The sequence below is a fragment of the Paenibacillus sp. CAA11 genome, assembly GCF_003060825.1.
Lineage (GTDB): Bacteria > Bacillota > Bacilli > Paenibacillales > Paenibacillaceae > Fontibacillus.
In genome coordinates, this window is record NZ_CP028922.1 from 1,195,322 (window position 1) to 1,426,007 (window position 230,686).

234 protein-coding genes, 6 tRNA genes, 2 pseudogenes and 2 riboswitches (2 of these 244 cut by a window edge) are annotated in these 230,686 nt (G+C 48.4%); of the genes and pseudogenes, 154 read left to right on the forward strand and 88 right to left on the reverse strand.

Going from position 1 to position 230,686, the window contains the following annotated elements:
* Positions 1-294, forward strand: partial view of a Gfo/Idh/MocA family protein gene (locus DCC85_RS05455; RefSeq protein ID WP_108467744.1) — the 3' end only. It extends 696 nt beyond the left edge of the window; 294 of the gene's 990 nt are visible here — the last part of the coding sequence; its start codon lies beyond the left edge, outside the window; its stop codon occupies positions 292-294.
* Positions 295-428: 134 nt separating this feature from the next.
* Here the strand turns inward: DCC85_RS05455 and DCC85_RS05460 are convergent, their stop codons facing one another.
* Positions 429-2,186 (reverse strand): SulP family inorganic anion transporter, encoded by a 1,758-nt coding sequence (locus DCC85_RS05460; protein ID WP_108464661.1) that lies wholly within the window; start codon positions 2,184-2,186, stop codon positions 429-431.
* 48 nt (positions 2,187-2,234) lie between these two features.
* Positions 2,235-2,561 carry an ArsR/SmtB family transcription factor gene (locus DCC85_RS05465; protein ID WP_108464662.1) on the reverse strand — a complete coding sequence of 109 codons (327 nt, stop codon included), beginning with the start codon at positions 2,559-2,561 and terminating at the stop codon, positions 2,235-2,237.
* Between the two features lie 213 nt (positions 2,562-2,774).
* On the opposite strand from DCC85_RS05465, the gene DCC85_RS05470 reads away from it, so the two are divergent.
* From DCC85_RS05470 to DCC85_RS05480, 3 genes are all read left to right on the forward strand, one after another.
* Positions 2,775-4,055 carry a helix-turn-helix domain-containing protein gene (locus tag DCC85_RS05470; protein WP_108464663.1) on the forward strand — a complete coding sequence of 427 codons (1,281 nt, stop codon included), beginning with the start codon at positions 2,775-2,777 and terminating at the stop codon, positions 4,053-4,055.
* 233 nt (positions 4,056-4,288) lie between these two features.
* Positions 4,289-4,705, forward strand: a complete 417-nt coding sequence (locus DCC85_RS05475; RefSeq protein ID WP_108464664.1) for a hypothetical protein — start codon at positions 4,289-4,291, stop codon at positions 4,703-4,705.
* A 31-nt stretch (positions 4,706-4,736) separates the two neighbouring features.
* Entirely contained in the window at positions 4,737-5,534 is a 798-nt protein-coding gene (locus tag DCC85_RS05480) for a hypothetical protein (protein WP_108464665.1), read from the forward strand.
* Between the two features lie 66 nt (positions 5,535-5,600).
* Here DCC85_RS05480 and fabV read toward each other — a convergent pair whose 3' ends face one another.
* Positions 5,601-6,791, reverse strand: a complete 1,191-nt coding sequence (gene fabV / locus DCC85_RS05485) for an enoyl-ACP reductase FabV (protein WP_108464666.1) — start codon at positions 6,789-6,791, stop codon at positions 5,601-5,603.
* A gap of 288 nt (positions 6,792-7,079) precedes the next feature.
* Between fabV and DCC85_RS05490 the strand changes: the two genes are divergently transcribed.
* Together DCC85_RS05490 and DCC85_RS05495 are read left to right on the forward strand one after the other, a co-directional pair.
* Positions 7,080-7,661, forward strand: coding sequence for an RNA polymerase sigma factor (locus DCC85_RS05490; protein WP_108464667.1), 582 nt, complete (start codon positions 7,080-7,082; stop codon positions 7,659-7,661).
* Complete coding sequence (locus tag DCC85_RS05495) at positions 7,636-8,748, forward strand: DUF4179 domain-containing protein (RefSeq protein ID WP_108464668.1); 1,113 nt, start codon at positions 7,636-7,638, stop codon at positions 8,746-8,748. The genes DCC85_RS05490 and DCC85_RS05495 overlap by 26 nt, the downstream gene beginning before the upstream one ends.
* Before the next feature lie 100 nt (positions 8,749-8,848).
* On the opposite strand, the gene DCC85_RS05500 is transcribed toward DCC85_RS05495, so the two are convergent.
* The gene (locus DCC85_RS05500) at positions 8,849-10,753 is read right to left on the reverse strand and encodes a serine hydrolase domain-containing protein (protein WP_159081795.1); all 1,905 of its coding nucleotides are present in this window, start codon (positions 10,751-10,753) and stop codon (positions 8,849-8,851) included.
* Between the two features lie 176 nt (positions 10,754-10,929).
* Between DCC85_RS05500 and DCC85_RS05505 the strand changes: the two genes are divergently transcribed.
* The 4 genes from DCC85_RS05505 to DCC85_RS05520 all read left to right on the forward strand — a co-directional run bounded on the left by DCC85_RS05505 (position 10,930) and on the right by DCC85_RS05520 (position 14,731).
* Positions 10,930-11,655: a response regulator transcription factor gene (locus DCC85_RS05505; protein ID WP_108464670.1), complete on the forward strand. Its 726-nt coding sequence runs from the start codon at positions 10,930-10,932 to the stop codon at positions 11,653-11,655.
* On the forward strand, positions 11,652-12,722 hold the full coding sequence (locus DCC85_RS05510; RefSeq protein WP_108464671.1) for a HAMP domain-containing sensor histidine kinase: 1,071 nt from the start codon (positions 11,652-11,654) through the stop codon (positions 12,720-12,722). Before DCC85_RS05505 ends, DCC85_RS05510 begins: the two co-directional genes overlap by 4 nt.
* 49 nt (positions 12,723-12,771) lie before the next feature.
* The gene (locus DCC85_RS05515) at positions 12,772-13,536 is read left to right on the forward strand and encodes an exodeoxyribonuclease III (RefSeq protein ID WP_108464672.1); all 765 of its coding nucleotides are present in this window, start codon (positions 12,772-12,774) and stop codon (positions 13,534-13,536) included.
* A 76-nt stretch (positions 13,537-13,612) separates the two neighbouring features.
* Positions 13,613-14,731, forward strand: a complete 1,119-nt coding sequence (locus DCC85_RS05520; RefSeq protein WP_108464673.1) for a glycerol dehydrogenase — start codon at positions 13,613-13,615, stop codon at positions 14,729-14,731.
* Positions 14,732-14,848: 117 nt separating this feature from the next.
* Here the strand turns inward: DCC85_RS05520 and DCC85_RS05525 are convergent, their stop codons facing one another.
* A complete protein-coding gene (locus DCC85_RS05525) occupies positions 14,849-15,979 on the reverse strand; it encodes a VanZ family protein (protein WP_108464674.1) in 1,131 nt (376 codons plus the stop codon).
* Positions 15,980-16,208: 229 nt separating this feature from the next.
* Between DCC85_RS05525 and DCC85_RS05530 the strand changes: the two genes are divergently transcribed.
* The 5 genes from DCC85_RS05530 to DCC85_RS05550 all read left to right on the forward strand — a co-directional run bounded on the left by DCC85_RS05530 (position 16,209) and on the right by DCC85_RS05550 (position 20,687).
* Positions 16,209-17,567 (forward strand): amino acid permease, encoded by a 1,359-nt coding sequence (locus DCC85_RS05530; protein ID WP_108464675.1) that lies wholly within the window; start codon positions 16,209-16,211, stop codon positions 17,565-17,567.
* 233 nt (positions 17,568-17,800) lie between these two features.
* On the forward strand, positions 17,801-18,214 hold the full coding sequence (locus DCC85_RS05535; RefSeq protein WP_234414355.1) for a MarR family winged helix-turn-helix transcriptional regulator: 414 nt from the start codon (positions 17,801-17,803) through the stop codon (positions 18,212-18,214).
* Between the two features lie 26 nt (positions 18,215-18,240).
* Complete coding sequence (locus DCC85_RS05540; RefSeq protein WP_108464677.1) at positions 18,241-18,870, forward strand: nitroreductase family protein; 630 nt, start codon at positions 18,241-18,243, stop codon at positions 18,868-18,870.
* A 30-nt stretch (positions 18,871-18,900) separates the two neighbouring features.
* Positions 18,901-19,197, forward strand: a complete 297-nt coding sequence (locus tag DCC85_RS05545; protein ID WP_108464678.1) for a putative quinol monooxygenase — start codon at positions 18,901-18,903, stop codon at positions 19,195-19,197.
* Positions 19,198-19,388: 191 nt separating this feature from the next.
* Complete coding sequence (locus DCC85_RS05550) at positions 19,389-20,687, forward strand: MFS transporter (RefSeq protein ID WP_108464679.1); 1,299 nt, start codon at positions 19,389-19,391, stop codon at positions 20,685-20,687.
* A gap of 176 nt (positions 20,688-20,863) precedes the next feature.
* Here DCC85_RS05550 and DCC85_RS05555 read toward each other — a convergent pair whose 3' ends face one another.
* Positions 20,864-21,925: a suppressor of fused domain protein gene (locus DCC85_RS05555; RefSeq protein WP_108464680.1), complete on the reverse strand. Its 1,062-nt coding sequence runs from the start codon at positions 21,923-21,925 to the stop codon at positions 20,864-20,866.
* Between the two features lie 306 nt (positions 21,926-22,231).
* On the opposite strand from DCC85_RS05555, the gene DCC85_RS05560 reads away from it, so the two are divergent.
* The 9 genes from DCC85_RS05560 to DCC85_RS05595 all read left to right on the forward strand — a co-directional run bounded on the left by DCC85_RS05560 (position 22,232) and on the right by DCC85_RS05595 (position 30,188).
* A complete protein-coding gene (locus DCC85_RS05560) occupies positions 22,232-23,191 on the forward strand; it encodes an AAA family ATPase (protein WP_108464681.1) in 960 nt (319 codons plus the stop codon).
* Positions 23,192-23,204: 13 nt separating this feature from the next.
* Positions 23,205-23,840, forward strand: a complete 636-nt coding sequence (locus tag DCC85_RS05565) for an RNA ligase family protein (RefSeq protein WP_108464682.1) — start codon at positions 23,205-23,207, stop codon at positions 23,838-23,840.
* Positions 23,841-24,437: 597 nt separating this feature from the next.
* Positions 24,438-26,303, forward strand: coding sequence for an ABC transporter ATP-binding protein (locus DCC85_RS05570; protein ID WP_108464683.1), 1,866 nt, complete (start codon positions 24,438-24,440; stop codon positions 26,301-26,303).
* Entirely contained in the window at positions 26,233-26,910 is a 678-nt protein-coding gene (locus DCC85_RS05575) for a response regulator transcription factor (protein ID WP_108464684.1), read from the forward strand. The genes DCC85_RS05570 and DCC85_RS05575 overlap by 71 nt, the downstream gene beginning before the upstream one ends.
* The gene (locus DCC85_RS05580; protein WP_108464685.1) at positions 26,907-27,950 is read left to right on the forward strand and encodes a sensor histidine kinase; all 1,044 of its coding nucleotides are present in this window, start codon (positions 26,907-26,909) and stop codon (positions 27,948-27,950) included. Before DCC85_RS05575 ends, DCC85_RS05580 begins: the two co-directional genes overlap by 4 nt.
* A gap of 39 nt (positions 27,951-27,989) precedes the next feature.
* Entirely contained in the window at positions 27,990-28,268 is a 279-nt protein-coding gene (locus DCC85_RS05585; RefSeq protein ID WP_108464686.1) for a hypothetical protein, read from the forward strand.
* A gap of 168 nt (positions 28,269-28,436) precedes the next feature.
* The gene (locus DCC85_RS05590; protein ID WP_159081796.1) at positions 28,437-29,252 is read left to right on the forward strand and encodes a hypothetical protein; all 816 of its coding nucleotides are present in this window, start codon (positions 28,437-28,439) and stop codon (positions 29,250-29,252) included.
* Between the two features lie 133 nt (positions 29,253-29,385).
* The gene (locus DCC85_RS22895; protein ID WP_159081797.1) at positions 29,386-29,529 is read left to right on the forward strand and encodes a hypothetical protein; all 144 of its coding nucleotides are present in this window, start codon (positions 29,386-29,388) and stop codon (positions 29,527-29,529) included.
* A gap of 23 nt (positions 29,530-29,552) precedes the next feature.
* Entirely contained in the window at positions 29,553-30,188 is a 636-nt protein-coding gene (locus DCC85_RS05595; protein WP_442789522.1) for a restriction endonuclease, read from the forward strand.
* Positions 30,189-30,222: 34 nt separating this feature from the next.
* Here DCC85_RS05595 and DCC85_RS05600 read toward each other — a convergent pair whose 3' ends face one another.
* A complete protein-coding gene (locus DCC85_RS05600) occupies positions 30,223-30,600 on the reverse strand; it encodes a PilZ domain-containing protein (protein WP_108464688.1) in 378 nt (125 codons plus the stop codon).
* A gap of 210 nt (positions 30,601-30,810) precedes the next feature.
* On the opposite strand from DCC85_RS05600, the gene DCC85_RS05605 reads away from it, so the two are divergent.
* On the forward strand, positions 30,811-31,389 hold the full coding sequence (locus DCC85_RS05605; protein ID WP_108464689.1) for a GNAT family N-acetyltransferase: 579 nt from the start codon (positions 30,811-30,813) through the stop codon (positions 31,387-31,389).
* Positions 31,390-31,457: 68 nt separating this feature from the next.
* Here DCC85_RS05605 and DCC85_RS05610 read toward each other — a convergent pair whose 3' ends face one another.
* The gene (locus DCC85_RS05610) at positions 31,458-32,207 is read right to left on the reverse strand and encodes an MORN repeat-containing protein (protein WP_108464690.1); all 750 of its coding nucleotides are present in this window, start codon (positions 32,205-32,207) and stop codon (positions 31,458-31,460) included.
* A gap of 357 nt (positions 32,208-32,564) precedes the next feature.
* Here DCC85_RS05610 and DCC85_RS05615 point away from each other — a divergent pair, with 357 nt between their 5' ends.
* The 8 genes from DCC85_RS05615 to DCC85_RS05650 all read left to right on the forward strand — a co-directional run bounded on the left by DCC85_RS05615 (position 32,565) and on the right by DCC85_RS05650 (position 40,663).
* On the forward strand, positions 32,565-33,980 hold the full coding sequence (locus DCC85_RS05615) for a glycoside hydrolase family 1 protein (RefSeq protein WP_108464691.1): 1,416 nt from the start codon (positions 32,565-32,567) through the stop codon (positions 33,978-33,980).
* A 273-nt stretch (positions 33,981-34,253) separates the two neighbouring features.
* A complete protein-coding gene (locus DCC85_RS05620; protein WP_108464692.1) occupies positions 34,254-34,931 on the forward strand; it encodes a hypothetical protein in 678 nt (225 codons plus the stop codon).
* Positions 34,932-34,977: 46 nt separating this feature from the next.
* Positions 34,978-36,639 (forward strand): DUF6138 family protein, encoded by a 1,662-nt coding sequence (locus DCC85_RS05625; RefSeq protein WP_108464693.1) that lies wholly within the window; start codon positions 34,978-34,980, stop codon positions 36,637-36,639.
* Positions 36,639-37,043, forward strand: coding sequence for a hypothetical protein (locus DCC85_RS05630; RefSeq protein ID WP_442789534.1), 405 nt, complete (start codon positions 36,639-36,641; stop codon positions 37,041-37,043). The genes DCC85_RS05625 and DCC85_RS05630 overlap by 1 nt, the downstream gene beginning before the upstream one ends.
* Entirely contained in the window at positions 37,043-37,669 is a 627-nt protein-coding gene (locus tag DCC85_RS05635) for an SMI1/KNR4 family protein (RefSeq protein ID WP_108464695.1), read from the forward strand. Before DCC85_RS05630 ends, DCC85_RS05635 begins: the two co-directional genes overlap by 1 nt.
* Before the next feature lie 51 nt (positions 37,670-37,720).
* Positions 37,721-38,419 carry a DUF4274 domain-containing protein gene (locus DCC85_RS05640; RefSeq protein WP_108464696.1) on the forward strand — a complete coding sequence of 233 codons (699 nt, stop codon included), beginning with the start codon at positions 37,721-37,723 and terminating at the stop codon, positions 38,417-38,419.
* 86 nt (positions 38,420-38,505) lie between these two features.
* Positions 38,506-39,174, forward strand: a complete 669-nt coding sequence (locus DCC85_RS05645) for a hypothetical protein (protein WP_108464697.1) — start codon at positions 38,506-38,508, stop codon at positions 39,172-39,174.
* A 307-nt stretch (positions 39,175-39,481) separates the two neighbouring features.
* Positions 39,482-40,663, forward strand: coding sequence for a DUF4272 domain-containing protein (locus DCC85_RS05650; protein WP_108464698.1), 1,182 nt, complete (start codon positions 39,482-39,484; stop codon positions 40,661-40,663).
* Positions 40,664-40,750: 87 nt separating this feature from the next.
* Here the strand turns inward: DCC85_RS05650 and DCC85_RS05655 are convergent, their stop codons facing one another.
* From DCC85_RS05655 to DCC85_RS05670, 4 genes are read right to left on the reverse strand one after another with little or no spacing between them, the layout of a single operon-like run.
* Positions 40,751-40,930, reverse strand: a complete 180-nt coding sequence (locus DCC85_RS05655) for a hypothetical protein (RefSeq protein WP_108464699.1) — start codon at positions 40,928-40,930, stop codon at positions 40,751-40,753.
* A gap of 41 nt (positions 40,931-40,971) precedes the next feature.
* Positions 40,972-42,060, reverse strand: a complete 1,089-nt coding sequence (locus tag DCC85_RS05660) for an ABC transporter permease (protein WP_108464700.1) — start codon at positions 42,058-42,060, stop codon at positions 40,972-40,974.
* A complete protein-coding gene (locus DCC85_RS05665) occupies positions 42,011-42,883 on the reverse strand; it encodes an ABC transporter permease (RefSeq protein WP_108464701.1) in 873 nt (290 codons plus the stop codon). Before DCC85_RS05665 ends, DCC85_RS05660 begins: the two co-directional genes overlap by 50 nt.
* 18 nt (positions 42,884-42,901) lie before the next feature.
* Positions 42,902-43,834: an ABC transporter ATP-binding protein gene (locus DCC85_RS05670; RefSeq protein WP_108464702.1), complete on the reverse strand. Its 933-nt coding sequence runs from the start codon at positions 43,832-43,834 to the stop codon at positions 42,902-42,904.
* Positions 43,835-44,024: 190 nt separating this feature from the next.
* Between DCC85_RS05670 and DCC85_RS05675 the strand changes: the two genes are divergently transcribed.
* The gene (locus DCC85_RS05675) at positions 44,025-44,252 is read left to right on the forward strand and encodes a hypothetical protein (RefSeq protein ID WP_108464703.1); all 228 of its coding nucleotides are present in this window, start codon (positions 44,025-44,027) and stop codon (positions 44,250-44,252) included.
* 304 nt (positions 44,253-44,556) lie between these two features.
* On the opposite strand, the gene DCC85_RS05680 is transcribed toward DCC85_RS05675, so the two are convergent.
* From DCC85_RS05680 to DCC85_RS05690, 3 genes are all read right to left on the reverse strand, one after another.
* A complete protein-coding gene (locus DCC85_RS05680; protein WP_108464704.1) occupies positions 44,557-45,087 on the reverse strand; it encodes a hypothetical protein in 531 nt (176 codons plus the stop codon).
* An 11-nt stretch (positions 45,088-45,098) separates the two neighbouring features.
* Positions 45,099-45,884 carry a hypothetical protein gene (locus tag DCC85_RS05685; RefSeq protein ID WP_159081798.1) on the reverse strand — a complete coding sequence of 262 codons (786 nt, stop codon included), beginning with the start codon at positions 45,882-45,884 and terminating at the stop codon, positions 45,099-45,101.
* A 168-nt stretch (positions 45,885-46,052) separates the two neighbouring features.
* Positions 46,053-46,940 (reverse strand): hypothetical protein, encoded by an 888-nt coding sequence (locus tag DCC85_RS05690; protein WP_108464706.1) that lies wholly within the window; start codon positions 46,938-46,940, stop codon positions 46,053-46,055.
* A gap of 337 nt (positions 46,941-47,277) precedes the next feature.
* On the opposite strand from DCC85_RS05690, the gene DCC85_RS05695 reads away from it, so the two are divergent.
* From DCC85_RS05695 to DCC85_RS05735, 9 genes are all read left to right on the forward strand, one after another.
* Positions 47,278-48,024 carry a LytR/AlgR family response regulator transcription factor gene (locus DCC85_RS05695; protein WP_108464707.1) on the forward strand — a complete coding sequence of 249 codons (747 nt, stop codon included), beginning with the start codon at positions 47,278-47,280 and terminating at the stop codon, positions 48,022-48,024.
* Entirely contained in the window at positions 48,017-49,309 is a 1,293-nt protein-coding gene (locus DCC85_RS05700; RefSeq protein ID WP_108464708.1) for a sensor histidine kinase, read from the forward strand. Before DCC85_RS05695 ends, DCC85_RS05700 begins: the two co-directional genes overlap by 8 nt.
* Positions 49,310-49,341: 32 nt before the next feature.
* Positions 49,342-50,508 (forward strand): serine hydrolase domain-containing protein, encoded by a 1,167-nt coding sequence (locus tag DCC85_RS05705; protein ID WP_108464709.1) that lies wholly within the window; start codon positions 49,342-49,344, stop codon positions 50,506-50,508.
* 124 nt (positions 50,509-50,632) lie between these two features.
* Positions 50,633-50,824 carry a hypothetical protein gene (locus tag DCC85_RS05710; protein WP_234414357.1) on the forward strand — a complete coding sequence of 64 codons (192 nt, stop codon included), beginning with the start codon at positions 50,633-50,635 and terminating at the stop codon, positions 50,822-50,824.
* A gap of 212 nt (positions 50,825-51,036) precedes the next feature.
* The gene (locus DCC85_RS05715) at positions 51,037-52,293 is read left to right on the forward strand and encodes an ABC transporter substrate-binding protein (RefSeq protein ID WP_108464711.1); all 1,257 of its coding nucleotides are present in this window, start codon (positions 51,037-51,039) and stop codon (positions 52,291-52,293) included.
* 16 nt (positions 52,294-52,309) lie between these two features.
* The gene (locus tag DCC85_RS05720) at positions 52,310-53,161 is read left to right on the forward strand and encodes a carbohydrate ABC transporter permease (protein ID WP_108464712.1); all 852 of its coding nucleotides are present in this window, start codon (positions 52,310-52,312) and stop codon (positions 53,159-53,161) included.
* 1 nt (position 53,162) lies between these two features.
* Positions 53,163-54,011 carry a carbohydrate ABC transporter permease gene (locus DCC85_RS05725; RefSeq protein WP_234414358.1) on the forward strand — a complete coding sequence of 283 codons (849 nt, stop codon included), beginning with the start codon at positions 53,163-53,165 and terminating at the stop codon, positions 54,009-54,011.
* A 76-nt stretch (positions 54,012-54,087) separates the two neighbouring features.
* Positions 54,088-56,181 (forward strand): beta-galactosidase, encoded by a 2,094-nt coding sequence (locus DCC85_RS05730; protein ID WP_108464713.1) that lies wholly within the window; start codon positions 54,088-54,090, stop codon positions 56,179-56,181.
* A 112-nt stretch (positions 56,182-56,293) separates the two neighbouring features.
* Complete coding sequence (locus DCC85_RS05735) at positions 56,294-57,112, forward strand: AraC family transcriptional regulator (protein WP_108464714.1); 819 nt, start codon at positions 56,294-56,296, stop codon at positions 57,110-57,112.
* Positions 57,113-57,215: 103 nt separating this feature from the next.
* Here DCC85_RS05735 and DCC85_RS05740 read toward each other — a convergent pair whose 3' ends face one another.
* Together DCC85_RS05740 and DCC85_RS23625 are read right to left on the reverse strand one after the other, a co-directional pair.
* The gene (locus tag DCC85_RS05740) at positions 57,216-57,554 is read right to left on the reverse strand and encodes a hypothetical protein (RefSeq protein WP_108464715.1); all 339 of its coding nucleotides are present in this window, start codon (positions 57,552-57,554) and stop codon (positions 57,216-57,218) included.
* Between the two features lie 68 nt (positions 57,555-57,622).
* A complete protein-coding gene (locus DCC85_RS23625) occupies positions 57,623-58,345 on the reverse strand; it encodes a tautomerase family protein (protein WP_325048403.1) in 723 nt (240 codons plus the stop codon).
* Positions 58,346-58,457: 112 nt separating this feature from the next.
* Here DCC85_RS23625 and DCC85_RS05750 point away from each other — a divergent pair, with 112 nt between their 5' ends.
* The 11 genes from DCC85_RS05750 (at position 58,458) to DCC85_RS05800 (ending at position 69,225) form a co-directional block, all read left to right on the forward strand.
* Positions 58,458-59,348 carry a LysR family transcriptional regulator gene (locus DCC85_RS05750; RefSeq protein WP_108464716.1) on the forward strand — a complete coding sequence of 297 codons (891 nt, stop codon included), beginning with the start codon at positions 58,458-58,460 and terminating at the stop codon, positions 59,346-59,348.
* Between the two features lie 203 nt (positions 59,349-59,551).
* Positions 59,552-59,995: an Hsp20/alpha crystallin family protein gene (locus DCC85_RS05755; RefSeq protein ID WP_108464717.1), complete on the forward strand. Its 444-nt coding sequence runs from the start codon at positions 59,552-59,554 to the stop codon at positions 59,993-59,995.
* Between the two features lie 209 nt (positions 59,996-60,204).
* Positions 60,205-61,140 carry a DNA-binding transcriptional repressor DeoR gene (locus DCC85_RS05760; RefSeq protein WP_108464718.1) on the forward strand — a complete coding sequence of 312 codons (936 nt, stop codon included), beginning with the start codon at positions 60,205-60,207 and terminating at the stop codon, positions 61,138-61,140.
* A gap of 124 nt (positions 61,141-61,264) precedes the next feature.
* On the forward strand, positions 61,265-61,930 hold the full coding sequence (gene deoC, locus DCC85_RS05765; RefSeq protein WP_108464719.1) for a deoxyribose-phosphate aldolase: 666 nt from the start codon (positions 61,265-61,267) through the stop codon (positions 61,928-61,930).
* A 54-nt stretch (positions 61,931-61,984) separates the two neighbouring features.
* Positions 61,985-62,386 carry a cytidine deaminase gene (locus DCC85_RS05770; RefSeq protein WP_108464720.1) on the forward strand — a complete coding sequence of 134 codons (402 nt, stop codon included), beginning with the start codon at positions 61,985-61,987 and terminating at the stop codon, positions 62,384-62,386.
* Between the two features lie 87 nt (positions 62,387-62,473).
* Complete coding sequence (locus DCC85_RS05775; RefSeq protein WP_108464721.1) at positions 62,474-63,652, forward strand: NupC/NupG family nucleoside CNT transporter; 1,179 nt, start codon at positions 62,474-62,476, stop codon at positions 63,650-63,652.
* Between the two features lie 43 nt (positions 63,653-63,695).
* The gene (locus DCC85_RS05780; protein WP_108464722.1) at positions 63,696-64,997 is read left to right on the forward strand and encodes a pyrimidine-nucleoside phosphorylase; all 1,302 of its coding nucleotides are present in this window, start codon (positions 63,696-63,698) and stop codon (positions 64,995-64,997) included.
* Between the two features lie 181 nt (positions 64,998-65,178).
* Complete coding sequence (locus tag DCC85_RS05785) at positions 65,179-66,015, forward strand: alpha/beta fold hydrolase (RefSeq protein ID WP_108464723.1); 837 nt, start codon at positions 65,179-65,181, stop codon at positions 66,013-66,015.
* A complete protein-coding gene (locus DCC85_RS05790; RefSeq protein ID WP_108464724.1) occupies positions 66,008-66,985 on the forward strand; it encodes a sensor domain-containing diguanylate cyclase in 978 nt (325 codons plus the stop codon). Before DCC85_RS05785 ends, DCC85_RS05790 begins: the two co-directional genes overlap by 8 nt.
* A gap of 37 nt (positions 66,986-67,022) precedes the next feature.
* Complete coding sequence (locus DCC85_RS05795) at positions 67,023-68,387, forward strand: SMI1/KNR4 family protein (protein ID WP_234414359.1); 1,365 nt, start codon at positions 67,023-67,025, stop codon at positions 68,385-68,387.
* Positions 68,388-68,424: 37 nt separating this feature from the next.
* The gene (locus DCC85_RS05800; RefSeq protein ID WP_108464726.1) at positions 68,425-69,225 is read left to right on the forward strand and encodes a hypothetical protein; all 801 of its coding nucleotides are present in this window, start codon (positions 68,425-68,427) and stop codon (positions 69,223-69,225) included.
* A gap of 133 nt (positions 69,226-69,358) precedes the next feature.
* Here DCC85_RS05800 and DCC85_RS05805 read toward each other — a convergent pair whose 3' ends face one another.
* Positions 69,359-69,904 carry a DUF1697 domain-containing protein gene (locus DCC85_RS05805; RefSeq protein WP_108464727.1) on the reverse strand — a complete coding sequence of 182 codons (546 nt, stop codon included), beginning with the start codon at positions 69,902-69,904 and terminating at the stop codon, positions 69,359-69,361.
* A gap of 203 nt (positions 69,905-70,107) precedes the next feature.
* Positions 70,108-70,926, reverse strand: a complete 819-nt coding sequence (locus DCC85_RS05810) for an alpha/beta hydrolase (RefSeq protein WP_108464728.1) — start codon at positions 70,924-70,926, stop codon at positions 70,108-70,110.
* A 228-nt stretch (positions 70,927-71,154) separates the two neighbouring features.
* Between DCC85_RS05810 and DCC85_RS05815 the strand changes: the two genes are divergently transcribed.
* The 4 genes from DCC85_RS05815 to DCC85_RS05830 all read left to right on the forward strand — a co-directional run bounded on the left by DCC85_RS05815 (position 71,155) and on the right by DCC85_RS05830 (position 75,928).
* On the forward strand, positions 71,155-72,765 hold the full coding sequence (locus DCC85_RS05815) for an AraC family transcriptional regulator (RefSeq protein ID WP_108464729.1): 1,611 nt from the start codon (positions 71,155-71,157) through the stop codon (positions 72,763-72,765).
* 123 nt (positions 72,766-72,888) lie between these two features.
* A complete protein-coding gene (locus DCC85_RS05820) occupies positions 72,889-73,884 on the forward strand; it encodes an ABC transporter substrate-binding protein (protein ID WP_108464730.1) in 996 nt (331 codons plus the stop codon).
* Between the two features lie 15 nt (positions 73,885-73,899).
* Positions 73,900-74,907, forward strand: a complete 1,008-nt coding sequence (locus tag DCC85_RS05825; RefSeq protein WP_108464731.1) for a FecCD family ABC transporter permease — start codon at positions 73,900-73,902, stop codon at positions 74,905-74,907.
* On the forward strand, positions 74,900-75,928 hold the full coding sequence (locus DCC85_RS05830; RefSeq protein ID WP_108464732.1) for a FecCD family ABC transporter permease: 1,029 nt from the start codon (positions 74,900-74,902) through the stop codon (positions 75,926-75,928). The genes DCC85_RS05825 and DCC85_RS05830 overlap by 8 nt, the downstream gene beginning before the upstream one ends.
* A 345-nt stretch (positions 75,929-76,273) precedes the next feature.
* Here the strand turns inward: DCC85_RS05830 and DCC85_RS05835 are convergent, their stop codons facing one another.
* Entirely contained in the window at positions 76,274-77,389 is a 1,116-nt protein-coding gene (locus DCC85_RS05835; protein WP_108464733.1) for an Acg family FMN-binding oxidoreductase, read from the reverse strand.
* 123 nt (positions 77,390-77,512) lie between these two features.
* Here DCC85_RS05835 and DCC85_RS05840 point away from each other — a divergent pair, with 123 nt between their 5' ends.
* Positions 77,513-78,148, forward strand: coding sequence for a TetR/AcrR family transcriptional regulator (locus DCC85_RS05840; protein ID WP_108464734.1), 636 nt, complete (start codon positions 77,513-77,515; stop codon positions 78,146-78,148).
* A gap of 72 nt (positions 78,149-78,220) precedes the next feature.
* Here DCC85_RS05840 and DCC85_RS05845 read toward each other — a convergent pair whose 3' ends face one another.
* Positions 78,221-79,966 carry a methyl-accepting chemotaxis protein gene (locus DCC85_RS05845; protein WP_108464735.1) on the reverse strand — a complete coding sequence of 582 codons (1,746 nt, stop codon included), beginning with the start codon at positions 79,964-79,966 and terminating at the stop codon, positions 78,221-78,223.
* Positions 79,967-80,240: 274 nt separating this feature from the next.
* Here DCC85_RS05845 and DCC85_RS05850 point away from each other — a divergent pair, with 274 nt between their 5' ends.
* Positions 80,241-81,092, forward strand: a complete 852-nt coding sequence (locus DCC85_RS05850) for a tetratricopeptide repeat protein (RefSeq protein ID WP_108464736.1) — start codon at positions 80,241-80,243, stop codon at positions 81,090-81,092.
* 51 nt (positions 81,093-81,143) lie between these two features.
* Here DCC85_RS05850 and DCC85_RS05855 read toward each other — a convergent pair whose 3' ends face one another.
* Positions 81,144-81,782, reverse strand: a complete 639-nt coding sequence (locus tag DCC85_RS05855) for a DUF1266 domain-containing protein (protein WP_108464737.1) — start codon at positions 81,780-81,782, stop codon at positions 81,144-81,146.
* Positions 81,772-83,745 (reverse strand): J domain-containing protein, encoded by a 1,974-nt coding sequence (locus DCC85_RS05860; RefSeq protein ID WP_108464738.1) that lies wholly within the window; start codon positions 83,743-83,745, stop codon positions 81,772-81,774. The genes DCC85_RS05855 and DCC85_RS05860 overlap by 11 nt, the downstream gene beginning before the upstream one ends.
* Positions 83,746-83,892: 147 nt before the next feature.
* Between DCC85_RS05860 and DCC85_RS05865 the strand changes: the two genes are divergently transcribed.
* Complete coding sequence (locus tag DCC85_RS05865; protein WP_159081800.1) at positions 83,893-84,702, forward strand: copper amine oxidase N-terminal domain-containing protein; 810 nt, start codon at positions 83,893-83,895, stop codon at positions 84,700-84,702.
* A 231-nt stretch (positions 84,703-84,933) separates the two neighbouring features.
* On the opposite strand, the gene DCC85_RS05870 is transcribed toward DCC85_RS05865, so the two are convergent.
* The 4 genes from DCC85_RS05870 to DCC85_RS05885 all read right to left on the reverse strand — a co-directional run bounded on the left by DCC85_RS05870 (position 84,934) and on the right by DCC85_RS05885 (position 88,475).
* Positions 84,934-85,122: a hypothetical protein gene (locus DCC85_RS05870; RefSeq protein ID WP_108464740.1), complete on the reverse strand. Its 189-nt coding sequence runs from the start codon at positions 85,120-85,122 to the stop codon at positions 84,934-84,936.
* A 302-nt stretch (positions 85,123-85,424) separates the two neighbouring features.
* The gene (locus DCC85_RS05875) at positions 85,425-86,438 is read right to left on the reverse strand and encodes a FecCD family ABC transporter permease (protein WP_108464741.1); all 1,014 of its coding nucleotides are present in this window, start codon (positions 86,436-86,438) and stop codon (positions 85,425-85,427) included.
* Entirely contained in the window at positions 86,435-87,454 is a 1,020-nt protein-coding gene (locus DCC85_RS05880) for a FecCD family ABC transporter permease (protein WP_108464742.1), read from the reverse strand. Before DCC85_RS05880 ends, DCC85_RS05875 begins: the two co-directional genes overlap by 4 nt.
* Positions 87,455-87,545: 91 nt before the next feature.
* A complete protein-coding gene (locus DCC85_RS05885; RefSeq protein ID WP_108464743.1) occupies positions 87,546-88,475 on the reverse strand; it encodes an iron-hydroxamate ABC transporter substrate-binding protein in 930 nt (309 codons plus the stop codon).
* 312 nt (positions 88,476-88,787) lie between these two features.
* Here DCC85_RS05885 and DCC85_RS05890 point away from each other — a divergent pair, with 312 nt between their 5' ends.
* A complete protein-coding gene (locus DCC85_RS05890) occupies positions 88,788-89,561 on the forward strand; it encodes an acetoin reductase (protein WP_108464744.1) in 774 nt (257 codons plus the stop codon).
* Positions 89,562-89,729: 168 nt separating this feature from the next.
* Here the strand turns inward: DCC85_RS05890 and DCC85_RS23140 are convergent, their stop codons facing one another.
* Positions 89,730-90,401: a hypothetical protein gene (locus DCC85_RS23140; protein WP_199909981.1), complete on the reverse strand. Its 672-nt coding sequence runs from the start codon at positions 90,399-90,401 to the stop codon at positions 89,730-89,732.
* 194 nt (positions 90,402-90,595) lie between these two features.
* Positions 90,596-91,459 (reverse strand): sulfurtransferase, encoded by an 864-nt coding sequence (locus tag DCC85_RS05900; RefSeq protein WP_108464745.1) that lies wholly within the window; start codon positions 91,457-91,459, stop codon positions 90,596-90,598.
* Positions 91,460-91,577: 118 nt separating this feature from the next.
* Between DCC85_RS05900 and DCC85_RS05905 the strand changes: the two genes are divergently transcribed.
* Complete coding sequence (locus DCC85_RS05905; RefSeq protein ID WP_108464746.1) at positions 91,578-92,882, forward strand: DUF5050 domain-containing protein; 1,305 nt, start codon at positions 91,578-91,580, stop codon at positions 92,880-92,882.
* An 80-nt stretch (positions 92,883-92,962) separates the two neighbouring features.
* Here the strand turns inward: DCC85_RS05905 and DCC85_RS05910 are convergent, their stop codons facing one another.
* Entirely contained in the window at positions 92,963-93,175 is a 213-nt protein-coding gene (locus tag DCC85_RS05910) for a hypothetical protein (protein WP_108464747.1), read from the reverse strand.
* 186 nt (positions 93,176-93,361) lie between these two features.
* On the opposite strand from DCC85_RS05910, the gene DCC85_RS05915 reads away from it, so the two are divergent.
* Entirely contained in the window at positions 93,362-94,792 is a 1,431-nt protein-coding gene (locus DCC85_RS05915; protein WP_108464748.1) for a deoxyguanosinetriphosphate triphosphohydrolase family protein, read from the forward strand.
* A gap of 75 nt (positions 94,793-94,867) precedes the next feature.
* On the opposite strand, the gene DCC85_RS05920 is transcribed toward DCC85_RS05915, so the two are convergent.
* Both DCC85_RS05920 and DCC85_RS05925 read right to left on the reverse strand, forming a co-directional pair.
* Positions 94,868-95,437 carry a thymidine kinase gene (locus tag DCC85_RS05920; protein WP_108464749.1) on the reverse strand — a complete coding sequence of 190 codons (570 nt, stop codon included), beginning with the start codon at positions 95,435-95,437 and terminating at the stop codon, positions 94,868-94,870.
* Between the two features lie 23 nt (positions 95,438-95,460).
* Entirely contained in the window at positions 95,461-96,174 is a 714-nt protein-coding gene (locus DCC85_RS05925; protein ID WP_108464750.1) for a DsbA family oxidoreductase, read from the reverse strand.
* 178 nt (positions 96,175-96,352) lie between these two features.
* Here DCC85_RS05925 and DCC85_RS05930 point away from each other — a divergent pair, with 178 nt between their 5' ends.
* The 8 genes from DCC85_RS05930 to DCC85_RS05960 all read left to right on the forward strand — a co-directional run bounded on the left by DCC85_RS05930 (position 96,353) and on the right by DCC85_RS05960 (position 105,882).
* Positions 96,353-97,822 (forward strand): carboxylesterase/lipase family protein, encoded by a 1,470-nt coding sequence (locus DCC85_RS05930; protein WP_325048404.1) that lies wholly within the window; start codon positions 96,353-96,355, stop codon positions 97,820-97,822.
* Between the two features lie 64 nt (positions 97,823-97,886).
* Positions 97,887-99,269, forward strand: coding sequence for an aldehyde dehydrogenase (locus DCC85_RS05935; protein WP_234414449.1), 1,383 nt, complete (start codon positions 97,887-97,889; stop codon positions 99,267-99,269).
* 491 nt (positions 99,270-99,760) lie between these two features.
* Positions 99,761-100,642, forward strand: coding sequence for a type II CAAX endopeptidase family protein (locus DCC85_RS05940; protein WP_108464752.1), 882 nt, complete (start codon positions 99,761-99,763; stop codon positions 100,640-100,642).
* Between the two features lie 99 nt (positions 100,643-100,741).
* The gene (locus tag DCC85_RS05945; RefSeq protein ID WP_108464753.1) at positions 100,742-102,373 is read left to right on the forward strand and encodes a formate--tetrahydrofolate ligase; all 1,632 of its coding nucleotides are present in this window, start codon (positions 100,742-100,744) and stop codon (positions 102,371-102,373) included.
* Between the two features lie 124 nt (positions 102,374-102,497).
* Entirely contained in the window at positions 102,498-102,827 is a 330-nt protein-coding gene (locus DCC85_RS23290) for a hypothetical protein (RefSeq protein ID WP_234414360.1), read from the forward strand.
* Positions 102,828-103,273: 446 nt separating this feature from the next.
* A complete protein-coding gene (locus tag DCC85_RS05950; protein ID WP_108464754.1) occupies positions 103,274-104,179 on the forward strand; it encodes an ATP-binding cassette domain-containing protein in 906 nt (301 codons plus the stop codon).
* A complete protein-coding gene (locus DCC85_RS05955; RefSeq protein ID WP_108464755.1) occupies positions 104,133-105,254 on the forward strand; it encodes a hypothetical protein in 1,122 nt (373 codons plus the stop codon). Before DCC85_RS05950 ends, DCC85_RS05955 begins: the two co-directional genes overlap by 47 nt.
* On the forward strand, positions 105,244-105,882 hold the full coding sequence (locus tag DCC85_RS05960) for a hypothetical protein (protein WP_108464756.1): 639 nt from the start codon (positions 105,244-105,246) through the stop codon (positions 105,880-105,882). The genes DCC85_RS05955 and DCC85_RS05960 overlap by 11 nt, the downstream gene beginning before the upstream one ends.
* Positions 105,883-106,052: 170 nt before the next feature.
* Here the strand turns inward: DCC85_RS05960 and DCC85_RS05965 are convergent, their stop codons facing one another.
* Together DCC85_RS05965 and DCC85_RS05970 are read right to left on the reverse strand one after the other, a co-directional pair.
* Positions 106,053-106,694 carry a hypothetical protein gene (locus DCC85_RS05965; protein WP_108464757.1) on the reverse strand — a complete coding sequence of 214 codons (642 nt, stop codon included), beginning with the start codon at positions 106,692-106,694 and terminating at the stop codon, positions 106,053-106,055.
* 132 nt (positions 106,695-106,826) lie between these two features.
* Positions 106,827-107,246, reverse strand: a complete 420-nt coding sequence (locus DCC85_RS05970; protein WP_108464758.1) for a MarR family winged helix-turn-helix transcriptional regulator — start codon at positions 107,244-107,246, stop codon at positions 106,827-106,829.
* A 224-nt stretch (positions 107,247-107,470) separates the two neighbouring features.
* On the opposite strand from DCC85_RS05970, the gene DCC85_RS05975 reads away from it, so the two are divergent.
* From DCC85_RS05975 to DCC85_RS06000, 6 genes are all read left to right on the forward strand, one after another.
* Positions 107,471-108,370 carry a helix-turn-helix domain-containing protein gene (locus DCC85_RS05975; RefSeq protein ID WP_108464759.1) on the forward strand — a complete coding sequence of 300 codons (900 nt, stop codon included), beginning with the start codon at positions 107,471-107,473 and terminating at the stop codon, positions 108,368-108,370.
* A 111-nt stretch (positions 108,371-108,481) separates the two neighbouring features.
* Positions 108,482-109,582, forward strand: coding sequence for an outer membrane lipoprotein-sorting protein (locus tag DCC85_RS05980; RefSeq protein ID WP_108464760.1), 1,101 nt, complete (start codon positions 108,482-108,484; stop codon positions 109,580-109,582).
* A gap of 197 nt (positions 109,583-109,779) precedes the next feature.
* Positions 109,780-110,964, forward strand: a complete 1,185-nt coding sequence (alr, locus tag DCC85_RS05985; protein ID WP_108464761.1) for an alanine racemase — start codon at positions 109,780-109,782, stop codon at positions 110,962-110,964.
* Between the two features lie 245 nt (positions 110,965-111,209).
* Positions 111,210-111,491, forward strand: coding sequence for a CopG family ribbon-helix-helix protein (locus DCC85_RS05990; protein ID WP_108464762.1), 282 nt, complete (start codon positions 111,210-111,212; stop codon positions 111,489-111,491).
* A gap of 3 nt (positions 111,492-111,494) precedes the next feature.
* A complete protein-coding gene (locus DCC85_RS05995; protein WP_108464763.1) occupies positions 111,495-111,845 on the forward strand; it encodes a type II toxin-antitoxin system PemK/MazF family toxin in 351 nt (116 codons plus the stop codon).
* Positions 111,846-112,066: 221 nt separating this feature from the next.
* Positions 112,067-114,304, forward strand: a complete 2,238-nt coding sequence (locus DCC85_RS06000; protein WP_108464764.1) for a Tex family protein — start codon at positions 112,067-112,069, stop codon at positions 114,302-114,304.
* A gap of 301 nt (positions 114,305-114,605) precedes the next feature.
* On the opposite strand, the gene DCC85_RS06005 is transcribed toward DCC85_RS06000, so the two are convergent.
* The 3 genes from DCC85_RS06005 to DCC85_RS06015 all read right to left on the reverse strand — a co-directional run bounded on the left by DCC85_RS06005 (position 114,606) and on the right by DCC85_RS06015 (position 116,160).
* Positions 114,606-115,388 (reverse strand): alpha/beta fold hydrolase, encoded by a 783-nt coding sequence (locus DCC85_RS06005; RefSeq protein WP_108464765.1) that lies wholly within the window; start codon positions 115,386-115,388, stop codon positions 114,606-114,608.
* Between the two features lie 198 nt (positions 115,389-115,586).
* The gene (gene cmpA / locus DCC85_RS06010) at positions 115,587-115,721 is read right to left on the reverse strand and encodes a cortex morphogenetic protein CmpA (RefSeq protein WP_108464766.1); all 135 of its coding nucleotides are present in this window, start codon (positions 115,719-115,721) and stop codon (positions 115,587-115,589) included.
* 76 nt (positions 115,722-115,797) lie between these two features.
* Entirely contained in the window at positions 115,798-116,160 is a 363-nt protein-coding gene (locus tag DCC85_RS06015) for a hydrolase/acyltransferase (RefSeq protein WP_108464767.1), read from the reverse strand.
* Positions 116,161-116,251: 91 nt separating this feature from the next.
* Here DCC85_RS06015 and DCC85_RS06020 point away from each other — a divergent pair, with 91 nt between their 5' ends.
* From DCC85_RS06020 to DCC85_RS06050, 8 genes are all read left to right on the forward strand, one after another.
* Entirely contained in the window at positions 116,252-116,713 is a 462-nt protein-coding gene (locus DCC85_RS06020) for a SprT family protein (protein ID WP_108464768.1), read from the forward strand.
* Positions 116,714-116,799: 86 nt separating this feature from the next.
* A complete protein-coding gene (locus DCC85_RS06025) occupies positions 116,800-117,018 on the forward strand; it encodes a hypothetical protein (protein ID WP_108464769.1) in 219 nt (72 codons plus the stop codon).
* Positions 117,019-117,067: 49 nt separating this feature from the next.
* Positions 117,068-117,143: transfer RNA gene (locus DCC85_RS06030), tRNA-Asn, on the forward strand.
* Positions 117,144-117,151: 8 nt separating this feature from the next.
* A tRNA-Ser gene (locus tag DCC85_RS06035) sits at positions 117,152-117,243 on the forward strand.
* 73 nt (positions 117,244-117,316) lie between these two features.
* Positions 117,317-117,517, forward strand: a complete 201-nt coding sequence (locus DCC85_RS22900; protein ID WP_159081801.1) for a hypothetical protein — start codon at positions 117,317-117,319, stop codon at positions 117,515-117,517.
* Positions 117,518-117,721: 204 nt separating this feature from the next.
* Positions 117,722-117,796, forward strand: a tRNA-Glu gene (locus DCC85_RS06040).
* Between the two features lie 64 nt (positions 117,797-117,860).
* Positions 117,861-117,936 (forward strand) — tRNA-Lys (locus tag DCC85_RS06045).
* A gap of 16 nt (positions 117,937-117,952) precedes the next feature.
* Positions 117,953-118,035 (forward strand) — tRNA-Leu (locus DCC85_RS06050).
* 224 nt (positions 118,036-118,259) lie between these two features.
* On the opposite strand, the gene DCC85_RS06055 is transcribed toward DCC85_RS06050, so the two are convergent.
* A complete protein-coding gene (locus tag DCC85_RS06055) occupies positions 118,260-118,856 on the reverse strand; it encodes a hypothetical protein (protein ID WP_108464770.1) in 597 nt (198 codons plus the stop codon).
* 240 nt (positions 118,857-119,096) lie between these two features.
* On the opposite strand from DCC85_RS06055, the gene DCC85_RS06060 reads away from it, so the two are divergent.
* Positions 119,097-119,465, forward strand: coding sequence for a helix-turn-helix domain-containing protein (locus DCC85_RS06060; protein ID WP_108464771.1), 369 nt, complete (start codon positions 119,097-119,099; stop codon positions 119,463-119,465).
* Between the two features lie 85 nt (positions 119,466-119,550).
* A tRNA-Leu gene (locus DCC85_RS06065) sits at positions 119,551-119,633 on the forward strand.
* A gap of 110 nt (positions 119,634-119,743) precedes the next feature.
* Here DCC85_RS06065 and DCC85_RS06070 read toward each other — a convergent pair.
* Positions 119,744-121,096 carry an Nramp family divalent metal transporter gene (locus DCC85_RS06070; protein WP_108464772.1) on the reverse strand — a complete coding sequence of 451 codons (1,353 nt, stop codon included), beginning with the start codon at positions 121,094-121,096 and terminating at the stop codon, positions 119,744-119,746.
* A gap of 311 nt (positions 121,097-121,407) precedes the next feature.
* On the opposite strand from DCC85_RS06070, the gene DCC85_RS06075 reads away from it, so the two are divergent.
* From DCC85_RS06075 to DCC85_RS06135, 13 genes are all read left to right on the forward strand, one after another.
* Complete coding sequence (locus tag DCC85_RS06075) at positions 121,408-121,830, forward strand: organic hydroperoxide resistance protein (protein WP_108464773.1); 423 nt, start codon at positions 121,408-121,410, stop codon at positions 121,828-121,830.
* A gap of 160 nt (positions 121,831-121,990) precedes the next feature.
* Positions 121,991-122,269, forward strand: coding sequence for a hypothetical protein (locus DCC85_RS06080; protein WP_108464774.1), 279 nt, complete (start codon positions 121,991-121,993; stop codon positions 122,267-122,269).
* A gap of 81 nt (positions 122,270-122,350) precedes the next feature.
* Positions 122,351-122,800: a thiol-disulfide oxidoreductase DCC family protein gene (locus DCC85_RS06085; protein ID WP_108464775.1), complete on the forward strand. Its 450-nt coding sequence runs from the start codon at positions 122,351-122,353 to the stop codon at positions 122,798-122,800.
* 136 nt (positions 122,801-122,936) lie between these two features.
* Complete coding sequence (locus tag DCC85_RS06090) at positions 122,937-124,070, forward strand: CpaE/TadZ family protein (RefSeq protein WP_108464776.1); 1,134 nt, start codon at positions 122,937-122,939, stop codon at positions 124,068-124,070.
* Entirely contained in the window at positions 124,071-125,312 is a 1,242-nt protein-coding gene (locus tag DCC85_RS06095) for a TadA family conjugal transfer-associated ATPase (RefSeq protein ID WP_108464777.1), read from the forward strand. It abuts the gene before it with no gap.
* Positions 125,303-126,115: a type II secretion system F family protein gene (locus DCC85_RS06100; protein ID WP_442789535.1), complete on the forward strand. Its 813-nt coding sequence runs from the start codon at positions 125,303-125,305 to the stop codon at positions 126,113-126,115. The genes DCC85_RS06095 and DCC85_RS06100 overlap by 10 nt, the downstream gene beginning before the upstream one ends.
* 17 nt (positions 126,116-126,132) lie before the next feature.
* Positions 126,133-127,005 carry a type II secretion system F family protein gene (locus tag DCC85_RS06105; RefSeq protein ID WP_108464778.1) on the forward strand — a complete coding sequence of 291 codons (873 nt, stop codon included), beginning with the start codon at positions 126,133-126,135 and terminating at the stop codon, positions 127,003-127,005.
* A gap of 23 nt (positions 127,006-127,028) precedes the next feature.
* On the forward strand, positions 127,029-127,229 hold the full coding sequence (locus tag DCC85_RS06110; RefSeq protein ID WP_442789524.1) for a Flp1 family type IVb pilin: 201 nt from the start codon (positions 127,029-127,031) through the stop codon (positions 127,227-127,229).
* Positions 127,226-127,888 (forward strand): TadE family protein, encoded by a 663-nt coding sequence (locus DCC85_RS06115; protein WP_108464779.1) that lies wholly within the window; start codon positions 127,226-127,228, stop codon positions 127,886-127,888. The genes DCC85_RS06110 and DCC85_RS06115 overlap by 4 nt, the downstream gene beginning before the upstream one ends.
* 22 nt (positions 127,889-127,910) lie before the next feature.
* A complete protein-coding gene (locus tag DCC85_RS06120) occupies positions 127,911-130,130 on the forward strand; it encodes a hypothetical protein (RefSeq protein WP_108464780.1) in 2,220 nt (739 codons plus the stop codon).
* The gene (locus tag DCC85_RS06125; RefSeq protein ID WP_108464781.1) at positions 130,099-131,073 is read left to right on the forward strand and encodes a pilus assembly protein; all 975 of its coding nucleotides are present in this window, start codon (positions 130,099-130,101) and stop codon (positions 131,071-131,073) included. Before DCC85_RS06120 ends, DCC85_RS06125 begins: the two co-directional genes overlap by 32 nt.
* A gap of 9 nt (positions 131,074-131,082) precedes the next feature.
* A complete protein-coding gene (locus tag DCC85_RS06130; protein WP_108464782.1) occupies positions 131,083-131,589 on the forward strand; it encodes an A24 family peptidase in 507 nt (168 codons plus the stop codon).
* Between the two features lie 13 nt (positions 131,590-131,602).
* Positions 131,603-133,432 carry a DUF6382 and FHA domain-containing protein gene (locus DCC85_RS06135; RefSeq protein WP_108464783.1) on the forward strand — a complete coding sequence of 610 codons (1,830 nt, stop codon included), beginning with the start codon at positions 131,603-131,605 and terminating at the stop codon, positions 133,430-133,432.
* A gap of 78 nt (positions 133,433-133,510) precedes the next feature.
* Here the strand turns inward: DCC85_RS06135 and DCC85_RS06140 are convergent, their stop codons facing one another.
* Positions 133,511-134,446, reverse strand: a complete 936-nt coding sequence (locus DCC85_RS06140) for a TIGR01777 family oxidoreductase (RefSeq protein ID WP_108464784.1) — start codon at positions 134,444-134,446, stop codon at positions 133,511-133,513.
* Positions 134,447-134,625: 179 nt separating this feature from the next.
* On the opposite strand from DCC85_RS06140, the gene DCC85_RS06145 reads away from it, so the two are divergent.
* The 4 genes from DCC85_RS06145 to ppnP all read left to right on the forward strand — a co-directional run bounded on the left by DCC85_RS06145 (position 134,626) and on the right by ppnP (position 139,457).
* Complete coding sequence (locus tag DCC85_RS06145; RefSeq protein ID WP_108464785.1) at positions 134,626-135,735, forward strand: deoxyribonuclease IV; 1,110 nt, start codon at positions 134,626-134,628, stop codon at positions 135,733-135,735.
* Between the two features lie 64 nt (positions 135,736-135,799).
* Positions 135,800-136,702 (forward strand): formyltetrahydrofolate deformylase, encoded by a 903-nt coding sequence (gene purU, locus DCC85_RS06150; protein ID WP_108464786.1) that lies wholly within the window; start codon positions 135,800-135,802, stop codon positions 136,700-136,702.
* Between the two features lie 344 nt (positions 136,703-137,046).
* Entirely contained in the window at positions 137,047-139,071 is a 2,025-nt protein-coding gene (tkt, locus tag DCC85_RS06155; RefSeq protein ID WP_108464787.1) for a transketolase, read from the forward strand.
* 68 nt (positions 139,072-139,139) lie between these two features.
* Positions 139,140-139,457, forward strand: coding sequence for a pyrimidine/purine nucleoside phosphorylase (ppnP, locus tag DCC85_RS06160; RefSeq protein ID WP_108464788.1), 318 nt, complete (start codon positions 139,140-139,142; stop codon positions 139,455-139,457).
* A 75-nt stretch (positions 139,458-139,532) separates the two neighbouring features.
* Here the strand turns inward: ppnP and DCC85_RS06165 are convergent, their stop codons facing one another.
* Positions 139,533-140,435 carry an NAD(P)-dependent oxidoreductase gene (locus tag DCC85_RS06165; protein ID WP_108464789.1) on the reverse strand — a complete coding sequence of 301 codons (903 nt, stop codon included), beginning with the start codon at positions 140,433-140,435 and terminating at the stop codon, positions 139,533-139,535.
* Positions 140,436-140,602: 167 nt separating this feature from the next.
* Here DCC85_RS06165 and DCC85_RS06170 point away from each other — a divergent pair, with 167 nt between their 5' ends.
* The 4 genes from DCC85_RS06170 (at position 140,603) to DCC85_RS06185 (ending at position 144,418) form a co-directional block, all read left to right on the forward strand.
* Entirely contained in the window at positions 140,603-141,958 is a 1,356-nt protein-coding gene (locus DCC85_RS06170; RefSeq protein ID WP_108464790.1) for a glucose-6-phosphate isomerase, read from the forward strand.
* A gap of 113 nt (positions 141,959-142,071) precedes the next feature.
* On the forward strand, positions 142,072-142,704 hold the full coding sequence (locus tag DCC85_RS06175; RefSeq protein ID WP_108464791.1) for a YigZ family protein: 633 nt from the start codon (positions 142,072-142,074) through the stop codon (positions 142,702-142,704).
* Between the two features lie 3 nt (positions 142,705-142,707).
* The gene (locus DCC85_RS06180) at positions 142,708-143,289 is read left to right on the forward strand and encodes a TetR/AcrR family transcriptional regulator (protein WP_108464792.1); all 582 of its coding nucleotides are present in this window, start codon (positions 142,708-142,710) and stop codon (positions 143,287-143,289) included.
* 343 nt (positions 143,290-143,632) lie between these two features.
* On the forward strand, positions 143,633-144,418 hold the full coding sequence (locus DCC85_RS06185) for an MBL fold metallo-hydrolase (protein WP_108464793.1): 786 nt from the start codon (positions 143,633-143,635) through the stop codon (positions 144,416-144,418).
* 106 nt (positions 144,419-144,524) lie between these two features.
* Here DCC85_RS06185 and DCC85_RS06190 read toward each other — a convergent pair whose 3' ends face one another.
* Together DCC85_RS06190 and DCC85_RS06195 are read right to left on the reverse strand one after the other, a co-directional pair.
* Positions 144,525-145,334: a Cof-type HAD-IIB family hydrolase gene (locus DCC85_RS06190; protein ID WP_108464794.1), complete on the reverse strand. Its 810-nt coding sequence runs from the start codon at positions 145,332-145,334 to the stop codon at positions 144,525-144,527.
* A gap of 87 nt (positions 145,335-145,421) precedes the next feature.
* Entirely contained in the window at positions 145,422-146,423 is a 1,002-nt protein-coding gene (locus DCC85_RS06195) for a lipoate--protein ligase (protein ID WP_108464795.1), read from the reverse strand.
* Between the two features lie 168 nt (positions 146,424-146,591).
* Positions 146,592-146,812: riboswitch (cobalamin riboswitch) on the forward strand.
* Between the two features lie 239 nt (positions 146,813-147,051).
* Here DCC85_RS06195 and DCC85_RS06200 point away from each other — a divergent pair.
* The 4 genes from DCC85_RS06200 (at position 147,052) to DCC85_RS06215 (ending at position 150,808) form a co-directional block, all read left to right on the forward strand.
* A complete protein-coding gene (locus tag DCC85_RS06200; RefSeq protein ID WP_108464796.1) occupies positions 147,052-148,053 on the forward strand; it encodes an ABC transporter substrate-binding protein in 1,002 nt (333 codons plus the stop codon).
* Positions 148,050-149,096: a FecCD family ABC transporter permease gene (locus tag DCC85_RS06205; RefSeq protein ID WP_108464797.1), complete on the forward strand. Its 1,047-nt coding sequence runs from the start codon at positions 148,050-148,052 to the stop codon at positions 149,094-149,096. The genes DCC85_RS06200 and DCC85_RS06205 overlap by 4 nt, the downstream gene beginning before the upstream one ends.
* Positions 149,093-149,872: an ABC transporter ATP-binding protein gene (locus DCC85_RS06210; RefSeq protein ID WP_108464798.1), complete on the forward strand. Its 780-nt coding sequence runs from the start codon at positions 149,093-149,095 to the stop codon at positions 149,870-149,872. Before DCC85_RS06205 ends, DCC85_RS06210 begins: the two co-directional genes overlap by 4 nt.
* Before the next feature lie 228 nt (positions 149,873-150,100).
* Complete coding sequence (locus DCC85_RS06215; RefSeq protein WP_108464799.1) at positions 150,101-150,808, forward strand: queuosine precursor transporter; 708 nt, start codon at positions 150,101-150,103, stop codon at positions 150,806-150,808.
* 56 nt (positions 150,809-150,864) lie between these two features.
* On the opposite strand, the gene DCC85_RS06220 is transcribed toward DCC85_RS06215, so the two are convergent.
* Together DCC85_RS06220 and DCC85_RS06225 are read right to left on the reverse strand one after the other, a co-directional pair.
* Positions 150,865-151,953 carry a M24 family metallopeptidase gene (locus tag DCC85_RS06220; protein WP_108464800.1) on the reverse strand — a complete coding sequence of 363 codons (1,089 nt, stop codon included), beginning with the start codon at positions 151,951-151,953 and terminating at the stop codon, positions 150,865-150,867.
* A gap of 27 nt (positions 151,954-151,980) precedes the next feature.
* Positions 151,981-152,694, reverse strand: coding sequence for an MBL fold metallo-hydrolase (locus DCC85_RS06225; protein ID WP_108464801.1), 714 nt, complete (start codon positions 152,692-152,694; stop codon positions 151,981-151,983).
* 264 nt (positions 152,695-152,958) lie between these two features.
* Between DCC85_RS06225 and DCC85_RS06230 the strand changes: the two genes are divergently transcribed.
* The 4 genes from DCC85_RS06230 to DCC85_RS06245 all read left to right on the forward strand — a co-directional run bounded on the left by DCC85_RS06230 (position 152,959) and on the right by DCC85_RS06245 (position 154,915).
* Positions 152,959-153,186, forward strand: a complete 228-nt coding sequence (locus DCC85_RS06230) for a hypothetical protein (protein ID WP_108464802.1) — start codon at positions 152,959-152,961, stop codon at positions 153,184-153,186.
* A gap of 148 nt (positions 153,187-153,334) precedes the next feature.
* Entirely contained in the window at positions 153,335-154,048 is a 714-nt protein-coding gene (locus DCC85_RS06235) for a gamma-glutamyl-gamma-aminobutyrate hydrolase family protein (protein WP_108464803.1), read from the forward strand.
* Positions 154,049-154,248: 200 nt separating this feature from the next.
* Complete coding sequence (locus DCC85_RS06240; protein WP_108464804.1) at positions 154,249-154,476, forward strand: helix-turn-helix transcriptional regulator; 228 nt, start codon at positions 154,249-154,251, stop codon at positions 154,474-154,476.
* Positions 154,451-154,915: a DUF6773 family protein gene (locus DCC85_RS06245; RefSeq protein WP_108464805.1), complete on the forward strand. Its 465-nt coding sequence runs from the start codon at positions 154,451-154,453 to the stop codon at positions 154,913-154,915. Before DCC85_RS06240 ends, DCC85_RS06245 begins: the two co-directional genes overlap by 26 nt.
* Positions 154,916-155,025: 110 nt before the next feature.
* On the opposite strand, the gene DCC85_RS06250 is transcribed toward DCC85_RS06245, so the two are convergent.
* The 5 genes from DCC85_RS06250 to queC all read right to left on the reverse strand — a co-directional run bounded on the left by DCC85_RS06250 (position 155,026) and on the right by queC (position 158,628).
* The gene (locus DCC85_RS06250; protein ID WP_108464806.1) at positions 155,026-156,003 is read right to left on the reverse strand and encodes a 2-hydroxyacid dehydrogenase; all 978 of its coding nucleotides are present in this window, start codon (positions 156,001-156,003) and stop codon (positions 155,026-155,028) included.
* Between the two features lie 179 nt (positions 156,004-156,182).
* Positions 156,183-156,680, reverse strand: a complete 498-nt coding sequence (gene queF / locus DCC85_RS06255; RefSeq protein ID WP_108464807.1) for a preQ(1) synthase — start codon at positions 156,678-156,680, stop codon at positions 156,183-156,185.
* A gap of 33 nt (positions 156,681-156,713) precedes the next feature.
* Positions 156,714-157,475, reverse strand: a complete 762-nt coding sequence (gene queE / locus DCC85_RS06260) for a 7-carboxy-7-deazaguanine synthase QueE (RefSeq protein WP_108464808.1) — start codon at positions 157,473-157,475, stop codon at positions 156,714-156,716.
* Positions 157,472-157,963: a 6-carboxytetrahydropterin synthase QueD gene (queD, locus tag DCC85_RS06265; RefSeq protein WP_108464809.1), complete on the reverse strand. Its 492-nt coding sequence runs from the start codon at positions 157,961-157,963 to the stop codon at positions 157,472-157,474. Before queD ends, queE begins: the two co-directional genes overlap by 4 nt.
* Complete coding sequence (gene queC / locus DCC85_RS06270) at positions 157,960-158,628, reverse strand: 7-cyano-7-deazaguanine synthase QueC (RefSeq protein ID WP_108464810.1); 669 nt, start codon at positions 158,626-158,628, stop codon at positions 157,960-157,962. Before queC ends, queD begins: the two co-directional genes overlap by 4 nt.
* A gap of 125 nt (positions 158,629-158,753) precedes the next feature.
* Positions 158,754-158,797: riboswitch (PreQ1 riboswitch) on the reverse strand.
* 203 nt (positions 158,798-159,000) lie between these two features.
* Here queC and DCC85_RS06275 point away from each other — a divergent pair.
* Positions 159,001-159,867, forward strand: a complete 867-nt coding sequence (locus DCC85_RS06275) for a fumarylacetoacetate hydrolase family protein (RefSeq protein WP_108464811.1) — start codon at positions 159,001-159,003, stop codon at positions 159,865-159,867.
* Positions 159,868-159,943: 76 nt separating this feature from the next.
* Here DCC85_RS06275 and DCC85_RS06280 read toward each other — a convergent pair whose 3' ends face one another.
* Both DCC85_RS06280 and DCC85_RS06285 read right to left on the reverse strand, forming a co-directional pair.
* Positions 159,944-160,723, reverse strand: a complete 780-nt coding sequence (locus DCC85_RS06280) for a zinc ribbon domain-containing protein (RefSeq protein WP_234414362.1) — start codon at positions 160,721-160,723, stop codon at positions 159,944-159,946.
* A 62-nt stretch (positions 160,724-160,785) separates the two neighbouring features.
* Positions 160,786-161,739, reverse strand: coding sequence for a helix-turn-helix transcriptional regulator (locus tag DCC85_RS06285; protein WP_108464812.1), 954 nt, complete (start codon positions 161,737-161,739; stop codon positions 160,786-160,788).
* A gap of 187 nt (positions 161,740-161,926) precedes the next feature.
* On the opposite strand from DCC85_RS06285, the gene DCC85_RS06290 reads away from it, so the two are divergent.
* Both DCC85_RS06290 and DCC85_RS06295 read left to right on the forward strand, forming a co-directional pair.
* Positions 161,927-162,532 (forward strand): LemA family protein, encoded by a 606-nt coding sequence (locus tag DCC85_RS06290; protein WP_108464813.1) that lies wholly within the window; start codon positions 161,927-161,929, stop codon positions 162,530-162,532.
* Positions 162,533-162,549: 17 nt separating this feature from the next.
* The gene (locus DCC85_RS06295) at positions 162,550-163,347 is read left to right on the forward strand and encodes a TPM domain-containing protein (protein ID WP_108464814.1); all 798 of its coding nucleotides are present in this window, start codon (positions 162,550-162,552) and stop codon (positions 163,345-163,347) included.
* Between the two features lie 73 nt (positions 163,348-163,420).
* On the opposite strand, the gene DCC85_RS06300 is transcribed toward DCC85_RS06295, so the two are convergent.
* The 9 genes from DCC85_RS06300 to hcp form a co-directional block, all read right to left on the reverse strand.
* Positions 163,421-164,314: a cation diffusion facilitator family transporter gene (locus DCC85_RS06300; protein ID WP_108464815.1), complete on the reverse strand. Its 894-nt coding sequence runs from the start codon at positions 164,312-164,314 to the stop codon at positions 163,421-163,423.
* 164 nt (positions 164,315-164,478) lie between these two features.
* Complete coding sequence (gene ahbB, locus DCC85_RS06305) at positions 164,479-164,949, reverse strand: siroheme decarboxylase subunit beta (protein WP_108464816.1); 471 nt, start codon at positions 164,947-164,949, stop codon at positions 164,479-164,481.
* Positions 164,924-165,406: a siroheme decarboxylase subunit alpha gene (gene ahbA, locus DCC85_RS06310; RefSeq protein ID WP_108464817.1), complete on the reverse strand. Its 483-nt coding sequence runs from the start codon at positions 165,404-165,406 to the stop codon at positions 164,924-164,926. The genes ahbB and ahbA overlap by 26 nt, the downstream gene beginning before the upstream one ends.
* A gap of 3 nt (positions 165,407-165,409) precedes the next feature.
* Positions 165,410-166,411 (reverse strand): radical SAM/SPASM domain-containing protein, encoded by a 1,002-nt coding sequence (locus tag DCC85_RS06315; RefSeq protein WP_108464818.1) that lies wholly within the window; start codon positions 166,409-166,411, stop codon positions 165,410-165,412.
* The gene (locus DCC85_RS06320) at positions 166,386-167,627 is read right to left on the reverse strand and encodes a radical SAM/SPASM domain-containing protein (RefSeq protein ID WP_234414363.1); all 1,242 of its coding nucleotides are present in this window, start codon (positions 167,625-167,627) and stop codon (positions 166,386-166,388) included. The genes DCC85_RS06315 and DCC85_RS06320 overlap by 26 nt, the downstream gene beginning before the upstream one ends.
* Positions 167,628-167,927: 300 nt before the next feature.
* The gene (locus tag DCC85_RS06325) at positions 167,928-168,827 is read right to left on the reverse strand and encodes an ABC transporter permease subunit (RefSeq protein ID WP_234414364.1); all 900 of its coding nucleotides are present in this window, start codon (positions 168,825-168,827) and stop codon (positions 167,928-167,930) included.
* 3 nt (positions 168,828-168,830) lie between these two features.
* Positions 168,831-169,718 (reverse strand): ABC transporter permease subunit, encoded by an 888-nt coding sequence (locus DCC85_RS06330; protein WP_108464819.1) that lies wholly within the window; start codon positions 169,716-169,718, stop codon positions 168,831-168,833.
* Positions 169,719-169,899: 181 nt separating this feature from the next.
* A complete protein-coding gene (speD, locus tag DCC85_RS06335; RefSeq protein WP_108464820.1) occupies positions 169,900-170,706 on the reverse strand; it encodes an adenosylmethionine decarboxylase in 807 nt (268 codons plus the stop codon).
* A 171-nt stretch (positions 170,707-170,877) separates the two neighbouring features.
* Complete coding sequence (hcp, locus tag DCC85_RS06340) at positions 170,878-172,173, reverse strand: hydroxylamine reductase (RefSeq protein ID WP_108464821.1); 1,296 nt, start codon at positions 172,171-172,173, stop codon at positions 170,878-170,880.
* Between the two features lie 142 nt (positions 172,174-172,315).
* Here hcp and DCC85_RS06345 point away from each other — a divergent pair, with 142 nt between their 5' ends.
* From DCC85_RS06345 to DCC85_RS23145, 3 genes are all read left to right on the forward strand, one after another.
* On the forward strand, positions 172,316-172,912 hold the full coding sequence (locus tag DCC85_RS06345) for a TetR-like C-terminal domain-containing protein (RefSeq protein WP_108464822.1): 597 nt from the start codon (positions 172,316-172,318) through the stop codon (positions 172,910-172,912).
* A gap of 134 nt (positions 172,913-173,046) precedes the next feature.
* A complete protein-coding gene (locus DCC85_RS06350; protein WP_108464823.1) occupies positions 173,047-174,630 on the forward strand; it encodes an oleate hydratase in 1,584 nt (527 codons plus the stop codon).
* Between the two features lie 229 nt (positions 174,631-174,859).
* Entirely contained in the window at positions 174,860-175,024 is a 165-nt protein-coding gene (locus DCC85_RS23145) for a hypothetical protein (RefSeq protein ID WP_199909982.1), read from the forward strand.
* A gap of 46 nt (positions 175,025-175,070) precedes the next feature.
* Here the strand turns inward: DCC85_RS23145 and DCC85_RS06355 are convergent, their stop codons facing one another.
* Positions 175,071-176,006, reverse strand: coding sequence for a GNAT family N-acetyltransferase (locus DCC85_RS06355; RefSeq protein WP_159081802.1), 936 nt, complete (start codon positions 176,004-176,006; stop codon positions 175,071-175,073).
* A gap of 175 nt (positions 176,007-176,181) precedes the next feature.
* On the opposite strand from DCC85_RS06355, the gene pdxR reads away from it, so the two are divergent.
* Entirely contained in the window at positions 176,182-177,645 is a 1,464-nt protein-coding gene (pdxR, locus tag DCC85_RS06360; protein WP_108464825.1) for a MocR-like pyridoxine biosynthesis transcription factor PdxR, read from the forward strand.
* A gap of 230 nt (positions 177,646-177,875) precedes the next feature.
* Positions 177,876-178,994: an aminopeptidase gene (locus DCC85_RS06365; RefSeq protein ID WP_108467753.1), complete on the forward strand. Its 1,119-nt coding sequence runs from the start codon at positions 177,876-177,878 to the stop codon at positions 178,992-178,994.
* A gap of 107 nt (positions 178,995-179,101) precedes the next feature.
* Here the strand turns inward: DCC85_RS06365 and DCC85_RS06370 are convergent, their stop codons facing one another.
* Positions 179,102-180,097, reverse strand: coding sequence for a phosphotransferase enzyme family protein (locus DCC85_RS06370; RefSeq protein ID WP_108464826.1), 996 nt, complete (start codon positions 180,095-180,097; stop codon positions 179,102-179,104).
* A gap of 247 nt (positions 180,098-180,344) precedes the next feature.
* On the opposite strand from DCC85_RS06370, the gene DCC85_RS06375 reads away from it, so the two are divergent.
* The 3 genes and pseudogenes from DCC85_RS06375 to DCC85_RS06385 all read left to right on the forward strand — a co-directional run bounded on the left by DCC85_RS06375 (position 180,345) and on the right by DCC85_RS06385 (position 183,228).
* On the forward strand, positions 180,345-180,635 hold the full coding sequence (locus tag DCC85_RS06375) for an ArsR/SmtB family transcription factor (RefSeq protein WP_095287432.1): 291 nt from the start codon (positions 180,345-180,347) through the stop codon (positions 180,633-180,635).
* A gap of 74 nt (positions 180,636-180,709) precedes the next feature.
* Positions 180,710-181,891, forward strand: coding sequence for an MFS transporter (locus DCC85_RS06380; protein ID WP_108464827.1), 1,182 nt, complete (start codon positions 180,710-180,712; stop codon positions 181,889-181,891).
* Between the two features lie 18 nt (positions 181,892-181,909).
* Positions 181,910-183,228, forward strand: a pseudogene (locus DCC85_RS06385) (ISL3 family transposase).
* Here the strand turns inward: DCC85_RS06385 and DCC85_RS06390 are convergent.
* From DCC85_RS06390 to DCC85_RS06405, 4 genes are all read right to left on the reverse strand, one after another.
* A complete protein-coding gene (locus DCC85_RS06390; RefSeq protein ID WP_108464828.1) occupies positions 183,223-184,056 on the reverse strand; it encodes a class I SAM-dependent methyltransferase in 834 nt (277 codons plus the stop codon). The pseudogene DCC85_RS06385 and the gene DCC85_RS06390 overlap by 6 nt on opposite strands.
* Positions 184,057-184,110: 54 nt before the next feature.
* Complete coding sequence (locus tag DCC85_RS06395; RefSeq protein WP_108464829.1) at positions 184,111-184,668, reverse strand: delta-aminolevulinic acid dehydratase; 558 nt, start codon at positions 184,666-184,668, stop codon at positions 184,111-184,113.
* Between the two features lie 117 nt (positions 184,669-184,785).
* Positions 184,786-185,439 (reverse strand): bacillithiol biosynthesis deacetylase BshB2, encoded by a 654-nt coding sequence (bshB2, locus tag DCC85_RS06400; protein WP_108464830.1) that lies wholly within the window; start codon positions 185,437-185,439, stop codon positions 184,786-184,788.
* 25 nt (positions 185,440-185,464) lie between these two features.
* Positions 185,465-185,809: a YojF family protein gene (locus DCC85_RS06405; protein ID WP_108464831.1), complete on the reverse strand. Its 345-nt coding sequence runs from the start codon at positions 185,807-185,809 to the stop codon at positions 185,465-185,467.
* Between the two features lie 299 nt (positions 185,810-186,108).
* Between DCC85_RS06405 and DCC85_RS06410 the strand changes: the two genes are divergently transcribed.
* Positions 186,109-186,927 (forward strand): methyltransferase domain-containing protein, encoded by an 819-nt coding sequence (locus tag DCC85_RS06410; protein ID WP_108464832.1) that lies wholly within the window; start codon positions 186,109-186,111, stop codon positions 186,925-186,927.
* 69 nt (positions 186,928-186,996) lie between these two features.
* On the opposite strand, the gene DCC85_RS06415 is transcribed toward DCC85_RS06410, so the two are convergent.
* Positions 186,997-187,446: a VOC family protein gene (locus DCC85_RS06415; protein WP_108464833.1), complete on the reverse strand. Its 450-nt coding sequence runs from the start codon at positions 187,444-187,446 to the stop codon at positions 186,997-186,999.
* Here DCC85_RS06415 and DCC85_RS06420 point away from each other — a divergent pair.
* A complete protein-coding gene (locus DCC85_RS06420) occupies positions 187,409-188,539 on the forward strand; it encodes a helix-turn-helix transcriptional regulator (RefSeq protein ID WP_234414365.1) in 1,131 nt (376 codons plus the stop codon). The genes DCC85_RS06415 and DCC85_RS06420 overlap by 38 nt on opposite strands.
* Before the next feature lie 10 nt (positions 188,540-188,549).
* Here the strand turns inward: DCC85_RS06420 and DCC85_RS06425 are convergent, their stop codons facing one another.
* The 5 genes and pseudogenes from DCC85_RS06425 to DCC85_RS06445 form a co-directional block, all read right to left on the reverse strand.
* Positions 188,550-189,089: a cupin domain-containing protein gene (locus DCC85_RS06425; protein WP_108464835.1), complete on the reverse strand. Its 540-nt coding sequence runs from the start codon at positions 189,087-189,089 to the stop codon at positions 188,550-188,552.
* A 158-nt stretch (positions 189,090-189,247) separates the two neighbouring features.
* Positions 189,248-190,008 (reverse strand): IS5 family transposase gene (locus tag DCC85_RS06430; RefSeq protein WP_108467754.1). Its coding sequence is split into 2 segments (ribosomal slippage): positions 189,248-189,672 and positions 189,672-190,008, totalling 762 coding nucleotides; the frame shifts between segments, so codons are not numbered across the junction.
* Between the two features lie 19 nt (positions 190,009-190,027).
* Positions 190,028-190,159, reverse strand: a pseudogene (locus DCC85_RS23295) (aminoglycoside phosphotransferase family protein); the annotation flags it as partial.
* A gap of 44 nt (positions 190,160-190,203) precedes the next feature.
* Positions 190,204-190,773 (reverse strand): DUF4256 domain-containing protein, encoded by a 570-nt coding sequence (locus DCC85_RS06440; protein WP_108464836.1) that lies wholly within the window; start codon positions 190,771-190,773, stop codon positions 190,204-190,206.
* A gap of 67 nt (positions 190,774-190,840) precedes the next feature.
* A complete protein-coding gene (locus DCC85_RS06445; protein ID WP_108464837.1) occupies positions 190,841-191,716 on the reverse strand; it encodes a LysR family transcriptional regulator in 876 nt (291 codons plus the stop codon).
* 117 nt (positions 191,717-191,833) lie between these two features.
* Here DCC85_RS06445 and DCC85_RS06450 point away from each other — a divergent pair, with 117 nt between their 5' ends.
* On the forward strand, positions 191,834-192,355 hold the full coding sequence (locus tag DCC85_RS06450) for an HPP family protein (RefSeq protein ID WP_234414366.1): 522 nt from the start codon (positions 191,834-191,836) through the stop codon (positions 192,353-192,355).
* 40 nt (positions 192,356-192,395) lie between these two features.
* On the opposite strand, the gene DCC85_RS06455 is transcribed toward DCC85_RS06450, so the two are convergent.
* Positions 192,396-193,280 carry a helix-turn-helix transcriptional regulator gene (locus DCC85_RS06455; RefSeq protein ID WP_108464838.1) on the reverse strand — a complete coding sequence of 295 codons (885 nt, stop codon included), beginning with the start codon at positions 193,278-193,280 and terminating at the stop codon, positions 192,396-192,398.
* A gap of 107 nt (positions 193,281-193,387) precedes the next feature.
* Between DCC85_RS06455 and DCC85_RS06460 the strand changes: the two genes are divergently transcribed.
* Entirely contained in the window at positions 193,388-193,543 is a 156-nt protein-coding gene (locus DCC85_RS06460; protein WP_108464839.1) for a EutP/PduV family microcompartment system protein, read from the forward strand.
* A gap of 92 nt (positions 193,544-193,635) precedes the next feature.
* Here DCC85_RS06460 and DCC85_RS06465 read toward each other — a convergent pair whose 3' ends face one another.
* On the reverse strand, positions 193,636-194,796 hold the full coding sequence (locus DCC85_RS06465; protein ID WP_108464840.1) for a cobalamin-independent methionine synthase II family protein: 1,161 nt from the start codon (positions 194,794-194,796) through the stop codon (positions 193,636-193,638).
* A 494-nt stretch (positions 194,797-195,290) separates the two neighbouring features.
* Positions 195,291-196,172, reverse strand: coding sequence for an aminoglycoside 6-adenylyltransferase (locus tag DCC85_RS06470; RefSeq protein WP_108464841.1), 882 nt, complete (start codon positions 196,170-196,172; stop codon positions 195,291-195,293).
* A 547-nt stretch (positions 196,173-196,719) separates the two neighbouring features.
* Here DCC85_RS06470 and DCC85_RS06475 point away from each other — a divergent pair.
* Positions 196,720-197,583, forward strand: a complete 864-nt coding sequence (locus DCC85_RS06475) for an AraC family transcriptional regulator (protein ID WP_108464842.1) — start codon at positions 196,720-196,722, stop codon at positions 197,581-197,583.
* A gap of 227 nt (positions 197,584-197,810) precedes the next feature.
* Here the strand turns inward: DCC85_RS06475 and DCC85_RS06480 are convergent, their stop codons facing one another.
* From DCC85_RS06480 to DCC85_RS06490, 3 genes are all read right to left on the reverse strand, one after another.
* Complete coding sequence (locus DCC85_RS06480; RefSeq protein WP_159081803.1) at positions 197,811-198,935, reverse strand: protein kinase family protein; 1,125 nt, start codon at positions 198,933-198,935, stop codon at positions 197,811-197,813.
* A gap of 34 nt (positions 198,936-198,969) precedes the next feature.
* A complete protein-coding gene (locus DCC85_RS06485; protein WP_108464844.1) occupies positions 198,970-199,731 on the reverse strand; it encodes a hypothetical protein in 762 nt (253 codons plus the stop codon).
* Between the two features lie 85 nt (positions 199,732-199,816).
* Entirely contained in the window at positions 199,817-200,038 is a 222-nt protein-coding gene (locus tag DCC85_RS06490) for a hypothetical protein (protein WP_108464845.1), read from the reverse strand.
* A 437-nt stretch (positions 200,039-200,475) separates the two neighbouring features.
* Between DCC85_RS06490 and DCC85_RS23705 the strand changes: the two genes are divergently transcribed.
* The 5 genes from DCC85_RS23705 to DCC85_RS23305 all read left to right on the forward strand — a co-directional run bounded on the left by DCC85_RS23705 (position 200,476) and on the right by DCC85_RS23305 (position 203,479).
* Positions 200,476-200,652: a helix-turn-helix domain-containing protein gene (locus DCC85_RS23705; RefSeq protein ID WP_442789536.1), complete on the forward strand. Its 177-nt coding sequence runs from the start codon at positions 200,476-200,478 to the stop codon at positions 200,650-200,652.
* 716 nt (positions 200,653-201,368) lie between these two features.
* Positions 201,369-201,704, forward strand: a complete 336-nt coding sequence (locus DCC85_RS06500) for a hypothetical protein (RefSeq protein ID WP_234414367.1) — start codon at positions 201,369-201,371, stop codon at positions 201,702-201,704.
* Positions 201,705-201,792: 88 nt separating this feature from the next.
* On the forward strand, positions 201,793-201,948 hold the full coding sequence (locus DCC85_RS22905) for a hypothetical protein (protein ID WP_159081804.1): 156 nt from the start codon (positions 201,793-201,795) through the stop codon (positions 201,946-201,948).
* Positions 201,945-202,634, forward strand: a complete 690-nt coding sequence (locus DCC85_RS23300; protein WP_234414368.1) for a recombinase family protein — start codon at positions 201,945-201,947, stop codon at positions 202,632-202,634. Before DCC85_RS22905 ends, DCC85_RS23300 begins: the two co-directional genes overlap by 4 nt.
* Entirely contained in the window at positions 202,631-203,479 is an 849-nt protein-coding gene (locus tag DCC85_RS23305; RefSeq protein WP_234414369.1) for a recombinase family protein, read from the forward strand. Before DCC85_RS23300 ends, DCC85_RS23305 begins: the two co-directional genes overlap by 4 nt.
* Positions 203,480-203,487: 8 nt before the next feature.
* Here the strand turns inward: DCC85_RS23305 and rlmD are convergent, their stop codons facing one another.
* Positions 203,488-205,035: a 23S rRNA (uracil(1939)-C(5))-methyltransferase RlmD gene (rlmD, locus tag DCC85_RS06510; protein ID WP_442789537.1), complete on the reverse strand. Its 1,548-nt coding sequence runs from the start codon at positions 205,033-205,035 to the stop codon at positions 203,488-203,490.
* A 267-nt stretch (positions 205,036-205,302) separates the two neighbouring features.
* Here rlmD and recQ point away from each other — a divergent pair, with 267 nt between their 5' ends.
* Positions 205,303-207,159, forward strand: coding sequence for a DNA helicase RecQ (gene recQ, locus DCC85_RS06520; protein ID WP_108464849.1), 1,857 nt, complete (start codon positions 205,303-205,305; stop codon positions 207,157-207,159).
* A gap of 51 nt (positions 207,160-207,210) precedes the next feature.
* The gene (locus DCC85_RS06525) at positions 207,211-208,980 is read left to right on the forward strand and encodes a B12-binding domain-containing radical SAM protein (RefSeq protein ID WP_108464850.1); all 1,770 of its coding nucleotides are present in this window, start codon (positions 207,211-207,213) and stop codon (positions 208,978-208,980) included.
* A 191-nt stretch (positions 208,981-209,171) separates the two neighbouring features.
* Here DCC85_RS06525 and DCC85_RS06530 read toward each other — a convergent pair whose 3' ends face one another.
* From DCC85_RS06530 to DCC85_RS06545, 4 genes are read right to left on the reverse strand one after another with little or no spacing between them, the layout of a single operon-like run.
* Positions 209,172-210,101, reverse strand: coding sequence for an alpha/beta hydrolase (locus tag DCC85_RS06530; RefSeq protein WP_234414370.1), 930 nt, complete (start codon positions 210,099-210,101; stop codon positions 209,172-209,174).
* A gap of 59 nt (positions 210,102-210,160) precedes the next feature.
* Complete coding sequence (locus DCC85_RS06535) at positions 210,161-210,565, reverse strand: VOC family protein (protein ID WP_108464852.1); 405 nt, start codon at positions 210,563-210,565, stop codon at positions 210,161-210,163.
* 25 nt (positions 210,566-210,590) lie between these two features.
* The gene (locus DCC85_RS06540) at positions 210,591-211,178 is read right to left on the reverse strand and encodes a tRNA 5-(aminomethyl)-2-thiouridylate-methyltransferase MnmM (protein WP_108464853.1); all 588 of its coding nucleotides are present in this window, start codon (positions 211,176-211,178) and stop codon (positions 210,591-210,593) included.
* A gap of 10 nt (positions 211,179-211,188) precedes the next feature.
* Positions 211,189-212,142 (reverse strand): tRNA modification radical SAM protein MnmL/YtqA, encoded by a 954-nt coding sequence (locus DCC85_RS06545; protein ID WP_108464854.1) that lies wholly within the window; start codon positions 212,140-212,142, stop codon positions 211,189-211,191.
* A 454-nt stretch (positions 212,143-212,596) separates the two neighbouring features.
* On the opposite strand from DCC85_RS06545, the gene trmB reads away from it, so the two are divergent.
* Positions 212,597-213,304 carry a tRNA (guanosine(46)-N7)-methyltransferase TrmB gene (gene trmB / locus DCC85_RS06550; RefSeq protein ID WP_108464855.1) on the forward strand — a complete coding sequence of 236 codons (708 nt, stop codon included), beginning with the start codon at positions 212,597-212,599 and terminating at the stop codon, positions 213,302-213,304.
* Between the two features lie 96 nt (positions 213,305-213,400).
* On the opposite strand, the gene ltrA is transcribed toward trmB, so the two are convergent.
* The 3 genes from ltrA to DCC85_RS06565 form a co-directional block, all read right to left on the reverse strand.
* Positions 213,401-214,801, reverse strand: coding sequence for a group II intron reverse transcriptase/maturase (ltrA, locus tag DCC85_RS06555; protein ID WP_108463800.1), 1,401 nt, complete (start codon positions 214,799-214,801; stop codon positions 213,401-213,403).
* Between the two features lie 448 nt (positions 214,802-215,249).
* Positions 215,250-216,389: an MGDG synthase family glycosyltransferase gene (locus DCC85_RS06560; protein WP_108464856.1), complete on the reverse strand. Its 1,140-nt coding sequence runs from the start codon at positions 216,387-216,389 to the stop codon at positions 215,250-215,252.
* Positions 216,390-216,442: 53 nt separating this feature from the next.
* Positions 216,443-216,970: a phosphatase PAP2 family protein gene (locus DCC85_RS06565; protein ID WP_108464857.1), complete on the reverse strand. Its 528-nt coding sequence runs from the start codon at positions 216,968-216,970 to the stop codon at positions 216,443-216,445.
* A gap of 684 nt (positions 216,971-217,654) precedes the next feature.
* On the opposite strand from DCC85_RS06565, the gene DCC85_RS06570 reads away from it, so the two are divergent.
* The 5 genes from DCC85_RS06570 (at position 217,655) to DCC85_RS06590 (ending at position 220,761) form a co-directional block, all read left to right on the forward strand.
* On the forward strand, positions 217,655-218,893 hold the full coding sequence (locus tag DCC85_RS06570) for a glycosyltransferase family 2 protein (RefSeq protein WP_108464858.1): 1,239 nt from the start codon (positions 217,655-217,657) through the stop codon (positions 218,891-218,893).
* A gap of 292 nt (positions 218,894-219,185) precedes the next feature.
* A complete protein-coding gene (infC, locus tag DCC85_RS06575; RefSeq protein WP_108464859.1) occupies positions 219,186-219,680 on the forward strand; it encodes a translation initiation factor IF-3 in 495 nt (164 codons plus the stop codon).
* Between the two features lie 33 nt (positions 219,681-219,713).
* Complete coding sequence (gene rpmI / locus DCC85_RS06580) at positions 219,714-219,914, forward strand: 50S ribosomal protein L35 (RefSeq protein WP_108464860.1); 201 nt, start codon at positions 219,714-219,716, stop codon at positions 219,912-219,914.
* Positions 219,915-219,947: 33 nt separating this feature from the next.
* Positions 219,948-220,307, forward strand: coding sequence for a 50S ribosomal protein L20 (gene rplT, locus DCC85_RS06585; protein ID WP_108464861.1), 360 nt, complete (start codon positions 219,948-219,950; stop codon positions 220,305-220,307).
* A 124-nt stretch (positions 220,308-220,431) separates the two neighbouring features.
* A complete protein-coding gene (locus tag DCC85_RS06590; RefSeq protein ID WP_108464862.1) occupies positions 220,432-220,761 on the forward strand; it encodes a hypothetical protein in 330 nt (109 codons plus the stop codon).
* Here the strand turns inward: DCC85_RS06590 and DCC85_RS06595 are convergent.
* Positions 220,758-221,210: a GNAT family N-acetyltransferase gene (locus DCC85_RS06595; RefSeq protein WP_108464863.1), complete on the reverse strand. Its 453-nt coding sequence runs from the start codon at positions 221,208-221,210 to the stop codon at positions 220,758-220,760. The genes DCC85_RS06590 and DCC85_RS06595 overlap by 4 nt on opposite strands.
* Before the next feature lie 613 nt (positions 221,211-221,823).
* Between DCC85_RS06595 and ilvB the strand changes: the two genes are divergently transcribed.
* The 8 genes from ilvB to DCC85_RS06635 all read left to right on the forward strand — a co-directional run.
* A complete protein-coding gene (gene ilvB / locus DCC85_RS06600; RefSeq protein ID WP_108464864.1) occupies positions 221,824-223,569 on the forward strand; it encodes a biosynthetic-type acetolactate synthase large subunit in 1,746 nt (581 codons plus the stop codon).
* A 2-nt stretch (positions 223,570-223,571) separates the two neighbouring features.
* Positions 223,572-224,057: an acetolactate synthase small subunit gene (gene ilvN / locus DCC85_RS06605; RefSeq protein ID WP_442789538.1), complete on the forward strand. Its 486-nt coding sequence runs from the start codon at positions 223,572-223,574 to the stop codon at positions 224,055-224,057.
* 176 nt (positions 224,058-224,233) lie between these two features.
* Positions 224,234-225,226 carry a ketol-acid reductoisomerase gene (ilvC, locus tag DCC85_RS06610; RefSeq protein WP_108464866.1) on the forward strand — a complete coding sequence of 331 codons (993 nt, stop codon included), beginning with the start codon at positions 224,234-224,236 and terminating at the stop codon, positions 225,224-225,226.
* Positions 225,227-225,416: 190 nt separating this feature from the next.
* Positions 225,417-226,502, forward strand: coding sequence for a 3-isopropylmalate dehydrogenase (gene leuB / locus DCC85_RS06615; RefSeq protein WP_108464867.1), 1,086 nt, complete (start codon positions 225,417-225,419; stop codon positions 226,500-226,502).
* Positions 226,503-226,811: 309 nt separating this feature from the next.
* Positions 226,812-227,351 carry a peroxiredoxin gene (locus tag DCC85_RS06620; protein WP_108464868.1) on the forward strand — a complete coding sequence of 180 codons (540 nt, stop codon included), beginning with the start codon at positions 226,812-226,814 and terminating at the stop codon, positions 227,349-227,351.
* A 205-nt stretch (positions 227,352-227,556) separates the two neighbouring features.
* On the forward strand, positions 227,557-227,961 hold the full coding sequence (locus DCC85_RS06625; protein ID WP_108464869.1) for a hypothetical protein: 405 nt from the start codon (positions 227,557-227,559) through the stop codon (positions 227,959-227,961).
* Between the two features lie 315 nt (positions 227,962-228,276).
* Complete coding sequence (locus tag DCC85_RS06630; protein WP_108464870.1) at positions 228,277-229,386, forward strand: ATP-binding protein; 1,110 nt, start codon at positions 228,277-228,279, stop codon at positions 229,384-229,386.
* Positions 229,387-229,469: 83 nt separating this feature from the next.
* Positions 229,470-230,686, forward strand: partial view of a leucyl aminopeptidase gene (locus DCC85_RS06635; protein ID WP_234414371.1) — the 5' portion only. Its footprint extends 301 nt past the window's final position; the window shows 1,217 of its 1,518 coding nt (coding positions 1-1,217); the start codon lies at positions 229,470-229,472; its stop codon lies off the right edge, out of view.

The window sequence follows — 230,686 nt, forward strand, 5'->3', positions numbered from 1 at the left end:
GATTCTTCGCTGCCTTCTGAAATCCAGGGAGAGGATGCCTGCTTGGTAATTGATAAGATTAGCGAACCTAGTGAACTCTTCATCCGTTACCGGGATGGCCGAGAAGAACGCGTTGAGGTTCAGCAGGACAAGCCGGTTATGACGTATGAGGCGATCGAGTTTATGGAACTGATCCGTCAAGGCAATCAGCAGTCTGCTACCAACTCGTGGGCTACTTCCCTTGCTGTAGCCGAGATTATGGAAGAGGCGCGCAAGCAGCTGGGGCTTGTCTATCCGGCGGATCAGCAGCAATAAGAGTATGATGAAAAGGGACTCCTCTTAGTCCATGGTCTGTCTCTATGGTTAGCCTAAATTTAACCATCGGACAGTTCAGGATAAGGGAAGTCCCTTTTACTTTAGATAATTTCATGTGTCGATGCTAGAAAGTGTCACTGCTGGAAGCTTCCTTGGAGAGAACCGGGTGTCCTCAGAGGGGATTCCGCACTGCTAAGAACGGGACATTCCCTAAAGGCTAAATGTTTACAACCTAAGCAATGGCTGCTGTTAACTTGGTTCAGTGCAAAAGACAAGGCTTCATCAACGTGCTCGAAGGCACGCTCTGCTCCAATTAAATCCCAAGTCCCCGTTCTCTTGATCAGGCTTAGAGGCTGAGGACGAAGGCCCACAACGACAACAAGAACCCCTAGATTTATGTACTCCCGCACAATGGCAGCAAAATTAGCTTCACCGGTTGTGTCCATGAAGGGAACCTTGCCCATTCGTAGAATCAGCACCTTGAGATCAGAGGCTTCACCTAGGCGAAGCTTGGAATTCTCCAGCGATCCCGTCACACCAAAGAACAAGGGGCCCTCCATATTATAGATTTCTACCTGAGGGCAGTCATGATCTTCTGATACCATATGCGGCATAATCTTATTCTTCAAGGTAGGATCCGGCAGCACCTTGTCTACCTTCAGAGAACGGCTCATCTGGAAGAAGAACATGGCAACAGCGAGCGCCAGCCCGGCTTCCACAGCGGTAGTAAGTGTTGTAAGTACGGTCAGCAGGAAGGTTACAACTAGAATGAAGGAATCTCCTGTTTTGGTCCGAAGCATATGAGTGAATGACTTCCGCTCACTCATATTCCATGCCACCATCATCAGGATCGGCGCCATGCTGGCCAGCGGGATATGGGAGGCATAAGGTGCGAATAGCAATACCACCAGCAGAACGATGAACCCATGAACGACTCCTGAAATAGGAGATACGGCACCGTTCTTGATATTGGTCGCTGTTCTTGCAATGGCGCCGGTCGCCGGGATCCCTCCGAACAGTGGGGCAGCCATATTGGCGATGCCTTGTCCAATTAGCTCCCGGTTGCTGTTATGGCGGACTCCGGTCATTCCATCAGCAACCACGGCGGACAGGAGGGATTCAATGCTTCCAAGCATGGCTATGATGAGAGCAGGCTGAATTAGGTTAACTATTTGATCCAAGCTTATAGGGAGCCAGTGAAACTGTGGCCATCCGCCGGAAATGGGACCATAGGTTGAACCGATCGTAGCAACCTGTCCAGGGAACAGCCAGGCGGCGGCGAGCGTAGAAATCAGCAGACCTACTAGAGAACCTGGTATTTTCGGCAGAATTTTGGGCGTGAGGAGAAGTGCTGCAAGGCATAGGCAGGCGGTGATAACGCTATAGAAGTTGATCGAGGGCAGCCTTAACCCGATTTCACGCATATTCGAGAGAAAGTCCTCATGCCGCTTCATGCCTGTGAGTCCCAGGAAGCTGGCAATTTGCCCGGTGAAGATCGTAACAGCGATGCCCGCTGTAAATCCAATGGTCACCGGCTTAGGGATATATTTGATCAGGGTACCTATTTTGAAGATGCCCATCAGGATGAGGAAGAAGCCGGCCATGAATCCTGCGATGAGAAGATTCTGGTAACCGTACTGCATGACGATCGCGAGTAGAATGGGGATAAATGCACCGGTAGGCCCTCCAATTTGGAACCTAGAGCCTCCGAAGAGTGCGATGAGAATACCCGCAATGATGGTGGTATAAAGCCCGTACTCCGGCTTAACGCCGGAAGCGATGGAGAAGGCCATTCCCAAAGGAATGGCAACAATACCGACAATACTCCCTGCAATAAGATCCTGTCGTAATGAAGAAAGCTGATAACCTTGATAACGTCCTGTCCATTTCATTCATACAAACCTTCTTTTCCTTCTTCTTTAATGGAGCTTTTCTATCATTTAGTTCTCTTTCATAACTTCCAGCAGCGAAATGGCCTCAACCAAATGGTTGTTAAAAATTTGTCTTGCTACAGCAAGCAGATCTTTGATCAGAGGGTCCCGGAGAGAGTAGATGACAGAGGTCCCTTCCTTGGCACTGTTGACCAGATTCTTGGACCGCAAAACCGCCAGCTGCTGTGATACGGCTGATCCCTCAGACCCGAGCAGGGCTTGAAGCTCATTCACATTTCGCTCTCCCTCGCTCAGGACTTCAAGAATTCGAATACGCATCGGATGCGCAAGGGCCTTGAAGAATTCCGCTTTGAACTGCTGAATATTTGCATCCATGGGTTACACCTCTTTTCATTTGATTATTTATATCTCTGAAAGTTTGAATATTTGAAGAATACAGTAGAGTGGGAGGGATTTCTGTGATTTTTTTAATGCTCGGCCCATTTCATATAGGATAAAACAGAACAAAAGGATACGACATCTAGACAAATAAAATCATGTTAATGAATTTGATAGTGTATGATATTCCCATAGAAAGGGGAGGAACTCATGCTTAAAGAGCGGATCGATTACTTGTGCAAAAAGAAAAATATCACCCGCAAGGAATTGGTGGAGGGCCTTGTGACCCCCGCTCACTTTGCCAACATCCTTGCTGACCGGTACCCCCTCGCGGAAGATTTGGCGGAGCGTATCGCAAAGCGACTTGGCGTAACGCCGGAGTATTTGCTGAACACCGCATCATGCCGTGAGGAGGTGCTGCAGCGGGCAGATCAGATCTTCAATCAATTAGCAGATGGCGCCAGCTCTATCGCTGAATCGGAGGTTCATGCTCTGCCTGACCGGGATGATGCACTGGTGGTCGAGCTGACGACGGCATTGATGAAGGCCATTTATTATCAACAGCTGAATGATAGAACGGCTTATGACTATTTACATACTTCTTATTTAAATTACTACCTGGACAAATACGGCCGTCCAGACGAAATTGACTTGCCTCTTCCGCTTCAAAAGGCGCTGCTGCTATATAAGGTCCAGTATTTCAGATCCAAGCATATGTACTTCGACGTGCAGATTCATGTGACACGCCTGCATAGCTTGCTGCCACCCGGAACAGAGGTTTGGCTGACCGTGCAAAATCTGCGCATGGAGGCTTATATCTACATCAAGGAATATGAGCAGGCGAAGCAGGTGTTCGAGGATACGATGAAGCTGGTCTATGAGAACAGGCTGTTCCACCGCTTATCCGGTCTTTATGTAGCCTATAGCGGTTACTGCTACACGATGGGTTTAACCCAGGAGGCGCTATCTGCGCTCGCTATGGCTGAAGCGAACCTTGTTTATGCGCAGCGGCAAGGCGATTTGCTGACGGCGATTATGAATAATCGGATTGTGATGCTGACTCTGATGGGAGAACTGGATCAGGCGCTTGAAGAGATTGCCAGATTCGAGAGTATGGTGGACAGAGAGGCTGAAGAAGTCAGTGAAATGTTGAGACCAGTAACCCAGCTATACCGCTGTGAGGTTGCCTTTATGCGGAAGGATTGGGTGGAGCTGTTACAGCGAGTTGAGCAGCTGAAGCAGGATGTGCTGACAACAGACCAGCGAATGGCCTGTACCTTTTATAAGAGTCAGTTGGCCTTGTCCCAAGGGGATACAGTGAGCTTTACACAGCATGCGCTGGAGTGTCTGCCTTATTTCGAAGATACCCAGCAGGCCATCCGGCTTGAGCAGCTGTATGAGACATTGGCAATGGTCTCGGAGGATCAGCGGAAATATAAAGAATCAAGCAGCTATTACCGCAAGCTGGTCTATCTTTTAAGGAAAAAGTAGTCTTTGGATCACCAGGAAGCTGCAAAATGGTGCTCATATAGAGAAACAGAGTAGCCGATTTTCGGAATTTGTATTGTACTCTTCAGGGGAATCGCCGGAATAATGTTGTTTTTAACATGCTTTAAAGGGGGAAAAGTCCGAGTCTATTGTATGCTGCCAGATCTATTGCTGCCCTTCTAGCGCCGCAGATATACTTAAATCAGCAAGAATAATTGGCAAAGGGAGCGATAGACATGGGCTTATTCGGTAAGAAGAACAAATCGGACAACGCACTGGATCAGGCGGATCAACTGATGAATAAAGGACTTACAGGCATGTTGATGAAGGGATTCATTCCGAAGGAGCAGCGGGATCGGATGAATCAAAGCTTGGCTTCTGCAAAAAATGCCCAGCTGGCCGAAGCGGGAGGCCTACCGATAACGGCAACGGGAATTGTAATATCTATAACGGATACCGGCAAGCTGGTGAATTTCGATCCGATTGTAATTCTAGTGCTGCAGGTGACCGAGCAGGAAGGAACCCAATATCAGAAGAGCATGGAGACATTGGTTTCTAAGATGCAGATTCCTCGTCCCGGAGATCGTGTAGGCCTGGGGCAGCATCCGGCAAATCCTGCCGAACTCATCTATATGGGGTTACTCTCATCATAATCCTAAGGCGTAGAAAGGAATGATATTAAAGATGCGAAAGTTATTGACAACCATAGGGTTACTGCTGGTATTTGGCACAGGATTCTCACCTATGCTTGCCAACTGGCTGTGGGATGATCCTTTCTTGGCTATGGATTCCGCTTGGTTTAGACCTCTGCTGTATACCGGTATTGCCTTGATTTTTGTGCCGACGATTCTGTTTAGCATTTTCGGTGCAGGCCGTGTCACAAAGGGACAGTCTGCCGTAGGGGTGATCACTGAGGTGCAGCAGACGGGAACCCAAATCAATGGCCAGCCTGAGGTTAAGCTGAGATTCATGGTAACGAAACCTGGGGAGGAGAAATATCCGGCTGAGCTCACCACCGTTATTCCGCTGACATCGCTGGCGGAATTCCAGCCTGGGAGCATGGTACCGCTGATCGTCTCGGAGAAGAATAATCGCAGGATCGGCCTTGACCTGAACAGTCAATTATCTTTAGAGCAGCTGCAGTCCATGATGAACGAACAGATGGTGAAGCAAGGGGCCTCTTCGGAAATGATGAAGCTGGCAGCATCCGGGCAGAAGGCATATGCCAAGATTATAGGGATAACCCCGCTCGGCAGCGCGGGTGAAGATCGGGTTAAGCTAAGCGTTGAACTAGAGATTACTGGACCTGATGGGGCTACTTTCCGGGTGAACACGCAGAAGGAACTGGCTGCTTCCATGTTGCCAAAGGTACAGCCGGGACAAGTGATCCAGGTGTTCTATTCTAAGGAGGACCCCTCGAAGGTGGCCTTTGCGCTTCAAGCTGATGAACAGGCCATCCGTCAGGCATTTGGCTCAGCTTGAATAATTAGATAGAATAAAAGGCCGGAAGAAGCGGGCAGCAGCCCCCTTTTCCGACCTTATTTAAGTTTATTTTACATTAGGTACTTCAACGCCCGGATCAACGTCGGCTTCGTAATCTACGCCGTTCATCTCGAATCCGAATAGCTGGAAGAATTCGCGCCGGAAGCCTTCCAAATCGGTCAGATCATAGATGTTATCGGATGTAATTTCATCCCATATTTTTGAAACCTCGGCTTGAACATCCTCGCGCATTTCCCAGTCATCGATACGAATACGACCCTTCTCATCCACAGGAACATTACCGGCGGTATACAGACGTTCAGAGAACAGACGGTACATCTGTTCAATCGTACCCTCGTGAATCCCTTTCTCCTTCATCACTTTATAGAGAGCGGACATATAAAGCGGGACGACCGGAATAGCCGAGCTGGACTGGGTGACGAGCGCTTTGCTTACCACCACGTAGGCACGTCCTCCGCCGGAGGACAGCTCCTGGCTCAGGGCCTGTGCGGTTGCTTCCAGATGGTCCTTCGCTTGGCCGATAGTGCCTTCCCGGTAGATCGGCTGCGTAATTTGTGAACCGATATAGGAATAAGCGACGGTCGTGGCATTTTCGGCAAGGGCGCCTGCCTGACGCAGCACATCGATCCACTGCTTCCAGTCGTCGCCGCCCATTACGGCCACGGTCTCTTGAATTTCCTGCTCGGTAGCTGATTCCAGCGTAACGGTGCTGATCTCACCTGTGTGGAAATTCACGGTTTTGTTCGTGTAAGCAGGTCCGATCGGCTTCAGAACGGAGTTATAGGTCCGTCCTGTCTTCGGATCGGTCCGCCGCGCCGAAGCGACGCTGTAAATGACCAGGTCAACCTGGCCAAGCTCCTTGCGGATTAGTTCAGCAGTCTTCGCCTTGGTCTCATCCGAGAAGGCATCTCCCGTGACGCTGAACGACTTGAGGCCAGCCTCCTGTGCGGCCTTCTCAAAGGCAGCCGAGTTGTACCAACCGGCTGAAGCGGTTCTTGTTCCCGCAGCGGTGCTCGGGCGATAGACACCTACGGTGTTCGCTCGGGCTCCAAAAGCGGCTACGATGCGGGAAGCAAGGCCGTACCCGGTGGAAGCGCCGATGACCAGCACATTGCGCGGGCCTTGAAGCGCTGCTTGGGCGGTAACATATTCAATTTGCTGTTCTACTTGGCGGGCACAGCCTGTCGGATGAGCCGTGGTACAGATGAACCCGCGGGTTCTTGGTTTTATAATCATATTTGTGAGTTCCTTTCCTTACATCCCATTCAGACGTGATCTCTTTTTAAATTTGAAATGACCTATTTCTATTTTACCTATTTTTCCGAAAACGAAAAGATTGTAGCCTTCAAGGCATTCCAAGTAGAGCCGTGGTTTGGTGCGGCTCCTTAGCCATTATACATAAAAAAGAGCTTGACCACATCCCGCCTTCTAACATGCCTTGGAAAAAGCTTTTGTAGGCGGATGTCACAAATCGGGTGGTTCATAGCGTTACATGTATATAAACGGACGACAGGAGGTGATTCCTTGAAACCGACCTACCCCGGGGAGGAACGAGACAAAGAGTATATTGAGTTCATTGTCGACCAAGTGAAGGCAGGAAGTACGCAGTCATTTGAAATTCTAATCCATGCCTTTGAGAAACAAATATACAGGTACTGCTATTGTATTCTGAAGAGCAGGGAAGAGGCAGAGGATGCAGTTCAGGATGTCTTTATCAAGGTTTATCAGGACATTCAGCTTTACCAGCGACAGGTGTCATTTTCCGCATGGCTGCACAAGGTGGCCTACCATCAGTGCTTGGATCGGATTAGGAAGCAGAGCCGCTGGCAGCGCCTCATTCTGCACTACAAGGAACAGCAGCCTGCGCAGTACGTGAAGGATACGAACCCAGATATAGACCAAATGCTGAATCAGTTGAACACGGAGGAGAGAAATCTTCTGCTGCTTAAGGTGGTTGAACAATACAGCTTTGAAGAGATTGGCCAGATTATGGACGTAAAGCCTGCCACGCTGCGCAAGAAATATGAGCGGCTTCGCAAGAAGCTGATCCAGCAAAAAAACACTGAGGGAGGAATGAAACATGGACAAGTCGTCAAACCAGGCTGAATCCTTGAAGCTGGCCCGGATCAGGAAAGCGATTTTGGACATGGATATGCCGCAAGAAAGCTATAGCAAACAAATTATGAATAAGATCGGAGTGAATGAAATGGTACAAAAGAAAAATAAGTTTATGAAGAAAACGTTGGTGGCTGCTGCTGCAGTAGCTATTATGGGTGGAGGTGTGATTGGCAGCGGGTTTGTATCCCCAGCTATGGCGGATACCCTGAAGCACCTGCCTGTCGTAGGCAGTGTATTTGACAAGCTTCCAGACAAGAGCTTGAACGAAGCTGTTAAGAAAGGCTTAACTACAGCACCTGATCTTACAATAACTCATGATGGGGTTACCTTGAAGGTGAAAGAGGTTCTGTTCGACGGCTCACGTCTTTCTGTTGCCCTGGAGCGTCAAGGTGTTGAGGGCATAGGACTTGTTTCCGGTGAACAAAATCCGAAGGAAAAGGGCTACTTGGGTCTCCCAGACTTGAAGGTCAATGGAGAGACAAAACGGCTGTTTGGGGCCTTTGGAGAAGTTCCAAACTTCGATAACGTTGTAATGTTTGATGCTGTGAAGGATGTAGCATCCCTGCCTGATTCCTTCGAGCTTACCTTTGAGACCAAGGTATCCGGTGTGGCTGAACCGTTTACCTTCAAGATTCCAGTGAAAAAATTGGCAGTTCAGAAGGCGCTGAAGCCGGAAGCAAGCATCAGCGGCAGCGGTTACAGCTATACAGTGAAGGAGCTTACGCTCTCCCCCGCTTCAACTCGGCTGGTTATTGACGGGGAAGGGGTAGTACCTGCCAGTGCTGAACAAACAGGTAAATACGCGCCTTCGCAGCTGCGCTATGAAATTGTTGATGACCAAGGAAATGTACTTCAGTCGTCATTGCAAGGGGTTAAAATTGCCGGAACGGATACTAAGCATCATGACGAATTGGTGTTCAGTGCCGTCAAAGAAGGCGCTAAATCCATTACGATTAAGCCATATACGGAAACTATGGTTAAAGATGCGGGCTTCAATAAGGAATTGGGCTTGCCAAAAGAAGATGGCAAGAAGACTTATCTCAAAGATCTGGAGCTTACCGTTCCTCTGCAATAATCAAGAGGGCTCCCAAGGATCACAGCACAGAAAGACAATCCCCTATGTCAGGATGTTATCCTGGCACAGGGGATTTGTGCTTTATGAGTAGCTATAAAGTCTATGAATAGTGAATGGACAGCATATTCCAATAATACAAATATCCTGTATAGACTAGACAGATCACTGCGATCGAGCATTTGCCCATAACGGCAAGCTTACCGCCGGTTGGCCGGCGGCCGATTTTCCAGAGGAGATGAACGGCTATGATTGAAGCGACTACAGGAAGCAAAGACACGCCCCAGACATACCAGAGCGGATATCCGTAAGTGATCTCTGAAATTCCGTACATGAGTTGGATGACTAAGAAGACGGACATGAGCATAGAGATTGCAGCAATATGCCACGAAATGGGCTTCTTGGCTTTGCGAAATAACCGGAAGATGTACCGAAATAACCCTATGAGAAGCAACGCGACGAATAACAAACCTGGTCCGGCAAACAAGACAAGCAGGGTGGAAGGACGATGCCAGAACCCAGGCTCTTCATTCATCGTGATTTCCTGATCCAAGGTCATCTGCCAGCTGCCGCCCTCTTTATGGAACCACAGCTTTTCCCCGCCGCTTTCCTCCTGAAACAGCCCTTCCGCAATAGGAAGGTAATTCTTCTCTTGTGTCTCTCCTGTGCCATCTGGGAACACGCCCTTTAGAATCAGCTTCCCTGCCGCTGCCTTTACATCAAAATTTCGTCCACCCAAAAAGTATAACCATTTGCCCCATCCCTGCTTCGGTGAAGCCGCAAATGTGTACTTACGCTCGTAGATTTGCAGCTGCGCTTGAGACAGCTGGATTGGCTTTACGGCCTCCGGCTTATCTCCAAATAGCTGAATTACGCCATCCGTAACTTTGTCATACCCTTGCTTGCCGCTTGTTTCTGCATTACTAATGACCAATATCCCAAGCTTATGAGAAGGAATTAGCTCCATCTTAGCGCTGAAGCCGTCCACATTTCCTGTGTGAGATAATGCGACTCCGTCTGCCAGCTTGTTTCGGTACCATCCGTAGCCCAGCCCGTTCATTTGGGGTTGTTCAACAAACTGCTGTTTCTGCATGGTATCTACAGTAGATGGCTGAAGGATGCTCTTCCCTTGATAGCTTCCCTGATTTATCTGGGAGATCATGAAATGTGCTAGCTCCTCGGGAATGACACTGATTCCACCTGCTCCGGGAATATTCAAGTAGGAGTAGGGAATCTCTGTATACTGGCCATCTGAATACGCATAGGATTTTGCCATGTCAGGGTTATCCTTAGGCACAACCAGCCTCGCACTTGGCATGTTCAAGGGATTGAACAAGTGCTGTTTCATATATTCGCTTAGCTCCATCCCTGTCCGCTGCTCGATTAGATTGCCTACCAGCCCAAGACCTGCATTGCTGTAGGCATATTCCTTGCCGGGCTCTCGAATCGGCGGCTGCTGATCGAAGAATTGGCGCAGATATTGGCTGGCCGGAATGCTGTGCTCTGGCGAGAGGGCATGGATTTGATAGATGGATTCATCCAGGCCTGCCGTATGGGTCAGCAGGTGATGAAGTGTGATCGGGTTCTTACCATAAGAAGGGACTTTATAATCCTTTAAAAAAGTGTTGACATCGTCATGCAGGGTCAGCTTCCCTTGTTCTACCAGCTGCATCGCAGCCGTGGCGGTCACCGTCTTGGTCAAGGAGCCAATCCGCATGATGGTCTTGCCGGGACTGACGGGAGTTTTTCGCTTCAGGTCTGCATAGCCATATCCCTTGCTAAAGATGATTTGATCCCCTTGAGTAATGACGACTGCCGCTCCTGGAACATGGCGCCGGTCTATTTCTTCTTGCATAATCGGATTAATGATCTCTTCCAGATGGCTGGTAAGAGATTGCTGGCTTGAAGCCGGGGGAATAGAAGCTGCACGGGCTGCAGCTGGATATATGGCTGTAAAGACAAGGCAGCAGGACAGCGCCGATAGCAAGCCATAGAGTAATTTTCGCACAAATGTAACCTCCTCAATTTCTCTTTCGCAATTTACCATTCATCATATAATTCCTCTCTTACATGACCCTGCCGCGAATCTTAAATTCATCTTAAGTAAGTAAGTAATACAAGAAGTAATGTTAAAATAGATAGAAAATGCTGGGGAAATAAAGGTAGGGCTAGGGGGAGATACATATGCCTAAAACGATATTGTTGGTAGATGATGACCGGGACATTGTTGAGCTGCTAAGGCTGTTCCTGGAAAAGGGAGATTATAAGATCATAGAAGCTTATAACGGCACGGAGGCTTGGCGAGCTATTGAAGGGCAGCAGGTGGACCTGGCTGTGATTGATCTGATGATGCCTGAACTGGATGGAATTCAGCTGCTCAAGCTGCTGCGGACCGAGCATAAGATGCCGGTCATCATCCTCTCTGCCAAAAATCAGGACAGTGATAAAATCCTGGGCCTGCAATTAGGTGCCGATGATTTCATAGCCAAGCCCTTCAATCCGCTTGAAGTCGTAGCCCGCATTGAAGCCATGCTGAGAAGAACGTATGAATTCAATGAAGCATCAACACCTGCAGGCGAGGAGATGCAACAGGCCGAGCGAACGGTGATCGGCCGGTTGGAGCTTGATCCCGAGGAATGCGCGCTGTATAAGGATGGCTGCGAGATTGCGCTGACAGCGATTGAGTTTAAGCTGATCCAGACGCTGATGAAGTCTCCGGGGAGGGTATTTACGAAGAAACAGCTATTTGAGCAGGTGTGGTCTGATCCTTATTATGAGGATGCCAATACCGTCATGGTACATATCTCCCGGCTGCGGGAGAAGATTGAGGAAAATGCCAGACAGCCGGTATATATCCGGACGATTCGCGGATTAGGATACAAATTCGCAAGAGGGAATGAGCTCGAATGAACAAAAATTCGCTTTTTTATAGACTCATCAAGACCTATGTGTTCTTTGCCTGCACGATGGGAATCGTTGAACTGGTCTTTGTGGCGTTTATGGTGCATGTGGAGGGAGGCACCATTGATATTCGGCTGCAGTGGCTGCTGTTTTTTCTCCTCGTTTTCGGACTTCATGTCTGGATTTATAGTCTCTGGACCTCCAGACGGGTTACGAGGCCGCTAGAGGAAATAGCCGGCGCCATCCGTGAAATGAAGCAGGGGCGGTTCCATGAACGGCTTCATATTCAGGCAAGCCATGAATTTTTACAGATTCAGACGGACTTCAATGACATGGCAGAGACGCTGCAAAGAGCAGAGGCCGAGAATCTGAAGCTTCAGGAGAGCAAGCAGCGAATGCTTGTCGATATCTCTCATGATTTGAAGACGCCGATTACGACCATCCAGGGCTATGCGCAGGCACTGCAGCTTGGAATCGTGACCGATGAAGAACAGCGGAGAAAATACTTGCAGCTTATTTATAGCAAGTCTACGCTTGTCACAGGGCTAATCGATGATATATTCAATCTGTCCAAGCTGGACAGCCCGGATATCCCTTTGCATGCGGTGCCTGGAGATCTAGCCGAACTGCTGAGAGAAGCAGCGGCGGAGTATTATGAGCAATTCGAGGCGAAGGAGTTCACCCTGCAGCTGGATATTCCGCCGATTGAAGTGATCGTTTCTTATGATGAGAAGCTGCTGCAAAGGGCCGTGACCAATCTGTTGTCCAACGCCCTTCGTTATAATCCCCCCGGGACGGAGGTTACCCTCCGGCTCGAGGACCTTGGATCGGCGGTACACCTATCCGTGATCGATAACGGGATTGGTATTTCCGATGAGCTTAAAGCAGTCATTTTCGATCCCTTTGTACGCGGCGATGCGTCTAGGAAAGGGGATGGAGGAACGGGGCTTGGCTTGTCCATCGCACGGCAGATTGTAAGGCTGCATGGTGGAGAGCTAAGTTTGAACAATCAGCCGGGACAAACCTCCTTTGAGCTCGTGTTGTATCATGAAGGCAATTTGAAACGAACTTTGTAGGAAGAACTAAGCTTAACAAGAAGGACTTAAGGATCAAGGGAGAGGACATATGAAGCTGGTATCTTGGAATGTGAACGGCTTGAGAGCTTGTGTTAATAAAGGGTTCAATGAGTATTTCAGAGAGGTGGATGCAGATATCTTCTGCATTCAGGAGACGAAGCTGCAGGAAGGTCAAATTGTGATGGAGCTTGGGGAGAACTACGAGCTTTACTGGAACTGTGCCGAGAAGAAGGGATACTCAGGAACGGCCGTGTTCACCCGGAAGAAGCCTATAGCGGTAAGTCTTGGTATGGATGGAGTGGAAGACCCCGAGGGAAGGGTCATTACACTGGAATTTGCAGGCTTTTACCTTGTCAATGTGTATTCGCCTAATGCCCGCCGTGATCTGTCGAGATTGGACTACAGACTGGAGTGGGAGGACCAGTTCCGTTCCTACGTGGTGGACCTAGATAGACGCAAGCCTGTCATGATCTGCGGGGATATGAATGTCGCTCATCAGGAGATTGATCTGAAGAATCCGAAATCCAACCGGGGGAACTCCGGGTTCACGGCAGAGGAGCGGGAGAAGATGACACAGCTGCAGGCATCAGGCTTTATCGACACCTTCCGCCACTTTTATCCGGATCAGACGGACGCCTATACGTGGTGGTCTTATATGGCTAAGGTCAGGGAGCGGAATATCGGCTGGCGCATTGATTATTTTCTGGCTTCTGAAGCTTTGGCGCCCAACTTGGAGGATTCACGGATTGATACTCAAATCATGGGCAGTGATCATTGCCCGGTTGTACTTACTGTATCGGATGCCCTATCGTAAGCAGGCTTAAATTTGAACGGTCTTCTCGGCAACGGTATAATGAAGGTTGTACAAATTTGGAAGGGAGAGATAGAGCTTGAGTGAGAAGATCTTTGTGAGTCCGGGCAAATATGTACAAGGCAAGAACGTGGTGGATAAGACAGGTGAATATGTAAAGGCGTTTGGGAACAAAGCCTTGGTGATCGCCGATGAATTGGTATGGAAGATTGCTGCTGACCGGGTCGTACAGAGCCTGGAGAAATCCGGACTCACGGCCATTAAGGCCGAATTCAAGGGGGAAGCCTCGAAGAATGAGATTAGCCGGATCGCAGAGCAAGGACGCGGCCAGCAGGTGGATATGGTTATTGGTGTAGGCGGAGGTAAGACGCTCGATACGGCCAAAGCCGTTAACGAGCTGTTAAGCGGAGCCTGTGTCATTATTCCGACAACGGCTTCTACGGATGCTCCTACCAGTGCGCTGTCGGTTATTTATAGTGATGAAGGAGCCTTTGAGACGTACAGCTTCTTCCCGAAAAACCCCGATTTGATTCTCGTGGATACGAAGGTGATTGCTGGAGCGCCTCCGCTCTTCCTGGCCTCAGGCATCGCGGATGCGATGGCAACCTGGATCGAGTGCCGGGCTGTAATTGAGGCTAGGGCCAAGACGATGGCTGGAGGACTGCCGACCTTAGCGGCTGAGGCTATTGCCAAGAAGTGCGAGGAGACCCTATTCGATTATGGGCTTCAAGCCTACGAGTCGGTCAAGCGGAAGGTGGTTACTCCGGCACTTGAAGCCGTTATCGAAGCGAATACGCTTCTTAGTGGGCTTGGCTTCGAGAGCGGCGGATTGGCGGGCGCCCACGCCATCCACAACGGCTTTACGGTGCTGGAAGGGGACATTCATCATTTGACCCATGGCCAGAAGGTAGCCTTCGGCACTTTGGTGCAGCTGGCGCTGGAGCAGCGTTCACTGGCGGAGATTGAACGCTATATTGATTTCTATCTGAAGCTGGATCTGCCCGTTACCCTGGAGGATATCAAGCTTGGCGATACGCCGCGCGAAGACCTGTACCGGGTTGCCGAAGCGGCGACCAAAGAGGGCGAAACGGCTCATAATCTCCCGTTCCGCGTTACTGCAGAGGATGTGCTGGATGCCATCCTGGCAGCAGATCAATATTCCCTGGCTTATAAACGCAAAATGGGTCTGATCGATTAAGCTAGGGCAGCAGCTGACGAATAAGCATAAAGAGGGGTGTTCTCGCAAGCCATAGAACTGGCTTTAGGCGAGAACACCCCTCTTTGATGTGCCTGCTGTTCGGTTCACCCGGGGCGGCTATTCTTGGCCCTGCTTCAATTCCTGAGTAGAAGCCGGGCTCTGTCTCCAGAAAATTCTGTGCCTTGTCTTACTGATCTTCTCGTAGAATAGTAGAGGTTCTTTCTTGAAGATTTGTCTGACCAGATAGAGGAAGAACCAAATGTCCATGATCAACACACCCAGGCCGAATGGAATTTTCCCGATTATAGGGAGAACCTGCATGGCATCCAGCAGAAGCCGGTTTAACCCGAAGACAAGCCAGTACAGCAGCCCGTAGCGAATGAACAGAGCGGACAGCGGGATACGCTTATCCTCGTCCTCTCCCACAAGCTGGATGCGGACAAGCCATTTACCGAGTGTCCGTCCTTGGGTAAGATAGGGAATCAGCATGAAGTAAACTCCGCTGGATACCCAGAAGGCCAAGGGGACTTTGGTAATCAGGCAGAATACCAGCACAATCATCCAGCCGGCAAAGTCAAAGAGAAAAGCCACGCCTCTGCGGGTATAGGATACCCGCTTGGCGGCAACGTCTACATCGTGGTCCAGGGACTCAACTCTAGGAAGAAGCCCGGAGAACCATTCGGCCAGCAGGAAGCCTATGATGCCCCCCAGCGTATTGGACATCAGATCGTCCACATCAAAGACGCGGTAAGGATGGTCATAGATGCCATAAATCCCTGTCAGCTGGGTCACTTCGAAGGACAAGGACAGAGCAAAGGACAAGATAATACAGCGCAGCCAGCCGGTGCGGAAATAATAACGCAGAAACATACCGAACGGCACGGTCAGCATCATATTAAAGACGACCTGGAGGAAGGCTCGTTCTTTGATCAGATGCAGATAGGTTGAAGGCTGGCTTGGAATTACGGACGTTTCTCTCATAATATCCTGAATAAAGTTGAACGGCAGAAGCTGCAGTGCTCCGCCGTGCAGCGGCATATTGTGTCGCGATGCCGGCAGGGGAAGCATGACCAGATAATAAACGTTCATCAAATAGAGCAGCATCAAGTACAGAATGAACGCCCTGAACTTATTTACATAGCCATATTTGCGGTACTGCACAATCAGGAATGGCAGCGTGAAGAATAGGGCTGCAATCGGAAAAGTCAGGAACGCATAAGAAATAGGAAAGAGATAAGACTGAAGCAATGTACACACCTGCATTTCTATATGTAATAAACCGCGCATGTTTTTAGCGCTTTTTCATCTTAACATATTGTTTATATAACCGGGTTTAAGATATGTTTAAAAAAATATTCAGAACTTTATTTTCCTTTTTTTGGAGCAAGCTAAAAAAGTGATATTGTTTCTTTCATAGACGGGTTATACTTAAGTATTCAATTATGCAATTAATCGATATTCACCAGGGGGGGGACCGATGGATACACCAAATGAATCATCACTTCGAAAAAAGCTTCGGCCAAGGCATATCAGCTTTATGGCCATGGGGGGCGTTATAGGCACAGGGATCTTTAAGGGCAGCGCAGAGACTATCGGCTTGGCCGGACCGGGAGTTGTAATCTCCTATGTCTTTGCCGGATTGCTCTTATTGGTAGTCATGGGGGCTATGGCTGAGATGGCCACCGTATATACCAATAGGAACATTAAAGATTTTATCCGCGAAGCCTTCGGCAAGCACGTCTCATTTATTACCGGATGGCTGTACTGCTTCATGTGGCTGTCTGTATGCGTCATTGAGATTATTACCGCAGGCAGCTTCCTGCAATACTGGTTCCCCGAGGTGCCGCTATGGGGGCTGAGCTTGGCCTGCGCAGCGCTCATCATTCTAATTAATATGATGAGCGTAGGCAGCTTCGGTGAAGCGGAATTTTGGCTGGCCGGTATTAAGATCGCGATGATTGTTATTTTTATAGTGCTTGGGGCTTGTATTATGTTCGGGATTATCCCTACTTCGGATACGCCGTACTTCCGCAACTTCACAGAGCATGGCGGATTTTTGCCGAACGGCTGGTCGACCGTCGTCTCGGCACTGCTCGTCGTAACCTTCTCCTACGGGGGGTCAGAGCTGATTGGGCTTACGCTCACCGAGACGGAGAATGCGGAGAAGGTGCTCCCCAAGGTGGTTCGCAGCTTCATTCTGAGAGTTGTCTTATTCTATACGCTTCCAATTCTTGTTATCTGCGGATTAATTCCATGGAATCAGCTGAGCGGCCAGGAGAGTCCTTTTGTGCAGGTGCTCTCAGCAACGGGGCTTGCGGGCGCGGCTCATGTCATTAATTTTATTCTGGTTACTGCGGTGCTGTCCGCTGCGAATTCGGGTATATATGGCGCGACTAGAATGCTGTATTCTATGGCGGCTGCTGGAGAGGCGCCCAAGGTTTTGGCGAAGACTTCAAGCCGCGGGACGCCAACCTATACGCTTGTATTATGCGCTGGGATTCTTGTAGCCGGAGCTCTGCTGGGGTTCTTTGCGCAGGATCAGCTCTTTCGCATCCTGATGGCCGTACCAGGCTTTGTGGTTGTGCTTGTATGGCTGTGTATCTGCTTGTCACAGCTGAAGCTGCGAGGCAGATATCCGGTCAAGCCTAGCTTCAGGCTCTGGGGCTTTCCTTATATCACGGGACTGACAGTGCTTTTCCTAGCGATTATTGCGCTGTTGTTCATGCTTGATGAACAGAACCGGATCAGCATTTCAGTTTGTGTTGGGGTTGTGGTTCTACTGATTATAAGCTCTCTGTTTAAATTCCGACCAAACAGGCATGCAGAACAGCAATAAGGGCAACATACATGTAAGAGGAGATATGCACATTAAGGGAGGGGCCGCTAAGAATGCGGTCCTTTTCTTTGTTTACACGGGCAAAATAGAGATAGGACCCATAAGGGGCTTGAAAAGGAGTTGAAAATAAGATATATTATTTGACGAGTCAATAATTGATGCATCAATAAATTACTAACAATTGATTTGCGCTTAATTATATTTGCGAATCGAGGTGAGCTCCTATTTGTTCTTTGGAAGGCAGTCCGATTCTTGACCAGCTTCTTAGTATCAACAAGCAGATTGCCGCCAAGTTTGAAAGATGCGCGGGCATCAGCCCGTCCAGACTGCAAATCCTCCACCTTCTGTATCTGGTGGAAGAGATGAGTCAGGCTTCCTTGCAGAAGGAGATTGGCATTGACGGCGCTGCGGTAACACGTCATTTAAAGCAGCTTGAGGCTGACGGAACTGTTACACGCCGAACCAATCCGGAGGATAACCGAATTACCCTCGTTAAGTTAACGGAGTTTGGGCGCTCGAATATTGCCCGCTACAAGCAGGAGAAGGAACAGTTTGTATCCCGGATGCTCGAGGGCTTCAACGATGCTGAGCTGCAGATGCTTTCCGGGTTGATGCAGAGGCTGAACTACAATTTGAGCCAGGTTTAAATATTAGAGGAGGAATACGAGTAACTATGAGTAAAATCAATGATTTCAGAGAGATTGCCCTTGGGCGCAGATCTATTAAAAAGTATGATCCGGCGGTAAAGATTAGCCGTGAAGAAATGACAGAGATTCTTGCGGAGGCTTCGCGTGCCCCATCTTCGGTAAATATGCAGCCATGGCGCTTCTTGGTGATTGAAAGTGAAGAAGGCAAGGCGAAGCTGGCTCCGCTTGCCCGGTTCAACCAGCGCCAGGTGGAGACCTCGGCGGCGGTAATCGCTGTGTTCGGCGACTTGAACAGCTTTGATTACGCAGAGACGATTTACGGTGAGGCTGTTAAGCAAGGCTTTATGCCACAGGATGTGAAGGATACGATGCTTCCTAAATTGGCAGCTTACTATGGGAGCCTGGATCCAGTAGTGAATAAAGAGACCGTATTGATCGACAGCGGCCTTGTCTCCATGCAGCTGATGCTTGCGGCACGTGCACATGGCTACGATACGAATCCTATCGGCGGTTACGAGAAGGATCAAATCGCGGAAGCCTTTGGACTGGATAAGGACCGTTATGTACCGGTGATGCTGATCAGCATCGGCAAGGCGGCTGAAGAGGGATACGGTTCCGTTCGTCTTCCGATTGACCAGATTGCCGAGTGGAAATAATATATTTTTAGGACAGGAGAGGATTTAAAGATGATTATTATTCACGCAGGATTTCAACTTCAAGCCGATCAAGAACAAGCTTTTCTGAAGGAAATTGCTCCATTGATCCAAGCGTCTCGGCAGGAGGCTGGCAATATCTCATACCAGCTGTTCAAGAGTGTAGATCAAGAGCTTGCCTACACAATGGTTGAGGTTTGGAAGGACCAAGCTGCGGTGGCAAGCCATAATGCCAGCGAGCATTTTACAGCATTCACAGCGAAGGCGGGCCAGTTTTTGGCAGCACCGCTTGACATCAAGGCTTTTAACGGTGAACCGCTGCAAGGTTAATATCTATATATAGCATAAGTACAATGAGAAGGCTGATCCCCTGAGGGATTGGCCTTTTTTATGTGAAGTGGCAGGTCTCCTGTATAAAATAGTTGCTTTACCAAGTGGATTAATTTATCATCTAATTAAATATAAATCTAATTTGATGTTTATATAATTAGCGATAAACCTAAACACGAGGAGGCACTGAAATGTCAAACCATTCGGCATTTACGGTGATTCGCAGGAGAAAGGGATATGCCGGCTTATTTCTTGCAGGAATCATTAACGGGATAGGGGACCGGTTTAGCCAAGTGGCTATGCTGTCCCTGCTGCTTAACCTTACCGGCTCCGGGATGGCGGTTGGCTTGACGATGGGCCTCCGCATTGTACCGTATTTGCTGCTTGCGCCCGTTGGGGGAATGCTTGCATCCAAGCTATCGCGCAAGGCGATTATGGTGGCGGCTGACCTGCTGCGCGTCCCTTTTGCACTGTCCTTTCTGCTTGTCCGCTCGGCCGAAGATGTGTGGATTGTCTATGCAGCCAGCATGGCCTTGGCAGCGGGGGAGGCTCTTTATGCTCCTGTTCGCAAATCGGCGGTACCGCTGCTGGTCAAGCTCGAAGAGCTGCTGGCCGTGAACGGCTTAGAGCAGGCTTTGACAGGCTGTGTGCTTGTCATTGGCGCCGTGACCGGCGGAGCGGTCTCACTGTGGCTTGGCTCCAGTTGGGCATTTATTCTAAATGCCTTGTCCTTTCTAACGACGGCTGGCGTTATTTATCGGATTAACTTCACTCCTCTTAACAAGGAAGAGGGGACGAAGGGACAAGCGGACGCTAAGCAGATGAAGACGCAGGACTCAAACCGTGCTTCATACACAAGCTTGGGTGCACTGATCGCCGGCAGCCTTGTGGTGCAAATTGCGCTGGGATTTGAGCTGCTTGTCCCGCTTTTCAATGGCCTGGAGAATGTGCTGATCAGCGTTTATGCCATTCAGGTATTTGGCGCAGGCGATCTGGGGGTGGGGCTGATGTATGGAGCCATCGGTACAGGCCTAATATTAAGCATGTTTGCAGGAAGATTTATAGATAAGGGCAGGAAGGCGGTCATCTGGGGAGCCATGGGCTGCCTTATGCTTGAGGGGATTCTGATGATACTCATGAGTGCGGCACCCGCCTTGTGGACCGCATGCGGCATATATTTGGTGCTTACCTTTGCCGGAGGGGTTGGTAATGCCTGTCTGGACACCGCGCTGATGCGTGAGCTGCCTGAGCAGCGGCAGGGTCCGATGTTTGGGCTGTTGGCCGCTTTGGGAGGCGCACTAATGGGCTTGTCCATGCTGGGTGCGGGAGTTCTGCTGGAATGGTTCGATCCTAGAACCGTAGGAAGGTTAGGCGGCCTTGGATATGCAGCAAGTGCCTTGCTGCTGGCGCTCTATTGGTTCGTGGGGAGGGGACATGCCCGGAGAAAAGAGAGGGAGGAGAAGCCCCTTCCCAGTTCACCAACACGCTGACAAGGGGCATGATAAGAACGATAGGAAGCGGCCGTTTAGATCTTAGGTCTTGTATCTACAACCAATCGGTGGACCAAGATGGAAGAACCAGGCGGCTGCTAAGCTTCGCCGAAGCCCATTCATACGCTAGCTTCGGCGAAAATAGCCCTGCCCGAGCGACCAAGAGGCCGCTCTTCCTAACCGATCGTTTCTACGACATTGCCTTCCTGGTCCCTGATCTGGGTAGGGATGATCTGGAAGCTAAGCCCTTTAATCGCGCTGAGCTCGAACGTCCCCGCGACCGGCTTGAGATGCCGGGCAAGCTCTGTGACAGCGGCATCATTCAGCTTGATTCTGATGCCGCTTTCTTCCCGCTCAAAGCCGGGTTGATCTGCGGGGTCAAAAATGACCTGAACGCCTTTACCCACAAGGGAGAGGGATCTTCCCTTCGTGATGCGGCCTGTGATCAGCTTGCCAATGATGCCTGCTTGCTTGGCGCCCAGCGTGATCTCATCAGCTGATCCTTTGAAGAACCCTTTCTTGATCCGCTCTGCCGCCAGCTGATCTACAGCCAGGAAGCCTGTGCTCGAACCTTCACTCTCGCTGCCGAGGCGTACACTTTCCGCTACCGATTCCTGCTCAAGAACAGAGTCACGCATCAAATCGGTGATGTATAGAGGCATTTGCGCCTTGCAGGCAGCAAGAACACCGCTAGTATTCCAGATTTGCATCGCTTCAAGCTCATCCCCGGTAATGCCCACCATCTGCAGAAACTCTACTTTCCCGTTAGGAGTATCGATCTGTGGTAGGAAGGGATCGTCCGTAAATGCCAATGCTGTTAGCTTGGTAGGAGAACCCAAACAAATAGGGCCGTTGGCATCCAGATAGTCTCCGCTGTTGAAGATGTTGCCGCTATTAAACACATACCGCCCCATGTTCTGCAGCAAATTCAGCGCCCAGCCCGGCGGCTCCTCTTCGCCAGCTGGCCGGCTCAGGCGCAGCGTAAGTTCAAAGCCGTATCCACTGTATTCGGCATTGTCAGATTCTTTATCATATAGCTCGGAGAAGCCATAGGTCACAAAATGCCAATGGGGGACCGGGTCGTTCACCTCGTATACACTAATTCCATCCAATGGATCAGGTCCCCCGAGCATATAGGAAATCATCGTTCCGTAATGCTTCGGCTCCTGATCGCCGTATATCTTCTGAAGGGCCGTATCTATTGCATCCCAGCCCGCAGTTCCAGCTTCTTCACTCATTCCCTAATTCCTCCCATGCTCATTTGGGAGATATTTTAACATCAAATCTGGACGTGCTCAAATTTCATAGAATAATAAGTATAGCTATATAGATTGAACTAAAGTTTTACATTGAATTTTCTGTTATCACGGCCTAATACTGTCCTATAACGTTCATTTCTTTAGTTCATTCTATATATTTTCTCTATTGAGTTCGCTTCAAGCAGCCCTTATATTGGAACAACACATGTTCGCTTGGCTTTTTGGAAATTGCTGAGAATATGATAGACTATGAAGAAGTACCTCTCCTAAGGAGGTGAGAAAAAAGTGAACAAGATTATGATGCTGTCAGGCATCCCGGGCAGCGGCAAGACGCACTATGCCAAGCAGCTGGCTAAGGAAGCACGGGCCGTTATTGTCTCTACCGATGCTATTCGTGGCGAGCTGTTTGGCAGCGAACTGAAGCAGAAGGATACTTATGCGGTATATGACCATGCATTTCAGCAAATTGCCAAGGCGGCTCAAGCGGGAAGAAATGTGGTGTTCGATGCGACCAATACGGAACGCAGCCGTAGACTTCAATTTTTGAAGAGGTTTAGCGCGTTTCCGGTAGAATGTCATGTGCTTGACGCCCCCTATGAGCTTGCGGCAGAGCGAATTTCGCAGCGGAAGCGGAAGATTCCAGAGCGTATCCTGCTGAAATATGCGCGGGGATTCGAGTTTCCAGTGCAGGGCGAAGGCTTCGAAGCCATTCACATTGCCCATAATAACCAGAAGCTCTTGCTTGCTAGGCAACAGCTGGAGGAACTGCTGTCCAGGCAGCCGGGACATGATCAGCTCTTTGCGGCACTGGCCGGCGTGGGTTATTTCCGCGATATGGTCGGCTTTGATCAGGAGAATCCCTATCACTCCAAGAGCTTGTCTGAGCATACCTTTGCAGTGCTGGACTATATCAACACCTTCTATGAAGGGGAGCATTTGCTGGAGCTGCAGCTGGCCGCCCTGTTCCATGATGCAGGCAAGCCGCTTAGCAAGGTGTGGAAGGCGAGCCGGGGATACTACTCGTACTATGGTCATGAGCATGTGTCGGCCATCATTGCCTGCCATGTGCTCAAGGAGCTTGAGTATGACAATGACTTCATTCTTCATGTAGTGAACCTGGTAAGCATGCATATGGAAATTCTGCACGGCAAAGATGCAGGGGCCTCCAGAATTTATCATCTGCTCGGGCCTGAGATGCTCTCAGAGCTGTATTTTTTCGCCGAAGCGGATTCGTATGCTAAATAAGGAGGTGAGAGAGATGTTAATGAAATACCCTAAGACCATGCATCTTCCCTGGTCCAGAAGCTATACGGACGATGATAAGATCCTAAGGGATGTGAAGGCGTTCGAGGGCAAAGAGGTGGTAGTCACCGAGAAAATGGACGGGGAAAATACAACCATGTACCTAGACTATATCCATGCGAGATCCATCGACAGTAAGGATCATTTGTCCAGACATGTGGTGAAGACGATTCACGCCGGGATCAAGTACAGGATACCTGAAGGCTTCCGGCTCTGCGGGGAGAATGTATATGCCAAGCACTCGATCAGGTACGAGCAGCTGCCAAGTTATTTCATGTTATTCTCGATTTGGGATGATCGCAATGTATGCTTATCCTGGGGGGATACCGAAGCGCTTGCGGAGGAGCTAGGCCTTCCAACAGTCCCAGTGTTATATAGAGGGCCGTGGGATGAGACGCTTATTCGGCAGGAGTGCTATACTGGTAAATCGGTATGTGGCGGTGAGCAGGAAGGATATGTAGTCCGGCTGGCAGATGCATTTCCGTATGATGAGTTCAAGCAGAGTCTCGCCAAGTTTGTACGTAAGAACCATGTGCAGACGGATGAGCACTGGCTGAGCAAGCCGGTTGAACCAAATGGGTTAGCGAAGTAGTAGAACGGAATTAAGTTAAGCGGTTATTTATATTTCTATGAAAGGAATGAGTATCATGTAATGGCTAAGGCAGTCATCTTCAAGGAATTTGTGTTTCATACTCCGTATTTTAGCTTTGCCTCTTAAATCCCTCTTTTTCATACCCTATAATCGTTTGATTTCATGTAGAATTTAACCAACGACAAGTAATCGTTTTCCTAGCGATTAATAATGACGTATTATCACATTTTCAATATGATTATATTTAATTTGGCCAGCCATTTAAGATACATAGATAGAATGAACTAAATAAATGAATGTTATAGAGCCGATATTAACCCGGATTCGAAGTGAATACAAGATGGATGAAGGTGCTGGAAGAGGACCCATTATTCGAGTTTGACTCAGAAGGACGCTCATTGATTATAGTTACCATGCAAGTACTTATGCTGTTCAAGTCACGGATCGTGGCTGGCTGGACTTGTTATTTCATTTTGAAGCGGCGACCGCATTCGTTTAACTCCAGTTTACATGACAAAGCTAATATGGAGTTATCGGCAGGGCCGTGTGACTTGGGGGCTGCTCTTCCGTAAGATTATTTGAAAAAGGGGATTTGATATGAGCCAATCAACTGTGAGCACGCCGAATTCGGCTGTACGGCCGTTTCTAAAGCTGCTTAAGGAGACCCGGCCCTCCTACGCAATGCTGACTACTGCTTTGGTCTTGAGCGTGATTTCTACGCTGGTGAGCCTGGTTATTCCTCTGTTTACTAAAAATTTAGTGGACGGCTTTGCCTTGTCTTCGGTCAGTCGGATGCAGATTGTAGGCATCGCAGCGGCCTTTATTGCCCAGACCATTGCTGGAGGCATAGCTATCTATTTGCTTAATTATGTCGGTCAGAAGATGGTTGCTGGTCTGCGGGACCGATTATGGCGGAAGCTCCTGGTGCTTCCCGTATCCTATTACAACGATAACCGCACCGGCGAGAGCGTCAGCCGTATGACCAATGATACAGGGATCATCAAGTCTCTGATCTCCGAACATCTGGCCAGCTTATTTACCGGGATTATCTCGATTGTGGGCTCCATTGCCGTGCTGTTCTATTTAAACTGGAAAATGACACTAATCCTATTCACTGTGCTGCCGCTCTCAGCGCTTATTCTTGTTCCCTTGGGAAAGAAGATGTACAAAATCTCCCTGGGGATGCAGGATGAGACGGCTTCTTTTACGGCGAAGCTGAGCGACGTGCTGTCCGAAATCCGGCTCGTTAAGGCCTCTGGTGCGGAGAGACAAGAATACGAGGCTGGCGGGCGTGGGATTCAGAACCTGTTCACCTACGGCATTCGCGAGGGCAAGGTTAATGCCTTGATCAGCCCGCTCGTCTCCTTCGTGTTCATGATGCTGTTGGTCATCATTATTGGCTATGGGGGCATGCAGGTATCTTCCGGCGCGCTAACCGCAGGGGAGCTCGTGGCTTTCTTGCTTTATTTGATTCAAGTGGTGATGCCGTTTACCCAGTTGACTACCTTTTTTACGCAAATTCAGAAGGCAAAGGGAGCGTCAGAGCGCATCATTGAAACCCTGTCTATTGAGGAAGAAGTGTACGAAGGGGAACGTGAGGCTACCGGAGCAGAAGGCGTGATCTCCTTGGAGGATGTCTCCTTCGGCTATAAGGATGGAGATCGGGTGCTTAAAGATATCAGTTTCCGAATGCAGCCGGGCCAGGTCACGGCGATCGTCGGACCCAGCGGCGGCGGCAAGACTACGCTCTTCTCGCTGCTGGAACGCTTCTATGAGCCGGAGTCGGGAGTCATTCGGCTGGGGGAACAGCCGGTTAAGGACTTCTCCTTACGCTCTTGGAGAAGCTTGATCGGTTATGTCTCCCAGGAGAGCCCGTTATTGGCCGGAACGATCCGGGAGAACCTGACTTACGGGCTTGCACGTGAGTTCAGCGAGCAGGAACTAAGAGAGGCAGCGGCTATGGCTTATGCCGATAAATTTATCAGTGAGCTGCCGGAAGGCTTTGACACGGACGTGGGAGAACGCGGGGTGAAGCTGTCCGGCGGGCAGCGTCAGCGGATTGCTATTGCGCGGGCTCTGTTGCGCGATCCTAAGGTTCTGATGCTCGATGAGGCCACTGCTAGCCTAGACAGCCAATCGGAGGCTGTCGTTCAGAAGGCGCTCTCTAACCTGATGAACGGCCGAACGACAATTGTCATTGCACACCGCCTCGCTACGGTGGTCAATGCCGATCAGATTATTTTTATGGAAAAGGGGACGATCACCGGCATAGGCACGCATGAGGAACTGCTTGCGAGGCATGGTCTGTACCGGGAGTATGCAACCCAGCAGCTTCAGCTAATGGCTTCTGATGCGTTGGGGCAGGAAGATAACCTTGAGGAGATTATAAATGATGGCGAAGATACTCATCGTGGACGACGATCCGCACATTCGCGAATTGGTGGCAGTGTTCTTGAAGGCTGAAGGCTTTGCAGAGGTGTACAGCGCCTCTGATGGCCTTGAAGCTCTCCGCCTGTTGGAGGACATTCGCATGGACCTGGTAATTATGGATATAATGATGCCTCACATGGATGGATGGGAGCTCTGCAGGGAGCTTCGAAGCAGCTATGACTTTCCGATTCTGATGCTCACAGCCAAAGGGGAGACTTCGCAGATTGTTAAGGGCTTTGATCTGGGCACCGATGATTATCTGGTGAAGCCGTTTGAGCCGCAGGTGCTTATTGTGCGGGTAAAGGCCTTGCTGAAGAGATATCAAATCTCAGCCGCCCAGAGTGTAACGATTGGAAGGCTGGAGATGAATCGAGGGACCTATGTGGTGCATACGGAGGAAGAGGAGATGACCCTTCCGCTTAAAGAATTCGAGCTGCTGTTCAAGCTTGGCAGCTACCCGGGCCAGACTTTGGCCCGGGATCGCCTCATTGATGAGATCTGGGGCTATGACTTTGAAGGGAATGAGCGTACCCTTGATGTCCATATCAATCGCCTCCGGGAGCGCTTCTCCGCAGATAAGCATGGTTTTGCGATCCGCACCATCAGAGGGCTAGGGTACCGTCTGGAGGTACAGGAATGAAACTGCTGAGAAGGCTTGCCTTAAAGATTCTGGTCTTCGTGGCATTCTTCGGCTGTGTTGCTGCCAGCTGGAGCGCATCCTATGTAATGTTGAGGCAAATTTACCGTCTGACCGGGCACCTCTCCTCTGAGTATCTGAGCGGGCTTCTGGAGGTTATAGTCAGTATGGTGATCTTCCTCAATCTGGCCTGGCTAAGCATCAAGCTGCTTCGCAAATGGGAACGTGTTATGTATAAGCCAATACTCGATGCTATGAACCGGATCGGCAAAGGAGATTTCAATGTGGTGCTGGAGAAGAACGATGATTATGGCGAAATTGTGGAAAGCATCAATGAAATGGCCAGCGAGCTCAGCCGGATGGAGACGATGCGTCAGGATTTCATCTCTAACGTATCGCACGAGATTCAATCCCCGCTGACTTCCATTCGAGGCTTTGCTCGTGCGCTTCGGGAAGATACACTCAGCCGGGAGAGCAGGGTACACTACTTGGATATTATTGAAGCGGAAAGCACCCGCTTGTCCGGGCTGAGCGATAATCTGCTGAAGCTGTCGGCGCTGGAAGCCGGCAGCTGTCCATTTGAGATGAAGGTGTATCGGATTGACCGGCAGCTAAGAGATATGGTGCTCGCGGCCGAACCACAGTGGCAGGGGAAGCAGCTGGAGGTTGAAGCCGAGCTTGAGCCGGTATCTGTCCTTGCTGTTGAGGAGCTCATGAGCCAGGTGTGGACAAATTTATTGTACAACAGCATTAAATTCACGCCACGAGGCGGGAAAATTCTCCTTCGCCTTTCGAGCACGGAGACGAAGGTGCGCATGGAGATTTCAGATACTGGCATCGGCATGGACCCTGAAGATCTGCCGCATATTTTCGAGCGGTTCTTTAAGGCGGATAAGGCAAGAAGCGTGAGCGGTGGCGGAAGCGGACTAGGCCTGTCCATCGTGAAGAAGATCGTAGAGCTGCACGAAGGCAGCATTCAGGTCGTAAGCCAGCAGGGAGCCGGAACGACGTTTACCTTAGAGCTGCCGAAGTCCTCTGGTTAGCCCAATGAATGGGATTTGTTGTATAATGAGACCTAATCTATGAGCTTGGGGGGATCCGAGATCGGCATTATTGTGATTTTAACGATCGCCGCAGCCCTGTCTACGGCGTGCGGAATATTTTTTACATCCAAACAAAAGAAAAAAAGAAGAATCTACGGCTTGATTCAGACGATTCTACCACTCCTTCTCTTTCTGCCGCTTACGGCTATGTTCCCGACGATAGAGGGCTCGGCAATTGTACTGGTGTTTTGTTTCTGGCTGCTTGTCGGCGGCCTGATTGTTCTGATTGCAAGCTTCTTCACCGGAGAAGATGAGTAGGATGACGGCAGCCTAATCTCCGAAACGGGTGTTCACAGATTTGGAAACGGTGTCTTTTTGGACAAAGCCGGGATCATCCATTTGGACACAGGCGTGGTTTGGCGACGGGAGTAAGGGCTTTTTTATATTTCGTGTAATATTAGTAATTTTATTTCAGCAGGAGGGCAGGTGAATTTAACCATGTGTACAGGATTGGGGATTTACCATGTGGAGCAGCTTGGAGCCAAAGCAGCTCTGGAGCTTGGAGAGGCCTATTTCAAGGCAATGGGTCTTGAAATAACAGGGGCATGCTATTATCAATACATTGTACCAGGAGACCATCAGGGGGATCATGATCTATTCGATGTCTCATTGCCTGAGTTAAGAGAGAAGATCCTCACCGGTGAAGCGACGGCTTTTAGACTTTACAATGAGCGAAAGGGCTCTTCCCCCTGGTTCGCTTCCTATGGTTATATGACGGATGAATATGGAGCGAGCTTTTACCATATTGATGCCGAGTGCGAGTTTCCGCTAGGGACGGTCTACGATAGAATCATAGATTGGTTAAAACAGGCTGGGAGCTGTCATGAGTTTATTTATGGCATCGTCTATGAGATGAACAATATTTCAGATGCTTATTACTATGCTGGAGGCCATAATCTAGTTAGTCTGTATTCTTATGAGAGCCGTATGGCATGGAAGCGTGAAACCCCGGGACTTTACGAAGGGCAGGCGCGTTATAAGGACCGGATGCTTCGCATGGTATACCCTGCCAGTCTGGTGAACGGACAGCATTTGAAGTTGGAGATCGAAGCGATGGAGCTTAGGGAATGGATACATAAAGACTCCGGTCACGGAGTGCTCTCTAAAGTGAGTGAAGACCTTTGGCTATGGGAGGTTCCCATGGATCAGTTGGAGAAGTTAAACGGGATCTTAGGAGAAGCGGGAAGATTAGTGGCTTGGGATCCTAAGCCTGCGAAGAAGCGGACACGCAAGCTTCCATGAGGAAATAGCTTCAAGCGAGGGAGGAGATTGAATTGGGTTGGGTACAGGAGGAGCTCGCGGCTAAGCGGCGTGAGGAAGGAAAGAGATATGCCGGCGAGGTAAACGCATTTGTGAGGACGGGCATGGAGAGCGGATGGCATTTAATGCTCAGGCGGAGCCGGGGCAGGATCAGCGATTCCAGCTTGCCGAAGAGGTTATGAACATGATTAAGGCGGCTAATCAGGCAGGGGATACGTCACGGTTGCGCCAAGAGCTTCCTCCTGCGGATGCTAGTTAGAGCTGATAGAGAAGGGAACAGCTATGAATAACACAACAAGCATGATAGCCGAACAACCGCTCTGGGTGTATATTATTGCTGCTGTGGCTGCCATAATCATATTGATTCTGGTGGCTAAGGCGATTAACCGGCGCCTGGCGCGAATTCGCCGAAGACAGCTTGATCCCAGCCGGATCACCATTCAGGACATTGATGAGATGGAAGGCTCCGAGTTTGAAATGTATCTTTACAGGTTCTTTGATGAACTGGGTTATGAAGAGGTTTATAAGACGAAAGCCAGCAGTGATTTCGGCGCCGATCTGGTCTTCACGGCCCGTGACGGAATCCGAACAGTGCTTCAGGCTAAGCGTTACCAGGAGGATAGCGGTATCGGTCTCAGCGCGGTTCAAGAGGTGTACGCGTCGATGCGTTATTATGAGGCAGGCCGGTCTATCGTGCTGACCTCTGCGCGCTTTACCCCTGCCTGTGTGACGCTAGCTGGCGTTAACGGGGTAAAGCTGCTTGACCGGGGCGATCTCATTGAACTCATTGCCGACTTCAAGTCGGGCTGCTATGAGGAGGCGATGGACCGGATTGAGCGTGAGGCCGAGCTGATTCCATCTCCATGGAAAGAGGCTGCGGTCCCTGCAAGAAGGACGCTCAAGAGAGCGCGCAGATAGGCTGTTTTTTTTACCGGACGTTGTTAAAGGGTTGTTAAAGAACTAGAATTCTTCGAGCTCCTGCCAGCATTCGCAGCTCCCTTGGAAGTCGGTCCTGCTCGGCTTCGGGAATCTCGAGTTGAACGCCATAATAGAATCGGCCTTTCTCTTCCCGGTCCCACTGCAGGTTTCCTTCGAAATAGAGGGGATCTTCATTAAGCAGTACATTAAGGCTGATACGTACCTGGTTCAGGTCTACGTGTATCTCCAAGGGAATAGACAGGCAGCAGCCTGTTTTGCTGATATCGTGCATAAGAGCCTCAATAGGCTTGGGTGGGGCCGGAACGCCATTGATGCTGATGATGTGCATCTCCGTGGCAACCGGTTCTTTGAGTACATAACGAAAGGGTGTTTTTCTGCGATTAGTTGACATAGGTTCCTCCATCCAAACAAGTAGTGCATAACGTACTTTATCGACAAATTCCGCAAAATTGTGAAGTCCTGCTTCGTTCTGTTGATGCTCTAGAGACTTCTAGAGTCGGTAAATTACAGGAACGGCGAGGTATTCTTAGGCTTAAAGTCAGTGTCATTGCAGAATAAGTAGAGAGGTATATACCAACTCATGAAGAGGAGCGGGGTATTTATGGCGAAGTTTGACCCAATTATGCTTGATATTCCTGAGCAATTAGAGACAGAGCGGCTGCTCATCCGGGCGCCGCAATGGGGAGACGGCAAGCCGCTGAATGCAGCCATCCGGGAAAGCCTTGAGGCGCTGCGTCCCTTCATGCCGTTCGCGAGAGTAACGCCTGAGCCGGAAGAGACGGAGCAGGTCGTGCGCCGCGGCCGCCTGCATTATCTTGATCGCACCGATATGATGATGATTCTCTGTGATAAGCAGACCGGTGAGCTGCTTGGGGCAACGGGGCTGCACCGGATCAATTGGGATGCTCGCAGATTTGAGATTGGATATTGGATCAGGACTTCTCGTTCAGGTCAAGGCCTGGTGACTGAAGCGGTGAATGGAATTACCGGCTTTGCTGTTAAGCACCTTGAAGCGAACCGGATTGAAGTTCGCTGTGATGACCGCAATCACCGCAGCGCTGCCGTAGCAAGGCGGGCAGGATTTACACTCGAAGGAGTGCTGCACAATTGGAAGCGGGATGAGGATGGCGTTCTGATGAATGAGATGATATTTGCCAAGGTGCGGGGAACGGATTTTTAAATGATAAGCACAAAAAAGCCGCACTTTCTAAAGGGGTTCATTCCTTCTCTGGAAAGTGCGGCTGTCTTTTATTTCAGCGGAACCTGCTTAGACAGCTTCTCAAACTGCTCAAGATGCGGCTTCACCTTAGCCGTGATGCCTTGCAGGTACTTAATGGATGCTTTTCTCTGACGTTCCTTGGCGGCGTCCTCTTCTGGGAACATCCAGTACTCCTTGTAAATGGATCCCTTTTGGTAGATTACATTGAACAGCTGTCCCTTCTTCCAAAGCGGAAGCAAGTCTTGATTGCTGCCCATAATATAGAGCGTCTCGCCCCCGTTCTTATAAGTAAAGGCATAGTCCGGATCGGCTTCGGCATGCTGAACATAGTATCCGGTCTGGAATGCTCCGTTCTTAAAGGTGCCGGTTTGGATGCTGTGATAGATGACCGTTCCGTTAGCTTCAGTTCGCTTCTCCGTGAGAGTTCCCGAACCGTTCATCAGATCATTGTTCCATGTACCGTTATACACGATCTTATGCGTACGCCCATCTGCATCCACGTATTCATTGATATATTTGCCCATGCCCGAACGTTTACCGTCCTTGAATTCCCCGGCATACTGTTTGTGCTCTCCCCAATGAATGGTGCCTCGCCCATTTGGCTTGTTGTTCTGGACCTCTCCATAGTAGGAGATTCCTTCTGACAGCTGGATCGAAGTCTTCGCTGGAGCTGTGCCAGCTGCGTCTGCTTGAGGAAGAAAGAATGCGGTTGTTGCTGGAACGGTTAATGCAGTAGTTAAAAGTAAGGCAGCAGTCCATTTCTGTTTGCGATTTAACAAAACAAATCGCTCCTTTCCAAGTTGAATTTACCCGCTGTTTCTAATTTATAACATTGGGGGGGCTTGTACAGCAAGGGCTACCATTGATTATCCCTACATACTGTGTTAACCTAAATTTAACCTAATATATCACAATTGTTATATGGCTTGTTACTGCGAGGCAGGCAAAACCTAAACGATTGGTGAGCATTTGTTCTCTACTGAGCGCAATTCTCCCCAAAGTTTAGGTTTTTCTTTTTTCTAGTACAAACAGCCAGAGTTTAAAAGTTATGAGTTTAAGGCAAAATAGAGCCTGACCTCAAACGGATGAAGGCTCTATTAACCAGAGAATTTAAATGAACGAAGGGTGGTAATAACATGAATTCACCATTTCCTGAGGGCTTCCTATGGGGCGGAGCTGTCGCCGCCAATCAATGTGAAGGTGCCTATAACGAAGGAGGCAAGGGGGTGTCTACACAGGATGTGATGCCGAAAGGGATCGCTGCCCCGCCCACTGAAGTGCCTACAGAGGACAATTTGAAGCTTGTAGGCATTGACTTTTATCATAGATATAAGGACGATATCAAGCTGTTTGCGGAAATGGGCTTCAAGGTCTTCCGCACCTCGATCGCCTGGTCACGGATTTATCCGAATGGGGATGATCTGCAGCCAAATGAGGAAGGTCTGAAATTCTATGATGATTTATTCGACGAGTGTCATAAGCATGGCATCGAGCCTATGGTTACAATCTCTCATTATGAAACGCCGCTGCACTTGGCCAGAGAGTATAACGGCTGGGTGAACCGTAAGCTGGTGGGCTTCTATGAGCGGTATGTAACTACGTTGTTTAACCGCTACAAAGGCAAAGTGAAATACTGGCTGACCTTTAATGAGATTAACTCTATTCTGGAAGCTCCATTTATGAACGGCGGGATTGTCACACCCAAGGAAGAGCTCTCCAAGCAGGACCTTTATCAAGCGATTCACCATGAGCTGGTGGCAAGCGCTCTGGCCGTGAAGCTTGCACATCAAATCATGCCGGAAGCCAAAATCGGCTGCATGGTGCTCAGCATGCCAACCTATCCGTTGACGCCGAATCCAAATGACGTGATCGCCACCATGAAAACAGAGCATATGAATGACTTCTTTGCAGATGTTCATGCACGCGGCTACTATCCGGGATACATGAATCGTTACTTCAGGGAGAATAACATCCATATTCATTTTGAAGAGGGAGACGAAGAAATTCTGAAGCATACCGTAGACTTCATCTCCTTCAGCTATTATGTTAGCATCTGCGAGACTGCAGATCCTAAGCGTCAGGCAAATGGTGAGGACAATCTGTTCTCAGGCGTTCCTAACCCTTATTTGAAGGCAAGTGACTGGGGCTGGCAGATCGACCCGCAGGGCCTGCGCTATGCGCTGAACCGATTCTATGACCGTTACCAGAAACCGCTCTTTATTGTGGAGAACGGGATCGGCGCTGTGGATGAACTGGTAACCGATGAGCAAGGGAACAAGACCGTTCATGATGATTATCGGATTGAGTTCCTGAATGATCATCTCGTACAGGTTGGTGAAGCGATAGAAGACGGTGTTGACCTGATGGGTTTTACCGCTTGGGGCTGTATTGACCTGGTCAGTGCTTCAACCGCCGAGATGAAGAAACGGTACGGCTTGATATATGTGGACCGGAATAACGATGGGACAGGCAGCCTTGAGAGATACAAGAAGAAATCGTTCTACTGGTATCAAGATGTGATCCGTACGAATGGGGCAAGTCTTGTGAAGTGATGAGATAAATATAGAATATAACTGCAAACGGCAGCGCTTCGGGATAGGACCCGGGGTGCTGTTTTTTTGTGCTGAACTGAGTATTTGGACAGGGGTAGATGTGCCTTTGAGTGCAAGCTGAAATGTTGTTAAAATATACTAATTACATAGAATGAACTAAAGAAATGAATGTCACAGGCCTTATTGCGCCGTTATAGCAGGAGGTTCAATGCAAAGCTTTAGTTTAATTTATATAGTTCTAAGACTCTATTCAGCGTATATAGGAGGATGGGAGTGGAACAGCAAGAATATGCTCGCTATCTGTTTGAATTGATAGATGAAGAGCCTGTAACAGAAGAAATAGATGCAGATCACCTTTACGGTTACTTTCAGAGCTTTATGCCTAGCGGAAAAGGCGTGGAGCGGGTCTTTGAACCGTTAGAGCGGGGAACTGAGTATCTGGAGCGAATTTTACCGATTTATGGCATGCTGGATCTTCAGGATTTTAAGGGGAATACGGTGCCTGGTTATTTTAATGGATCTAAAAAAGAGGCTTCCCAAGAAGTGCTGCTGCATTACGGAGAACAGCTGCTGGCTAAACTGCTTGCACTGTTCACGGAGCATGGAGAGAGAGAGTATGCAGGGGAGGCCATAGCGGCCCTGAAGGAAGTGAAGGATATCGTCATCGTGGGAGAAGGGAGGCTTGATGCTTTATACGAGGAGCATGATGAGACGATAGATGAGTCGCTCTATGAGTTGATCTACGATCATACGGATGACGATGAGGCTATACAAATATTAAAGGAAGCCTATTATTCTATCGCCTGTGATTATTGGGTTTCCTATTATCTTCAATGGCCCCGGTATCAGGGGGTGAGAGGGCAAGATCCGCTTGCCCCTTATTTTGAATTGTACCGATTAGGATATGGCACAGTTATTACCCAGCAAACCTTGTATATCGGAAAGCTGTAGACAGACTTCGGTATTTCCCCATTTCAGACACAGGAGGTTATAGGCATTGAACCAAGCGGTAGCCGATTTTTTGGAGGATGTATGGACTGAAGTCACGGCCATTTATGGCCGGGAGAAGCAGAGAATAGATGAATTGCCTGATAGGAGCCGTCTCCAGGGCGGAATGATGGATTATTTAAGGGTCGCCTGGAGGAAAGGCAAACTGAACTTTAGGTCGGGGAACATTGCGATAGATGTTCATGAGCCGTTCTCCTGGTCTGACAGTTCGTACAAGCTGGAAGCAAGAGATTACATAGAAGAGTTAAGCGATGAACTGTTGATCGCTGAATTTTTCCCCGCGCTGCGCGAGAAGGTGTTACCGGTGTTCTTATCTGACACATACGGGGACCGTTTCTTTGATTATCAATTTGAGCTGGTGCTTGAGTTCCAGAGAGAAAGCTCCACCCTTCAGCATAGCGAGCGGATCGTTAGTGAGACGAGGCTTCAAGCGCTTAGACAGACTTGGAATGAGTTTTTGGAGACAAAAATCTACGCTCCCCTTCCGGTGATTCCGAAAGAGCAGGATGAATTTTTCTTCGCCAACCATCTGTTCAATCCCGATCTGACCGAGCTGAGGATTGAAGCGATCGCCCCGGCAATTGAACAACTGAGCGCCAAATTGCAAGGTTACCCTGAGCGTCTCAGTCATTGGAACTATCAATATACGGCGGCCATGAAGAATTGGGCTGAAGAGCAATTTCTCAAGCGCTATTACACAGATACCGGGAATTATTCGAATAAGTGGGAGCTAAAAGTGGAGTCTGAGCGACCTGGTGTCTACCCGGACGAAATGGAGCTATTCCTGTATGCGGCCTTGAAGATTGGACCGCAGGAGCCTGCGGTGCGCGAGGAGTATTTGCAGCTGGCTGCTGAGCTGGGGTCCGTTAAGGCTGCCGACTACCTGCGCAAGGGAAGCGGCCGGTTTGAGGGTGAGCGGAAGAGCGAGCTGATGACCGCGAGATCCAATGACGTGATGCAGCTGATCGAAATTCAGATCAAGTCTGAGGAGGAGGGGGCTTACTGTGAGGCTCTTCTCTATATCAATGAGCTGCTTGGACAGGGGTTCCCGAAGGGCTATAAGCTTAAGCTGAAGAGCACTGTGAAGCAGTTCCTTCCGCTGAAGAAAATAGCAAAGTCCAAGCTGCATCAATTTTTTGCAAATGCCCTTCAGTATCCGGGGCTATATCCGCTTCTGGCCGAATATGCGGAGCTGGCGATGGAAGAATTCGCATGGTATGAAGATGTCGAGCCTTCTGAGAAATCTGTAATGCCTGGCACCTACGCGGTGTTTGGTCTGGGGCTGTACAGCCGGGAGTATTTCCCGCTTGTCTGCCGTTATATGGAGCTGGTAGATAACGAGCATCAGTCTGTTCAGGACGGATACGCGGAAGCATTCATTGAAGCACAGGGTATTACTGAAGAGCATATGCCTACCTTAGTCTCCATCCTGCTTGGCGCAAGTGAAGGGGCAAGGCCGCTTAAAACAGTCCAGATCGATACACCGGAGCTGGCAGAAGCGCTGATTCGATCGCTTGAAAAGAAGGAGGATTACGAGCGGGAGACGGTGATCTACCGGATCTTTGGCGGGGAGAAGAAGCTGGCTCAGGCCGCGAAGAAGGCGGGGGGCCTACTTAAGGACCGGCTAGAGGAGCTGGCACAGCTTTGCTGATGAAGGATGATGGAGATGAAGGGACAGGGATCGGGATGGACCTTGAGAGAGCACTAACTGATGAACAGGCCTATTCAGAGTTGGAAAATACTTTCGTTTCTGCGTTTATAAATCTGCTGATGGAAGGGGATCAGAGCGATTGGGTTATTCCCTATTACCAAACCTGCTTCGCCAATGGAACGAGGGTAAGGGACGCCAATCCGATCTTCTCGGCGAAATCCATTTCAAGTGGTAAATCGGTCAGAATCATTCTGGAACCGCTTGAATCACTAGAGGGTGTTGAGCACTGGTTAGATGCGAATGAAAAGAACGAACTGGTCCTGGTATGCTCCTTATCTAAGAGCCATGCAGAGACCGTAAGATCATTAATCTTAGAATGGGTATATCCAAAGGGGGAGAAGTGATGTATACACAGCAGATCGAACGTATACAATCCAAGCTGCACCAGCTCAGAGAGGCGGATAGCGAATTCTCCTTGTTCGGCTCTCAGACACATAAGTATCAAATGGCTCCAGTCTGGAGCACTGAAGAGGTGGCACGCTTCGAGGAGGCTTGGAAGATTAAGCTGCCGGAGGAATATAAGGCTTTTCTGCTGCATGTGGGATCAGGCGGAGCCGGACCTTATTACGGACTGGTCCGACCAGATGATGGAGTATATATCGATCTGGATTATCCTAGTGAGCTGAATAATGTATCCGGCGAATTTCCTTATACCGAAGCGTGGAACTTTGAGAGGAGCTGGGATGAAGATTCACTTGGCGAGGAGGATTGGGCTGAGCAGGAGAGATTCTATTTCAGCACAGACAAGTCTGCAGGCCTGCTGGCCATAAGCAATTTTGGCTGCGGGATAACGATTAATTTGGTCGTAAACGGACAGTCTTATGGCGAAATCTGGGTCGATGACCGGTCCAATGATAACGGGATCTATCCGGATCATTATTTTGAAAATGAAAAACGGCTGACTTTCCTGGACTGGTATGAAACATGGCTTGACCGGTCAATGGAGGAGCTTGAGGAAGAGGAAATGTAAGAAGAGGAAGACCAATAGCCAATAGGAATTTAGAAAAGGGGGGAGCGGCAGATGAACTGGACGGAAGTGGGCAAAGCCAAAGATCTGGATCTAGTCCGCCGGGCTGCGGCGGAGCTGGATGTGAACGAGCGGGATGAGCGGGGAAGAACACCGCTGATGCTGCTTCTGACAAACCGCTTGCCGGTCGAGGCGATCCGTCTGCTGATCGAGCAGGGGGCCGACCTAGAGGCAGAGGACAAGCTTGGGGACACTGCGCTTAAGAAGGCGGTGAAGTTCAAGCAAATGGAGGCTATAGCCGAGCTGCTTAAGGCGGGCGCAAAGCTTGATTCTCCGCAGGGAATACTTGCGACAGCCTGGAATATGGCGCGTCCGAACAAGGAGCTGGCCGATCTACTGCTCGGCACCACAGGGGCGGTCCGCTTGACGCTTACCGAGGAAGAAGAAGCGATCCTTGACGACCTGCTCTATGAGGAATCGCAGGCGGTTCTTTGCGCCAAGCTCAGCCGATTGGAATCGCCGGTTCTGCTGCATGCTGTTGTGAACAGCTATAACTGGGATGATGGGCCGTTACCGATGCTGAAGGTTTTTAAGAACCCAGCCTGTGTGGAAATTACACTCCTGGATATGTATGAACTGCTGGACGGAGATTACTGGCTGGAACAAATTGAGGCGGAGATTGCAGGGAGACCGGAGGGCCCCGAGTGGAGAGAGCTGGCGGCCGGGCTGAAGGAACGATTATATAACAATTAGCCTTGCCGGAAGATACATATAGCGATAAGAGGGGAATGCGGAACACTGTATTTGCATTCCCCTCTTTCGAGGAGGCGATCTGCAACATGAGAACTTGGACCTTGACGGAGCTGCCGGAACCTCATAGCTTGCACAAGCAGCTGCGCATTCTGGCTGCACTGGATGTGATTCTATGTGAGGAAGAATGGCTGCGTGTGCATCGTTATGAACCGAATTGGCGGCCGGGAGTGGATCTTGGAATACTTGAGAACGGAGCTGGAGATGACCTTTTCATTTTATTTGCAGAAGAAGGGTGTATTCTGAAGGGCTTCGATCATGAATCTTCGCTGAGCCCGCATGCTCGGGACGATGGAGAGGTTTGGCCAGGCATGTATGATGAGGTGCCGAAGGCACTGTTTGCTTTGCTGGAAGATGGAAGCGACACTTGGGAGCTGGAGGATGTTACCTTTTGCATTTGGCAAAACAGGAATGAACCGGAGTGGCTGGCCGGGGATTGGGCGGAATTGGATACGCTGGACGATCCCCGAGAAGCCGATGGGGGAGCCAACTTCTTGCTAGGTTATCTTCATAAGAGCGCTGAGAGCTATATCAACTGGGCACAGGGGTATTACGCTGATGATATGAAGCTTCCCGTTCAGATCGTTGAGCAAATTTTCAGTGGAGCTAAGGTGGATCAAGAGATGGTGGCTGCTCTTTCGCCCGGCAGAAATGTGCATGACGCGCTGAATGAGCTTGAGAAGCTCGGCCTGGCTTAAGCCCGCAGTTTTAGCTTAAGAAGGAGGACTGCCCTAGAATTATAGGGAGGTTTATGTCCAGGGGCTTGTACCTGCTCTGTCTATATTTCTTGTGATTACGGTTCTTCCGATGAATTATACACAGATCACCTGGGTGAAAATGTGCGGTGGTGAGGCGATCAAGAGCAGGGTGCAGCGCTACGCGTCTAATTTTTCGGATCACGAGCGAGTATCATGATCGGCCTTTATGAACCGCATCCCTAGAGTTAGTCGATAAATTTCGTATATAAAAAATAAAGAGAAGAAGCATGTGGAGAGGAGCACCAGCATGAGAAACTGCGCGCTTTACAGTTCAACCTTTGATCTCGATCAAGTTGTGGATATTCTTAAATCCATATATCCGAAAGACAAAATTACCGTGAACGATACAAAGACGAAGATTCAAGTCATTAGCGGAGGATGGTTTAGCAAGAAGATCAAGGGCTTCAATATTATGACCAGCAAGACAAGCCCTGAGGAATTCGAGGCTATGGTTAACGGAATGGGCGGCTTCTTCAGCCAGATTCAGGCTGAGAATGAGCTTGTCCAGCAGAAGCTGCTAATCAAGATCAGCACTTTGAACATGGTGATTGGGATCGAGACGGAAGAAGACATTTCGGATGCCTTTTTTGCAGAACTACTTAGAATAATCGAACCGTTGGACGGGCTGATGTTCTGGGGCGGCGGTCAGCTGCTGGACCCCAAGGGCAGATTGCTGATGGATACAGACGGCCATTCCGAGGTGGCAGACTATACCGTGACGGCTCATACAAGCTATTTGCATGCAGAGGACGCCCTGACGGAATCCGGGGCCAAGCGGAAGCAGCGCTCGGAGGAAATGCTGGCCGCAAGAGGCGTTACACGGATGCCGCCTATGCCGGGAAGGCTCGGCGATGAGGCGGCCAGCAGCATTCGCTCTCTGCAGGAAGCCGCCAAGCGTGCCGTGGCTCTATGCATCGTCTCTCTGAAGGGCGAGTGCGTCTGCTCCGGCGAGAGCCCGGAAGATACCCGACAGCTCGTTCATCGGGTCATTGGACAGTATGGGGCGGCAGCGTTCTTTTCACCTGAAGAGAAGAAGTTTATTGATAACGACCTTGCCGAAGAGGCCGAGGCTATGCAGTATTCCTGGTGTTATGAAGGGTTCTGGGTGATGCTGTGGGCGCTCGGGCAGGTAGAGGAGATTGGCGACCCGACAAGCGTATGCGATGTTCCACTGGCGGTCTCCAGACTGCAGCAGTATGAAAACTTTGAGGCACTGGTGGAAGGTTCGCGTCTGCGCAGCACGACGGAAATTCTGGATGCAGCGGATTTAATCTACCGCTATGACTGGCTGTGTGTAGATGCGCGAATCCATGGACAGCCTGCTCCTTACGGACTTGATGGCGGGGTCGTGTACGAACGGCATCGGGCGCTGAACTGGCTGATCGGCTACATGGGTCAAGATTGGGATGATGTGCGTACAGATACCTAAACGGTTGAAGGGCATTTGGGGATAAGCAGTAATAAAAAATACGGCAGCCAGTGTCCATTCCTTTAAAAAGGCCGGCTGTCGTATGGATTAAATATGGAAAATTCTTGAGGCGCCGTTGATAATCAAATAGATACCGAGCACCCGGAGAGGAAGCCGCGAGGAGGTCCCGTCCTTGCGGAAGATCCACTTGGCAAGCTTTCCGATAAATATATTGATAAGCATGCCGGCAAGCAGCTCGGCGATACTAAGCAGTAGCATGGCGTTCATAAGGTTCTCCTTTGTTCAAGATTGTATTGGGAAGAGGGCCGTCAGATTGATTTTTGGGCTTGAAGCCGGTGTCTAATGCTCCATAGAGACAGGCATATGGCAGCAATACCTATAGCGGCTAGCACAAGGATGCAGATCGTATTCGAGACCTCACTGCCAGCTGTCACATTAGTCTTATTGATGCTTCGCAGCGCCCAGTACCCCGGAATTACCCGGGAAATGGCCTGGATCCATTCAGGAGCGGAGCTGTCTATGGGAAAGAAAGATCCTCCCAGAAGTCCGGCAACAGCCATCAGTGCTGAGCCGAGAACTGTGAAGTTTTGGTGGCTTCGAACCCGCGGGACAAGCAGCATGACGATGCCGCACAGGGCTAGCAGATAAGCGCTCCAGACGAAGATCGCTACTCCTATGGAATTCGTGAACTCAATATGGAACAGCCAATATCCGGCCAGCATGACTACACCAATGTTAAGGAGGCCGAACAGATAAGCTGAGACTAGCTTGGACAGCAGGTATCTTGTATAGCTTATGGGGAGCCCCAGCAATCTTGCGGTCAGCCCATTTTCGCGTTCGTCAACCAGAGTTCGGAAGCTCTGCATCACGACGAACCAGAGGAACATCACCATGAAGGCGTTAAGCCGCTGCCCGGCGGCCTGGTGAGCATGGCCAGCATGATCATCTTCTGAAGCTTGGATTAAATCAGATTTGGAGCCTGCTCCGCGGAGGTAGGCCATCTCTTTCTCAATATAGGGCCTAATCTTGGCCCCTAGGGAGCTGCCCTCGTTCTGCCAAATCTCTACCTTGGCCTCTCCGCCAAACTGCAAGCTGCGAGCAAATCCGGCCTGAATATTAAGGGCGCAAGCCCTGGGATCTTTTTCAACGGCGGCCTCAAGCTTATCGCTATCCAGCAAGGTGAGCTTGAGTTCAGAATACTGCTCCAGCTGCTGGATCAGCTGCCTGGAAGCCTTGCTCTGATCCGCATCAGCGGCATACAGCTTTACCGTTCCATTTTGCTCTGCTGAGGTAAATAGATAAGTCAGCAAGAGCGGGGCGGCGATGATCATAAGAAAGGCCAGACGATTATTCAGCATCAACTTCAGCTGCTTGCCGATGAGATACAGGGTTTGCATGGGGAATCCTCCTTCCGTTCATAAGCCATAGGGCTGCCAAGAAAAAGATAAGACCGATAGCGGCAAGAATCAGTAAGTCCTTATAGATATCCGCCAAGGTTCCACCCTGGAACATGGCTAGAAATGCGTTCATTGCTTTACCATTGGGTAGAAGCTGCTGTAGAGTCTGCAGCCCGGAAGGCAGGCTGTATTTATCAATAAAGCTGCCGCCGAGAAATCCGAAGCCATAGAGAATGGGTGTAGCAAAGCTGGAGATTTGGGTATGATCCCGGGCAGCCAAACCGAAGCACAGTACAATGCCTCCAATAGCCAGCCCGTACATACAGGCGATGAGCAGGACATCTGCCCAATTCCCCCATCTGACGCCGAAGATGAGACGGCTGGCGATGATTACGACCAGCATCTGGACGACAATTGCCAGAGTCATGCTTGCAAGCTTGCCCAGCGCATAAATATAGCCTGAGGTGGGCGTAGAGCGAATCCGCGCAAAGGTGTGATTCTGCTTGTCCCGGATGATGCCGTGAGCCAGCTCGAATGCGGTTAGGATAGAGAACAAGACGGTCATGGCAGCAGCCTCATAAGGCAGTGCCTGCACCGCTGTGGACCCGCTGTGCAAGGTGACTATGGGCACATCAGATGGAGCAGAAGCGGCAATAGGCTGCGTTGCGCTCTCTGCTTCTGTGCGCTCAGAAGCGGACCCTCCGAACATGGAGCCTAGAATCAGAATCAGGGCTAAAGGAAGCAGGATCAGCTTCAAGTAGAAGACCTTGGATTTGGCCAGCAGCTTTATATCGAGAAGCATCAGGCGAATCAATCGGTTCATTTGGGCATTCTCCTCCTTTTAGTCCCGCAGAGATCTGCCTGTGGCTTGCAGGAACAGATGCTCCAGATTGACTTCATCGTAGCGGAAGCTCGTAAGCGTAAGCCCCAGACCTTTTAGCGCTTCCAGGATATGTATGGCATTTTGCTCCTTCGGGTTCACAAACAGGGTAAGGCGGCCCGGCTCGGCCATCATACGGACAACCCCCTGAATGAGTTCGACCTTCTCCAAGGCTTCTGATCCGGCTTGTTCATAATCCACGCTGAGCATATCCCAAGCCCCCAGCTGCTGCTTCAGCTGCTCCTTAGTGCCAAGTGCGATGAGCTGTCCGTGATCCATGATGGCCACGCGGCTGCACAGATACTCAACTTCTTCCATGTAGTGACTGGTATAGATTACGGTCATCCTCCGCTCCTGATTGAGCCTCTTGACCGTCTCCAGAATATGATTGCGGGATTGGGGGTCAATGCCGACGGTGGGCTCATCGAGAATCAGCAGCTGCGGATCGTTCATTAGCGCGGCTCCGATATTTACCCGGCGCTTCATGCCGCCAGAGAATTCGCGGACATCCTGATTCTTCTTGTCGAGGAGTCCGACCATTTCGAGCACCTCATCCACTTTGCGGCGCAGACCTGCTCCTGAAAGGCCGTATAGGCTGCCGAATAGTGATAGATTGTCTTTGGCTGAGAGCGTATCGTATAGTGCGATGTCCTGAGGCACAATGCCCATGATTTGTTTGGCTGCTCTCGGTTCTGCGGCCAGGTTGTGTCCGCCGATCCAAATCTCTCCGCGATTAGGGGAGAGCAGGCTTGAGATCATAGATACCGTTGTTGATTTCCCGGCCCCGTTCGGGCCAAGCAGTCCCAGAACTTCACCTTGTTGAACATGCAGGTTGAGGTCGTTCACTACGGTTCGATCTCCATAGTGCTTGGTGAGGTGAATCAGTTTGAGCATATACAGTGTCCTCCTGCGAAATGAACTTGTTGTTTTATAAGTGTAAGGCTTTGGACGGGGTTCTCCTATTCACGAAAGTACTTGTTTGCTGTATGACTTTAGCGAGTGTACGAGTATGACTTTCGTCATAATCTGCCTATGTGGTGTGACTTATCGAAGAAATGATGAATAAGAAGGGAGGGATTTTATTTTGGCTTGGAATATAGGGTTGCTTAGTATTCAAGCTGATCCGGGGGAAGCAGAGCAGCTGCTGGATGTCTTTTATAAATCTAGTGAAGGCCTATATTTCGAGGATGTGACCTCTGTAATGATGGGGTCGGCGCTTGGAGTAGCTCATGCCAAGCCCTGGCTTCTGATCTTGGATACAGAAGGGCGGTTTATTTATCAGCCGGAGTTTGCCTTAGAAGCTGTCCCGTAAGTATAAGGTAAAGTCTTTTTGGTTATCGGAAGAGCTTATTTACAGGGACTATCATTTTGGTTTTCTTAAGAAAGGTGGGGTGAAGCAGGGAATTAGGGGCAGTACAGAGGGCCGGAAATACCTTGCATCGCAGGGAATAAGGGCAGTAGACGAGTGGGGAGAGACCAGATCATAGAGAAGGAGATCTTTGGCCAGTCCAGAGAAGAATACGGAACAAGTCTGATGGATTTGAGATACAGTAAGTACGAGTTGGATCATACGTGAGTAGGCAAATATAAAAAATGGCTCCTTGCTTAAGGGGCCATTAATATTTCTCTAAAATGAGCCAGATCACCTTGTGCGGCGATTCTCCAGTTTTCGCATAGACGAATCTGGCTCTTAACCCATGCTGCTTATCATAGTACGTTCTGGAGTTAAGTCCTTGTTCACGGTTATAGCTCTTCACGATATAATGGGTGCCCAGTTCATGCTCGACATCGGTTAATGTGCTTAAGCGTCCGCCTAATACGCTCGCTATTCCTTTATCGGTCAAAGTCTGCACCTGAACGATCTTTCCACTGCGGTCCGTAACTAGCAGGAAGTCTTCATAATAAGTGTAAGAAAGTTTCTTCTTAACCCTATCTTCGAACTGAGATGACTTGGAGAAGCGGGTGAGGTCCACCTCGTCTATGTTCCGGTCAGGTACGATTCCTTCGATGGAAAGAGAGGTTAGGTCTGTGGATGGCAGTTGCTTAATCATTGATTGATTCCGCAAGAATATCGCGAGAATGATCAGCGCCGCCACAACGAGGGCCATTAAAATGTACTTGATGCTTCTGCCGGATTTCAATTTCATCTTCGTTCTCCTTATTGATAGGCAATGGTGTATTCATTCTTAATGACACCCAGAATATCAGCCCTAATCTTGAGATAATTCGTATTGAAATAGAAATTCTTAAACTTTTCCTTGTTCTCTTCCGTGTATTTTAACTCACGACTTACATATGCCAGCATCATCTCATGATTATCCAGCATGACATGATAATAATCCCCTTTGGAGGAGGTATCCATTGCTTTTAAATCGGCTATAGAAGGCTTCAGCATTTCTTCCACATTCACGCTGTACTTATTATCAATACTGGCTAAACTGACATTATTCTTGAACTCCTCCAGAACGCTCATAAGGACTTGATGGTCCTGTCCCGTAACGGTTTGCAGATCATAGAGCACTGGCTCCGTCTTGAAGGTGGATTGGTAATACTCGGCAATATCCTTGTCGGCATCTGCCACAAGATCATAGAGCTTATATATATAATAAACCTCAAGCTTCTGATCTTGTCCACTTTTACGGGTAACCACATCCGGAAATTTCTCCATGAGTTGCTCCAATTCCTCTTGCTTCGGAGGAGAAATATGATTCTCTGAAGCTCTAAGCCGGATGACATTGCTGTTCTCCAAAGAATGCAAGGTTGAGGTTTTATATTTCTGCATCAGAATTTCTTTCATTTTATTCTCCGTAAGCACCGGCTGATTGTTGATACGAAGCACGACACTGTCTTGATCCTTCCTGCTGCCGGCAAAATAGACATTCAAACTTGCACTGGCTGCCAAGGCGGCAGCTAGCAGACCTATGGTTATTTTGGTGAAATTCATCTGTGCTTCAACTCCTAACGGGGAATAGATGATCATCGGGCGTTATTCCTTAATAGACGAATGGAGAAGAATCTGTTCCATATGAAGATGGTCAACTCTTGAGACGGTGATAGATGAGGTCCTAGCTATCCCTGACAAGAGTTGACGCATCTTAATTTAAATTACGGCTTATCTAAAATGGAAGTAGCGGCTTAAGCCCTGTTCACCCGAGCATGTGGCTTCTTTGGAGTTAGCCTTGTTAGGGGCAATGCCAGCCTCGCAATGGTTCGGAACAAGCGGAAGATCGTCGGCTACACAAGCCAGGGTTACAGAAGCTGACGTATCACAGTCACTGCCTACAAAGTTCTTCAGTCCTTGTACTGAGAAATGAGACCAGTATTTATTGTCGCCTTTGGGCCCGTTGAAACGATTGCAATGAAGTCTCTTGCCTGTAACGCCGGCTTCCCCTTCTGACCAATAAGGATTGGTGCTGGAGGCCATAGGCGAAATGCTGCTTCCGCTCTTGTGGAGCATATACTTAGCATCATTTTCGAGCATCGATGTATAGTCTAGGTCAATGGTGACAGAACCGCTGTCAACATTCCCAGTATGAATATCCCGAGTAAATTTCATGTTGGTCTCTGGATCGGAAATTTGGAGCTGCAGTTCTTCACCAGAAGGAGCAGGCAGAACTACCTTCCCTTCCTGATCCGTAGTTGCGGTATTTTGCACAAGGCCGTCGGTGCCGCTGGCAGATACATTCAGTCCCTCATAATTCACATAACGTTCGAAGATGTTCTCAAGAGCGTTATATTCCCAGCCTGTGATCTGCATAGTTGAAACCAGGTCATTCAGTTCCTCGGAGCTGAGGTCGGCTGGCGCTTGAAGCGTCTGGCGGAATTGAACCTGAAGGCTGTATGCCTGGGTTGAGGAATCAACCGGTGCTTCAATGACTTCGTTGGTAAAATGAGCCTTTGCATCCCGTGCAGTATTCCCGCTTGCACTTGCGAAAGAAATGGAACTGAGTGTCATTGCAGAAAATACGAGTAATGATAACAGAACTTTACTCTTTGTCATTTGAATCGCTCCTTCATGAATGAGTTGGTTGTTTCCTACAAACATTGCAGCATCCAGCCTACCTATCACAACTATTACAAATCCCAGAGAGACTGTCCTATTCTATGAATGCCATCCCTCCTTTTCCTTTTTCTAGTAAAATGTAACATGAAAGCCCATTTTGAGCGTGAATATAGGCTGAGTAGTCTTTAAAATAGGCTGAACGGCGGTCCTGTGTCACGTATTGCTTGAATCTGAATCTATTAAAAACTATAATTTTACATATAAGGTAAAAAGTATTTTTGTTTTGCATTTGGATAGGAGAGGATGCTTCTTTTTTAGAAAGGAGAGGCTTCGTATGCTACGGATCGCAATTTGTGATGATGAGGCAGCGTACCTTGCAAGGTATAAAGAATTGCTGCTGAAATTTGAGATGCACACGGACTATACCTTTCATACAGAGGTATTCTCCACAGGGGAAGCGCTGCTGGAATATTATGAGCAGCATAGGGAGAACAGCTTTCATATCCTGCTGCTGGATATTGAGATGCCCGGGCTGAGCGGCCTAGAAACAGCGAGAAGAATCCGGCAGCTTCCAGACCATGATGTCAGCATTGTCTTCCTGACCGGGTATCCGGAATATGTGCTGGACAGCTTTGACGTTCAAGCCTCTCAATATCTGATCAAGCCAGTAGATTATGAGCTGTTCGAACAGAAAATGAATATGCTGTGCGGGCATATTATGTCTAGCAATTCGAGATTTTTAGTAGTGAAATCGAGCGGGGAGACTAGAGCCATTAAATGTAGCGACATTATCTGCATTGAAAATGCGAAAGGGCGTAACAAGGGCTGTTTGGCTATTACGACGTGCAGCTCCCGATACACAGTAAGAGACACGCTACGAAGCATTACGGACAAGTTGCCAGAGCAATTTGTTACGATACATCGCTCTGCAATTGTAAATATGGCGCATATCCGTAGGTTTACAGCAGAGTTGGTGGAGATGTCGGACGGGAGTGTAATTCCTGTTGGAAGATCTAAGCTGCAGCATTTTAAAACCAGCTACACCGGCTATTTAATTAAGGAATTCAAAGCCTATGGCTAATTGGATTGTACACAGTGGATTGATCGGAACAGTAATCGCGCAAATCTACTTGCTGCAGCAGTATTTCGGTGTGCTGCTCGGTAGCCTGTCCGCGAGACGGAATGAGCTGTTAGCCTATATAGCGGCTGGCCTCATGCTGCTGATTGCTGTGGAGTCGTTTGCCCCTGGCCTAGAGAAGGAACTTTGCTTCTTTATCGGCATATTCGTGATCTCCTCACTTTATCAGGTACCCTTGATTACAAGGGGGATATACTCGATCATTTATCTCATTTTGGAGATTGCAGGAGAAGCTCTTGCTGAATCTATGGCGGGAAGGCTTCATATCACGTCTCACTCTCCAGATGCCAGGGTTTATGGAAACGATCTTCTAATCTTTCTTTTATTCTTCTTGTTTATGTTCGGCGTTATCCATTTAATCAAGCAGATTAAGCGGATGAAAGAGAGCCGCTTATACGCTTCTTCTTTTGTTATTATTTTGTCTGTCACGCTGCTCAGTTTGTTCTTAACAGCAATCTTGGTGTTTCTGTGTACGAATCCGCTTTTTCACTTCATGGCGGTGGTCTGTATCCTAGTTATGGTTATTCTGTTCATTTACCTATTTGACCGGGTAGCAGAGAAGTTCAAGCTTGCTGAGATGAACTATCGCTTGAGAAAGCAGATGGATATCCAGCACGATAATTATGAGAATATTACTCGTTCCTTCAAGGGAGTTAGGAAGGTCGTCCACGATACCAACAAGCATATGATTTACTTAGAGAGGTGTATAGAGGAGGGGCGCTCTCAGGAGGCCTTAGAGCATATTCGCCTGGTGCTTAGCCGCATGGAAGGCTCCTTTAAAAAAGTGAATACCGGGCATCCTGTGATCGATGCACTGGTCAGTCATGCGCTTGACCTTGCTCATGAGCAGCAAGCGGATATTGATTATAAAGTTAATATTTGTACAGCGGAGATCGTCATAGAGAATTATGATATATGTGTGGTCTTGGGCAACATCCTAGAAAATGCGGTTGAGGCGCTTCAAGGGATGGCAGCACATGAACATAAATATTTGAAAATTCGGATATTATCTGACCCACATAGTTTATACATGAATACGGTGAATTCTTGTCCGGAGATCAAGCAGACTCCCTTGAAGTATAAGGGAATTCATCAGGATTTTCATGGATTTGGCTTGGAGAATGTGAAGGGAATTGTTGATAAATACGGAGGTGACTTGAAAGTTCAAGCTGAAGCTGGAACCTTTGAAGTGATAGTTGTCATTCCGTTAGAAAGCGATTACAAATAAATTCTGAATGGATATGAAGGAGGAGATGGAAGATGTCTCGGTTTGAAAAGGTAGATCAATTGCTTCGGCGGTTTGCAGCTCCAGGGCAAGGGCCTGCTGGCTGCGCCTGCGCCATCGGGCAAGACGGACAATTGCTGTATGAAGGCTATCATGGTTATGCTGATCTGGAAGCGGGGAGACCGATTACAGAAGATACAGTGTTCCGTTTATTCTCAATGACGAAGGTGATTGTTTGTACCGCTGCCTTGATGCTGTATGAACGAGGCGAGTTTTTGCTAAATGAACCGCTCTATGAGTATTTTCCAGAGTTCCGTCATTCTAAGGTCGTCAAGCTGACCCCTAATGGCTACAGCTATGTGGAGGAGGCAAAGCAGCCGATCCTGATTAAACATCTATTTAATATGAGTGCTGGGCTTCCCTATCCTTCGGATCATTTGGGGACAGCCTCGGCCATGCGTGATGTGATCTCCGGCTTGAGAGAAAAGCACGGCAAATACGATCTGCGCACCGAAATCAAGGCGTTAGCGGAGGTTGCTCTCGCCTTTGAACCCGGCACAAGGTGGCTCTATGGATATGGACATGATCTTGTAGCCGGCTTGATTGAGGTGATCTCCGGGAAGTCGGTGGGGCAATTTTTGAAGGAAGAGATCTTCGAACCGCTAGGAATGCGCGATACCGCCTACCGTTATCAGGGGGACATCGAATCCCGTATGGCTGCCTTTTACGAGCGGACGGAAGAGGGGAAGCTTGTGAAGGTGGATCCGTCTCTGGATGAACATCATCAGCCTGATGCCATTTATGAAGCCGGCGGGACGGGTTTGTACTCTACCGTAAGAGATTATCTGGCCTTCTCGCAAATGTTGGCCTGCGGAGGTAAGGCTCAGGGAGTTCAAATCCTGGGACGTAAAACCATTGACCTCATGCGCACCAATCACTTAGATGAAACACAGCTATCGGACTTCAGAAATTCCTATCATGCTGGATACGGATACGGGCTTGGCGTTCGGACGATGATGGACCCGGCTTTAGGGCACAGCAACACCTCTATCCGTGAGTTTGGCTGGACCGGGTTTGCCGGCACATGGGTTTCCATCGATCCAAGCGAGCGGTTCTCGGTGGTGTATATGCATCAGATGATTCCCAATATGGAGGAGTACCATCATCTTCGGGTTCGTGCGGCGGCTTACGGGTGTTTATAGATTTTAGGCATCCTGAAGTTTATGCTTATCGGTATTGGCTGAACAACTTAAAGCCTATGTGCCAGAAGCACCGGATTTGAACTGGATTCATTCGAGAGATATTTTATGAATAATGCGCCTCCCGATGCAGGCCCTTTTTGAAGGATATGGGAGCACCGTTCTGGTGCAGAAGAGTAAGCAAATTCAGCTGTGCTGCCTGAAGATGGCGCTTGGAGATATACACTGGGGAACATGCTATCACAATCCGAGGATTGCCGCATATGGGCATGATTTGTTAAAAGTCTTGTCAGAGGATAGAGAATGGATCGTTACTTGAAGTAAAAGAAGTCGCACTACTTACGCCTGCGTATAGACGCAGGCTTTTTGGTTATTCTACAGTTTCATATTTTTATATGCTATCCTAATTTTGTTACATTTCGATCCCTATGTAACCGCTTTACAATAAGATGTGCCAGGCAAACCTGTGGGAGCAGCCAAGCAACAGGTTTAGGACGTCATATACAGATTACTAAATGGAGGGTCGTTAACATGAAAAGGTTAGGAGCTTTGGTGGGTTGTCTGCTGGCGGCAGTACTGCTGATCAGCGGATGTGGAACAGGTTCAGGAGCCAAAGATCAGACATTGACGATTTGGGCAACCAATGTCAACGTACCTATATTGCAAAAGGCGGCTGAACAATATGCAAAAGACCATCCCGGGTTCAAATTGAATGTTGTGGAGATGGCGAACAATGATATTCGTTCCAAGGTGACGATCGGCCTCCAGGCCAAAGGGCAGGGGCTGCCGGATGCAGCGCTGCTTGTAGATGATGGAATCCATGGTTATCTGGAGAAGTTCCCGAATGTATTCGTCAATCTATCGGATCGGGGATTTGAAGAGTACCGTAAGCAGTTCCCGGATTACAAGGTAGACAGTGTGTCCTTGAACGGAGATATGTATGCGTTTCCTTTTGATGCTGGTCCGGTCGGGGTCTTCTACCGTACGGATCTGTTCAAGGAGGCTGGGGTGGATGCCTCCCAGATTCATACGTGGACGGATTATATTGAAGCGGGTAAGAAGATCAAGCAGGCTACGGGCGCTTCTATGCTGAGCTATGATTCTACAGATTCAACGGTATTTACGATTTTGCTCAGCCAGCAAGGGCTTGGTTATTTCAATGAGGACGGCCATGCTACATTAGCCACTCCGCAGGCGAAGAACGTTGCTGGACTATTCTCTGATCTGAAGAAGAACGATCTGCTGATCGGTGCGCCTGGTTGGAACGCCTGGGTTACCTCCTTGTCCTCCAATCAGTCGGCAACCGCGATTACCGGTGCTTGGCTGATCGGAACTCTCCAGCAGCAGCTGCCGGACCAGAGCGGGAAGTGGGGCGTGATGCCGCTGCCTGCTTTTGAAGAGGGAGGGAGCCAGTCCGCGAACCAGGGAGGCAGTTCGTTTGTGATCTCGCGGACCAGTTCGCATGTTGAGGAAACCTATGAATTTTTGAAGTACTTTACTACCAGCTTTGAGATGCAGGAGCTGGCTATGCAAGGCGGCCTGTTCCCTAGTTATTTGCCGACCTATAAGTCGGATCTGTTCTCGGAGCCGGTTGAATATTTTAGTGGCAAGCCCGTATGGACTTTCTTCGCGGAAGAAATGTCCAAGATCCCTTCGGTTCTCTATACAGCAAATGATATTTTTGCCCGTAATGAAGCGATTAAGGTGCAGGCAGAGGTTAACAATGGCAAAGATCCGGCAGCTTCGCTGGGAGATGCCCAGTCCCGGATTGAGAACCGAATTCAGTAAAGGAGGCAAGCGATAGATGAAGCAGCATAAATGGGCACCTTACTTATTTTTGGCTCCGGCCGTCATTCTGTTCTTATCTTTTACCGTGTATCCGATTCTGTCTTCCTTAATTCTAAGCTTTCAGCGGCTTGACGGTGGGCAGTATCACTTTGTTGGCTTCTCGAACTACAGCCGGCTGTTTCATGATTCGGTATTTCTCAAAGCGCTATGGAATACCTTCATTATCTTCATCTTCCAAGTACCAATCATGCTGCTGCTTGCGCTCGTTCTCGCGAACGGTCTGAACAGCAAGCGGCTTAAGGCTCGGGGACTCTTCCGCGTCGGTTTCTTTCTTCCGTCTGTGACTTCTTTGGTAGCCTACTCGATCCTTTTCTCGATCATTCTACAGGATACAGGGATTATGAACACCTTCCTAGGACTGTTCGGAATCGATACGATTCATTGGCTGGCCGATCCTGTCTGGGCCAAAGTGTCCATTATCCTAGCGATGACCTGGAGATGGACGGGGTATAACATGGTTATTTACCTGGCAGCTATGCAGAACATCACGGAGGATATGTATGAAGCGGCTTCCCTGGATGGAGCAGGCAAGATTCGCCAGTTTTTCAGCGTAACTATTCCTCAGCTGAAACCGGTGATTCTGTTCACCGCCGTCATCTCGACGATCTCGACGCTGCAGCTGTTTGACGAGCCGTTCAACCTGACCAAAGGCGGCCCGGCCGATGCAACTATGACACTGGGTCTCTATATTTATCAGAATGGCTTCCAATATTTCGACTTCGGTTATGCCTCGGCGATCGCCTATGTCGTGGTTATCCTTATGGCGGTGCTGTCCTGGGTACAAATGAAAGTGACGGGGGAGGATTGACATGAATACAGAAGCCGCTTCAAGAAAAGGAATGGGCAAAGCCGGCAGCTTGATTGGACTGTACGCAGCATTGCTAATATTTTTACTAATTTCAATCTTTCCATTCTATTGGATGTTTGTAGGTTCGACGAACGAGACGGGCAAAATGTTCACCAACCCGCCAACCCTGTCCTTCGGCAGCCAATTTCTAGAGAATCTGCGGAATTTGAATGAATCGATCGGCCTCTACAGGGTGTTGTTCAACTCCTTGTTTGTCGCGCTTGTGTATGTGGCTTTGGCACTCATTGTATGTTCTCTGGCGGCCTATGCGCTGTCCAAGTTCAACTTCAAGGGTAGAAATACGATCTTTATGGTCTTCATGCTGTCGATGATGATTCCTTATCAGGCTCTGGTCATCCCGCAGTTCCGGCTGATGGCAGAGATGCATCTGCTGAATACCTATTTCGCCTTGATCGTTCCGCAGCTGTGTTATCCGTTCGCCATCTTCCTGATGCGACAGAATTTCATTGGCTTTCCAACCGCTCTTATGGAAGCGGGACGGATTGACGGAGCGGGAGAGCTGAGAACCCTAATCTCCATCGTGCTTCCTTCCATGAAGCCAGCATTGGCGGCAACGGCGATCTATCTGTTCATGATGCAATGGAACAACTTTCTATGGCCGCTTATGGCTACTTATTCGAAGGATATGTTTACCTTCCCGGTCGCTCTGTCCAGTCTGGTAGGCTTCTCCACCATCGACTATGGGCAAGTCATGGTCGGTATTACGATTGCAACGATCCCCATCATTATTTTCTTCCTTGCTCTGCAGAAGCATTTCGTAGCCGGGATGCTGGGCAGTGCGGTGAAATAACAACAAATCAAGAGCGCGGGACTTCTTATTGGCAGGTCGTCCCGCATGCTTACGAGCGAAAGGAGAGCAAAAGAGAATGAATAAAAAATACGCGCCCTTCCACCCAGCGGTAACAGGCTTGCTGCACGGAGGGGACTATAACCCGGATCAATGGCTCAGTTATCCTGAGATTATTGAGGAGGATTACCGGCTGATGAAGCTGGCGAACTGCAACACCTTCACCCTGAACGTATTCGGCTGGAGCGCCGTCGAGCCCGAGGAAGGCCGCTATGAGTTCGGCTGGCTGGACAAGATCATGGACGATCTTGCGGCGAGAGGCCTTCAGGTGATTCTGGCAACTCCAAGCGGTGCACGGCCTGCCTGGATGTCTGCGAAGTATCCTGAAGTGCTGCGGGTGGAGAGCAATCGGCAGCGTAACTTGCACGGAATTAGGCATAATCACTGCCCGACGTCTCCGGTTTACCGCAAGAAGACAAGGGAGCTCAATACGAAGCTGGCTGAGCGGTATAAAGATCATCCGGCGCTTATTCTTTGGCATATCTCCAATGAATTTGGGGGCGCCTGCCACTGTGAGCTGTGCCAGGATGCCTTCCGCGCATGGCTTAAGCAGAAATACGGGACGCTGGAGAAGCTGAACCATGCGTGGTGGACGGGATTCTGGAGCCATACGTTTACGGACTGGGGGCAGATCGAGTCTCCGGCACCGCACGGAGAGAACCAGGTGCACGGCCATAATCTGGACTGGCAGCGCTTTGTGACCGACCAGACGATTGACTTTTATCGTAATGAGATTGCTCCGCTGCGAGAGATTACCCCGAACATTCCGGCGACAACCAACTTTATGGGGAACTATCCTCATATGGGACCGTTCACAGGACTCAATTATGCCAAGTTCGGCAAGGAAGTCGACGTTGTATCCTGGGACGCCTACCCAGCCTGGCATAGTGATCTGCAGCAAAATATGGATCTGGCCGCGGATACCGCGTTTGTCCATGACATCTATCGGTCGTTGAAGGGCGGGCAGCCGTTCCTCGTGATGGAGAATACGCCTTCCCTGGTGAATTGGCATCAGGTGAACAAGCCGAAACGCCCGGGTATGCATGCTTTATCCGCGGTGCAGTCGCTGGCACATGGCGCAGACTCCGTGCTGTACTTCCAGTGGCGGAAGGGAAGAGGCGCTTCCGAGAAATTTCATGGCGCAGTTGTAGACCACAGCGGACACGAGCATACGCGTGTGTTCCGGGAGGTTGCCGAGGTGGGCAAGATCCTGGAGCAGCTGGGTGAAATTCGCGGGACATCGGTTGAGCCTGAGGTTGCCCTGATCTATGATTGGGAGAATGGGTGGGCCATGGATGATGCCCAAGCCTTAAAGCCACGGGAGAAGAATTACATCGCCACCTGCCAGGCCCATTACAAATCGTTCTGGAAACGCGGAATTCCGGTGGATGTGATCGACATGGACCGGGATTTCTCCAGCTATAAACTGATTGTCGCTCCTATGCTGTATATGGTTCGTCCAGGCGTAGCGGAAAGGCTGGAGCAATTCGTCCAGCAGGGAGGAACGCTTGTTGTCACGTATTGGAGCGGTATTGTGAATGAGAACGATCTCACCTTCCTGGGCGGATTCCCCGGACCGCTTCGCTCCCTGCTCGGCGTATGGGCTGAAGAGATTGATACTCTGTATGATTCGGACCGCAACAGCATTCGCTTTTTCTCCGAGGAGCTTGGATTCGGCGGAACCTACGAGGCAAGGGAATATTGTGAGGTCATTCATGCTGAGACCGCTAAAGTGCTGGCTAAATATGAGCGGGATTATTATGCGAATACTCCTGCGCTCACAGTCAACACCTTTGGACAAGGCAAGGCTTATTATATGGCCTCCCGCAATGAAGATAGATTCAACGATGATTTCTATGAACAGCTGGCAGAACACTTGAATATCCGTAGAGCCCTGGATACCGGTCTGCCCGAAGGAGTCAGCGTACACCTTCGTTCCGATGGGGAGCATGATTATGTATTTATCATGAATTTTACCGACGGTTCCAAGCAGGTAGAGCTTCCACAAGGTTCTTATTATAATCTGCTGGACCAGCAGCAGCAAGGCAGTATTCTCAAGCTTTCAGCCTATGGATTTGCTGTTTTAAAGAAGGACACAGATGCGTTAAAATAAATAACAAGCTAATGCTGCAGGCCTGTTCCTTCCGAACAGGCTTTTCAGCTTGGGAGAAGGGCTGAAGAATGGGCCAGTCTAGAGCCAGAAGGATGGAGGTTTTGAAGCAACGGTGAAGATCAGATACACATTTTCCGGACAGGAGAGGCCGCTGCCTTTATTTGTGGAGAGCATTGGCTATAATCCGAGGGAAGAGGATTTTGCCAGACCGGAGGGATATCCTTATTTCCACTGGTTGCAGACCGTAAAAGGAGAGGGGAAGTTCACTTTTTCAGGTGAGGAATACACGCTGGGCCAAGGAACAGGCATACTATTGATGCCGTTTACAGCTCATTCCTATTACAGCACTGGAGAGGAGTGGTCGACGCTGTATGTCACCTTCGGCGGGGCAGCAGTAGATAGTATTCTGCACGCGCTTGAGATTGCTGCTTCCACTGTGTACACGGAATCTCAGGATTTTCCCTTCTCCGAGCTCATTTGGCGTATGCTGGACAAGATCGGGAAGGGAGCGGAATTTTCTAGACTGGATGCTTCAGCCGAGCTGTACCAGTTCTTGATCATGCTCAAAAAATACGGCAAAACCAAAAATCAGCAGTCGCTATCGCAATACTATGATCGCATAAGGCCGGTCGTTGAGTGGCTGGAGAATATGTATGCCGAGAATATTGGGCTTCAGGAGATGTCCAGACAGGCAGGAATGAGCGCTCAGCACCTTAGTCATTTGTTTCGGGAGACCTTTAACATGAGCCCTTATGCCTTTCTGATCCAGCTCCGGATTCGAGAAGCGAAGAGGCTGCTTGTGGCTAATTCCGCACTTCCGCTGAAGGAGGTAGCCAGCCGGGTCGGCTTTCATGATGTCAGCCATTTTGTAGCCACCTTTAAAAGAATAGAGCAGATTACGCCTCATAAATACCGGAGCTTATTTCAATGAAACAGGTCAAGTATCACCTTTCAGCACAGGGTAGAATATAAAACAGATCCGGGAGCGGCCTGGCTATAAACAAGCGCTCCCCGGATCTGTTGTCCACAGCCGATTATTCCGTGTGCAGTGCTCTCTTCATCTGCACAATTTTGGTGCTGGCAATATGGTTGCATTTGGGAACATGACGTTTTAAGAAGGGGACGACATCCTCTAAATAGTCTTCAACTTTCTTGAGCGGCTCATGTTCAGGAATATTCAGAATAAATTTAGCGAGTACCCGGGTTTCCAAGGACCAGTTGGCGGGGTTACGGACAGGCTTGTCGATCGACACAATCTGCTCTGTGATAATCTCGCCCAGCAGCTGCCGTAATTCATCTTCAATAAAATGTTCATAGTTCTCTTCATCAGGTACTCTCAGCAAGCATTCTGCATAAGTGATGACTTCAATCACGGCTAATCGTCTCCCTGTATTTAATTCCCCCCTATTATACAATAATTAAAGTTTAAATGGCTTGATAATCAGGACTGAACAGTCTGGCGGGCGATTTGTAAGGCCGATGCGGCGCGGGGCCATCCTGTATAGAAGGCCAGATGGGTAAGGGCTTCAATAAGCTCCTCCTGTGTCAGCCCATTCTCCCTGGCCAGCTGCAGATGGAAAGGCACCTGCTCGGTCAGGCCGCTTGCGACTAGTGCGGCCACGGTCACCAGGCTGCGGTCGCGCTTGCCGAGCTGTTCCCTCTGCCATACTTCTCCGAATAACAGCTCCTCGGTATAACGGGCGAAGTCTGGGGCTATATCGCCAAAGCTCTCGCGGGCCGTGGAGCGGATTTCGCGGGGTGAAGTTTTGCCGGCAGGACGTGAGAGCATCTGGGCAACACCGTTCCCAAAGGTCCAGTCTTCATACTCCGAACCTACCAAGACAACAAATACATCCTGCGGCCTAATTCCGGCCGTGCTGGCCAGCTGTTCGGCTAATTCGGCATAGAAGCTTGTCTTCTGCGCCTGAGCTCTGCCGGATTTCAGCGTGATCTGAATATAGAGCAGCCCGTCGCTTCGTTCAATGTCCAAGTAATTTGGACTGTAGTAAAATTCGTGCCTTTGGTGGGCGTGAAACACCTGAAAATAGTCTTCCTTTGGTACATTTAAATGTGCAATCAATGCCTTCATAATAGTTTCGCTAATCTCAGACAACTGCTGGGGACTGTATTGGTTTTTCAAATAGCTTACTCTGATAAATGGCATAGGGTGCATCCTCCTCTTGGTGTGCTGCCCTTATTGTAGATCCGTTCAATTCATTTGTATAATTGATTAATATTATAATCATGTTCAATAATATCGATAAAGAGGTGAGTAGATGGATTTAAGAGAGCTGACTGCATTCCAGACGATTATTCAGGAAGGCACTTTTTCCAAGGCGGCTGCCAAGCTGAATTATGCACAATCCACCATCACCAATCAGATTCAGCGCCTTGAGAAGGAGCTGGGGATCCCGCTGTTCAAGCGGGGGTGGGAGGCTGAGCTGACGCCTGCGGGAATGATCTTTGCCGGTGAAGTGGATCAGCTGATTCAGCACTGGCTCCAGGTTAAGGACCAGGCAAAGGCGCTGGAGCGAGAAGAGATCGGCAGCTTAAGGGTTGGGACCGTAGAGATGTTAAGCCACCAGGTGCTGCCTAACGTGCTGCGTCGGTTTCAGGAATACAAGCCCAGAATAGCATGTCACTTTGTAGTGGGGAACACCCAGTGCTTAACAGCAAGGATGCTTCAGAATGAGCTGGATTTTGCTATTTGCGGGGAGCCTGAGGATATAGCACGATTTTATTTTGAACCACTGTATGAAGAGCGGATTACCTTTATCGCAGCCCAAGATCACCCTCTAGCTCAGGGGAAGGGCATCCGGTTTGAAGAGCTGCTGGATTATCCAGTCATCGTCGGAGGTCCTTCCTGCTTATATCATTTACGGCTGGCCCGCAGATTGGCGCGCAGCCCGAAGATGCCACTCCTACATACAGTAAGCCAAATTTCAGCCATACCAGGGTTTGTTGCACAGGTGCCGTCCGTAGGAGCTGTTCTTGATTCTGTGCCGCTGCCAGATGGAGTGGTCAAACTGGACGCAGAACTCCAAGACGAAGCAATACCGGTGGGCTTGCTTCATCTGCGCAAGGATCATTACAACTCCTCGTTCATAAGTCTAATTGCTGAACTTGTCCGGGAGGAGCTGGGGAATAAGAGGCCAAATGGATTTTAAGTGCATTAAGTCAAGAAAGATTGGGAACGAAGGTCAAAAAAGGTCAAATTAATGGATTGCGGTTTCTATTTCTGTGAAATCAACCGTAATTGAAAATTATTACTTCTTACGGCCTCTAACCGTCGTTGAGTGCTGCTAAGCCAAAGATTATAATTAAAGCTGTAAGTAATCAATATTCAACCAAAGAGAAGGAGCTGATTTCTATGTTTGATCTGATTCCATTCCGCAGACGGAGCGAGGACCCATTCGGACAAATGCTGAAATCCTTCAATGAGATGGTTGAGGATCACTGGCTTACTCCATTTGGCAGCAATACTCAATCATTCCGCACGGATATCCGCGAGGAGAAGGATAAATATGTGGTGGAGGCCGAGCTTCCGGGCATTGCCAAGGACGACATCGAGATTGATGTCAGCAATAATTATTTGACTATACGCGCTAAGCGCAACGAATACCATGAAGAGAAGGACGATTCCAACAATTTCATTCGCAAAGAACGTCGTACCGGCGAGTTTGTCCGCCGCTTCTATGTAGAGCAGATTGACGAGGACGGCATTAAGGCTAAGCTGGAAGGCGGCGTGCTGAAGCTTGAAATTCCTAAGCGCCCAGGCGATGATCGGAGCCGCAAGCAAATACAGATAGACTAATAGAATTTGTTATATGAGAGCAGGACGAATGTCGTCCTGCTCTTGCTGTGTTGCAGAACATGAACTTTCTCGTTGATGAAGTATATACACAAGTATTGCGATTGCGGCCGGAAGCAAGCCTTTGTTCATTCTGCTATAATAACGGAGCAGAAGTTGACGGCCAGGCTTGTAAATTCGGAAGAAGCCTATCAGAGGAGCGAGTAGAACGGATGGAAGATGAGAAGCAGCGATTAAGCATTGAGGCGGCAAGGTTATACTATATGGCAGATTACAGCCAGCAGGAGATCGCTTCTCGGCTTGGCGTGTCACGCCCAACGGTTTCACGGCTGCTGCAATATGCCAAGGAACAAGGCTATGTCCAGATCAGCATCGTGGACCCGCTGGAGGATTTGGACATGCTGTCATCGGAGATTGAGAAGAAGTATAGGCTGGATCATGTCCGGGTTTGCTATTCTCCGCAGAATGAGTACCGAGAGATTCAGAAGAGAATCAGTAAATCTGCTGCCGAGTACCTGTATGAGACCGTACAGGATATGGATATTATCGGCGTGACTTGGGGGAGAACACTACATGCTATTGCCCAGCAGCTGCGGCAAAAGCCGGTTAGAGGTGTCGAAGTGGTGCAGCTTAAAGGCGGGGTCAGCCATTCTCATGTGAATACTTATGCAGCCGAAACCGTAAATCTGTTCGCAGAGGCTTTTCATACCGTGGCCCGTTATTTGCCTCTGCCCGTCGTGTTCGATACCGTGGAGGTCAAACGCATGGTTGAGGAAGATCGGCATATTCAGCGAATTATTGAGCTAGGGAGAAAAGCCAATATAGCTGTATTTACCGTAGGGACGGTCAAAGAGGATGCGCTGCTGTTCAGACTGGGGTATTTTAATGAGGAAGAACAGAAGCTGCTGCAGCAGAAGGGGGTCGCTGATATTTGCTCCCGTTTCTTTGATGCCAAGGGAGCGCTGTGCAGCGAAGCGATTAATAACCGTACGGTCGGTATTGACCTGCATGATCTTCGTGATAAAGAGAAGGCCATCCTTGTTGCTGGAGGGCAGCGCAAGATTGAGGCAATTCAGGCGGCGCTGGCAGGCAGATATGCGAATATTTTAGTAACCGATCAATATACGGCGCAGGCGCTGCTTCAATAATGGAAGTAAGCGCAAACAAATGCTTGTGAACATACTTTCAATTATTGTTTTACATGTGTTCACAGGCGTGATACGATACGGATATAGATTAAACCTTAGGTCACTATAAAGGAGAGAGCAAATCATGGAAATAGCTAATCTCATTGATCATACGCTGCTTCGTGCGGATGCTTCACAGGCTGAGATCCAAAAAATAACCGAGGAAGCGAAAAAATATAGCTTTGCATCGGTATGTGTAAATCCGACGTGGGTGTCTTATGCGGCAGCTCAGCTTGCAGGAACCCCTGTAAAGGTGTGCACAGTGATCGGATTTCCTCTGGGAGCGAACACTCCGGAAGTAAAGGCCTTTGAGGCTCAGAACGCTATTGCGAATGGCGCAGGGGAAGTTGATATGGTCGTTAATATCGGTGCAATCAAGAGCGGTGATTTCGAACTGGTTGAACGTGATATTAAAGCTGTAGTTGATGCGGCAGCCGGTAAGGCACTGGTTAAAGTAATTATAGAGACCTGCCTCTTAACTGATGAGGAGAAGGTACGTGCTTGTGAGCTGTCTGTCAAGGCCGGTGCAGACTTCGTGAAGACTTCTACGGGCTTCTCTACCGGGGGAGCAACTCCTGAAGATGTGGCCCTTATGCGCAAGACCGTTGGACCGAATGTGGGCGTGAAGGCTTCCGGCGGCGTCCGCAGTCTCGAAGATTTGCAGGCTATGGTGAATGCAGGAGCCACACGGATCGGGGCTAGCTCCGGAGTGAAGATCATGGAAGGCGGCCAATCCACCGCTTCTTACTAAGCCTAATGTTTAAACAGCCGGCCATTGGAATATTCCATCAGGGAGTGAGAGATCATGACAAAAGAAGAATTGATTCAAGAAGCCTTGTCAGCGCGTGAGCATGCCTACGTACCGTACTCCAAATTTAAAGTGGGGGCAGCGCTGCTGTCAGAGGGCAAGGTCTATCACGGTTGCAATGTAGAGAATGCTTCTTATGGATTAACCAATTGTGCGGAACGGACAGCGGTCTTCAAGCTCGTATCGGAAGGCGGGCGAAAGATAGATGCCGTCGCGATTGTAGCCGATACGCCCGGACCGGTATCCCCTTGCGGGGCATGCCGCCAGGTGCTGTCCGAGTTCTGCGGGCCTGAGACAGTCGTCTATCTGACCAATCTTCATGGAGATGTCAGCGAGCAGACGATGGCACAGCTGCTGCCGGGCGCTTTTGTAGCGGAAGATATGGAAGGGAAGAAATAAGTCCTTAGGTTAAGGACGTTTCTTTCTCCACCCCGATGTAAGCGTTTAACAGAAATTCCAAAATGTTAAAAATGGGAGAAGATAAAGTTGAAATACATCATTGGGCTTGCCGGAATCGTACTGGTCTTTCTCTTGGCCTTTGTAGCCAGCAGTGATCGTAAACGGATCAGATACCGCCCACTCATCGTCATGATTGTGCTTCAAGCCATTTTGGCCTTTGTGCTATTGAACACTGGGGTCGGATCATTTCTTATTGGCGGTTTTGCCTCGACATTTGAACATCTGCTTAGCTATGCCGCGGAAGGCGTGAACTTTGTGTTTGGCGGACTGGCTAATGTGAATGAGGCCCCGTTCTTTCTGAATGTGCTTCTGCCCATCGTATTTATTTCGGCATTGATCGGGATATTGCAGTATATCAAAGTTCTGCCGTTTATCATTAAGTACATTGGTCTTGTCCTAAGCAAAGTGAATGGCATGGGCAAGCTGGAATCTTTCAATGCCGTTGCTTCTGCAATTCTGGGACAGTCCGAGGTCTTCATCTCGGTGAAAAAACAGCTCGGCGCGATGCCGCGCCATAGGCTGTACACGCTGTGCGCTTCGGCAATGTCTACGGTGTCCATGTCGATTGTGGGCGCCTATATGGAATTGATTAAGCCGGAATACGTAGTCACTGCTCTGGTGCTTAATTTGTTTGGCGGATTCATTATTGCATCAATCATTAACCCTTACGAGGTTGATCCTAAGGAAGATATCTTGGAAATTCAAGAAGAAGAAAAACAGTCCTTTTTTGAAATGCTCGGCGAATATATTATGGATGGATTCAAAGTAGCGACAACTGTGGCAGCCATGCTTATTGGGTTCGTAGCATTGATCGCTATGATCAACGGCATTTTCAGCGGCATCTTTGGAATCAGCTTCCAGGACCTGCTCGGCTACATTTTCGCACCATTCGCTTTCCTAATGGGTATCCCATGGGGGGATGCGGTTCAGGCCGGCAGCATTATGGCGACCAAGATGGTATCCAACGAGTTCGTAGCGATGACTACGTTGACGAATGCAACCGGGTTGTCTGCACGCGCGATCGGGATTGTTTCGGTATTCCTCGTCTCCTTTGCCAACTTCTCTTCGATTGGGATTATTGCCGGTGCAGTCAAGGGACTGCACAGCAAGCAAGGGAACGAAGTCGCCCGGTTTGGTCTGAAGCTGCTGTATGGCGCAACCTTGGTGAGTGTGCTTTCGGCGACAATAGCAGGCCTGTTTATGTAACAGAAAGATGAATGAATAACCGACGAAGGAGCGAAAATCAACCATGAGAATGGTAGATCTTATAGCCAAGAAACGGGATGGCAAGGAACTTAGTAAAGAGGAAATTGATTTTATTATACAGGGCTATACGAAGGGAGAGATCCCCGACTATCAGGTTAGTGCCATGGCCATGGCGATTTACTTCCAGGATATGACGCCTCGTGAACGTGCTGACCTGACGATGGCCATGGTGAATTCAGGCGATACGATTGATTTGTCCGCGATTGAGGGCGTTAAGGTAGATAAACACTCTACAGGCGGCGTAGGGGATACCACTACTTTGGTGCTGGCTCCTCTCGTAGCTGCGCTGGATATCCCGGTAGCGAAGATGTCAGGCCGTGGGCTTGGACATACCGGAGGAACGATCGACAAGCTGGAAGCGATTCAAGGATTCCATGTGGAAATTACAGAAGATGAGTTCGTGAAGCTGGTGAATGATTCTAAGATTGCGGTGATTGGACAGACAGGCAACCTAACACCAGCGGACAAGAAACTGTATGCCCTTCGGGACGTGACTGCCACGGTTAATTCGATTCCGCTGATTGCAAGCTCTATTATGAGCAAGAAGATCGCCGCCGGTTCCGATGCGATTGTCCTGGATGTAAAAACCGGGGCTGGGGCGTTTATGAAGACTGCTGAGGATGCAAGGGAACTGGCCAGCGCAATGGTCAGCATCGGCAATCAGGTTGGCCGCAAGACGATGGCTGTGATCTCGGATATGAGCCAGCCGCTGGGCTTTGCCATCGGCAACTCCCTCGAGGTCAAGGAAGCGATCGACACCTTGCGGGGTCAAGGGCCGAAGGATCTGGAGGAGCTGTGTCTTGCGCTTGGACGCCAAATGGTGTATTTGGCGGGCAAGGCGGCTTCGCTGGAGGAAGCCGAAGAGAAGCTGCGCGAAGTGATTCGCAGCGGCAAGGCGCTGGAGAAATTCAAGGAATTCCTCCGCAACCAGGGCGGAGATGATTCCGTGGTCGATCATCCAGAGAAGCTGCCTACCGCAGCGTACAAAATCGAAGTTCCAGCCAAGACGGATGGAGTGGTCGCCGAGATCGTCGCTGATGAAATCGGCACGGCGGCAATGCTGCTCGGAGCCGGACGGGCGACCAAGGAGTCTGAGATTGACTTAGCTGTTGGGCTTATGCTGAACAAGAAGGTCGGAGACAAGGTTAAGGCTGGTGAGTCACTGGTAACGATCCATGCCAATACCGAGAATGTGGATCAGGTGATGCAGAAGATTTACGACAACATTCGGATCGCAGACCATGCAGAGGCTCCTGTGTTGGTACACGGGATTGTAACGGAATAGTTTCAAGTAGAAGTGAGAGGACCTGCAGTTAACCTGCAGGTCCTCTTCTTTAGCTATTTCATGATAATTTGCGGCAGAAAGCTTGTATATAGTTCTATCTTCTTAGGGCCTTTCTTGAAGAGTTCATGATATAATGTCAGGACAATATTGGACAGGCTTAAGGCTTTGAAAGGTGATTAACATGACAGTTGATGTCCTTAGACGAAATAATGTTCGTGTCATTGGCTCAGGCTCCAAGACCCTTGTCTTTGCTCATGGCTTTGGCTGTGATCAAGATATGTGGCGTTATATGGTTCCTGATTTTGAGAGCGATTACCGGATCGTTCTGTTTGATTATGTGGGCTCAGGCCAATCTCAAATTGACTATTATGACCCTGTAAAATACAGCACATTGCAAGGCTATGCACAGGATGTTACAGAGATTATGAATACTCTGAAATTGGAGGATGCTGTCTTCGTCGGGCACTCGGTCAGCAGCATGATCGGGATGCTGGCAGCGATCAGAAATCCCGGCTTCTTCGGCCGGATTGTAATGCTCGGTCCTTCTCCGCGCTACATTAACGACCTGCCTGAGTATTATGGGGGATTTGACCAGAGCGATATCGAAGAATTGCTTGAAATGATGCAAATGAACTTCATTGGCTGGGCCAGCTATATGGCGCCCATGGTCATGCAGAATCCGGAGAGAAAGGAATTAACCGAGGAGCTTGAGCGGAGTTTTTGCTCCAGGGACCCTCATATCGCCCGGCAATTTGCCGAGGTTACGTTCTACTCAGACTGCCGCTCAGAGCTTTCTAAATGTCCGGTCCCTTCTCTTATCCTTCAGTGCTCGGATGACAGCATAGCTCCCTTGGAGGTAGGCGATTACTTGCATGCGCAGCTTAAGAACAGCCAATTGATACAGATGACAGCCAAGGGGCATTATCCCCATTTAAGCCAGCCCCAAGAAACAAGCCGCTTGATCAGAGCGTATTTGACTACGACGGAAGTCATGGAGAGATGCCAAGATCATGGATAAACAATTGGACACAGCACCTTGCGGGTATTTCTCGCTCTCAGACTCGGGGATCATTCAATCGGTCAACCAGACATTGATGAAGATGCTGGCATATGAGCGGGATGAATTATTGGGCCAGCATATTGAAGCCTTTATGTCGGTGACCAACAAGCTATTTTTTCATACATACTTCTATCCATATATTCAGCTCTATGGAGAAGTACAGGAAATGTATTTTTCGATGAAGACAAGCGGGCGTGAAGATGTTCCGGTTCTTCTAAACGGGATGCGTCATGAACGGGACGGATCGGTTGTGGTTGACTGCGTTGTAGTCATGATGAAGAGACGAATTGAACATGAGCGGGATGTGCTCAAGACAAAGACTCAGCTGGAAGAACTGTACAAAGCTACCCATGAAGCGAATCAGAGGCTGGAAAGGCTTCATCAGGAATATGAGACCAAGCAGCAAGAGCTGATCATCATGAACGAGCAGTTAGAAATGATGGCCTCTACAGATCCGTTAACCGGACTGAGGAATCGCAGATTTTTTCAGAACAGTCTGCAGGCTTGCCTTACTGCTTATAAGTTGTCCTCTGTTCCTTTCTCTCTGCTGATTATCGACATTGACTATTTTAAAAGCATTAATGATACATATGGTCATCCTGTAGGGGATCTGGTGCTCAGCAGGCTTGCAGAGTTGCTTCGTTCCATTTCCAGGGACACCGATATGGTTGCCCGCTATGGTGGGGAAGAGTTCGTGGTGATCCTATCGGAATGTGACGAGATTGGCGCAATGATGGCGGGCGAACGATACCGCTTTGAAGCGGAATCGGCAAAATGGGGCGATTACAGCATTACCATCAGCATCGGCGCTGCTACCGTATCTGAAGGAGATAACGAGGAGTCCCTTCTCCACAAGGCGGATACCGCTCTTTATGCATCCAAGACCGCGGGCAGGAACCGGGTCACACATGCGGATCAGCGAGTCTGAGGCAAGCCATTCATAATAGTTAGGAGGGATGGCTGTGATGAAAGAACAGCTGTATCGGATCCGCCGCAAGCTCCACCAGGCGGCAAAGGCAGATCCGAATTATGAAGCATTCGGAGCCAAGGCACATCAATATAAGCTGAACGCCCCGCTGGAGCCAGAAGCGCTCCGCAGATTTGAACAGATCCATGGCATTATATTGCCGGAGCAGTATGCGGCCTTCCTGACAGAGATCGGCAACGGCGGGGCCGGGCCGTATTATGGCATTCATCCTCTGGGGACTAAGCAGTCGATAGACCTGGATCGGGTGGGATTGCCCTCAACATTATCTCCTGTGTCGCATACTGAAATAATAGAGGGTGGCCATTCGTATGACAGCTATGACCTTGATTCTATGGGGGATGAGGAGTACGAAGCGTTTATCGCGGAGCGGGTACAGGGACTGCTCAATATCGGCGAACAGGGCTGCAGCTACGAGACGATGCTAGTCGTTACCGGAGCGTACCGGGGGAAGGTTGTATATTTAGAATTGGACGGCTATAGATCGTTCTTCACTTATGAAGCGAACTTTCTGGATTGGTATGAACGCTGGCTTGATGAGACCATAGCCGGTTATGAGAGCTCATGGTTTGGACTGCGCCGCGGCGGGGACGATCTGGAGCTGAGACAATTATACGAAGCGGCTGAAGATGAAAACGTGCGGGTTGAAGCTTTAGAAGGGATGCTTAAGCTGCGAAAGATCACGGATGAGACAGCGGCTTTTCTGATAGAGCAGCTCGGCAGCGATTCAGCTGAGATCGAGCGCTGGGTGCTGCAGGTGCTGGCTAAGACAAGGTTCGATCTGGCGGAACCGTTCATTCGGCAGAAGCTGAACCGTAAGGAAGCGGGTGAGCGTCTGCTGGCTCTGAAATTTATAAAATGGTACATGCCTCAAGGAGACCGGCGCTTTAGGGAAGAGCTTATTGCATTGCTGCCGAAAGAGACGGATGAGAACGCGTTCCGCTTTATTACGAATCTACTGAAGGACGCAGAGATGGAGCTGCTGCCAATCGTGCTGCCTTTTTTCACACATCCTAATCAGGAATTCCGCATTCATGCAATTTATAGTGCCGGGGACTCGAAGCGCAAAGCGGACTATATTCAAGATTTCATGAACGCCTTGGAGGACCCGGAGCCGCAGGTGCAGCACACCGCCTTGCAGGCGCTAAATGGCCTGCCAGACTTTAGACTGCTGGAGAGCTTCGAACGCCTACTTCAGCAGCACAAGACGAATCAATATTATATTCGAAGCAATATCCGGGGACTTCTTACAGCGTATCCATTTACAACGATGGAGGAGATCCAGCAGCTTCCCTCATCATTAGTACAGGTAAAGGGAATGCTGCGGAAGATCATTGGACCTTAGCTAAAGGGAACAAGATTATTTGGAAGGAAGTGCCAAGATGGATGCTAAGGCGAAGAGAATACTCGTAAAAACGTTCTGGGGCGCGGGCGGCTGGAAGTCTGGCGGATATACCTGCCCTGACGAGGACTTTCAATATGCCAAAAGCAAGGGGCTTATGTTTGATCCGCTGACGATCACCCATGATGAATGTGTAGAAAGGCTGCGGCAGCTTCATGATCAGGTGATCACGAAGGAGCGGGTGGCTAGAGCCTTCTTGCACAGCCTTTCTACAAGGAAGGTACATCTGCGAAGTGCGCTCTCCAGCTGGGCGCTGACTCACGATCTTCCGCTTCACAGCTACAAGCAGAGGGAGTCGGAGCTGCCAGGCTACAGTGCCTGTAAGGACTGTGATGACAGGAAGCTGATGTCTGATGAGAAATACGAGAACCAGGACCTGAACGTATTGAATTTCGAACGGGTCAAATGGGGAGGCATCCGTCTGGAATGGCTGATCTACTGCCTGATGGATCTTGAATGCCTTAGTCTGGAAGAGGTGCATACCGTAAGCCCAGAAGACGTAGAGATCCTTCGCCGGATGATCGATGCGGTGGGGGCTTGTGCGGATAAAGATGCAGCGAGACAGCTGGAGAAGCGCTGGAAGGGGGTCTTTCCTTCCAATCAGCACGAACGGGACTGTGTGCTTGAGATTTGGGGGTATGCCGGTCTTCTGCAGCCGCAGGAGAAGTTCCGTAAGGAGCGCGGCCGTGGTACGGACTTTAGGTCAGTGGACAATTGGAGAGGGGAAGACGGTTATTCCCCGGACAAGCTGCAGGAGTATTTCGGGGCGTATTTGACATAGACGTTATACAGAAGCAGAAGCAAAGCGTCGGGCTTTAGGAGGATTCTCACATCGCAAAAGTCAGTACTTTCTAGGCGACCGGCCTGGATCTATCTTGGATGGCCGCCTAATTAAAATTCAGAGCAGCTTCTCCTCAATCCGTGTTTTCTTGCATCAGCTTGTAGATTTGCCGGGTGGTGTTTACATTTCTTATGGTCATTAGCTTATAGAGCTTGGAGCCGACCAGCTTCGTCAGCCCGCTTCGGTTGACATCTTCTTTACTCACTGAATATAGGATCGCCCCGGGCGTGTAAATCAGAGACCCGATGCCGGGCTTGATCGGCAGCTTGTCCAGCACAGACCTATCGTTAATTTCATCCCATAGAAACATCACATCGCCCTTCATGTGCGCATCATTAGTCCATGAGTCAGGGAGTGCTTCAATGACGGCTTGCATTTCCTCCTGATTTCTGACAATCACCCGGATAGACAGGCCAAAGTCAGCCTCAATGGCTTGCTCAAGCCGCTCTGATAGCTCAGAATGGGAGCGCCCCTCGTCCGAGAAAATAATGTTTCCCGAATTGATATAAGTGACGACATGCTGCATTCCTGCCCGCTCAAAAGTTTCCTTCAGCAGCTTCATGCTGATCTTGTTATTACCGCCAACATTAATGCCTCGAAGTAAAGCTACATACTTCATGAAGAGCCCTCATTTCTTAACCATGATGAAATCTTATCGTTATAGTATCTCATTCGTGGTCTACCAGTAAAATTCTATTTTCTGTTTTATGAGTCGGCCGATCGGCCCGCTTGAATCTTAAGGTCTGATAACTAGAGCAGGCGCCGGGTGAAGCCCCGGCGCCTTTCGTGGTTGGGGATTTGTTATCTCTTCGCGTACTTTGCTCAAGGCTTTACCTTACGAAGCGCAAACCGCAGCCCCCGGCTGATCAGTCCGGGCAGTACAGACGCATGATTTTCGTCCTCAAATTCTTTGTATTCCGCATGTACTCCTAAGCCGGCCAGGGTAGATAACCTTTCAGACATGGACCGAGCGTTGGCACACATAGGGATGTGATGATGCTGCTCCAGCTCACCGGTTGCGAGAAGAACTGAGATGTCAGCTTCCGGATGATCCTGCAGCCAGACTGTAAACTCTTGTTCCTCCTGCTTCAGCAGCGGCTCATTCCAATGAATGGAGGGACTGCTCGCAATATAGGTCTGGAAGGCGTGAGGTTTGGTGAACAAAGTATGCAGGACGAAGAACCCCCCTAAGGAATGGCCAAGAATGGACTGGCAGCTGCGGTTGATGGGGATTTCTCCTTCTATCATCGGCTTTAATTCATCCTCAATGAAGGTTAGGAAGGACTCAGCGCCGCCCTGCTTGGGCCAAGGCTTCCCGTCAGGCCGTTTTGGAAGCAATGAGGGGGAGCCGGGAAGTGTAAAATCATAGTGGCGTTCCGGAGGGAAGGCCTCTTCACGATCATAGCCGATACCAACGACGACAGCAGGCACAACGCCAGTCTTCTCCGATCTTACGGACTGTGCTCGGACAGCCTCAACCGTTGTGAAGAACAGGGCATTGGCATCGAGCAGGTATAGTACAGGATAGCCTGCAGCTGGAGCGGGCCCAGCAGGCTTATGGATCATAATGCGGTAAGTCCGTCCGTTAAGTGAATGATATAAACGCTGCTTACTGTTTGGCAGCATTACTGCTTGGTCCATAGAGTTCGCTAACCTCCTAGAAATTTAGTATATATGCTATGAAAAGTTTCACTTTATATAGCTGGCCTTGTAACTATTTTCGCATTATAGGCGGGATTCCTAAGTCTGAACATGGATAATTGCGCTATACCTGATGGACAATCCTACGATGATACCATTACCTTTAGGAAAAGTCTGCTATACTAGAAGGATAGGTGATAATCATTATCAGTTAGGGAGAGATAGACGTTGCATGCATTGGATTCCCTGATCGTCAAACTTCAGGATGTAGATAGAATTAGAGCGAAGCAGGGGTGGAGCCAGCGGCTGAAATATACGGAGTCCCATGTGCTGTTAGTCGTTACCCATGGTGAGGGGCTTCTGCAGCTGGAGCATGGGGAGTATCTCCTATCGCATCAACGGGTTTATTCCTGTGGTCCGAAGCAAACCTATGGAATCAGAGAGGTAGGCGCAGCTGGCCTTGAAGTGATAATTCTGCGCTTTAACTTGTATCAGGAGTGCGCAAGCCAGCCTGGTCAACTGGAAATCTGGCGGGAAGAAGCTGAATTCCTGAAGAATCATCATGGACGGCTTCTGCTGCCTGGGGAGAAGTTAATTTCGCTGTGTGAGAGCATGGATTATAACTGGCAAAGCGGTCAGGAACTGGGCCGTTACCGATGCCAACTGGAATTTCAGAATCTTCTCTATGATCTTGTGCAGAGTCAGGCGGGTACACAGAAAGAAGATTCTCTTGCTTTATTGGAACGCACTAAGGCGTATATTGAGGGACATTTCACGGAAAATTTGACGTTGGAACGCTTATCGGCCATGGCGGGCTTCAGTCAAAGCTACTATGTAGATCTGTTCAAGAAGAGATACGGCATGAGTGCCATGGAATACATGACGCAGCTCCGGATGGACAAGGCCAAGCGCTTGATGGCTGTATCCAATTTGAAGCTGCGAGACATCGCTCACCAGATCGGGTATCAGGACGAGTTTTATTTTAGCCGTAAATTTAAAAAAGAGGTAGGGGTATCGCCAAGCGTCTATATGAAGAAGCGGTGCCGCAAAATTGCAGCCTACAGTATAGAGGCGATAGGCTACTTACTGGCGCTTGATATCGTTCCTTATGCCGCACCGCTTCATCCGAAATGGACAGGATATTATTATCAGCATTACGGGAAGGACATCCCGGTCCACATGAGCGCTTATCGCAAAGGACTGGACTGGGAATCGAATATTTCCATCTTAAGGGAAGCCGCCCCCGACTTGATCATTAGCTTGGATAACATATCAGCTAGAGAGAAGGAGCTTCTTGAAGCGATGGGAGAAGTTCATTATATATCGGCAGAGATAAGTGATTGGCGCGAGCAATTGCTGCGATTGGCTGTTTTGCTCGGGGAAGAGAAGCAGGCAGATCGCTGGCTAAGCGCGTTCGCTTCAAAGGTTCACACCGCAAAAACCTCATTAGCTGAAGCAGCTCATGATCGTAAGACGGTCGTCTTGCGAATAGAGAAAGAGCAGCTATATGCTTACTGCAGCAGAGCGACCTGTGAGATATTTTATGGGGAGCTGGGGTTCTCTGCGGGATATTCAGGTAACGATTCTATGTATAACGATCCGATCACCGTAGGTTCTCTTCATCTGCTTGAGGCTGACTACCTGTTGGTGATGGTCCGGCAAGAGGATTTGACCTTAGCTTACTGGAGAAGGCTGTGCGAGTCGCCGGAGTGGCAAAGCTTGAAGGCTGTCCGCCATAACCAGCTGTTTATGATCTCTCCCAGCCCTTGGCTGGAGTACTCTCCCATGGGGCAGGAGAGGATCGTGGAAGAGGTAAGTCATTTATTTATCGGGAAATAGTCCATTTGATTTCAGGGAATCGTCCATGGAAGAAAAAACAGCTCCCGTATATCATTCAATAATGATAATCATTATCAATTATAGATGATCTATATGAAGGATATTCGAGAGGAGCAGTATCGTATGAAAAGGTTAGCAGCATTGGGGCTCGTGTGTATTATGGTGGTCATGTTAGCAGCATGCGGCAAGGGGGAGGCGAAGAATAATACAGGAGCTTCTGATAAGCCGGCAAGCACAGCAGCGAATACAGACAAAAATACCGAAGCTGCAAGCGGGGAAACACGGACAGTTAAATATCTCGATAAAGAATATACGGTACCGGCTAACGTGAAGCGGATCGTCATTACTGGATCGATGGAATCCATGGAAGATGCGCTTGTGCTGGATGTACATCCGGTAGGGGCCATTACATTCGGCGGGAAGTTCCCTGAACGGTTCGCTGGAATTACAGCAGAAGCAACCCCAATTGGAGAGAAGACGCAGCCTAATTTTGAGACCATTCTGTCTTTGAAGCCGGATGTGATTCTAGGATCGACGAAGTTCAAGCCGGAAGTAGCTGAGCAGCTCAGCAAGATCGGTACACTTATCCAGGTGTCCCATATCGCCACGGATTGGGAAGCAAATCTTCAATTGCTCGGAGAGCTTACTGGCAAGCAGGAGCAGGCTCAGAAGGCGATTGCGGAGTACAAGTCCGGTTTGGATGAAGCTAAGGCGAAGCTCGGGGACAAGCTGAAGGATAAGAAGGTCGTAGCAGTACGGGTTCGTACAGGGAAAATGTACATCTATCCTGAGAAGGTGTTCTTTAATCCAGTGCTTTATGGAGATCTGGGCTTGACGGTTCCGGCAGAAATTAAAGCGGCTAAAGCACAGGAAGAGCTCTCTGTAGAGAAGTTTGCCGAAATGAATCCAGATTATTTATTCATTCAGTATGCTGATGATGAGAACAAGGATACGCCTAATGCACTGAAGGAGCTTCAAAACAACCCGATTATTCAGAAGACAAATGCAGTGAAGGAAGGCCATGCGTTTGTGAATGTGATTGACCCGCTGTCCGAAGGCGGTCCGGCTTGGAGCCGTAGCGAGTTCCTGAAGGCAGCCGTTGAGAACTTATCGAAATAAGCGGGTGCGAGGAGTATGCGATCAAGCCGATTACATCCATCTTTAATCTTTATAGCTGCCCCTTTTGTTGTAATCATCACTATATTTCTCTCCATCTTGTATGGAGCTAAGGACATGGAGCTGTCAACCATAACGGCAGCTTTGTTCCACTTTGATCCGGACAGTATTGATCAGCAAATTATATGGCATTCAAGACTGCCAAGAGTGGTCGGCGCGTTGCTGATCGGCGCCTTCCTGGCAGTGTCTGGTGCTCTAATGCAGGGGATGACAAGAAATATTTTGGCGTCCCCTTCCATTATGGGGGTTTCTGATGGCTCCGTAGTTATGATTACCGTGTGCATGATCATCCTGCCGAACACCACCCCTCTGGGAATGGTGCTTTATTCCCTCCTTGGGTCGGCGGTCGGAGCCGGAATCGTGTTTGCTTTGGCATGGCTTCTGCCAGGAGGCATGGCACCGGTGCGCATGGCGATTCTGGGCACCATTGTGGGGACCTTTTTAAGCGGCGCGGCTGAGGCAGCTGCAGCTTATTTTCAAATATCTCAAAATGTAAGCTTCTGGTATCACGCTAGGCTCCACCAGATCGATCCGGTCATGATCAGGACGATCCTTCCGTTTGGCCTTGCCGGCCTGATTCTGGCCCTGTTGCTGGCACGCTCTATCACCGTGTTGTCGATGGGGGATGAAGTTGCCGCGGGACTTGGGCAGCGCACACTGTGGGTCAAGGTGCTGACGGTGCTAACGGTTGTCATTCTAACGGGGATTTCCGTAGCCTTGGCGGGTAAAATTGCATTTGTAGGTTTGCTCGTTCCTCATATCACCCGTTATTTGGTGGGAATCGACTATAAATGGGTTCTACCTTGCTCCGCCATTCTAGGAGGAGTCTTCCTGGCTTGGTGCGACATCTTAAGCCGGTTCATCAATTCCCCCTTCGAGACACCAATCGGTGTGGTGACTGCCATTTTCGGGGTGCCGTTCTTCCTCTATCTGATTAAGACACGAGGAGGGAAACAGCTTGCCTAAATCAACTTCTTCAGCTCGTTTCCTCGGGGTGATTTGCGGCTGCCTTGCGATCATCTTGGTCGTTATTTATATAAGTCTCACTAACGGGACATTTGACATGTCCGTTGGTGAGGTGCTGCGTACCCTGCTGGGGATGGATCAGACACAGGAATTCAAACTTGTCATATTCGACTTTAGACTGCCAAGGATTGTGATCGCCGTGCTGATCGGGATGGGGCTCGGGGTAGCGGGAACCGTTGTCCAAGGGGTAACGCGCAACCCCTTAGCTGATCCCGGAATTCTCGGCATCAACGCCGGAGCAGGCATGGCAGTGGTGCTGTTTATGCTGTTGTTTCAGGTTCAGGCCACTACAGCTGGCTGGCAGTCCGTGATGATCATGCCGCTGTTTGGCTTGATCGGCGGAATCACAGCAGCGGCATTCATATTGTGGTTTGCCCGCAGCGGCGGCAGGCTTGATCCACAGCAGCTGATCCTGGTGGGCATCGCCGTTGGCTCGGGATTTGGGGCCATCACGCTCTACTTGTCGCTCAAGATGAATCCACAGGATTATGAATCGGCCGTAGTATGGCTCGCAGGCAGCATTCATAATGCCAACTGGCTCTATATCACGGCTATGCTTCCGTGGCTGATTCTGTTGATTCCTTACATCTGGTACAAATCTAATGCGCTGGATGTCATGCAGCTTGAAGAGATTAGCGTGCAGGGGCTTGGAGTAAATACTGACCGCTTGCGTACACGGCTTCTGCTCGCTGGGGTGGGGCTGGTCAGCGCATGCGTGGCCGTGTCAGGCAGTATGGGCTTCGTAGGCTTGATTGCTCCACATATCGCACGGAGGCTGGTGGGCATTCGGCATAAGTATGTCATTCCCGTGTCAGCTCTTATAGGTATGGCCATGGTTGTTACTGGCGATTTGATCGGCAAGAGCGTGTTTGCTCCGATGGAGCTGTCTGCAGGGATTGTGATCTCTTTAATCGGCGTCCCTTATTTCATTTATTTGTTGTTTAGACAGCAAAGGGCTTAAACTCCAAATAGTTTGCTCAAGAGCGATTTGGATAGCCAAGGGACTCTTACACAGTCCCTTACACAGCGTAATATCTACGATTTCACTAATCATACTGCTCTGGAGACGCTTAGATCTTAAAATGTAGAGCTGTCTATTTACTTAGTTACGGCAGCCAGAAAGACCCCAAACGGGGTCTTTCTGGCTTTGCTCGCCTATTTCTTACAGGAGAGGTGACACCTGACTGACCAGATTTCAACTCTTTTCTGGAATGGTATTTTGAGCTGTAATCCAAGCAGAAGGGTGAAGAGGAGGTCTAGCCTGACCTCCCTGTTCATGCTGCTCATTAAGGTTGCTCTTGCTTACCTAATCTAGCATAAAAGTAAATTCATCTATAGGCCGCCGCAGACTTGTCGGCTTTCCGTAATCCTTGACATAGCCGAGACGCAGAATAAATTGAGGCATACCGGGCAGGCTGAGCCTCGCTGCTATTTCCTCGTTCCATGGAGATTCTTCAAGCAAGTAGCTCATCGTATGCACAGCTATTCTCTGTGAGGTTGCAGCTAGCAGGATCCGTTCGTAGAGGCGGCCGGTCTCAATCAGCTCGGAGCGGCTTGTGTCTCGGCTGGTAATGACAAGATAGCCGGCAGCACCTTCAGCCTGCCTGCGGGTCGCAGCAACAGTTTGTTTGCGGTACGAGTCACTGATGAGGGAGTCTTTGTTGAAGAAAATTTTTAAAAAGACCTTCTTAATTCCGGCAATTCCCATCATCTCCGGAGTTACTCCGTCCTTCTTGTCCTCAGCTTCGCTGGTAGAGATTCGGGTCCACTCTGCCATTTCCTCCTGTTTTCCGTTATCTACAACCTGCTTGGCCATCGCATCAATAGTTCCTTGCATTAAATATTGACCGAGCTCCGTGTTGCGGGGAAAGTAACCCATCCTTTCGGGAGATATACTCTCTAACGTCTTCAAATCTTTCTCGGACAGGGCAGCTGTCTGGAATGCCTCCTTCATCGTATGCCGAAGCTCGATCGCTTCAAGGGCTGAGGATGGAGAAGTCTGTACAGATTTTAAAGGAGAGAACTGAATTCTCACGATCTCCTTGGTTGAAGACTTGGAAGCCAGGTGGACTTGGGCCTCATACCCTAGACTTTGTGCAGCTTGTACAATGTTCTCGACAAAGGCTCCGATGGACAAATAGGCCTCGCGGAGCTGGGGATCGACTTCAGGCAGAAGCCGGCTCTGGTCATGGAAGATGACGAGCTCATTCCCCGAACGAATACCGACTTTCCACATTTGAGCATTATGGCTGCTTGGCGCGAGGGAGCCATAGTATAGAATTTTTTTCAGATCCTCTGAGATTGGAAGGTTACTGACCACAGGCAATTTGCTCCTTTCCGGCGATGGGGAGAATACGAAATAGACGGTAATAGAGAGGAGGATAAGAAGGGCGCCCAGTCCTAGAAAAATCCACCGTTTCACTAATTAAGCCACCTCTTCATAACAATGTTTTAGGTAAAAACACTGTTATTTTATATTTTGGTGTTATAATATCACAATATAAGAATGTACCGCAATCGTTAAATTTGTGAGGGGGCAGAAATTTTGGGGATTCAAGAGAGAAAGGAAAGGGAGAGAGAGGAGACCCGAAACCAGATATTGAGTGCAGCAGAGAAGCTGTTTTTGAATAAAGGATACACACATGTCTCTATGCGCAATATCGCCCAGGAGATTGAGTATTCGACCACTGTGATTTACAAAATATTTCCGAACAAGCAGGCTATTCTTCTTCAACTCTTTACAGATAAGTACAGCAATCTGCTTCAGCAGTTTGAAACAATAAGGTTGGTTCCGGAGGCAGAGCCTCTGCGAACCTTGGAGAACCTCATGTGGGCCTATATAAATTTCGGTCGAGAGTTTCCGGATTATTATCACATGGCTGTGATTCGCAATGTAGTCCGTGAGGAAGAGCAACTTGAGTATATGGATGAGGACTCAATTTTTATAAGGATTTATGGCACATTTGTAGAATGTGTACGTGAGTGTCTGCCTGCAGAAGCGACAGGCTCCTCCGATGCAGAATTAACAGCTCAGACTTTATGGGCCTCTCTGCACGGGGCGCTGTCCCTGCGGATTGCGCATCCGGATTTCCCATGGGGGGATGAAGAGCAGTTCTACCGAAGCACCGTGGAGACGGCGCTTCGCGGATTGCGAAATACTTCAGACACAACAAGGCTTTAGGCATAGAGGAAAAGAGCCTGCACGGTGTGCAGGCTCTTTTATCGTGACTAGTAGACTTATGCAGGAACAAGCTTATACATGAAAATCCTGTACCAGCGCATTCAGACGAGTGGCACTTACCTTGACCTGGTCAGACTGCTGAGCAACTTCAAGTGATTGTTCTGTAGCCGATACCATATGCTCAGCAATGTACTGGCTAGAGGCGGCAGATTGTTCGCTGGCTGTTGCAATTTCATGGATGGCTCTCACCATAGTCTGAATGGTCGCATGGACCTGCTGAGAGGTGGCATTGAGCTCATTCACCGTATCTGTGTGCTCCACAGCATCTTTGTAATATTGCTCTGCCGTATCCTCCAAGAGCTTATAATCCCTGCCAACCTGATCGTGTAGGAAGTTCAGCAGTTCCTTGGCATTGGCAGATAAATTCGCCACAGATTGCGTGACCTCTTCTGTTACTGTCTGAATCTGATCTACGGCTTGTCTGGAATCATCGGCCAGCTTGCGAATCTCGTTGGCGACAACTGCGAATCCTCGGCCTGCTTCGCCGGCCCTAGCAGCCTCAATCGAAGCGTTAAGCGCGAGCAAATTGGTCTGTGCGGTAATGTCGAGAATGGACTGTGACAAGACGCCTATTTGATCGACGGCATTGGCGCGCTCTAAAGCTTCGCTCATTTTGACACGGGTATTGCGGTACAACTCCTGGGCTGCTTGACTGGATTCGCTTGCCTCCTGCTTTAACGCTTCAGCCTTTTGGCTGCTGGCCGAAGCGGTCTCAGCTTTCTCGACGGTCTTAGCAGAAATATACTCTGCCGCCTTTCGCATTTCATCTGCGGACTGATTCATGTTCTCCGTATAAGCAGAGGTTTCTTCCATAGCTGCTGACAGCTGCTGAACTGTAGCCGATACCTCTCGAATCCGTTCGTTAAGGCTGGCCACATTCTGGTTGGTCTGATCGCTCAATTGGCTCATTTGGCTGGATTCAGTAATGACCCCTGTAATCACCTTCAAGGTGGAGTCGCTCATTTGCTGGACAGCGCGGGCGATGACACTGATCTCATTGTTGCCCTGCAGGATATTTAAGTCCAGCGATGCGGTTAAATTGCCGTGAGTAATCTCTTTACAATAGGCTGTCATTGCATTCATCCGCTGACGGATGCTGCGAATCACGGCGAAGGAGATCGCAACTAGCACAGCTAGTACAACAAGCAGAACAATACCCAATACAATTGTGCGCTGCTTGATCTCCTTCTGTGTATTCGCATACAAATTGGCGGACTGCTGTGAATTGTAATCAGATAGCTTGGTCAATGTCTCTACAATTGCGGTACTATTTTTGTTGATTCGGCCTCTCTCATCGTTGTTGTATGTACCTGTGTCCTTCTTCTCGGCCATAATCTGTTCTATGTCTTTATAATAGGTGTCTATCTTGCTGTTTAGGTCGTTAAAAATTTCTTGTTCTTTCGAGTCCAGGTTTCTGACTGAGAACTCCTTAAGTCCGTCCGTAACGCTCTTCTTGCCTTTTTGCACCTGCTGGTATTGCTTGTCTGTATAATCCTTGTTATCCAGCACTTTCGTGTAGTTGGCCCTCATATTATAGAAATTACTCTTCACTTCAAGAATATTGGTCTGATGCTGAAAACGGTCTGTATAGAGAATGCCTTGGTCCTCTTTAGCTTTATTCATGCCCAAGATCCCTACAAGCGATAGAATAATGAGTCCGATTAGACTGATTGCGATCATGGAGACCATGGTGGTGGTCAGCTTCAGGTCCTTAAATCCCCTTACCTGTTTCATTTTGTTTGGTGGTTTAGTTGGCATAGTAATTCCCCCGGTTGCTGGCAAATTGATCACGCTGTGCACGGACGTGATACTATATATATCGGAAAAATACGGCAGGGTTTATTAGAGAGTAATATGAGATGAATCAGAAATATATAGATTGAACTAAAGTTTTATATTGAACTTCCTATTATTACGGCCTAATACGGCCCTATAACATTCATTTCTTTAGTTCATTCTGTATAGTTGGTTCATTTTTCCTGAGTATAATCCGATATAAAGGTAGTGGTTACATAAATTAGGGGAATTTAAATTGAAGGGAATGGTACTACGGGTGAATCCAAGGTGGAAGAGCATTGTTTTTCTTATTGCTATTATCGGCATTCTCGTATTGTATCCCATATCCCGATTCAGCGGCAGCGGCAATGGCAGTAGTCAGCAGAATAGAGTGCCAGGAGAAGACCTTGGAGACAGTTATCTTAAGGAAAGAACATATACTCAGGCTGTTCCCTTTTTTGACAAGCTGCTGGAGTCTAACCCGGATCACGTTGAGATTAGACAAAAGAGAGACCGTTCTCAGGAGATCTTGGAATTAGTCAACTCGCTTAGCGTGAAAGGGGATATAGCTCTAGGCAAAAAACAAAGGGAGAAGGCTTATGACTATTTCCGTCAAGCAAATGAGTTATTTCCTGCTAACCCGGACAATTTATTGCTGCGTTTTCAGTCCGCTTATGAGCAAGACCTGGTGAATTCTTATTTAGATCTTCTTACAGATGTAAACACAAGATGGGGGCTCATCAAGGATGAGGTAAGAGGGGGAAAGCAGGTCACTTCAAAGACCATCACGAAGAGAATCAAAGAACTGTATTTTTTGACCCGAGAGATAAAGAGTCAGTCCTTAAGGATTAGTGATATTGGTGCTCCAGAAGCGGTAGAATTATATAAGAACAACAAGCAAACAATAAATTCTATTACGGATGAATTAAAGTTCTATCTGATGCTACCAAATCTTCCTTCACAAGAGTTTAGAGATATTGATGTCTATACTCAAAATGTCCAAAAAATTGTGCAAGCCTTCGGACTGGATTCTAAAGCTGTACGGGAAAAGTACTCATTCGCCGAACTGCGCAGAAAATATATTGAGCTTGATATTCTTGATTGGTAGAAACAAGGCTAACCTGTGAAAGAGAAATTCTAATTCAGGTTAGCCTTTTTGTTATTTTATACGGCATTTCCATGAGACGGCTGGATTCCGTTCGGTTACTTGCAGTAAGCTGCCAGTAAAGCCGGTAGGGCTGGCGATCGCATAAGAGGGAGATTGGAAGTATGCTCCTGCAATACAGGCGTAATGATATTCATACCAACTACTATACCTGTCCTGTACGGTTTTAGCGGCATAAATAGAGTTAGAATAGGCATCGGCTTCAGATAAATAATACAGTCTGTGGCCCGCTTTATACATCGCCGTCAACAGCGCAAAATCATAGGCAAGGATTGATGCTGGAGTCAGCAAATTCATGACCTGGCTTGCACAGATCAACTTGTCCTTGTCTTCTGAAGCATAGCTGGAGAGAAATTGGCTGCGAACAGCAGCTGGCATGGTGAACAGCTTTTGAGCTATTTCATTAAACGAATGACGGTATCCTGTATGCAGCAGCCAAGAACACTTGCGGTTGAAGTTTTTTTTGCCATCGGCCTCGTACAGCGCGAGCCATTCTTTGAGTTGACGGCGAGTACAAGTATCTATAGCTTGATAAGAATCAAGCCCTTGGAACCCATTGGGTCCGGCCGTAAATAAGGCAGCAGTCATCTCATGGAAGAACAGAGTTAGCTCCAATTGGGCTTTACCCCACATAGTTAGCCCCTTTCTTTTTATCCAAGTCTTTAAATAAGCGGATCTTTCGTGATTCAAAGTAGAGCTGATAAAGGCTCATTAACCAAAGAAGTGTGATTAGTCCAAACAGAATAACATTTATGGGAGTTGCCGCAGGCCTAGTTACCGGATCTCTAATGTCCAGATAAATAGGCAATATGTCTTCCGGGATTGCTGTCGATACAATGGATTCAGCGGGCTCCAGTAAATTCTTGTTATAAGCCTCAAGCTTTGCCTCCATAGAATCTGGCGGAAATGATGGTTTCCAATCAAGCATTTGGATGACAGAGCTTCTCAAATCTTCGTCTAAAGGGTGTACATAGCCATTAAGCTCAACTGTATTCTGCACGTCAAGCTGCTGAAGCGGCTGTTCTGTTATGAGGATTACTCGTTGTTCCAGTATATTTCCCAGATAGATGTAACCCGTAGGATTTTGGTATTCATTGAAGTGTACAAATGCGTAAGCTTGGTTTTGAAAGGTAGTTTCCTTAGAATCCAGAACGTATTTACCGATCTTGAGGTCATGGAAAGCAGATATAGGAAATGTAGCATATTTATGCTCGTTCTGGCTGTGTAATTGTTCTAATTGAGTTATGGGCATAGGCTTTCTTGAGTGGGCATTCTCTACATAGTAGTTAATGCAGCTAATAAGTCCTAAGGTGGTCATCACCGATAAACATATGTATAGTAGAATTCTGCGATTTTGGCGGTTGATATAGGACGATAACCTTGACCACACGGAGCTAGACTTCCTGGCCTCTTCGGGAAAATGTGAGCGTTCGTGGCCTCTAGTCTGGAGAACTTCCCTGAAGCTATGGATAGCTTCAGAATGCCGGCCAAGCTCTTGCTGAGCATAACCAGCGAGAATACGGGCGTCGGTATGGTTAGGCCAGACAGATAAGATATACTGGCATTCTTCAAGCATCCGGCTAGCATTACCCGTGTAGTGCCATATTCTTACTCTATACAGATAGCCGTCGACTTCATTAGGCAACAGCTCAATGTAACGATTCCAGAAAGGCAGAGATATCTCATAATCATCCATGCGCATATAGCATTCACCCAGAAGCCGAAGCAGTTCAGGATCATCAGAGAATATGGCGTATGCTTGTTTTAAGCTGCTTAAGGCTTTACTTACACTTCCGTTGACCAATGCGTGATAGCCTTGGTCCCGAAGCTTAAGAAATTCATCCACATTCATATCCTTGGCTTCGACAAGGAAGTCATAGCGCAAACCGGGGATACTGATCTGCTTCTTATAATAAGCAACAAATAATTGATAAGCAGATTCATATTTATCATTATTATCGTAGTCGTCTAGTTTTGAATCCTTCCAGTCTTCTTGCCAGCCAAAAGTATGCTCAAGCATGCTCCAAATCTCGTTAGGCAGAAACTTACGTGTTTGCAGTACCGTGAACAGCGTTTCTTTAATGACTTTTTTGGCATCCAGATTCCACAAAATATCTGCATTTAGAAGTTCCAGCCACTTTTCTTGTGAGATTCGCGAAGGAAAATGATCGTAAATAGCAATGACATGGGAGATAAACTCATCCGGTGTCTGGATTATAGGCACAGCCGGATTCATGACATCAAACTCGATTTCGTCACGCGGATCAGGGCTCGTTTCTTCCATAGAATGAAGCATCTCTATAAACGGTACATGAGCAGGGGGAGTAAGTACGCTATCGTTCCAGGGATCGCCACTATGTTCCCAATTGTCTTCATTATCCCTACTGTCCTCATCTGCTTCCCTATACTGCTCTATTCGCGGTTGTGAGGCCTGATTTTTGGCATAGGATAAGGCAGCATCATATGCCTCTCGTAATGCCTGATAACCTTTAGGATCATCTTCGGGATGGTGAACCTTTAACTGTTTGGCATAAGCGCGTTTGATGGCTTTTTGATCTGTTGTTTTACTGATTTTCAGTAGATCCCAGATAGTCATTTGAAATTTCCTCACCTTTCAAGCGAGTCAAGCTTGTGTATAATTCTATTTATCGGTGTTTAATTGAGGGTTTGTTAGAATATCCCAGTAACTTTATAATCTGAGATTCGTCTGAAAATGTAAATAAAGTTAATTGGAGGAATGACAGTGAAGCGTTTTATTTTAGCATTACTCGGTGCTTTACTCTTGGTTTCATTTCATGAGGCTGAAAATGCCTCGGCCAACTCCTTACCCGAAAAATCTAATGTTTACTTAAAAGCTGGAAAGTTCTATGTTCTATATACGAAACCGGCCTCACCATTCGTTGATGAAAACCATCGGTTACTAGTACCGCTGAGGACGTTTGAAGATTTATTTGGCGGGCAAGTTACTTATGCGGCTGCGACCAAAACAGCAGAGCTGACCTGGCTGAATCATAAGTTCATGTTTGAGATTGGCTCCACAAATGCCCAGATGGATGGCCACTCGATTAAGATGGACACACAGCCAATACTTAAAAATGGGGCCATGTTCCTGCCCATACGCATTTTTTTGGATCAAGCGGGATTAAAAAGCCACTGGGATCTTCAAGAGAACGTGCTCATTATAGAGGATGAGAAAATACTTACAGGGGAACCGTTTCAAAGTTTTGATGGGAACGATCTATTCGACAAAAATAAGGATGGGGCATTTAGAGTTAATAACTATGCTATAACGAACAATAGTAACAACACATTTAAGCTTACGATAAGTGCAACAAATATAACCGGCAAGACAATCCCCAATGGAAAGGCTGATATTCATCCGCTTGTCTCCTTCGGGGCTGAATACGGAGGCTTTGCTACCGACTCTTTCAGCCGTCCCGTGTATCCCCCGATTAAAGAGATCGGTAAACAGGAGACTATCACTGTATCGCAAAGCTTTCCTCAAAAAGAAGTTGATTATATTATTACAGTGGCGAGAGTATTTGCTGATTAGTACCACTGGTTAAAGGTTGTAAGAAGTTAACCCGGATTCATGAATCTGGGGGATGATTATCTTGTTCAAATACAATTGGATTAGGACCAGAGAGTAATCGAGTAAAGTGCCAAAGACCTCTCTTAATCTTCACGGAAAGCGAAGAGCAAGGGAGGTCTTTGTTGTTCTGTCCGTATCCCATTCTGTTGTCCGAATAACAATGGTACGTGCTCTGATAGGCTTGGAGGAAGCTTATTTGTTCATTTCCTCTACACGGGCCACATGCAATTCCTGTTCGTTCTGATGAAGTTCCTTAAGCATGTTCCGGTAAATATAGGCTTCTTGATTAGTTAAACCATCACAGTTTTCCTTCAAAATCCAATTCTCCACGTTTTTCTTCAGAATCTCTGCTTTACGTTCCAAGACTTCCGTATAACTCACGCTTGTTCATCCTTTCCCGTTGCTAGGTTTCAGTCGCCGCACGAGTGTTAAAAGGTGCTAATCTAACCGTACATTCGACGTAACATTCACCATTATACGGGAAAGTCAGGCCGCCCCCAACATGGGTCTGCCATGCTGACATGGAGTGAGAGCTTCTCAACAGGGAGCATTTGCTTTCAGCGGAACGATTCGAAGAAGTGCAGCTTAATGCTCGCTTTTCCTACTAATTTTAAATCTCTATTCCCGCAGCTCAGGGGTTCTACCCCAGCTGCTTTTAGCCTCTTCAGCTTCACGGGCGTAGTTTAGCTTTCTTTTTTTAATAACAGATATAGAAAATAAGGGGCACCGATAAACGCGACCACTATCCCAGCTGCAATGCCTTCAGGCTCCGTCAGATTGCGGCCGATAGTATCGGCTAAGAGCAGCAGCCATCCTCCGATGAACATGGATACCGGCATAAATTGCTGATGCCTCGGACCAACGAGAGCTCTGGCGATATGCGGCGCCATCAGTCCGACAAACGCGATGCCGCCGGTAAGTGAGACAGCGGAAGCCGCAAGTGCAACAGCAGCAAGCATGAGCAGGATTCGGTCTTTGCGGACCGATACACCGGCACCGATCGCCGTGGGTTCATTTAAGGCTAGCAAATTCAACGCTCTCGACTTGAATAGTACATAAGGTACTAGGACCACCAGCCAGGGAAGCAGAGCCAGGATAAACGGCCAATCGGTTCCCCACACATTGCCGGCCAACCATTTGGAGATGAAAGCTACTTTTGTCCGGTCAACGGAAGAGATAAGTACAATCATGACGCCGGATAAAGCCATGGAAAATCCGACGCCGGTAATCACCAGCCGAATCGGCTGAGCACTGCTATCTTGGGTGTAGGAGAAGACGTAAATCAGTACAGCGGTTACCAAAGCTCCGGCAAAAGCCATCAGCGGAATGACGTAAGCAAATGACTCCACCTGTATTGAAGCAAACAGGAAGAAGACGGTAACCCCAACCCCCGCGCCGGCATTAATTCCGATGATGCCCGGGTCGGCCAGCTCATTGCGGGTAATCCCCTGCAGGATAGAACCAGATAAGGCAAGGGCTATGCCTGCCAGAAGCGTGATCAGCATTCGGGGCAGGCGAATCGAGAATAGTACGAATTTGTCCTCAAAGGAGCCGTGTCCGAATATCGTCGGAATTAGCCTGTCAAGGGAAACGGGGGACGAGCCGATCCCAAGTCCGATGACTATGGTTGCCAAGGTTAGCAGCACGAGAACGGCAACAACAACTTGTTGTTTGCGAAGAAGCTGAGAGATTTTCATGATAACGAACGCACTCCTTTGCGAACAATGAACAGAAAGAACGGTAACCCCAGCACGGCTACAACAGCGGCAACCGGCACTTCAAAGGGGGCGTTGATCATTCTGCCCAGCGTATCGGCGAACACCATAAAGGTGGCGCCATGAATTGCGGACAACGGTAGAATGGTACGGTAATCGGTTCCAGCAAACACTCTCACAAGGTGGGGGATCATTAGACCAATAAAGGCTAGGTTGCCAACAAGGGCTACAGCAGCGCCCGCGAGCAGAGTAATCAGCACGTATAGCACAATTTTGACTTGTGTGGTCTTAAGTCCCAGGCCAACGGCCGTCCCTTCATTGAGGCTAAGGATCGTCAGCTGACGGGACAACAGGATAGATGCAAGAAGGCTAATCACGATAATTGGAGCAATTGCTTCGATTTGCCCCCAGGTTGTGCCGATTAATCCACCGGATGTCCACATTGAAACATTTTTGGAAATCTTGAATTGCAGGCTGATACCGTCCGCTAAGGCCGCGAGCAGCGCCGACACGGCAGAACCGGCCAGCACCATACGAAGCGGCGACAGGTTCTGCCTCCGCAGCGCAGCAATGCCGAACACCAGCATAACGCCAACAGCTGCGCCGATAAAACAGGCCACCATTGTGCCGAAATAACCGACAGCGGGTATAAACGCAAAAGTAACAGCCAGCGCCGCGTTGGCACCTGAAGTCAGGCCAAGCAGCCCTGGATCGGCCAGGGGATTGCGGGTCAAGCCCTGCATGATCGCCCCGGCAATGGCTAAGGCCGAGCCAACTAAAATGCCGCCGACCTCCCGGGGAAGCCGCAGTTCCCGAATCACAGAGATATCACCGCCTGTTGCGCCAGGGTTAGTCATGGCGGTCCAGATATCTGTCAGCGAGACGTTCTTCGCGCCGAGTATGATCGATAGGGTGAACATGATCACAAACAAAACCAAGCTGATGAACAGCTTAAACACGAAAGAGCTTGCTGACTTTCGCGGAGGCTGATTTCTCATCTATATCATCCGTTCCTTTTTCATCTGCAGAAATAGGAACGCAATTGGCGTTCCTTATTTCTGAAATACGGTGTGGTTATTTTCCGTTACCTTATTTGGAGCCAAGCAGCGATTTCGTGATGAAATCGAGCTGATAATCGAGAGACAAGGCATCGTTAAAATAGAAGGTATTGGCGTCTACTTCAAACACACGGTTATTTTTAACGGCCGGAATGTTCCTATAAGTGGAGGATTGCTGAAAGGAGGCATCCGCCGCTGGGGCCTTACTGTAGATGACGTAATCGCCCATATAATCAGGAAGGACTTCTAGAGATAAATCGTAATAGCCGGCTTTTGCTGTCATTTCCTTTACTTGGTCCGGCATCTTCAGGCCCATTGCCTGATAAATGACTTCTGTGCCGCGGCCCCAAGCATCACCGAAGACGTACAGCGATTTGGAATCACCTTCAATAACGGAAACGGTGCTATCGGCACCTATTTTTGCCTTGATTTCTTCGCCTGATTTTTGGGCCCGCTCCTTGAAGTCAGCGATCCAGTCAGATGCCTTTTTCTCCTGGTTAACCGCTTTGCCGATTTCAAGAATTTGAGTCAGATAGTCTAATTTGTTGTATGTATACGTAACCAGCGGTGCGATCTCTTTCAATTTGTCCGCGTTCTTGATGTCTGTCGAAGCGATGATCAAATCGGGTTTAACGTTCAAAATACTTTCCACATTTTCTTCGGACACTTCGGGAACGTCTTTTAACTGATCTTTGAAATTGGGATCTCCTTTGGTCCAGGAATCTACACCCGCAAGCGGAACGTCTAGTGCAAGCAGATTGCCTGCATAACCGGAAAGGGCTACAACCCGCTTCGGATGGGCGGGAACCGCAATCGGCCCGGTTTCGGATTGATAAGTGAACGTATCGGAGCTTGCGTCACTTGTAGAGCTGTTTGCTCCGGCGTTTTTGTTCGTATTGTTGCCGCAGGCGCTTAAAGCCAAGACCACAAGGACTAGCAGAGGTAATAATAATTTCTTCATTTCTGGTAATCTCCCTCTCACATACTTATTTTATGATATTGATAATCATTATCACTAACTATTAAAACTTTAAATTCTCATGCTTTGTTTGTCAATCCTTTAATTTTGAGCTTATGATGCATATCCTTCTTGGCATCAAGATTAGTGGATTGGCCACGAAAGAAGAGTGCCTGCCGTTAAAAAGATTCACCGTAAAATTGATTTACCCGTCTGTCAAGGACAGGACGAGGCAATGATTGGTAATTATTGTCTTGCACTTTTTTTCACAAGAGGTTTACAATTAAAGGGAATAAAAGTCTAGGAGGAGTAATCATGTCGAAGGTAGCAGTCGTAACAGGATCCGCGGGCGGATTGGGCAAAGGAATTGCACAGCGTCTGGCAAAGGATGGATTCAAAGTCGTGCTTCATGATATTAATGAAGAACTATTGCAAAGCGCACTCAAAGAATTTGAAGCAAACAGTTATGAAGTTCTGGGCGTAGCTGGAGACGTGTCTAAGCGCGAGGACCAGTTCAATCTGGTAAGTAAGGCGGTAGAACGATTCGGACGTTTGGACGTATTCGTAAATAATGCGGGGGTTGACGCAGTTTCGCCATTTCTAGAGATTGACGAGAAGCAGCTGAACAAACTATTTTCGATCAATGTAAACGGCGTCGTTTTCGGAACGCAGGCTGCAGCGGAACAGTTCATCAAACAGAAATCCAAAGGCAAGGTAATTAACGCCTGCAGTATTGCCGGACATGAAGCTTACGAAATGCTGAGCACCTATTCGGCGACCAAGCATGCGGTCAAGGCGTTCACCCATGCCGCAGCCAAGGAATTGGCCAAGCACCAAATTACGGTAAATGCGTATTGTCCGGGTGTTGCCAAGACCAAGATGTGGGATCACATCGACGCAGAGATGGTCAAATACAACGACAACTTGAAGCCGGGTGAAGCTTTCGAGAAGTTCTCCAGCGCGATTGCTCTGGGACGTTACCAAACACCGGAGGACGTAGCCAACCTGGTGTCCTTCCTTGCCTCGGACGATGCCGACTATATTACCGGACAGGCCATTCTGACGGACGGCGGTCTGGTGTATCGTTAAGACAGCTCTGACGTATGGATTAATTTTGAAAAAGGGAGAGACCCGTGTGAAGATGCGGGTTTCTCCCCTTTTTAATCTTAGGACTCTTCCCCCGTAGCTACCGGGTTCTCCTCATAACTAATCCAGCTGCTCCAGATAAGGAGTACACGTGCTTGGAATCTGCACAGGTTACAGCGGCAAGGAAATATTTCTCTCCGCCATAAATGGGATCAATTTACGAAATGCTATTGTGCTTGCAGCCTGCCCATCTCGTTGATAGGCTTTATAGTCTTTTCTCAAGGTGTGTTGTAAGTCTAACGGTAAATCGCGGATGTATCGGTGCACACATGCGGCCATCTGTTCCGGCGAGCCGAAATCAACCACCAAGTCCAGAACGTCCAGTAGATAAAATTTCATGGGATTCGTCTGCGGCAAAAACCATCCGGTCAGGACGGCTTGCTCAAGCACCTCGTCAAGATCTGCACCATACTTGTCCACCAATGGAACGACCTTGTCTTGAATCAACGTAATAATCTCCGCCAGATGCTTCTCCCGGGCAGCTTCCTTGGCCAGATTCCATACCTTGTCTTTCGGCTTGTCTCGGAAGCTGATCAAGCTGATATTCCAATAGACCTTTCCGCTCTGAATATTCTTGATTCGGCAAACGGCATTGAACTCTAGATAGCTGCCGGCCACATTGAAAGCACTGCTCGAAAAATGCACCTCGGCTTTAAAGGGCCCCAAGTGCTTGACCATGCTTCTCCTGGATTTATAATATTTGAATCCGCAAGGCTCGCAGGCCGCAGCAATCCTGGAACAACATTCCCCAAAAATATCCTTGCCAGTTTGATGGTCCGCCATATCGGTTCCTCTCCATTTCGCTTATTATATAAAACTTATAACACGGCCGATCCTCCTTGTGCACACCGCTCCATTGATCCACAAATAAAATTCCATTGTTACATCGGCAAGCAGGCATGGTAAGGAGCCGCCCGAAGCCCTTCGACTCCAAGCGGCACATCTACCAAGTTCTACCATTACTAGGCTGGGCAAGGCTACTTCTCTCTAGTAGCTACCGGGTTCTCCTCATAACTAATCCAATCGCTCCAGCTTCCTACATACAGCCTCACATTATTGAATCCGGCAGCCTTCAGCGCCAGCACATTCGGGCAGGCCGATACGCCAGAGCCGCAGTAGACGATGTACTCCTGCTCCTGATCGAGACCTGAGAAATGCTCCTGCAGCTGCTCTGCCGCCTTGAAGCTGCCGTCCTCATTCAGGACGTCTTTCCAGAAGAAGTTCATTGCGCCGGGGATGTGTCCCGCCTTCGCGTACATAGTCTCTTCGAGTCCAAGGTACCGTTCTCGAGAACGGGAGTCGATAAGAACAGGAAGGGGCCTGCCGAATGAAGCTGATTCGGACAAAGCCTTCGAGATTTGCCGGACTTCCTCGATTCCGGCCACCCACTCAGGCTCCAGATGAGGTGTATACGTGCTCGGAACCCGTACAGGCTGAGCATCGGTCACGGGGAAATTAGCCTGCTGCCAAGCGGTGAAGCTCTCCTCCAGAACATAGGCTTCTTCATGGCCGAGCCACTTCAGCATGAACCACAATCGGGAGGCGAAGAGCCCGCCTTGATCATCATAAGCGATAACTCTTGTCGTCTGGCTGATGCCAACCTTGGCCAGACGGCCTGCCAGCTGCTCCGGGTCTGGCAGAGGATGAGCTCCGCCATGAGAACCGGCTGGAGCGGAGAGATCCTGTTCAAGATCAAGATACACAGCTCCGGGAATATGATCTTTGGCATACGCAGCTTGTCCTGCCTCGGGGCTGCCTAATTCAAAACGGCAATCCACGATTACCAGATCTGGCTCATACATTCGGGCTAGCAGCCACTTTTTTGATACGATGGGGTTCATAACACACCTCCGGAAAAATATGGGTCTAGGGGATTATGGAAAATATACCTAGTGCATCCGATAAAGATAGAGATAGCTTTTCAGATACATACATTTTATCAGAAGAAGGAGATTTAGAATGAACAGCTTTTACAAGTTTGCTAGAAAAATGCTGCTCCCCATGCTGGCTGTAGTGCTGACCTTTACTGGAGTGGTAGTTGCCGGTCCGACAGCGAAAGCGGCAGCTAGTCCGTCAACAGATGCATACGTGTACTATGTATCCGACGGCGATTTATACCGGGTACGTATGGATGGAACCTCGGCACAGAAGATTCGTGATAATTTCTTCGGCGTGGAACTAAAGCCGGCGGGGGATTATCTCTTCCAACTCTTTGATGAGAAATCAACAACCCTGCTTAAATTGTCCATGGTTGATTCCAAGGCGAAGGCTGCTGATTTTAGCGGTGATAAGCGTATCCTTCATTACGTTACGGAAGGAAACTTCGTTTACTGCATGGACGATAAGGGCGGTATCTACCGTGTGCCGGCTGAAGCCAAGAAGGTCGTAGAAGGCACACTGATCGCCGACATGGCGGACACCAAGCATCCAGGATTCACCGTGCTGGGAGGCAAAGTATACTACAATGCACTCAAGAACGGCAGAACAACCTGGGTTGCGTCCAAATCAGCAGACGGAAGCGGGGCGGTTCAATGGATTGCCAGCGGAGCGCTTCAATCTCCTTATTACATTCATAAAGAGAATAACACGCTGTACCTTATGGTAGATACCAAACCAACGGAAACCGAGTATTCCCTGAACAGCATGGTGCTCTATACGATGCCGGTTACTGGCGGTACAGCGAAGGCCTTGAATCCAAAGGCGCCTCTGGATGCCAATGCCGTATTATCCGGATCATGGGCAGGTGATTATTACTTGTTCAATAAGGGGATTCGTGTGGGATCAGATAGTGATTTTGACTATACCAAGGGAAAAGGCTTCCTGCTGGATAAGGCAGGCAAGATCATTCAACTGAACCAAACCGGCGTCTATGAGATTGCTGCCCTAGGTGGTAATCGGTTCGCATACGTAGATGCAAAAGGCAAAGCCTATGTCAGTACGCTGGCAAGCGGCAAGATAGCAAATACCAAGGCTATTGCACTGAATAACGTTGGCTATGTACGGAATTTGATCAGTGACGGCAAAGTAAGATCAACCGTTCTGTTCGCCGAGAGCGGGGCGTATGTCCTGAATTCTGATTTGTCTCTGACCAAGATGGTCGGTGTGGAATGGGATCTCTGCGTCTATAAAGAGGATGTCGCGGGAGTCTTCTATGTTAATGCAGGCGACAACGGCCGATTGTACTGGATGAGCGAAGATGGGAAGACAACCAAGAAGCTGACGGATGAGAAAGTGTCCCGCATTGTATTAATATCCAAAAATTAAGGTGCGGGAAGCTAAATAAGCGAAACCCAAAGAACGACCCTTACACTTCAAGTGAGGGTCGTTTTTTTTGAATAACTTGTTTATTTTCTAATTTCGAAAAATTGGCAGGTCCGCCGGGAATGATATGACAGCTCGCTAACACTCGATTGGGTGATAATCGTATCTTCGGTGAACCGGATAATGATGCTGCCGGAGTCGATCATATGATCATCCTGGAATACGCGTATGGGATAGCGGCGCTGCAGGGCTTCCTCGAAGTCGGCGTCTGTGAGCAGGGGCCGGTTGATCGGCATGATGATCATCTCCTTTTCAGTATATAATGGGGATCAGTATCCTATTTTACAAGGAGGCAGGAACGTTTACCACCATGAATGCAAAATTACATTTTGTAAAGCAGAGTGATCTAAAGCTACAATAGCATAAATGCCTTACGGGTAATAGATACATTAGAAGAGAAGGATGATAGGAGTGCAGAACCTATGAATAACCAAGGGAATTTATCAAGGCTTCAAGCCTTGCGGGAACATCGGCAATACCCGGAGGAGACCAGCCAGGAGAACACGCGGGCTGCTTATGAACGAGATTATTCACGGCTTATCCATTCTCCAACCTTCCGGCGTTTACAGGGCAAGTCCCAAGTGTTCGGCGCAGGCACCGGTGATTATTATCGCACCCGGCTTACACACTCTCTGGAGGTTGCCCAGATTGCACGGGAAGCTGCACGAAGTCTGCTCCGGGCTTATCCGCAGGTGAAGACAGAGCTTGCGGAGCATCCAGGGCTGATTATCGACCCCGAGGTTGTTGAATGTGCAGCCATCAGCCATGACTTCGGGCACCCTCCCTTTGGGCATAAGGGAGAGGAAGTGCTTGAAGGAATCTTGGAGAAGCTGATCCAGGAGAAGGCGGATCAGGCGCTGAGAGGGCGGGAGGTCTCGGCTGCCGAGGTGGTGCAGATTACGGAGGAGATCCGGCGGAAGTATGAGCATTTTGAAGGAAATGCGCACAATTTCCGGCTAATGATGTTCCTGGAGAAGCGCGAGAATGTGGACGGCCTTAACCTGTCGGATGCCGTTCTGCTTGGAACGAATAAATATCCTTATCCCGGTACGGAGAATAAGAAGGGCATGTACCGGCATGAATGGCAGTACATCTCGGAAATTCGGGAGAAGTGGGGGATTCCGGCGAGGAAGAAGACCCTTGAGGCGCAGCTGATGGATCTCTGTGACGATATCGCTTATTCAGCTCACGACCTGGAGGATGGAATCAAAGCAGGGAAAATCGAGGTACATGAGCACTTCCTGCAGGATGCTCATATTCAGAGCCTAATTGTGGACAAGGTACAGACACTGGATGATTTTTTCTGGAGAGGCTGGTCTGCAGAGCAAATTCTGGCCAAGGTGGAAGAGGTACTGAGCGAATTCCTGCGGATATGGAACGAGCGAATGCCCACCTGCGAGCATGATTATTCACGGACAAGACGGGAAGTGAAGGCCTATTGGGTGAGCCGCTTTGTCGGCAGTCTGGGAGTCATTCCGGACGGTGATTGGCAGAAGGTTACCTTTGTGAAGGAAGGGGAGGAAGATGAGGATACACTGCGCACGGTGAGTGTGCTGAAAAGCTTTGCTTGGGTCACGATGATCCGCGATTTGCGGGTACAGCGGCTGCAAAAGCGCAGCGCCTGGATGATCCAGCGCTTGTGGGATGCCTTCGTGGACCCGCAGACCTCCAAGTCTATTATCCCCGGGGACTGGCTCCGCAGGTTTGACCGTGATCAGAAGCGGGAGAACCCAATCTGGACTTGGGAGCACATGGTGATTGACTATATCGCCGGGATGACAGATGCCTATGCTGAGAAAATATATAATGAGCTGTACGGGCTCAAGGTAGGCACCATTTATGATCTGGATTAGAAAATAGGAGAAAATTAAAAGGCTGCGGGCTTCATCCTATGGATGCTGCCGCAGCCTTTGATTATTTGAACCGGCTTAGAGGGGAGGATGGGCATGGCATTTTCGGCAGACCGGGTAGTAGGATTCGCTGCCCCCGATCTGGATTTGCTCTCCGGTATACACCGGCTTGCCGTCCTTGACGCGCAGGTTCATTGTCGCTTTACGCGCGCAGAACCAGCAGATCGTCTTCATTTCTTCAATCTTGTCCGCATAGATAAGCATGAGGCGGCTGCCTTCGAACAGATGGTTCTGGAAATCATTCTTCAGTCCGAAGCCCATCACCGGCACGTCCAGCTCGTCAACAATACGAACCAGTTGCAGGATGCCAGTTTCGTTCATGAATTGGCACTCATCCACCAACACACAGTACGGCTTGGGTTCGTGATCGCGGACAATCCCATAGATATCCGTATCATCATAGATGGGAATGGCTTGACGCCGCAGCCCGATCCGCGAGGAGACAAAGCCGACTTCGTCGCGATCGTCCACCGCCGAGGTGAAGATCAGGACCGGTTTATTTTGTTCTTCATAATTGTGAGCCACCTTCAGAATCTCGATGGATTTCCCGCTGTTCATGGCTCCGTATTTAAAAAATAATTGTGCCAACGCTTTCGTTCCCCTTTTCTGCTTTAAGCCTTCTTTGGTGCACACACGCCATCAACACAGCTGCCCGGATCCATGTCCTCTTGATTCAGCAAGGTTAGAGGATGTTCTTCTTCCCAGATCTTAAGCAGCGCCTCCCGGAATGCTTGTTCGGGTTGAGCCCCGGAGATTCCGTACTTGTGGTTAATGACAAAGAACGGAACGCCGCGAATGCCGAGGCGCTCACCGTCGCTCTCGTCCTTGCGCACTTCGGCCTCATAACGGCCGCTGCGAAGCGCTTCTGCAGCTTCAGCGGCAGAAAGCCCGACCTCTGCGGCCATGGAAGCCAGCGCCTCTCGGTCGCCGATAGACTCTGCGCGGGTAAATACGGCTTGGAACAGGCGCTCGGCCATTTCATTCATCTTGCCGTATTCTGCTGCAAAGTGAACAAGGCGATGGGCATCGAAGGAGTTGGTCAGTACCATGGAGTCCATATTATAGTCCAGCCCAACCTCGGCAGCTTGAGCCGTAATGCGCAGGCTATTCTCTCTGGCCTGCTCCCGGCTCATCCCGTATTTCACAGCGATTGCTTCATGTACATCATGATCCGTAGTGTGTGGGGCCTCCGGATCAAGCTCGAAGCTGCGGAGGACCACTTCCACTTCCTCCTTGTGCTCGAAGCCGCTTAGCGCTTGCTCAAAGCGGCGTTTGCCAATATAACAAAACGGACACATAAAGTCCGACCATATTTCAATTTTCATGTCTGCACCCCCATCAAAAATAGGACTTTTGCTTAAGACCTAAGCTATATCTTATCACACCTCAGAGAGATTTTTGAATTGCATCTAGCGTTCTGTTATGTTGTAAGAGTGGTAAATAGAGGTAGAAGCAGACGGATTGAATAGCGATATAGATGATAACTGAAAGGATGTTGGACTCATGCCTATGGATGTAGTCATTTCTACTCGTTATGGACAGTTGAAGGGAAGCAAGGAGCAAGGAATTAATGTGTGGCGCGGGATTCCTTATGCGAAGCCGCCGGTAGGGGCCCTTCGTTTTCGGGCTCCCAAGCCTCCGCATAGCTGGGAGGGCATCCGGGATGCCCTTCGCTTCGGGCCTCCCAGCTTACAGCCTAATGACCAGGCATCCGGCTTGATGGGTGCGGGGCAAGATATCCCGGACCCTTCGGAGGATTGCCTTTACCTTAACGTGTGGGCGCCCGACACGCCTTCGCAGACGCCCCGTCCTGTCATGGTCTGGATTCATGGCGGAGCTTTTGTCTCCGGGGCAGGCAGTGTGCCTATCTATGATGGAAGACAGTTGGCCGCGAGAGGGGATTTGATTGTCGTCACGATCAATTATCGCCTGGGGCCCTTCGGCTTTCTGCACCTGTCCTCCTTCGGACAGGAATATGATGCGAATGTAGGCTTGCTCGATCAGATTGCGGCCCTGGAATGGGTGCGGGACAATATTGAAGCGTTTGGCGGAGATCCGCACCGGGTTACGGTGTTTGGCGAATCGGCGGGCAGCATGAGCATCGCGGCGCTCTTGGCCATGCCGGCAGCCAAAGGGCTGTTCCAGGCCGCGATCATGGAGAGCGGCGCATCACAGGTGCTGGCTCCGCAGCCGTCCGCAATGATTGCGGCGGGTTTCCTGCGTGAGCTGGGCCTAGCGGCGCCGGATCTGGCGGCGCTCCGGGCGCTGCCGGCAGAGCACATCTTTGAAGCCGGCGAAGCGCTGAAGCGGCGAATCGGAGGCGAGATGAGCCTGCTGTTCCAGCCGGCGATAGATCCGGCGACGCTGCCGGAGGAGCCGGCGGCCGCCATCGAGCGGGGAGCCGCCGCAGGGATACCGCTCCTGATCGGCACCAATCGCGACGAAGGCGCCTTCTTCATTCGCGAAGGCGGACAGGTAATGAGTCCTGAAGAGATTGAACAGACGCTTGAGCATATGACGGGTATCAAGGGTGCAGGAAAGCTGGCCTCGAACTATCCAGCAACCATACAGGGCCAAGCTCAAGTATTGACGGATCTGTTCTTCTGGCGCTCGGCGCTTCGCTTCGCCGAGGGGCAGGCAGCGCATGCACCGGTTTGGATGTACCGGTTCGACTGGACCTTGCCCGGGCATCCGTTGTTTGGCCAAGCCGTCCATGCAGCCGAGCTGGTCTTTGTGTTTCATAACCTTCATCTGCTGCGCTACACAGGCATTACAGCCGATGAAGGGATGGAGCAGCTGGCAGAGCGGATGCAGGATGCCTGGATTGCCTTTGCCTATCAAGGGGATCCGCAGACCGAGGCCCAGCCGTGGCCGGCTTATGACACCGGGAAGCGGATGACCCTGGTGTTTGACCGGAAGGATTCGCTGGTCGAAGATCCTGACGGAGAGAAGCGGGCGCTCATAGGCATGTGATACCCTGCGGACTTATAGAGCCAAGGGCTCAAGATATCTTACCGGAAAGAAGTGCTTAAAATTGATAGAGAGTTCGGCTTATTCCCTTCCTGAGGTCTTATCCCGCCAGCGAAGCTGGTTCCAGCAGGGGAATACGCGTGCGATTCAGGGCAGGCTGGCAGCCTTGAGCAGATTGAAGGCAGCGATTAAGGCTTATGAGCCTAGGCTGATTCAGGCCTTATATGAGGATTTAGGCAAATCGGAATTGGAAGCTTTTATGACCGAAATCGGCATCGTCCTGGATGAGCTGAGCCGGACCTTGCGGCATCTGCCGGCATGGGCCAGGCCAAAGCGGGTAAAGACCGTGCTGACCCATTTGGGCTCCAAAGGGAGAATACTCTCAGAGCCCTATGGCACCGTGCTGATTATGGCACCCTGGAACTATCCGTTCCAGCTGGCCATTTCTCCCTTGATCGGAGCTATTGCAGCGGGAAATACCGTAGTGCTCAAGCCTTCAGAGCTTTCTCCGGCCGTATCGGGTGTGCTTGAAGAACTGCTGGCTGAGGTGTTCCCGCCAGAGTATGTTAGGGTCGTTCAAGGCGGGGTTGACGTCAGCACGGCTCTGCTGGAGCAGAAGTTCGATTATATTTTCTTCACGGGAAGCGTGCCTGTCGGGAGAGTGGTGATGAAGGCAGCGGCCCGGCATTTGACACCTGTTACACTGGAGCTTGGGGGCAAGAGCCCCTGTATTGTGCATAAGGACGCGGACATTAAGCTTGCCGCAAGGCGCATTATGTTCGGGAAATTGACCAATGCTGGACAGACCTGCATCGCCCCGGATTATTTATGGGTGCACTCGGAAGTGAAGCAGGAGTTGCTTAAGGCATTCCGCAGTGTGATCACAGAATTCTATGGGGACAAGCCGCTGATGAGCCCTTCTTATGGGAAAATGATCAGCCGCAGACATTTTGATCGGCAAACCGGATTTCTACAGGATGCAGTAGCTGTCATTGGCGGTGAATTTGATCCGAAGACGTTGAAGATTGCGCCAACCGTGCTGGACCAGGTGACCTGGGATATGCCGGTCATGCAGGAGGAAATATTCGGTCCGCTGCTTCCGCTGCTGGAGTACACGGATTTGGAGGAGGTCATACGGGTGACATCCGCCCATCCCAAACCGCTTGCTCTCTACCTATTTACCCGGGACCGGAAGGTGGAAGAGCAGGTGCTAAGCCGTATTTCCTTCGGTGGCGGGACAGTGAATGATACGCTTATGCATCTGGCCACGCCTTATCTTCCCTTTGGCGGGGTGGGGGAGAGCGGGATGGGGAGCTATCACGGGCGCCAGAGCTTCAGAACGTTTTCGCATGAGAAAAGTGTGCTGAAGCAGACGAACCTGTTTGATTTAAGCCTCCGTTATCCTTCCTCCAAACGGGGGCTCCGCTGGATTCGTAAACTGCTCAAGTAAATAGCAGATGAGGTCTAAGGCTGTTCGAGAGACTAGGTGTTTTTTGTCTCTCGAACAGTCTTTTTGATCATGCTGGGAATACAGAAATTAAATTAGGGGGCGCTCAATTTGTTATGTTAATTATCGAAAAACAAACCTAAAAGTTAGTATTGTTATTATAGACTTCCCTAAGCGACTTGCATATAATCGTAATGTGGAGCGCTTTCATTTTGTTATTTAACACAATGTGACAGGATATTTCATATTTTTGTTAGATAACAAAAGAGACTTTTGTATTGTTGGAACAGAGTAAACAGTCCCCCGCGGATTCGAGGGGGAAGGCAGTCGTGTATATGGACGATCTAATGTCAGAGTGAGATTAGAAAGCCGTCTTTTCTATAAGCGAAAGGCGGCTTTTCTATGCTTTATTTTTCATATACGGAGGCTGCGGATTGGATTAATATGTAAATAGATATCTGTAATTTAAATTTCAAGGAGGGAAGGCTTAGCGCATGAAAAAGTGGTTTGTAAATCCAAGCGGGGGGTGGAGGTCCGGCTGGGACATTTTAGCGGTGGTAGCGGCTTGTTTTCTGCTTACGGCATTATTCTCAATGTTGTTCTCTCTGAACATAGGGGGGCGCTCCTTGTTCCCGCATGCTGCATGGATGGAGCTGCTTAAGACCAGCGGGCCTTACATCATGATTGTGATCGTGTTTACCGTGAAGGTCGTTCAGAAGAGAAGCTTATCTTCCATTGGACTGACCCGGCCGGACGGCCGCAATTTTGCAGGAGGGTTTATCTTCGGAGGGCTGTCGATCATGCTGGTTCTTGGTGTACTCTGGCTGCTGGATCAGTTAACATTACAGGGCAGATTGGGAAGCCCGGACTTCTCTAATATCGATCCGGTTAACCTTCTCATCACCGCCTTGTTTGCGGGAATTTGCGAGGAGGCCCTGTTCAGAGGCTATATCCAGCATACCTTGGCCCGGCGTATGCCGATATTCCTTGCTGTTCTGATTACCTCGGCTGCGTTCTCGCTGGCGCACTTGCCGAATCCAGGCTATTCCTTCTTGAGTTTCCTGAACATTCTCCTTATCGCTTTCTTCTTCTCACTGATGACGCTACGCACAGGGAATATTTACTTCGCCATGGCTTATCATACCGCCTGGAATTTGTTCCAAGGGGACATCTTTGGAACTTCAGTGAGCGGTACACTCTTCCATGGAATCTATCCTCTGAAACTATCAGGCAGCAGTTGGCTGACCGGCGGGGATTTCGGTTTGGAAGGAGGGCTGGTTACTACCGCCTTGCTCATTGTGCTAAATCTGCTGGTCGGTATTCCTATGCTCCGTAACTCATCTGCTTATCGTTCGGCTTATCAGCAGCGCCTGTAATGTGCGTTTGTAGTGTGACCTCTTGAATTGCAAACCCCTGATCTTTGATTGATAATGAAAGTAATATATGCCTATTTGGTAGGGGGTACATAACCGAACATGAAACCGATCACTGAAATAGCAAGACAAACAGGAATTCTGGAAGAACATTTGGAGCCCTATGGCAGATTTAAAGCAAAGCTGAATCCGTCGCTCTGGAAAGAGCTCAAGGATAAGCCCGATGGCAAGCTGGTATTGGTTACGGCGGTAAATCCTACTCCTGCGGGCGAAGGGAAGACATTAACCACGATTGGGCTTGCGCAGGCGCTAAATGCAGCCGGACGACGCACAGTTGCAGCGCTGAGAGAGCCTTCCCTGGGCCCATGCTTCGGCATGAAGGGTGGAGCAACAGGGAGCGGGAAGGCGCAGATTGTTCCGGCAGAGGACATTAATTTGCACTTTACGGGAGATCTGCATGCGATTACTTCCGCCCATAATTTGCTGTCGGCATTGATTGACAATCATATTTTCCATGGCAATGCCCTACGGCTGAATCCAGGCCGTATTGTCTGGAAGCGGGCGATGGATATGAATGATCGCGGTCTGCGCAGCATCGTTACCGGGCTTGGTCCCGGCAATGGCACCGTGCGGGAAAGCGGCTTCCTGATCACATCCGCTTCGGAGGTGATGGCCGTTCTCTGCCTGAGTGAGAATATGCAGGACTTAAAGCGGCGGCTGGGGCGAATGCTGATTGGTTATACGGAGAACGGTGAGCCGGTTACAGCAGAAGCCTTAGGTGCAGTAGAGCCCATGGCCGTACTGCTGAAGGAGGCGCTCAAGCCAAACTTGGTACAGACTCTTGAAGGGACTCCCGTCCTGGTTCACGGAGGGCCGTTCGCTAATATTGCCCATGGCTGCAGCAGTCTTATTGCAACGAAGACTGCTTTGAAGCTGGGCGAGATTGCCATAACAGAGGCCGGATTTGGCGCGGAGCTGGGAGCTGAGAAGTTCTTCGACATCAAGTGCAGACAATCGGGTCTTCGACCGGATGCAGCCGTGCTCGTGGTGACAGCCAAGGCGCTTAAGTATAACGGCGGCCTTCCGAAGCAGCAGCTGGGTGAAGAGAATCTCCCAGCATTGCGGCAGGGTATGGCGAACATGAGAAGGCACTTAATGAACCTACAGAAATTTGGTGTTCCTGTGCTCGTGGCGATCAATCATTTTGAATCGGACAGTCAAGCAGAAGTTGATTGTATTCTGGAAGAATGCAGCAAGCTTAACATCCCGGCCGAAGTGTCGAAGGTGTGGGCGGAGGGAAGCCGCGGAGGCGAGAAGCTGGCACAGCGCTTGATCCGTCTTCTGGATGTAGAGCCTTCCCGCTTTGCTCCACTGTATGACAGCAGTCTAGATTTGAAGAGTAAGATTGAGACGATTGTTAAAGAGGTATATGGAGGAGCAGCCGTATCCTATTCTGCAGCAGCGGGCAAGGCTCTTGCCGGTATAGAAGCTTTAGGCTATGCTGCTTATCCGGTGTGCATGGCTAAGACGCCGTACTCTTTCTCCGATCAGCCAGCTCTGCTCGGTGCTCCAGAGGGCTTTACAGTGACAGTCTCAAATGTCTCACTCTCTGCAGGAGCGGGCTTTGTGGTGGTGGAGACCGGGAATACGATGACGATGCCCGGACTGCCCAAGGTTCCGGCAGCTCAGCAGATTCGCCTGACTGAGGACGGGCAAATTGAAGGACTCATTTAGAATCATTCATAGATGTTCTTTTGATCGAAACAGCACCTTTTCAGCGGCGGAAATGCTAAGAAGAGGTGCTTTATTTTATTCATGGAAGTTCACTTGTACTTACATATTTCACACTGGATTTGGGATGGATCGTCAGACTGCGGCTGTAGCGAATGATCTCGATTTTGCAGCCGGGTCCAATCACAATATCTTCTCCTTCAACAAGCTTGGCATGGGGGCGGTACAGGTTGATGTGCGGGCTCTTGAGGGTGTGGCAGTAAGTCTTCGGAATGGCTGCATCAGGGTATTCAGCATACGGGAGGAAGGCTTGACGATAATGCTCTGTCCGGCCTTTATCTGTTCAGCGCGGCAGGCTGAGCCTAGGCGGCGCTCAATCGTTCGTGTCGTGAATAGGCGGTTTTCCCGGACTGCTTGTTCCACTACTGAAAGATTGTTAGCTTTTCAAATGAGTTGACTCATGAGGGACATATGTAGTTTCTAAAACCTGACATAACAGCCAGACTTTTTAACGTTTAAGTGTATTTATTAGAGATTTATAACTTATTAATCACTCACGCCAAATTTTGGATGGTTTCAATATATAGACATAAAAATACACTTCATTCCAATAAAAGTAAGTTTCCGATGAGAAAATTAACATATAATGTATTTTAATGATGTTAAAGTATACAAAGATTAAAAAAATCGAAATGAGATTTATTTGAGAGCGTAAAATATCTTGTGTCAATAGATGAATAGAAAAAAGGAAGACTTTTTCTTGTAGAATTGAGTCACCAAACAAGATTTTTTCGCTCTCACCTGGAATCTGCTATGATCATCTGCTTGAAATGGAACTCAAATGCCAAGAGATCGTTGCCAGCGACTCAATGATGTGAAAAAGTTGTAAAGGAGAAAATTAAAATGGAAGTTAAATTACATGGGATTACTAAAATTTACAAAAAAAATAATCCAGTATTAAGAGATGCTAATGTTACGTTAGATCATGGTGTGACGGGATTACTTGGACCTAATGGAGCAGGAAAGACGACATTAATGAGGATTATGGCTACCATTATTCGAGAGTCGTCAGGACATATTACGTTTGATGGTAAAGAATTAAACAAAAACAATTTGGATGAATACAGGAGCAAGATCGGGTATATGCCCCAAGAATTCGGTTTTATTCCTAACTTCACAGTATTCGATATGATTAGCTACTATTATTCTCTGAATGGTTCTAAGGGAGATATTAAGCCCAAAATCATAAAATTTTTAGAGATGACGAATCTTCAAAAATATGCAAATAGAAAAATGAGAAATTTATCTGGCGGAATGAAGAGGAGAGTAGGCTTGATTCAAGCCATGATCAATGAGCCTGATTTATTAATTATAGATGAGCCTACTGCCGGTTTAGATACAGAAGAAAGACGTAATATAAGACGACTCCTCGTGGAATATGGTAAAACACACGCCGTGCTTCTCTCTACTCACTTAATCGAAGATATTGAAAATACATGTAGCAATTTAATTATGCTCGAAGAAGGTGTCATCCGATATGAAGGAGACGTTCAGCGATTAATCCACATTGCGGAAAATCATATTTATACAACGAGTTATATCGAACATATGGAAAACCCAGGGATTGAAGAATCGCAAATTATTAATAAGACGATGAATGGTGACAAGACGGTTATTAAGTTTTTTAGTAATGAAGCATTAAATTTCACACCTGTATCACCTACCTTAGAAGATGCATACCTGTATATCAAGGGAGGTAACTATGATCAATTTAAAAGCAGTGAAATTAGATCTGAAGTCGATATTTAGAAACTATCTCTTTATTGCTGGTGCAATCATTATATCCTATGTAACTTATACCCATGTCGCAAATTATGTTGATTATGCCCCCAATTTATCTGCCGAACGTTTTAATAGCTTATATCAAAAAGATGGTGTAAGTGATATTCCAGGAGTCCCCACCAAAAATAGTCTTTTAAATGTACCTCTTAAAAATGAAAAAGAACGCATTTTTTATGCTAAAAAAGATTTAATATCTAGGCTGACTGAGTTAGCAAAACAAAAGGAAGCAACGCCAGAGGAAGTTACGCAAGAGGATCTACAGTTAATTAAGAATGAACTTAAAGATGACACATTAGGTGTGAATGAAATTAATGCAATAGTAGAGAAATATATAGGAATACCTGGTTATTTTGATTTTTATTATATGAACACCCAAAATGCCAACAAAGGATATGAGGCGTATAATCAGTATGCAAGTGGAAAAGTTGCTGAAAAAGGGTTCCCATTTTATTTCGGGATGAAATATCATGAGTTTTTGTTGTTATATATTGTTTTTTTCTTGATCGTATTTATTCCAATTCATTTATTCTTTTTTGTGAAAAAAGAGAATATAGAGATTTTACGTTATCGAGTGATAGGTTTCTTTAGTCCACTTACAGAGAAGGTATTGTCTTTATTGATTGCCTTAACTACCATTTTAGTTCTCAACAATTTATTTTATACTTGCATATTTCTGATTAAGGGGTTAGGCGGGTTCTCTGAAATCTTGCTTTTCTGGCTTAATAGTTTAATTATTCTTGCTCCAATCTGTTTTGTATGTAGTGCTTCATTGTTTATTTGTATACTTTGTAGAAATAGTATTGTTATATTTCCAATCTTAGTTGGAAGTATACTTTATAGTAATTATCCAAAATTTTATGATGACGGAACTGTTAGATGGGTTGTACGACCGTTATCAATTTTAATTAGGTATACAGAATCATTTTGGGAAAATAGTGCCCCTGATAATTTATATCTACATAGTGCAGCACTAGTGGTTATATCTGTGATATTCATATTTGTCGGAAATCTAATAATTCGGAGGAGAAGTAATGTTTTCTAAGCGGTTAGGTTACGAACTACGGGCATTAGTCGATATACCGTTTTTGTTTTGTGCTTTTTTGTTGATCATGATTACAAGCTTTTCGGCGCACGACTCAATGGAAAGTTCAGCATCATTGCTAGAGCGGTATGTTGCCTTAGCCGCTATCGTATTATTCGGAGATATCTTTTTTTCGAGGCAGAGACACAATGTTGTTGAGATTGAAGCTCAATTTCGATATTCCATACGAGGAAAACTTTACAGAAGTACATTCATTATGATGCTATTATTTTTTGTCATCATGATATGTACTTACAGTATTGGTATGATAAAGACACAAGACTATAGCCTTTCATTGTTGTTATATTTGCTAAATATGTATAGTGTCATTGCATTTTTTGGTTCGGTAACTTTATTTGCTTACTCGTTAACTAAAAATTTAGGAATTACGCTCATTTTATCTATTATTGTATGGTATCTGAATTCTGCAATTAATTCTTTCATACCTGAGGAGTTCAAAATATTTAATTCTATAAGTGATGAATATTGGCTGCGGATCAAGATTGCCTATCTGGTGATAGGTATGGTGCTTTTTATTATTAGCCAATGGATCTATAACAAAAGATTCCAATATGTATTAAGTAAATGAGGAGGTTGTGGTGACATAAACACAATTTGCCCAAGGTTCCGGCAGCTCGGCAGATTCGCCTGACCGAGGACGGGCAAATTGAAGAACTCATTTAGAATCATTCATAGATGTTCTTTTGATCGAAACAGCACCTTTTCAGCGGCGGAAATGCTAAGAAGAGGTGCTTTATTTTATTCATGGGAGTTCACTTGTACGGCATGTTTCACACAGGATTTGGGATGGATCGTCAGACTGCGGCTGTAGCGGATGTTCTCGATTTTGCAGCCGGGTCCAATCACAATATCTTCTCCTTCAACAAGCTTGGCATGGGTATGGTAAAGGTTGATGTGCGGGCTCTTGAGAGTGTGGCAAGTAAGTCTTCGGAATGGCTGCATCAGGGTATTCAGCATACGGGAGGAAGGCTTGACGATAATGCTCTGTCCGGCCTTTATCTGTTCAGCGCGGCAGGTTGAGCCTAGGCATAGCTCAATCGTTCTTGATGCGAACAGACGGTTCCCCCGTACAGCGCCATCAACCCATATTTCTTCGGCATCAGCCTGTTCCTTGATGGCAAGATACCCTGAAGAGAGAATCTGTCCAGCCTTTATACGGTGAAGACGAAGGCTGCCCAAATTGTGAACCTCGCGGGCGTGCAGCTGTTTTTTAATTGAGCAGTCACCCTGTACTTTCAGTTTGCCCGTAAAAACATGACCGTGTACCAGCAAGCAGCCTATGACATCTATGGAAATGTGGTGGATATCCTCTCGCTTGATGATTGTACCTCTGACAGCTAATGGCGAAGTCTCGGCAAGGCCAGCAAATTCTATGTTCAAGTATATAGCCTCCAAGAATATATTTTAATTGCTAAAATATATTATGATTAAAACTTATTGCAATTACAATACTTTAGAGCGATAAAAAAATACACGGTTCACCTCAACAGGTAATCCGTGTATATTATTTCATCAGGGAGCTGCGATCCCTGCCATCAGTTTATTAATCCTTTGCAGGGTGGAAGAGATCTTATCCAGCTCTTCTTCGGGTATCGTGCTGAACAAGTCATGCACTCGTTTTGTTCCTTGCTCTGTGAGCTGGATATAGACGACTCTGCGATCCTCTTTGGTTCTCGTCCGTTCTACCAGCCCCAGCTCTTCCAGCTTGTCACACATTGACGATGCAGCCCCAGGAGTGATCATAAAGCGCTCGGCAATATCGGTTATCTTTAGGTTTTGGGTCAATTGCAGCTGCATCAGCAGCATAATTTGATTCTGAGTCAGAGACTCCCGGCTGATAATCCGGGCTATGAATGACTGGGATCTTTGCTGCACGATCGCCATTTGATCCATGACCTGGTGGATGGCGGCTTCCCGTTTTGGGTTTTCCATGATAACACTCCAGTTTGTTATATTAATTAAAATATATATAAGCTATAACTTTTATGTCAAGAAAGCTACTTCCTTCAGGGGCAGGCCCACCATGCTGAATTCTCTGCATGTGCTAGCGAAATTTGAAGACAGCAATCTAATTGGAATGGGGTTCATTTAACCGATTACTCAACCTCATTAACACAGCAAAAAATGTCCTGTAGCTGCCAATCCACGTGATTATAATGAACATAATCCGCTTATGCAAGGATGTGAATGGTTTGGTAAGTATGGAGTATTTGCAGAAGACGATAGATTACATCGAAGAGAATATAAGAGGCCCCATTACGCTTGATGAATGTGCTCGTGTCTGTGGATTTTCCAAGTTTCATTTTCATAGGCTATTCAGCATTCACCTGGGTATGACTTTGTGCGAGTATACCCGGAGGAGACGGCTATGTTATGCCATGCTGGAGGTGATTCAGGGACGAAGAATTCTAGATATCGCCTTGGATTACGGGTACAGCTCCGAGCGTGCGTTCAGCAGGGCATTTCTACAGGAATTCGGCCAAATTCCTAGTAGATGTCGGAATGCTAAATATTCCATACCTTCTAAACCCGTTCTATCTGATTCTTTTAAAAATTGGAATGGAGGCGTTCAGATGGATTATTTAAGTGATGTAAGCATTGTTAGTTTGCCAGAGATGACCGTCGCAAGTGGGGCCAGAATTAGCCGGGATCCTGAAGATGAAGTGATTGCATACATGACCAACTGGGCAGGCACGGTAGGGATTGGGAGCGGAACAAGGCAGTTCGGATTTGATGTTCCCGTATCTGATGAGGAGCAGAGTCAGGGCTTACGAGGATATGAGTATTGGGTAGTTGTTGACGAGAATCTATCTCCTGCTGTCTTGCCGGCGGACATTACAATGAAGCAGGTTGAAAGCTGCAAATACGCCGTGCTGCGAATCACGGAGCCGTTTGTCGATCCCTTTGAACGAATTCCGCTCGGTTGGAGAAAAATAGCTGAATGGGTGCACAGCCGCGGATACCAAGCAGCCTGCGATAAAGAGCGCTATTGGCTTGAGGAGAAGCTGGAGATAGACGGTTCCACACTCATGGATATTTATTTTCCCATAGAATAATCCTTCTAAAAGAAGTTCCGAGCTTGTCATGCCCGTCTGCATAATTGGCCAAGTTCCCACATAGACATGTATCAGTTCAGGAAAACCAATGTGCTAAAAGGGGATGATCTTTTGCGTCGGATCACGTGGGTGCTCGCCCTGATCGTCTGCTTCTCGGCCATTCTGGCTGGTTGCGGCAAGAAGGATGCGAATGCGGTTGTTAAAGATTTGGACCAGGTGGTGTCAAAGCTCCAAAGCTATGAAGGGTCAGGGACCATGACCTTACATACCGGGGAAACACCGCAGCAATACCGGGTTGAAGTCTGGTATAAGAACCCGACTTACTACCGGATTGCATTAACCAATGCTCAGAAGGACATTACACAGATTGTTCTGCGCAATGACCAAGGGGTCTATGTGCTGACACCTAGCTTGAACAAGAGCTTCCGCTTCCAAAGCGATTGGCCGGAGAATCAAGGACAGGTTTACTTGTATCAGACGCTCGTTCGGAGTATATTAACTGACAGCTCCCGCCAGTTCGCGGACGAGAAGGACAGCTACGTCTTCGAGGTAGCAGCCAATTACAATACGCATTCTCTTGTCCGTCAGAAGATTTGGCTGAGTAAAGACGATTACAAGCCTAAGCAGGTTCAAGTCTCGGATTCTTCTGCCCAGGTTGTGGTGGAGGTTCAGTTCGATAAGTTCAGCTTTGACAAGAAGTTTGATGATAAGGCGTTCGATATGCAGGAGAACCTGAAAGCGTCCGGTCCTGAAACGAAGGGAACGATGCTGGAAGTTGACGAGAATGGTCAGCTTGTAGAGAAACCGGTGGATTCTTCGCAGGCAGCAAGTGTAGACTCTGCAAATACACCAGCGGCCGAGGAGGATTTATCCAAACCATTTGGGGAAATCATGCCGACCTATGTGCCTGAAGGGTCACAGCTGAAGGACAGTAAAGCCTTAGACGGCAAAGAACGCAGCACAGTACTGCTTCGTTATGATGGAGAGTACCCGTTTACAATTATGGAATCGCGGTCACCTGATCGAGCTGTATCGCTCTCCGCAGGAGAGGTGGTGGATCTCGGATTCACTTACGGGCTTCTGACCGGGGAGGAACAGCAGACGCTTACATGGACACAGGACGGCTTGGAGTTCCGAATTACGAGTGATAATCTGCCGGTGACGGAAATGATTAAAATTGCCGCTTCTATGCAGGATCAAACGGGTAAATAATAGACTAAAGACGGATAACGGCGCTTTGGGAGGCACACCTCCTGCGGCTTTCGTCCATCCGTCTTTTTGCTTACTCCAAGGTTTATGGCGGCTGCTCTCTTCGCATAGGATGCCATATCCAATTGACAGCCTGCATCATGAACATTACGATTAATCTATTGTCTAATTGGACTTACATTTCTATAGAAGGTGACCTCATGCAAGAGAAGTACAGACCGACCCGAGTGGAAATTGACCTGGATGCACTGGAGGCGAATTATAAAGCGCTGCGTGCAGCTCTGCCAGAAGGCATGAAACTGCTGGCTTGCGTAAAAGCTAATGCTTATGGACACGGTGCAGTACAAGTGTCCCGGGAGATGGAGCGTCTGGGAGCCGATTACTTAAGCGTTGCGTTCCTGGAGGAGGCTCTCGAACTGCGCCAAGCCGGCATTAAGCTGCCGATTCTGGTGCTTGGTTATACGCCGCCGGAAGGCGTTCAAGTAGCTTGGGAACAGGATATTACCTTATGCCTGTTTACCGACGAGGTGCTTGAGGCGGCGCAGACGATCGAGCGGGGAAGCTCGAACAAGAGGCTGAAGGTGCATATCAAGATCGACACGGGCATGGGCCGGCTGGGTCTGCTGCCTGGAGAGAATGCGGCGGAGTTTATTGTAAGAGCCTCGAAGCTTTCCACAGTGGAAGTAGAAGGCATGTTTACGCATTATGCAACCGCCGATGAACAAGAGAAGAGCTATACACTGGAGCAATACGGACGTTTTCAGAGCGTGGCGGAAGCGCTGAGGGAACGGAATATCACCATCCCGATTATACATACGGGCAACAGCGCCACGGCGATCGACCTGCCGGGGATTTCTTGCGATATGGTACGAATTGGCATTGCCATGTACGGTTTGTACCCTTCGGAGGAGGTTCATCGTCAGAACGTGAAGCTAATCCCGGTATTAACGCTGAAAACTCAAATGGTCTATGTGAAGAAACTGCCGCCCCGCTGGGGAATAAGCTATGGGAAGAAATACGAAACCGATCGGGACGAAGTGATAGCGACACTTCCGATTGGCTACGCGGATGGTTATTCCCGTATGCTTGGCGGTAAAGCGCAGGTACTGATACGCGGCCGCCGCGTCCCGGTTGTCGGAACGATCTGTATGGACCAGTGTATGGTCTCGCTGCAGTCTTTCGCTGAAGAAGCAGAACAAATTCAGGCTGGTGAAGAGGTTGTTCTCATCGGCCAGCAGCTGGGTGATTTCATTGCCGCAGCCGAGCTGGCTTCCTGGCTGGGTACGATCCACTATGAAGTAATCTGCATGCTGGCACACCGTATTCCGCGTGTCTATATAAGGGCAGGAGAGCCTGATCTTTGGGTTAATCCACTCCTTAAATAGATGTGCGGAACAAATTGTCAAACAAAACTTTTTCCTTGGTGTGAAGGAATTTCAAGAGGGTTTCCCGAATGTAACAAGTATGAAAGTGGCGACAAGTATATACGCCAATATAGTTCTAGTTTATAATGGGATGCAGCATACTTGATATACGGGAAGCATATATTCCTTTGTATATATTCCCTTGGATAATGCTATACTGATCACAGGGAATAAGGCTGAAAGGTTTTGTGGGGGTGGAAGTAATAGTGGCCAATATGCAGAACACCAAAAGAATCATGATCAGCTTGCCGGATCATCTTCTGCAGGAAGTGGATGGGATTGCCCGGCTGGAGAATTCCAACCGCAGTGAGCTCATTAGGCAGGCCATGAAGCTCTATTTGAATGAGCGGAAGAAACGCTTTATTCGGGAATCCATGCAGCGCGGCTACATGGAGATGGCCAAGATTAATTTGTCTATGGCGTCCGAAGCGTTTCATGCGGAGGAAGATGCGGACAGCACTCTCGACCGCCTAGTAAGCGGGGTGTAGACATTGATTGTCAAGCGCGGCGATGTTTTTTTTGCAGATCTCTCGCCTGTGGTGGGTTCCGAGCAGGGAGGGGTAAGACCGGTGCTGATTATTCAGAACGATATCGGGAACCGATTTAGTCCGACTGCGATTGTGGCGGCCATTACGGCCCAGATCCAGAAGGCTAAGCTGCCGACCCATGTTGAAATCGATGCGGCTGCGCACGGTTTTGACCGGGATTCGGTTATCTTGCTGGAGCAGATTCGCACCATTGATAAGCAAAGATTGACAGATAAGATCACGCATCTGGACGAAGAGACGATGAAGAAAGTGGACGACGCTCTTCTGATCAGTTTGGGCTTGATTGATTTTTAAGCCTGGTTGCGCTGGTCGTCATACCATCTTATGTAAGGAGACGCGCCGGATATGCCGGCGCGTCTATTCGTTTATGACTCGAATCGGAAGGATTTGATGGTCCGGTCTGATCTAGCTCAGAACGAAGGGGTGCGTCTGTGGTGGAAATGTAGGTGGATTTTTGCCATAATATAAGGCAGTAATCAATTCGATAATAAGCGGCTTATTGGCCGAAAAGAGGGATGTTGTCATTGGTAGAACAAGAAGTGTTGAACCAGGAAGAACAAGCGGTGAATCAAGCTCAGGAGCAGGAGCGCATCGTTAAGCAGATTGCTAAGGAGCTGAGTCTTGCTCCCAAGCAGGTGCGCACCACCATCGGCCTGCTGGACGAAGGGAATACGATTCCTTTTATCGCTAGATACCGGAAGGAAATGACCGGAGAGCTGGACGAGAACCAGCTTCGAAATATAGAAGAGCGCTCGAATTACTTGCGTGGCCTTGAAGACCGCAAACGAGAAGTAATTCGAATCATCGACGAGCAGGGGAAGTTAACCACGGAGCTTGCCGAATCGATTAAAGTCGCTGAGAAGCTTCAAGAAGTGGAGGACCTATATCGTCCTTACCGGCAGAAGCGGAAGACGCGGGCTAGTGTTGCCAAGGAGAAGGGGCTTGAGCCGCTTGCTGAGTGGGTGTTTAGTCAGCCGTCTAAGGGGGATCCTCTTGAGGAGGCAGCTCGCTATGTGAACGAAGAGAAAGGCGTTGAATCCCCCGAGGCAGCTCTGCAGGGGGCGATGGATATTTTGGCCGAGAGATTGGCAGATGAAGCTCAAATTCGTGCATGGGTTCGCCGTTATACGCTAGATCACGGTATGATTGCTTCCGAAGCTAAGGATGCTGAGCAGGAATCCGTCTATGAAATGTACTACAGCTACCGGGAGCTGGCCAAGAAGATGCCTCCCCATCGTATTCTGGCCATTAACCGGGGGGAACGGGAAAATGTACTCAAGATCGGCTTGGAGGTTCCGGCTGAGCCTGTACACAGCTACATAGCCAAGCAGGTCATCAAGGGACGCTCCGTGACAGAGACGGTGCTACAGTCGATCATTGAAGACGCCTATAAGCGTCTGATTGCCCCTTCGATTGAGCGTGAGGTTCGGGGTGAGCTTACAGAGAAGGCGGAAGCTCAGGCAATTACAATCTTCTCAGCGAATCTGAGAAGCCTGCTGCTGCAGGCTCCTATTAAAGGCAAACGGGTGCTTGGTGTAGACCCGGCTTACCGGACGGGCTGTAAGCTTGCGGCGGTAGATGATACCGGGAAGCTGCTGGAAGTTGCAGTGACTTACCCGACGCCGCCGAATAACAAGAAGCGGGAAGCGGCCGCCAAATTCCATGAGCTGATTAATAAGTACGATATTGAGCTCATTGTGATCGGGAACGGTACGGCATCTCGCGAGACCGAACAATTCGTGGCAGAGGTTATCGCCGAGAGCCCGAAGAAAGGTCTGGCTTATCTGATCGTCAGCGAAGCGGGAGCCAGCGTCTACTCCGCATCGAAGCTGGCCCAGGAGGAATTCCCGGATCTGGACGTTGCAGAGCGGAGCGCTGTCTCCATTGCGCGGCGATTGCAGGATCCGCTCGCAGAGCTGGTGAAGATCGATCCAAAGGCTATTGGCGTTGGGCAGTACCAGCATGACGTATCCCAGAAGCATCTGGAGGAGAGTCTTAAGGCTGTGGTAGAATCGGCCGTTAACCATGTCGGGGTAGATGTGAACACTGCATCTCCGTCTTTGCTCTCCTATGTTGCCGGAGTGAACGCAACCCTTGCCAAGAACATTGTGAAGTTCCGTGAAGAGAACGGGAAGTTCAAGAACCGGAAGCAGCTTCAGAAGGTGCCTCGGCTGGGTGCCAAGACGTATGAACAATGCGTCGGCTTCTTGAGAATCACGGAAGGCGAGGATATGCTGGACCGGACTCCGATTCACCCGGAGTCGTATGATGTGGTCAAGCGACTCTTTGAAGAGCTTGACATAGATCTTCGGCAGCTGGGCTCGAAGGAGCTTGGGGAGCGCCTCGCAGCCCTTAATCCGGAAGAGCTGGCGCCAAAGCTCGGCGTAGGGGTGCCAACCCTGCGCGATATTCTGGACAGCTTGCAGCGTCCAGGACGAGATCCGCGCGAAGAGCTGCCGCTCCCGATCTTCCGCACGGATGTGCTGAAGATTGAGGACTTAGTTCCGGGAATGGAACTACAAGGCACGGTACGGAATGTAATTGACTTCGGGGCGTTTGTTGATATTGGCATTAAGAGCGACGGACTGGTGCATATCTCGCAGCTTAGCAGCGGTTATGTAAAGCATCCGATGGATGTAGTGTCTGTCGGGGATGTTGTAACCGTCTGGGTGCTGAATGTTGATTTGAAGAAAGGGCGCGTTGGCTTGACCATGCTCCCGCCTAAGAGCAGCACTTCAGCAAGCCAATCATAATCATTAAGAGGGATTCTTTGTAATAGTATCCCCTCAGGCAGATCGGTGAAGAGAGATCGTGTTACGATGAACTCTTCACAGGAGAACCTGAGGGGATATTTTTTTATTAGGCAGCGAAGAAGGGGGCAGCATTCATTGAAATAGTGAGGAAAGTAGGGCATAGGCAATAAGTGGCATGATTTTAGGATCTAGATAGAATGAACTAAAGAAATGAACGTTATAGGACCGTATTAGGCCGTGATAACAGAAAATTAGATGTAAAACTATAGTTCAATCTATATAGAATTTCAACTAGAAGGGTTTAATCTATAAATTGGGATAATACATGATTGAAGTGATCACGCTCCTCATAGAACGGCCCATGACCACTATAATGAAACGGTATAAGCTGGGCATTACTTATGAGCTTCTGAACCTCCAGCGCTTGGGCAAACGGAATGACTTTGTCATGAGTACCATGGATAATCAGGGTGGGTACGCGGATCATTTGAAGGTCAGCCGTAAGGTTGGAATCTCTAAGCGTCCTGATAATAGCCGCAGTGGAATAGCCTGCTGCTTGATAGCCGAGCTGCGAGAACCAGTCTCTGAAGGCTTCGGAGATTTGTTGGAAAAAGAAGTTGCCGATGGTGCTTCGCCACATATTCGGGCGGTCACTGTACGTCTCCTCCAACAATTGTTTGGCTGTAGCTGCGCTAAATCCTGTAGGGAGCGCTCCATCTACCAGCACCAGCTTAGAAATGCCGAATCCGTTATAGCGGGCGACATATCTTGCCGCGATCGCGGCTCCCGTAGAGTGTCCTACCAAGGTTAAGTTGTCTAGGCGCAATTCATGGATCAGCGCTCTTAGGTCATCAGATAACCTGTCGTAATCGTAGCCTGTGTAGGGTTTGTCGGAGTGGCCGAAGCCTCGCCAGTCATAACCGATGCAGCGATAACCCATGGCCGGAAGCACATTATACTGATACTCAAATTGCTGATGGCTCAGCGGCCATCCATGAATAAACAGGATTGTTTTGGAACCGCCTGGATGAATGTCTTCTACAAATAGCTTTACGCCTTGGTCAACCGTAACATAATATCCCATATGAGCCTCGAATCCCCCTTCAGCTTCAGTACGTTATACACTTAGGGTATTTAAGAGGCTGGGGATAAATGACCGATATCGCTATTTTGAGCGGGATACAAGGGCTGCTTCATGATGAAGAGAAATACGGGGTGGCGCTTATATAAAATTCGGCGACTTCTCCCTGATCGAATGTTTGGGAAAAGCCGCCGTGTGTAATTAGAGGCCTTCGGCATCTTGAGTATCGGACCTGCGGTTATAGTAGAAGAACCAGCAATCGTTCAGCAGTCGGACTTGTCTGCGGTCCTTCTTGTAGAAGGCACGCATCATCTGATTGCACAGCCATTTAGGCAAGGGGCATCTCCCTCCTTACGCGGTAATCCCTTTGGTATGCTTAGCATATGGGAAGATGCCCCAAGATGTGCAGGTCCTAATGAAGGAGACCTTCTGCCTCCTCCTCGTACCACTGCTCCAGTTGGGCCTGGAGGGCGCGGATTTCGGTTAGCAGGGAGATCAGCGGGTAGCTGCTCTCTTGAATGGAGGAGAAGGCCCTTTCCAGTTCATTAATATAATCCAGACCCTGAATTACGCTGTCCGTCTCACGAAGAAGATCGAGCTTCTCGCACTCAGCTACTGCCAGAGGCAGAGAAGGCACCTGCTCTGCAGTAAGCTTGGAAATTTCCTTGTTCAGACGCAGGTTCAGCGCGCTGAGCTGATAAGCGTAGTCTGCTGGCATTTCAATATAAAGAAGCTCATTGTCCAGCTGCATAATACAATATCGCATGTTCGGCATAATGATGATTCTCCCCCCAGGTTCATTCCTACTTGACAGTGTAGCGTAGAGGGAAGTTAAAATTCAAGTACATGAAAGAGGTGAGCAAAAGATGAGTAATGATGAGCTCCAGGCTTGGATTGAGGAAATTTCACTGCGTTCCTTCGGCGTACCCTTTCTCCATCAGGCAAGCTTTAATGCAAGGCTGCGTTCGACTGGAGGACGATACTTTATGAAGAGCCATAATATTGAGATCAATCCTCATCAACTGGAGGCCTATGGCAAAGAGGAGACGGAGAAGATCATCAAGCACGAGCTGTGTCATTATCATCTGCATTTGCGGGGACGAGGATACCAGCACAGAGACCCGGAATTTAAAGCCCTGCTTCGGCAGGTGGGAGGAAGTCGCTATTGCCAGAGACTGCCGGAAGCCAAAGCCAGACAGCCGCTCCCTTATAAATATAAGCTGACCTGTCAAAGCTGTGCTGCGGAATATCTTCGTAAGCGCAGGGTAGATCCAAGCCGCTACCGCTGCGGCAGATGTGCTGGGAGGCTGAAGCTAAGCGAGCTTTAGAGAACGTTTGTCCAGCTGTCAAGTACCATGAGGGATAAGTTTATAGTATAATGGAAGAGAAGATGATAACTAAGGAGTGATTGATAATGGCCAAATCTGCTGCTAGAAAACAGCGGGATAAGCTCGTAAGGGAAGGGAAGAGGAACCCGGCCGACAGCCGGAGCATGTTTGCGGCTATCGATTTGCGATCCCGAACAACGAAGACGAAGAAGGAGCTGCTGAACAGCAGTCGACACCTGAAGAACCAATTCTCGAAGTATGGAGAAGATGGTTCTTTTTTATTTTGGGAAAAGATCACAGCTTGACTTTAGGAGGGGGGCGTGATAAAGTAATAAATGTTCTTATTCATAACGTTCCCTGATAGCTCAGTTGGTAGAGCACTCGACTGTTAATCGAGTTGTCACAGGTTCGAGTCCTGTTCGGGGAGCCATTTCTTTTGGAGAGATACCCAAGTGGCTATAAGGGGACCCTCTGCTAAGGGGTTAGACTGCGTAAGCGGTGCGAGGGTTCGAATCCCTCTCTCTCCGCCATATTAACTCATCATACATAACAGCGTGCTTCTTTGTGAAGTACGTTGTTTTTTTTGTGCGTGGAATTTTTCTTTTGAGTGCTAATAAGGGTTTGTGGAGTTCCCTGGTCTTTGGTCTTACGAGCGGTCTTCTGGGCAGCTTCGGTACTGTTGCTGTTTCGCTCTGTGTGCTAAGAAGCCGCCGCAAGTCCTTCGGCAACCCTGCGCGGAGAATCTTCGGCGGCTTGCTCAAAGCGTGTGACAGGCAGCTGGTTCCCTGCAGGTGGACGTTCTAATTGTCTGTAACGGGATGCTCGGATTTCATGGTTGGTACCTTTCGGAGGGGATTGGTAAATCCGCTTCTTGAGCTAGTGTGCTTTTGATTCACCCATAAATATCCATTAATTTTCTTGTGAAAAAGGCTTGTCAGGTGTCATTAGTTTTGCTATACTCAATCTTGTCGCTGCGAAAGACAGCTTATGCAGTAAGTAAGTTACTGTGGCCCGTTGGTCAAGCGGTTAAGACACCTCCCTTTCACGGAGGTAACAGGGGTTCGATTCCCCTACGGGTCACCACTTTATTAAATGAACACTTTCATTATAAAGACTAGGTGCTTACGTACATCATGACTGACATCATGAGCCATTAGCTCAGTTGGTAGAGCACCTGACTTTTAATCAGGGTGTCGAAGGTTCGAGTCCTTCATGGCTCACCATTTAATATTTGAATATGCGGTCGTGGTGGAATGGCAGACACGCTATCTTGAGGGGGTAGTGGGCGTACGCCCGTGGAGGTTCGAGTCCTCTCGACCGCATTACGAGAATGGGGAAGGTTGTCTTTGGACAACCTTCCCCATTTTTTGTTCCGAAATTTGCTGATTTGTGCAGATTTAGATATCGGTGGGAAATATGGTACAATTTAATGGACTATATAGAATGAACTATAGAAATGGTTGCTATAGGGTCATATTAGGCCGTGAACATAGAAAGTTCATGTAAAACTTTATTTCAATCTATATAGGTGTAAGTTCTGGCTGAATTACTGCTTAGGGGTGTTCAGAATTGAGGCGTATTTAGGATATACCCTGCGAATGCAGTCAGGACATATATCGTGTGTGAATTCAGTGTGGTAGCATTTTTTTAGATAGCTCTCAATGGTATTCCACTCCTCGTGATCGTCTCGAATTCGTTTGCAGACAGCACACATCGGGGCCAGATGATTATTGTGGGAGGAGAGCGATATAAAAGGCTCGGTTTCCCTAATGATTAAAGTGAGTCCTGAGATCTCCTGCTGTGAGTCAGAATGCCATGGAGCAATATCAAGAGACAGCCACTTGATATCATTGCAAGAGTTCTTGCTATATTCCATAGGGATATAAGAAGTCTTGCCATGAAGTCCCTGCTGGGCGGCATGAAGAAAGCGATCCGAGAACAGGTCGCCATCCGCTGCACGGAACTCGGCGATTTGTATGAGATTAACTCCTTGCCATCCGAAATAAAGCGGTAATCCATCCTTGGCTGCGAACGTTTCCCAGGAGGAATTCGATTCAAGAATGCGTCCGGCCCGATCCGTGATGGCAATGCCCTGCTGCAGGGATTGTGCAGCTAACTTCCAAATGTTGTACCCGTTTGTCAAGGTAACTCTCCTATACTTACAAAATTCATCGACTATATAGAATAAACTGAAGAAATAAATGTCATAGGCTTATTGCGCCGTTATCACATGAAGTTCAACGCAAAACTTTAGTTCAATCTATGTAGTTTCAGCTGAGTTAAGGATTACGGATTTAAGTATATACGAAATTACGTAATTTTACAATATAAATTACTGATTTGCGCGATTAAAGCGCAGAGATAAAAGGAAGGTCTATGAGATATGCATTCAATCTACGAACGAATTGAACAGCTTATTAAGCTTAATGGCATGACCAAGAAAAGGTTCTGCGAGCAGCTTGGAATCAGCACTGGCAACTTAGGCGATTGGAAACGGGGAAAATCGACCCCGAGCTCGAATAAATTGATTGAAATTGCTGCTTTCTTTGACGTTAGTCTGGATTGGCTGATGCTCGGCAAGGAGAGAAGGGCTCAACAGGTTAAGGAACCGCAGGGATATTATGTGCCGAATCTGGCAGCTTTAGACCAAGCGAATCTGACACCGGAAGAAGAGGCCTTTATTTTGGAATACATAGAATTTGTGCATTACCGCAAACGAACTAAGAATGGAGAAAAGCCTGAGTCGAATTAAGATTTGGGCTTTTTTTATAAAAACACTTTACTTTCTTGCTTGCTAGCTGTATAATGTTAAATGTTCGCTTGAAACATTATATTGTGCGGTCGTGGTGGAATGGCAGACACGCTATCTTGAGGGGGTAGTGGGCGTACGCCCGTGGAGGTTCGAGTCCTCTCGACCGCATCATAAGATTTAACAAGGAAGCCGTCCTTATTGGACGGTTTTTTCTTGTTTATTAAGAAGAAACGGGCGGTTCATCCTATTCGATGAAATGCCCGTTTTTTGCATATCTGTCAGCCTGAGAAGGTTTGAACGATGAGGAAAATGTTAAGCAGGATGATGATGATTGTGATCACCCAGGCTAGGATTTTGATCCATAGCTTGTTAGCGAACTGTCCCATCTTGTTTTTATCGCTAGTAAAGCGTACAAGCGGCACTACAGCAAATGGCAGCTGAAGGGATAGAATGACCTGGCTGAACACCAGAAGCTCCTGTGTCCCTTTTTCCCCGTAAAGGATAGTGACAATGACAGCTGGAATGATAGCAATCAGCCGGGTGATCAGACGGCGCAGCCATGGCTTCAGGCGGATATTTACAAAGCCCTCCATCACGATCTGACCGGCCAAAGTCCCGGTAAGTGTGGAGTTCTGGCCCGAGGCTAACAGCGCAACGGCAAACATGACGCTCCCAAGTGTGGTGCCTACGAGCGGTGTAAGCAAATGATAAGCATCCCCAATGTCAGAGACCGTAGTCATACCCGCTTTGTTGAAGGTCGCCGCAGATACGATTAGAATCGCGGAGTTAATGAAGAGAGCGAGGGTCAGTGCAATGGTGGAATCCCATGTCATAAACTTGATTGCTTGCCGCTTTCCTTTCTCGTCATTATTGTAATTTCGAGTCTGGATGATGGAGGAATGCAAGTATAAATTATGCGGCATGACCGTCGCGCCCAAAATCCCTATCGCCACATACAGCATGCCTGGGTTAGTAATAATCTCAGCAGATGGCACATACCCCAGTAATAAATCCCCGAAATGCGGTTTGGCGAGAATGAGGTCAACCCCGAAGCAGATTCCGATGGTTGCAATGAGTACAATTACAAAAATCTCAAGGGACCGGAAGCCTTTGTTCTGAAGCAGCAGAATCAGAAGAACATCAAAGGCTGTAACAATTACACCGTATAATAACGGGAGCCCGAACAACAGGTTAAGTGCAATTGCCGAGCCGATCACTTCCGCCAAATCGGTGGCTGTGATCGCTAGCTCACACAAGATCCAAAGCGCGATAGCAACAGGCTTCGAGTAGTGGTCGCGCGTGGCCTGAGCCAAATCTTTTCCGGTCACAATACCAAGCTTGCCGGCTAAATGCTGGAGCAGAATGGCCATCAAGTTGGAGATGAGTATCACGGAGAGCAGGGTATAGCCGAAGCGAGATCCACCTTCAATATCTGTAGCCCAGTTGCCTGGATCCATATAGCCGACAGCAACCATATAGCCCGGACCTACAAAGGCTAAAAATTTCTTAAGACCAGATCCCGTATGAGGAATGTGAAGAGAGCGATGTGACTCTGGCAGTGAAGGTTGTGCCGAGTTCGTTCTCCATCCCTTCATGTGGGGAGCTGATCCTTCTTCTTGGAAGTTATCCATAAATATCACCCTTAATATGAAGGAAAGTAATTTTATTAATATTGTATACCTACAATAATTTTTGTCTAGGGAAACTTTTTAGTGTAAACGTTTTAATTGGCACATTTTTGATGGAATGAACAAAAAAGATATTTGGACATCCTATATTTCATATTTGATCTAGAGGTCACAACGTCATTTAAACCGGATTCTAAAGGGGTAAACGATACCTCTGTGATATTCGCTTATATGTGCAGTTTTGGTTTCAAATATACTCAGGGGTTTATAGAAATTAGTGTAGGTTCTAACCCGATTAAAAGGAGTGTTGAAATATGGAAGCATTATATACTGCAACAGCAACGGTAAAAGGAGGACGCACTGGCTCGGTGGAATCCTCGGACGGTGTCTTAAAACATACGTTAAGTATGCCCAAAGAACTTGGGGGATCTGGCGGAGACGGCACTAATCCGGAGCAGCTTTTTGCAGCAGGCTATGGAGCGTGCTTTGAGAGCGCGCTTGCGAACGTGGCCCGCAAAGAGAAGATTAAGACGGATGGAACGGTCGTAACGAGCCATGTGACTATCGGCAAGGACGAATCCGATGGCGGCTTTCAGCTATCTGTGCAGCTGGATGTGAAAATACCTGGGGTAGACAAGGCTCAAGCTCAGGAGCTTCTGCATAAAGCTCATGAATTCTGCCCATACTCCAAAGCTACACGCGGCAACATTGTGGTGAAATTGAACGCTGTCGAGTAAGCAGCTGCTTAAATAACTTTCCGCTTTTACTTCTGCGGGAAGTTATTTTTATTGTTCTTTACGGTAGAACGGATCGTATGTATTTGACAGGGCGTTCAAAATTCATTACTATGTCTAAGTACTATAGAGGTAACGAAATTTAAAATAACGGGTGATGAGGATGTCCTACAGACCGAATGTTGAGCACGTAACTAAAGCCAGCAGTAACGATAAAGAAGGCTTGTACGAATTTATTGTCCATCTGCAGGATGGAACAGAGTGCCGCGTATTCTATAACCGGTTTCCAGAGTGGAAGCTCACCAATATCAGCCGCTTGCAGAAGACGCCTTGTCCGGTATGCCGCAAGGATTTCATTTGTAAGTGCATGGATAACTTCTCGGATGATATCGGGCAGCAAATGCATGATGGACAGTGGTTCAGCAAGGCTTTAGGCGAGTAAGACAGGCATTGGTATTCATCAAGCAGCGCGGAGAGTGATCCGCGCTTTTTGGTATACTTTCGGGTAGGGAGGTCATCTGCTGTGAAGCCGCATGGAAGGTTTGATGCACAGGCCGAACATGCAATTGTGCTTATTGATGGAGTATGTCATCTATGCCAGGGGTTAACCCGTTTCATCATCAGGCATGATCTGCCAGGTTATTTTCGCTTTGCCTCACTTCAGTCTCCGGTTGGCAGACAGATTCTTGCTCAGCAGGGTCTCACATCTGTGCCTGAAATTCCGGATACGATCATCGTGATAGAGAATGGGCAGGTATACGTTCGTTCTGAGGCGGTGGTGAGGATTGCGATGCAGCTTTCAATGCCGTGGAAGCTGGCGGCTGTTTTGCGTTTCTTTCCAAGAAGCTGGCGCGACCGAGCTTATCGTTACATTGCCCGTAACCGATATCGCTTCTTTGGCCGTGATGATACTTGTATGGTGCCCACGCAAGAGCTGAAGGAGCGCTTTTTGGATCTTGGGGAGCCCCGTTAATCTGGCTTGCCAGGAGGTTGGATCTGTGCTATTCTATTTGTAAAAATAAGGAACGTACAACGGAAGCACCGTTAAGAACCGATATTCGGTTTTTGACGGTGCTTTTTTTTGCGTTCTTTGAAAGGATTGATCACTTTTGGGTCCTGTGCGAATTGTACTGGGTGTAGAGGATGAGCAGTATATTGAGCTGTTTCTGGACTACATCCGCTGCAGCGAATACAGTAGGCGTGCACGAATACAGGCGTTTAGCCGTATTGATGATTTTGTAGAGCATCTGAATATGGGGGATTCGGGGAAAGCGGCTGTTATTCTTGCGGAGCTTCCTTTTCTAACCGAGCTTTCGCAGAGTGGACAGCCGGGAAACGCCGTTTACTGCTTAAGTGAACATGGAAGGGAGGATTATGCTGGGCAGGTGTTAATGAAGTATCAGCCGCTGAACGAGCTGCTTGATGCTGTGCTCAAAGGCCGGCCGGAATCAGGGGGGACGCTGAGGGAAGGAGGCCGGTCGCAGGCTCGGGTAATCGCTGTATATTCTGCTGCAGGAGGTAGCGGGAAGAGTACGGTAGCCCAGCAGCTTGTTAAGCTGCTGGGCACCGAGGGGATGAAGGTGTTCTATTTAAATCTTGAAACCTTCCAGGGGACAAGCGGAAATAGAACAGCCGGGGGAGGGCTTGAGCAGCTTCTATATGACTTGAAGGCAGCCTCCGAGCAGCAGGCTTACCCGGACCAGCCGGTATCACATTATGCCTCGGAGTCATCGGCGCTTAATGCGGATATCTTCGCCCCAGTAGAGAATATCAATGAATTGCTGGAGATGGATCAGGCCGATACTCTCCGCTTGATTGATTACATTGCAGATAGCGGGGAATATGAGCTGCTTGCGATAGATCTGGATTCCTATCCCAATGAGCGCACAAAGGCTGCTCTGGAGCGATGTGACCGGATCGTATGGCTTCTTACAGATGACATTGCAGTCTTATGCAAGGAGGCGCTTTGTATGAGCCAATTGGAGAAAGAACAGCTCTCTTTGACAAAACCAATGAATAAGACGCTATTTGTTCTCAATCGATACTTAGGAACCTTCCTGAATCAGACTCTCGGATTGGAAGTGATACCAGAGCTTACCCTCGCGTACATCCCTGAATGGAAGCAGTGTACACAGAGTCATGAGCTGCGCAATTCCTCGGCATTTCAGAGAGACCTGCTGAAGCTGCGCCGTGCCTTATTATCCGGAAGCTCCTTCGGCTTGAAGGAACAGGAGGAGATTTAAGTGCTGGAGTCCGAATTTAAAGCGCTTCGGACCGGAATTCGGTCCGGGCTGGATGTTACATCCTCCTATAGTGACGCGGAGCTCATAGCATATATTGAGAACTATTTGCGAAGAGAACAGGCGCTGAGTGACCTGACAGCCGGAGAGAAGCGCAGGCTTGTCCGACGGATGTATGATTCGTTCCGTGGGCTCGATCTGCTTCAGCCGTTAGTAGATGACCGCTCTGTAACGGAGATTATGATCAATAGCCATGAGGAGATTTTTATTGAGCGGGAGGGGAAGGTCGAACAAGTGGCTCTGGCCTTTGAGTCCAGGGATCGGCTGGAGGATATTATTCAGACTATTGTAGCTGGGGTGAACCGTGTAGTGAATGAATCTTCGCCTATCGTAGATGCCCGTCTGAAGGACGGGTCACGGGTGAATATCGTTCTCCCCCCTGTTGCCCTGAAGGGGCCGACGATGACGATTCGCAAGTTTCCGGAGAAACCGATGACTATGCAGGAGCTGGTTGAGCGTGAAGCGTTAAGCGGGGAGGCAGCAGAGTTTCTGAAGAAGCTGGTTGCAAGTAAATACAATATTTTTGTGAGCGGCGGAACTGGCTCCGGGAAGACGACCTTTCTGAACGCCCTGTCTCAATATATCCCGTCCGATGAACGGGTGATTACAATCGAAGACTCCGCGGAGCTGCAGATCGTGACCGTTCCGAATCTTGTCTCCCTGGAGACGAGGAATACGAATACCGAAGGACGGGGTGAGATTACGGTACGGGATCTCATCCGCTCATCTCTGCGCATGCGTCCAAACCGGATCGTAGTCGGCGAGGTGCGCGGCAGGGAAGCGCTGGATATGCTGCAGGCGATGAATACTGGGCACGATGGATCACTTTCAACTGGGCATTCAAACAGCACCAAGGACATGGTTAGTCGGCTTGAGACTATGGTACTCAGCGGTGCAGATCTTCCGATTCAAGTTGTTCGTCAGCAGATAAGCTCTGCTATAGATATCTTTGTGCATCTTGCCCGGCTTCGCGATCGCAGTCGCAGGGTCATGGAAATCTCTGAGGTAACCGGTCTTTCTCAAGGAGAAGTGATCATTCAGCCGCTTTATGTTTTTGAGGAGGCCGGGGAGCAGGAAGGCAGGATCTGTGGGCGGCTGCGGAGGACAGATCAGCAGCTGCAGCATACGGCTAAGTTAAGGATGGCCGGATATCCCGAAGAAGAAGGAGGGGAACGATACTGTTGAAGCAGAGCCCAGGACCAAAGTGTAAGAACCGGATAAGGACTAAGAGCTCCGGTGAATCAGGACTGCCTAGATATGATGAGTACGTGCTGACGCCCCGGCAGCGCCTTCTTACCTTGATGGCTGGCTGTGCTTGCCTGTTTGGAGTAGGCTATGTGTTTTTTCATCATTGTTTCCTGTCCTTGTTATTAGCGTTAGGCGGGGGAAGAGTCCCAAAATACTGGAGCCGGTATTTGCTACGAAGAAGACGGGAGATTCTTGGGCTTCACTTTAAACAGGCGCTGTATTCTTTATCCTCCTCTTTGGCAGCAGGCCGCTCTGTGGAGAATGGATTTCGCGAAGCTATACAGGATCTTCGCATGCTATATCCGGATGGGAACAATGACATGATTCGGGAGCTGAGCATTATTGTAACTCGTTTGGAGTACGGTCAGCCGATTGAGGAGGCGCTCATGGATTTCAGCCGCCGGGCAAGCAACGAGGACATTAACAATTTTGCAGATGTCTTCGTGACCTGCAAGCGCACTGGAGGGGATTTGGTTGAAGTGGTACGGAGGACCTCCAATGTGATTGGAGAGAAGCTGGAAGTCAGCCAGGAGATTGCTGTTCTAATCGCGCAGAAGAGGCTGGAATCCAAACTTCTACTAGGAGCACCAATTTTCTTTTTGATATTTATGAATTTAACATCACCTGACTATATGAAGCCTCTTTACAGTGGAGGAGGACTAATTATATCAGGGGTTGCACTGCTGCTGTTCGGGCTGTGCATGTTGTTAATCTCCAAGATTATGGATATACGCGTCTAGAAAGCGAGGGTGCTGCTATGGGTATTTGGCTGGTTCTTCTGGGAGTCATGACAGGGTCTTGGCTGTATCTGTTCCGTCGTTCCAAGGGAAAGTACACGGCATTCACCGTTCTGACTATGGAAGGGGTGAGGCTTCAGAGAATATCACCGCCCATGCTGTATTTGCTTGAAGCTATTCAGGTTTCGAAGAAGTTCCCTAACTTTTTCTTCAAGCTTGGAAGATCGGTGCGCAAGGTATATGGCGATTGGTCCAGTGGAGAGCTCGTTCTGCTGTATTTGGCGGAGATGCTCTCTTACATATGGCTCCTTATATGCAGCGGATGCATCCTTTCCTTGCTGATGGAAGGACAGGCTATAGGGTTTGTAGCAGGTACACTGTTGGCAATATTAATCCCTACTGCGCTCATCAGTGATCTCCATAGAAAGGTGGTGAAGCGAGAACAAGAAGTGATCATGGAGCTACCCGAACTGCTCAACAAGCTGATGCTGCTGGTAGGAGCCGGGGAGACTGTTCAGCGGGCGATGAAGCAGTGCTTGCAGCGCAAGAAAGGCAGTGAGTCTCATCCGCTTTATCGTGAATTGTTCCAGATGATGCGGGAGTGGGAGAGCGGATATTCTTTTCAGCAGGCCTTGGAAGGCTTTAGCCGCAGATGCGGAATTCAGGAGGTATCCGCCTTTTCAACAGCTGTGCTGCTTAATTTCCGCAGAGGGGGCAATGATTTTACGCTGGCGCTCCGGGACTTGTCGCATTCCTTGTGGGAGAAGCGCAAGGCGATATGCCGTACTCGGGGCGAACAGGCTTCATCCAAGCTTTTGCTGCCCATGCTGCTGTTGTTTGTAATTGTGCTGATGTTAGTTGGAACACCTGCTTTTATGATGATGAGTTTATGACGATATCCTTGGGAGGAATAGGGATGGAAATGAAGATGCATATTTCAAAGAAATACCGTGATTTTATGAGAGATGATCGGGGGTTGGGGATGCTTGAAATGATTCTGATCATAGCCGTGATCGTTATTATCGCGATTATTTTCAGAGACAAACTGAAGGACATTGTAGAGAGTCTGCTAGGGAAAGCGCAGAGTAAGACTGAGAAGTTTATGGATGATAAATGATTAAGTTTATTAAAGATAACCGGGGCGGTTTTACTTTGGAAGCTTCATTAGTTATGCCTATTGTGTTTATTACGCTGTTGATCTTGATGTTCTTCTGCATGTATCTCTATCAGAATGCAGTGCTTGGACAGCTGACGACGGTAGCTGCCGAACGAGCGGCATTTTCATGGAATGATAGTCACCGGGCGTCCCGTACAGGAGGCTTCGATGTTCGTGAGCGGGATCGTCTCTACTGGCGAATTGGGGAAGACGGTATGCTTAACGCCATATTAGGCAGAGATCATCAAGACGCAGCCAATCGGCTTCAGCTTCCGGCTTCAGCTGATGAGAGCTCTTCACTCTCCCTGAAGAAGCTAGCGAATACCGCTCAAGAAATTCCAAACCCGATGGAGGGGGCCATGGTTTACTCACACAGTTTGATGAAGCGGACAATTCAGGCTGAATTCACCCGGCTCGTGCCGCTACTTCCACTGGAACGGGTGCTTGGTCAGGAGCCAAGGCAGGCCGCTGAATCTGTAGCTTATGCCGTAGAGCCTGTAGAATGGATTCGCAGTATTGAGCTGGCCCGTTATTTAGGAGCTAAATTCACTGGTTCTGCATCAGCAGGCTTCTTCAGCAAGGAGGATGCAGGGAAGACGCTGGACTTATTCGGCAAGTGAGTCAGCTGATAGGAGTGTTATCATGTTCGATCACAAGCGCTCCGAACAAGGAGTAGTATCGGTATTTCTGATTCTAGTATTTGCGTTCATTTTTGCCTTTGTAGCTGTGTTTATTGATTATACAAGAATGGCTGCCTTACAGGCGCAAAGTGAAGTTAATGCCCACCGGGCGGTAAGCTCGGTAGCCTCGGCTTATGATCCGGAACTCCTGGATCGATATGGGTTATTCGCATATGGTCAGACAGATGAAGCGTATATCATGTCCAAGGTATTGCAAGACGGGTTCCATTTCAGCAGCCGTGAAAACAGTTTTAATCTGCTGGGCATCAACCTGGAGTCTTCCGAGCTTGATATGCTGCAGCCTCTTGGAAGCTACCCAGTTTTCGAGCAGCAGCTCCGTGAACAGATGAAGTATAAAGCTCCTATTAATTTCACCCTGGAGATATTCAATCATTTGCGCCCGCTGTCCCAGGTCATGAAGGAGGCATCCACCACGATGGACGTAATGGGGAAGCTGCAGAAGCTGTTTGATCAGCGAGAGCAGGTCTTGGATAAGGCGTTAGAGATTCAGAGAAGAGCTGCGGAGAAAGCAGGAAGGATGTCTGAGCTGGTGCCAGGCAGGAGGATCAGTTATATCTCAGACCAGACCATAGGCGGGACAATATCTACAGCCGAGCAGTCTGCCGCAGCATATGAGGACTATCGTACCAAACACCAAGCAGATAAGGAATTGCCTCCACTTGAAAGGCAATATTCTATGGAAATCATCGCATATCAGAGGGATGTCTCAAAGCTGTACAGCCAGCTTCAGAGCGGGCTGCAAGCTGCTAATCAGGAACATCTATCTTTATCTGAGGCTGAAGAGTTCATAAATAAGGCCAAAGCTTATAATGCCGAGATGGAGGTCGTCATACGGGAGTCAGAGCAGAGGCCTGCTCTAGCTAGTTATGACAGTGTGTCCTCATCAAAGACTGCTGCCTTGTCAGAACATGTGCCTGGAAGTGAAGAGATTGAGAAGATTCGGCAGCAATCTAGAGGGCTGCTTCGCGATGAAGCATTCTTTGAACAAGCGCTTGCTGTCATTCAAGAACAGCGCATGCACTTCAATCAAGTGAAGCCGGCTGTTCAAGCATTAAGTAATTATAGTGGACCCTTACTGTCCGGATCTGCCGAGCCCTTCGAGCTTAAGAGCAGAGTCATAGAGACCGCAGGACAATTAGCCGGTTATGCTCAGAAGTTCATCGATAAAGGTACCGGGAATGCCATAGATCAGACTGCTGCACGGGTCGATGCGCATCGTACCCACGAGACTGAGCGGAAAGCACTGGAAGCTAAGGCGAAGGGGGGATTGAAGGAAGCGGGAAATATGCTGGGGCGTATTTCTTCGCTGAAGAGCAGGCTTCAAGCGCAGCAGCGATCTTTTGACCTGCTGAAACAGTATGGCGAAGAGAACGAGAGGTTTAACGAAGAAGCTGCAGCTCATGAAACGGCCGGCCGTAAACTGAATAGCACCGACATATATGATGAAGGTACAAATTCTATGAAGAATATGGATGATCTCTATGGGGGACTTGCTGATTTGCTCACAGGAATGACGGATAGATGTTTTCGCTCAGAATATGTAGCTGAGTATTTCCAAGCATTTGATGTTACTAAGCTAAAGGAGCTTATAGGCGGAAATGATCAGGATTTCTCCGGAGCCCTTGATCAGTTTGGCAGCGATCAACAGGAAATGGAGTATATCTTATACGGATTCCATAATCCGGTTGGTAATGTAGCCGCTGCTTACAGTGAAATATTCGCGACGCGCCTTGCTATTCGAACGATGGAGGGCTTTATCGTAAATGCGAACAAAGGGCACCCGCTAATTATCCTGGCTGCCGCATTGCTGTATGGGATAGAACATGCGGTTCAAGACCTGGTGACCTTAACGCGGACCGGCAGCATTCCGGTTAGCAAATACATAAAGTTCGAATTATCTTATAAGGATCATTTGCGGATATTCATGCTCTTACACGGGGGAGGAAATGATCAATTGACCCGCATGCTGGCACTGATTCGGCTGAACACATCCATTAATCCAACTGAGCGTGCTACATATGTATCCAGTAAGGTTACAACTAGTATCCGTTTATTTTTTTTACCGGGCGTAGCCAGAATGCTGAATGCTGCGGGAATAATCAACGGGCGTGTGAAGGGAAGTCGATATTATGCTGTCAAGCAAGCCGACTATTCCTATTAAGGAGCTGAAAGGTACCAGAGGGAGCATCGTTCTCGAGGCCGCGTTAGTTCTGCCCTTCTTCATAATGTTTTTGTTCTTTTTTATCTATTTTGTTCAGATGACGATCATCTCTACGAGGATGAATATGGCGGTTACCAATGCAGTCAGGCAGGTGTCTGCTCATATTTACCCGGTGGCTTTGGCAGTTCATTCTGATGACGGTGATCCATTGGAGCGCAAAGGTAGGGAATTGGGTCTGCCTCGTCTATCGCCAGAGGATTTAGCTAAGGAATATGGATCCAAGCTTCCTGAACCACTCTCAGGATGGCTGCAGTCTGCGGCAGCTGCTGGACAAGAACCACTAGAGAACCTGAAGAGTCAGGCTGCGGAAGCTGTCCTGGACCCTGCACTTAAGCCGATCTTGAAGTCCTTTGTTATAGAGGCCGGATTGGAACTGGATCGCCTGCATGTCACGGGCGTTACAGTACCTGATTTGAAATCTGGAAAGACACCGTACTTTGCCATTGAGGTTAGTTATGTTCTGCCTATAAGAGTACCCTTTGTCTATCGGCCAGTTGTCCTTCAGACCAAGGCGGAGGAACGCTTATGGATCGGGGACACGGATGAGCTGGCGGGTGCAGGCAAGGGGGGAGATGGCGAGGGGGGCACAGGCCAAGCGGCCGTTGTTCTTGAGAAGCCTAACCCGGCACTGGCCGGGCATAAAGCCAAGATTAGGGCAAGGCTAGCTCCAGGAGTATCTGCAACCCTGTCCGTGTACTACAAGAGTGGGCAGAGCGTAGCCAAATATTTGGGACAAGCGACGGCAGATAGCAATGGAATTCTGGAATGGAACTGGCTTGTAGGAGGGAATACCACTCCCGGAACTTGGCAGTTTGTCATAGAAGCAGCGGAGGGTGCGCGTACTGTGGATATTTTTACGGTTGGAAGCCCGGAGCGGAAATAGGAGGTATTTATGCAGTTGCCGTATATAGGGTGTGCATTGTTTGTTGTTTTAGCTTTCATTACAGATATCAGAACGATGAAGATTCCTAATAAGGTCACGATATCATTTTTCTTATCTGGTTTGCTGTATCAACTGATTGCCGGGGGCTGGTCTGGGGTTGTATACGGTTTGAAGGGATCCCTATTAGGATTTGGAATTCTGTTTCTGCTGTATTGCTTCCGTACGGTTGGGGGAGGTGATGTGAAGCTGTTCGGCGGAATTGGGGTCTGGACGGGCATGAGCTTCACATTATCATCCCTTGTTTACTCCATTGTTATAGCAGGAATCATTGGCTTCTTTATTCTGCTTATTCGGCGAGAAGTATTCCGCCGGATTAGCCTTGCCCTCCGGAGCATCCTCGGCGCGGTGATCATTCGTAGTCTGCTCCCGATCCGGCATGTAGAAGGGGAGATGCTCCATTTTCCCTTCATGCTGGCCGTACTGCCAGGCTGTATCTTAGCTTATCTGTATATATAGGGGTGGATAGACGTTGGAATTGTTGAGCGGATGGAAAACCGAATTTGTCAATGATGGGCATACTTTTATGGTCCTTACTAAAGAGAGTGGTCTTCACTCTGCGGATCTAAGCCATATTCAGTGCAATATGCTTGCTTCTGCGCATGTCCCTGGGCTGCTGGAGCTGCATGTGAAGGAAATGGACTATAAGGCAAGTCTTCATTATGGCATTTCAGGACTTAGGATGCTGGCTCAAGGCATGAAGGGTGAGAAAATTGCAATGACAGACTATTATGGACTGCTGCTGCAAGCTGTTTCCATTCTGGATAATTGCAAACTCTACATGTTGAAGATGTCTAATTTTATATTGGATGAGAAGTATATATTTTATAGGGATTCTCTTATTGGAGGAAGAATCTATTTTACCTACCTTCCGCTTCAAGACGGGGGGCTGAATGTTGCCTCAAATGAGGCAGAGCGTTTTCTCGCCTTTGCTATGAGGCTGGTGACATGTGTAAGTAGTTTAGAGGGAATAGGGATTCAACGACTAGTGGATTTTTGCGGCAGTGGCCAATTTTCCTATGGAGCCCTTCGGACGCTATTGCTTGAATTACTAGAAGGACGGACTGGGCTGGCCGAGGTGCGGGATAGTCCTCAAGACCTTCAGTCCTCCTTATCAAATCCCTCGAGAGAAAGAGATCAACGGAAAATCATAGGAGAGCGAGGCAGGGAAGCGGGGGGCGACAGAAGTAATGGGAACAGTGGGCCAGCGTATATGAAGATACAGGGGAATTCGCCAGCCGCAGGAGGACGACTGAAGAAGCCGTTCCAAGAAGACCAGCGCTTTGCGGCAGCGGGAAGGATCTCGTCTTCTACTTCAATACAGGAGCAGGAGGCATTGCCCGATTCCGAACATTTTCCGTCCAAAATAAGAACTTATCTATGTTTGGGGGCTGCGCTTGCGGCGTCTCTTGTCTGGAAGTTTCTTTATCTGGATAGACCGGGCACTGTCCAATTATGGATTAGCACAGCATTAACCGTAGTCATTATAGCCGGTGCCTTTGGGATGGTCACGGGAAGATTGCGTATCCCATTCTTTAAGCAGGAGACGGACAGTGAAGAGCTTGAAGCGGAGGATAGTAGTAGCAGGGGGAATTTCTCATCTGCCAAAGTAAATTGGAACGAGATTTTCTCTGGAGAATCATTGGAAAGTCATCAGCATAATGTTGTGAGCAGGCAGTCGGTAGAGGATGAACCGCTAATTCCACCAAGGCAGCCGATTATTCGCAAGAATGCAGAGTATGAGGCAGAAGCAAAATGGCGGTGGAATGATGCCTTTCTTAGTTCAGAGAAGAGCTCAAGCTTATTGGGAGCCGCTGCAGGCTCGGAGAGGTATGAGCCCAACGTAGAGCAGGTGATGGATGATCGGTCTCTTTCGGAGTCCTATTATGCTGAACTGGGCGGGCGAACTCAGCTGTTATCCTCCCGGCGAGAAGCAACTGTTCTCCTAGGTAAAGACAGTCTTATAGAAGAACGGGGCAGCGTAAACGGTTCGCTAAGCCGTCCAAGCCGTTACTTGGAACGCCGGGAAGGAGAGCACGGGATACCGGAGCGGATTGAGCTCAAGCCAGGAAGCTTCATCATTGGCCGGTCAGGGGAAGTAGCCCAGTACGTCGAGACAACGGTCGGCGTCTCCAGGGCCCATGTAGAGATTATGCTGCAGGAAGACAGCTGCGGATTGAAAGATCTGGGTTCCAAGAACGGAACCCTATTAAGAGGAGAGCCGATGGTCCCTTATAAAGACTATCAGCTGAAGCCTGGTGATGAATTTACAATTGCAGCAGCTATTTATAAATTATGCTAGGCGTATGCAGGATCATAAAGGTTAGGAGTAATTTTGTTCGACATATAACCATGCACAAATTATCCTTGTGCACTTGGCTCAATCGAGGGCTGACCCTAAAGCTCCGCTGTATCGTAGATCCTTCAGAGCACTTTTCAAATCTGCAAATTGAAACTGGAATCCGCTTTGAAGAGCTTGCTGTGGAAGGACACGCTGCCCATCAAGCAGAAGGGTGGCACGCTCACCCAGCACGATGCGCATCAGCCTCTCAGGCAGTGGGAACCAGTGGGGTCTGCGGTATACGCTGCCTATCGTTCGGCCGAACTCATCATTGGTTACAGGCTTTGGAGCGGTCGCATTTACCGGTCCATTCAGCGTGGAATGCTTTATACAATGATCAATAAGCCGCACTAGATCATGAAGATGAATCCAGGACATCCACTGGCTGCCGCTTCCTATCCGGCCTCCAAATCCGAGCATATAGGGAAGCTTGATCAGAGGGAAGGCTCCTCCTGAATGGCCCAGTACAAGCCCTGTTCTCAGCTTTACTGTGCGTATTCCAAGCGATGTGAAAGCATCCGCCTCTGACTCCCAGTGCACACAGACCTCCGATAAGAAGTCTGAGGGGCAGATCGTAGAGCTTTCGTCAAAGGTATCCTCTGTGGAAATTCCATAGATACCTACGGCAGAGCTCTGAATCAGCACTTTCGGCTTAGTGGTGAGCTTTGCTAAGAGGCTGGAGGCTTGTTTAACCGTCTGGACTCTCGAATTTAGGATGCTGTTCTTGGCCGAAGAGGTCCACCGCTGATTGAGAGACGCTCCGGCCAGGTTTACAAAGCCATCCAGCCCTTCAAGGACAGTGGAATTGGCCAGGGCCTCCTCCCAGGTTATGTGCTTCACCTTTTCGCTGCTTATCTGCTTAGTTATCTTGGTTATCCTTCGTGACAGGACAATAATTTCGTGTCCTTCCCGGCTCCAATATTTCGTTAAGGCTTGACCGATGAAGCCGGAGCCCCCGCCTATGGCAATGCGCATTATACAAGCCTCCTTAGAATGTTTCAAATGCTCGTATTATTGACCTTGAATTATACCTTATTTCTAGATTTATTTCAGAATTCAAGATAAAATAAAGCTTATCTTGATTGGAGAGACGCTTTGAATGGCTAAATAAAGCCGGAAGCGGTTTTTCCAACAGCTGAAAGGGGTACTTTGAAATGCTAAGAATTGGCTCCCACGTTTCTTTCTCCGATAAAGGGTTGATCAGCGCGACGAAAGAGGCGGCTTCCTACGGATCAAGCTCGTTCATGATATATACCGGTGCACCTCAGAATACGCGCCGCAAGCCTATAGAATCGATGAATATTGAAGAAGGCAAAGAGCTCATGAAGGCTGCCGGCATGGATGATATTGTTGTACATGCTCCCTACATCATTAATCTAGGCTCTTATAAGTCGAACACCTATGAGCTTGCTGTTGATTTCCTACAGGAGGAAATTCGCCGCACCCATGCGATTGGGGTCAGCAACATTGTGCTTCATCCGGGAGCATACACAGATAAGGACGCAGACTATGGGATACAGCGAATTGCGGACGGGTTAAATGAAGTGCTGAACGGAACAAATGAGACAGATGTTCATATTGCACTGGAGACGATGGCTGGAAAAGGAACGGAGATGGGTCGTTCTTTTGAAGAGATCGCTCGAATTATTGACAAGGTTACTCACAACGAAAGGCTCACTATCTGTATGGATACCTGTCATATCCATGATGCGGGCTATGACATCGTTAACGACTTGGATGGAGTGCTGGAGCAGTTCGATAAGACGGTTGGACTAAACCGAATTGCTGTGGTTCATATCAATGACAGTAAGAACCCGGTCGGAGCGCGCAAGGACCGCCATACTCCGATTGGGACAGGCTGGATCGGCTTTGAGACCATTAACCGGGTCGTTCATCATGAAGCCCTGCAAGGTCGTCCTTTTATTCTTGAGACACCTTGGATCGGCAAGGATGCGAAAACACAGCGCCCCATGTATGAAGCTGAAATTGCACTGCTGCGGGGGGATACGGCTGAACGCTTTGGTGAAGGCTTCTTGACAGAGGTTGAGATGCTCGGATCATTCTTCACTAAGCAAGGAATCGTTCCGCGCAGCTTTGTGCTTGATACATGGACCCTGTTGAAAAATGATGCCAAGGCGAAGAAGGCGGATCCGCGCGAACCGCTGGAGCGGCTGTATGACCTTGTTGCTGAAGCCAGCATCTTTCCTGAATTGTCGGAAGAAGCTATTAATCAGCGTTTGATTGCGTGTCTGGCACAGGGGTAAGCGGGCAAGGGAGTCTTAGCCGTTTATGAGAAGATCACCAATTTGAGGAGGCAGGAGAACAAGGATGGATACACACTTGAAGAACTACAATACTGGCGGATTACAAAGCGTTAAGAATAGCAACCGGGCACGTATGCTGATTTCCTGCCCCGATGGGCCTGGGATCGTAGCGGCAGTATCCCGCTTTTTGTATGATCACGGGGCGAATATTGTCCAGTCGGACCAATATACGATGGACCCGGAGGGTGGCATGTTCTTCATGCGAGTGGAATTTGACCTTGCGGAGCTGGACAAGCGCCTGCCTCTACTTGAACAAGACTTCAGTAAGGTGGCTGAGGGCTTTCAAATGGAATGGGCCATTTATCCGCTTAGCCGCAAGAAGAAGCTTGCCATCTTTGTCTCCAAAGAGGATCATTGCCTGGTAGAGCTGCTATGGCAGTGGCAGGCCGGGGATCTGGATGCAGATATCGCTATGGTGATCAGCAACCATCCTGACATGAAGGAATATGTGCAATCGTTCGGGATTCCGTATCATCATGTACCTGTTACGCCGGACACCAAGCCTGAAGCTGAACGGCGACAGCTTGAGCTGGTCAACGGGCAAGTAGACTTGATTGTTCTGGCCAGATACATGCAGATTGTATCCCCGGGATTGATCCAGCCCTATCGGAACCGGATTATTAATATCCATCACTCCTTCCTCCCTGCCTTTGTGGGGGGCAAACCCTATGCGCAGGCCTATGACCGCGGGGTAAAGATTATTGGAGCAACGGCTCATTATGTTACCGAAGAGCTTGATGGCGGGCCGATCATTGAGCAGGACGTTCAGCGAGTTAGCCACCGCGATGATGTTGCCGAACTGAAGCGAATTGGCCGTACCATCGAACGGGTTGTGCTAGCCAGAGCGGTCAAATGGCACATTGAGGACCGGATTTTGGTGCATCAGAATAAAACCGTTGTATTTTAAAGTGGAGGTACCTTTAGCTTCTTGAAGTAGGGTAACTCTATCTATATAGCGTTTCTACAGCACATCGATGCTTAGAGGCGCTTTTTTCTATCCAAAAAATGTAGACTAAAAGTTTGCTGCCCGTATAAAAGGCTAACCAGAAAGGGTAATGTATGGGAGATGGGACCTCAGGGCAATAGTTCTGTATAAAGAACATTCTCCAAACGGTATAGATATCAGCTCGCAAAGTATGTTACAATAACTGCGCATATAAAAAGTCAGTTTGACTTTTTCAAAGTGATGTAATTGAATTGAGCAACCCCAAACCAACATATTCCTAGTAGGAATGAGGAGGAAACAGCGTAATGAGTTCTATAGAAGACAACAAAAAGATCGACGCTCTGTCGATTACAACCATCCGGACTTTGGCGATTGACGCCATTGAGAAGGCGAAATCGGGTCACCCTGGCATGCCTATGGGATCTGCGCCAATGGGATATCAATTGTTCGCAAAGACAATGAACCACAATCCTGAAAATCCAACTTGGATCAATCGTGACCGTTTTGTACTGTCGGCAGGACACGGTTCCATGCTGCTATACAGCCTGCTTCACCTGAGCGGATACGATCTTTCTCTTGACGATCTGAAGCAGTTCCGTCAATGGGGAAGTAAAACTCCAGGTCACCCTGAATTCGGACATACTGCTGGCGTTGACGCTACCACTGGCCCTCTGGGACAAGGGATCTCCATGGCTGTAGGTATGGCAATGGCTGAAGCTCAACTTGCAGCTACTTATAACAAAGGTGATCACAACATCATCGACCACTATACTTACGGCATCTGCGGCGATGGCGACCTGATGGAGGGTGTATCCTCCGAAGCGGCTTCTCTTGCTGGCCATCTGAAGCTTGGCAAGCTGATCTTCCTGTATGATTCTAACGACATCTCCCTGGATGGCGAGCTGAACCTCAGCTTCTCCGAAAATGTAAGACAGCGTTTTGATGCTTATGGTTGGCAGACGCTGCTTGTGAAGGACGGCAACGATTTGGACGCACTTGCTGCAGCTATTGAAGAAGCGAAGAAGGACACTTCCCGTCCTACCCTGATCGAAGTTAAGACCGTTATCGGTTACGGAAGCCCGAACAAGCAAGGTAAAGGCGGCCATGGCGGTACTCACGGTTCTCCGCTCGGCGCTGAAGAAGCTAAGCTGACTAAAGAATTCTACAAATGGGTATACGAGGAAGACTTCTACGTTCCAGAGGATGTGCGCAGTCATTTTGCCAAAGTGAAAGAAAGCGGCATTGCTGTGAACAAAGCTTGGGATGAGAAGTTTGCGAAATATAAAGCAGAATTCCCTGAGCTGGCTGCTCAGTTTGAGCAAGCTACAGCAGGCAAGCTGCCTGCTAACTGGGATGCTCAGCTACCTAAATATACTGCTGAAGACAAAGCGCTTTCCACACGCGTGGCTTCCGGTAATGCACTGAATGGTCTGGCTCAAGGCGTTCCTAACCTTGTGGGCGGATCTGCAGACCTTGAAAGCTCCACAATGACTCATTTGAAGGGTCTTCCAGTATATACTCCAAGCAGCTATGAAGGACGCAATATTTATTTTGGTGTGCGTGAATTCGGTATGGCTGCTGCCATGAACGGGATTGCTCTGCACAGCGGACTGAAGGTGTTTGGCGGTACGTTCTTCGTATTCACCGATTACCTGCGTCCAGCTATTCGTCTGGCCAGCATCATGAAGCTGCCTGTGACTTATGTGCTGACCCATGACAGTATTGCTGTTGGTGAAGATGGACCTACGCACGAGCCGATCGAACAATTGGCTTCTCTGCGCATTATTCCAGGTCTGACTGTCATTCGTCCGGCAGACGGCAACGAGACTTCTGCAGCATGGGCTTATGCTGTTGAGAATACATCGAATCCGGTAGCTCTGGTGCTGACTCGTCAGAACCTGCCTATTCTTGAGAAGACAGGTGAGCTTGCTCGTGAAGGTATTAAGCGCGGCGGTTATGTAGTATCCGAAGCGAAGGACGGCAAGCCAGTAGCTCAGATTATCGCTACAGGTTCAGAAGTTCAGCTTGCGGTTAAAGCTCAAGCGAAGCTGGCAGAAGAAGGCGTACATGTACGCGTCATCAGCTTGCCAAGCTTTGACCTGTTCGAGAAACAGGATAAAGCTTACAGAGATTCTGTAATCCTGCCTGACGTGAAGGCGCGTGTAGCTGTTGAAATGGCGAGCCCATTCGGATGGGAACGCTATGTAGGCGACAGCGGCAAGATTCTTGCAATCGATACGTTCGGTGCTTCCGCTCCTGGCGACAAAGTGATCGAAGAATACGGCTTTACCGTAGAGAATGTTGTGAAGCTCGTTAAAGAACAGTTGTAAGATAAATAGGGAATAGGTTATAGCGCCCCTGGCGCTCATCTTTGACATGACGAAGGAGCGGGATCCGTATGGCTCAGCTGCAAAATGTTACGGTCGATAAGGCTGCTAATGTATATTTTGAAGGCAAGGTAACCAGCCGTACAGTCTGGCTTCAGGACGGGAGCAAGGTGACGCTGGGAATTATGCTTCCGGGCACCTATGAATTCGGTACGGATTCGGCAGAATTGATGGAGATTCTCTCCGGAGAATTGAAGGTGCTTCTGCCAGGTCAAGCTGAGTGGACTGAGATCCGGGGACAAGGCACCTTTGAGGTGCCTGCCCATTCATCCTTCCAGGTGGAAGTACGCGCTGTAACGGACTATCTTTGCTCCTACAGCAATCAATAAGATAAGAAAGGGCGGGCCCCGTATACCGGGGTTCGCCCTTTCATTATTTTTGTAAAGCAGGATGAATCACGCAGATTAGGATTCGAGCGGTTTGCCGCCGATCGTTTGTCCGATCCACTGCTCGTACACCTTGACGACAGAGGATAGGTCTTCATCGCCAAAGCCTTGGGTTTGTCCCGCCTGGAACAAGCTCTTGGCCATGTTCAGCATAGGCGAAGGGATGGAGGCGTTGTCCGTCAGGGAGGAAGCAAGCTTCAAGTCTTTAAGCATCAAGGCGAGCGAGAACTGGTTCGCAAAGTTATGCTGAATGATTTTGCGGCCTTTGAGCTCGGCTGCTTTGCTGCCGGCCGATCCAAGCTGTACCAGCTCCAGGAAGGAATCTGCGGGGAGGCCGGATTTAGAGGCGATGGCGAAGCCTTCGGCAAGCGCAAGATTGTTGATGCCGACAATCGTATTGTGAGCGAGCTTAGCTACCGATCCGCTGCCGTTCTCACCCATAGGAAGAATCTTTTTGCCGAGGGTGTCAAAGATATCGCTATGGGCCTGAATGGCCTCAAGAGGACCACCAATCATAAAGACGAGCGTGCCATCAATGGCAGCCGGAGAGCTTCCGGTTACGGGCGCATCGAGGAAGATGCCACCGAGCGCTTCAGTCTTGCGGGCTAATTCGCGTGATAGGGCTGGAGAAATGGTGCTGCAGTCGATGACCGTGGTGCCTTGTCCAATTCCGGCCAGCACGCCTTCTGGGCCTTCATAGACGTCTGCGATGGAAGTATCGTCACTAACCATTGTGATGACGACTTGCCGGCCAGCTGCAGCTTCACGGGGCGTCTTAGCAAGGGCGGCACCTTCCTTCACAAGCTGCTCAGCTTTAGATGCTGTGCGATTATAAACGATCAGGTCATATTGCTGCTTCAGCAGATTGGATGCCATGGGCGCACCCATTGTACCTAACCCGATAAAACCGATTGTTTTCATAGTTTTCACCTTCTATGCGTATTGGTTAAGTCGTTATAATTCTAACATGCTTGAAGAGGGAGTGTATATGATGCCCTTGTCTTCCTTTTCGATTTACAGTATCCTAGGTTTAAGTTGTGTGTTAGCTTTGGATAGAATCCATACAAATTAACGGAGGCGTTATCGAAATGTCTAAAAAAGTAAGCTTCGACTATAGCAAAGCCCTTTCTTTTGTAGGCCAACATGAAATCGACTATTTTGCTGAGCCGATTCGCCTGGCACATGAACAATTACATAAAGGAACCGGTGCAGGTTCTGACTATCTGGGATGGATCAACCTTCCTACTGATTATGACAAAGAGGAGTTTGCCCGCATCCAGCAGGCTGCGAAGAAGATTCAAGGCGACTCTGACGTTCTGATTGTTATCGGAATCGGCGGCTCCTATCTGGGAGCGCGCGCAGCGATTGAATCCCTGTCGCATTCCTTTTACAATCTGCTGCCGAAGGACAAGCGCAAGACTCCGGAAATTTATTTTGCCGGCAATAACATCAGCTCCACTTATGTGAATCACCTGCTCGAGCTGATTGAAGGCAAGGATTTCTCCTTGAACGTCATCTCCAAGTCCGGTACAACCACTGAGCCTGCGATTGCTTTCCGTATTTTCCGTGCAGCTCTGGAGAAGAAGTACGGCAAGGAAGAAGCTCGCAAGCGGATTTATGCTACAACAGACCGCGAGAAGGGCGCTTTGAAGAAGCTGGCTAATGAAGAAGGCTACGAAACCTTCGTTATTCCTGATGATGTAGGCGGACGCTATTCTGTGCTTACAGCTGTAGGTCTTCTGCCAATCGCAACTGCGGGCATCAACATCGAAGAGATGATGCAGGGCGCTGCGGATGCGGCAAAAGAATTTAGCAACCCGAACGTGGCCGAGAATGGTGCTTATCAATACGCGGCGGTTCGTAACGCTCTTTACCGCAAGGGTAAAGCAACGGAAATTCTCGTGAACTATGAACCTTCCCTTCACTATGTATCCGAATGGTGGAAGCAGCTGTATGGCGAAAGCGAAGGCAAGGATTACAAAGGAATCTTCCCGGCTTCCGTAGATTTCTCCACCGATCTGCATTCCATGGGTCAGTTCATCCAAGAAGGCAACCGCAACATCTTTGAAACGGTGATTCAAGTAACGGAAGTGCCTAGCCACATTACCATTGAATCGGATCCTGCCGATCTGGACGGGCTGAACTTCCTGGCCGGCAAGACGCTGGATTTTGTAAATAAGAAAGCATTCCAAGGTACTCTGCTTGCACATACGGATGGTCAAGTACCGAACCTGATCGTTAATATTCCAGACTTGACGCCTTATTCCTTCGGCTACCTGGTTTACTTCTTCGAGAAAGCCTGCGGCATCAGCGGATATCTGCTCGGCGTGAATCCGTTCGATCAACCGGGCGTTGAAGCTTACAAGAAGAATATGTTTGCTTTGCTTGGCAAGCCAGGTTATGAGAAGGAAAAAGCAGAACTGGAAGCAAGACTTTCCGAATAAGCATGAAGCAAAATTTCCAAATCCCATAGGGTAGGAAGTACCAAAGAAAGCAGTTCACCGTGGATCAAGCGGAAGGGCTGCTTTCTTGGCACATAAAAGGGTGGTTGTATCATATGCTGGATCAATACAAAACCGTGCGTTCCGCAGGGAATAAAGAGATTGTGATCAAGAAATCAAGATTTATTGGCCATGTTATGCCGGTTGAGCGGGAAGAAGACGCGATTCAATTTATTGAAGAGATCAAGAAGAAGCATTGGAATGCGACTCATAATTGTTCTGCTTACATGATTGGGGAGCGGGATGAAATCCAGAAGCAGTCTGATGATGGGGAGCCAAGCGGAACAGCAGGCAAGCCTATTCTTGAGGTGATTAAGCATCAAGGCCTCAAAAATGTGGCTATCGTAGTTACCCGTTATTTTGGCGGTATAATGCTTGGGGCAGGCGGACTTATTCGGGCTTATACCGATGGTGCTGTAGCGGCCATTGAAGCTGGAGAAGCGATTACGAAGGTGCTGCATAAAGAGATCAAGGTGGAGCTAGACTACACCTGGCTAGGCAAGGTGGAGAACGAGCTCAGAAATAGGGAAATCCGCACAGGGCCCACTGCATTTGCGGACAAGGTAACACTCATGTGCTTGCCACTGGATCGGGAAGCCGAATCCTTCAAGGCTTGGATGACGGATTTGACCCAAGGTCAATCTGCAATTACGGAAGGTGATAAGATTTATTATATCGAAGGGGAATAAGCTATGGCGAGAAGAGCAGTCGATCAGGAGCTGTCCAGGGAGCGAATTATGGATGCCGCAAGGCATCTATTCATAACCAAGGGATATCGGGCGATTTCGATGCGCAGCATTGGACAGCATTTAGGATACAGCCATGGTTCGCTTTACTACCACTTTAAGGAGAAGGCAGAACTGTTTTACGCAATTGTTGTACAGGATTTTGAGCATGTCTACGTGCTCTTTGATCAGGTGATATCACGTCCGCCTATCGCGGGCTTCAGCACAATTGAACAGCTGATGCTTGAATTTATTAAATTTGGTTTGGAGCACCCTTTTCAATATGAGATCATGTTCATGTTAAGAGACGATGAGATTTTGGCATACTGCCGCTCTGAACAGAACAAGTGCTTTGATAAATTTTCTTGTATTGTCCGCAGTTATATGAAGGAAGGGCAAATTGACCCGGAGCATAGCTCAGCACTGGCGCAGAGTATGTTTCTGGGCATACATGGCTTTATTTCTTACCATATTCAAGGTAGGACGGCTTTTGAAGATGTGCAGTCAAGTGCTGTTCAACATGTCAAAAATCTATGTCGCTGCTTGTAAATTAACGTGAAGAGCGTTTTTATTTTTAGTCTCTTGCTTTATTCAATTACATTATTATAGCTACAACTCTTTAAAACGTTGCATGATAGATGTATCATTATGTACTGAAGGATGCTTATGTTGTTAATCGGAGCGCACCCGCCTTTGGACACACCCTATGAACAAAGGATCCCTTCCGCCCTTATTATACACTGATATGTGCCTCAGCATTTGAGCCCATTAGGTGCGCCCCTTCCTCTCCTTGATAGAAGACGGGGCTTTTTTATTTCCGGGTAAAAAAGTATAGTTAACATTAGAATAGAGATCTCTGTAGAAAAGCAGGAAGAGGAGTGAATGCAGCAGGATGGACAAGCTATATTTTTGGGGAACCGGGGATGCGATGGGGGTTCCTAGAGTATACTGCGATTGTGCTGTCTGTGAGGAGGCCCGAATGGAAGGCGTCAACCGGCGCTACCGCTCTTCCGTGTGGGTTGAAGGAGAGCAGGACTTCCTTATTGATTGCGGGCCAGACTTCCGGCAGCAAATGGAACGGGCAGGACTCAAGTATGCCGAGCATATTCTCATCACCCATGCGCATTTTGACCACATTGGCGGCTTGCCGGAATGGGCGGATGCTTGCCGCTGGATGGGCCGGCGGGGACAGCTCTATGCTCCGCAGGAGGTACTCGATATGATCATCCGCCAGTATCCGTGGTTAAGCAGAAACCTTGATTTTCATATTGTAGATCCGGAGCAAGGCCTCATGCTAGGGGGCTGGAACATTACAGGCTGGAAGGTGAACCATGGCAAGAACGGCTTTGCTTACGCTTACCGGCTTGAGAAGGAAGGCTACGCATGGGCCTATTGTTCCGATTCCATTGCTCTCTCCGAGAAAGAGAAGAAGCCGCTATATGGCTTGGATCTGCTTGTGCTGGGGACGAGCTTCTATAAGGAACAGGCAGCTTTTGAAACCCGTTCGGTGTATGACATGGTTGAAGCCTTAGAGCTGATTGAAGAGGTTAAGCCGGAGCGCACCCTATTTACGCATATGTCGCATGACGTGGACTTGAACCGGGACTATGCGCTGCCTGCTTATGTGCAGATTTCCCATACAGGGCTGAAGATCGAATTAGCCAAGTGCAGCAAATAAACTATGAAAATAAACAGGCGCCTTCTCTCCAAAGAGAACTAGATTGTTCTCTTTGGAGAGAAGGCGCCTTAACTCTGTGTATTGAACAAAATCCGCTAACGAAAAATTATGCTTCCTGGCCTAATACGAACTTGTCGATGACATGCTTAACGCCATCTTCATTATTGGACAGTGTTACATAGTCCGCAAGCTCCTTAAGCGGAGCAATGGCATTGCCCATGGCAACACCCAGACCGGCTGTTTCAAGCATTTCATGATCGTTCCAGGAGTCACCGATGGCGATCGTTTCGCTTAGGGAGCAGTCAAAGTGCTTGGCAAGGAACTCAAGGGCAATACCTTTGGTTCCCTCTTTGTGCATGATTTCCAGGAAGTAAGGCTTAGACTTGGTGATATGAACACCGTCACCCAGCAGCTCGCGAAGAATCGGGGAGAGCTCGTCCAAGAAGTCGGGATCGTCAATAATTAGCATTTTCGGGGTCGGACGGCTGACGAGCTTCTCAAAATCTGGCTCAATGGTATACGTGGTGCCGTTCAGATTCGCATAATCAATCAGTTTCTGGTTCTCCTCACGCGCATACAGGTGATCTTCTACATAGGTCTGCAAATGCAGGTTATGTTCGATGCAGTATTGAAACAGCTTGCGTGCAGCATCTACAGGTACGTAGCGCTCGTACAGAACCTTCTCATCCAGCAGATTCTTAACCAGAGCTCCCTGATACGTAATAATGGGAACGTTCAGACCGGTCTGGCGGGCAATGGCCTGAGCAGAGGCATAGGCGCGTCCGGTTGCAAGGGTTACGACAACGCCGGCAGCTACGGCCTTCTCTAAGGCTTCTTGTGTAGCGGGGGTGACTTCTTTGTTATCGTTGATCAGCGTATCATCAATATCTATAGCCATCAGTTTATACTTGGACATGGTTCTCTCTCCTTCTCTTTAAACAGCCTGCTGCTTGCTCTTGCTATACTAGTAGACAGGCTGCATCTCTATTTTCTGTTCCCGAGCCTATTCCTCCAGGAATACCAGACCGATGAAGTCTTCCTTCTCCAGGTTTCCGAAGTAGTGCTTCACATCAATGTCCTCCAGAGCTTTCCGCACATCGTTCTCCTCATAGCGGATGCCGCGCAGCGCATTCTCGATATCACTTACGTCGCCAACTCCGAAGAAGTCACCGTAGATTTTGATTTCCCGAATGTGGCCTTCCTTAATATCCATCCGAATATCAATGATGCCAACAGGGAATTTCTTCGCATGCTTCACATTGCACTCCGGCGATAAGCCGTAGTTCCAGTCCCAGTTCCGATACCGCTCTTCAGAGATCTGGTGAATCTTCTTCCAATCGTCTTCCTTCAATACATATTGAGGCACCGCATTGGGTTCCATTCCGAAAATGTGACGAAGCAGCTCAGAGCGGAACTCTTCAATCGTCATCTTGGTATCCATGAAATCAATAATATTGGCTACACGGCTGCGTACGGACTTGGTGCTCTTGGATTTGAACTTCTCCGGATTGGCGTGGAGGGAAGCCTGTACATGCTCCAAATTCAAATTGAACATCAGGGTACCGTGGCTGAACATCCGGCCGCGGGTAGAGAACTGGGCGTTCCCGGAAATCTTCTGCTCGCCGACCTGCAGATCGTTGCGGCCTGTCAGCTCTGCCTGAACGCCGAACTGGTGCAGCGCCTCAACCACCGGCTGGGTAAATTTGCGGAAGTTGTGAAAGGACTGACCGTCGTCCTTGGTAATAAAACTGAAGTTCAGGTTGCCAAGGTCATGGTATACCGCTCCTCCGCCAGACAAGCGGCGGACTACCTGGATGCCGTTCTCCTTCACATACTCTGCATTAATTTCTTCAATCGTGTTCTGGTGCTTGCCGATGATGATAGACGGCGCGTTGATGTAGAAGAGCAGATACGTCTCATCCGCAGGCAGGTGCCGAAGCGCATATTCTTCGATCGCTAGGTTGATCGAGGCATCATGGATGCCCTGGTTATCGATAAATAACATAATCGTTGTGCCTCCAGTGTGATCTGAAATTCGAAATACTCGTCCTTTCTATTGTAAACCAAGTGAGGAATCAGCACCAAAGATTTTGTCAGGGTTTTTCCTTATTATTGTATATCCTCTCTTTTTCACCTATAATCCTATAGAGAAAGAAGCCTTGAGATAAGCGAATACCTCCAATCCTCATGCGGTCCCGGTCTGCAGGCACCTGCCTTAGTAGCGCCGGGTTAATAGGGAATCCGGTGTAAATCCGGAGCGGTCCCGCCACTGTAACCGGGGACCTTTGCCAAGATTCAAGAAGAGCCACTGATCTGCGCCACAGCAGATGGGGAAGGTGAGGCAAGGGTTAATTAACCCGGAAGTCAGGAGACCTGCCCATGAGGGGAACCGATAGTCCTTCGAGGAAAAGGATAACGTTCTGCCGGAAATGACGCTGTACTCGGCACCGCTTTCCTTGGAAAGCCTGGGGCCCTAGGTAGGCGTACTTTACTACGTGAACGCCAGTCCCTTTCTGCTGCTAATTGCTAGAGAAAGGGGCTTTTTGATTTGCGCCGAATGAACTTAACTGTGAAAGGGTGGATATTCGCCTCCATGCTATTTTCTAAATCGAAAAGATAGGGGAGAAGTTAGCTTGAAGAAATGGACAAAGTTGTGGGGTGCCTGGCTGGTTGTCTTAGCCTTGGTGGTGCTAGCGGGCTGTGGCTCAAATGAGGCACAAGGCAACAAGCAGGCTGCTAATCAAACGAAAAATACGGCACAGCAGGAGGCTGCAGCACCGGAGCAGCAGGCTGCGGCGAAGACGGCCTATCCGCTGACGCTGACGGATGGAACTGGACAGGAGATTACCTTTGAGGCCGCGCCTCAGCGTATTGTATCTCTGGCACCGTCCGAGACGGAGACGCTCTTTGCGCTTGGGCTGGACGAGCAGATTGTCGGCGTGACCGACCTGGATGACTATCCGGAGGCGGCTAAATCCAAGCCGAAGATGGGCGGGTTCCCAGTGAATACTGAGGCGGTTGTAGCCGCCAAGCCGGACGTGGTCTTCGTGGCGGGGATTTCGGATGAGAAAACCATTCAGAGCCTGCGGGATCTGGGACTGAAGGTGTTCCAGTTCAATCCGAAGACGCTGGATGCCGTAATTAAGGACATCGGGGTGTACGGGCAAATCACGGACCATCAGGCCGAGGCCAAGCAGGTTACGGATAATATGGAGCAGCAGCTGAAGCAGGTAACCGATGCAGTGAAATCCGTGACCCCGGATCAGAAGAAGAAGGTCTACATTGAATTCTCAGAAGGCTGGACGGTGGGCAAGGGTGAATTTATGGATGAAATGATCACCCTGGCTGGAGGCATTAATGTAGCTGGCGATACAACGAGCTGGAATGCGATCAACGAGGAGAAGATTATCAAGTCCAATCCGGATGTGATTCTGTATGCCAAGAGCGTTGTGAACGATAAGAACCAGACGCTGGATCAGATCATCAAGGGACGCGCTGGCTGGGATCAAATTACGGCGATCAAGGAGAACCGGATTGCCGGACTGGATGATAATATGCTAAGCCGGACAGGCCCTCGCTTGACGGAAGGATTGATCGAGATCGCCAAGGCGGTCTATCCTGAACTTATGCAATGAGAGTAAAGCTGGCGGCATATGGATGCATAGGCTTAGCTCTGCTTGTCCTTACGCTTCTCGTCTGTGTGGGCGTCGGCTCGGTCTCCCTGCCGCTGGGGGAAATAGCGCGAATTCTACTGCACAAAATCCCCGGGATAGGCTCGCTGATTACACCGGACTGGGATATAGCCTCCGAACGCATCATTGTGCAGGTTCGTCTGCCGCGCGTCCTGCTAGGCCTGCTGGCAGGCGCAGCATTGGCCGCAGCGGGTGCGGCCTTCCAGGGCGTGCTGCGCAATCCGTTAGCCGATCCGTTTACGCTGGGCGTCTCGTCAGGCTCCTCACTGGGAGCTGCCGTGTTAATCTTCTTCGGCTGGCAGTATTCTGTCGCCGGAATTTTTACCCTGCCGCTGGTGGCCTTTGTCACCGGTGCCGCCACGCTGGGTGTTGTGTTATGGCTGTCCAGGGAGAATGGCAGGATGCCGACCGAGAGCTTGATTCTGTCCGGTGTGGTGATGCAGTCATTCCTTGGGGCAGTGGTGGCCTTTCTGACCGCAATGTCGAAGCGTGCGGTCAATGAGATTCTGTATTGGACGATGGGCGGGTTGAACTTGCGGGGATGGTCTTATGTAGCGATCCTACTTCCCTATGCGGCTGCTGGAACGCTGCTGTTATGGACCCAGGCACGCAAGCTTAATCTGCTCGCTCTGGGCGAGCGCCAGGCTGCTCATTCGGGTCTTCACGTCGAACGGACCAAGTTGTTCGTGCTGGTGGTCGCGACGCTGATGACTGCAGCCGCCGTGTCGGTCTCAGGCGTGATCGGCTTTGTCGGCCTGGTTATTCCCCATATGATTCGCCTGTTGGTCGGCCCAGATTATCGCCTGATTATGCCTCTATCCGTGCTGGGCGGGGGAATTTTTATGATGTGGAGTGACCTCGCTGCTCGAACTGTATTATCACCTACAGAAATTCCGCTTGGCGTGGTAACAGCCTTCGTAGGCGCTCCGTTCTTCGCCTATCTGCTCAATCGCCGCCGGAAGCAGCGGGAGGGAGGAGCCGTATGATCGAGTTAGGATGTATTCAAAAATCGTTCGGTCCCCGTAAGGTACTTCGCGAGCTAAGCTGGAAGGTGGAGCCCGGGCAATTCTGGGGCATTCTCGGTCCCAATGGCAGTGGCAAGACCACGCTGCTGAATGTAATTTCTGGCGTAGAGCCGCCGGATTCCGGTGAGATCCACATCAAGGGAAGACCTTTGAAGTCCTATGATCGCAGGAGCCTATCCCGCCTTGTCGCCGTTCTTCAACAGGATGGACTGCCCACCATCGGCTATACGGTAAGAGAGGTCGTTGAGATGGGCAGGTTCCCGTATCTGAACTGGCTGGGCCGCGATCAGGCTCCGCATGCGGACAGACTGATTGAAGCTGTGATGGATAGGCTTGAGCTGCTGGAGCTTGCGGATCGCCCGCTGAATGAGCTCAGCGGGGGGCAGCGGCAGCGGACGGCGCTGGGGAAGGTCATGGCCCAGCAGCCGCAGCTGCTCCTGCTGGACGAGCCCACGACCTATCTGGATGTGCGTGCCCAGCTGCAATTTATGGAGCTGGTCTCCTCCTGGCAGCGTGAGGAAGGGTTGACCGTGATTGCAGTGATGCACGATTTGAATCTGGCGGCACTTTACTGCGACCATTTGCTAGTGCTGAAGGAAGGAGCTGTGGCAGCCTCAGGCGACCCTAAGAAGATCCTGGAGTCGCAGTTGATTTCTGATGTGTTCGGGGTCGACTCGTATCTAGTCCCTCATCCGGACAGCGGGGTTCCTCAGGTGATGTTGCGCAAGAAATTTTGAAGAGCAGCTGAATATACAGAATCAACCAGCGGCAGGGAAGAATGAGCTTCTCTGCCGCTTATTGGCATGCCCGAAGACGATCAGCCTCACTATTGCAGTCTGATCAGGAAAAATGCTGGCGTCAGAGAGGGGTGTAATGTTACACTATTACTTGCTTTGTCTAACGATCCGGACAAGGCCGCGGTTCGTAACCATCCCGCGTAATCAAAACTAGGAGGCCTTTTGAATATGTTTAATTTGTTATGGGGCGCACTGTTCGTGCTTGTAGGCTTTGCGTTCTTTCTGCTGTGCTACCGCTTGTTCGGCAAGAAGGGGCTGTATGCCTGGATTGGTGTGGCAACGGTTATTGCCAATATTCAGGTTGCCAAGACGATTGATCTCTTCGGCATTACGATGACGCTGGGAAATACGATGTATGTCAGCCTGTATATGACGAGCGATTTGCTGAACGAGAAGTTCGGTCGTGCAGAGGCTAGAAAAGCCGTGTGGTTCGGTTTTTTCACCTTGATCATGACCACGATTATTATGCAAATGGCACTGGTGTTCAAGCCTGGAACAGAGGACTTTGCGCAGGATTCGCTGCAAGTTATCTTTGGCCTAATGCCTCGTCTGGCGCTTGCCAGTCTGACGGCTTACTTCGTCAGCCAGCTGCTCGATGTGCGGCTGTATGCCTGGATTCGCCGGTTCTATCCCAAGCGCAGCCAGCTCTGGATTCGCAATAACGGCAGTACGATGATCAGCTCGTTTGTGGATACGCTAATTTTCTGCTCGATTGCCTTTCTGGGCGAAGGGTACAGCATGGGAACCTGGCTGGAGATTCTGTTCACGACCTATATCATTAAGTTCGTGCTGACCGCAGTCGGTACGCCCTTCATGTATATTGCCCGGAACTTCCACCATGAGGAAGATGGGGCAGAGCTTCCTGTACAGTCATAAGAGAAAAAGATCATCGGCCTGGGGCCGATGATCTTTTTTTTATCGACAGGAAGAGGTCAGCCAACTACAGTCAGCGTCTTAGGAAAGGTGGTCAGCACGGCGACTCCATTCTCCGTGACGAGTACATCGTCTTCAATGCGCACGCCGCCTTTTCCGGGAAGATAAATTCCGGGCTCGACAGTAAATATGTTGCCGGATTGAAGCTTGTCATGATTGCCGGCATGGATGGAAGGATACTCATGGACATCGATTCCCAGCCCATGCCCTAATCTGTGAATGAAGTAGGGGCCGTAACCGGCATCCTCAATGACTTGCCGGGCGGCCAGGTCGATTTCGCTGAAACTTGCCCCTGGTCTGGTGGCGCGAATGGCCTGCTCGTTAGCGGCAAGCACGGTATTATAGACCGTCTGCAGCTCGGCGGAGATGTCTCCCACGGCAAAGGTACGGGTGATATCGGAGGCATATCCCGCGGCGTATACGCCGATGTCGAACATCAGCAGATCGCCCGGCGCCACCTGCCGCGTTCCCGGTGTACCATGAGGGAGGGCGGTTTTGTCGCCGGTCAGCACCATGGAGTCGAAGGAAGGGCCGTCCGCACCCAGCTTGCGGATCTGATACTCCACCTCGGCCACCAGTTCATTTTCAGTGACTCCCACCTTGACCTTGGTTAAGCTCTGCTTCAGCACTTCTTCAATTAGGGACACCGCATGTTTAATCTTTCCGACTTCTTCGTCGGTCTTCCGAACCCGCATCGCTTGAAGCCAAGGGCCGATATCGACAGTTCCCTTGCCTCCAAGTGCCTCAGTGATGGCCTCGTAGCGTGCCAGCGAGATGTAATTCTTCTCTAATCCAAGTATGCCGGAGCTGCCCCTAAGTGCCTGTTTCAGCACCTGATAGGGATTGTCCGTATCGGTATGGGTGTAAATTTCTGTGACAGCGGAAGCTGAGCGTGCCGCTTCTTCATCCAGGGCTGGAACGATCATGAAGGGCTCTCTCCCCTGGATCAGGATAACACCGAGGAAGCGTTCATGAGGCTCGCTCAAGAACCCTGTTAAATAATAGACATGCTTAGGATCTGTAATCAGCAGCGTATGTACTCCATGCGTTTTCATATGCTGCTCTAGGACCGACCATTTCTCTTTCATACCGTACGATCTCCTCTCAATTCATTTCTATTTGGATATCTTATTGATTGCGGTATCCGGATCACCCTGATAAAGTCCGCCGTGATAGCATAGAACCTGCTCGGCCCCACGGCCTACAAGCTTGTTCAGCGACTTCAGCGAGAGCGGCATATCCGGGGTGAAAGGCTCGTTAGGACCGACAAGCTGGCCGCCTTCGACACGGAGGGCATCTGCAGCGATGATCAGCTTGGCTTCATGCGCATAGAAGCTGAGGTGACCCGGCGTATGACCCGGTGTATGGATGACCTCCAGCCCACCGCCAAGGGGCAGCAGCTCACCGTCCTTGAGCAGGCGCGACACTTGCAGCTGTTTAAGCTCCTCAAATAGCTTCAGGAAAGCTGCACGGCTCGCTTCAGGCATCTGCTGGAGCCGTTCCTGGCTCATCTTGAGCAAGGGCTGCTTGCCCTCGATGACCGGACTGTCACCTTCATGGGCCCAAATTTCCACTTTTCCATTCAAGGAAGCAACAACTTCTGGAAGGTTCCCGATATGATCAATATCCTGGTGGGTCAGAATGACCCGGCGGATTTGGGTCCAACAGGTTCCAGTCGCTGCGACCGCTTCCTGCAGCTCTGCGAAGCTGCCAACCATGCCGGTGTCAATCAGGGTTGCCCCATCCTGCTCACTCCACAGCAGAACGGGATAGATCGGGAACCCATTAAGATTCATATCTAAGGTGTACATGTTGGCTGTAATTTTCATGGGCTGCCGAAAGAACTACGTCTTCCGGCCTTCACCTCCTGTTATGTATTGTTTATAGGAACAGATCATCTTGTAAACAATCTTTAAGATGATTACATTATATCAGAATTTACATATTCGAGTGAATCAAGTGGATTATTGGCGCTGCATGTATGTATTGTAGCATTTTTGTGAGAAAAATTAGAAATGGGGCCCCACCTGTTTGAACAGGAGAAGATCGCGGTATTAAGGGGTAAGCGTAGGGAAAGCGAGGTGAGTATAGCTATGAATAGCCAAGAACAACAGCCGCCAGGCAAAGGGCCATCCGGGATGGACCATCCAGAGCAGGTGAAGACGAATAAGGAGAGCTTATTTGACCAATTTAAAAGCGAGCAGCACGTCGATCCGATTCCCATGGAGGATTTGAACGAGGAAATGAAGGAAGAGCAGGACAAAGAGGGAACGAAGCGTCATTCCTCCAGCCCGAAGAAATTCAATACCGGCTTTGAATGAGCAGTGGTGGGACCAAGCGTATCAGAAATACGGTTGGTCCTTATTCATTGGACAAAAGTGCTTTAGGTAAAAATGACTTTATTTCCGGCGCCCTGCGTGCTTTTATAATATAAAGAACTTATGTTAAGTCTTAGGAGGAGCAGGGAGTATGAACAAGCCGGTGATCGGGGTCGTTCCCTTATATGATAAGGAGAAAGAAAGCTACTGGATGGTTCAAGGCTATATGAAAGGGGTTGAGGATGCCGGGGGAATTCCGGTTATGCTGCCATTAACTACAAATCCCGAAGCTATTCGGACGATGGCGGATACGTTTGACGGCTTCTTATTTACAGGCGGCCAGGATGTAGATCCGGCTTGGTATGGAGAGAAGAAGGAGCCTTGCTGCGGTGAAGTATGTGAGGAACGGGATAAGATGGAGAAGATGCTGTTAGAGCGTGTGCTGGAGCAGGATAAACCTGCTTTTGGCATTTGCCGGGGCCTGCAGCTGTTCAACGTCTGTCTGGGCGGAACCTTGTATCAGGACCTCCCGTCACAGCGGGCATCAGGGCAATCCATCGTACATAAACAAGAGAAGCCTTATACCGTTCCTGCACATCAGGTGTATATTGAGGAAGGCAACTTTTTGTCTCAAATTCTGGGCACGGAGAGCATATCCGTTAACAGCTGTCATCATCAAGGAATCAGAAAATTAGCTGAGCCGCTGCTGGCTGCCGCCATTGCAGAGGATGGCTTAATTGAGGCCGTGTATATGCCTGATAAAAAGTTCATGTTGGCCGTACAATGGCACCCGGAGCTGATCTATACATCTGATCCGCTTCAGTTTAAGCTTTTTCAGGCATTTGTGAAGTCATGTGAATGCTAGGGCAGACCATACTGAAGATTAGAAAAGAGAACGGAAATATGTTTGTATAGTATAGGGATAAAAGGACTTATGCATTGGTGTTAATGTATAAGTTCTTTTTCATCAAAAAAGGTGGGAAATCGAACTCTATGCAATATATATTTTACATTTAGCAATCTATATGATACATTGATGAAGGGTTCAGGTTTGGAGGGAGTCATATGGCAGAGAAGAACATGAGGCTGAAGGTCGCCAGGCTTAAGAGGGATATGTCTCAGGAAGAGCTGGCGGAAGCGGTAGGCGTTACTCGGCAAACGATCGGGCTTATTGAGGCGGGGAAGTACAATCCCACGATACGGCTTTGTGTTTCCATATGCAGAACGCTTGGCGTGACCTTAAATGATTTATTTTGGGAGGAGACTTATGAAGAAGAAACGAATCGTGGATGAGAGAATTTCCGGACAATTACATATCTATGGCTATCAGGCCTTTAATTTACTGTTTGTTGGATTGATGATCAGCACCTTTGTAAAAGTGTTTGTTCTCAGGTTGGATCTTAAGGATTGGCTCGACAGCTTTCTTATCCTTATGGTCGCCTGTGGCTACTATGCCATCCGTTGTGTTGCGGGAGGTGTGTTCTCCATGCCGGACCGGGAAGATGAGCAGCGTAGTCTTAAGCGGAAGAATCTTATTGCGAACGGGATTGGGGCGATCGTGTTCGGAGCGCTAAGCTTCTCCTTCGATGCTTCCGGCAGCAGCCGTTCTGAGCTTATACGTAACCTGGCAGGCAGCCTGGTAGCGGCGATTATTTTTTTTGCGGGGATGACATGGTTCAGTCTTCTGTATCGAAAAATATCTCATCGGATCAATGAGGAGAAGCTGAAATAGCAGCTCTGCGATTAAGTTCGTGCTAGTTTTCCATACATTATAAAATAAGGCCCTTGCGCAGCAAACTGAAATTGCTGTACAAGGGCTTTTAAGCAAGTGTTCTAAGCTATTCAGCTGTCCTGTCTAAGCTCCGGAATGACATGAGGCGGAGTCTGGCCCTGCAGAGCGGCGACCAAGTTTTCTGCGGCAACCATCGCCATTTCATCACGGGTCTGCTTGGTAGCCGATCCGATATGAGGCAGGGTCACTACATTCGGGAGGGAGAGCAGCGGATTACTCGGCTGCACAGGTTCCCGTTCGAAAACATCGAGGCCTGCCGCGAAGATGGTTCTCTCCTGCAGGGCACGAGTCAATGCTTCTTCATCCACAGTCTGACCGCGGGATGCGTTGACGAAGACGGCTGTGGATTTCATGAGAGCAAACTCAGCTTGCCCGATCATATGCCGGGTCTCGGGCGTTAGCGGTGTCATCAGCACGATGAAGTCTGAGTGCCGGAGCAGGTCCTTCAGCTCCCTGTATTCGGCTTCCAGCTTGCGCTCGGCCTCCGGCTTGCGGTGCCGGTTGTAATACATGATCTCCATACCGAAGCCGAACCGGGCTCTCTTGGCTACGGCTTCGCCAATGCGGCCCATGCCAATGATACCGAGCTTCTTGTGATGGACATCTACACCGAACAGGCGGTCACCTTCGCCCTTCTTCCATTGCCCTTGCTTCACGTAGCTGTCAAGCTCCGTCACCCTGCGGGCAGCAGCAAGCATTAAGGCAAAGATCAGATCAGCGACTGTGTCGTCAAGAACCCCCGGCGTATTCGTTCCAATGATGTTCCGAGCCTTCATAGCGTCCAGATCGAAGTTATTGTAGCCAACGCTCATCGTACTGACTGCTCTTAGCCTTGGCGCATGATTCAGCAGATCGGCGCTCACTCTGCCGCCGGCCGTTAGCAGCCCCTCGGCATCAGCAAGCTCCTTCACCAGCTCTTCATGGGAAATAGGATCATGATGAGCCCATTTGCTGTAGCGGCAATGCTGGGCGATATACGATTCTACTTCGGGCGGGACGGGTCTAGCTATGAATACTTTTGGTTTCATTTTTACGTCCTCCTTGTCATTTCCGCGTTATCTACGATCCATCTATATAGATTGAACTAAAGTTTTACATTGAATTTTCTGTTATCACGGCCTAATACTGTCCTATAACATTCATTTCTTTAGTTCATTCTATATACCTAATCTTATTTTACACAGAAATAACTAGAGAGAAAAATGGATTACCGATTATCGACCTTTTCAGGATATAGGTCATGCTGGAACAGACGCTGCTCGGCCATGGCTTCATATTTGGTGCCCGGCTTTCCATAGTTGCAGTACGGATCAATAGATATGCCGCCGCGCGGGGTGAATTTGCCCCATACTTCAATGTACCTGGGCTGCATGAGCCCGATCAGGTCATTCATGATGATGTTGACACAATCCTCGTGGAAATCGCCGTGATTACGGAAGCTGAACAGATACAGCTTCAGCGATTTGCTCTCAACCATCTTGATGTCGGGAATATAGCTAATATAAATGGTAGCAAAGTCCGGCTGGCCGGTGATCGGGCACAGGCTGGTGAATTCCGGACAGTTGAATTTCACAAAATAGTCGCGGTATGGATGCTTATTATCGAAGCTTTCCAATACCTCCGGGGCATAGTTGGAAGGATACTGGGTTCCTTGGTTGCCGAGCAGGGTTAAATCCTGCATTTCATTAGTTTGTCTGCCGCTCATCTTATGTCCTCCTAAACGGTTAAGTTGTTAATGTCATACGCCGCGCTTGTTTCCCCATACGAGGGTATGCAGCTGGGGCAGTACGCGCACCCGGTTCAGCTCCGGCGCTGCCACCACTTGTTCAATGAGTGCTTCATAGCTCGATAAGAGCTCGGAAGCATGCTGACCCTTATCCATCCGCTGTACGTCGGGATTCCCCACCTGAAGATAAAGAGGGGCACTTGGATACAGGCCATGCACCTTCTTGGCGTAATTCAAGTCCTCTTCATTGAAGATAACAATTTTCAGGCTATAGGCATATGGGGCGGGTCTTGCTGACAGTTTATCGATAATCTCGCTCAGCTTCTCCCAGTTCGTCTCCATTCCGGAGCTGGGCGGCTTGGGCGAGAGGGTCACTTCATGAACATCTGTCAGCCAATCCTGCCAGCGCGAACCTTGGGTTTCTACCGCAGCAGCGATTCCTTTCTCCTTCAGCAGCTGAACCAGCTCACCAAGCTGCGGGAGGAGGGCTGGGTTCCCGCCGGACAGAGTCACATGGGAGAAGCGGTCTCCTCCGAGACGCTGGAGCTCTTCCCAGATCGCCTCAGGCGTCAGCAGCTGAATCTGGTCCTTCGCACTGCCGTCCCAGGTGAATGCTGAGTCACACCACGAGCAGCGGTAATCACAGCCAGCAGTGCGGACGAACATCGTCTTCTGACCGATGACCATGCCCTCGCCCTGCACGGTAGGGCCGAAGATTTCTAATACCGGGATGAGCTTGGCCCTGGCTGAATCTATTGTAGTCTGCGGGTTCATTCCTGCATCCACTCCCGTCTTACCTCGGCGTAGCTTGTAGGGGTCTCGTACAGCCTTACGAATTCTACACGAGCTTCCTGTAGGCTACCAGCTATATTGTGCTCTTGCAGCACTTCTTCCATCTGTTCATGCATCCAGACAACCATATTCTCGGCGGTTGTATTCATAGGCGGCAGCGTCTCGTTCAGGTAGCGATGGTCCAGAAACGGTTCGATTCGCTGCTTCCAGATAGATTTGATCATGCCAAAGTCAACGGTAAGTCCCACTTCGTCCGGGCGGGCGCTGATGCCAAAAACAGCCTTATAGGTATGGCCATGCAGATTTTTGCATTTGCCTTCATAGGCATGCAGATGATGAGCCGCGTCGAAGGTGAACTCCTTGCTCACAAGGACGCGGCGGTTATGATAGCGCAGCTGGCTAGGCTGAATATCTTCGCCTAGACGCTGTAAATGTTCAACAATATGGAATTCTCCCGGAGCTCGGCTCATAAGGGGCTTCCTCCAGTGCGGCGGGCCAAATACTTCTCCAGTCCGGCTTGCCGGAGCTTGCAGGCAGGGCACTGGCCGCAGCCGCTGCCAATCACGCCATTGTAGCAGGTTAAAGTCCGCTCGCGCACAAAGTCAAAGGAGCCTAGCTGGTCGGCCATCTCCCAGGTTTGGGATTTATCCAGCCACATGAGCGGCGTGTGAATCACGAAGTCATAGTCCATCGCCAGATTCAGCGTGACGTTCAGGGATTTAACGAAGCTGTCCCGGCAGTCAGGATAACCGCTGAAGTCTGTCTCGCACACGCCGGTTACCAGATGTCTGGCTCCGACCTGTTTGGCCATGACGGCGGCGAAGCTTAAGAATAGATGGTTGCGCCCATCGACAAAGGTGCTCGGAAGCTCGCCTTCCTCCTGGGTGATGCTGATATCACTGCGGGTTAGCGCGTTTTGGGTCAGCTGTCCCAGCAGGCTCATGTCCAGGAGCGTGTTCTTCACCCCGAGCTCTTCAGCAATACTCTTGGCACATTCGATCTCCAGCTGATGGCGCTGGCCGTACATAAAGGTGACCGTCTCTATTTCGCGAAAATTCTCTTTCGCCCATAAGAGACAGGTGGTGCTGTCTTGGCCGCCGCTGAATACGACAACCGCCTTTTCGTTTTTGAGCATAAAAAAATCTCTCCTTCTTGGATATGTCCGCAAAGCTTGGGGAGCATTACGGCAGGCTCGAAGTGAGAGATTCATGAACTGCTGTTCCGCGCAAAAAAACAAGCCCCTGAATATGCAGCCTTCAGGGCTTCTTAGTTTTTTATAGAGGGAGTTCTCGAACCTCTCCCATGCCGGGTTTAGCGGCATGGATTTATTGCTTCGGTTGTTGTGCTTGTAAGCACGGGCCTTATTATAGCATAATTCAAGGTTTATGCTAGAGCACCTTTTTATGTAAGGTTTGCCTTTCGCTTATAGGATGGTCTATGCTTTTAGCATGTAGAGGGAGCCGAATTTTGAGCTCCTACCTGGCTATAAAGGAGGCGTAAATGCTCAATGAAGACGGTAATGTTTGAGAAGGAAGGAACATGGTGCCTAGGGATCAAGAGGGATAAGGGGATTCTGGATGTCTCCTCATTCTATTCGCTGGAAGAGTTATTGTCTTCAGGGCAGAAGGGAAGGGAGCTGCTTGAGACCTTTGCGCAGCAGGAAGAGCAATCTAATGAGGCAGTATTCCTGGATGAGCAGCTGCTGAAGCTGGGCCCCTGCGTGCCAGCGCCTTCCAAGATTATTTGTGTAGGCCTGAATTATCGCAAGCATGCGGAGGAATCCGGAATGCAGCTGCCGAAGGAGCCGATTCTATTTAGTAAGTATACGAACGCCTTAAGCGGGCACCGGCAGGAAATAGAGCTTCCCGCCATCTCTAACGAGGTGGATTATGAGGCAGAGCTTGGCGTGGTCATCGGGCGCAGGGTCAGAAAGGTAGGTAAGGAAGAAGCGCTGGATGCAGTATATGGCTACTGCTGTGCTAATGACTTGTCTGCCCGGGATTTACAGTTCCGCAGTTCTCAGTGGCTGCTTGGCAAGAGCAGTGACGGGTTTGCACCTATCGGACCATATCTTGTCACGGCAGATGAGATTAAGGACCCTCAATCGTTACGGATTCGGGCCTATGTGAATGGCGAGCTCCGGCAGGATTCCAATACCCGGGATATGATCTTTGATTGCGCTGAGATTATCAGCTATATATCCAGTGTCATGACCTTGGAGCCGGGTGATTTGATTCTCACCGGAACCCCAGAAGGCGTCATTATGGGGCAGCCGGAAGCGCAGCGGTCCTGGCTGAAGCCAGGGGATGAAGTCACGGTTGAGATCGAGGGCTTGGGCCGCTTGACCAACACATTCCGGAAGGAACAAGGATAAGAGCTTACACTGGGGAAAAGAACAAAGAATACCTGCTGGATCTGCAGGTATTCTTTTTGCACTGTCTTTTTCGAAATTAATTCACTTCTGCTACGGCTATATAAATAGAGACTTGGCCTTCCTCTGGGGCCGCGGAGTCAGCTGAATAGATTTCAAAGTCACCACTGAAAGTACGGGCATATAGGCCGTCCCCCTGCCACTGCCAGATGCGCTGCCATGTTTCTGCAGAAATTTGTCCCATCGGACCTTTGCGGCTCGTGAATACAGCATATTTGGCAGCTGGCACATGAGCGTGCTGCAGCCCGGACGGGATTGAATTCTCGCCAGCAACAGGCAAACCGATGAGCAGAGTGTATTCACCTGCCGCTCCATGGGTATAGTCTGAATAAAGTGCGTAAATAGAAGTTTCTTCAGGGACTGCAGCCTGTGTACGGGCAAGCTGTCCAGGGATATTCTCTGAGAAGAACCGTTCCCACAGCTGCGGAATGACGGCCCGCTCTGTGAATTCTTGCGCATTTGTGGTCCGGGTTGATATTCCGGCAAGCTGAAAGGCAGGGCGCTCTTCGAAGGAGTCAGGACCTTGCAATCCGGGTTCCGTACCCGACCAGCGCTTAAGTCCAGGGAGGGATCGGGTCAGTAAAGCCTCGGCTTCCCCTGCGTCCATACCATTTTGAACCATGAAAGGAACACTGGAGCGGATCATGTCTTCCATGGTGCAATCCGGATGCTTGAATGCTCCGTTATCGTAGCAATATACGCAGTACTCTGTAGAGAGGCTACCGTCTTTCTCTGTACCCAGCACCTCGGGGGTTAAGGGCATACTGCAGCTTTGGCAGAAAGGGGTATTCATCGTCATTTGATATCACTCCTGTTCAAGTTATAGTCTTACTATAAAAAAACGAACCTGACAGGTGTCTGTCAGGTTTGAAGGCTGGATACATATTTATTTGCCATGCTTGTGGCCATGTCTTGAATCCGGCAGCGAATATGGGCCGGCTCTAATACCTCCATTTGATCGCCGAAGCTGAGAAGGAAGCTGTACAGCCAGCTGTCCTCCGGATAGCTGCTTCTTACCGTGAAGTACTCCTCTTGCGGTTCCTCATACAATGCTTCGACTCCGAAGAATTCCTCGGCCAAATACCGGGCCTCCCGATTGAAGCGCAGGACCAGATTCACCGTATCTGCCGCAGAACGCCAATCTTCTGTCAATGACAGGTCACTGAGATTCACCGCCTGTCGCACAAAGCTGGTCTTGTCCTCCTGGAGCTCCTTGATGCGCTTTAGCTTGAATAGACGGAAATTACAGCGCTCCTGGCAGTACCCGTAAAGGTACCAATTCTGTCCCTTCATGACCAGCGCATAGGGCTCGACTCTGCGCCGGGTGCTGGATCCTTCAGCATCCACATAGGTGAAGGAGACCACTTGGCACGACGCAACGGCTTTCTTAAGGAGAGCAAATTTATGTTTCAGGATGCCATCGGCACCCCAAGGAACAAAATCAATGAGCAGCTGGTTGCTCTTCAGCAGAAATTCTTCGCTCTCTTCTGGCAGGAGTGAGGTTAATTTGCCGAGCAGCTTCTGAATGTACGGGTCATCCGCATATGGCGTAGATACACTGCGAAGAGCCGCGACAATGGCAGCTACATCCTCCTCGGTCAGAAGATGGCGTTCCAGCCTGAACCCTTCTGCAAGCCCAATACCACCGCCTGATCCTTGGAATGTGATCACAGGAATGCCGGCTGTATTAATCGAATCAATATCCCGATAAATCGTCCGGACAGATACTTCGAAGCGGTCCGCCAGCTCCTGCGCTTGGACCATTCGGCGGTTGATCAGAAGAATGACGATGGCAAGCAGCCGATCTATTTTCATTTGGTACAAGCCCCGTTTCTGTAAATTGGTTACATCCATTATAGCGCCGGGCCTGGCCGCTAACCAGATAATATTGTTCTAGCGCCGAGCATAGGCTTATACAAGCCTGTCGTTTACTCACAGCGGCCAAGGGGTATTAACAAGGAAGTATGGACAAACTTAACACATCAGAAAGGGGGCTTTATATATGCCAAGGAAAGGAAAGGGCTGCCTGCTGCCGATCATTATCGGGGTAATCCTGATCATCCTTGTCGTTTCCGTGTTTGCCGGAAAATATAATACGTTCGTGAATGCTGAAGAGAATGTGAATCAGAAATGGGGCCGCATCGAGGTCGATTTGCAGCGCCGGTATGATTTGATACCTAACCTGGTGAATACGGTGAAGGGCATTGCGAAGCAGGAGAAGGATGTCATTGGCGAGGTGACTAAGGCGCGTGCGGCACTTGGCGGAGCGCGGACACCGGATGAGAAGGCGGATGCCAACGATCAATTATCCGGGGCACTCAGCCGTCTGCTTGTGGTGGTTGAGAATTATCCGACCTTAAAATCGGATGTGCACTTTACACAGCTGATGGATGAGCTGGCCGGGACGGAGAATCGAATCGCAGTGGCCCGTGGAGACTACAACGATGCGGTAACAACCTATAATAAACAAATCCGCAATTTCCCGGGCAATCTCATCGCTGGAATTATGGGCTTCCACAAGAAGGAACTCTTCGAGACGACAGCGGAATCGCGAACCAATCCGCAGGTCGATTTCGGTACGGACAATACGGAAGGAACAACACCATGAATTGGAGGGACCGGCAGATGAACAGGCGTATTGTTCGCTGCTTCGGCCCATTGCTGCTTGTACTCCTGCTGGTGTTCCCAGCAATATCTGCGCCTGTTTCTGCGGAAGTATCCATCCCTAGACCGCAAGGAGATATCTATGTTCAGGACTTTGAGCACTTGCTGACGGATGCGCAGAAGAATGAGCTTAACAGCCTGGGCCGGGCATTAGAGGATGCTACAAAAGCGCAGGTTGCCGTATTAACTGTAGATTCATTTGGAGGAGCAACCATTGAGAGCTATGCTAATCAGGCGCTTCGGGAATACGCGCTGGGAGACAAGGAACTTAACAATGGGGTGCTATTTGTATTATCGGTCAAGGAAGGGCAGGCCCGGATTGAGGTCGGCTATGGCTTGGAAGGTGCGATTCCCGATGGGAAGGCGGGCCGAATCATAGACACGACAGCGATTCCTTATCTGAAAGAACTAAAGTACGACCAAGCCGTCATTCAAACCTACAGGGCGTTATATAACGAGACGGCGAAAGAATATGGGGTAGAGGGTAAGTTGTCTCCCGTGCCGGTGGAACAGCCGGGGAGTGAGGGCTTTTCCGGTGATGGTGGCGGCGGCATCTCCTGGGTTTGGGTTATCGTTGTGGTTTTGCTGCTCGCAGCTGACTTCATTCTGTTTCGGGGCAGAATGACTACGTTCCTCCTTCAGATGCTGCTGATCTTCGGCGGCCGCGGAGGGCCAGGTGGGGGCGGCTCTGGCGGTGGAGGCTTCCGGGGCGGGGGTGGAGGCTCCGGCGGCGGAGGCGGTGCAAGCCGGAGATTTTGATATCATTTTAAAAGGGCTATCTTCAAGTCATCTATGATGATTTGAAGATAGCCCCTTTTTTCGAATGATGGCTCTATTTTTTATACGGCTCAATATGAATATGAACATAAGAGATGTCATATAGATCAAGAATTCTTCGTTCAATGACCTCCGTGATCTGATGTCCCTCCGCCACATTCAAGCTGCCATCCACTCCGATGGTGGCATCCACCAGTGTATTATTGCCGAGCACGCGCGCCTTAAGATCAAGGAGTTCTCTAACCCCAGCTGTCTCCTGAATGGTGACCTTGATCTCTTCCAGGAGCTGATCGTCAAAGCCGTCTGTGAGCGCATGGGTGGAATCGCGGAAGATCGTCCATGCGGTCTTGCAGATAATAAGTCCTACAAGGACCGCGGTCAGCGGGTCCAGCCATGGAAGCCCGAGCTGTGAGCCCAGAATACCTACAAAAGCGCCGATGCTGACAAAAGCGTCTGAACGGTTGTCCTGAGCCGCAGCACGCAAAGCGCCGCTGTTAATCCGGTTGGCCAGTCTGATATTGTACAGGTAGACGCCGTACATCACTCCTGCGCACAGCAGTGCTGACCAGGCAGCAATCATATCCGGGGATTCGGCGGCACTGCTTCTGAATTGGCTAACCGCCTGGTACAGCACTTGAAGACCTACGGCAAACATAATAAAGGAGGCAACCAGGGCCGCTACGGTCTCTGCCCGGTAATGCCCGTATCTATGATCCTTGTCCGGCGGCTTGCGGGAGATGCGAAGTCCTGCCAGAACGGCCAACGATGCGACGATGTCGGTTGCATTGTTCAGCCCATCGGCGGATAAAGCTTCTGAACCCGTACTGTACCCGACGATCAGCTTGAACGCTGAAAGGATAAGGTAGGCGATAATACTAATAAGTGCCCCTTTTTCACCCTGCTTGATGCTATCGTAGTTATTCTGCAATATTTCAAAACCTCCGCCCATTTATCGACTAACAGAAACTATCATACTTGACGAAATCCGTGTGGGTCTAGAGAAACAGTGTTGAGACGCTCTTGAAAAATAGGTGCAGGCTTACAAAGTTGGCCTGGCCCAAAAAATAAAAAGCGCCTTCATGATGAAGGCCGCTTTTTGGCGTCTTGTATAATTCAAAGTCTAAAGCTTGTCTTCTTGAGCTCTTCCGTACTGAATAGCACCTCATAGTCTTGAATGGCTGCGCTGTGCGTAAATTGGGTGACCGTGGTCATGACCTCTGCTTTACTCTTGCCGTGAATCATAGCGTATAAATTATACGGCCAATCCGGTGCAGGGTACCGCTCATAGCAGTGGCTTACGGATTTCAGCTGGGACAATCGCTCTCCCATAGCTTGAATATGATCCGCTTTAACCCGGGCAACGAATAGCCCGTTCGCCGTATAACCGGATTTACGGTGGTGCAGTACGGCTCCAATTCGCTTGATGATACCTTGATCGGTAAGCCTTTTTAGCCTATCTAGCAAATCCTCCGGGGTACAGCCGAGTTCATTCGCCAGCTCTCCCATAGGATCGGTAGAGAGAGGAAGGTCTCCCTGCACTCGCTGAAGAATACTCAGGTCAAGCGTATCCAAATTGACTGCCATGGGCCTCACCATCCATATCAAAGAATACTCGCAGCTTGAAGGTCTGCTGTGATGGAAATTCATAGACGCGCGCACATCCGGATACGCGCCGAATCTCGTCCAGAATGAGCTGCCTTTCGTCATCTGAACGGGTGGATAAGGTGAACCACATATTTAGACGGTGATCACGCCGGTAATTATGTGTGACACCTTGATATTGATTTACCGTTTCTGCGGTTTGGTAGAATCGATCTTCAGAAACTTCAAGCGCATATAGCTTGCTCTTATATCCGAGCTTTACGGGATTCAGCACTGCGCCAATCCGCCGGATATATTTCTGCTCTCTCAAATCCTTTAGCCGCTGGACAGTTTCTTCGGGCGCAAGACCCAGCTGCTGCGCCAGAGCGTGATAAGGCTTCGGGTCTAGGGGAATTCCCTGTTGAATCAGGTTGAGAAGCTGCTGATCTATGGTATCCATTCTTTATAACCCTCCTGTTCGTTTGTAGCACCAAGGTTCTTCGGCCATCATATTTCCGCCGCTGTAATAGTAAGCACGGGCACGGCAGCCCCCGCAGATGCCCTGATCTGGGCATAAGCCGCAGGCTCCTTCATACTTGTCCGCAGTGCGGAGCGTCTGGAAGATGCTGCTGTTGTTCCAGACTTCATCAAAGGGGGTCTCGCGTACATGCCCGGCTTTGACGGGGAGATAAGGACAGACATGAACCTCGCCGTCAGGAAGGACGCTGCAGTAGCTTACCCCCGCAAGACAGCCGCGGGTGTACCGCATCGGGATGCCCAGCTCCTTGGCCATCGGCATAAATTGGGGAGCACAGGTAGGCTTGATCTCAATCGGTGTGCCCGGCTGCTTCTTCAAGGTCGCCTTGAGCACATCGAAATACTGATCGCGCTTCAGCGCGTCCTCCTCGATGTTGATGCCCCTGCCGGTTGGCACGAGGAAGAAGGGGTGCAGAGCGTGCACGCCGAGCTCCACGACCTTGTCCGTGAGTGCCTCGAAGTCGTCGGCATTATGTTCGGTCATGGTCATGTTGACCTGTACCCTCAGCCCGGCGTCAAGCGCGTGCTCGATGCCCCGGATCGCCCGCTGCCAGCTTCCGTAAGAATTGCGGAAGCGGTTATGGTGGTCCGGGGAAGAGCTGTCGAGGCTGATGGCAACGCCGCTTAGACCGGCCGACTTCAGCTCCTGGGCAGCGCTTCGCGTCATTAAGGTTCCATTCGTACCGAGTCCGGTGCGAAGATTGGCGGCGTGGGCCTCGGCGATTAATTCGGGCAGATCCTTGCGAAGCATAGGTTCGCCGCCGCTGAGGACCAGCAGCTTGAAGTTGGCCCGGGCAATCTGCCGGATGAGCTGCTTGCCTTCGGTCGTATTGAGCTCGGCATGGGTCGCCGCATCCGGACCGGAGTCTCTGTAGCAGTGGTCGCAGAATAGATTGCAGCGCTTAGTGATATTCCAGGAGATCAGCATCTGCCTGCACCTCCGTGCTCGGGCGCGGTGCCTTGATCTCCTCATCTGTCAGATAGCAGGAGGGATCGGACGCCCAGAAGCTTCCGGTTGCCAAGGCTCTGGCCCGGAAATTACCGTTGCAGAGTGCAAGCCAGTGGCATTCACGGCATCTGCCTGCAAGCAACGGCTTCCGATCCCGAAGGCCTGACAAGATGGGGTGGCTGAGATCAGACCAAATTTCGCTAAAGCTTCGCTCACGGATGCTCCCGAGCCGAATGTCCCTTGTGAACTGGTCGGGATAGACTTCGCCGTGCCAATCAATACAGCCGATGGCGACCCCAGACCGATTCCCGCCATTCGCCTGAAGGAGCGAGAAGATCCGCTTGGCCTGAAGCGGATCTCGCTCCTTCATCCATTGGTAGAGGTACACGCCATCCGCATGGTTATCCACGGTGAGGATTTCCGCCGGACGTCCCTTTTGATAGAGCTCAAGGGTTTTTTGAACGATCATATCCATAGCTTCCCTTGCTTCCTGACGGGTGATGTCTTCATTCTGCAGATGCTGACCTCTTCCCGAATAGACGAGATGGTAGAAGCAAGCCCTGGGAATTTGCTCTTCCTCGATCAGATTCAGCACCTGCTCAAGATCCGCCAAGGTATGTCGGCTGATCGTGAAGCGGAGTCCTACCTTCTGGCCTTGCGCTAAGCAGTTGCGAATGCCTTGGATGGCCCGTTCGTAGGCCCCAGATTGGCCGCGGAATCTATCGTTATTGCTTCCCATCCCATCAATGCTGATGCCAACATATCCGACTCCAGCCTGCTTGATTCGCTCGGCCATCCTGGAGGTAATCAAGGTGCCGTTGGTCGAGATGACCGTACGGATGCCGCGCAGCTTGGCGTAGCGAAGAAGTGGGAGCAAATCCCGGCGCATTAGCGGTTCTCCCCCTGAAAAGAGGAGGACAGGAACTTTGAAGCGGCTTAGATCATCGATCATCGCCATAGCTTCCCGGGTCGACAGCTCAGCTGAGGCCGGCGAGGAGCAAGCATCCGCATAGCAGTGCAGGCAGTTTAGGTTACAGGCGCGGGTGGAATTCCATACAACTACGGGACCGCGGCCCTCCGATACGCCTTGAGCCGGCTGTGTGCCGGTATGCGGTGTATAACGAAGCGCATCGCCCTCCCCCTGAAGGCCTGTCAGAAGCTTGGTAACGTTAATCAAGGGATTCCCTTCTTTCACGTGAGTATACAGAGCAAATTCTTCCAATATTGCTTCAGTATTCCCCACTGAGGGAAGGAAACATGAGGGGCAGGTTGTGAACAATTATTGAACTTCGAGAGGAGGAAACCGAAGAAACCCCATGATACGGGCAGATAGTAAGCCGAAATCATGGGGCTTTTGGCGAAGATGTTCCATCAGTTCTGGACGATCTGTAGGGGGAGCCGCGGTACGATGATTCAGAGGACGGTACTCATATAGGGCTTTATAGAGACTTGCTAAGCTCCTGTAGTGGCTGCAGCTCTCCAGCAAGGCTCTCGCTCAGAGTGTCTTGCTGGAGGAAGAGCGGCGGTTGAAGTGATGTCTGAGCCCTTCACCAAAGACGTTGAACGTCAGGATGGCATATAGCATGGCGAAGGCTGGGATCAGCACATTCTGGAACTTGCTGACAAAAATATCATAGGTATGCGAAGCCAGCATCCCGCCCCAATCATTGCTTATATTGACCATGCCTATTTCATTAGAGAAGCGCTGGGTAAGGAAGAAGCCAAGTACGCCGAGCTGCCCTAGCAGCAGCAGACATTTTCCAAGATCCAGACAGAAATTCACAATGAGATCCGGCATAATAGCAGGCAAATAATATTTGAGAGACAGCCGTCTTGGACTAAGGCCAAGGGCATTCCCAGCTTCTACGAACGGTTCCTGGGATACGCTGAACGTCTGCTGCTGTACGAGATAACCGACACGACCTGCTTCAATGATCCCCAGGAACACAACGATCCAGAAGAGGCGGAGGGGCTGATGGACAAGCAGCGGCAGGCTGATGAAGAGAGCCGCAGCCAGGATAGGAGGTATGTAAGAAAAGACCATATTCATAACGCCGAGTATATGATGGGCAAGACCTCGCTTCTTGCGTGCGAACAAACCTAGCGGGACTCCGACAAAATAGCGGATGAGTGCAATAGACACTGTTAGCATCAGGGTAAGCTTGGCACCGACGATCAGCCGGCTGAGATTATCAACACCTTTTTTGTCAGAGCCGAGCGGGTTGTCAGCTGAATATTTATACGGGGGAAGGATAAGTTTGTTATTAGGGCCCCAGTGGTAAGGGACAGGCTTTAACTCCCGATCAATGATTGACATATAGGGACCAACGAAGGTTACGAGGAGCAGGAAGAGAAGCATGACGCTTCCAACCCAGAGCATGATATTCTTTTTCACAGGTCAGTCTCCTTTCTGTACAGATCTTGGATCAAAATATCTTCTAGCTGCGTAGGAGATCAACTGGAAAGCGAAAATCATGAGCATGAAGAAGAAGGCGATGCCAATAATCACGCCGGGTTCAAACCCGTCTCCGCTCATCCCCATAGATGGGACGAAATCAATGCCAATCATCATTCGCCGGGCAGCGCCGAGCACATTTCGGAAATATTCAATCAGGACAAGGCTTGAGATAATATAGACACCAAGAGGTGTAATATGAGTTAGGATTCTTCCGATGCAGTTCGCCATGATGTGCTTGAAGAAGATTCGCAAGGAAGTGAGGCCTTTGGCTTTGGCTGTCTTGATGTACAACTGTCCTTCCTGGGTAGCAATGGCTGCGTAAGTGATCCGTGCCACATATACAATCGGGTAGATCGAAGTCAGGATGACAGGCACATAATATCCGGGCCAGCCTCCATCGCCCATGAAGCGAATCTTGTTGCCATGGTGGATGATGTACCAGAGGGCAAGCAGCAGCATGAGGAAATCAGGCACCGATTGAAACAGCCAGGTCGTTCCGCTGCCGAGGAAGCTCAGCCTTAGCTTGGATAGTCCATAGTCCAGCATGCCTTTGAGCATGCCGACAAAAAAGCCGACTACAAGTGCTGAAGGAATGATTAAGGCGCTCTTGGCTACAGCCCTCAGCACGGCTATATTCGCCGAATCGTTGTATTGGGTCTGACCCAGACTTTGATGCAGGATGAGATTGCTGAAGAAGGTACGGATATTATTCGCGTATTCTCTCCAGGAGAACGCCGTAGATCTAGGAAATAAGACAAGCAAGATGACGACTAAGAATGCGATAAGACCAATAATTAGAGACTTCAACCACTGTGAACGTAATCCCATAAATCCCCCTCAACTGACTAAATTCCACATTGTTCCAAATGATATTGCATAAAATGATAAAAGGTTGTTTCAAAAACCACAAATAAAATAAATTGATAAGGGTATAAGGAATATCAATACCTTTAGCAATAAAAAAAGCAGAGCCTTCGTTTAGGAAGACCCTGCTTTTAAACAATAGAAATCAAGACATGTTTTTTCCATAGTAAATCTCGTTCATCTCTGCTTGAAGACTATCTGTAATTTGCGCCTGCTGTTCTGGCGTTAACGAATCCTTCGTATAGCCAAACAAGTAATTGTCCAGATCGAACTGCTTCAGCTTGCACTTGGTGTGAAAAATGTTCTCTTGATAAACATTCACGTCAATCATATCGTATAGATCCCTGACTTGTTCAGGAATATAGTTCTGGATCGAGCTGATGTCATGGTCAATGAACAGCTTATGCCCGCTGATATCTCTAGTGAAGCCCCGTACGCGGTAATCCATGGTCATGATATCTGTATCAAAGGAATGGATCAGGTAATTAAGAGCCTTTAGCGGGGAAATCTCCCCACAGGTGGAAACGTCTATATCTGCCCGAAAAGTGCTGATGCCCTCATCCGGATGATATTCGGGATAAGTGTGAACGGTGATATGGCTCTTATCAAGCTGTATGACCACGGAATCCGGCAGTGGACCGGGAGACTCCTCGTAGGAGGCCTTCGGCACTTCCACGACGGGTCCTTCGGAGACGAGGACGGTAACGCTGGCTCCTTGCGGGACATAGTCCTGTTTGGCAATGTTCAGCACATGGGCGCCAATGATCTCGGAGACATGGGTTAAAATTTTGGTCAACCGGTCCGCATTGTACTGTTCATCAATATATTCAATGTAAGCCTCGCGTTCTTCTTTGGTCCTTGTATAGCAGATGTCATACATATTAAAGCTGAGAGATTTGGTCAGATTATTAAAGCCATGAAGCTGAATACGCTGCTCCGGTGATAGTTTCATACGCCAGCTCCCCTTACTGTCCTAGAATCAGGAATATTGTTTCCTTAAGCCTGTTAGCTTATGCCGAAGAGAACCATCGGCTTGTAATTTAATACCCGATTCATCCGATCAAAAACAGGGAAAAAGCCCCGGGTAGTCATTTCTCCGAGGCTAAAGATGTGTACGTTACGATTAATGTGAGAGTGCCAGCATGTCTTCCATATCTTGATGGGCATCCCCAATGAGCTTGAGCCCGAACGTTTCGACGAGCAGTTGAAGTACGCCTTCAGAGATGAACTCCGGCGGCTTAGGACCGATGCGAATATCTTTAATCCCTAGGCTGAACAGTCCGAGCAAGATGGCAACAGCTTTCTGTTCAAACCAGGAAAGCACAATGCTGATCGGCAGATCATTGACTTCGCATTCAAAGGCATCTGCCAGCGCCATAGCGATCTGAACGGTGGAGCCGGAATTGTTGCACTGGCCTAGATCAATATAGCGTGGAATGTCTGTGCCAGGCACTGTACCGTAATCTACATCGTTGAAGCGGAACTTACCGCAGGAGGTCGTAAGGATGACGGTCTCCGGAGGGAGAGAGGTGGCAAGCTCACGATAGTATTCTCCTCCTTTGCCTGGAGCGTCGCAGCCGGCAATGACGAAGAAGCGCTTGATCTGCCCGGCCTTGATCGCTGCAATGATCTCTGGAGCAAGTCCCAGCACAGTCTCATGGTGATACCCGGTCGTCAGTACGGCATCGGAAGTCTGATGGGCTTCAGGCAGCTCCAGGGCTTTTTGAATTAATGGGCTAAAATCGTCGTTCACAATCTTGGTTACATGTTCAAGTCCGGCTACCTCATAGGAGAAGAAACGGTCGGCATAAGAGCCTTTGATCGGCATGACGCAGTTGGTTGTGGCCAGAATGGCGCCTGGGAACTGCTCGAACAGTCTTCGTTGATCGAACCAGGATTTGCCGATATTGCCCTTCAGATGCGGATATTTCTTCAGCATTGGATAACCGTGAGCGGGGAGCATCTCCGAGTGGGTGTAGATATTGATGCCCAAGCCTTCCGTTTGCTTCAGCAGCTCCTCAAGGGCGAATAAATTATGTCCTGTGATGACAATACATTTGCCTTCGATTTGATTCTGGCTGATCGTGACCGGCTCAGGTACTCCAAAACGGTCTGTATGGGCCCGGTCCAGCAGACCCATCACCTTAACTGCAGCGGAGCCGACCTGCATGGCCATGTCAATATGCTCCTGGAGATTAAAGTTGGAGTTCGTTAATGTCATATACAAAGCTTCATGGGTAATGCGGTCTACGTCGGGATCCGTATACCCCAGCTGTCTGGCATGGGTTGCATAGGCAGCAATTCCTTTTAACGCGAAAATCATTGTATCCTGCAGGCTTGCGATCGTCTCATCCTTGCCGCAGACGCCCATCACTTTGCATCCGCCTGGTGTGGTCTGTTCACATTGATAACAAAACATGCTGGCTTCCTCCCGTAAACATATTTGAATATGCCAAGTATAGAGTAGGAGGAAACATCAAAAGGTGATTCTCATCACTGAAAATGTGGACGGATTTAGAAAATGGTAGTAGTAGGTAAAAATGGATGAGGAGGAAACGAGAATGTCCAATTCGCAGATTACCAGAAGAGCCCTTGCCCATTCGCTGAAGGAGCTCATGCAGCACGTCCCTCTGAATAAAATAACGGTAAATGCCTTGACCCGTCATTGCGGGGTGAACCGTCAAACCTTTTATTATCATTATCATGATATTTATGAGCTGCTCGGCTGGATATATCAAACCGAGGCGCTGGAGAGCATACAGCCTTATCCCAGCTCCCAAACCTGGAAGGAAGCGATTTACAACATATTTGACTATATCGAGAGCAACAAGCAGTTCTGTTTGAATACGTTAAATTCGCTGGCCAGAAGCCATCTGGATAGCTATCTGTATGCGGTAACCCATAAATTCATTATCGGAGTAGTGCAAGAGCTGTCTGCCGGGATGCATGTCAGGGAAGAGGACAAGGAGTTTCTGGCAAATTTCTATACACTGGCTTTCACCGGGCTGGTCATCCAGTGGCTGCAAAATGGGATGACAGCAAAGCCTAAAGAACTCATCGGGAAGCTGAATGAATTGATTCAGGGGAACTTTACGGAGGCGCTGCGCCGGTACGAGCATCTAAGCCTAAGAGAAGGCAACACTTCTTATACAAAATAGCCAATTTGTCTAGAAATCATACACTCTTTAAGTATTGAGTCTGGTCTGTATGAGCCTCTGGGGACTACATTGGTGATGCAAGGCCATCATCAAGGACTCCCACTACTTAACAAAACCTAAGGAGGCTGACGGTTTTGAAAACAGAGTACGAGAACAAGCAGATTTATTTTGTCGGAGGAGGCATTGCATCCCTGGCCGGTGCAGTGTTCCTCATTCGGGATTGTGACTTTCCCGGCGATCAGATCCATATCATTGAAGAGATGAAGGTGCTGGGCGGCAGCAATGATGGTGCGGGTGATGCCGCAAACGGTTACATCATCCGCGGTGGACGGATGCTTAATGATGAAACCTACGAGAATTTGTGGGATCTCCTGAAGTCAATTCCTTCACTGGATCATCCGGGCCTGTCGGTTCGGGAGGAGATTACCGCCTTTGATAACGCCCATCCGACCCACTCGAACGCGCGGCTCGTGAATCGGGATGGTCAGGTAGAGGACGTGCTCTCCATGGGATTCGACATGGGGGACCGGCTGGCGATGGGCAAGCTGCTCATCACTCCTGAGGAGCAGCTGGGGAAAGCCCGGATTAATGATTGGTTCGGCCCTCATTTCTTCCAGACTAACTTCTGGTACATGTGGGCGACGACCTTTGCCTTCCAGCCTTGGCATAGCGCGGTTGAATTCAAGCGCTATATGATCCGCTTTATGCATGAATTCCCCAGAATTCAAACCCTTGAAGGTGTTACCCGGACGCCTTACAACCAGTATGACTCCATTATTCTTCCTATGCATAAATATTTGGAGCGTCATCAGGTAGATTTTACAATGAAATGTACAGTCACTGACTTGGAATTCAAGGATTCCTCTGAGGAGATTACCGTAACCAAGATCAAGTACAGCAAGGAGGGAGCTGAGGGGGTTCTGGATCTGCGAGCGGGCGATTTGGTCATTGTTACCAACGGCTCCATGACAGAGGGCTCAAGCCTCGGTTCCATGCACGAAGCGCCAAAGCTGAATGGCAAGGGAAGCTCTTGGGCCTTGTGGGATCGAATTGCGGTTAAGAAGCCGGGACTTGGGAATCCGTCCTCCTTCAATGATCATGTAGAGGGCTCGAAGTGGGAATCGTTCACCGTAACCTGTCAGGATTCCAGGTTCTTTGATCTCATGGAGAAATTCTCCCGAAATAAAGCGGGAACAGGCGCGCTAGTGACCTTTAAAGATTCAAGCTGGTTCATGTCGATCGTTCTGGCCCATCAGCCGCATTTCCGCAATCAGCCTGATCATGTCAAGGTGTTCTGGGGATACGGGCTGTTCCCGGATCGCCCTGGAGATTATGTGAAGAAGAAGATGTCGGAATGTACAGGAGAAGAGATTTTGACGGAGCTGCTGCATCATCTGCATTTTGACGAGAACTCGGAGGCTATTATCCAGTCTGCTAACTGCATTCCTTGTATGATGCCTTATATCACAGCTCAGTTTATGCCAAGAGCGGTGAGCGACAGACCACAGGTGGTCCCACCCGGGTCTACGAACCTGGCGTTCATCGGGCAATTCTGCGAAATCCCGGATGATGTAGTATTTACAGAGGAGTACTCGGTTAGAACAGCCAGAATGGCGGTGTATCAGCTGCTTGGACTGGATAAGCCGGTCGTGCCAATTCAGCAGCATCAATACGATGTTCGAATTCTGCTTCAAGGACTGATTACGGCCTTCAGATAAAGTTGAGAATAAGCCGTCCGTCATCTCAGGCGAAGAGAGCCTTGAGACAGCGGGCGGCTTTGTTATGCACATCATAATGCCGCATAGCTTGAACGGTACCATGCGCGCAACCCTTGAATCTGGCTTCTCAAAAAGAGCCTGGCCTTCAGAAAGTGATGTTTGCTAATGACATGAACGGGTAATTATAAATAACGCATGATCAAGTCTAAATCATGAAGGAGGATTTACCATGCCTAACGAAGAAGAAATTCGCAACAAAGAAAATAAAGCAGGAGATTCCCTTGCAGAACAGAAGAAGATGGAGAATGGAGTAGACATTGAGCCAGAAGCTGATGAATGGGTGGCTAAAACCACTCCTCATGCGGAGAACAGCACAACTTCGTCCAAGGAATAACAATGACAAACAACCGTTCCGTATGCTCATACGGAACGGTTGTTTGTCATTTCACCGCAAGCTCTTTAACGTAGAGCGCGGTTTGAAGATCTGGCTGCATGCCAAGTTTACGGTACAGACGCTGCGCTCCAGTCAGGCTGTCCGTGTCCACATACAGCAGAACGGTCCGTTCACCTCTGGCATAACCTGCGGCAAAGGCGTATGTCAGCAGTGCCTGCCCCACACCCCTATGCCTGTGTGAACGCACTACTCCTAGCAGCTCAATGAAGAGACCGTCATCCTGCAGGTTGCTGATTAGGAAGCCAATAGGCTTTGTTCCTTCCCATGCTATGAACCAAAGGGATGGATCATAGGCATCGCCCTGCTGCTCCTTGATCCAGACGGCTGCGTCCTTCGTGGAGTACCCCCAGGCATCCTGAAAGGATGCCTCATAAATGCCGTGAAGCAAGCCTTCGTCCTGCCCGGGCCGGATGGGTTCGATACGAATCCCCTTCGGAACCGCGGCTCCTTCAGGCAGGGGATTCTTATCAAGGACAAGCTTCATTCGTTGGTACAGCCTCTGGAAGGTGTAACCTCGGGCCTCTGCAAGCCGCCGGGCTAACGTATTGGTAAAGGGCAGGTGATTCATCAGCCTTTGTCCTTCACGCCCACCAGTAAGCTCATAAGCGCGCTGCTCGGCTTGATCTAACAGGGCAGAGCCGATCCCATTTCCCTTGTAATCCGGATGAACAAAGACACATGTATCCATCCTTGTCTCCCCCCGGATATCCAGGAACGCATATCCCACAAGCTGGGTCTGATCTGTCAAGGCAATCCAGACGTTGTGGGAGAGGTCGAGCGTGCTCCACATTTGCTGAATATCGGCTAGTGTGATGTCGGGAACGCCGTGATCATCCAAGTCACAGAGGGTAACCAGATTCACTACGGCCTCTGCCAGGTCCGGCACAGGGTGTTCCAAATGGAAGGAAAATAAGTTCGTCATCATCATTCAAGCTCCTTAAGCTCTGAATAGCGAGCATGTGAATTTAACCTATGATTGAGATATGACTTATCATAAGCTGTTTTCCCTTTTATGAAGCCATCCAATTTCCTAAACCTTATACCAACCAACTTGTATTATAATGAATGATATTCTTTAGGTAAGATGGTGAGAGGAAATGGCGAATTATCGTTTGGATTGGGTGCCGGATAAGAGCTCTTCTGTTCCAGTCTATTTGCAGATTGTGGAGTACATTAAGCATAGAATTGAGACGGGCGAATGGACCGTGGGCACAAGAATTCCGTCCCAGCGCAAGCTCGCAGAGCTGTTTAAGGTGAATCGAAGCACGGTGGTACAGGCGTTCGATGAGCTGATCGCGGATGGCCTTATCGAAGGTCACAGCGGTAAGGGGACCCGGGTTAAGAATAACCTATGGTCGCTCTTCTCCGAAGCCTCCCCGCCGGACTGGAATACATACGTTAAGGAAGGGGTATACCAACCGAACCAGCCCACACTGCAAAGCATACATAAGGTGGAGCCCTTGCCGGATATTGTACGTCTGGGCACCGGAGAGCCGTCTCCTGAATTATTCCCACAGGAGATGATGAGCGAGATTCTGCACAGACTCCCATCGAGAATTCGTTCTCTAGGCTATGAAGAGGAGAAAGGACTCCTTGCCCTTCGGGAACAGCTCAGCATATACCTGAACTCAGTGGGCATCAAGGCAACACCTTCTTCGATCCTGATTGTCTCCGGGGCGCTGCAGGCGCTGCAGATGATATCGCTGGGACTGCTGAAGCGGGGCTCGACCCTGCTTGTGGAGCAGCCGTCCTATATCAGCTCGCTGAGCGTATTCCAATCCGCAGGCATTCAGCTGCAAGGCATCCCCGTGGATTCTGAAGGAATGAGCGTGTCTTATATCCAGCAGCATAAGAGAAGGCTGAATGCTTCGCTGCTGTATACGAACCCCACCTTCCATAATCCGACGGGGACCTGTATGCCGCTTGCGCGGCGGAAGCAGCTGCTGCAATTCAGTGAAGAAGCACAGCTGCCGGTGATCGAAGATGATGTATATCGAGAGCTGTGGCTGGATCAGGAGCCTCCTCCTTCTCTGAAGTCGCTGGACCGCAGCGGCACGGTGCTATATCTGGGCAGCTTCTCAAAGGCACTTAGTCCCGGTCTTCGCATAGGCTGGGTAGTGGGACCTGAGCCTGTCATTGACCGCTTGGCCGACATCAAGATGCAGACCGACTATGGCTCAAGCTCCTTATCGCAGTGGGCAGCTGCCGAGTGGCTGAGCTCCGGGCTTTATCTTGCGCATCTTAATCAGATGCGGCAGATGCTCCGAATCCGCAGAGATACGGCATTGGCTGCACTTGAGAGGAACTTCCGGGGGATTGCGGAATGGAGAAGACCGCATGGAGGCTTTTATATTTGGCTGCGTTTACCCTCAGGGCTTGTACTCCGTGAACTCTTTGATGCTGCGCTTCGGCAGGGCATATTGATTAACCCTGGGAACATTTATGACCAGCCAAGCTCCGGGAGCTACTTACGCCTGTCGTATTCTTACGCCTCCTTGGAGGACCTGGAGTGGGGGATTGAAAGGCTTGCCGACATCGTACGCTCCCTGATGAAAAGCTGATATCGTAAGAAATGAAAACCCTGGTACATGAATTCGTACCAGGGTTTAATCTGTTTAAGTACATAGATTGAGCTAAAGTTTTGCGTCGAGCCTCCTGTTAGGGAATGGATTTTTCCGCTTTTCATATCTTGGTTGGGAAGGATGAGGGCCGAATGGTTGATGACAGAGTCGCTGCTACCTTTTATGATTGGATGTATAATTCTAGTAAATCTATGAAGTTGAATGGAAGGATGGATAAAGGCGTGGATACTCGGTTACATAAGCTTGCCAAGACGGTTGTGCATTATTCTGCAAGTGTACAGTCTGGAGAAAAGGTGCTGATTCAAGCCCTTGATGTGAAGGACCCGGAAATTTTGCAGCCTTTTATTACGGAAATTTTTGAAGCGGGAGGGCAGGCGTTTGTAGAGGTTAGCGATTACCGTCTTAACCGGCAAATGATGCTCTATGGTTCAGAGGAACAGTTCAAGCTGGATGCGCAGTTCAAGCTGGAGCAGATGAAGGCGATGGACGCGGTCATTATTATTCTCGGAGAGGACAATGTATCCGAATATGCGGATGTTCCTTCTGCGAAGAGAGATGCATACCGCAAGGCATATAAGTCCGTAGGTGATGAGCGGGGCAAGAAGAAATGGGTGCTCTTTAATGTTCCTACCAAAGCCTACGCTCAGCTGGCCGGGATGAGCACAGAGGCGTATGCGCAATTCTTGTATGACACCTGTACGATGGATTACAGCAAGATGTCCACGGCCATGGATGCGCTTGTGGAGCTGATGAACCGGACAGACCGGGTTCAGATCAAGGCTCCTGGAACAGATTTGTCTTTTTCCATTAAAGATATCCCAGCTGTGAAATGCGCAGGTAAGGTAAATCTGCCGGATGGGGAAGTATTTACGGCTCCCGTGCTGGATTCCGTTCAAGGTGTGATTACCTTCAATACGTCGTCCCTGTATGCAGGGCAGACCTTCCAGAACATCCAGCTGAGGTTTGAGCAGGGGAAGGTGACAGCGTGCAGCAGTGATGACAACAAGAAGCTGACAGAGCTGCTGGATTCCGATGAGGGAGCGAGATTTATCGGGGAATTCGCGATCGGTGTCAATCCTTACATTAACGAAATTATGAATGACGTCGGGTTCGACGAGAAGATTAATGGCAGCATTCATTTTGCGCTGGGAGAGGCCTATGAGGATGCTGACAACGGCAATAAATCGGTCATCCACTGGGACATTGTTCTGATGCTGAAGCCTGAATTCGGCGGGGGCGAGATTTACTTCGACGATGTGCTGATCAGCAAGGACGGGCGATTTGTACATGAAGCCCTTCTAGGGCTTAATCCGGAGAATTTGCTGTAGGATCTTGTGAAGGGCTGAATCACCGGGATATCATCCAAGCCTAGTTCATTAACAAGGGTAAACTTGAGCGGCGAGCCATGTAATCGTCTCAGGTTTACCCCTTATTTTTATCTGAGTAGATTAGAGCTTTGGCCAAAATAGGCGGCTTCTGCCTTCATTCCTTCTGTCAGCCTATTTCTTAGGTGAACAAGCCATTCTGGTTCATGCTCCCACCGCTCGTTCACGGCTCTCCATACCCGTGCATAACCATACAAATTGGCAAACCGGCTGCAGATGGGAAGAAGGCGTTCAAGATGCTCTGGTAGCTCAAACTCGGTGCAATAGCCTTCTAGAAAAAGACTTTTCTTGTGGGCGAAATGTTCTACAGGAATATACTCCTGCAAGCTGTTTAAGGCTCGTTCTACATCCATCGCATACCAATGGTACATTGCGTCATCAAAATCAATGACATGGCAGGTGCCTGAAGCCTCCTCATAGAACACATTATCAGCTTCAAAATCATAGTGGATCAGTCCGTACATATTTGAGCTTGTGGACAATTCTGCAAATTTCTGTCTAAGAAGATGAGCTTCTTTCAGGGCGGTTTCCTCATCTGGATTATGGCCTAGCAGCTCTTCAATCCAATCCAGTACATCCATGCAACTCCACCTCGGGGGATTGACCGGGCTGTATTGGCTGGATAACCGGTGAAGCTTACCCAGTGCTTGGCCGTAGGAGAAGAGTAGGGGGGCATTAAACTCGGTGCGGCTTAGCTGAGTACCGGCCACCCGCTTGAACACGGTTGCATAAAAGGTTCCCCAAGGGGTCTCGGCTTCTACAAGCTCACTACCGCTGCGCGAAGGAACGGCCTCTAAAGCTTCAAATTGGTGGGCGTGCAAATAACGAAGGAATTCAAGCTCAGCCTTGAGATTTGGGCCCAGCTTCTCGGACTTGGGTGCAAAGCGAAGCAGCTGCGGCCTCCCTTCAGAGCGGAAAGGATAGACGGCATTGGACGATATTCTATAGTGCTTAAAGAGCCCTAATGAATCTTCATCGTAGGACCAGTTCTTCAATAACATCTCGGCCAGGTCAGCATTATAGAACAAGTATTTCAGTTTTAACATCGGATAAAGACCTTCTGGTTTGACATATGGATTGCTCCCTTCAAGGCAGATTTGATTCTATCGTACCTGCTGGGAGTCAGATAGACCATGACAAGAACAAGTATAGTTTATTTTTCCGTGGAAATGAGCCCATAACTACTCCGTTTATGGTGGGGACAAAATCCAAACATTTGACTTAGAAACCGGAAAATATGGTGGTATTTTTCCAAAGGCTTGATTTATAGGGATATCTTAGTACAATGGTTTTATGACTACTCAAAAAATAATAAATGATGAACTCAGAGTCAAAATATTTAAGGCGTTAGCCGATGAAACAAGATTGGACATCATACGAGCTCTATACACCAGCAGGAAGGAGATGAATTGTGGAGAAGTAGGAGACATTCGCGATACTACGAAATCGAATACTTCGTATCACTTGCGTGCTTTAAAGGAGGCGAAATTGATCAAGGTACGAAAAGAAGCCCAAGCGAAGTATATGAGCATCGATTTGGAGACATTTCAAACTTACTTACCCGGATTTCTGGATACGTTGTAGAAAGAAATTCTTTTTTTTTTCATTAGTTCAATAATACTTGAACTATAGAACTAACTACAAAGGGTGATTATAGAATGATCAAATTAACTGCTTTATTTTTCCTTATCATGTTTGTTATTGGTACGGATACGTTTTTGATCTCTCCGCTTATCCCCACTCTTCAGGACTTGTTTCATATTCCGACCGAATATTCGGGTTGGATGGTGGGGTCTTATGCTTTAGGTTATGCCATTTTTGCACTAATTGCTGGACCGCTTTCCGATGGTTGGGATCGTAAAAAGGTCATGCTTTCCGGCATGGTCTGCTTTTCGGTTTCAACTATATTATGCGGCTTTGCCACAGGTTTTTGGCCGATGTTCTTCTTCCGTTTTTTAGCCGGAGTCAGTGCAGCTTTTACGGCGCCTCAAGTCTGGGCCTCGATCCCTGCTCTATTTCCAACCTCAAAAATTGCCAAAGTATCGGGAATCGTCATGGCAGGCTTGGCTGCATCCCAAGCGTTCGGCATCCCTATTGGAAGCCTGCTTGCCTCAACCCATTGGTCTTATCCTTTTTTTACGATCGGAGCATGTGCATTACTCGTTGCGGTATTTATCTTCTATGCTTTACCCGAAATGAAGCCGAATCAAGGCCCAAAAACAAAGACTCTGATGTTCAGCAGATACCTTCCCCTATTGAATAGCCGCATGGCGAGAAGGGCTTTCCTCGCTCATTTCTTATTTCAATGTGGATTCTTTGCTGCCTTTTCTTTCATTGGAAAATGGGTGACGGATCGCTTTCACCTTTCCATTGATCAAGCAGGGTACGTGATGTTTTTTCTTGGTCTCGGGAATATCGTCGGGAGCTTCGGCGGTGCCTATGTGATCAAAAAGTTAAACCGTTTCAATACGCTGGTTGTGGGCTTTCTTGTCTCTATCGCATGTTTTATTATTTTGCCTCACTTGCCATCGGTTGCGGTTTTCGAAAGTGTTTACTTTTTCATATTCGTTAATATGGGGATCGCTTTTCCCCTAATATTGGGAATGCTGAATTCATTAAATCCGACCATCCGCGGCACGATCTCCAGCTTGGCCAATTCAATCATGTACGCTGCGACCACGCTCGGTTCTTGGATCGCAGGCCTGATTTACGCGACTTCTAACGGTTTTTCCGCCGTAGGCATGTTTGCGGCCATATGCTTTGCAGGTTCGTTGTTATCTTTCATATTCAGCGGTATTCTGACCAGTCATATGAAAACAAAGAAGGAGTTTGCATCATAAATGATAGAAAAAATTCATTTGGATCGTCTGAATCTTTCAAAATTCGACATCCTGAGTATTAATGAGAATGAATTTGATTTTCTAATACAAGTGGTGACGAACTCTTCACCTTTCGCTTGCCCTCATTGTGGATGTATAGCCAACCTCTACAAACACGATAGCAGGGAACAGGTCTGCATGGACTTACCTATTCACGGCAAGCGTGTAGGCCTTCTTATAAAGCGTCAGAGGTATCGCTGTAGAGACTGCAATCGAACCTTTTGGGAACACTTAGACCACACCATAGACGAAAAGCGAAACTGTACCAAACGATTATTGTCTTATATAGAGAAGCAAAGCCTTAAACGCACGTTTGTCAGCATATCCGAGGATGTTGGATTGCATGAAAAAACGATACGTAACATCTTTCGTGATTACATCAATCGTCTTAAAGAAACGCATCGATTTGAAACTCCTAATTGGCTTGGGATTGACGATATACACATTATTAAGCCAAGATGCGTTTTAACCAACATTGAGGAACGTACTTTGTTAGATGTTTTACCCAATCGTAACAAGGAAACCGTTGTAGGCTACCTCTCACGCCTTCCAAATAGAGGACAAATACGATATGTCACAATGGGTATGTGGCAACCGTATAAGGATGCCGTGAGGGCTATATTGCCAAAAGCTCTTATCATCGTAGATAAATTTCACGTTGTCCGTTTGGCAAACCAAGCGTTGGAAACCATTCGTAGGCAGATCTTTGAGGGATTATCGCCAAAAGAACGCCGCGGGCTGATGCACGACCGTTTTATCCTCCTAAAACGCCATATAGCGCTTACAGAGAGGGATAAAATTACGCTTGACCTTTGGACAGAAATTATCCTTCTCTCGGCACTGCTTATGACTTAAAGGAATCATATTTCGATATTTGGGAATGTGATAGCAGACAGACGGCATTCCTTAAATACAACGAATGGAAAGCTAAAATACCAACTGAACTGCAATCCGCTTTTGAACCACTTACAATGGCTATGAAGAACTGGGAAGAGGAAATATTCGCCTACTTCGACCATCGCATTTCAGATGCTTATACGGAATCTCTAAATAGCCTTATTCGAGTCATTAATCGTTTAGGCAGGGGATACTCTTTTGAAGCCCTACGAGCAAAAATACTCTTTACAGAAGGACTTGAAAAGCAACGTAAGCCTAAGTATAGCTACGATCTACGGGAGGAAAACTTCCCGATGTTTAATATGCCACCTATTGGAGTTGTTCGTGAGCCAGAAGAAATAATCTTGCTGGGAATCGACTTTTCCACCTTGATCGAGAAATTGGAGAAGGGCCAGCTATAAGCTCTTCTCCACCATAAAATCCGAATACCCTTCTTTTTTTATTGCAAAAATAACAGATAGCTGGATTTCTTCTGAAAATATTCCGCTGTTATCTATACTCAGCAGGGCATCCTTTAATTCATCTTCAAATAAGGAGGCATGATCTCCGAGGAACCGCCTGGAGCCAAAGGAAGTAGAGTAGAGGTTGCCGATAATCGATTCAATATTCCATAGGTGCTCGTAAACCGGCAGCCGATGAACCTCCAGGTCGAAACGTGAACGGGCCACGATCTCCTGATGGCCGACTTTAGGATGCTCGTATGTAGTGTTCCCTGCCTTTCGCTTGGGTCCATACCATTTGGTGACTATTCTCTGGACTTCATTTTGCCACGGGAGAGGTTCCTGCTGCGGAAAATAACCGTCAATAATCGCAACTCCGCCGCCTGGGATGATCCGCGGGTATAAGGAGTCAAGTACATGTTCCCGGTCCATCCAATGAAAGGCCTTGGCAATTAGAACCACGCGATAAGGATCATCATTCATCTGCTCAAGATAGCTCTCGGCATGACCATTTCGCCAGTCGATATGAGGCAGCCTCATTTCCTTGCTAAATCGCAGGGCTTCGTCGATCATTTCCTGCTCCGGATCAAGTCCAACAAGCTGCTCGAACCAATCGGCGAACCGGATCGTCAATTGTCCTGTTCCGCAGCCCAAGTCCAGCAGCCTTCCTCGTCCATCCAGAGCAAACCTGCGTACAATCGTCCTAATGATTTCAGCCGGATAGGCGGGGCGGTACTTCGAGTAATAAGCTGCGGTTCCTTTGAATAATTCCTGTCCGTAGTTCTTTATGACGTATTCACTTCCTTTCGATTTTAAAAAAGCGTTCTTACCGTTCCCCTGCCCTTAAGCTTGCTTATATATTTGGTACATGGACATTTCCTGCTCATCGGTCGATCTGGCAAGCTCATAGGCCTCATCGACGCTCTTATGATTCTGAATTATTTCGTACATTAAGCGGATGGCAAACAGGAGTGCCGCATTTCCGTCCGGGTAGTCGCCAGGCCCGATGAATGTGCTGCAGCCCCCCTGGAGAAAGGCCTCAGCCGTTTCGGGAGCTCCCAGTGTGCAGCCGTTCGCCAGGATGATCTTCCCGTCCAGCCTTGCGAACTGTTTAATCTCGGCCGGCCCGAAGTTCTTCCTTGGCTCGTAGTCGTAATAAATGTCCTCACCCAATTCCGGCATGATGAATTGGCCGTCTTCGCCGTGAAAGTCGAAAATAAGGATGGAGGTATCTGGGTAGAGATCTTTGCCTGATAAAATGTTCATGAGATGTTCGGGCCTCCCCACCCAGTAGGTGACGACTCTTGCCCCAAAGCACTCAAGAGCTGCCCGGACAGCCTGTGTCTCCATGCCACAGTCCGGTCCGCATACTAAGGCAACATGAATTTGCGATTCGTTCATAGAACTCCCTCCCTTGGGAAATATTTCATGGATCATTATAACAGCTGAGAAATTGTAGTTCTACTTCCGAAGTTTAAATTAAAAGAGAGGAGCGGGGGCTCCTCTCAAGTGAAACAGCTAGAATTTATATGTCCAGAACCGTTCTGTTCCGAATCGCTTTTGCAGCTCTTGATCCGACAGTGTATTTTTTCCGAGCAGTTCAGCGGCTTGGAATTGGGAACGGTGGGCTTGAATTGAGGCCAGCTTTTGCTTCAGATAAGGCTTCACGTCCTTGAAGACATCGGGCTTGCCAATTTCCTGCTCGCAGTTTTTGGAGAAGGCCATACAGTGTACAACGGGTCTGCGTTCCTCTGGCAGCCGGCTAATGGCCCGGATGACAGCTGCCCCGCATGCGTCATGGTCAGGATGCACACTGTAGCCGGGATAGAAAGTCAGTACGAGCGAAGGCTGCAGCTCTTCAAGCAGGTCTGCGATCCGGCCATCCAGCACCTCTTTATCTTCAAATTCGACCATTTTATCATGGAAGCCAAGCATTCTTAAATCCTGTATCCCAATGGCTTGGCAGGAGGCTTTAAGTTCTTCTTTTCTAATTTCCGGCAGTGTAACCCGGTTGGCAAACGGCGGGATTCCCATATTCCGTCCCATTTCGCCGAGGGTAAGACAAGCATAGGTAACCGGAGTTCCTTGACTTATATGCATCGCAAGTGTCCCTGCCGCTCCGAAGGATTCATCATCCGGATGAGGCAATACAACAAGAATTCGACGTTCCAAAATGTTCTTCATCTCCTCTGTCTGCTTAGAAAGGCTGTCGGCTCAACTGGAAGGCTACAACCAATTTGCCTTGGCTGTCGTGGCCTGCCATGATTAACCGTTCTGTCTCCTGCTCTTCAAAATGTGTAAGCCCTTCTGCATAAATCCATCCGTCCTTCATTTTTAATCCGATTCTATAGGGGCCGTTTCCGGAAATCGAGCCAAGCGAATACTGAATTTTAGCGTTGGTAATGAAGGTAGACGCCGGATGCTTACTTGCGTCAAAATGGGCGGCATAGGCCCCAGTTGTCATTTCCAGATGAATATAAAGCTCTTCATCCTTCAAGAAATCGATCCTGCTTTGGATGTCTGTTGGATTAATAAGCTGCACCTACTTGCGCCTCCTTTGTAAATATATTTTTTAAGAAAAGAACCGCTAGAGATCTGGGATCTTTAGGGCTTCTCATATCCTTCCCAATAAGAATAGGATCCTTTCTTTTCCTTGGGTAAATTGGACCATATATTAATATAACACAAAAGAGCAAATAAGCTTCTACAGACGGCAATCCCCCTTGAGTATATTCTTAAGTTCAACTGGTGGTTGAATTTCACGAAAAGTCAAATATCAAGTTATTGTGTGCTCCATCTACTTCCGAGTAGAATCTGAAATACAAAGGAGCGTGGGAAGCCATGAAAGAGCAGTTAGCAAGAAATATAAGCATTTACCGTAGAGAGAAGGGGCTCACGCAAGAGGAACTGGCGAAGATTCTTGGTATTTCCTTTCAAGCCGTCTCCAAGTGGGAAAATGCTCAAACTATGCCTGACATTTCGTTACTGCCCCAATTGTCCAGAACGTTAGAAGTAAGCATGGATAAGCTTCTTGGGTATGCATTACAGAACAAGCCGATTACGATCTATGAGGAAGAATATAAAACAAATGATTATTATTGGGGTACTGAACCGAACCAGGTTTGTTATCAGATACTACGAGCCATGCCGCCCAATAAGCGGTTGAGATTGCTTGATATTGGCTGTGGGGAGGGGAAGGATGCTGTCTTTTTTGCCAGAAATGGTTATGATGTTACCGCGTTTGATGTATCGGAAGCAGGGATTGAGAAGACGAAGCGGCTTGCTGATGCTATCGGAGTCCAGGTGCATGTGTTTAAAGCAGATATTTTGGACTATCGGCTGAATAGTTGTTTTGACATAATCTTCTCAAGCGGTGTTCTGCATTACATAAAGCCGGAATTTCGTGAGGAGATCTTTAATAACTATAAGCAGTTCACCAATCCGAATGGGCTGCATGTGATGAATGTCTTTGTAAACAAGCCGTTTATTGCACCGCCACCTGAGAAAGAACCTCATGCATATAAGTGGTATTCTGGTGAATTGCTCGCACATTATCATGATTGGCTCGTTACAGATAGCTCGGAGGTTATTTTTAACTGTAACTCCTCAGGCGTTCCTCACAAACATGCTATGTCCAAGGTTATGGCTCAGAAGGTATAAATCAATATGAGAAAAAGAGTGTAGAGAGGGGGGAGCCCCCTCTTTACGCTTAGAACTTATGTTTACTTCTTACTGCAATCGGTGATCATACATGAGCTGAATTTGCACTCCAAACGGGTCCTCAACTATACCATATGCTTTGCTGAATACATTTTCAGCTAACGGAACGATAACTCTGACTCGGCCATCTGTCATCAAGCTATTGTAGAATTGTTTAATTTCCTCCAAGTCAGCACTTTGAATACATAATGAAAAGTTATTCCCCGCCGCATAGGCTTCGCCTGTGTCCATATTATCTTCGGCGATCATGATTTTTGTTTTACCGATGGTTAAGACAGAGTGAGAAATGTAGTTTTTATTGTCATCCGTAAGCTGAACGGAGCTGTCGCGCTTGGCCATATCTTGATAGGTAACTAGCAGCAATGGCTTGGCATTGAAATGCTTTTTGTAGAAATCAATAGCTTCTCCTGCTCTTCCGTTCATGGATAAGAAAACAGCTACTTCTAGGGTTGTACTCATGGTTTTAATCTCCTTTAGTATCATAGTTTTAGGGCAATATCTTATGGATTTGATCTGTTCCCTTAAACCCATTATCCTTGATAAAGGGTTCAAAATAAGACACCTTTATCAGGAGATGAACATGAAGAAATCCGAGAGATTGAATGATATGATTCGGTACTTAAACAACCGAGAGTTCTTTAATTTAAAAGATCTTATGGAACAATACCACATATCCAAAAGTACGGCTCTGCGGGATATTGGTTCATTAGAAGAATTAGGCATGCCGATTTATGCCGAACATGGCAGACATGGACGATACCGGATCTTAAAAAACAGACTGCTTTCCCCGATTGTCTTTACCATGGATGAAGTGTATGCTCTGTATTTTGCCATGTTAACACTGGAAGCATACCAATCCACTCCCTTTCACTTAAGTGGGAATCAGCTGAACGAGAAGTTTGAGCACTGCCTGTCCAAAATGCAAATTGAGCAGATCCACAAAATGAAAAAGGTTCTGCAATTTGAAGTGTATCCGCACCGTAATGCCAGCCTTTTTTTAGATAAAATTCTGAAGAGTATTCTTCATGAGAGCCTCTGTAAAATTCAATATGCTAAAAATCACCGAACTAAAAGTTACCAAGTGCAGTTTTATAAAATTTCTGCGAAGTTTGGACAGTGGTATGCGGCTGGAATTGAGGGAAGTACGAATAAACCTAGAGTTTTTAGATGCGATAGAATAACCTCCATAGAGGAGATGGAAGTGGATACACGCTTTTCTATAGATGAACTTCTCAGCCGCTCCTTGGATGCATCTCAAGCTGAGAAACGTATTGAATTTGAGGTGGAGATTGAGGAACGGGCTAAGGATCTCTATTATAAAGAGAATTATCCTTCAATGGAACTGGTAGAGGGGAGCAGAACCGTGATAAGAGGGGATTATCATCCAGGGGAAGAGGAGTTTATTGCCAGTTATTTTATGAGATATGGTCATTCGGTTATAGCCGTAAAGCCGTTAGCCTTAAGACAGCTTATTCTAGACCGAGTAGGGAGCCTTCTGAAGCATTATCACACTATGAATAAAAAAAGCGGGAGGATCGCCCGCTTTACATGAAATAGTATACTTACCGCGATCCTTGAGCGATGGCTTTCGTCTCTTGAACGGTGCCATATGGATGGTGAGGCGGGGCATAGATCACATAAAGTTTAAGCGGGCGATTGCCTGTATTGGTTACATTGTGCCATTTTCCAGCGGGAATCATAATTGCATAACCATCATAAGCCATGACTTGAAAATCTAATTTGTCTCTGCGCTCCCCCATTTGAACAAGTCCCTGACCTTCTTCGATCCGTATAAACTGGTCGGTGGTCGGATGGACTTCCAGACCTATGTCTTCACCAACGTTAATACTCATCAAGGTTACTTGGAAATATTTCCCTGTCCACAAAGCGGTACGATACGTATTGTTTTGTTTGGCTGCTTGCTCAATATTCAGTACAAGCGGTCTTGTTCCATAATCTTGTAATGGGATGGTACCAGAAGGACTATTGTTGTAGTTGGTCCAGTTATAATCATGGGGATGCCAGCCATGACTCCATTCGTTATTCCCGTGGCATGCAATAGGATTATGCCAATGAAGGTGATAGCCTGAATTAGGGTACATATTAATACTCCTCTCAGTTTAGTTTGCCCATTTATCCTATGCAAGTGCCTAGTTACAGGTAAGTAAAATGGGCAGTAGCCCACGGGACGTTTTATTTTAACAAAATATGCTGCTGACTTTTGTATATCTTGCCGCCCAACTAGGGCGTGTATGCAAACCTAAGCAAGCCACACCATGATTGAAGCAAGGGTTAAAAATGCCATAAATGAGTCTGCCCGTTTATCGAAGCGAGTCGCCAAGCGGCGGTAATTCTTCACTTTATTGAAAAAGCACTCAATTAAGTGCCGTTCCTTGTAAACCTCTTTGTCCCATTTTCTTGGTTTTCGACGATTTTTCTTGCTTGGAATGACTGGAGTGGCGGACTGTTCCTGAAGAAGCTTTAAAATTCGGTTGGAGTCATAAGCTCGGTCGGCTAACACTTGTTTCTGTGTGAGATCCATTTGTTTGAGCATTTCGTAGCCGGTTACGGCATCATGTCGTTGTCCAGCTGTCAATTGGAAGCGAAGCGGATTAGCAAGGGCATCTACAATGGCATGTATTTTGGTCGTTAATCCACCTCTGGAACGCCCAATTGCTTGCTTAAAGGTCCCCCTTTTGCGCCCGCTCCATGCTGATGGACATGGACAATGGTTGCGTCAATCATCACACTTTCCCAGTCGGGTTCAATGGAAACATGCTCTAGAATTCGATCCCAAATGCCAGCAATTTGCCAGCGGCGAAAACGGCTGTAGACGGTGGACCAGGAGCCATAATATTCCGGTAAATCCCGCCATGGTGCACCGGTTCGTGCTACCCATAGCATGGCGTTCAGCATCTTGCGATGATCGTTCGGGGGTCTTCCTCCTTGTGGTTTTCTTTCCGGCGGCAGCAGGTCCTTGATTTTGTCCCATTGGTCGTCACGAATTTCGTATCTTCTCATCATACAAACTATTACCCAATTAAAAGAGGTTTATGGTTTGCATACACGCCCTAGAAAAAGATAAATCTTGATCCCAAGTGACGTTGTTTGTGGCTTTAGCACATCCCCAATCTAAGACTCGTTGATGCAGCATATGGATTCTAAAGCGTTCTAACCTTCTCACCTCTATAAGCTAGAATAGGCGTTTTGAGGTCTTTAGACTCTTAGTGAGCCACGGAACCCCCTGGCAGCATAGTAGGATTCTGCTCCATTATGGTACACAAAGACAGTGTCATAGCGGCGATCACAGAAAAGAGCCCCGCCGAGTTTCCGAATATGATCCGGTGTTTTCACCCAGCTCGATGTTTTCATATCGAAATTTCCAAGCTTCTGCAGCTCTCGGTATTGTTCTTCTGTTAAAAGTTCAATGCCCATGGCAGCAGCCATATTCAGAGCGCTGTTTTCCGGTTTGTTCGCTTTCCTTGACTCGAGCGCTTCTTGATCGTAACAAATACTTCTGCGGCCTTTAGGACTTTCCGCTGTACAATCATAGAAGATGTATTCGCCCGACTCTTCATCATGACCAACAACATCCGGTTCGCCGCCTGTGTTCTCCATTTCATGGAGCGACCACAGTTTATCAGTACTCGCTTCGAGCTTTGCTTGCACTTTTGCCCAATCAAGACCTTCATGGCGATTCATATTTTTCTCAAATCGGGCTTTCAAGGTTCCGAGTAGTTCATCGCGCTGTTCTGTTGATAATTCACTGTTGTTATTTGTCGTCATAGTGGGCTCTCCCCCTATCTGATATTGGACTATTGCTTTAGATCAAAAGCATAGATCAGCATTAGTATTACTGTTTTGTTGGATTAAAGCAATCCAAAATAAAATGCTTAAATAGTTCAGAAATTGGATTGTTCTGTTTTGATTTTAATTCAATAATGCCGTGTTTAATAGTGATGGGTTCTCCTAAATTTAAAATTTTTAGCTTGTTTAAAGATAATTCATTCATGACTGAGCATTTGGGAACTAATGCAATTCCAGTACCACTAAGCACGGTTTGTTTTATCATTTCTAAACTAGCATACTCTATGTTTTTATAATCAAATTTCTCATGGTCAATGAGTATTTGGTTGGCCATAGACTGATAAATACAGTTTCCTCCAAATCCAATGACGTTAATGTTGCTGCTCAACAGTTTTTTTTCTTCCCTATCGTTGGCCATAATAAATACAAACTCCTCTTCAAGAAGGGGCGTATATGTAATCTTACTCATTCTAGGATCAAAGGGGATAATCCCAAAGTCGACCTTTTGGCTGATCACGTCTTCGATAATATCTTGATGAAATCCCGTCGTTAATTTGATCTCGACTTCCTCATAGTTTTTTAGAAAATCGATAATGGGGTTTGAAAAATGGGTTACGCAAAAGGATTCCAGCGCTTTTACTCTAAGGACTCCATACGTTTTGTTGATATTATCTTTTAATTCTTCTGCCAATTTAAAAAACTCTCTGGCATACTTCATAAATAGCTCGCCTTTTTCAGTCGGTGTTACTCCATTTAGAGTTCGATGAAATAATTGCACATTTAAGATATCTTCAAGAATTTGAATATGATTAGTTACGGTGGATTGGGAGAATCCTAAAATAATAGAGGCCCTACTTATATTTCTCTGCTCGTAAACCTTCAAAAAAGTGTATATATATTTTCCATCTAATCGATTTAACATAACACACGCCCCATATATTATAATTTTCGATAATTATTAATCGTATTATCTATTATACAGATATTCGATCTTAAGGTATGGTAATGATGAAATAAAGTTTAGAGAGGCGGTTTTCTGTTGTACAAATCCATACAAACTTATTTGGGGAAGTTTTCCGTAAAATCTCGTTCGCCATTGAAGGTAAGTATCCCTCAGGCAATCATAGCTTTTGGAGGGGGCTTTGTTACCATATTTATATTGGTACTCATCTCTAAAGGTACAGATCTTCCTCTATTAATGGCACCATTTGGGGCCAGCTGCGTTCTGGCATTTGCAGTACCCGAGGCTCCTTTTTCACAGCCGAGGAATATTATAGGAGGACATTTGATCACTACTTTATGCGGACTGGTAATCTATCATTTTTTTGGTGATGGAATTTATGCTTTATCTGCTGGTGTTGGACTGGGTATTGCTTTAATGTCGTTAACTAAAACGACACATCCACCTGCTGGTGCTAATCCCATTGTTGTTTTAACATCCGCCTCTTCTTGGAGCTTCTTATTTACTCCAGTTCTTATAGGTTCAGTAATCGTAGTCTGTGTTGCCTTGTTATATAACAAACTGGTGAGAAAGGGACAATATCCTACATTCTGGATATAGGACGCCAGCAGGTATGAGGATGTACGATTTTAATCGTGAATCAATTTTCCTCCTCAAAGAAGGGATTTAGCAGGCGGTCAGAGAATACTTCTTCGACAATAAAGTCAGTCGTTGGAGTATTTCGGTCCACCTCCTGCAAGTCAGCATGATCAAACCAAATCTGCCCTTTGCCAGTTAGTAACACGCCAACGTTTATAATGGCTCCGTCCTCTGGAATATCCAGAACACAGGAATAGTAATTCCACTCATGGGTTCCGGTAATGGCCCTATTCTGCATATTATCAAGTTTCAATGTCGCACTCGTATTGTTGTCTATTCTCATCCATAATCCAGCCCATCCTGCTACTTCTTTACTTTTAACAAAGCCGGAAAAACGCACTCGCTTTCCCAAATAATTCTTCGCACTAATTTGTTGCATGATCGTGCCATATTCTCCGTGTGAGAAGTCATCTCCAACAGAGGAAATTGTAGCAGCCTTGGAGCCCATGTGACATATTTGGTGATCAAGGCCCATGTGATATTTCTCCGGGGCAGTGCCTGTTACAATCCAACCTTTAATTGTACTTTCCTTTGCCATATTTACTCCTCCTATAATTAAATTGTTAATAGCAGATCTGTATCTTCCGGGAGGTAATTGATAGACGCTTTTAAAAGATCTAGTAAATGATTCTTGAGATTCGAAGCGATAGGTTAAGGCAATTTCAAGGATGGATGTACTGGTATTTAGCAAAGCAGAGGCTGCCTTAGCAAGTCTTCGTCTTCGGATATAGTCATATAGTGAAATACCTACTTCTCTTTGAAAAAGCCTGTGAAAGTAGAATTTTGAAAATCCTACGAAACTAGAAATTTCATCTAATGTCAGTTCCTCATGTAAATTTACTTCAATATAATCTAAAGCTACTTGAATTTCTTGAATATGTGTCACCAATATTACCTCCCTGCCATCAATATAACATGGGTTCAAGACAGAGTTTTGATAAATATTGCCTTTTTATGCTGTACATACCTTATTCTTGATATGAGGTGTAACCATTGAAAAAGATCCTCATCATTGGAATTGTAGCTAGCGGCAAAACAACGCTTGCCAAGCAACTATCCGAAGCTTTAAACATTTCTTGGTATGAGTTGGATGGTATTGACAATGATTTGAACTTGTTGCAGGCACGCTTGCATCATCCAATTGTATAGTACGGGGTATATTCGCCCGAATTAAGGCTGTGCTGTGGTAAATATTCGAACAAAAAAAGAGGGGAGAAGCCCCTCTTTAACTTAGATATATATTACTTACCCCAATATTGCTGGGCAATACGTTGTCCTTGTTTAATTTTCGCCCACTGCTCATCTTCTGTTAATTCATTACCGCCATCGCAGGACGCAAAACCGCATTGATGGGAGAGTAATAAGCGATCCTTGTCAATAATTTTCGATGCTTCATCAAGCATTCTAACTACACGAGCCTCATCGTCCAGGGTATTGGTTTTAGAAGACAACAATCCAAGTACAATTTCTGTCTCGGGCTTATCTTTGAAAACCGCAAGTGCCTCAAGTGAGCCTGCACGCTCATCGTCCCATTCAAGGAAAAAACGATCGTATTTAAGCTGCTTCAAGAACAGATTAGCGATCTTAGCATAGGAGCCGCCACCCATATTACGGGAATCATAGTTCCCCCGACAGTTATGCGTCCACATTTTCAAGCCTAGGCTATGGCCAAAATCAATTATTGTATTGTTAATATCAATAAATTCTGTAGCTAGAGCCTGAACTTCCTCTTGATTGATATTCTCGCCAGTATAGGGGGAGTTCGGGTTATCATCTGCAAATAGCTCCCATAAGCAATCGTCGAATTGAAGGATTTTTCCCCCAGCAGCAGCAAACTCCTCCACAAATTCCTTATAAGCCTTAACAAGACCGTTTCTCAGCTCATGTCTATCCTTATAAACCGCATCCTTGCCACCAATGTTATCTGACCATGATAACTCACCAAAAATATGTGATGGGGAAGGTACGCACAGCTTTGTTTCGTGGTCGCCAGCGTGGGCTTGGAGCTTCTTGTAGACCTGAATAAAATGATGGTTTTTCCCGCCCAACTCACCTGTAATGCGCAAACCAATATCTTTTCGAGTCTCGTATTTGGAAGTGCCATCTGTATCCCTGAAAAAATATCCATGATCCGCGATATAGCGGCTAATTCCTTGGAAACCCCAGACAAAGTCCAGATGCCACATCGACTTGGAGAATTCACCATCAGTCAGAACGGACAAGCCGTTTTTAATTTCATTCTCGACTACGGTCTGGATGGCTTCAGATTCACACTGCTCATACCCTTGAAAGTCTTGATAAAAGGGATAGCTGATATCATCACGATGTTCAATTTGGTGTTTATATTCTAATAAATCCGACGGACGCAACAGGCTACCTACGATTTGAAATCTACTGCACATGAAAGTTCCTCCTCAATTAAGCACATGTTTTTAGTGTGCTTTGATTCTAGCATGGAGGAATACGATCTACGTAACACTTAAAAGCAATACCTGGTTATAGCTAAAAGCTATAGCGGGTAGCATTATAGCTTTTAAAAGCCAGCTATATATACAACAACCCGAACTTAGAAAAGTTCGGGTTGTTGTATGCAGGAGTTTTATGACTGGGTTGAAGCGGATAGTACTGTAAGAGGCCTCTTAATAGATTCTTCGCTGGTCACTTCAAAACTCTTCATTCAACCAAGCTGTGTGTACAGTACTTGGCTTGTCTTCTATAACTTTTTAAAACGCAGAATGATGGCAGGTGGGATTTCATACCAATCGAACTGATCATTTTCTTTTCCATCCTTTGTAAAGCTAGGTTATCCCCTTTCGGTGAGACGACTATCACACTTAGGAATGCTAAAGCAATTGCAGAGGCCATAGAGGCAAACATCGTTTGGGGGAGAGCGGAGTCAATAAATACCTTTTGCATCAACAGGCAATTCTCTAACCTGCTTAAGATACTTAGTCATATTGTCATCATCTTTGGCGTTGTAAGTATATTGCAAGGACTCAGCAACATCCTTCGCTAGAACTCTAAACAATTCACAAGTAGTGAATACCGCATTCCACATAATCTCATAATCACTATTCGAATAAGTTTGCTTATACATCTCCCAATAGGATTCGGGAAGATACCTTTTCATGTATTTTCCCATTTTTCCTATCGAAACTTGAAAGTCATTTCTGGTACCCACCCACCATGATATCATCTCATCCAAACAAGGTCTGATGACTTGTTCAATCATTTGTTTCGCATACGGTAATTCGTCACGCCAAATTCCTTTGGCTACATTTTGAAGGCACCACCAAAAATTATTACAACAGCCCAAATATAATGGCTCTGTAGGCTCTTTAACATGATAGTCAAGATCTGTGGGGGGAGGAATGATGGGCAGGCAGTTATCCTTATCAAGTAGGGGAACCGTCAACTTATCGCTCCCATAACCTTCAAGCATAGATTCTTTAGTTTCTATGTGAAGATCTATGCGATTTCCATCAGTAAATAGCATTAAATATCCGTAAGACCGAGTAAAGTCCATATCTACACCTATAGATAGGTCATTTTTATCAGGCTCCTGTATCATTATCAAATCACCAAATATATGTATCCATGTTTCATCTTTTATAAAAGAAGAAGTTTCAGTTACTACGTAGACAATATCATAATCCTGAAAAATATCCTTGGGAGCATTAGGGTTGGTACGCGAACCGTTCATATATACCGCCCGGATTCGTTCATCCTTTTGAGCAACTCCTAATATTAAATCAAACATTTCCTTTTCAGTTCTCATTTACGTTCCCTCCAAATGGAAGTAGAGGGGGGCTCACCCCTCTTTACTATTTCCAATAATAAACCTCAACTATTAGTCTTTCCTGACTAACATTGCTACGCACTCCACATGTGACGAGGTGACAGGGAGTACAAATCGAAACACAGGAATGACATTTGCTCAAAATTTTTGGGGACTCTTTATCGAAGTCGCCATTTTTTAATTATTCTTTTATTTATCATCTCAAAACACTTTGCTCTAAGTCTATATACGGAGATTCAGAGCCGTAGTATAGCATTCAATAGCCTTTTCGATATTGCCTTGACTTTTATAATTCTTTTATTACTGTTCATATTCTCCATTGGTCTCTTCAATTATCCAGATGATTTCTTAGTAAGTTCCTGAAAGCCGTGGGCATCCTTGCAAAAAATACGGGTCATAAAGCAGAAATAAATAATTTCACGCAATTCAATGGAACGCTATCTAAATTCCGATAAATTCCGTATATAAAATATCGAGTGAATAATGAATTTTGCCTATAAAATATATTTGTAAAGGAGGGAAATGAATGTTACAAGAATTCAATAATTTAATGGACTACATTGAAACACATTTAACTGAAGAAATATCCGGAAAAGATATATCAAGAATTGTAGGTCTATCTGATTATCATTTTAAAAGAATGTTTTCGTATATGGCTGGAATGTCATTGAATGAGTATATCAAAAATAGGAGATTATCAGTTGCAAATGTTGAATTAATTAACGGTGCAAAAGTAACAGATATTGCCTATAAATATGGTTTTCAATCCTTAGAAGGATTTTCAAGAGCCTTTCGTGAATGGAGTGGTTTTTTGCCTTCAGAAGTAACTAAAAACAGAATTCAAAAATCCTTTCCCAAATTTTCATTCTTTATAGATATAAGAGGAGGAATTTCAATGGAGTTCAAAATTGAAAAGAAAGAGAAGTTTAATATAGTAGGTCTATCGAAAAGAGTGCCCATTCAATTCGAAGGTGTAAATAATGCGATCTTAGAACTAGCCCAGTCAATTACCGAACAACAAAGAAATGAAATGCATCAATTAGCTGATTTATATCCCCATCAAGTCTTGAATGTATCTTATGATTATGATGATGGTTTTCTTGAGGAAAAAGGGTGCCTAACTCATATGATTGGATTAGCAACTACCAAAGAAAATCCATTCGATGATTTAGAGCAAATTTCTATTGAAGAAAGTTTATGGGCAATCTTCCCTAATCAAGGATCATTTCCGACTATGCTTCAAGAAACTACCGCTAAAATTTATACTGAATGGTTGCCTTCTTCAGGTTATGAAGTAGCAGATCTACATGGGATTTCTTTTACAAAACACAATGGTACTTCGGGAAATGTATATAGCGAAATTTGGATGCCTGTTAAAGAAAAAATTTGACTGGTCTTTTTACAACAATACCCGTCGGGATCTAGTGATTTTGAAAACACCAATTTAGACAAAAAAAGAATGGGGATCGATCTGGTCCCCATTTTCCTATTCACCTGTCTTTGAACCCTTATATATCAAGGAGCAAACGACCTCCACATGTGACGAGGTGACAGGGAGTACAGACTCAAACGGAATGACATTTGCTCAATATTCAATAATCATAGTAGATGGAATAATTAAAACGGCAGACCATCGTCGACTATAACTTTTATCCTACCAAGTCGTGTATAAATATTGTCTAGTACTATTTTCTGTTTATACGGCGGCAATTCCACTAGAAATCTATAAAAGTCTTTTACATAAGATACCTGTATATCACTTTTACTATTGAATGAATAATTTCCTTTAATAAAACACCTTATTAGTTGAGCATTATCCTGTATATATGTTTCAAGTGAGCTATTCCGAATGAGAGTTGCTAATTTATTTAAAGTTGTTTCAATATCCTGTATAGGCTCATACTTATCTTGATAGTGTATAATATGGCTTGCTAAAGCATCGGCAAACAGCCCATACACTTCCTTCTCCTTTTTCGAAAAATCAACCTCACTTATCACTCCGGCTGAGATGTCACGAGAAACTTCATTGAATGAACCATATCTATTGCTAGGCTCAAGTTTAATCATTTTGTCGATTACGAAGTTATATTTAAATTCTGATAGATTCTCCCCTAAAATATATTGAAATAATTTTCCTATAAAATATACTTCAGTTTGGTGATTATACGTCCCTTCCAACTGTATCTCGTTGGGAAGCTGTGTAACTGGCCAATTAAGGAAGACGCTCTTTCCTTCGTTTTCTGTGGCCTCAAGCTTTTTTCCAAAGCCAAAGTCAATAACTTTAACATTTTCCTCTTTATCTATAAGGATGTTCGATGGTCTAATATCTCTATGTAATATGCGGTTTATTTCCAAATACTCAAATGCATAAATAACTTCTTTGAAAATATCACCCCAATCCTTACCAAAGAAGCTAGGCTCAAATTTATCTATTGGCACTCCGTCAACATACTCCATTTGCAGATATCCCGATTTTGCTTGAGGATATAAATAATAGTTATATACTCTTACAATATTGGGGTGGGTTAGCTTAAATAAGATTTTTATTTCATCTACAAACCGCCCAAAGTTTTCCTCAATGTCATTGGAACCTTTTGGCGAATATTTTTTAAAGGCGAAAAACATATCGGTAGTTTCATCTTTAAAGAGAAATGTATCTCCTGTTCCACCCGAACCGAGGGGTGAAACATGTTTAAAATGCTTCATAACATTGAACTTAACTATTGTATCAGGTTGTAACATTTTATCCCTCCTGTAACGCATGGGTTAATTCTTATTACTTATTTACAGATAAAATAAGCTCATTCATAAATAACTTTTCGGAAGTCGTTATAAAGCTAATATCAGATAAATCTCCTATTTCAGTTACTAAGGGCTCTTCAATATCTTTGTTTAAGATAACAATTCTAAATTCATTTTGATATTCAATGCTTTTATCCTTCCAAAAAAACACATCTGTATTTTCCTCTTCGAAAGATTTTAATCTATTCGAATGGTTTACATTGAAGTCATCATACAGAACTGGTTGATAAACATACCCATATTCATGCTTATCAAACGCCTTCATGACCCTTTCGAGAAAACCGGCTACTGGAAGTACCATTACATGATTTCCAAAATCTTCGATAAACCTTCGTTTCTGAATATCTGAGAATACGACTTTACATTTGTAGCATTTATCGTCCTCTTCTATAACTTCTAACATTTTAGAATCAACCATTGCCAAACAAAATACTGGTTTTGGCGTACAATGATTCAGGGTCATAACCCCTCTAGATGATTTGCCCTCTAAGATAACTTCATCAGTATCAGGGTCAATTAGCTTAAAGTTAAGAAGGTTAATGACATTGGATACTTCTAGTAAATCCCCCATTCCCTTCTTACCCTCATTCTTTTCCATATCAATGAATTTCTTTAGGTTATTCATCCTTAGTTTTCCTGACTGTAATGATTCAAGATGCCACTTTTCGGTAGCGAACTTCAAAAAAAGACATATCTGTGTAGTTTCGTTACCGTCAATCCCTGATAATCTTGGCATATTATTCACCTCGTGAAGTAGTAGTTCAGTAGTGTTTCTTTTTTATTGAATTGGTGGGGCGGCTTAGTCTTTAATATTTGACTTATTAGATTCTATTAGTGTCAGTATCAATCACAAAATCAACTTGAATATCCTTCGAATAAGGAACAATTACAAAGTTGTGCATTTTACAAAACACTTCAGCAAGTTCCTTTATATCCCTTACTTCTGCTAACGCATTACGATACATTCTCTTCAGCTCAACATCGTTACAATCCCTGCCATACACAATTGATTGAGAGTAATAACCGTCAATTTCGACTAACATATTTTTCACGATTGGGTGCTAACCAATCTGTATAGCTCCAAATGTATAAATATAAGATAGCACACTTGGGATTTTTTTACTTACACATTTTATTAATGGTGTACCCAGTACCTCGTCAACATGAATTTTTCTTTTTCATAAAGTTTACCCTTGTATGCTCCGTGAAAAATTTTTCTGAAAGTCCTCCTACTGTAAAATTGATGTGTCGAGATTTATAACCTTATTTTTGCAATCCCGTTTATCAACATGTACTCAAAATCACTAGATACCATCATTAAGAAGGACAAAATGGTTACCTTCGCTTTCTCGCGTTATTTACAGATATTTACGGTTGAAATCTTTACCCATTCTTTGTTAAGCCATGACACTTCTATTCTTATAATGTTATCGACCAAATCTAACGGGGTGATAGCATGATTAATCGAAGCGACAGGCTGATGACAATTGATGAAGTGGCTTATTATTTGAACCTTTCGCCGCGAACAATTTACAGGAAAATATACGAGGGTGAACTCCTTGCTTATAAGGTCGGGGGAGTTTGGAGAATGGAACCTCAATTCGTTTACAAGTATTCGCGTCAAAACAAAAGAACAGGAGTGATTCAAAATGGATAACAAATACACTTTATCCGTAATTGCAAGAAATCCAAACTACAATCGGGGCGGTTCGTTACTGAGGAAACCGTATGGAATTGGGTAAGGAACGGAGAATTAGAAGTTGAACGAGTTCCCAGTCATATTCAAGCATGGGGCAAATATCCATATTGGACTGATGAAGCCCACCTAAAAGAAGTATTGCAGGACAAAGGTTATAATACCGATTCTATCTTCTCGTAGTGTCGCAACAATTCAAAACCTAATAACGATGATTATTACAAACTCATAAAATGCTTTACCCGTGGCTTTGCGGTAGCACACGTAAAATAACCGCCCCTGTGTTCACAAGTAGGTGTTGCCCCGTTAGATGGACAGGTATTTGATTTGAAGTTGTGCTTCATCCTCAGATACTACAATGATTTGTAGCCCCGTCACGGTCGCCTAAAGGCGAGGGATTCATGACAGAGCATGTTTATCATGCGCGTGGTAAAGCCGTACCTGAGCACGCTTGATGTCATGTAGGAAACCTAAACCCACATGTGTTTCTTATTCCCCTACCCCATTAAGGGGAATAATGTTTCCTTACCCACCTGTGTTTCCATTAAATAAATAATCTAAAAATCAGGGCGAAGCCCCCGAGCGAAGCGAAGCGGAGCGACCACAAGAAGACGTAACTCACCCCGAAGGGGTGGGGAGAAGAACAACACTAGTCGTAAGTCTTCATAATCTTTGATATGATGAATTTATCCATAATTAGGGATGTGATAAATAAAATGAATTTCCCTACACAATTAGACGGTGCAGAAGTCTTAAAAACTACAACTAATGATAAATCACGCAAATTAAGTTCAGTCATATTTGAAGAAGAAGATGGAACTACTAATGAAGTTCATATAACTGCATTAGCAATAACAAAATACAAGGATGATGATAGATACTATCTGTTCTTGTGCGACTGTAATTGGGAAGTTGTTAACGACTTCCTTCTTGATACTATGAGTGAAGCAATGGAGTGTGCAAAAATGAACTTCTCTGTAGATTCAAATGATTGGATTACTCTTATTGATTAACTCCTAACATTTATTTTCATCATTTTCAAAATTATTCGCAACAGCCCCCCACCATAGAACGATGGTTACCTTGGAGGGGGAATCAACAATGAAAATTGAACGCACATTCGTAGGAACAGCTTCCCTAGAGGATATTTTATCCTCTATACTAAGCCATCAGATTGACACTATCGAAGCCGAAAAGTACGATAATGATAGAGCAAATGTCATTCCTTCACACATGGAAGGAGTGACTGAACAATGAAGTGCGCTATTTATGCTAGAGTAAGCACGAAGAGAGAAGAGCAGAAGAACAGCTTGCAGAATCAAATCGCCTTAGCCGAAAACATTGCTAAGGAACAAGGGTTTACAGTTATTGAACGGTACATTGACAACGGAATAAGTGGTTCAGGTATTAAAAATCGAACTGAGATTTTGCGATTACTGGATGATGCTAAGAAGAAAAAGTTCGATGTAGTTATCGCAAAGTCCGTTTCACGGTTGGGTAGAAATACGGTTAATAGCCTTAACACTGCTGACACTTTGGAAAGAAATAGTATAAGACTGATTTTGCCTGAAGATGGCTACGATACCAAAACTAGCAAGAGCAGATTGATGTTTAATCTGAGGGCGGTGTTAGCCGAAGAGGATAACTTGAGCCTCTCCAACAAGATTAAATGGGGGCTTAAATCTAGTGCAACTCAAGGAAACCGAATCGCATCTGTACCTCCTTTTGGCTACCGTACCAATCCCGATACAAAAAAGTTGGAAGTTGACGAAAATGCCGCCCCCATCGTAAAAGAAATTTTCAGGCTTTATTTGCATGACGGTATGGGTATGTTTGGGATTAGTAATCTCCTTATGCGCAGAGGTATTCCTACACCGAGAGACATTCAGGAGCGGCAAACGCAGGGAAGAAATGGCATCAGAACACGATTAAAGGCATCTTGACTAATCCAGTCTATACGGGCAAACAAGTATTCCATCGAGAAGAAACAACAAGTTTGTTAGCCGAATCTGAGACTTACAAGGTTAGGCGTAAGATTAGTGAAGAAGAACAAATTGTCATAGAGAACTCACATCCTGCCCTTATTAAAGAGGATGACTTTACTGCCGCTCAAGAACAAATGAAAAAGAGGGGCAAACACAAGAGCAATGGTAATGAAAGTCTGTTCTCGTACATCCTTAAATGCCCTGATTGTGGAAGTGGCATGCACTTCAAACCCGACAGACGGAAGGGTGCATACGTCTGTGGTGGTTACGTTAAATACACATCTGCCCATTGCACTTCCCATATCATCGAAGAAAAGGTACTTCTTCAAGTAGTTAAGAATGACCTGAAATCCTTGATAAAGGATACTGTGAAGATTGATAGTCTTTACGGAATTGCAGAAGAAAAAGCCTTGGCTGTTCAGTCTCTCGCTCAAAGGGAACTGAAACGTGTGGAGAAGCAATTAGCAGAACTTGATAATCGTTTTGATAAATTGCTGTCCTTACATGTTGAGGGGGCTATTACAACAGACCAATTCAAGCATCAGAATGAGCGTAACGCCCTTCAACAGCAAGAACTGCTTAACAGGAAGGCTGAACTCATTGTAGCCTTAGAAGAAGGTAAGAACCTCGCAGAACGTAAAGAAGCCTTTAGGAAGGAAGTTGAACGCTTCATTGACCTCGACATTAGCGATGAGCAGGTATTGAAGCAATTCCTCCAAAGGCTTATCCAAACAATCGAAGTATTCGAGGATGGAAAGATTAAGATAATCTATAACCTTTCCAATCCTCTCACCTCGAATTAAGGTACAGTTTATTGGACTGTATCTTTTCTTTCAAGTCTCACTGTCACCTCCACATGACTCGTCTGCGGGAACATGTCCACCGGCTGCGCCCACTCCAGGGAGTAGCCGCCGTCCAGCAGCACCTTGCAATCCTTCGCCAGGGTCGATGGGTTACAGGAGACGTAGACGAAGCGCTTCGGCTTGGTCTTGAGCACCGATTCGAGAAAACGCGGGTCAAGGCCGGTCCGCGGCGGGTCAGCGATGATCACATCCGGCTTGAAGCCGGATTTCACCCAAGCCGGCAGCAGCTCTTCCGCTTGTCCCGTATAGAAGGAAGCGTTCGAGCGTCCATTGCGCTCGGCGTTATCTTTAGCATCCTGTACAGCTTCAGCAATGCTCTCAATGCCCCGAACTTCACGAGCATAAGGTGCCAGCCATAGGCCGATCGTTCCTGTACCGCAGTAGGCATCCACAACGGTTTCCTTGCCGGTCAAGCCGGCAGCAGCACGAACGGATTCATACAGCTTGACGGTCTGCAGCGGATTCAGCTGGAAGAAGGCGCGAGGGGAGAGGGTGAATTCCAGATCGCCCAGTGACTCCTGAATACCTTCCTCACCCCAGAGAATGTGGGTGCGGTCACCAAAGATCAAGGAGGTGTTCCGCGGATTAATGTTTAGGGCAATGCTCGTAATCCCTGGCAGAGCAAGGCGAAGCTCCTTAATTAGGCGCTCCTGCTGGGGTACCCGATCATTCACGGTGACGAGCGTAACCTGCAGCTGCCCAGATTGAAATCCCCAGCGGACGACGATGCTGCGGACAAGCCCTTGATTGCTGCGCTCCTTATAAATTGGAATGCGCAGATATTCTAGCACATTGCGCACCTTATCGACGGCTGCATTGATTTCCGGATGCTGAATCGGACAGCCTGTAATGTCGACCAGCTCGTGCGAACCTGTGGAGTAGAGGCCGGCGATCACACCCTCCTGGCGTTCTCCTAGCTGAAGCTGAGCCTTATTCCGGTATCCCCAAGGATGCTCCATGCCGAGGATGGGCTGTAGGCGCACGTTCTCCATCCCGGCATACCGAGCGAAAGCTTCGCGAACGAGATCCTCTTTGCCCTGCAGTTGTCCTTTATAGGACATATGTTGAATTTGGCAGCCTCCGCAAATGCCGAAGACGGGGCAGGGGGCATCCACACGCTCTGGTGACCGCTTTTCTATTTCACTGATCGCAGCCGTGATATATTTAGGCTCCGCGCGTTTAACGGTAGCTTTGATGACCTCTCCAGGAATGGCGCCTTCAATAAACACAGCCTTCCGCCGATAGTAGCCCACCCCTTCACCATTGATGCCTAGGCGCTTAATCGTGACGACAATCCGGTCACCGACTTTCAGCTCTTCAGCCCCGGCAGTGCTGGCCGCAGCACGCGGCTTTCCTCCGGGCTTGCCTTGTCCATGGCGGTTGCCCCGGTCACCGGGTTTCCCAGCCGAGGAGTAGGCCTTTGAGCCACTTTTCTTATTTTTGCTCTCTATCCCCGTACGTGATTGTTCACTCTTCATATACAGTATCTTCTCCATCTTCGTTGTTATTGTGTCCAATATACCATGTAGAGGAAGTGAAAACCATGCGGGGTTTTGGCAGGCAGAGCAAGCAAATGTGTGCGGCTGTGGCTGTTGGGCCTGTACGAGGTTCACTTAATTGTCTGCTGTCCTCTGAGACAGGTACCCGGCTAGCCCGGTTATTGCTCATTTCTATGAACATCGGTAAACTTGAACTATATCAGGTTGCTTCGTTTAAGGCGGCTTTTCGCCTTTTTAGCAAAAATAAGGAGTTAAATGAACAATATGAGTACACAAATACAGTCGCTGGCCGAGGCGCGTGAGCTGCTGCAGAAATATTACGGTTACCCAGATTTTCGGGAAGGTCAAAAAAGTATCGTAGAGAGCCTGCTCCAGGGACAGGATACGCTGGGAATCATGCCGACCGGTGGAGGCAAGTCCATCTGTTATCAAATTCCTGCCCTTTTGCTGCCAGGGCTTACTCTGGTCGTATCGCCGCTGATCTCCCTGATGAAGGATCAGGTCGACGCCCTGACAACGATGGGCATCTCTGCCGCTTACATCAACAGCACCCTTTCGGGCAAAGAAGTGAATGATCGCATCCGCGCGGCTAAGCGCGGTGAGCTGAAGCTATTGTACGTCGCTCCCGAACGGCTGGAGCTGGACTGGTTCCGTGACGAGATGAGCACGCTCCTCATTTCCTGTGTAGCTGTGGACGAGGCGCACTGCGTATCCCAGTGGGGACACGACTTCCGGACAAGCTATTTAGCGGTCTCGCCGTTCGTTGACAGCTTGCCGGAGCGTCCGATTGTCGCAGCGTTCACGGCAACGGCTACGCCAGAAGTTACGGAGGATATGCTGGTCCTTCTGCGCCTTCAGGACCCGGCCGTTTTTGTAACCGGACTCGGGCGCGACAATTTGGCCATGTCCGTGCTGCGCGGGGAGAATAAGCGGGAGTATGTGCTTAATTATGCGCGAGCGCATACCAGTGAGCCTGGAATCATCTATGCCGCCACGCGTAAAGAGGTCGATGATCTGTATGAGCGGCTTGGACAAGCGGGAATCCCTGCTGGCAGGTACCATGCTGGTCTGCCGGATGAAGAGCGCGAGCATATGCAGGAAGCTTTTCTATATGATGATATCCGGGTGATGGTAGCTACGAATGCCTTCGGTATGGGAATCGACAAGTCCAATGTCCGGTATGTTATTCACTATAATATGCCAAAGAATATGGAGGCTTATGTCCAGGAGGCTGGTCGCGCCGGGCGTGACGGTGAACCGAGCGATTGCATTCTGCTGTTCAGCCCGCAGGATATCATGACCCAGAAGTTTCTGATTGAGCAGAATCCGCAGGATGAGGACCGCAAGCGCAATGATTACCGCAAGCTTCAGCAGATGGTGGAATACTGCTATTCGAACCGCTGTTTACGCTGGTCGATGCTGGAGTACTTTGGCGAGAAGCATGATCAGAAGCCCTGCGGCATCTGCAGCTCCTGCCGGGACGAGCGGGAGCTGGTGGACATGACCCGGGATGCGCAGATTATTTTCTCCTGCATCCACCGCATGCGCGAACGCTTTGGCGTATCCTTGGTTGCTTCGGTGCTGAAGGGGTCGCAGAACAAGAAGGTGCTCCAGTACGGATTTGACAAGCTGCCCACCTATGCCATGATGCCCCGGCGTTCTGAGAAGGAAATCTCCGAGCTGATCAATGTGTTTATTGCAGAGGGCTATTTGGCACTTAGTGAAGGGCAGTACCCTGTGGTCAGATTAACACCGCTTGGAGTAGATGTGTTGAAAGGGCAGCACCAGGTGATGCAGCGGGCGCCTCAGCCTGCTTCACCACAGACGGGCAGGGGCCGGCGCGGACAGGCGCAGGATCTTGGGCCATCGGCTGTTAACGAGACGGTCTTTGAGCAGCTGCGGTTGATTCGGCGGGATCTTGCCCAGCGTGATCAGGTGCCATCCTACATTATTTTTAATGATGCTACCTTGCGCGAGATGAGTATTATCTGCCCGCAGACGGAGCAGGAGATGCTGCGAATCAAGGGGGTCGGTGAAGTGAAATACCGGAAGTATGGCCGCCCGTTCCTGGAATTTTTTCAAGACCAGGGCACAGCTGTAGTGGAAGATGACTACGAATAAGAGGGAGCTAGTCACTGATCCTAGCTTGATAAAAGAAGGGTGTAGATTCAGATGAAGGTTGTATTGGCCACATTAAATGCGAAGTATATCCATACCTCGATGGCGATCCGGCTGCTCAAAGCCTATAGTCAGCATGAGTTCGATATTGATCTTGCCGAATACACCATTAAGGACCCCGTTATGAATATCGTGTCAGATCTCTATCGCAGAAAGCCGGATGTGATCGGATTCTCCTGCTATATCTGGAACATCGAGGAGACGATCAAAGTGATTGAGATCCTGAAGAAGGTCATGCCCGAGACGGAGATCGTGCTGGGAGGACCGGAGGTTTCTTACGATACAGAGCACTGGATGCAGCGTATTCCTGGCGTTGATTATATTGTCATGGGGGAAGGGGAAGAAACCTTTCATCATTTGCTTCAGACGATTCAGGGAGATCGGAAATTTCATTTTGTCTACGGCATTGCGTATCGTAAGGGCGAGGAGACTGTCATCATGCCAGCTCGGCCGAAGAGCGATCTGAACACCCTGCCTTCGCCGCATCGCTTCCCGGAAGACCTGCCCGATCTTAGCAAGCGGATTGTCTATTTTGAGACGAGCCGCGGCTGTCCGTTCAATTGTCAATTTTGTCTATCGAGCATTGAGGTAGGCGTAAGATATTACGATATCGAACGGGTGAAATCGGATATTCTTTATCTAATTGAAGGCGGTGCGAAGGTGATTAAATTCCTGGACCGTACCTTTAACATTAACCGGAAATACGCCATGGAGATGTTTGAGTTTCTCATTGAAAATCATAGGGGCTGTGTATTCCAGTTCGAGATCACGGCGGATATTATGCGGCCCGAGGTTCTGGATTATTTGGCAGAGCATGCGCCGCCGGGCATCTTCCGATTTGAGATTGGAGTACAGTCTACCCACGATCCGACGAACGAGCTCGTAAAGCGGCGCCAGAATTTCACGAAGCTGTCCCGCACTGTGACGAAAATCAAAGAATCCGGCAAGATCGATCAGCATTTGGATTTGATTGCCGGTCTGCCGTTAGAGGATTATGCGACCTTCCGAAAGACCTTTAACGATGTCTTCGCGATGGAGCCGGAGGAGCTTCAGCTTGGCTTCCTGAAGATGCTGCGCGGGACAGGCCTTCGTCAGGATGCAGAGAAATACAATTATACTTATATGGATCATGCCCCCTATGAAATTCTGAGCACGCAGTGGCTGCCTTTTGAGGATATTATTCGGCTCAAGCGGCTGGAGGATGTGCTGGAGAAATATTGGAACGCCCACCGGATGGATTATACCCTGCGGTATTTAATGAAGCATGAATTCGATTCGCCGTTCGACTTCTTTCAGGAGTTCGGCAATTATTGGGAGGAGCGGGGCTGGCAGCGGATCGGACATCAGCTTGAGGACTTGTTCGTTCGATTGAATGAATTCCTCGAAGAGCGAAGCTTAAAGCATCCCGAAGTGGTCCTGGGTCTGATGAAGCTTGATTATCTGCTGGGCCATAAGCACAAGCCACGCAAAATATGGTGGAGCGACCCTCTGCGCAAAGCAGACCTGGCACCGCTGCTGCGGCAGCTTCTTCAAAATCCGGAGCTGATCTCTTTCGAGTTTGCAGCACGGGGCTTGGGAGAGCGCGAGCTTCAGAAGCTGATGCATGCGGAGGAACTGCCGTTCAATCTTCGTGAGGTGCTGGATGGGCAGGATGGCGGCAGGGCGCCTGAGCCATCTCTGATGCTCTTCTTCTATTCGCAGAATGAAGCGAGTAAGCCGGAGTTTTATGTTCTGCCGCGGCTAGAGCCTTTAGCTCTAGATTAGAATAGAGTTATAGCTTAGAGGGCAGAACGGCACCGGGATAAGGAATATTGGGAATGGTTGAGAATCTAAAATTAGGTTGTCCGCTGATATAAGCACAGAAAGAACCGGAAGACCGTCCTGGTCTTTCGGTTCTTTTGTAATCCAGTAGGAAGTTATAAATCATCTTGTTCTGAGGGTTCATCCTGTACTGCTTAATCTGAAGGGGCAGAGGATGAAGAGAGTTGAAGCTGGCGGTTGAGCCAATACAGCACATCTTCGGTCACCTCATCCCGGTTAAGCTCATTCAGCAGCTCGTGGCGTGCATGTGGATACAGCTTCCAGTCTACCTGCTCAAGGCCCAGCTCCTTATAGGCTTCAATGAGCCTATGTACTCCTTTGCCATTAAGGCCCACGGGATCTTCTTCACCGCTGAAGATGAACACAGGTTTGTCTTTCGGTATTTTGGCCATGTGTTCAGGGCGATGGATTTCCCGCAGCAGACCGAAGAAGTCGTAGAAGAACCCTGCGCTGCAAAGGGCACCGCAGAAGGGATCCTCAATGAATTTATCCACCTCGGTCTGATCTCTAGTCAGCCAATCGAAGGGGGTTCGAACCGGTGCAAACTGCCGGTTATATCTGCCAAACACCAGTGCGTTTAGGAGCAGGCTGGGATGCTGAGCGCCTTGCAGCCGGACTTGCGCCGATGCCAGCAGCTGGCCTGCCGCAAGTCCCCCCTGCCCGCCGCAGCTTCCGGTCAGGAGGAAGCCGGTGTAAGGCTCCGGGCTCAGGTACATCGTCTTCTGGACGAGGAAGGATCCCATACTATGCCCTAATAGAAAAAGGGGAATTCCGGCATGACGCAGCCGGATTTCGCTGCCAAGCAGCAGGAGGTCATCCACCATGCCATTGTGGCCATCCGGACCTGCATATCCGAGATACTCAGGGTATCCGGCTGTCTTCCCATGCCCCCGGTGATCATTGGCATATACAGCGAAGCCTTGCGCTGTAAGCTCACGGGCGAATCGCTCGTATCTGGCCGACGTCTCTGCCATACCATGGGAGATCTGAACGATTCCCCGCGGTGCATGTTCCGGATCTTGTACCCAGTAATTGACGAACACCTTCTGTCCTTCGGAATTCATAAGGGTAAAGGGAAGTGTGACCATATGAACTGCCGCCTCCATCTATATCTACATGTATATTAGAGTTCCTCCAGCTGTGCCGGTTCAAAAAACTCGATGCGTTCCCCATCCGGGCCGTTGAAGAAGAAATAACGGCTGCCGCCTTCAAGGGTGCGAATCTCTTTGTCGAGTCCAGACAGGCCAAGGTTAGCGATCCGCTCATATTCCTGCTCAATGTGATCTACTGTGAAGGCGATGTGATTTACGCGTCCTTCATGGGCCAGCTCTTCAGGAGCCTTCTTGTAGACCAGCTCTACCTCAACACTGTTCTGGGAAGGAAAGGTAAGAAAGGCCAAGCGAACGTCGGCTCCAACCTCACCAACCGTATGTAACAGCTTTAAACCGATGACACGAATATAGAATTCAATCGAGTCTTCAAGAACGGAGACTCTGATTCCAACATGCTCGATCTTTCGTACACTCATTAGAATACCCCTTTTATATATATCGTTATTTTTTCTCTATAGCTACAAGATAAGGAGCGGCTGGCCGCTGCAGCTGGCGGTAAATAATCGCTTGTCCAGCTGCACCAGGTATTTCGGATGCCCACCGCTCTACCTGAGCGGCTTCCTGGTCTCCTCCCGGATGTCCCGGATATAATACGGCGGTAAGAATGCCCCGGGGACGAAGCAGTTCGAGTGAGGCGTTAAGCGCTGTAAGCGTGCTGTCCGGCACGGTGATAATCGCCGCATCTGCACCTTCTGCCGGCAGGTAGCCAAGATTGAACATGATCCCGCCGATCTGTCCGTGCGCCGCTTGGGGCAGAGCATCCTTCATCTCGGCGTGGCTTCGTTCAAGCAGGGCAACCTCGGCCAGAGCATGTTCTGAAGCTGCGGCCTTGGCAAGGCGTTCAGCGGTCAGCCGGAGCGCTTCCGACTGGATATCGAAGCTGTACACCTTTCCGCGCCGCCCGCAGCATCTGGCCAGGAACAGCGTATCGGCCCCTGTGCCAGCAGTGGCGTCTATGGCCAGATCGCCTGGCGAGAGCCGTTCGGAGATAAGGCGGTGAGCCATGCTTAATACGGAGAGAAAGCCCATAGGATCACCATCACCCTCTCCAATACTTGCCTTGCCAAGTATCACGCTGCTTCAACTCGGCGTCAATGCCATTGAGTACTTCCCATTTCTTCAGGCTCCACATCGGACCAATCAGAGCATCGCGCGGCGCATCTCCTGTCAAGCGGTGCACGATCATCTCAGGCGGAAGGAACTCCAGCGTATCGACAATCAGCTTAATGTACTCATCCTTCTCCAAGAAACGAAGCAATCCAGCTTCGTATTGCTTCACCATAGGAGTCTTGCGCATAAGGTGAAGGAGATGGATTTTGATGCCTTGTACGTCCATATTAGCCACGGCTCGCCCGGTTTCAAGCATCATTTCGTGTGTCTCTTGAGGCAAGCCGTAAATAATATGGGCACATACCCGAATCCCCCTCTTGCGGAGCTTCTCGACAGCTTCCAGGTAACACTGGGTGTCATGGGCCCTGTTAATGAGCTGTGAAGTGGATTCATGTACGGTTTGCAGACCCATCTCTACCCATAAATAGGTGCGTTCGTTCAATTCAGCAAGATAATCAACGACATCATCTGGAAGGCAGTCTGGGCGTGTGGCAATGGAAAGGCCGACTACGCCCGGCTGCTCGAGAATGACCTCGTAATATTCCCGGAGCTCCTCGACAGGGGCATACGTATTCGTATAGGCTTGGAAATACCCGATATATTTGGCGTTCGGCCATTTTTGATGCTGGCGGTCGCGAATCTTGTTGAACTGTGTAACCAGGTCATCCCGCCGGCTGCCGGCAAAGTCTCCAGAGCCTCTGGCGCTGCAAAACGTGCATCCGCCTTTGGCAATGGAGCCGTCCCGGTTGGGGCAGGTAAATCCCGCGTCCAGCATGACCTTAAATACCTTCTCTCCGAATTGCTCCCGCATTTCGGTGTTCCATGTATGAAATCTCTTGTCTCCCCACAGAAGCGGGGAAGCAGCAGTTAGTTGTGTACTCATGGATAACTCCTTTGTAGCCCTAATATGAAATAACCGCTGTCCTGTCAGTTACCGGGGACAGAAGTAGCGGAGAACGATGCCTCACTCATTGTATCAAAAAAACGCCAAAAAGGGGAAATTCCCGCACCTGGCTTTCTTGCTATAGGAATATAAATATGCTATTTTTGATTTAGCGCCAAGCATTACGCACTGGCATCATCCTATCGAGAGCTGCAATTGGCGCGGACTTCGAAGTTTGCCCCACCTCATGGATTGCCTAGCTTCCAAGGATGCGGTAGACTTAGAACGACAAATTTCGTTGGACCCCAATTCCAAATATACGAAGAAGGAACCCTGCAGCTGTTTTCCGGCGGCTTTAGGGTTCCTTTTTCCATATATGACTTTACAATTATTCGGATCTTCGGCACAATATAATCTTGAGTAGACGAGCAATTGAAGAATGCGGAGGAATAATATGCGCTTACGCGGCAGAAAAGGGATAAGAGAGAGTCTGGAGAGACAGCAGGATCTGGTCGTTCTGGACCCTAAGGAATATAGAGGACGCTGGAAGGAACGGTTTGGGAACGACCATCCGATCTATGTCGAGCTTGGCATGGGTAAGGGACAGTTTATCAGCGGCATGAGTGTGAAATATCCGGAAGTGAACTTTATCGGTATGGATATGTATGATGAGCTGATTCGCCGCGGCAGCGAGAAAGCGCGTGCGGCTTGGGAGGATCAGGGGGTAGAGCAGCCTCCGAATCTGGCTCTTGCGTTAGGCAACATCGAGTTTATTGAGGAGTTCTTTGCACCGGGCGAGCTGGAGCGCATCTATTTGAACTTCAGCGACCCATGGCCGAAGGCACGTCATGGACGCCGCCGGCTGACGCATCCGCGCTTCCTGGAGAAGTACAAGCAGATTTTGAACGAGAAGGGAGAAATTCATTTCAAGACAGACTCCCAGACGTTGTTCGAATTTTCGCTCAATGCGTTTGCCGCAGTAGGAATGCAGATGAGTGAAATTTCTCTGAATCTTCACCGTGACGGTCTGAATGATAAGCATGTGATGACCGAATATGAGAGCAAATTCCATGCTCAGGGCATGAATATTCATCGCATTGAAGTCATGGTGGGAGAAGAGGCTGTTCGTAAGTATCATGAACGCAAGATGGATGCCTTTTAAGCAGCAGTAAATTAGGGATAATCGAGTAGGAGGCTATTCATTAGATGAGTAGCCGACCTCTCACACCACCGTACGTACCGTTCGGTATACGGCGGTTCAACCGCATAAGTGCAATTTACGTAAACGCTCGTATTGCGCAGGAAAGTCATAATATCCTGCCTGTACGAGCTTTTTGTTTGTTATGGAACGAGACAACACTGGACTTCCGGCGATGCGCCAGTACCCGAGACGGGAATTGCCCCACTGGTAAGCCTGCCATTCCGGTATCCCCAGCTTCCGCAGGTTTTGTACTTTTGTTCGCGGCTTTTTCCACTGTTTCCAGATGTACATCCGCAGTCGTCTTCGCAACCATTCGCTCCAGCTTTGCAGGATCCGTTTCATGTCGGCCACATAGTAGTAACCAATCCATCCCCGAATGTAGACTTTTACCTTTTCCATGACTTGGCGAACATTTCTGCCCTGGCTGCGACTTGTGAGTTCTTTCAACTTCTTCTTCGCTTTTGCGAGGGATTGTCCATGGGCACGGATATACATGCCGTTCTTGTTCTTTCCCAGGGCAAAGCCGAGAAATTTGAAGTGCTTTCGAGCCACTACGCTACCGACCTTACTTTTCTGCGTATTGATCTGGAGTCTCAGTTTGGTCTCCAGGTACTTTCCGCAGGATTCCAGTAGCCGCACCGCTGCCCGTTTGCTTTTGGCAAGCACCACAATATCGTCCGCATAGCGGATGACGTTCACTCCGCGGCCTTTCATCTCTTGGTCAAATTCGTTCAGGTAGATGTTCGCCAGAAGCGGCGACAGGGGGCCTCCCTGAGGGGAGCCTTCTTCTGTTTTGCAGTGCACCCCGTTCTCCATAACCCCACTTTTCAGGTATCTCTTAATCAGTTCGGTTACGCGTCTGTCCTGAATTTGTTTGCGCAAAAGATGCATAAGCAGCTCATGATTCAGCGTGTCGAAGTATTTGGAGAGGTCGATTTCTACTGCGTAGCCGTATCCCTGTTCTGCATAGTCTTTCACCTTGCGAATGGCCTGTTGTGCGCTCCGACCGGGGCGGTAGCCATAGCTTCCCTCCGAGAAGAGCGGCTCGAACAGGGGCTGGAGCTGCTGGGCGACTGCCTGCTGAATCACTCGGTCTACGACCGTGGGTATGCCAAGCTTCCGTACTCCGCTTCCATCTGCTTTGGGAATTTCCTTGCGCCGTACTGGGCTGGGCTTGTATCTGCCTTCCCGGATCTTTTGCAACAGCTCGTCTCTATGTTCCTGCAGCCAGGGTAGCGCGTCTTCTACGGTCATTCCGTCGATTCCTGGCGCTCCATGGTTGCGTTTGACCTGTTTGTAGGCTCTGTTCAGATTGTCTCTGTCCAGAATCTGCTCCAGCAGGTCTGTTGCACCGCCTCTTTCTTTACGTTCCCGAGTGCCGGCGCTCCGCACTCCCGCATGCTCTTCGCGTTCCACGCTATCCCTTTGCAGGTAGCCCTTTCGGTATTCTGCTTTCATCGCGTCAGCTCTCCTTTCGGTATGTACTCGAGACTTACGATTGTTCGGCCCTTCCCCGAAAAAAAAACCTTCCGGGTACTATGGCCTCTGCTGACTTCTCACAGCAAGCTTTACTCCGTCTTTCGGTTTTTTTTTCCTACTTGTCGTCTGTGAGACCTCCCCGGGTAAGAGCGATAACCTTCCCCTCATCTATCTGCCACATTTACACCATGGGATTCGGGCAGTATTGGACTTTGCTTTGTAGTGCAAGCTCGTCCGTCCCATGATGCCTTCTATGTGATTTCTGTTCGTCAGACCGAGGGTTTGCCTCCGGCTTCCTTCAGATTCCGCCTCGCGGCGGACACCCTTGCCTTCAGCTAACAGTTCCTACTGCCAAGCCTGTAGCGGACTTTCACCGCCGAGTTATCGCCCATGCCGGGCGCACACCCAAAAAAAAGGATGTTCTCCGTCAGGAGAACATCCTTTTTTTGGTCTGTTCCAATAATTCAATAATTACACGCGCACTGCCCATCGGATGATAACGGTCTATGTGATCCAGTACCTCCTGGCGTTTGCGGACGACCTCTTCATAGTTGTCCGTCAACTGGTGAACCCAATTCGTAATGACATCGAGCGAGGTGATCGGAGTTCCCCAGCCCTGTGAAGCGAAGTATTGCGAATTCTCCTCTTCCTGTCCAGGAAGAGGTTTATGAAACAGCATGGGAATCCCTTTGGCTAAGCCTTCGGAGCAGGTCATGCCGCCGGGCTTGGTGACCAGTAGGTCCGATACTTCCATTAACTTGTCAATTTCGCGGGTAAACCCGAATAAATGAATATTAGGGTGGCGAAACCGCTCATCTTCTTCCATTCTCTGCATCGATTTCTTGTTGCTGCCGAAGCAGAAGATGATCTGAATCTTGTCACGATAGCTGGCCAGCAGGGAGTTGACGGCTTCATCCTTCATGAAGCCCCAGCCTCCGCCCATCACAAGCACTGTAGGCATATCCTTTAAATGAAATTGAGTTCGGATTTCCTCTTTGCTATGACGTTCCCAGAAGTTAGGGTGAACGGGAATGCCAGTTACTCGAATCTTGGAGCTGTCCACCCCGCGGTCGAGAAGCTTCTCCTTGACCAAATTGGTTGAGACGAGATAGCAGTTCACTTCCCGGCTGATCCACGTTCCATGCGCGTCATAATCAGTAATAACAGTGCAGAGCGGCACGTCTAAACCAAGGCGTTTAATGCGGGAGATGACCGCGCTTGGAATCGGATGCGTGCAGACGATGACGTCGGGATGCAGCTGCCGGATTAGTTGTGTTGTATGCGTATAAAAAAGGCGGTGAAGCGCAAGCGTAGTGAAGCGGTTCAACGATTTTTTATAATTGCTTCGGTACATCATCCGCACGAGACGAGGCTGGGAAGATACCGTTTTCTTGTACGCTGTAATGATGAGGGGCGCTACTCTTGGATTTAAAAAGCTGCCAAGCTCAAGTACTTTCGTCTGCACGTTCGGCGAAGTTTTGCGTAAACTGCTGGAGAGTGCGTAAGCAGCTTGGGTGTGACCCGCGCCAAACCCCTCAGATAGTAGTAATACTCGTTGTTTTTGCACTTTAGTTTCACCTTTTCCTGCAAGGTTTTACCATAGTAATAACAATAGCCCCTTTAAGGCCATATTGCAACCGTTCCTAACGCGACCAAGGTGCCGATCACTCCGCCTGCAGCGACATCGGAAGGGTAGTGAAGCCCCAAATAAATTCGAGATATGGCGACAAGTAGGGCGGTGGGAATTAGGATTGTGGCGAGAACAGGGCTTGCTGCGATAAAAGGAACGGTGAGCGAGAAGATTGCTGTTGTGTGGCCTGAAGGGAACGAATGATCCTTGAGCGGATTTCTGAATGTATTCGTTCCAGGCAGCGTCAAATAGGGACGAACTCTCGGGTAAGTCTTCTTGGTTAAAGCAACAGGGATGTGACTAAGCGCTAGTGCAGCAAAAGCGATTAATCCCACTCTGCTCCATGGCTGGGGCGCAAAGGCCCAAATGGACAGGCTCGCTAGAATCGTAAAGGTGGCACCGCCCAAATTCGTTAAATAATAAAGAATAAAATTCAGTGAGCTATGATGAAGCCCGGTGTTAATTCCTACAAAAAGCCGCTGATCCAACTGCTTGAACTTGGTTAACAATCGCTCCATAGGAATCCCTCCGCATCGTGTCTGTAAAGCCTTAAAGGCTTATCGCTTAAGATGGGGTTTACGGCAATTCGTACAAGTCAATCATATTTTTTATTTAAACTCATTTCAAGAAGGATCGCCGTTTTGAAGGTAATTGTTTTAATTTTTGACTTTGCTATCTCTAAACCGATACAATGATTCAAATGATAACAAAATAGTTTAAAGGAAATTGAGTGGTTTAGTAAACTTTTGCGCCTATTCTTTCGTCTGTGTTAGTGTAGGATTAACATTAATATTGGATAGGTGTGCAGAAGGGCTTTCCTTCCTGATTATAAAAAAGGAGGGACTTTAGAAATAAAAAGTGTCAAAACGGATGAAAATAGCTATTAAGCACGGGTGAACCGAGGCAGCGGCATGGCGGAAGCCGAAGAAAAGGCTTAACAGCCGAATTTTCGCCTTTGAAGCCATAATTAAGCTTTTGACAAAAGCCGTAAACTCGTAGAAAATCGATACTGGCAATTCATTCACTCTGGCTAAAAGTGCATTCAAAAAAGTTCGAGGGTCAGGCGAAAAGCTGCGCTTTTCGCGAATAAGAACAAAAGTCAGAAAGAAAAATGAGAAAAAGACAGAGAAAAAGAAAATTTAGAGAGAGAAAGAAAAGCAGTATATTTCATGAGGGTTAAAAAAAGGGGGTACCAGAGTATCATGCTCGATGCGATTATGATTTCGCTTCAGATAATTCTGGCAGTGATCGCAGTGTATCAATTTGTATTTTCTTTGTTCGGCATGTATATAAAGAAACATAAAAAACAGCATGCACCGACCAAATCGTTCGCCATTCTGGTTGCGGCCCACAACGAGGAAGCTGTTGTAGGGGCGCTGATGGAGAACTTAAAGGAACTTAGGTATCCGAAAGAGTTGTACGATGTGTTTGTCATTTGCGATAACTGTACCGACCGCACGGCCGAAATTGTTCGCAGCTACGGCATGAATGCTTGTGTGCGAACCAATCCGAACCAGCGCGGTAAAGGGTATGCGATTGAATGGATGCTTAAAGAGCTGTGGGATATGCCGCGTCAATATGACGGTGTAGTGATGTTCGATGCTGACAATCTTGCTCATCCGGACTTCCTGCAGGAAATGAACAACGATCTTTGTAACGGAGCCCGCGTTATTCAGGGCTATATAGACACCAAGAACCCTGAGGATTCTTGGGTGACGGCAGCTTACGGTATTTCTTACTGGTATGTCAATCGTCTGTGGCAGCTGTCCAGACATAATTTGGGCATGGCTAACTTTCTTGGCGGAACGGGCATGTGTTTTGAGGCCCAGCTCCTCAAAGAGATTGGCTGGGGTGCAACAAGCCTTGTAGAGGACTTGGAGTTTACGATGCGTTGTGTTAATCGCGGCGTGTATCCAGTCTTTAACTATAACGCGAGGTTGTTCGATGAGAAGCCGTTGTCCTTCAAAGCATCTGCACGCCAGCGGCTGCGCTGGATGCAGGGACACTTTACGGTTGCGCGCCGTTATTTCTTCCCTCTGCTTTGGAAGAGCTTGAAAGAGAGAAGCCTTGTGAAGCTGGATATGGCTTTGTACGCAGTCAATGTGTACATCGTGCTTATCACCTTCCTGCTTACGGCGATTGTATGGGCTGATCAATCTTTGTTCAATGGGCCGCATTTCTCGACCCTGTACGCGCATTTGCCTATGTGGGTATCGTTTTTAGCCATCGGTGCCAATGTGGTAACCTTCTTGTTGGCCATGGCACTGGAGAAAGTCACGTATAAGAAGGTCTACTGGTATCTTGTGCTGTTCCCAATTTACCTGATCTCCTGGTGGCCAATTACTTTCTACGCGTTCTTTACTCAGAACAACAAGCAGTGGAGTCACACGCAGCATACCCGTGTAGTAAGACTCGAAGAGGTCCAAAGCAAACAAGGATAAACAGAAAATGAATAAAGCCTCTGTCTATTGACAGGGGCTTTCTACTTGTGTTATATTAATAAAAGTGTTGCGAACATATGGATTGCAAGCAGAGGCAGATAGCTTCTCACCTGACCGACTCTAGTGTTGGCTGGTATTGATCCGTTAATTTATGAATGCATTGTTCATGAACTTTGACGATCAATTTGGGATGCGGGTGTCTGACTCGCATCCCTTTTATTTTTTAACTAATCATCAGGACCGCACTTGCGCGGTAAACCCTTGGAGGTGGAGAGTTATCAGTAAGGAACATTTGATCAATGATGAAATACGGGCCAGAGAAGTACGCCTGGTTGGTGCTGAAGGTGAGCAAATTGGAATTAAGCCGATTCGCGAAGCGCTGCAGATGGCTATCGATCTGAATCTGGATTTGGTGAACGTGGCGCCGACAGCTAAGCCGCCGGTGTGCCGGATTATGGACTATGGCAAGTTCCGTTACGAGCAGCAGAAGAAAGAGAAGGAAGCCCGTAAGAATCAGAAAATCGTGGACATCAAGGAAGTTTGGTTCCGTGCCAACATTGAGGAACACGACTTTCAAACGAAGCTGCGTAATGTGATCAAATTCTTAAACGAAGGCGATAAAGTGAAATGTTCTGTCCGCTTCCGCGGACGGGAAATTACGCATGCCGATATCGGCCAAAAGATCTTGGAGCGCGTGAAGACTGAAGTTGCTGAACTTTGCAGCGTCGAACGCCAGCCTAAATTGGAAGGCCGCAGCATGATTATGATCCTGGCTCCAAAAAATTAAGCATAAGCTTACAAACTATAAGGGGGAAGTTCAATGCCTAAAATGAAAACGCACAGCAGCCTGAAAGGCCGCTTCAAAATTACGGGAACTGGTAAAGTAAGACGTTACAAAGCTAACAGAAATCACCTGTTGTCCCATAAATCCAAACGTGCGAAACGCGTTCTGGCTAACAGCCCGGTTGCATATTCCGGTGACGTAAGCCGCTTGAAACAAGGCTTGGCTAATCTGAAGTAGTAACTACACAACTTACCTGGGAGGTCTATTGATATGGCAAGAGTAAAAGGCGGATTCGTCGTTCGTCGTCGTCATAAAAAAGTATTGAAGCTTGCAAAAGGTTACTTTGGTTCTAAACACCGCATTTTCAAAACAGCTAACGAGCAGGTTATGAAGTCCTTGCTGTATGCATACCGTGACCGCCGTACGAAAAAACGCGATTTCCGCAGACTGTGGATCGTGCGTATTAACGCGGCTGCTCGTATGAACGGTTTGTCTTACAGCAAGCTGATGCATGGCTTGAAGCTGGCTGAAGTGAACATTAACCGTAAGATGCTTGCTGATCTGGCTGTTAATGACATCAATGCGTTCAATTCTTTGGCTACTGTAGCTAAAGAGAAAATTAACGCTTAATTTCAATTTACACGTAAAGGCGTCCCAATTGGGACGCCTTTTGTTTATTAGGGATAAACATCCAAGCGGAACCTTTGATCCAAGCATACCCTAAAAGGGGAAGACACTTGGAGGAGGGATTCATGTGAGCGCTGGAACGGTGAAGAAAGAAGCTAAACAGCTGATTGGAAAGCATGTTGTGGCTTATAAAAAGGACGGCAGCGTTGTAAGCGGGAAGCTGCTGAAGATCAATGGGAACCGTCTGTATATGCAGCCTGAGTCTGGCAAAAAAGTAAGGACTAAAGCCATTATCCCCTTGGTATTGTTCGATCTGCTGGCCATAGGAACAGCTCCATACGGTTATTCGAACTATGGCTATGGCTATGCCCAGCCGGGATATGGCGGGTATAACTATGCATATGGAAACTATGGATCTTCCGGTTACCCTGGATATCCGCCTGGATATTTCTTCTAAAGCGGCATAAGCTGCTTCTCCATTTCGTAACAGCCGCTTTTGGGAATGAAGCGAATCGTCACATAACCAAGACGGTTGTAGAACAAGTGGGCGCGGGGATTTCCCCCGTCCACCATTACCCTTGCTCGCTTGGCTCCTCGGGAGAGGGCAAAGGACTCGGCATGAGCCATAAGGGTTTTGCCGTACCGTCTGTGTTGCTGTCGTCTTGTGACGGCAAGCATATCGATGTAAAGTAGATCTCCATGCATGATGAAGTGGACAAAGGCCAACGGATCTGATTCATAGTCTGGACTTGCCACTAGGGTAACCCCACGCTTCAGCCGTTCAGGAAGCTCCTGACGAATAACGGAAAGCTCGCTTGGGGAAAGCTGAGAGTAGGGGACAAGCTCTTCTTCAATCAAGTTATAAATTACAGGATCATCCTGTTTGGGTCTGCGGTAGCGAATCAATGCTACTCCTCCTCGCCAGAAATACATAGATTGGGAGAGGTGATATCCCGCACAGAAGCTCACCCAAAGACTGTACGAGGACATTCGCCTTTGTTATCCTATGTGATCAGGGGGAGAAGGGTGCGTGAATAAATCATTTTTTAAAAGTATTGACTAAGCGTGTGAGGAATCATATAATGTTCCTAAACATTTTAACATTTTAACGCTATAAACCAATGGCTATGAAGAGGACGAAGGTTTAAGGGCTCTATGCTCAGAGAGTGATGGATTAGCTGAGACCATCACCATTATCCCTTATTCGCGAGCTCACCTTGGAGCTGTTTCCCTGAAAGGCAATTCTTATGTACCTGAGGCTAACCCGCGGTGATGCCCAAGAAGAATTGGTAATTAGGGGGAATCGCATGGTTCACGTTACGAACTACGGGTAACTTTGACTTTACCCGGCAAGGCTTGGCACTGTGAGGTGCCTTGCGAATTTGGGTGGTACCACGGAAGCTAAACCTTTCGTCCCTCGTAAGCGTCATGAACGCTTACCTGAGGGACGAAAGGTTTTTTTGTTGAATTAGAAAGCTAAATGAACATTAAAATGAATATTCGAGAAGGAGGATGACTGATGAGCGCGCAAATACCAGCCATGAAGTCTACTAAAGAATTACGTGAGAAATGGATGGAACCGGAAGTGATTTCCGGTTCGGAAATTCTGCTCCGAAGCTTGCTGCTTGAAGGTGTGGAATGCGTCTTTGGCTATCCGGGCGGAGCTGTGCTTTACATTTATGATGCGCTGTACGGATTTAACGATTTCCATCACCTGTTAACCCGTCATGAGCAGGGAGCTATACATGCTGCAGACGGTTATGCACGGGCCAGCGGCAAGGTGGGCGTCTGTATCGCCACCTCGGGACCGGGGGCAACGAACCTGGTTACGGGAATTGCTACAGCCTACATGGACTCGGTCCCGCTGGTCGTCATCACAGGCAATGTAGCCACTACACTCATTGGAACGGATGCATTCCAAGAAGCTGACATCACCGGCATTACGATGCCGATTACGAAGCACAGCTATTTGGTCCGGAATGTAGAGGATCTGCCGCGTATTATTCATGAAGCTTTTCATATAGCAAACACAGGAAGAAAAGGTCCGGTACTAATTGACATTCCTAAGGATGTCTCGGCAGCGAAGACGATGTTCCATCCCGGTGAGGCCATGAACCTGCGGGGGTATAATCCAACGATTACGCCGAATCGCCTGCAATTAGACAAGCTGGCTGCGGCGATTGCCGAAGCTGAGCGCCCAGTAATTATTGCGGGAGGCGGAGTTATATATTCCGGAGGACATGAAGCGCTGCTCGAATTCGTAGAGCGGACGGAGATACCGATTACAACGACCTTACTGGGTCTGGGGGCATTCCCGAGCGGAAACAGCTTGTGGATGGGAATGCCGGGGATGCATGGCACTTACACAGCAAACCATGCGATCCAGCAATCGGATTTACTGATCAATATCGGTGCAAGATTTGACGACCGGGTCACCGGGGCGCTGGATGGCTTTGCACCTAAGGCCAAAATCGTCCACATCGATATCGATCCTGCCGAGATCGGCAAGAATGTCAAGGCCGACATCCCGATTGTAGGTGATGCGAAGACCGTGCTTGAACAGATGAACGGACTGGTGAAGCGTGCGAGTAAAGCCGACGCTTGGCGGGATCAGATCCGCAAGTGGAAAGCGGAGAAGCCGCTGAAGTACGTGGATTCCAATGAGGTATTGAAGCCGCAATGGGTCATTCAAATGCTGAATGATATGACCCATGGTCAGGCCATTGTTACCACAGACGTTGGCCAGCATCAAATGTGGACGGCTCAGTATTACAAGTTTAATCAGCCACGTTCCTGGATTACGTCTGGTGGCCTCGGTACGATGGGCTTTGGATTTCCTTCAGCAATCGGGGCGCAAATGGCTCAGCCGGATCGTCTAGTTATCTCGATTAACGGGGACGGCGGCATGCAGATGTGTTCACAGGAGCTTGCGATTTGCGCTATTAACAAAATCCCGGTAAAGATCGTAGTCCTCAACAACCAGGTGCTTGGGATGGTAAGACAGTGGCAGGAGCTGATCTATGAGAACCGCTACAGTCACATCGACCTGGCTGGAAGCCCTGATTTTGTTAAGTTGGCTGAAGCCTATGGAGTAAAGGGGCTTCGCGCGACAAACAAGGAGGATGCCCAGAAGGTATGGCAGGAGGCTATGGAGACTCCGGGGCCGGTTCTTGTGGAATTTGTCGTTCACAAAGGGGAAAATGTATATCCGATGGTTACCCAGGGGTCCCCTATCGATCAAATGCTGATGGGAGACTGTGAATAATGATGAAGAACTTTGCAATTGCTGTACTGGTCAATGACCAGCCAGGTGTACTTCAACGGGTGTCTGGACTGTTTGGACGGCGAGGTTTTAATATCGAGAGCATTACGGTTGGACAGTCGGAAGAAGCTGGATTGTCACGCATGGTTATTGTCACCAAAGGTGATGAGAACACACTAGAGCAGATTGAGAAGCAGCTATATAAGCTGATCGATGTCATTAAAGTCATTAATCTGAGTGCGAAGCCAATGGTGTCAAGGGAACTGGCCCTTATTAAGGTAAAAGCGGAGCCGCCAGAGCGTCCGGAGATTATGGGGCTTGTTGAAACATTCCGAGCCGCCGTAGTGGACATCGGTACACACAGCCTAATGGTACAGGTCGTAGGGGATACCGAGAAAATCGATGCTATGATCGAACTGCTCAAGCCATACGGTATTCGTGAATTATCACGCACCGGAGTCACTGCAATGACTCGGGGAAATGCATCGTAGGCAGTTTCTTCTAACTATATGCAGCAAGTTCCCGCGCTCCTTATGAGCGGGAATTTGAACAGATCTCGATTTAAAGTAGGGCTAAGATCGGCCGGAGGTCTTTTGAAATACCCGCTCATGAGAGTAAAGGGTTGATCAATACAGGAAGTTCAATAAAACTTAGGAGGATTTATACTATGGCAGTTACTTTGTACTACGAAAAAGATGCGGAACTCAGCGTACTGAAAGGGAAGACGATCGCAATTATCGGTTATGGAAGCCAAGGGCATGCTCATGCTCAGAACCTTCGCGAAAGCGGGCTTGACGTAGTCATTGGCCTTCGTGAAGGCAAATCATTTGACAAAGCCAAGGAAGACGGCTTCGAAGTCTTGTCTGTAGCAGAAGCTACCCGCCGTGCGGATGTAGTGCAAATTCTGATGCCGGATGAGACACAGGCTGCAGTGTATAACAGCGAGATCGCACCCAACTTGAAAAAAGGCGCCGCACTCCTGTTTGCACACGGATTTAACGTTCACTTCGGCCAAATTGTTCCTTCCAAGGACAATGACGTACTGCTTGTAGCTCCTAAATCACCAGGACACATGGTTCGTCGTACTTATGTAGATGGATTTGGTGTACCAGGGCTGATCGCGATTCATCAGGATGCAACAGGGCAAGCCAAACAGATTGGTCTCGCCTATGCTAAAGGGATCGGCTGTACACGTGCTGGTGTAATTGAAACTTCCTTCCGTGAAGAGACTGAAACAGATTTGTTCGGAGAGCAGGCTGTTCTGTGCGGCGGTGTAAGTGCCTTGATCAAAGCAGGCTTTGAAACACTCACAGAAGCAGGCTATGCTCCGGAAATGGCTTACTTTGAGTGCTTGCATGAGCTGAAGCTCATCGTGGACCTGATCTATGAAGGAGGTCTGGCAACGATGCGTGATTCCATCAGTAACACTGCTGAATACGGCGATTATGTTACAGGCCCACGGATCGTAACAGACGAGACGAAGAAAGCGATGAAGGAAGTATTGTCCGACATCCAGCAAGGTAAATTTGCACGGGACTTCATCCTTGAAAATCAATCGAACCGCGCATTCCTTACAGCAACACGCCGTAACGAAGCTAGTCATCCTATCGAAGTGGTGGGAGCTGAACTCCGCGGCTTGATGCACTGGATTAAGAAGTAATTCAGGTCTATAACAGAACTGAAGGAATAAGTTAACAAAGGAGCAGGGGGGCGAGAATGTGCCTCCTGCTTTTTTTGTGAGTATATAGGTACAACCTATTAAGTTAATAGATTCTATATCTTGGTCTTCTAAGGCACAGGTGTGATACAACAGAGGGAGAGGTATTTTCGTGAGAGGAGCTGTATCTAATATGTCAGAAGTAAAAAAAATAGCGGTCATCGCTGGAGATGGCATCGGACCAGAGGTTGTAGCAGAAGCGGAGAAGGTGCTTAAGAAAACGGAGGAACTGTTCGGCTATCAATTTGAGACAGAGCATGCCTTGTTCGGAGGAATCGCTATAGATCAGAAGGGAACGCCGCTTCCTGAGGAGACTCTTGATGTATGTCAACGTGCAGATGCCGTTCTGCTCGGAGCCGTAGGCGGCCCAAAATGGGACAGCAATCCGAAGGAGCTTCGTCCCGAAACCGGACTGCTTGGCATTCGCAAAGCGCTCGGCCTGTTCTCTAACCTGCGACCCGCGGTTGTATTCGATTGCTTGAAGGACGCATCAACGCTGAAGCCTGAAGTCTTGGAAGGTACGGATTTGATGGTAGTTCGTGAGCTTACGGGAGGCATCTACTTCGGAGAAAAATACCGCCGGGATACGGATCAAGGACAAGAAGCGGTCGATACTTGTGCTTATAACGTAAATGAAGTAGAGCGCATTGTTCGCCAAGCATTCGAGATTGCTCAGAAGCGCCGCAAGAAACTCGCTTCGGTGGATAAAGCCAATGTGCTTGAAACTTCGCGGCTATGGCGTGAAGTTGTAAACCGTGTGGCTCCGGAGTATCCCGATGTTGAGCTTGAACATGTGCTTGTGGACAACTGCGCGATGCAGCTACTGCGCCGGCCAAGCAGCTTCGATGTAATTGTTACCGAGAATATGTTCGGCGACATCTTGAGTGATGAAGCGGCCATGCTGACAGGCTCCATCGGGATGCTGGCCTCCGCTTCGCTTGGAGAAGGCAGCTTCGGTCTGTACGAGCCTGTTCATGGTTCGGCTCCAGACATCGCCGGTCAGAACAAGGCGAATCCGATTGCCACGATCTTATCTGTGGCACTCATGTTCCGTCTCACCTTCGGCTATGCAGAAGCAGCTGACGCTATTGAAGCAGCAGTCGCTGAGGTGCTGAACGCCGGGCATCGGACAGGGGATATTGCTACAGACCCGGCGCGTGCACTAAGCACAACAGAGATGGGTGATTTGATCGTAGCGGCAATGAAGAAGGGCGCTTAAGCTAAGAACTATACGCTTCGCGGACCAGTGGAAATAAAATTGGACTAACAGCTGTCATAGCCGTTAGTTCAATTTTTGATTTATCTGCGTACTGATAATAGATTTTTCTAATAATAGGAAACCGACATACATAACATTCCATGTCCATAAAAAGGGTGTGCCCCTTAAGTTTTAATAAAACACGAGCAAATTGACTTTACCAAATCCCGATGATACCATTTGAACTGTGTACAAGCACAACTGACAAATTAATTATAGGAGAGCGGCTAGTCGCATTCCTTGCATATTCCAAAGGAGGATTTTACGATCATGGCAGAACGTCTGGTTGGAAGACCTGCTCCTGATTTCAGCATGGAGACTGTAACGGGAGACGGTAAAGATTTTGGGAAAGCGAGTTTGTCTGACTATCGTGGTAAATGGTTGGTTTTCTTCTTTTACCCGCTGGACTTCACCTTTGTATGTCCGACAGAAATTACAGCTCTCAGCGAAGCATATGACCAATTCAAAGCACTCGATACTGAAATCCTGGGAGTAAGCGTTGACTCCGTGCACAGCCACAAGGCTTGGATTAACACTCCGAAGGACAGCAATGGTCTGGGACAACTGAAATTCCCGCTGGCTTCAGATCTTACAAAGAATGTAGCCCGTGACTACGGCGTTCTGATTGAAGAGGAAGGCGTAGCATTACGCGGCTTGTTTATTATCGATCCTGATGGCGAGCTTAAATATCAAGTGGTTAATCATAACGATGTGGGCCGCAGTGTAGAGGAGACGTTGCGTGTTCTTCAGGCCCTTCAATCTGGTGGTCTTTGCCCAATGAACTGGAAGCCGGGCGACAAAAATCTGTAAGAATTAGATAAACTGTACGAAGGCCCCCTTTTGGTCGCGTTCTGTGCCATAGAGGGGGTCTTTATCATCCGGAATATGCTAGGACTAATTGCTTAAATTCGATAATTTTTGGTTAAAAATTCCTCAGAGAAAGGAATTGGCAAGTTCCTTCACGAATAGGTTATTCTAAAGAAATACAATGAACCCAAAGGGATGGTGAAGGGGAATGAGTTATTGCTGCGGTGCCAGTATGATTGGGACAAAGGGGACACTTAAGCATTATCGCACACAGGTCCACAATGTTCCCCTGCTCTTTTGTCCGGTATGCAAGCGGATCGAGGTTCACTACAAGGTAGAGAATGAATATGAGATCCTGGCAGAATATGCTCACGTCGATGGAACGTCTGAGATAGATTTTCAAGATTTTGTTACAGAGGATGAAGAGTCCATCTTCAGCAACTGTGTCAATGTGGAGAGCGAAGAACCGCTTGATATTGTGAAAAGTCAAATTGATATGGCTCTGGACCTTCTTGCAGTAGCGAAGGACCTTGGCGATGAGAAATGGGAGAGCGAGCTGAAGAAGCGGTTGGCCGTGATGAGCCGCCGAAGCGCTAAGCTTAAACAGAGATAATACATCAGCAGAGAAAGCAGCCCGCAAATTGGTCTGCTTTTTTTGTTAAACATAATGAGGATTTCCTTCTTTTTCGACAGTTTCTCTGATTGACTGGTGTCGGCAGGATGAATATGATTAGAGCAAGCATATGACTGTCCATGTCCCTACCGGTCTTACGATTTTGGGGGGAATTCACAATCAGTAATTAAGGCCTAATCTGTGTTAATAATACATACTACGACAACTTCCGAACATACCATGACCTTATGTCTAATAGCTTGACACCGAAATGAGGGAAAACAGACTTCATTTATGGGAAAAGGAGGATTCAACATGTTGGGTGAATATCAAGAAACTCTGCTCCAATCTGTCGAAGCTTTTCAGTCTGCCGAGCTCGTAAAGAATAAGTACGAGAATGTGCTCCAAAATCTGGATAGTGGGATTATGTTGTTCGATTCGGAAGGGGTCTGTACTTTTGTCAATGTACAGATGGCCAAGCTGGCAGAGCTCCCTCGCCAGTCCCTAATGGGCTGCACTTTAATGCAGCTGCTGCGACACCCGTATATTAACCGGTCTAAGAGGAAACGAATTTTGCGGTTTTTCCGTGAGACGATTCATTATCGCAAGAAGTACCATGAGTTTATAGATGAGTATGGAAGACATTGGTTAATTACCGTAACTTATGGTGATCAAATGGATGGGGATTTTTTGCTGAGCGTAAAAGATGTATCCGATTATAAACAAATTGAGAAGGCGGCCTATCAAAATGATAAGCTGGCTATGTTAGGTAAAATATCTGCGGCGATTGCGCATGAAATCCGCAACCCGCTGACGGCAATCCGTGGCTTCATTCAACTGCTGCGCCCCCATTTGGTTCAGCTTGGCAAGGATGAGTATGCGCGGATTATTCTTATGGAGATTGACCGGGCCAACGATATCATCCACGAATTTTTAAATTCCTCCAAGCCTACTGCTCCTCAGACATCAGTCCTTCAGGTTGCTTCCCTGCTTAGACAAACTGTTCTGCTCATTGAAAGCGAGGCGCTCATGAAGAGCTGCGAGGTACGTATGCATGTTGAAGATGAGAATATGAAGGTCTCTGTTGATGTCAAACAAATCAAGCAGGTGCTGCTTAACATGATAAAGAACGCCATGGATGCCATTGAAGAGACGGCTGATGGTAGGCTGGGCATTATTGATATTGAAGCGAAGATATGCGGGAAGAGTGCGGTTATGACGATTCGAGACAATGGAAATGGCATGGATCAGGCACATCTGGTTCGTCTGTTCGATCCCTTTTTTACGACAAAAGAGAGGGGGACAGGCCTAGGATTGTCCGTAAGCTACAAGATCATTAAAAACCATGGAGGCACTATTTCCGTAGAGAGCCATAAGGGTGAAGGCACTGCCTTTGTGATATCGCTTCCATTGCTGAGCGAATAGTCTCTCTCATCCAAGATGTGCTAAAATGAATAGAAGGTTATTCCTTGGATGCACAACTATACGTAAGCAAAGGAAGATGCATAATGAGCGATAATATGGTTGAAGTCCGCTGGATGAGCGGCCAAGCCTCCCTCGAGTCTGAAGGGCGTATTAAAGTGTCCGTGATCACCAAGCAAGCACTGAAAGACGGTAATGTGGCAGAGTGGCTGAAGCCTATGGTAGACACCTTAGAGCGCAATCATTTATTTGAAGGTCGTTTGAACCAGACCTATGTCATGCCTCTTCCCGAGGGTGCATCGGCAGAGGCGGTAATCCTTGTTGGCGGTGGCGAACGTCCGCTGACGTCGGAAGACTTGCGGCTTTCTGCTGCCGCGGCTGCAAAAGCTGCGATCCGAATCCAGGCCGAACAGGTGCTGTTCGAGGTTCCTGCCCTTCTTTCTGCATGGACGGTGGAAGGAAGCAGCAAAGAAGCGGCTCATGCGCTAACCGAAGGCTTTATACTTGGGGCCTATAAGCCTATCCATTATCGGAGAGAGACTTCCGCTTATGAAGGCGTTCGCCGTTTGACCTTCTATCATGAGGGTGCAGTAGTTGATCAGGAAGCTGAAGGCTGGAAGGAAGGGATTGCATCCGGACAAGCCTTCGCGGCAGGTACGATCCTAAGCCGTGATCTAACGAATCTTCCTGGCAATTTGCTCCGCCCTGAGGATTTGGCCGATACTGCGGTGGAATTGGCACAGCGGTACGGGCTGGAGGTAGAAGTTCTGGATGAGTCAGAAATGGAAGAGCGTGGAATGGGAGGGATTCTTGCTATAGGCAAAGGCAGTGTGAATCCTCCACGGATGATATCTATCAAGTACCAAGGCCGTTCGGATTGGGATGAAGTAACCGGTCTGGTGGGCAAAGGCATTACCTTTGATACAGGCGGAATCTCGCTGAAGAAGGCGCCTGGAATGGCAGACATGATCAGTGATATGGGGGGAGCTGCTTCCGTACTGGGAGTGATCGAAGTGCTCGGACGTCTTCGCCCAGAGATCAATGTAGTTGCCGTCATAGCTTCCGCCGAGAATATGCCGTCAGGCAGTGCCACCAAGCCGGGGGATTTGATTACTACGCTTAGCGGTCGCACTATTGAGATGCTGAATACGGACGCGGAAGGCCGGGTTGTGCTTGCAGACGGAATGACTTATGCCCGAGAGAAGGGAGCTAGCAGGCTGCTCGATATCGCGACACTAACTGGAGCGGTTGAAGTGGCGCTGGGTAATGTAGCCACGGGTGCAGTTACCAATGATGAAACCTT

Bases quoted from the DNA above. Each gene is read 5' to 3' on its own strand.
- DCC85_RS05460 (WP_108464661.1), bottom strand. From the start codon at position 2,186: ATGAAATGGACAGGACGTTATCAAGGTTATCAGCTTTCTTCATTACGA.
- DCC85_RS05465 (WP_108464662.1), bottom strand. From the start codon at position 2,561: ATGGATGCAAATATTCAGCAGTTCAAAGCGGAATTCTTCAAGGCCCTT.
- DCC85_RS05470 (WP_108464663.1), top strand. From the start codon at position 2,775: ATGCTTAAAGAGCGGATCGATTACTTGTGCAAAAAGAAAAATATCACC.
- DCC85_RS05475 (WP_108464664.1), top strand. From the start codon at position 4,289: ATGGGCTTATTCGGTAAGAAGAACAAATCGGACAACGCACTGGATCAG.
- DCC85_RS05480 (WP_108464665.1), top strand. From the start codon at position 4,737: ATGCGAAAGTTATTGACAACCATAGGGTTACTGCTGGTATTTGGCACA.
- fabV (WP_108464666.1), bottom strand. From the start codon at position 6,791: ATGATTATAAAACCAAGAACCCGCGGGTTCATCTGTACCACGGCTCAT.
- DCC85_RS05495 (WP_108464668.1), top strand. From the start codon at position 7,636: ATGGACAAGTCGTCAAACCAGGCTGAATCCTTGAAGCTGGCCCGGATC.
- DCC85_RS05505 (WP_108464670.1), top strand. From the start codon at position 10,930: ATGCCTAAAACGATATTGTTGGTAGATGATGACCGGGACATTGTTGAG.
- DCC85_RS05510 (WP_108464671.1), top strand. From the start codon at position 11,652: ATGAACAAAAATTCGCTTTTTTATAGACTCATCAAGACCTATGTGTTC.
- DCC85_RS05515 (WP_108464672.1), top strand. From the start codon at position 12,772: ATGAAGCTGGTATCTTGGAATGTGAACGGCTTGAGAGCTTGTGTTAAT.
- DCC85_RS05530 (WP_108464675.1), top strand. From the start codon at position 16,209: ATGGATACACCAAATGAATCATCACTTCGAAAAAAGCTTCGGCCAAGG.
- DCC85_RS05540 (WP_108464677.1), top strand. From the start codon at position 18,241: ATGAGTAAAATCAATGATTTCAGAGAGATTGCCCTTGGGCGCAGATCT.
- DCC85_RS05545 (WP_108464678.1), top strand. From the start codon at position 18,901: ATGATTATTATTCACGCAGGATTTCAACTTCAAGCCGATCAAGAACAA.
- DCC85_RS05550 (WP_108464679.1), top strand. From the start codon at position 19,389: ATGTCAAACCATTCGGCATTTACGGTGATTCGCAGGAGAAAGGGATAT.
- DCC85_RS05555 (WP_108464680.1), bottom strand. From the start codon at position 21,925: ATGAGTGAAGAAGCTGGAACTGCGGGCTGGGATGCAATAGATACGGCC.
- DCC85_RS05565 (WP_108464682.1), top strand. From the start codon at position 23,205: ATGTTAATGAAATACCCTAAGACCATGCATCTTCCCTGGTCCAGAAGC.
- DCC85_RS05570 (WP_108464683.1), top strand. From the start codon at position 24,438: ATGAGCCAATCAACTGTGAGCACGCCGAATTCGGCTGTACGGCCGTTT.
- DCC85_RS05575 (WP_108464684.1), top strand. From the start codon at position 26,233: ATGGCGAAGATACTCATCGTGGACGACGATCCGCACATTCGCGAATTG.
- DCC85_RS05580 (WP_108464685.1), top strand. From the start codon at position 26,907: ATGAAACTGCTGAGAAGGCTTGCCTTAAAGATTCTGGTCTTCGTGGCA.
- DCC85_RS05585 (WP_108464686.1), top strand. From the start codon at position 27,990: ATGAGCTTGGGGGGATCCGAGATCGGCATTATTGTGATTTTAACGATC.
- DCC85_RS22895 (WP_159081797.1), top strand. From the start codon at position 29,386: ATGGCATTTAATGCTCAGGCGGAGCCGGGGCAGGATCAGCGATTCCAG.
- DCC85_RS05595 (WP_442789522.1), top strand. From the start codon at position 29,553: ATGAATAACACAACAAGCATGATAGCCGAACAACCGCTCTGGGTGTAT.
- DCC85_RS05600 (WP_108464688.1), bottom strand. From the start codon at position 30,600: ATGTCAACTAATCGCAGAAAAACACCCTTTCGTTATGTACTCAAAGAA.
- DCC85_RS05605 (WP_108464689.1), top strand. From the start codon at position 30,811: ATGGCGAAGTTTGACCCAATTATGCTTGATATTCCTGAGCAATTAGAG.
- DCC85_RS05615 (WP_108464691.1), top strand. From the start codon at position 32,565: ATGAATTCACCATTTCCTGAGGGCTTCCTATGGGGCGGAGCTGTCGCC.
- DCC85_RS05630 (WP_442789534.1), top strand. From the start codon at position 36,639: ATGAAGGATGATGGAGATGAAGGGACAGGGATCGGGATGGACCTTGAG.
- DCC85_RS05635 (WP_108464695.1), top strand. From the start codon at position 37,043: ATGTATACACAGCAGATCGAACGTATACAATCCAAGCTGCACCAGCTC.
- DCC85_RS05640 (WP_108464696.1), top strand. From the start codon at position 37,721: ATGAACTGGACGGAAGTGGGCAAAGCCAAAGATCTGGATCTAGTCCGC.
- DCC85_RS05645 (WP_108464697.1), top strand. From the start codon at position 38,506: ATGAGAACTTGGACCTTGACGGAGCTGCCGGAACCTCATAGCTTGCAC.
- DCC85_RS05650 (WP_108464698.1), top strand. From the start codon at position 39,482: ATGAGAAACTGCGCGCTTTACAGTTCAACCTTTGATCTCGATCAAGTT.
- DCC85_RS05655 (WP_108464699.1), bottom strand. From the start codon at position 40,930: ATGAACGCCATGCTACTGCTTAGTATCGCCGAGCTGCTTGCCGGCATG.
- DCC85_RS05660 (WP_108464700.1), bottom strand. From the start codon at position 42,060: ATGCAAACCCTGTATCTCATCGGCAAGCAGCTGAAGTTGATGCTGAAT.
- DCC85_RS05665 (WP_108464701.1), bottom strand. From the start codon at position 42,883: ATGAACCGATTGATTCGCCTGATGCTTCTCGATATAAAGCTGCTGGCC.
- DCC85_RS05670 (WP_108464702.1), bottom strand. From the start codon at position 43,834: ATGCTCAAACTGATTCACCTCACCAAGCACTATGGAGATCGAACCGTA.
- DCC85_RS05680 (WP_108464704.1), bottom strand. From the start codon at position 45,087: ATGAAATTGAAATCCGGCAGAAGCATCAAGTACATTTTAATGGCCCTC.
- DCC85_RS05685 (WP_159081798.1), bottom strand. From the start codon at position 45,884: ATGAATTTCACCAAAATAACCATAGGTCTGCTAGCTGCCGCCTTGGCA.
- DCC85_RS05690 (WP_108464706.1), bottom strand. From the start codon at position 46,940: ATGACAAAGAGTAAAGTTCTGTTATCATTACTCGTATTTTCTGCAATG.
- DCC85_RS05695 (WP_108464707.1), top strand. From the start codon at position 47,278: ATGCTACGGATCGCAATTTGTGATGATGAGGCAGCGTACCTTGCAAGG.
- DCC85_RS05700 (WP_108464708.1), top strand. From the start codon at position 48,017: ATGGCTAATTGGATTGTACACAGTGGATTGATCGGAACAGTAATCGCG.
- DCC85_RS05705 (WP_108464709.1), top strand. From the start codon at position 49,342: ATGTCTCGGTTTGAAAAGGTAGATCAATTGCTTCGGCGGTTTGCAGCT.
- DCC85_RS05710 (WP_234414357.1), top strand. From the start codon at position 50,633: ATGCAGGCCCTTTTTGAAGGATATGGGAGCACCGTTCTGGTGCAGAAG.
- DCC85_RS05715 (WP_108464711.1), top strand. From the start codon at position 51,037: ATGAAAAGGTTAGGAGCTTTGGTGGGTTGTCTGCTGGCGGCAGTACTG.
- DCC85_RS05720 (WP_108464712.1), top strand. From the start codon at position 52,310: ATGAAGCAGCATAAATGGGCACCTTACTTATTTTTGGCTCCGGCCGTC.
- DCC85_RS05725 (WP_234414358.1), top strand. From the start codon at position 53,163: ATGAATACAGAAGCCGCTTCAAGAAAAGGAATGGGCAAAGCCGGCAGC.
- DCC85_RS05730 (WP_108464713.1), top strand. From the start codon at position 54,088: ATGAATAAAAAATACGCGCCCTTCCACCCAGCGGTAACAGGCTTGCTG.
- DCC85_RS23625 (WP_325048403.1), bottom strand. From the start codon at position 58,345: ATGCCATTTATCAGAGTAAGCTATTTGAAAAACCAATACAGTCCCCAG.
- DCC85_RS05750 (WP_108464716.1), top strand. From the start codon at position 58,458: ATGGATTTAAGAGAGCTGACTGCATTCCAGACGATTATTCAGGAAGGC.
- DCC85_RS05755 (WP_108464717.1), top strand. From the start codon at position 59,552: ATGTTTGATCTGATTCCATTCCGCAGACGGAGCGAGGACCCATTCGGA.
- DCC85_RS05760 (WP_108464718.1), top strand. From the start codon at position 60,205: ATGGAAGATGAGAAGCAGCGATTAAGCATTGAGGCGGCAAGGTTATAC.
- deoC (WP_108464719.1), top strand. From the start codon at position 61,265: ATGGAAATAGCTAATCTCATTGATCATACGCTGCTTCGTGCGGATGCT.
- DCC85_RS05770 (WP_108464720.1), top strand. From the start codon at position 61,985: ATGACAAAAGAAGAATTGATTCAAGAAGCCTTGTCAGCGCGTGAGCAT.
- DCC85_RS05780 (WP_108464722.1), top strand. From the start codon at position 63,696: ATGAGAATGGTAGATCTTATAGCCAAGAAACGGGATGGCAAGGAACTT.
- DCC85_RS05785 (WP_108464723.1), top strand. From the start codon at position 65,179: ATGACAGTTGATGTCCTTAGACGAAATAATGTTCGTGTCATTGGCTCA.
- DCC85_RS05790 (WP_108464724.1), top strand. From the start codon at position 66,008: ATGGATAAACAATTGGACACAGCACCTTGCGGGTATTTCTCGCTCTCA.
- DCC85_RS05795 (WP_234414359.1), top strand. From the start codon at position 67,023: ATGAAAGAACAGCTGTATCGGATCCGCCGCAAGCTCCACCAGGCGGCA.
- DCC85_RS05800 (WP_108464726.1), top strand. From the start codon at position 68,425: ATGGATGCTAAGGCGAAGAGAATACTCGTAAAAACGTTCTGGGGCGCG.
- DCC85_RS05805 (WP_108464727.1), bottom strand. From the start codon at position 69,904: ATGAAGTATGTAGCTTTACTTCGAGGCATTAATGTTGGCGGTAATAAC.
- DCC85_RS05810 (WP_108464728.1), bottom strand. From the start codon at position 70,926: ATGGACCAAGCAGTAATGCTGCCAAACAGTAAGCAGCGTTTATATCAT.
- DCC85_RS05820 (WP_108464730.1), top strand. From the start codon at position 72,889: ATGAAAAGGTTAGCAGCATTGGGGCTCGTGTGTATTATGGTGGTCATG.
- DCC85_RS05825 (WP_108464731.1), top strand. From the start codon at position 73,900: ATGCGATCAAGCCGATTACATCCATCTTTAATCTTTATAGCTGCCCCT.
- DCC85_RS05845 (WP_108464735.1), bottom strand. From the start codon at position 79,966: ATGCCAACTAAACCACCAAACAAAATGAAACAGGTAAGGGGATTTAAG.
- DCC85_RS05855 (WP_108464737.1), bottom strand. From the start codon at position 81,782: ATGTGGGGTAAAGCCCAATTGGAGCTAACTCTGTTCTTCCATGAGATG.
- DCC85_RS05860 (WP_108464738.1), bottom strand. From the start codon at position 83,745: ATGACTATCTGGGATCTACTGAAAATCAGTAAAACAACAGATCAAAAA.
- DCC85_RS05875 (WP_108464741.1), bottom strand. From the start codon at position 86,438: ATGAAAATCTCTCAGCTTCTTCGCAAACAACAAGTTGTTGTTGCCGTT.
- DCC85_RS05880 (WP_108464742.1), bottom strand. From the start codon at position 87,454: ATGAGAAATCAGCCTCCGCGAAAGTCAGCAAGCTCTTTCGTGTTTAAG.
- DCC85_RS05885 (WP_108464743.1), bottom strand. From the start codon at position 88,475: ATGAAGAAATTATTATTACCTCTGCTAGTCCTTGTGGTCTTGGCTTTA.
- DCC85_RS05890 (WP_108464744.1), top strand. From the start codon at position 88,788: ATGTCGAAGGTAGCAGTCGTAACAGGATCCGCGGGCGGATTGGGCAAA.
- DCC85_RS23140 (WP_199909981.1), bottom strand. From the start codon at position 90,401: ATGGCGGACCATCAAACTGGCAAGGATATTTTTGGGGAATGTTGTTCC.
- DCC85_RS05900 (WP_108464745.1), bottom strand. From the start codon at position 91,459: ATGAACCCCATCGTATCAAAAAAGTGGCTGCTAGCCCGAATGTATGAG.
- DCC85_RS05905 (WP_108464746.1), top strand. From the start codon at position 91,578: ATGAACAGCTTTTACAAGTTTGCTAGAAAAATGCTGCTCCCCATGCTG.
- DCC85_RS05910 (WP_108464747.1), bottom strand. From the start codon at position 93,175: ATGCCGATCAACCGGCCCCTGCTCACAGACGCCGACTTCGAGGAAGCC.
- DCC85_RS05915 (WP_108464748.1), top strand. From the start codon at position 93,362: ATGAATAACCAAGGGAATTTATCAAGGCTTCAAGCCTTGCGGGAACAT.
- DCC85_RS05925 (WP_108464750.1), bottom strand. From the start codon at position 96,174: ATGAAAATTGAAATATGGTCGGACTTTATGTGTCCGTTTTGTTATATT.
- DCC85_RS05930 (WP_325048404.1), top strand. From the start codon at position 96,353: ATGCCTATGGATGTAGTCATTTCTACTCGTTATGGACAGTTGAAGGGA.
- DCC85_RS05940 (WP_108464752.1), top strand. From the start codon at position 99,761: ATGAAAAAGTGGTTTGTAAATCCAAGCGGGGGGTGGAGGTCCGGCTGG.
- DCC85_RS05945 (WP_108464753.1), top strand. From the start codon at position 100,742: ATGAAACCGATCACTGAAATAGCAAGACAAACAGGAATTCTGGAAGAA.
- DCC85_RS23290 (WP_234414360.1), top strand. From the start codon at position 102,498: ATGGATCGTCAGACTGCGGCTGTAGCGAATGATCTCGATTTTGCAGCC.
- DCC85_RS05950 (WP_108464754.1), top strand. From the start codon at position 103,274: ATGGAAGTTAAATTACATGGGATTACTAAAATTTACAAAAAAAATAAT.
- DCC85_RS05955 (WP_108464755.1), top strand. From the start codon at position 104,133: ATGATCAATTTAAAAGCAGTGAAATTAGATCTGAAGTCGATATTTAGA.
- DCC85_RS05960 (WP_108464756.1), top strand. From the start codon at position 105,244: ATGTTTTCTAAGCGGTTAGGTTACGAACTACGGGCATTAGTCGATATA.
- DCC85_RS05970 (WP_108464758.1), bottom strand. From the start codon at position 107,246: ATGGAAAACCCAAAACGGGAAGCCGCCATCCACCAGGTCATGGATCAA.
- DCC85_RS05975 (WP_108464759.1), top strand. From the start codon at position 107,471: ATGAACATAATCCGCTTATGCAAGGATGTGAATGGTTTGGTAAGTATG.
- alr (WP_108464761.1), top strand. From the start codon at position 109,780: ATGCAAGAGAAGTACAGACCGACCCGAGTGGAAATTGACCTGGATGCA.
- DCC85_RS06000 (WP_108464764.1), top strand. From the start codon at position 112,067: ATGTTGTCATTGGTAGAACAAGAAGTGTTGAACCAGGAAGAACAAGCG.
- DCC85_RS06005 (WP_108464765.1), bottom strand. From the start codon at position 115,388: ATGGGATATTATGTTACGGTTGACCAAGGCGTAAAGCTATTTGTAGAA.
- DCC85_RS06015 (WP_108464767.1), bottom strand. From the start codon at position 116,160: ATGCCGAACATGCGATATTGTATTATGCAGCTGGACAATGAGCTTCTT.
- DCC85_RS06020 (WP_108464768.1), top strand. From the start codon at position 116,252: ATGAGTAATGATGAGCTCCAGGCTTGGATTGAGGAAATTTCACTGCGT.
- DCC85_RS06025 (WP_108464769.1), top strand. From the start codon at position 116,800: ATGGCCAAATCTGCTGCTAGAAAACAGCGGGATAAGCTCGTAAGGGAA.
- DCC85_RS06060 (WP_108464771.1), top strand. From the start codon at position 119,097: ATGCATTCAATCTACGAACGAATTGAACAGCTTATTAAGCTTAATGGC.
- DCC85_RS06070 (WP_108464772.1), bottom strand. From the start codon at position 121,096: ATGGATAACTTCCAAGAAGAAGGATCAGCTCCCCACATGAAGGGATGG.
- DCC85_RS06075 (WP_108464773.1), top strand. From the start codon at position 121,408: ATGGAAGCATTATATACTGCAACAGCAACGGTAAAAGGAGGACGCACT.
- DCC85_RS06080 (WP_108464774.1), top strand. From the start codon at position 121,991: ATGTCCTACAGACCGAATGTTGAGCACGTAACTAAAGCCAGCAGTAAC.
- DCC85_RS06105 (WP_108464778.1), top strand. From the start codon at position 126,133: ATGGGTATTTGGCTGGTTCTTCTGGGAGTCATGACAGGGTCTTGGCTG.
- DCC85_RS06110 (WP_442789524.1), top strand. From the start codon at position 127,029: ATGGAAATGAAGATGCATATTTCAAAGAAATACCGTGATTTTATGAGA.
- DCC85_RS06115 (WP_108464779.1), top strand. From the start codon at position 127,226: ATGATTAAGTTTATTAAAGATAACCGGGGCGGTTTTACTTTGGAAGCT.
- DCC85_RS06120 (WP_108464780.1), top strand. From the start codon at position 127,911: ATGTTCGATCACAAGCGCTCCGAACAAGGAGTAGTATCGGTATTTCTG.
- DCC85_RS06125 (WP_108464781.1), top strand. From the start codon at position 130,099: ATGCTGTCAAGCAAGCCGACTATTCCTATTAAGGAGCTGAAAGGTACC.
- DCC85_RS06130 (WP_108464782.1), top strand. From the start codon at position 131,083: ATGCAGTTGCCGTATATAGGGTGTGCATTGTTTGTTGTTTTAGCTTTC.
- DCC85_RS06140 (WP_108464784.1), bottom strand. From the start codon at position 134,446: ATGCGCATTGCCATAGGCGGGGGCTCCGGCTTCATCGGTCAAGCCTTA.
- DCC85_RS06145 (WP_108464785.1), top strand. From the start codon at position 134,626: ATGCTAAGAATTGGCTCCCACGTTTCTTTCTCCGATAAAGGGTTGATC.
- purU (WP_108464786.1), top strand. From the start codon at position 135,800: ATGGATACACACTTGAAGAACTACAATACTGGCGGATTACAAAGCGTT.
- tkt (WP_108464787.1), top strand. From the start codon at position 137,047: ATGAGTTCTATAGAAGACAACAAAAAGATCGACGCTCTGTCGATTACA.
- ppnP (WP_108464788.1), top strand. From the start codon at position 139,140: ATGGCTCAGCTGCAAAATGTTACGGTCGATAAGGCTGCTAATGTATAT.
- DCC85_RS06165 (WP_108464789.1), bottom strand. From the start codon at position 140,435: ATGAAAACAATCGGTTTTATCGGGTTAGGTACAATGGGTGCGCCCATG.
- DCC85_RS06170 (WP_108464790.1), top strand. From the start codon at position 140,603: ATGTCTAAAAAAGTAAGCTTCGACTATAGCAAAGCCCTTTCTTTTGTA.
- DCC85_RS06175 (WP_108464791.1), top strand. From the start codon at position 142,072: ATGCTGGATCAATACAAAACCGTGCGTTCCGCAGGGAATAAAGAGATT.
- DCC85_RS06180 (WP_108464792.1), top strand. From the start codon at position 142,708: ATGGCGAGAAGAGCAGTCGATCAGGAGCTGTCCAGGGAGCGAATTATG.
- DCC85_RS06185 (WP_108464793.1), top strand. From the start codon at position 143,633: ATGGACAAGCTATATTTTTGGGGAACCGGGGATGCGATGGGGGTTCCT.
- DCC85_RS06190 (WP_108464794.1), bottom strand. From the start codon at position 145,334: ATGTCCAAGTATAAACTGATGGCTATAGATATTGATGATACGCTGATC.
- DCC85_RS06195 (WP_108464795.1), bottom strand. From the start codon at position 146,423: ATGTTATTTATCGATAACCAGGGCATCCATGATGCCTCGATCAACCTA.
- DCC85_RS06205 (WP_108464797.1), top strand. From the start codon at position 148,050: ATGAGAGTAAAGCTGGCGGCATATGGATGCATAGGCTTAGCTCTGCTT.
- DCC85_RS06210 (WP_108464798.1), top strand. From the start codon at position 149,093: ATGATCGAGTTAGGATGTATTCAAAAATCGTTCGGTCCCCGTAAGGTA.
- DCC85_RS06215 (WP_108464799.1), top strand. From the start codon at position 150,101: ATGTTTAATTTGTTATGGGGCGCACTGTTCGTGCTTGTAGGCTTTGCG.
- DCC85_RS06220 (WP_108464800.1), bottom strand. From the start codon at position 151,953: ATGAAAGAGAAATGGTCGGTCCTAGAGCAGCATATGAAAACGCATGGA.
- DCC85_RS06225 (WP_108464801.1), bottom strand. From the start codon at position 152,694: ATGAAAATTACAGCCAACATGTACACCTTAGATATGAATCTTAATGGG.
- DCC85_RS06230 (WP_108464802.1), top strand. From the start codon at position 152,959: ATGAATAGCCAAGAACAACAGCCGCCAGGCAAAGGGCCATCCGGGATG.
- DCC85_RS06235 (WP_108464803.1), top strand. From the start codon at position 153,335: ATGAACAAGCCGGTGATCGGGGTCGTTCCCTTATATGATAAGGAGAAA.
- DCC85_RS06240 (WP_108464804.1), top strand. From the start codon at position 154,249: ATGGCAGAGAAGAACATGAGGCTGAAGGTCGCCAGGCTTAAGAGGGAT.
- DCC85_RS06245 (WP_108464805.1), top strand. From the start codon at position 154,451: ATGAAGAAGAAACGAATCGTGGATGAGAGAATTTCCGGACAATTACAT.
- DCC85_RS06250 (WP_108464806.1), bottom strand. From the start codon at position 156,003: ATGAAACCAAAAGTATTCATAGCTAGACCCGTCCCGCCCGAAGTAGAA.
- queF (WP_108464807.1), bottom strand. From the start codon at position 156,680: ATGAGCGGCAGACAAACTAATGAAATGCAGGATTTAACCCTGCTCGGC.
- queE (WP_108464808.1), bottom strand. From the start codon at position 157,475: ATGAACCCGCAGACTACAATAGATTCAGCCAGGGCCAAGCTCATCCCG.
- queD (WP_108464809.1), bottom strand. From the start codon at position 157,963: ATGAGCCGAGCTCCGGGAGAATTCCATATTGTTGAACATTTACAGCGT.
- queC (WP_108464810.1), bottom strand. From the start codon at position 158,628: ATGCTCAAAAACGAAAAGGCGGTTGTCGTATTCAGCGGCGGCCAAGAC.
- DCC85_RS06275 (WP_108464811.1), top strand. From the start codon at position 159,001: ATGAAGACGGTAATGTTTGAGAAGGAAGGAACATGGTGCCTAGGGATC.
- DCC85_RS06280 (WP_234414362.1), bottom strand. From the start codon at position 160,723: ATGACGATGAATACCCCTTTCTGCCAAAGCTGCAGTATGCCCTTAACC.
- DCC85_RS06285 (WP_108464812.1), bottom strand. From the start codon at position 161,739: ATGAAAATAGATCGGCTGCTTGCCATCGTCATTCTTCTGATCAACCGC.
- DCC85_RS06290 (WP_108464813.1), top strand. From the start codon at position 161,927: ATGCCAAGGAAAGGAAAGGGCTGCCTGCTGCCGATCATTATCGGGGTA.
- DCC85_RS06295 (WP_108464814.1), top strand. From the start codon at position 162,550: ATGAACAGGCGTATTGTTCGCTGCTTCGGCCCATTGCTGCTTGTACTC.
- DCC85_RS06300 (WP_108464815.1), bottom strand. From the start codon at position 164,314: ATGGGCGGAGGTTTTGAAATATTGCAGAATAACTACGATAGCATCAAG.
- ahbB (WP_108464816.1), bottom strand. From the start codon at position 164,949: ATGGCAGTCAATTTGGATACGCTTGACCTGAGTATTCTTCAGCGAGTG.
- ahbA (WP_108464817.1), bottom strand. From the start codon at position 165,406: ATGGATACCATAGATCAGCAGCTTCTCAACCTGATTCAACAGGGAATT.
- DCC85_RS06315 (WP_108464818.1), bottom strand. From the start codon at position 166,411: ATGCTGATCTCCTGGAATATCACTAAGCGCTGCAATCTATTCTGCGAC.
- DCC85_RS06330 (WP_108464819.1), bottom strand. From the start codon at position 169,718: ATGGGATTACGTTCACAGTGGTTGAAGTCTCTAATTATTGGTCTTATC.
- speD (WP_108464820.1), bottom strand. From the start codon at position 170,706: ATGAAACTATCACCGGAGCAGCGTATTCAGCTTCATGGCTTTAATAAT.
- hcp (WP_108464821.1), bottom strand. From the start codon at position 172,173: ATGTTTTGTTATCAATGTGAACAGACCACACCAGGCGGATGCAAAGTG.
- DCC85_RS06345 (WP_108464822.1), top strand. From the start codon at position 172,316: ATGTCCAATTCGCAGATTACCAGAAGAGCCCTTGCCCATTCGCTGAAG.
- DCC85_RS23145 (WP_199909982.1), top strand. From the start codon at position 174,860: ATGCCTAACGAAGAAGAAATTCGCAACAAAGAAAATAAAGCAGGAGAT.
- DCC85_RS06355 (WP_159081802.1), bottom strand. From the start codon at position 176,006: ATGACGAACTTATTTTCCTTCCATTTGGAACACCCTGTGCCGGACCTG.
- pdxR (WP_108464825.1), top strand. From the start codon at position 176,182: ATGGCGAATTATCGTTTGGATTGGGTGCCGGATAAGAGCTCTTCTGTT.
- DCC85_RS06365 (WP_108467753.1), top strand. From the start codon at position 177,876: ATGGATAAAGGCGTGGATACTCGGTTACATAAGCTTGCCAAGACGGTT.
- DCC85_RS06370 (WP_108464826.1), bottom strand. From the start codon at position 180,097: ATGTTAAAACTGAAATACTTGTTCTATAATGCTGACCTGGCCGAGATG.
- DCC85_RS06375 (WP_095287432.1), top strand. From the start codon at position 180,345: ATGACTACTCAAAAAATAATAAATGATGAACTCAGAGTCAAAATATTT.
- DCC85_RS06380 (WP_108464827.1), top strand. From the start codon at position 180,710: ATGATCAAATTAACTGCTTTATTTTTCCTTATCATGTTTGTTATTGGT.
- DCC85_RS06395 (WP_108464829.1), bottom strand. From the start codon at position 184,668: ATGAACGAATCGCAAATTCATGTTGCCTTAGTATGCGGACCGGACTGT.
- DCC85_RS06410 (WP_108464832.1), top strand. From the start codon at position 186,109: ATGAAAGAGCAGTTAGCAAGAAATATAAGCATTTACCGTAGAGAGAAG.
- DCC85_RS06420 (WP_234414365.1), top strand. From the start codon at position 187,409: ATGGATAAGAAAACAGCTACTTCTAGGGTTGTACTCATGGTTTTAATC.
- DCC85_RS06415 (WP_108464833.1), bottom strand. From the start codon at position 187,446: ATGAGTACAACCCTAGAAGTAGCTGTTTTCTTATCCATGAACGGAAGA.
- DCC85_RS06425 (WP_108464835.1), bottom strand. From the start codon at position 189,089: ATGTACCCTAATTCAGGCTATCACCTTCATTGGCATAATCCTATTGCA.
- DCC85_RS06440 (WP_108464836.1), bottom strand. From the start codon at position 190,773: ATGACGACAAATAACAACAGTGAATTATCAACAGAACAGCGCGATGAA.
- DCC85_RS06445 (WP_108464837.1), bottom strand. From the start codon at position 191,716: ATGTTAAATCGATTAGATGGAAAATATATATACACTTTTTTGAAGGTT.
- DCC85_RS06465 (WP_108464840.1), bottom strand. From the start codon at position 194,796: ATGTGCAGTAGATTTCAAATCGTAGGTAGCCTGTTGCGTCCGTCGGAT.
- DCC85_RS06470 (WP_108464841.1), bottom strand. From the start codon at position 196,172: ATGAGAACTGAAAAGGAAATGTTTGATTTAATATTAGGAGTTGCTCAA.
- DCC85_RS06475 (WP_108464842.1), top strand. From the start codon at position 196,720: ATGTTACAAGAATTCAATAATTTAATGGACTACATTGAAACACATTTA.
- DCC85_RS06480 (WP_159081803.1), bottom strand. From the start codon at position 198,935: ATGTTACAACCTGATACAATAGTTAAGTTCAATGTTATGAAGCATTTT.
- DCC85_RS06485 (WP_108464844.1), bottom strand. From the start codon at position 199,731: ATGCCAAGATTATCAGGGATTGACGGTAACGAAACTACACAGATATGT.
- DCC85_RS06490 (WP_108464845.1), bottom strand. From the start codon at position 200,038: ATGTTAGTCGAAATTGACGGTTATTACTCTCAATCAATTGTGTATGGC.
- DCC85_RS23705 (WP_442789536.1), top strand. From the start codon at position 200,476: ATGACAATTGATGAAGTGGCTTATTATTTGAACCTTTCGCCGCGAACA.
- DCC85_RS06500 (WP_234414367.1), top strand. From the start codon at position 201,369: ATGATGAATTTATCCATAATTAGGGATGTGATAAATAAAATGAATTTC.
- DCC85_RS22905 (WP_159081804.1), top strand. From the start codon at position 201,793: ATGAAAATTGAACGCACATTCGTAGGAACAGCTTCCCTAGAGGATATT.
- DCC85_RS23300 (WP_234414368.1), top strand. From the start codon at position 201,945: ATGAAGTGCGCTATTTATGCTAGAGTAAGCACGAAGAGAGAAGAGCAG.
- rlmD (WP_442789537.1), bottom strand. From the start codon at position 205,035: ATGGAGAAGATACTGTATATGAAGAGTGAACAATCACGTACGGGGATA.
- recQ (WP_108464849.1), top strand. From the start codon at position 205,303: ATGAGTACACAAATACAGTCGCTGGCCGAGGCGCGTGAGCTGCTGCAG.
- DCC85_RS06525 (WP_108464850.1), top strand. From the start codon at position 207,211: ATGAAGGTTGTATTGGCCACATTAAATGCGAAGTATATCCATACCTCG.
- DCC85_RS06530 (WP_234414370.1), bottom strand. From the start codon at position 210,101: ATGAATTCCGAAGGACAGAAGGTGTTCGTCAATTACTGGGTACAAGAT.
- DCC85_RS06535 (WP_108464852.1), bottom strand. From the start codon at position 210,565: ATGAGTGTACGAAAGATCGAGCATGTTGGAATCAGAGTCTCCGTTCTT.
- DCC85_RS06540 (WP_108464853.1), bottom strand. From the start codon at position 211,178: ATGGGCTTTCTCTCCGTATTAAGCATGGCTCACCGCCTTATCTCCGAA.
- DCC85_RS06545 (WP_108464854.1), bottom strand. From the start codon at position 212,142: ATGAGTACACAACTAACTGCTGCTTCCCCGCTTCTGTGGGGAGACAAG.
- trmB (WP_108464855.1), top strand. From the start codon at position 212,597: ATGCGCTTACGCGGCAGAAAAGGGATAAGAGAGAGTCTGGAGAGACAG.
- ltrA (WP_108463800.1), bottom strand. From the start codon at position 214,801: ATGAAAGCAGAATACCGAAAGGGCTACCTGCAAAGGGATAGCGTGGAA.
- DCC85_RS06565 (WP_108464857.1), bottom strand. From the start codon at position 216,970: ATGGAGCGATTGTTAACCAAGTTCAAGCAGTTGGATCAGCGGCTTTTT.
- DCC85_RS06570 (WP_108464858.1), top strand. From the start codon at position 217,655: ATGCTCGATGCGATTATGATTTCGCTTCAGATAATTCTGGCAGTGATC.
- rpmI (WP_108464860.1), top strand. From the start codon at position 219,714: ATGCCTAAAATGAAAACGCACAGCAGCCTGAAAGGCCGCTTCAAAATT.
- rplT (WP_108464861.1), top strand. From the start codon at position 219,948: ATGGCAAGAGTAAAAGGCGGATTCGTCGTTCGTCGTCGTCATAAAAAA.
- ilvB (WP_108464864.1), top strand. From the start codon at position 221,824: ATGAGCGCGCAAATACCAGCCATGAAGTCTACTAAAGAATTACGTGAG.
- ilvN (WP_442789538.1), top strand. From the start codon at position 223,572: ATGAAGAACTTTGCAATTGCTGTACTGGTCAATGACCAGCCAGGTGTA.
- ilvC (WP_108464866.1), top strand. From the start codon at position 224,234: ATGGCAGTTACTTTGTACTACGAAAAAGATGCGGAACTCAGCGTACTG.
- leuB (WP_108464867.1), top strand. From the start codon at position 225,417: ATGTCAGAAGTAAAAAAAATAGCGGTCATCGCTGGAGATGGCATCGGA.
- DCC85_RS06620 (WP_108464868.1), top strand. From the start codon at position 226,812: ATGGCAGAACGTCTGGTTGGAAGACCTGCTCCTGATTTCAGCATGGAG.
- DCC85_RS06625 (WP_108464869.1), top strand. From the start codon at position 227,557: ATGAGTTATTGCTGCGGTGCCAGTATGATTGGGACAAAGGGGACACTT.
- DCC85_RS06630 (WP_108464870.1), top strand. From the start codon at position 228,277: ATGTTGGGTGAATATCAAGAAACTCTGCTCCAATCTGTCGAAGCTTTT.